This window comes from Nostocoides sp., assembly GCF_037045025.1.
Classification (GTDB): domain Bacteria; phylum Actinomycetota; class Actinomycetes; order Actinomycetales; family Dermatophilaceae; genus Nostocoides_A.
Genome location: NZ_JBAOHM010000009.1, coordinates 1 through 221,250 on the forward strand (window position 1 = coordinate 1; position 221,250 = coordinate 221,250).

Consider the following 221,250-nt stretch of genomic DNA (forward strand, 5'->3'; position numbering starts at 1 on the left):
CTGGTTGTATCTGGCGTTGGTCATCGATTGTTTCTCCCGCGCTATTATCGGGTGGGCCATGGCCGATCACTACCGGACCGAGTTGATCACCGACGCCATTCAGATGGCCGCCCGGAACGTCAAGCTGCCGGCCGGCGCGGTGTTTCATTCGGACCGGGGCAGTAATTATACGTCCGACGAGTACGGCCGCGTGTTGGGCGAGTTGGGGATTTCCCGGTCCGTGGGTCGGACCGGGATCTGCTACGACAATGCCCTGGCCGGGTCCACCAATGGGGCGATCAAGGTCGAGTTAGTCAACCGGGAGAAGTGGCCGACCCGGAAATCAGCGTCCGCGGCTATTGCGGCGTACATCGAAATCTACTATAATCATCAAAGGATCCACTCCGGACTGGGATACCAGACCCCGCGGGAAATGTTGGACGGGTACCAAAACCACCGGCCAGCAGCCTGAGAACCAAAGTCACCGACTCCGAAAACAGTCCGGCACCCCACACCTTGACATCCCCGCCGACCCCTCACCGCGCACCTCCGGCCGCCAACCGGTGGACCAGCGACCCCCTCCTTGCGGCCCGGCGACGCCTCGACGCACCCACCATCACCGCTCACCACGACAGCATCGGCAAGCAGCTGCCTCGCGCCCCGCAGGTGGCTCTCGCTGGTCAGCCCATGCCGAGAGGCACAACGACGCCCGGGCGCCGCGGCGCCCCGCCGTGACTTCTCCTAAGCTGCCCGTCCAGCGCGGCCAAGCATTGAGCGAACACCCAACCACATAAGTCCCTATAAACCGGATGTCTTTATAAGGACTTATGTGGTCGTGGACAGTCCGCACCGCCCGGGTGTGGGCGCTCGGCCGATGATGTTCGCCGGCCGTGGCGCACAGGTGCAACGCGCTGAGCGGATGCTGGCCGCGGTGGCGAACTCGGGCGCGGCCGCGCCGGCGCCGATGGTCATCACCGGGCCGCGTGGCGTCGGGAAAACGGTGCTGCTGCAGGTGATCCGGGACGAGGCGGTGCGTCGCGGGTTTGAGACGGCCGTGATTCTGTTCGACACCCGCGAATGGCAATCATCGGGCGCTGGCGTCCGCGGTCGCGGACGCGTCGCGGTGTTCATCGACGAGGTGCATGAAGCGCCCGTCGACGATCTGCGCACGGTGGCCACGGCCGTGCAGGACCTCATCCAAACCCCGCGGACCCCGCTGGTGGTGTTCCTGGCCGGCCTTCCTGAGACCCCCGAGGTGCTGATCAGCGCCAACTCGTTCGCCGAGAGGTTCGACTACCTGCCAGTTCCCCGGCTCACCGTCGACGCGGCCCATCGCGTGCTCCTCGACCCGGCGCTCGACCTGGGCGTGCGGTGGGCGCCGCCGGCACTGCAGGAGGTGGTGACCGTCGCAGCCGGGAACCCGTTCATGCTGCAAAGCTCGGGCATGAGTCGTGGCTAGCCCGCTCCCCCGATCAAGCGCGCGACGTTATCGGCCTGCAGGACGTGCACGCCGCGCAGGCGGCAACAGCTGCCAGCCTCGCCGGCGGGATGTTTCGGGGGCGGTGGGCCAAAGCCAGCCCCATGGAACAAGCCCTCCTGAGCGGGATGGCGACCGTCGCCGGACCCGACGGGATGGTCACCACCAGTGACCTGGTGGCTGCCACGGGGCGCAGCACGCCGCAGTGGAGCCTGGCCCGGCGCAGCCTGATCGACAAAGGCCTGATCGAATCCAACGGCCGAGGAACACTGCGGTTCACCATGCCCACCTTCGCGGAGTTCGTGCGCGAGATCACCGGCATCGACCACCTCGGCCCCGGGCTGCCCGCGGCCGCCACTCCCCCGCCCTGCCCGGCCACACCGCGACGCCCTCCGCCCGCCGGCCCCAACAGCCAGACACCGCAGCCGCCGACCCACTAATTCTTCGTCGCCCGCATCTCCGGGTCCCGCTGCCCCGCCGCGTTCTGCCCCCGCAAGCGGGAGGTGCCCCCAGCAGCAGGAGAACCGGGAGCTGGACGTCGAACGGCTGCGGGGCCGCGGCATACCGGTATGGGTGACCGACATCGTCGACGTGCCGAGCGCGTTGGCCTCGATGAGGCGGTTGTTCGCGGTGCTGACGCCCGAGGTGACACCCAAGTGGCTCGACGAGTCGAGGCCTGGCGAGTCTACGCCGACGACGGCGCGCTCATGTGAGGAACGGCTGATCGGCTCGCCCAGCGAGGTCGAGAGGAGTGTGTCGGTACGCCCATTGGCGAAACCGTGCCGAGAGGCTCCTCTCGACGCCGGGCTCGGTGGCTAGGCGGCGTCCGGGTCGGGTTGGTGGATGCCGAAGGTGTTGCCCTCGGTGTCGAGGTAGTAGCCCTGCCACGCCATACCCGGGATTGCCATCTTGGGCAGGGCGACCCGGCCACCCGCGCCGAGGATGGCGGCGTCGGCGGCGTCGTAGTCCGCGACCCCGACCGTGCACACATAGGCGGTCACGCCGAATCCCGGTCCCGGGTTCTCGGCCGGACGCGGCAACAGCCCGCCGTTGATCCCCGGTTCCTCGTCGGATCCGGTGATCACCCCGAAGTAGGGGGCGTCGACGGCCGCGCTGTAGTCCGGGAAGGTCCATCCGAACACCGTGCCGTAGAACGTTTTCGCGCGCTCGAGATCGTCCGCTTGGATCTCGAAGTGGATGACTCGTCCCATGCCTGCCTCCAGCGCGCTCGGTTCCACGGATCGGGGACCATCGGACCACATTGGGCGCTGACCGCCAAGCTGAATGCTCAAGGATCGACATCCGTGCCGGTCACTGCTAGGAACAGGGGTATGCGCGCGCGTGGACTGTCGTTGGCCGTTGTCACTGCTCTCGGAGTGGGCCTAGCTGGTGCCCCGGGGGTGAGTTCCGCGCAGGGGGGCGCGGCCAGCGGCGCCCGCACGGTCCCGAGCCTGACCGTGACCGAGCTGCGCAGCGGGCTGAACATCCCGTGGGACATCGCGTTCGTCGACTCGACCCACTACTTGCTCACCGAGCGCTCGGGGAAGATCTCGTATGGCGATCGCACGACCGGCTCGCTGACCCAGGTGAGCGCGAACCAAAGCGACGTCCCGGCCGCGGGCGAGGGCGGGCTGCTCGGCCTGGCCGTCGATCCCGCGTTTGCGAGCAACCGCCGGTTCTATACCTGCCAAACCAACGGCCCGGCCAACGACAACCGGGTGGTCCGCTGGACACTGGCTGCGGGCGGGGTCAGCGCAGTCCGCGCCGGCGCCCCCGTGGTCAAAGGCATCCCGCGCGGAACCATCCACAACGGCTGCCGCGTCCTCTTCGGCCCCGGCGGCAAGCTGTTCGTCAGCACCGGCGACGCGGCGACGGGCCGGGCGCCGCAGAGCCTGACCAACCTCGGCGGCAAGATCTTGCGGGTCAACAAGGACGGCACCATCCCGCGGGACAACCCGTGGCCGAATGCGGCCGACCCCAAGCGGCGCTATGTGTGGAACTACGGCCACCGCAATCCGCAGGGCTTGGCCTGGCGCCCCGGCACGACCCAGCTGTGGAACTCCGAGCACGGCCCCGACCGCGACGACGAGGTCAACCTCGTGCTCAAGGCCCGCAACTACGGGTGGAACCCGGTGCGCAACGCGAGCGACCCGAGCTACTACCAACAGGTCCCGATGACCGACCTGGCCGAGTTCCCCAATGCCGTTGCGGCCAAGTGGTCTTCGGGCGTTCCGACGCTCGCGACCTCCGGTATGACGTTCATCAGTGGCGCGTCGTGGGGCGACTACAACGGGGTTGCTTTCGTCGCTCAGCTCAAGGGCTCGGGCGTGCTGGCCCTCTGGCTGGACGCGGCGGGAACCGTGCTGTCGACCGCGGAGGTCCCCGAGCTGAACGACACCTATGGGCGCCTGCGCACCGTCCGGATGGGACCCGACGGCGCGCTCTATGTGCTGACGTCCAATGGCGCCTCCGCCGACAAGATTCTGCGGGTGACACCGAACCCGTGACCCCGAATCCGTGACACCCAACCCGTGACACCCAACCCGATGTGAGGCTGCGCCTGGCCGTTCATCCGCTGGCCTCGTGGGGTTTACCGTTGATTCATGTCGTCGCCGACGCCCCCGCGGTCCGCGATGGTTGCCCGGATCGCGCCGGGGGTGGCGGTGTTGCGGGGCTATCGCCGCGAGTGGCTGCGCGGCGACATCCTCGGTGGGGTGACGGTCGCGGCATACCTCATCCCGCAGGTGATGGCCTATGCCGAGGTCGCCGGCCTGCCGGCGATTGCCGGGCTGTGGGCGGTCGTGCCGCCGCTGCTCGTCTATGCCCTGCTCGGCTCCTCGCGCGTGCTCTCCGTCGGCCCGGAGTCGACGACCGCACTGATGACCGCGCTCGCGGTGGCGCCGCTGGCGGCGGGTGATCCGGCGCGCTTCGCGGCGCTCGCCTCGGTCCTCGCGGTTATCGCCGGCCTGATCTGCATCACCGGGTTCGTGCTGCGGCTGGGATTCATCGCGGGCCTGTTGTCCCGCCCGGTGCTCGTCGGCTATATGGCCGGCGTGGCCGTGTTGATGATCGTCAGCCAACTCGGCAGGGCCACCGGGATGCACGTCGAGGGCGAGACGGTCCTCGCCAAGATCTCGTATGGCGCCGGCCACCTCGCCGAGGTCCATCTCCCGACGCTGCTGCTCGCCGCGAGCGTCGTGCTCGCCTTGGTCGTCATGCGCCGGTTCCTGCCCCGCTGGCCGGGGCCGCTGCTGGTCATGCTGGCCGCGGCTGCCGTCGTCAGCCTGGCCGGCCTGGCGGCGCGGGGAGTCGCCGTGGTCGGGGAGGTCCCGGCCGGGCTGCCGCGGCCGAGCCTGCCCGATCTGACCGGAATCGACTGGCGCTCGATGGTGACCGCGGCCGCCGCGGTCGCGGTCGTCGGCTACAGCGACAACGTGTTGACCGCGCGCGCTTTTGCCGCCAAGCGGGGCGAGACCATCGACGCCAACCAGGAGCTGCTCGCCCTTGGGGCGGCCAACGTCGGCTCGGGTCTGTTCCACGGGTTTCCTGTGTCCAGCAGCGGGTCGCGCACCGTCCTCGGCGATTCGATGGGCGCCAAGACCCAGGGCTACTCGCTGGTGGCGTTCGTCATGATCATCGCGACGATGTACCTCTTCGGGCCGATCCTGGCGGCCTTCCCCGCCGCCGCGCTCGGCGGAGTGGTCGTCTATGCCGCGCTGCGGCTGATCGACGTCGCCGAGTTCCGCCGACTGGCGAGATTCCGCGTGGCCGAGCTGGCCTTGGCGCTGACGACGACCGCGTCGGTCGTGCTCTTCGACGTGCTCACCGGGATCGCGGTCGCCGTCGTGCTGTCGGTGCTCGACCTCCTGCGCCGCATCGCCGACCCGCACGACGCCGTGCTCGGCTATGTGCCCGGGCTGGCGGGGATGCACGACATCGACGACTATCCGCACGTCCATCAGGTGCCGGGTCTGGTCGTCTATCGCTATGACGCGCCGATCTTCTTCGCCAACGCCGAGAACTTCCGACGTCGCGCACTGGGTGCCATTGCCGCGGCCGAGCAGCCCGTGCACTGGTTCGTGCTCAACTCCGAGGCCAATGTCACGCTCGACCTGACCGCGATTGATGTCCTGGGGGAGTTGCGCGTCGAGCTGGACTCGCGCGGCATCGTCTTGGCCCTGGCGCGCGTCAAACAGGACGAGATGGACCAGCTGGTCGCCTCCGGATTCGATGTCGCCGTCGGCCGCAGCCGGATCTATCCGACCCTGCCGACCGCCGTGCAGGCCTACGGACGCTGGTATCGGCGCACCTTCGGCGATGGCGCCGACTGGCTCGATCAGCTCCCCAAGCCCCCGGCCTCCCCGCACCTGTCCTAGCGGTTCCGGCGCCCCAACGATTGCTCGGTGTCCCCAGAATGCTCGCCTCGGCGGTGGTTTGCCTCCAGGGCGAGCAGGGAGCGCTTGGCGTCGAGGCCGCCGGCATAGCCGCCGAGGGAGCCGTCGGCGCGCACCACCCGGTGGCAGGGGACGACGATCGGCAGCGGGTTGGCGCCGCAGGCCGTACCGACGGCCCGGACGGCCGCCGCGTTGCCGGCTCGCCGGGCCAACTCGGCATAGCTGATCGTTTCGCCATACCGGATGGCCGGCAGGAGGGACTGCACAAGCGCGCGGAAGCCGTGCGACAGGGCGTGGTCGAGGGGCAGATCGAAGCCAATCGCCCGGCCCGCGAAATAGGCGTCGAGCTGCCGGGCAGCGTCGTCGAGGGCGCCGGTGGAGTGGAGGATCCGGGGGCTGAGGCGCGTGCTGAGGTCGGCGAGGACATCCTCGTGCCGCTGGCCCGCAAATGCGATGCGTACCAGCCCCCGCCGCGTGCGGGCCACCAGCAACGGACCGACCGGGGAATCCAGCGTCCGATAGGCGACGTCGAGCAGGCCGGCCGCCGTCGCGTCGGCTTCCAGGCGGTGGTGCAAGCCCGCAAGCCTGGTGTCCTCGCCGGCTGCGGTAACGGTGTGCGTGGCGGTGATGGCATCCAGCAGGGCGGCGTCGAGGGCGTCCACCTCGTCGAGTGTCGGGGCGTCGAGTGTCGGGGCATCGAGTGTCGGGGCGTCGAGCGGGACGGCGGGTGCGCCTCCCGACTCCCGTGTGGGGGCGTCGGTCTCGAGGTTTCGGGTGTGGTCCGAGGTGGTGGTCATCGGTTGCTTCCTTCCTGGAGGAATCCTTGGGTGCGTAGTCGGTTCAGCCCGTCCGCTGCCGCGCGACGGGCGGCGGCGGCGGTGCCGCCGGTGATTTCGGCGATGCCGGCGTAGTCGAGGCCACCGAGATAGCGGTAGGCGATCACCTCGCGCTGGCGGCGGGGCAGGGCGGCGACCGCGCGCCATACGGACGTGTCGGTGGGGTCGGTCTCGGGCGCTGCCCGATCGGGGGGCACGGCCACCGGCACCGCGTGCCGGGCGCGGGCGCGGGTGATGTCGATGGCCTTGCGGTGGGCGATGGTGACCAGCCAGGCCTGGGTGTTGGCGTCGGCTGGCAGGTCCGGATAGGCCCGCAAGGCGGCGAGAAAGGTCTCCGACCAGGCGTCGTCGGCGTCGGTGTGCGAGCCGAGCACGGCCCGGCATACCCGCAACACCGTCGGCCCGTGCCGGGAGACGATCTGCTCGAAGGGTGTCTTCGGGCTGGCGGCGGAGATCCTGGTCGGGGGTGTCATCACTCGGTAGACGTGCGGCGGGCCGGATGTGTGAGGACACAGTCGCCGCAGTAGCCGAGGTCGGCGCGATAGGCCAGGCAACAGCTGCGCCGACGGAAGCCAGAGCCATAGGGTCCGGGCTCACCGGCCAGGCGCGGGTCGCCGGTGGCCGCGGCGAGGTGGCGGACGATCGCTTCGCGATCGTTCGGGGCGTGCAGGGCGAGCAGGACTGCCGCGGTGTTGATCCCGGAGGCGACATTGCCCCACAGGACTCGCCTCGAGGTGCCCGTATGCCGCCGCACAACGTCGGTGACGAGCGCGGCGCTCTCGAGCCAGCCGAGCGCCGCCGGGCGGCTGGTCCCGTTTGCTGGGCGGCTGGCTCGGTCCGCTGGGCGGCTGGCTCGGTCCGCGGGGCGGCTGGCTCGGTCCGCTGGGCGGCTGCTCGCGACCGACAGCGGCACCGGGTCACGGCTGCCGGGTTGCCACCAACAGTCGTCCGGCCCCAGCCGCCCGCTTGCCGACACCGCGGCCGCCAGCCCGGCCGCCGCCAGCCGGGCGACCAGCCCGAGGTGCACCGTGGACGCGGCAACCCGCAGCTCGACCTCCTGGCAGGCAACACCGCGGAGGTGCTGGCGCACCTCGGCGATCCGGGCGAGCAGGGGCTGCGGATCGTCGGCGAGATCGGCAAGGCGCAGCCACGGGGTTGGCGCGTGGCTGTGCTCCGCGTGCTGCTCGGCCGCGAAGAACCCACTCGGCCCGCTCGCCATCTGCCCTCCCGCGTCCGGCTCGTCCCGGCTCGTCCGGCTCGTCTTGGGTCCGCCCAGCTCGTGCAACTGCTGCTAGACCCTATGGGGGTTGGCGAGTGTTCCGGGTGTTCGGTCTCGGCAAGGTTCCATTCGCCGGCGCGGGTGATTGTCTGCCATCGCTTGTCGGTGTCAACGTCGTTCATGCTCACTGCGCTGCGCGTGCTCCACGTTGACCCTCTGGCGCGTTGGCAGGTTTGGCCCGGGTCCGGTGAATGGATGATCTTGTGGGGGTTGTGGCCGGAGCCTCGCGTATGCCACAACTCGGGGATCACCTGGCCAGAAGGGGTCGGCGAACCGGTCGCTGGTCAACACATCGATCACCTTGGTGGTCCCGGCCGCCTCGGAGGCACCGAATCCGGTGTCGGCGAACCGGTCGCTGGTCAACACATCGATCACCTCCTGGATCTCCTCCGGGCTCAGCGCCGCGGGCTGGCTGCCACCGCCGGGCTTGCGCCCCGGCCCGTGCACCCGCGCTCCCCGGGCCCGGTACACACTGGCCCGGGACAGCCCCAACAGGGCGCACGCCGACGTGGTACTGGTGTGCTGCTCAACCTGTTCCAACGCCTGGTTCATCACCTGGGCGACCTGGTCGCGGGCTCCTGCCGATCGGAGATCATCTGCAAGAGCCTGGAGGCTTTTCCCACGATGTCCAGCACTGCCTTGGTCGAGTCCAGCTCAGCGGTCAACGCCTCGACCTGGGCTTGCAACCGCTCGTTCTCCCGCTGCGCGACGAGCAGCGTCTGAGCGGGTGGCGTGGCTCCCGACGGGGACAGCCGGCCGGCGTCGCGCGCCGTGCGCCACTTGCCGATATGGGAGTCGTACAGGCCCTCACGGCGCAGCAGAGCACCCCGGGCACCGGGGTCGGTCGCGGAGTCGTACTCGGCCACCATCCGCAGCTTGTCCTCATTGGTGAACGTACGTCGTTGCGCTCGGCTTCTCCCGGCAGAAGCCATGTCAGCAGAAGTCATAGTCATGAGAGAATCTCGATCTCTCGCCCCGTCAAAGGACATACTCCCCGATCAATCGGGGCGTCTCACCGAAGCCTGACAGACAGGGGAGGCCAAGGCTTCGCAGGGTCCCGGAAAGGTCGTATCTCACCAGGTCAGCGCGCATGTGATGGCTCGTTCTGGGTTGCGTGAGTGATGCCTGGTCGCGGCTGCGATGTTGGAGCGGCCGGTCAGCCTCAGGATGCTGATCGCGGTGTTCGTAAGGCTGGCCATGATGCGGGGCAAGACGCCGGTGCGGACCTGGGAGCGGTCCTCGTCGAAGGTGGCATCACGCACCCAATGGACGCGGTTCTCGATTCCCCAATGGCCCTGCACCCACGCGGCCAGGGTGGCCGGTTGTGCGTCGTGATGGCTGGCGGAGGTGATGAGGTAGACCACCTCCACGGACTTCTTCCCGTTCTTGGTGACGGTCCTGCGTAGTTGCGCGACCTGGGCGACACCCGACGAACTCGGGCCAGTCCGGCAGCATCGGTAGGTCGATGACCTTGATGGTCCGGGTCGCACGACGGCCGTGACCGAGTTGGGTCGTCCGCGAGCCGACGGGGACCTTGTTCCAGGGCAGCTTCTTCAACGCGCTCAGGAGCGTGGGGCGGTTGGCTTTGACAGTGAACACGTAGTCCGCGCCCGCGTCGAGGATGGTCGCGGCGGTGTCGTCTTGGGTGTGCATCGCATCCACGGTGATCACGCATCCGCGCAGGTCACAGGGATCGAAGCCGGTCAGCAGGTCGCGCACGGCGGGGATCTCATTGGACTTCGCCTCGACCTGATTCTGGCCCAGGACGACGCCGGTGGCGTGGTCGAGCGCGGCGATCAAGTGCGGCGCGGTCCTCTCTGAGTTTGGCAGCCTGATTTGGCCCCACTGTGACGGCTTGAACTGGCCCCACCTGTGTGTCTGTGCGGCGGCGTCGAGACGGGCGAAGAGCTTGCGTAGCGTGGACTCCACCGGTGCCTTGCCGAGCCCGAGCCGACCGAGTTGCACGGTGTCGAGGTCGGCGGCGAACTCACCGATCGCGGCGAACGACTTCGCGCCCGCCAGGACCGCGGACACCGCGACCGCGAGCATTCCGACGAGTGGGAAGCGAACACCTCGCGGGTCGCGAGGATCAGGGACGCGGGCAAGGACAGTGAGCAGATCGGCGCGTACATCGGCGTTCGCGTCGACCATTGGGGACGATGGCATCGACGGGTGGGGCTCTCGGGCTGGAGTGGCTGTGTAGTAACTCCAATCCAAGCCCCACGAGCCCCATCCGTCACACGTGCCACGCCGTCACCCGGCCACGGTTTTCCCAGGTCACAGGCCCATCGACCGACCTTTCCGGAGCCCTGCAAGGCTTCGGCCCCGAAAGAACTCGGTGAGTCGCCGTTGTTTGCCGGCGGGTCACGCCGGGTAAGAGAGGTCGGTTCTGGCTGTCAGGCTGGTGGGGCCGGGGTTGGGCGGCGCCTCACGCCGGTCAGGGCCGGTCAGGTGGGGCGGTGTCCCCAGCCGAGGGCCGGCGGTGGGATGGAGAGGTAGGTGTGGCCGGTGGGGGTGGTGATCGCGGTGATGTGGGTGCGGGGCCTGGCGTTGCGGGCGATGTGGGTGTTGCGGTCGGTCTCGGGTCCGGCGGCGTAGGCGGCGATCTCGGCGCGGGTCAGGACGCGGGTGGTGAACCCGGGGAGGTCTTTGGTGTAGTTGCAGCCGGCGGACAGGCCTTGCCCGTTCTGGTAGCTGGTGGGCCCGCCCTTCGCGGCGGGGACGGCGTGGTCAGCGTGGCGGATGGGGGCATCGCAGTGGGGCATGCGGCAGCGATCGTCGCGCAGGATGAGCAGGGAGCGCAGCAGGGGTGGGAAGAGGCGGGCGGCGGATTCGAGGGCGATCAGGTCGCGCCGGTCGGGGCTGGTGAACGCCCGCCGCAGGGACGCCGCGGCGGGGTGTTCGCCGGGGCCCGGCGGACCGCAGTGGTTGTCGGGGGTGTCGGTGTCGGTGTCGGGGGTGTCGCAGCCGCAGAGGAGCCATTCGCGGGCGAGGGCGGCGGGGATGGTGCCGTGGCCGAGGATGCGGACGGGGTCGGCGGCGCCGGCGCAGCGGCTGCCCTCGCCGGGGCGGTGCCAGGCAGGCTCGGTGGGTGGGTGCTGGTCCGTCGGGGTTGGCGGCTCGCCCGCCGGGGCTTCGGTGATGGGGTCGGACTCGGTGGCGGGGTGGCTGTCGGGATGCGTGTCGGCGGGGTCAGGGGGCCGCTGGTCGGCGAGGACGCCAGCGGGGTCGGTGTCGTCGGGATCGGCGGCCTTGTCCGGGTCGCCGCGATCGTCACCGGGGGATGGCGCGGGCGCGGCGGGTGCCGCTGGGGCCGCTGGGGCCGGCCGGCTGGGTCCTGCTGCCCGCACGGGTGTCGGCGGGCTCGGCGCCGTCATCGTTCGGCTCGCCGTGGGTGTCAGGCTCTCCAGGCGACGGCTGGTCGGCGGGCTCGCCGTCGTCGGTGGGGTCAGCGTCGGCGGTGGCATCGCCGGGAACCGTCTCGGCCGGCGAGCCGGCAGCAGGCTCGGACTCGGGCTCGGCAGCGTCGGCTTCGGCGGGCCAAGGTTCGGGTTCGCCGGCGCCGGCGTCGTCGCCAGTGCGGGTGTCGGCGGTCTCGGTCGCGCCGCTGTCGCTGCCGGTGGTTTCGGTGGCACGGCTGTCGGCGGTGCTGTCGCTGCCGGTGGTGTCGGGAGCGCCGGTGGTGTCGGTGTCGGTGTGTGTCGGTGGTGTCACTGGGGGCGGTGGGGGTGAATAGGTCGCCCAGGTCGTTGAGGTTCTTGCCGTACAGGTTGTCGGGGGTCATCACCAGGGTGACCGCGGCCGGGGGGAACTGCCCGGACGCCAGCCCAGACAGCCGCGCGATGGCGGTGTCGGCCAGCACCTGCGAATAGGTCCGCTCCCCCGCCGGGTCATCCGGGTCGGCGCCGGCGAGCACGCCGGTGGCGTGCCGGTGCAAACACGCGTACGCGGACACGATCCGCGGCAACGTGTCCAAGAGGGTCAGGTAGGCCATCCCGTCCGGCGCCGGCCGGGTCCACGCTCCCCGGGAGGAGACCGCTTTGGCGTGCCTGGCCAGGACGGCGTCCGGGTCGAGCCGGGCGGCGACCTGGGCGGCGGCGGCCCGCGCCTGCGCCAGGGTCAACACCGGCAACCGCTCCCCGAGCTCGGCGTCCAGGAGGCGCTGGTCGTCCTCGGACAACCCGGCGGCTTCGGCGCAGACCGCGCCCGCGACCGCCGGGGAGATCAGGCCCGCGGTCAGGGCGGCCAGGGTGTGCGGTAACACGCTGGTCAACGCCCGCGACTGGGACAGCTGCGCCTGCGCCGCCGACGGGCTACACCCGCGGGCCAGCGCGAGTTGCGGGGTGATTCCCCGCCCCGCCGCCCGCGGCGAGAGCCCGCGGGCGTGCGCGTCGGCGGTATGGGTGTCGGCGAACGCGACGCTCACTCGCGCCTGGGCCGCCGCCAGGGCCGCTTTGAGGCGTTCACACACGCTCAACACCTCGATCCGCTCCCCCTGCCCCGCGTCCTGGGCCAGGCCGTCGACCTCGGCCAACGCGTCGGTGATCGCGGTCAGCCAGGCCACCTGATCGCTCGCCCGCTGTGGTGCCCCCACCAGCTCCGCGAACCGCGACCCGCACTCATCCCCACCCTCGCCGCCGCCGGGGTCGCCGCCGCGGCCGCGGCGGGGGAACTGGGCGGCCTCGTAGTCCTCCATGTCCGCGCGGATCTGGGCGAAGAACGCGGCCTCCTCGGCCGCGTCGGCGAACATCGGCTCCTCATCCCCGCGTTGCAGCAGCGCCAGCTCTTCCTCCGGACTCAGCTGACCGGCCAGCCCGTCACAGTCATCAAAGAAGTCGTTCGACGACCGTGGCGACCGTGGCGAGGCAACCGCCATCGTCCCCGGGGGTTCCGGGGGTGGTGGGTAGGATCGCCGTCATGCCACAATTGTACTATATTACCTGTCGGTAGACAAGAACAAATGGAGGAATTATCGCTGTGGGGACGGGTCTTTTGGTTGCGTGCCGCGGCTGCTTGGCCGTTCGATGTTGCTGGGGGGTGGGGCCTTTGGTTGGTGGCGGGGGAGGCTGCGATCTGGTGAGGATGTCTGGCTGGGCTTGGCGGGTTGGGACTGTTCGGGCGACAGGACCCTCGCGGCTGCTCGCGCCCGACGCTGAGTGGCGCCCAACGCTAAGTGGCGGCCAAAGCTGGCGCCCTGCTTGGTCTTGCGGGACACCGGCCCCAACAGCGAATCAACATCGAAGTACGCCTGCGCCTCGATCCCCGCCAGCACCGGCGTGCGCTCGGCCAGCGCCACCGAGTGCGCCCGCGCAACCGAGGCAAGCTGACTGGCGTGCCCGCGGGTGAACTCCCGCACGAACTGGCCCAAGGTCGTCGGCGCATACACCTGCGCGCACAGCCGCTTGATCCCCCCGAGCGGACCACCTGCAGATCATCGATACTGTGATCGATACTATCCGCGCCTGTTCAGCCAGCGCCATCACCGGAGCCAGCCCGGCGCACGAGATCAATCCTTCTGTCCCAGAAGGCACCCCACAACCCGGCACACCGCACACGACCCGCGACTCACAACCGATCCACGGATCGAGGCTAAGAGGCGACGTCGACCATGCTCACGTCTGCCCGCAGCCGCCTGGCGGCATCGATCGCGCTCTCCAGATCCTCCCGCCGAGAATCCAACCCGGTGAAGGTGGCAACCGCGCGCGCCGCGAAGTCGGGCGGGGCGCCGCGGAGCCGGTCTGCCGCGGTCATCGCTCCCTTCTCGTTGGTCAGCCAGACCCCCGCCCGGGCGTGGATGACGTGGGCGAGCAGCAGTACGGCGCGGAAAAGGCAGCCGGCGACATAGTCGACGTCGCCCCGTGCGGCGGCCTTGGCGGCGATCTCCAGAGTGAATCCCGACTCCCACAGGCCGCCCTCAATGACCCGCTCGGCCAGCGTCGGTGGATAGCTCACCACCGCCTCCCGAGCCGCCGCCAGCCGCCCGGACGGGTCGCTGAGAATCCGCCCGGTGGCGAGCTCAGCGGCATACAAGAAGGACGGCACCCCGAGCGGATGTCCCGTCTGGTGATGCCACCCGAATCGTCCGGCGAGGGCCTCGTCGATCGACTCCTGCACCCGGGTCAGGTCACGATAGATCCAGTCGACCGGATGCCCGTCGACGCGCAGCCAGGCGCCGCCGTCGACCCACGGGCCCCCACGCCCCCAGCGGCGTGACCCGCTCCTCGGGACCGGCCACCGCACGGGCCAGCGCGGCGAGCGCGTCGAGATCGAGCGGCGCCACGTAGTACAGGCCGAGGTCGACGTCGGACGCGGGCCGTGTGCGTTCCCCGCGCCCGGCTCCCGCCGAGCACGACACCCACGATCCCGGGCACCTCGGTGAGCCGCTCGGCCGCCAACTGCGCGTCGGTGACCGGCTGGTCCGGGCCGGGCGCGGGCTGCCGCTCAATCATGCCAGCACGCTAACCCTACGTGACCCCCGTCATGCTCGGCTGCGCGCGGCCTTGCGCCGATTGGTGAACGACTCAAAGGCGGCCAGCTCCTGCGCGAGCGCCTGCTGGGCCTCCCACGAGCCGTATGCCTGCCCGCGCGCCTCCAACTCCTGAATCGCCCGCCGCAGCGGAGCGCCGATCACCCCGGGCAGCTGATGGCTCCACGGAGTGCCGGGCAGCGGCATGAAGGTGTGCGTGTGGATGCGCGCCCCCCGCGCGGCCAGGTCCCGGCACAAGGCGATCGTCGCCTCCGCATCCGCCTCGCTTTCGCCGGGCATCCCAAACAAGACATCGACATTGGCCCGGATGCCGACCCGGTTGCAGTTCTCGACTTGCCGTGAGCACGACCTGGGTGTCGTGTCCGCGGCCGGCGGCGAGCAGCATACGGTCAGAGCCGGATTGGCCACCGATGATCACATTGTTGTTGTCGCACAAGCGCTTCACGAGAGACAGCGCCTCGACACTTGCATGCTCGGGGCGAATCTCGCTGGGGAAGCTACCGAAATAGACGCGGCCATGGCTGGGCAACTCCGCACGCACAGCGAGGAGCAGCCGCTCGATCGCGTCCAGATCCGGCGTTTCGCCTTGGGCGCCATAGGACATCGACGTGGGCGTTAGGAAGCGCACGTCGGTCATGTCGAGGGTCAGCTGGCGGCGTACGTGTTCCCGCACGCTGGCGATCGAGCGGTGCCGGAAGCGCGCTTTGAAGAGGAACGGCGTCTGGCAGAATTTGCAGGCATAGATGCAGCCGCGGGTGATCTCGATCGGCCCGACGCGTCCGGCGCGCACGGAAAAGCTCGGGCAGTCATCGAGGTGGTCGAGCGGACGACCCTTCGAGGCGCGAAAGACCCGGATTCGTCCAGGCTCGCCAGCCCGGGGACGGCGGCGAGCGGTTCGCCGGCGTTGAGTGCGGCGACCAGCGCCGTCGCGCTCGTGAAGCTCGTCGAGAAGAACAACCACAGCACCACGGCCCGCCGACCGGCGCCCACGGCTCTCCCGATCAGATCGGTGAGCGGCCGCGCCCGCGTCGGCCACTCGATCACCGGGTATGCCGCCTCGTCCAGCTCCTCGATCGCCCCGAGAATCGCCGCGATGCCATAGGTCGACTTGCGGCCGTCGGCGACGATCAGCGAATGGGGCGGCACGCCTGCGAGGGTAGATCGGCGGCGGCCTTGCGGGCGAGATAGCGCTGCTCGGGGATGCTCGCGGTCAGCCGCGCCGCCAGCTCGAAGGCCGCCCGCGCCTGTTCACTCTGGCCGGCCAGCTCGAGCAGATGCCCGTGTGCCGCGTGCAGGCGATGGTTGCGGGAGAACGCCTTGTCGCGCAACAACGGCGCCAGGGCGGCCAGTCCCGCATCCGCACCGTGCGCCATACCGGTCGCCACGGCGTAGCCGATCTGCGCGGCCGGTGAAGGGCCGGCGCGCAGCAGCATCCGATAGAGGATCGTGATCTGCAGCCAGTCGGTCTCCTCCGGCGAAGGTGCCTCGGCGTGAACCGCGGCGATCGCCGCCTGCAGCTGGAACGGCCCGGTCGGCCCGCGCGGCAGCGCGGCGGTCACCAGGGCGATGCCCCGCTCGATGTCCGTATGCCGCCACAGCCGCCTGTCCTGCTCGCCGAGCGGGATCAGGTCGCCGCCGGCCGTCATGCGGGCCGCTGCTCTCGCCTCGGTGAGGAGCATCAGCGCGAGCAGGCCGGCGGTCTCGGGGTCATCGGGCGTCGCGCGGTGCAGGCGTTCGGTCAACCGCACCGCCTCGCTGGTCAGATCGCCGTCCGTCAATTGCGTTCCGCTGGAGGCGGTGTGGCCTTCGGTGAAGGCGAGATAGAGCACCTGACGCACCGCGGCGAGTCGCACGGCGAGTTCGTCCTGCGCGGGATCCGGGAAGTGGCCACCGGCCGCGCGCAGGGTCGCCTTCGCGCGGCTGATCCGCTGCGCCATCGTTGCCTCCGGCACCAGGAAGCCGGCGGCGATCTGCTTGGTCGTCAGGCCCGCGACCGCTCGCAGCGCGAGCGCCACCTGGGAGGTCGGCGGCAGCGCCGGGTGGGCGCACAAGAGCAGCATCCGGAGCGTGTCGTCCTGGCCCTGTCGAGGCTCGAACTCGGTGATCGCCGCGTCGGCGCCCGGCGCGACCCACGCGTGCATCGGCTCCCGCGCGGCGAGGTCGTCCTCGCGACGCTCCCGCGCCAGCCGGGCGCGGTCGGCGTCGATCAGCCGGCGCGCGGCGACGCGGATCAGCCAGGCCTTGGGGTCCTGCGGCATACCGTCTCGGGGCCACTGGAGTGCCGCGGCGAGCAGCGCCTCCTGGACGGCGTCCTCGCAGGCCCCGAAGTCCCCGCTGCGCCGCAGCAGCGCGGCCAGGACGGCCGGGGTGTGCACCCGCCATTGGGCGGGATCGACCCCGGTCGTCACCGCCAACGGGTCACGCGTCGTCGCCACCGGGCCACATCGTTGGCCGCAGCTCGATGATGTCGCCCGGGCAGGCGAAGGCGGCCGCGATCTCCTCGGCGCGCTCCCGGCTGGCCACGTCGATCAGGAAATAGCCGGCGAAGTGTTCCTTGGTCTCGGCATACGGGCCGTCGGAGGCGACTACGCCGCCGTCCCAGCGATAAAGGGTCGCGGCCGCGGGGTCGCCGAGCGCTTCGGCGCTGACCAGCTCGCTGGCGTCCTGCATCTGCGTCAGCAACGCCTCGAACGCGGCGCCGCCCCGCTCCCGCTCCTGCGGCGACAGCTTCTGGTATTCGGCGTTGAAGTCGCTGGTCGGGTGTCCCCAGGGCTGGGGGTTGGAGTGAATCAAGATGACGTACTTCATCGAGGTGCCTCTCGTCGGTGGCCCCGGATCAGGGCCTCGTGCGGGAGACGTCGGAGCCGATCACCGGCTCTCGACATCGGGCGCCGACACAATTGCCGCGATTGCCTCGCGCAGCCTGGGAGTCGGTATGCCGCGGGCTTCGGCCGCCCGCAGCACGGCGCCGAGGATGCTATCGAGTTCCAGCGACCGGCCCGCCTCGGCGTCGCGGAGCATCGAGGACTTGGCCCCGGGCGCAAACCGCCTGACGGCAGCGACCGTCGCGTCCGGATCGGTCTGACAGCCAGCGGCGGCAGCGACGGCGGCAATCTCGCGCACGACGGCGTTCAGCTCGTCGCGGTGCCTCGCGATCACGATGTCCCCGGAAACGCGGTGGCGCGTGGTCAGCGCGGCGAACGGGGCGAGGAAAGCCAGCTTGCGCCATAGCATCGCGTTCTCGTCGTCGGCCACACTCGCCTGCAGGCCGGCGCCGCGGAAGAGCTGCGCCAAGTGCTCGGCCCGGGCGAGGTCCGGGCCGGCGAGCTCGATATCGGCGAACGCGCTGTCGTGCACGATCTCCCCAGGCGCGACTCGGGTCGACTCGACCCGGATGGTCCCCGGGATCACCTGCTCGGCCGGGTAGCGGCGGCGCAGCGTGGCCACGTGCTCGAACCCGTTGAGGAAGGGCACGACCGAGGCGCCGCCCAGAGCCCGCGCGGGCACGCGGCCGAGCGCTTCGTCCAGCGCGGTGCCCTTGACCGTCACCAGGACGGCATCGACCGGCTCGTGTAGGACGGGCGCGGCAGAGACCGTTGCGGTGAAGTCGCCGAAGACCCCACTGCGCACGGTGATGCCGTCGGTGACGAGTTGGAATGCGCTTTCCTCCCGGGCGAGGACGAGCACGCGATGGCCCGCGCGAGCGAGCAGTGCCGCGAGCAGACCACCTACTCCGCCGGCACCCAGAACGGCGATCGTGCGCCCCGGGCCGCCCCCGTCCGCGCGCGTGCCGGTCGTGGGGGTGGTAGCGGGCTCCGTGCTCATGGCCTCAGTCTCGCGCATCCGCAGGGTGCGCGCGTCAGCGGCTGTTCACCGAGCCAAAAACCGGCAGCCCGGACGGCTCGCTGCAAAACAGCACCGTCCAGCGGGAGCAGCCGATTGAGTCGCTGCCGAGATGCTGCATCCGGCTGACGACGAGCCAGGACCGGTCGCCGTCGAGGCTGACATGGTCGCCGCTGACGACCTGCTCGGGCCGATATTGGGACGGCGCGAAACCGGCGCCGCACCAGTACTCCGACCCGCCCGGGTCGGGCCCGACCAAGACCGACGCCACGCTCGTGTCGCCGGCCTGTCCGCTACCGTCGTCGGCCCGGGCCCGGATAGTCGTGCACCGGCCGATGGCCTCCTCGTCGGAGGGATCGCCGACCAGTTCGGCGGGCGCGGCGGCGAGACGGGCGCGAGCCTCCTCCAGCGAGTCCGCAGCATACGCATCGATGGCCTGCAGCTGACACTCCTGCCGGTAGTTCTGCACCATCCAGCCGACATCGTGGGTCTTGACGTCGCACCGCTGGGTGCGCCAGCTGTGATCCGGCGGGCCGAGGGCCTCGGCGATCTGACGTTGGTGCTCGCGCGCCGCGGGCAACGCGGTGGTCAGCTGGGTGGTCAACCGCTCGCGCGCGGCGTTCTTGTTGTTCTTGGCGGAGAACCAGGCATAGAGGTTCATCGCAAGGTAGACGACGAGCACGAGCGCGAGCACGCCGCCGAGAATCCTGCCGATCCAGCGCATGCGGGGGTCTCCTCATCGGTTGCGGACCTCTTCACCGTATGCCGCGGCTGCGGCGCCGCACGTGAGTAGCGGTGCTCGGTTTGAGCGGGGATGCTTATCGGCCGCCGAGGTCGACCACAGCCTGCTGACAGCCGCGGTCTCGATCGTGGAGACATCGCAGCGGACGGCGAACGGCGCCGTCCACGACATCAAGGAGCACAACACCCATGGCAGTTTCCAAGATTGGCCTGGCGGTCGCCTCGTTCGCCGCCGCCGGCGTCGTCGTCGCCGGTGCGGCCGCGCTCGCGAACGCCGACGATCAAGCCAGCCCGACGACGACCTCCTCCAGCGCAGCGAGCAACGGCGCGGCCCAAGCCAACGGCGGCCAGGCAGGAGGCGGATCCGGTTCCGCCAACCAGGGCCAGGCCCCGGCCGGGGCGCCGGGAATGGGCCGTGACGGGGGCATGGGCGGGCAGCACACCGCGGTCACCGGCTCGGAGAAGGACAAGGTGGTCGCCGCGGTGACGGCCAAGGACTCGGGCTTTACGGTCGAGTCGGTCGAGAAGGACGCGGACGGTTCGTATGACGTGCGCGGCACCAAGGACGGCTCGCCGATGTCCTACGACGTCAGCGCCGACCTCAAGACGATCACCGAGCGCACCGGCGGCCCGGGCATGGGAGGTCCCCACGGTGACATGGGCGGGCAGCACACCGCGGTCACCGGCTCGGAGAAGGACAAGGTCGTCGCTGCGGTCAAGGCGAAGGACTCGGGCTTTACGGTCGAGTCGGTCGAGAAGGACGCGGACGGTTCGTATGACGTGCGCGGCACCAAGGACGGCTCGCCGATGTCCTACGACGTCAGCGCCGACCTCAAGACGATCACCGAGCGCACCGGCGGCCCGGGCATGGGCGGCCCGCACGGAGGAATGGGCCCTGGCGGCGTCCCCGGCGGCCAGCAGGGCGGCGCTCAGCAGGGCGGAACTGGACAGCAGGGCACCACGTTGCCGGGTGCGCCCAGCTCGGCCACCACCGCCAACTGATCACCGGGCGCGGCTCGAGACGGGGCCGGGGGGCCGAGGAACTTCTGCTAGCAGAAGTTAGTTCGCGGCCCCCCACCAGGGTGCTGCCTATGGGGACCTTGACCACCGTGCGCTAAGTCGAGCCGGAGGCTTCGCTCCGTGTGACATGAGAGGCTGGCGGGTATGTCGACGCGTGCGCTCAGCTTCGGCTCCACGGCCGAAGCCTACGAGCGCTTCCGGCCGGGCTATCCGCAGCGGCTCGTGGACGTCATCCGCGCGTATGCCGCCCACCCGATCCGCTCCGCGCTGGAGATCGGCGCCGGCACGGGGAAGGCGACCCGGCTGCTCGTCGCCAACGGGGTGGCGGTGACCGCCACCGATCCCGACCCGGCCATGCTCGCCGAACTCCGGACCCAGGTTCCCGCGGCCGAGATCATCCAGGCGGCGTTCGAGGACATCGCGATCTCCCGTCGCTACGACCTCGTGCTCGCCGCAGCCGCGCTGCACTGGACCCAGCCGGATGGCCGCTGGGACCGGGTGGCGGCCTGGGTGGAACCGGGCGGCGTCTTCACCAATGTGGGTGGACCCGTCCGGCTCGCCGACCCTATGCTGGCCGCCCGCGTCCAGGCCGCGCATTCCCCCTATCTCGAGACGGGCGAGGTGCCCCCACCGGATGGGGCCGCGGCCGATTCGCCGATGCTCTGGCCCGGGACGGAGGTGGCTGCCTGCGGTCTCTTCGAGGATGTCACCCAACTCGTCATCAAGCGGCGAATCAGGCTCTCCCGGGCCGGGTTCGTCGGCTACCTGGGGACGGTCTCGGCCTATCTGCAGCTTCCGGAGCACACCCGGAGGCAGGCGCTGTCGGCGATCGCGCGGGTCCTGCCCGGCGAGGTGAAGGTTTGCGCTGACGTCATCGTCCACCTCGGCCGACGGGCAGGCGGGGATCGCACTCCCCGGCCCTGAACTCGCCGGTGTCGTTCCAGGGCTCGCCGCGGATCACTCCAGGACGCCGGCCTCGTAGGCCCGCACGACGGGTTCGGTGCGGTGTCGCGAACCTGACTTGGCGAGCAGGGCCCGAACGTGGGTCTTGACGGTTTCGGTGGAGAGGACGAGCGCGCTCGCCACCTCGGCGTTGGTCAGTCCCCGAGCGATCAGGGCCAGCACCTCGCGTTCGCGCGCGGTGAGCCGGGCCGTCCAGGCCGGCGTGGCGGCTGCCCGGCGCACGCCAGCCACGCGACGGACCGCGCTCCCGCAGCCAGTGCGTCGCCCACGGCCGAGTCGCTCTCGAAGGTCGTGATCACGACGACCGCGGGGCCGTCGGCGCGGCCGGCCAGCCGCCGGGTGGCCTCGATCCCGTCGATCCGCGGCATCCGCACATCCATCAGCACGATGTCCGGGCGCGTGCGGGCGACCACCCCAAGCACGTCGGCACCGTCGATCGCCTCGCCGACCACGTCGATGTCGTCCTCCGTGGACAGGATCGCCGACAATCCCGAGCGGACGAGCGCGTCGTCGTCGGCAACAACGACGCGAATAGGTATGCCGCTCATCCTGGTATGCGGGCGCGCAGCACCCACGTCGTCCCGTCGGCGCCAGCCTCGAGCGCGCCGCCAGCGAGCAGAACCCGTTCCCTCAAGCCGGCCAGACCGGCACCACCCCCCGTGCCGACAGCCCTGTTGGGTAACGGATTGCTCACGACGATCTCGATCGTTCCCTCCCTGACGCCCACGGCCACCCGCGCTGCACCGGCGCCATGCTTGCCGGCATTGGTCACCCCCTCCTGCACGACGCGGTAGGCCGCGTCCGCCACCGCGGCGTCGACCCGCAGGAGCGCTGGGAGCGCCAGCTCGATCGGTATGCCGCTCTGCCGCGCCAACGCTTGCACCTCGGGAACCACGTCGCGGGCGACGATGCCGGGGACGCCGCCCGTGCCGGCCGGGCTGGCTCATCGCCGTGCCGATGTATGTGGGCAGCGGCCTGCTGGGAGGCATCCTGCTTCTCCTGCCGATCCGAGGGATCCTCGCCGTGAGCGGCACGGGCCCGGCGCGGCCGCCCGCGAGCGATGCCGCCCAACCGTGGGTCTACACCGTCGTCTATGGCGCGTTCGCGGTGCTGGGTGTCTGCCTGGGCCTGCTCTTCGCGTTGCACGCGTGGGAGCGCTGGGTGCGACCGATCTGGCGTATGCGGCTTGCCGACCTGCCATCCGCCCCGGCCCGGGCTCGGCGCGTCGGCCTCGCGCACGGGGTGTTCATGGTCGGGATCTGCCTGACCACGGCGGCACTCGCCTCGACAAGCACTGGCCTGGGGGTCGGGGGGCACGATGTGCTGGCGGTCTTGGCAGCCCTGCTGTGCCTCGGTGGGCTGACGCTGCTGGCGCGGCGGCGCCCGGGGCCCTGGCCGGCCTGGATACCGATGGCGCTGGCGTGGGTGGGCTCCGCGATCGTCGCCTCGTGGGGGCTGTTCTTCACGGTGATGTTCGCGGTTCCGAACCCGCTCGTCGGTGAGCGTCACCTCCCGGTGGCCCTCGTCGTCGCCGAGGCCATGCGAGCCGTCAAGGGCGCGCTCACCCCGTTGGCGATCCGCGGCCTGCGCCGCGCCGTCACTCCTGGCGCAGCATCCGCCGATGCCCGAAGGGGTCGGTGATCACCGACCCGATCCCGCCCGCGGACTCCGCCGGCTCCCGGTCGAGCCGCGCCCCGGCCGCGACTGCGCGCTCCGTGGTCTGGGCGCAGTCGGCCACACGCAGGTGCAGCGTCACCGCAGCCTGGTCCGGCTCCGGGGCGACGACACCGATCTCGGGGTGCTCGTCGGCCATCATCATCCGGGCATCACCAAGAGCCAGCTCGACGTGGCCGATCCGGTTGTCGGGCATGACGATCGGATCGAACGATACGGTCGCGCCGAACGCCTCGGCATACCAGTCAATGGCGGCGCGGGCGTCGCGGACGGCGAGATAGGGGGTCAGGTCTGCCATGACGTCCTCCGTGGTCAGGCGATCAGGTTGGCCGGGCAGATGACGACCGGATAAGGCAGGTCCAGCCGCACCTCCTGCTCGGCCGTGGCGGCGCCCGTCTCGACGTACACCCCGTCGTGCAGGTCCCAGGCGATGATGCTCGGCACATCCGGATCCACCACCCAATACGACGGGCACCCCGCCGCCTCCAACCGAGAGCGCTTCAACAACAAATCGATCCGCCGTGTGCTCGGCGAAAGGATCTCGACCGCCAGCACCGGAGCCGTCGGCAGATTGCGTTCGGTCAGATCCGCGCGCCGCACCACCACCACATCGGGTTGTAGCACGGTGTCGTCGGCCAGCACCACATCAAGGGGGGCGAGCATGATCTCCAACTCCTGTGGCCGGCCCTGCCGCAGGGCGACGGCCAACTCGAAGGCGGCACGCTGGTGCAGGGGCACCGGTGCGGGCGTCACGACCAGGGCCCCGTCGATGAGCTCATACCGGTGCCCGTCCTCGGGCGCAGCGTCGAGATCCGCCACCGTCAGCGGTCGACTCCGGGGCAAGGCGGTCATGGCCGTCATCGTTCCTCATTTCGTCGCCCGATGTCATAACGTCAGCCTGACGGCAAGGCCCGACGCCGGTGTGCAGTTATCCACAGCTGCCCGTTGATGAGCCGCCAGCGGAGGAGCAGCCTGAGCTGCGAGCTGTGGATAACTCGGCGAGCTTGTCCGGGGTTGCTGCCAGGCTGTGGGGATGACGGTGACGGAGGAATTGAGGGACCATGACAGCTATGACCACCTTGCCCAGGAGTCGACCGCTGACGGTGGCGGATCTGGAGAGCACGCCGGAGGATGGGCATCGGTATGAACTCATCGACGGGGTCCTGGTCGTGACCCCGGCTCCCGCAACGCGGCATCAACTGGCGTCCTTCCAGCTCGGGGTCACCCTGCTCAGCGGCCTGCCGCCGGGGTATGCGATCTTGCATGCCCCATTCGATGTGGTGCTGGCCGACGACACCGTGCTGCAGCCGGACGTGTTGGTGGTGCGTCGGGCGGATTTGACCGAGCGCAATCTGCCCACGGCTCCGGTGCTTGCCGTGGAGATCCTCTCGCCGAGCACGCGGCGGATCGATTTGTTGCTCAAGCGTTCTCGGCTGGAGGCTGCGGGGTGCCCGTCGTATTGGGTGGTGGATCCGGATGTGCCGAGCATCATTGCCTGGGACCTGCGGGATGGGGTTTACGTCCAGGTCGGCTTCGCCTCGGGGGATGAAGCCGTGGCTCTTGGCCTGCCCTACCCGGTCACGATCCGCCCAGCCGACCTGATCGCGTGACGCAACCGTCTCGGCGCTAGCCGCGAACGATCTCATCGCGGCCAGCATGCGGTGTCCTGCAATATAGGTGAGGTATACGGCACCTTCTGCAGGTCGGCGGCGCTTGCTACCGAGGGGGGTGACCGGCTGACGCACCCCCGCTGGCGCTAAACCGGTAGAGGCTGTCGGCGCCACCTGAGAGGCTGTGGCCATGACGAGAGCCGTGATCGAGGCCGAGCGCTTGGTCAAGAAGTTCGGCGACTTCACCGCCGTGGACGACGTGAGCTTCGCGGTGCCGCAGGGCAGCGTCTTTGGCCTGCTCGGTCCCAATGGCGCGGGCAAGACGACGATCGTGCGGATGCTGACGACGCTCGCGATCCCCACCCGCGGGACGGCGCGAGTCGCCGGCCACGACGTCGTTCGCGCGCCCGAGGCGGTTCGCGCCAGCATGGGGCTGACCGCCCAGAGCGCGACCGTCGATGAGTTGCTGACCGGCCGCGAGAACCTTCGGCTCATCGGTGACCTTTACGGTATGCCGCGCGGGCAGGTCCGCTCCCGCGCCGACGAACTCCTCGAGCGGTTCTCGCTCACCGAGGCCGGCGACAAGGTCGTCAAGGACTACTCCGGCGGTATGCGCCGGCGCATCGACCTCGCGGTCAGCCTCATCGCCCACCCGCCGGTCCTCCTCCTGGACGAGCCGACCACCGGCCTCGACCCGCGCAGCCGGGTCGAGTTGTGGGAGGTGCTGCGCGACCTGGTCCGCGACGGCACGACGCTGCTGCTCACGACCCAATATCTCGACGAAGCCGACCAGCTCGCCGACCGGCTGGTCGTCATCGACCATGGCCGGATCATCGCCGAGGGGACTCCGCTGGAGTTGAAGAACCAATCGGGGGCAACGAGTTTGGTCATCACCGTCTCCCGGCACGACGCCGTGGCGCCGGCCGCCGATCTGCTCCGGGAACTCGTCGATGGCCTGCACGTCGACCACGACGCGCGCCGGCTCGCCGCGCCGGGCGGCGACGTCGCGGCGCTCGCGCAAATCGCCAGCCGGTTGGAGGCAGCCGGCATCGAGGTGGATGACCTGGGGATGCAGCGTCCCAGCCTGGACGACGTCTTCCTCGCCCTGACCGGGCACCGGGCCGAGGAGACCGCAAACGAGGAGGCACCCGTATGACCGCCGCACCGGAAGCTATCGCGGTCCGCTCCCGCCCGGAGCGGCCGACCGGCTCCAGACGGGTTCGCCAAATCCTGACTTTGGTCCGGCGCAACCTGACTCACATCAAGCGACAACCGGAGATGTTGACCGACGTCACGATCCAGCCGGTCATGTTCGTCTTGCTCTTCGCCTACGTCTTCGGCGGTTCGATCCAGGTGCCCGGCGTCGACTATAAGCCGTGGCTGCTGCCCGGGATCATGGCGCAGACGATCGCCTTTAGTGCCTTCATCGTCGCGATCGGACTCAACACCGACATCGGCAAGGGCATGGTCGACCGGCTGCGCTCCTTGCCGATTCAACGGTCTTCGATCCTGGTTTCGCGGGCCCTGTCGGCACTGATCCACTCGAGCATCGGCGTCGCCGTGATGTCGGTGACCGGGCTGTTCATCGGCTGGCGCATCGGCGAAGGCATCGCGCGGGGACTGCTCGGCTACGCCCTGCTGCTCCTTTTCGGTTTCGCGATGATCTGGATCGGGATTCTCGTCGGCTCGGCCATGCGCTCGGTCGAAGCGGTCAACGGCCTGATGTTCACAACGATCTTCCCGGTTACCTTCCTATCCAACGCCTTTGCCCGCACTGACGTCATGCCCGCCTGGCTGCGGACCCTCGCCGAGTGGAACCCGATCAGTGCACTCTCCCAGGCGATGCGCGACAACTGGGGCGTCGCCGGCGCCGCGGTCAGGGCCGACGCCCCCTGGCCGATGCATCATCCCGAGCTGGCGACGGCACTGTGGTCGTTGGCGATCACCGCGGTGGTCGCGCCGCTCGCGCTGCGCGCATTCAACCGGCGCACGACTGACTGACTCTCCTGGCGACTGGATCGCGATCGGGTACCCCACGGAAGGCCACGCATACCCCAGGGGGTATAGTCGGATCGCTCCGTTCCCCGATCGGGAGATGACCTCATGCCCCGTGATCTGCTCGATGCCATCACGTCCCTCTTTGCTCAGGCGTCACAAGCTGTCGCCGTGGTGCATCCCGGAGCGGGGGAGGAGGCACCCCCGCGAAGCGAGAGTCCGGAGTCCAGCGGAACTCTCGACGCGGTTCCCGCTCCGCGCCAGCTGGCCAGCTGAGACGCCCAGAGCCGCCGAGACGCCCAGAGCCGCCCAGAGGACCACAGCCGCCGCCAACAGCGCCGGCCGGGCCACCAGTGGGACCTTCTGCTGGCCACGGACACTAGCCCCGCGGCTCGCCAAGCGAGGCGCCGACGCCTATCGTGCGACCGATAGGAGGACCAGCCGGTATGCCGCATCTCGACCCGACCGTGCTCGCCATCCCCGCGTTCGTCGGGGCGATGGGAGCCGAATTTGCGTGGCAGCGGCGGCATCCGGGCACGGCTGGGACCACCCGCGCGGGGGACTATGACCTCACCGACACGGTGACCAGCCTGACGATGGGCTTGGGTTCGCTGCTCGCCCCGCTGCTCAGCAAGCGCCTCCTGGATCCGCTGACCCCAGGAGTCGGCCGGTGGGCGCGGGCGCTCGTCGGAACGGCGGTCGGTGCCGCCGCTCTCACTACGGCCGCCGACATCGTCCGCCGCCGGGCCGAGCTGCCCGCGGCGGGCGATGCCCGGCCAGCACGCGGCCCGAACGGGGAATCCGTTGCCCGACTAGGTGGTTTCGCGGCGGTCGCGGCGGTCGGGGTCACGGCGCTGACGGCTGCCACGACCTGGGCGGCGCAGACCAGCGGCGAGCGCCTGTTCGCACGCACCGAGCGCGACCTCGGCGCCGGGGCGGCCGCGACGATTGTGGCGATCCTCGGCTGGGACGCCATCTACTACTGGAATCACCGTCTCTCCCACGAGTGCCGGTGGCTGTGGGCCGTCCACGTCGTCCATCACAGCAGCGAGCGCTACAACCTCTCCACCGCGCTGCGCCAGCCGGTCGCCGAGGGCGTCACGCTCAGCGTCCCGTATGGCCTGCTCGCCCTCCTCGGCGTGCGACCGTCCACCATCGAGAACGCGCGCGCGATCAACCTGATCTATCAGTTCTGGATCCACACCGAGGCAATCCGCTCGATTGGCTGGCTGGAAAAGGTGCTGAACACCCCCTCCCATCACCGGGTTCACCACGGCTCGAATCGGCGCTATCTCGACCGCAACCACGGCAGCATCCTGATCATCTGGGACAAGCTGTTCGGGACCTTCGAGCCCGAGACCGAGCGCCCGATCTATGGCCTGACCCGCAACATCAACACCGCCAATCCGCTGCAGGTCGCCACCCACGAATGGCGCGATGTCGCCCGCGATATCGCCGGCTCACGCATTTGGGCCGACCGCTTCGGCTACCTGCTGCGCGGCCCCGGCTGGGCCTATTCGCGCCGGGCCTGACCGGATCCGTCGTTTAATACAGCGGCACGCCGTATGCCGCGAGCTGCCGCTCCTCGATCTCACTCACCGTGCCGGTGACATCCGTCGACTCGCCGCGGGCCCGCCGGTCGCGAGGGGTCGAGCCGACTTCCAGGACGGCCGTCGGGTCCCATGTCTCGGGGTGCCACACCCGCCCGCGAGCCAGGCTCTTGGCGCAGTGACCGAAGACCTCCTCGATCTCGATCACCAGGGCGAGCACCGGGCGCGATCCGGTGACGCTCAGGTCATCGAACCACTGGGCGTCGGAAACCAGCCGCGCCCGGCCGTTGACGCGCAGGGTGTCGGAGCGTCCAGGCACGATGAAGATCAGTCCGGCGTGCGGGTTGGCCAGGACGTTGTGATAGCCGTCGACGCGCCGGTTGCCCGGACGCTCGGCGATGGCGATCGTCCTGTCGTCAATGACGTGCACGAGGGAGCCCGCCGGGTCACCCTTGGGGGAGACATCGAACCGGCCATCGGCGTCGCTGGTCGCGATCAGGCACAGGGTCGCGGCGGCCAGCCAGCGCCGGTCGGCGTCATCGAGGCTGGGGCGCACCTTGTCGCGCACGCGCTGGTTGGGCTCTCCGATGATCGCGGTCAACGTCGCCGTGTCGTTCACCTGGTGCTCGTCCATAGTGCCCACCCTAGATAGGCATCGGCGCGGGCTGCCAGGAATTCCGTAGACCGGCCGATCGCGACCATGTTTGGGTTGCCCCATGACGTGTTTCGTGTCCCATACCAGCGTCGATGCCCGCGACGCCTACGCCCAGTCGCTCTTTTGGTCCCGGGTGCTCGGCTATGTCGAGGATCCCGACGATCCCAACGGACCCGGTGACGAGGAGTGCCCGATCCACGACGCCGAGTCGGGCCACACGATGTTGTTCATCGAGGTCCCCGAGGCCAAAACGGTCAAGAACCGCATCCACTTCGACATCCGGCCGCGCACCGGCACCCGGGACGCCGAGCTGGAGCGCCTGCTCGACCTCGGCGCGAGCGTTGTGGCCGACCATCGCGGCATCCACGGACCCGGGACCGGCTGGGTCACCCTTGCCGACCCCGAAGGCAACGAGTTCTGCGTCCTGCGCTCCCCCACCGAACTCGCCGGCTAGCGCAAGACCTTTCGCGCCGCTACCGAGCTCGCATCCGTCGCCAGGCCAGCCAGACACCGACCACCAGCGCCGCGGCCACCCCGCCAACCACCCACGGCCAGTGCCAGAAGGCCCAACCGGTCCGGGTGCCGAGGAAGGACGGGACGAGCGGCCGGTCGAGCGCGTCGACGGCGATCGCCGGGGGGCGTGCGCCCACGCGCGGGTCGACGGCGATCAGGCAGCGTGCCGTCCGGGCCTCGGTCAGGCAGTGGTACGCGCGCCAGACAAGGAAGCCGTGGCCGGCCGGGAGCAGCTGGTCGACCGAATCGATCGACGCGCGCATCGCCACCGGGACACCGACAACGGAACCAGTGCCAGACTCGGGCCCGGACTCACCGCCAGGCGCCTCGCCGAGCGACCAGGCGAGCACCCGTCCCCCGGACCCGGCGGCGGATAGCTGGCGGCCGTCTCCGGACATCACGACCGGAAGGCTCACCTGCTGCCCCGGAGGCGGCACAGCCTCGGCCAGGGCCGCTCGCTCATCGGTGCCGACCGTGACGCTGGTCAGGCGCAGGGTCGAGCCGGGGCCGTTGCTCCCACTCGTCGTCGCCTCGTCCGAGGGGATCTGCCAGGCCACGACGTGGGTCTCGTCGCGCCACCCGGCGATCGAACCAATCGAGCGCACCGGCGTCACCACGGTGGTGGCGGGGTCGATGACCAAGGCCCGGATCGGCGCCACCCCACTGGCGGCCACCGGCTGCGCGCCGATCAGCAGCTTGTCTCCCGCCGGGGACCAGCGCAGGATGTCCGGATCGAGCGTGACCGCCTCCTCGCCCCACCGCAGCTCGCCGATCGAGATAACCCGGCCCGACCCTGATGCGTCGGTGACTTGGTTGCGCACGAGCACCTCATCGCGGTCGCAGTCCTCCTCCGCAAGGTAGCGGCCACACGATCCCCAGGCGACCAGGGTGCCATCGGGGGAGACGGTTGCCCAGGCGGTCCCGGGCTCGTCGAACATCATGAAATCGCCGTCGCCGCCCAGTGCCAGCGCATAGTCCGCGTGCCACAGGACGGCTGCCACCGGCCCGCCATGGTCAAGCCCGTGCGTCCCGAGCGGGTAGGTGCCAGTGAGGGATCCCGGTTTACTGATCCGTTCGGGAAGTCGGGCGCCGACCGACGGAGTCGGGGCCGCGGGCAGGTCCGGCCCCAGCGGCCCGGAGGAGCCGCGCAACCACGCCGCGACCGGCCACCCGAGCAGCAGCAGCACCACCACCGCGGCGGCCGCGGCCAGCAGCCGCGTGCCGCGCCGGCGGCGTCCGGTGGACCACGCCTGCCGTGCCAAGGCATCCTCCCCAGCCGGAGGTTCCCAGTCGTCGGCCTCGCTGGCCAGCTGCGCCAGCAATGCCGGCAAATCGCTCCTCATCGCCCACCTCCTAACGGGTCGGCCACGTCCGCCAGCAGTTCGGGTGCCAGTTCGCGCAGCCGCTGCAACGCGCGCCGGGTCTGCGACTTGACGGTGTTCGGCGAGACGCCGAGGGCCCGGGCCGCCTGCACCTCGGTCAGGTCGTCATAGAACCGGGCGACCAAGACCGCCCGCTGTGCCGGTGTCAGCCTGGCGAGTGCGCGCGCCAGCACCACCTTGGTGTCCACGCCGCCGGTCACATCCACCTGCACCGACCCCGTGACCTGCGCCGGCGGCGACTCCGGCCGGCGCGACCGCCACCGGTGCTGGTCGATCGCCACCCGGTGCAGCGTCACCCGGGCGTACCCGAGGGGCGCCTCCGCGCACCGCTCCCAGCGCCGGGCGACCCGCAGCAGGGTCTCCTGCACCAGGTCCTCGGCGCGGTGTCGATCCCCGGCGAGCAGGTAGGCCGTGCGCAACAGCGTCGGGCGGCAGGCGCGCACGAACGCAGTGAACTCCGCGGGCACGTGCACAGCCACACCTCCTTGCCCTATCCAACGTCATCGCTGCTGCCCGCGGGTGTCGCCGATCACCATTCCCGTGGCCGATGGTCGCCGATAGGGTCGGCGAATGGCGCACACGCTCATCGTCATCCGGCACGCGAAGTCCGATTGGGATGTGCCGGTCAGCGATCACCAGCGCCCGCTGGCCAAGCGCGGCCGGCGCCAGGCCCCACCCGTCGGCCGGTGGCTCGCCGAGCACGACCTGATCCCCGATGTCGCCCTCGTCTCCTCGGCCCAGCGCGCCCGCGAGACGTGGGAGATGGTCGCGGCCGAGATCGGTGCGAGCGCGCCACAGCCGCAGATCGCCGAGGCGGCCTACACCTTTTCCGGCGCCCTCCTGCTCGACCTGGTGAACACCCTCCCCGACGCCAGCGCGATCGCGGCCGTCGTCGGCCACAATCCGGCCGTCGAAGAACTCGTCCGGACGCTCACCGGCCAGGCCGCGTCCTTGCCCACGGCGGCGATCGCGGTCGTCGACGTCCCGTCCTGGCCGGCGGCGCGGCGCGGCAGCGGCCGGCTGGTCACCTCCGGCAGACCCGCGGACGGCACCCTCTAAGCCGCCGCCGCGTCCGGGCACGCAGCCACGCTGCGCAGGTGCGCAGTATCGCTGCGCGACACCTGGGTTCGGCGCGCAGTCCGGGCCACAGTGGCGAGCATTCGGCCACAAAGGAGTGCTCATGTCCGCCGCCCGCTACCCGCTCGCGATCATTGCCGCGCTCTCGCTGATGCCGTATGCCGCTTCGCTCGCCTCGGCAGCACCTCCCGCAGCCGTCCCCCACAGCGCCGGGGCGAGTGGGTCCACCTCGGCTCCCGCCGCGGCCGGGCTTGACCTGAATGTCCTCGTCCTGGACGACGGCGACTCGGGCGTCGCGGCCGTCGCCTCCCGGCTCGATGAGGAGGGCGTGCCCTATACCCGGATCTCCCTCGGCGATTCCGGGCGACCCACCGTGACCGCGGACTTCCTCACCGGCACCGACAACGGCGGCCGCTACGGCAAGTTCTCCGGGATCGTCCTGCCCAACGAGGCGCCGCCGGCGCTGAGCGCCGCCGAGTTGGCGGCGATCGCGGCATACGAGCGCCGTTTTGGGGTGCCCAGATCGTGTCCTACACCTGGCCCAACCCGGCGCTCGGCTTCGACTGGCCGCAGTGGTCGGGGGTGGTCGACGGGATGCGGACGACGGTGACGCCGCAAGCCAAGGCCGCCGGCTGGGGATACCTCAACGGCCCGGTCACCCTGGACGACGGCGACCCCAATGTCGATGAGTCCTATGGCTATCTCGCGCCCGCGCTCCCGGCCGAGCAACTCCAGCCCGGGCAGTCCTTCACGCCGCTGCTGACCGCGCCCATCCCGGGCTCGGACGCCCACTTCAAGGTTCTCGGTCACGGCGTCGTCTCCTGGCTGACCCGCGGGGTCTCGGGTGGCATCTATCGCAACTGGTTCTCGATCCACACCGACGACGTCTTCCTCCCCGACGACCGCTGGAGCATCGAGGGTCACTGCACCCGCGGCGCCGACTGCGATCCCGACGACTACCCCTCCGATATCACCAGCTGGATCCGGATGAAGCCGGCCGATGTCACCAATCTCGTTGCGTGGCAGCGTCGTTCGGCTCGGGCAAATATTCGCTGCGCTTCCTCAACCACACCTGGTCCCACCCGTATCTCGGGTGCGTCCAGGACTGGTCCACCGACCCGTGGCGGTGCGCGACGACACCGAGCGGTGGGACGAAGTGGGTCTCCGCCGACGTCATCGAGAAGCAGATCGTCAAGAACCTGACGTGGGGCAAGGCCAACGGCCTGTCCGTCCGCGCCAGCGAGCTGGTCACCGGCGAGCACTCCGGGCTAAAGTCCTTGCCGCAGATGCCAGTTGACAACCCAAACCTCCCGATCGCCTTGCGCCGCAGCGGAGTCCAATGGATCGCTGCCGACGCCTCCCGGGAGACGGAGGTGCGCCGGGTCGGCAGCGCCCTGACCGTCCCGCGCCACCCGATGAACATCTTCTACAACGTGGGCACAAAGGCCGAGGAGATCGCCGAATACAACTGGATCTACACCTCCCGCGAGGACGGCGGCTCCGGCTGCTGCACCGACCACCCGGCCACCGAGACGTGCATCGAACCGCTTGACCCGGTCACCGGGTTCGACGACTACATCGTGCCGATCGCGACCCGGATCGCGCTCTCGCACATCGCCGCCAACGACCCGATGCCGCACTATGCCCATCAATCCAACCTCACCGAGGACCGCATCCTCTATCCGGTGCTGGACTCAATCCTCGGGGCCTACCGGGCGACGGATGCCGCCAAAGCCCCGATCGTCAACGCCACCCACGCCGACGCGGGCACGGCGATGAACCGGCTCGCGACCTGGCGAACCGCGAAGCCGCGCGTCCGGATCCGGTTGGAGGGTCGGCGCGTGACCGTCACCAACACGAGCACGAGCAGTGTCAGCGCGCCGCTCACCTTCCCCGCCGGGACCCGCCGGGCCACCCGCGCGGCCTTCGGGACGGCATACGCCGGGTCGGCCAGCGGCTGGCTGCGCATCCAGGCGGGTGCCTCGGTGGGGTTTCACGCTGCCGGCAGACCCGGGCTTCACGACCCCGCGGTGACCCGACATCCCTTCGCCCAGGGGGGAGACATCAGGCCGCCCGGGATGCCATGGTGGAGCATGCGCTCCACGAGCCGGACCCTGGCCCTTGTCCTCACCTGCGCCGTCGGCGGTGCGACGCTGCTCGGCACGTCAGCGGCGGCCGCACCGCGGCCGGTTGCCCACCCGAGCGCCGATGACCGCACCCGCGGACTATCAACCACCACCGCTGGTCTGGCGGGAGTGCACGAACTCCACGCTCGTCCAGTTCGGCGCCAAGTGCGCCCTGCTCACCGTGCCGCTCGACTACGCCAACCCGAGTGGCCCCAAGATCAAGATCGCCGTCTCCCGGATCAAGCACACAACCTCGGACGCCGACGCCCAAGGGATCATGCTCACCAACCCCGGCGGACCGGGAGGCTCGGGCCTGGTGTTGTCCGTTCTCGGCAACTTCATCCCCGGCGGGGGCGGGGCGCCATACGACTGGATCGGGTTCGACCCGCGCGGCGTCGGCGAGAGCCAACCCAGGCTCGCCTGCACTGGCGGCTACTTCCCCTACAACCGGCCCGACTACGTTCCGCGGACCGCGGCGCTGCGCGACTTCTGGCTGGCCAAGTCCGCCCGGTATGCCGCGATGTGCGGCCAGGCCGGGGGCGCCCTGCTCGATCATCTGAAGACCACCGACAGCGTCAACGACATGGAGAGCATCCGCAAGGCGCTGGGCGCGAACACAATCAACTACTACGGCTTCTCCTACGGCACCTACCTCGGGCAGGTCTACGCGACCCTGCATCCCGACCGGGTCCGCCGCATGGTGATGGACGGCGTCCTCAACAGCCGCCGCGCCTACTACCTCGCCAACCTCGACCAGGACCGCCAGTTCGACCGCAACATGGACGTCTTCTTCGGCTGGGTCGCGAAATACAACTCGGTCTACCACCTCGGCAAGACGACCGAGGTCGTCCGCGACCGGTGGTATGCCCTGCTGCGCCAATCCCGCCGGGCGCCCTTCGCCGGCAAGGTCGGACCCGACGAGTGGACCGACTCCTTCCTCAGCGCTGCCTATGGGGTGGGCGGCTGGCCCACCTTCGCCGGTGTGTTCGCCGCAACCGCCGGGGGCAACTACGACCCGATCGTCGAGCTGTATGGCGGTGTCTATGGCTCCGGGCCCGGCTCGGACAACCTGTTCGCCGTCTACAACGCGGTCCAATGCACCGACGTCAAGTGGCCGGGGTGGGCCCAGACCAGCCGGGACAACTGGGCGGTTCATCGCGAGGCGCCGTTCATCACCTGGTCCAACGCCTGGTTCAACGCTCCGTGCCTGACCTGGCCGGGCAGGCCCGGGACCAAGGTGACCGTGAACGGCTCGCGGGTGGCGCCGGTGCTGTTCATCGCCGAAACCGGAGATGGGGCGACGCCGTTCACCGGTGCGCTGTTGGCGCGCAGCCTCTTCCCGCGCTCGGTCCTCATCGAAGGTGTCGGCGGGACGACGCACTCGGGCTCGCTGTCCGGGATCGCCTGCACGGACAACCGCATCGGCCGGTATTTGCTCACCGGCCGGCTGGATGCCCGCAAACCGGGCGCATGGACCTCGGACGTCCGGTGCCCGCCTGTGCCCCAGCCGGACCCCACGGCCAAGGCGGCGACGGCCGACCGGCTGCCCACGGCTGTCCGGGACGCGTTGTCGACGGCCCAGCGGCACTGAGGCCGATGCCCCGCCGCTGCCCGGTGGCCTACTTGGTCACCGGCAGCGGCCGGGCGAGCAGCGCCTGGACGAGCACCCGGTCGATGTCTGCTGGGGTGTTCGCGATATAGGACGTGCCGCCGGTCGCTGCGGAGATCCGCTTCAGCGCCCGGGCGTCGGCTTCGCCCATGCCGATCGTGACGATCCGGATTGGACGGTCGGGGTCGAATCGGTCCCGCAGACGAGCCAGCAGGGTGGACAGGCTGATCCCGCCGGTGGTGTCGTCGTTGACCCCGTCGGTCATCAGCACCACCGAATTGACATAGTCCGGCTCGTAGGTCGCGAGCATGTGGTCGACGGCGGCGAGCGTCGTGTCATACAGGCCGGTGTCACCGCGAACGCGTCCGCGAACGGTGCCGAGCAGCCGGACCAGTTCCTCCCGCCGGGTGCGTGCGCCGACCTTGGCGTCCAGGCGCCGCAGGGGGGCCAGCTCCCGCCAGTCCTGCCTCGATCCGGTCTGGGCTGTGGAGAAGACCCAGGCGCCGATCTTGCTGCCGGGCGCGAGATTCTGCAACGCGCGAGAGGCCGACCCGAGCAGGACGTCCATCCGGGTCAGCCCGGCGGTGCCGCTGTCCCAGGCCATCGACCCGGAGACGTCCAGGACCGCGAGCATGCGCATGTCGGTGCGCAACACATGCCATTGCGCGGCGGCCTGGTCGCGCTGGGCCGGGGTGGGAACCGGCAGCGTGGTCAACGTCGGGCCCGGCCGGTCGTCGATCTCGGGCCCCGGCCCGCTACCGTCGGCTGCGCGGAACCCGGCCGAGGTGAGCGCCGCGCGGCTGGCCGCCGAGGCCAGCTCGGTGCGCAGTGCCTCGGCGCTCGCCGCGGCATCGGCGTCGAGGTCGGCACGCCGCAGCCACGGGTAGTCCAAGTTGGTCGTCCCCGCCTTGGGGAAGGTGATGGCGAGCGGAGTCTTCGGGTGCTGCGCGGCATACGCAAAAGCGGCGCGCTCGGAGCTGGGGAAGGCGGGTGCCGCGGCCGGGTCGGCGGCGTAGCCGTCCAAGAGCGCGGTGTTGCTCGGCTTGGTGAAGCGCGACATGACGATCAGCCGGGCCCCGGTGGCGCGGTCCAGCGGGCCCGCCTGCTCGACCATCGAGGTATAGAACGCCAGCCGCGAGGCAGCGTCCCGGTCGGGGTCGGCCAACTGCAGGGGCTGCGTCCCGCGCACGACGCTCGCCCAGGAATCCGGGGCAGGGGCTTCGGCCTGGCCGCTGGGCACGACCAGGCCGACCGGGGAGGTGGCGACCGGCGAGCCGGCGCTCCAGCGGCCGGCGAGGTCGGCGGGCAGGGCATCCAGCCAGGTGCTCGAGTCGGGAACCCACACCGCGGGCGGCTCTTGGGCCATCGCGGTGGTGATCGCGGCGTTGCCGTCGGGCGCGGTGACGGAGTAGCGGTGACACGGATCGGCCGCCCCGGCCCGGCGCGCCGCCGCCTGCGTGATCTCCCGCAGCTCCGGGGCGACGACCACACTCAACGGCTCGGCGCCGTCCGGGCACGACCCGGGTGACGCCGCTGCGCTCGGCCGGCCACCGGCCGATCTTCCGGGGTCATCGTCGCGCAGCGCGAACCCCACGGCACCCGCCGCGACCAGGGCAAGTGCGCCCACGATCGCCAGCACGGGTGCGCGCGAGCTGCGGGCATGTCGGCCGGACATGCCAGCGACCATACGTCGATGACCAATATCGGCACCAATCCCCGGACGCTACTTCTTGCCGGCGCGTGCGTTCTGGGTGAAGGCCGCCGCCTCCGCCTGGACGGCATACGAGATCGTGTTGGGCCCGCCCAGAACGACGATCTTGCCCGGAGCCAGCCGCTGCAACTCGGCCTTGGCCGGGTCTGGGAGCCGGTGGTGTCGGTCAGCAACACCGGCGCCCCGAGCATGCCGGTGCTCCCCGGTCACCTTGCCGGGCTCGCCGCCCGACCGGGGCAGCGCGATCGCCCCGGGTGAGCTGTGCGCGGCCGGGCCGTCGAGTTCGCTCGCCGGCCGGACCAGGGTGCCGCCGCGGGAGACCCGCGCCGGCATACTCGCGCTGGGTGGGGCCGCCGGCGTTCCTGTCGGCTGCTCCCAGCGGCGCGGCGCTCCCGGGACCGGCGAGCAGGAGGGCGACGGCGAGCCCGAGGATGCTCGATCGGATCGGTGAACGGCACACGGTCTGGTGCCGGCGCATGTGTGTGACGCTAGCTCACAGCAAATCCTCGGCGACAGTGGCGCCAGTCAGGAGTAGGCAGATGGCGATTCCCCCGCAGTTCGGTCCCATCGGCCTGACCAGGGTGTCGGCTCCGGACGGCCGGGCGTGGGCGCAGGTGACGCCCAGTGGCGGCATCGCCCGGCTTGAGGTGGACGAGCTCAGCCTGATCCAGCACCCGGCGACCGCGATGGCGGCCGGCCTGTGCAACCTCCACCTGCGCCGCCACGAGGGCGGCGCGGTGCGGCATACGCCGCTCTTTGGCCCGAGCGGACACGGGGCATGGAGCGCCGGTGAGGACACCGTCGTCGTCCGCGGGGAGTGGGACGGGATCGGGTATGCCGCCGCGCTCGTCCTCGGGCCCGGCCCGGTGTGGACGTGGCGCGTGGAACTGCGGAACGCGATCGACCGCGACGTCGAGGTCGATGTCGTGCTCACCCAGGACCCCGCGCTCACGCCGTGGGGTGCAGTGCGCCGCAACGAGTATTTTGTCAGCCAGTATCTCGACGTGACCCCGGTTGACGTTCCGGACCACGGGGTCGCGCTGGCGGTGCGCCAGAACATGCCGGGCGATGCCGCGCCCTGGTTGATCGTGGCCGGGATCGGGGCGATCGCGTCCTGGTCCACCGATGCCCTGCAATTGGTCGACCGGGACGACCCGGTCGCCTGGGCGGGATTGGGCCGGCCAACCCTGCCCTCGACCCGGCTGCAGCACGAACACACGCTGCTCGGGCTGCAGGCCACGCCGGTGCGGCTTGGCCCGGGGAGAGCACGTCAACCGGCTTCGCCGGCATGGTCGTTCCCGACCACCCCGGCGCGAGCGGACCGAGCGACCGGGCCTACGCCGAGCGGGTGATTCACGCCGCGGCGCTCGGGCGCGAACCCGTTGGGGCCGAGATCGGAAACCCCTGTGCGCGCACGCTGTTCACCGACTCCTCCGCGATGGCCACGGACGACCTGGACGAGAGCGACCTGCATGCCCTGCTCGGTGGCGAGGTGCTCGACATCGAGCGCTCGCCCGACGGCGCGACCTGGGCGCTGACCGGCGCCGGTGCCCAGGTCGTCACGCGCGCCAAGGAGGCCGCCGTGTTGCGCCCGCACGGGATAATCATGCGCTCCGGCGACGCCCTGACGCCGGACACCGGGACGCTGACGTCGACGGTCTGGATGGGCGGCACGTTTGCCTCCCAGCTGACCCGGGGCGAGGCCTCCCGGCGCCCGCTGGTGACGCTGCGGCGGACCTATCTGGAGGTGCTGGCCGCCCACGGAGTGCGGATCTTTGTCCGCCCGGCTGGTTCGGACGCGGATGCCGGGGTGGGCGCGGGTGCAGAGGTGAGGTCGTGGCAGCTGCTCGGGCGACCCTCGGCGTGGCGGGTCACGCCCGATTCGTGCACTTGGGTGTATGCCGCCGAGGGCCGGCGCGTCGACGTCAGCGCCGGCTGCCGGGCGACACCGCACGAGGCGTGGCTCGACCTGACCGTGCGCGAGGGGCCCGAGTTGGACGTCCTCGTCGCGGTCGCGATCGACCCGGGCGAGGCCGGCGTGGACGTCGCGGCCGAGCAGGCGACGGTCGTTCTGCGGCAACGCGATCCGTCCGGGGCCGCCTGGCGCCTCGAGACAGCGGCCGGTGGCTGCGGGCCGGCGCCACTCATCGGTGCCGACGAGGTGCTGTGGCGGGATGGTCGGGGGCGGGGCACCCCCTGGCTGACCGCGACCTATGCCGCGACGCGCGCCGTGGCGCTGCGCCTGACCGCGACCGCGGTGCACGCCGTGGAGCAGGTCGCGCCGGCCGAGGACGCGCGAGTCGGCGACGGCTTCACCGGCTGGCTGAACACGGCCGTGACATTGGCGGTCGACGCCTCGGAACCTGAGGATGCCCAGCGGGCCTGGTCGGCGCTGGCGCTCTCGCTGCCGTGGCTGGCACATGACGCGCTCGTGCACTACCTGTCCCCGCGCGGCTTGGAGCAATACACCGGCGGCGCATGGGGAACCCGCGACGTCTGTCAGGGGCCGGTCGGCCTGCTCAGTGCCCTCGACCGGCCGGCGGAACTCCGGGACGTCCTGCTGCGGGTCTTCCGTGACCAGAACGCACGCGGTGACTGGCCGCAGGCCTTCGACTTCCTCCCGCCCCTGCGCGAGCGCGGCCAGGTCGACTCGCACGGTGACGTCGTCCACTGGCCGCTGCTTGCCGCCGGCGACTACCTCCAGGCCACCGGCGATGCGAGCCTGCTCGCCGCGCAGGTCAGCCTCGTGGGCGAGCACGGACCGACCCGACCGGTCAGCGTGGCCGAGCACGTGCGGCGGGCGGTGGCGGCGGTCGAGGACGGCATGGTGCGCGGCGGCGCGTGGCCGGCATACGGGCATGGAGATTGGAATGACGCGCTCCAGCCGGTCGATCCCTCGCTGGCGCGCCGGATGGTCTCGACGTGGACGGCCGTCTTGCAGGTCCAGGGGATGCGTAGTCTCGCGGCGGGACTGCGTGCCGCCGCGGCGGAGGCGGGGCTGGCCGATCGGGCCGAGCGGATCGCCTCCCGCACGGCCGACGCGATCGCGGGCCTGCTCGCCGCGGAGCCGGTGCTGGCGGGTTATCTGCTCCTTGAGGACGGCGCCGTCCGCGAGCGGCTGGTGCGCCCCGGCGATCTGCGCACCGGCCTCGACTACGGGATCTTGCCGTGGATCCACGCGATCACCGCGGACCTGCTCACCCCCGAGCAGGCTCGCCAGCACCTGGCCCTGATTGGGGCACATCTGACCGGCCCCGACGGTGCCCGGCTGTTTAACCGCCCGGTCCACTATTCCGGCGGGCCGATGTCGATCTTCCAGCGAGCCGAGGCGAGCACCTTCTGGGGCCGGGAGATCGGGCTGATGTATGTCCACGCCCACCTGCGCTGGGCCGAGGCGCTCGCCCGGGTCGGCGACGGCCCCGGCTTGCTGCGCGCGCTGGCGCTCGCGACTCCCCTCGGCGCCTCCCGGCTGGTCGTGGCGGCGCGGCCGCGGCAGACGACGACCTATGCCTCCTCCTCCGATGGTGTCTTTGCCGACCGCGCCGACGCCGAGGCACGGTATGCCGATCTGCTCGCCGGCCGGGTCCCGCTCGAGGGCGGCTGGCGCACCTATTCCTCCGGCCCCGGCCTGCTGCTGCGCTTGCTCGTCGAGTGCCTGCTCGGGGTTCGCCGCCGGGCCGTGCGGCTGGAGATCGACCCCGTGCTCGACCCTGCCCTGGGTGAGGTCCGGGCCCGTCTTCCGCTCGACGGCCGCCTCGTCGATCTCGTGCTGCGCCCGGGGAGCCTCGGCCACGGCGTCCTTTCGGTCCACGTCGGCGAGCACGAACTGGCCACCGCGCCGCTCACCAACCCCTATCGACCCGCCGGCGTGAGCGTCGGCCTCGCCGCCGTCCGCTCCGCCGCGGCCGGGACGGCCCACCCCATCCTGGTGTTGACGCGGTGATTGACCAGCGGGTGACGTTGCATCAGCGGGGTGCGACGCGACGCCCCAGCACGGCGAGGCAAAGACATATGGGGGAGTAGACGATCAGGTCCAATCGCCGATACGCCGGCGGGCCGGCGTTGGCGAGGCCGGAGAGCACCAGGCCCGCCGCCGCACGCGTGGCCAGAGCGGCGCTCATGGCACGCACGCCACGCCGGGCGAGGGGATAGGCCTGGCCACCGCGGATCGCGAGTTGAGTCAGGACCGCGCCAGCGGTCAGTGCGCCTGCGGCGGCGTGACAGGCCAATGGTCCGGGGACGGCATCACCCCCGACCACGGCTGCGGCAAGCCGCGCGCGATCCGGCGCCGGCCAAGCCGACCCCAGCCCCCAGGCGGCATGCAGCGCAGCCACGCCCAGGAGGCTCGCCGACAGGATGTGAGCGACGGCCGCAGGGCGGTGAGTTCCGGTCCGGGAGCGGGGCGGGCGTCAGGGCGTCCAGGGCGGCGAGGCGCAGGCACACCGGCAGTGGCCGGCGCGCGGTTGGGTGCGGCCGCCCCGCGGAGGCGGCCGCGACATTGTCGAGCAGTTCTTCGAGGATCTGGTCATGGAGGGGCACGATCAGGTGGCGGATCGCGGCGCAGGGACCGGGCGTGACCGTCGCCGACATCAGTGCCGAGATGGGAGCCCCGGTCGGGTCGATCTACTACCGCTGCGCGACCCGGACGCACGTCCTGATCAGCCTGTGGTTGCGGTGCATTGCGCGCTTCCAGGCGGGGATCCTCGAGGTCGCGCCCGCGCAATTCTCGCGCTCGGCGACCCCCGACGCGGTCGCTGCGAGCCGCGTCAGCTTAGGGAGCCGAGCGTTTCCCGGACCCGCACCCACGGGAGGGCCGCGGCCAGCGTGACCAGGCGGGTCACGGCGAAGGCCAGCGCATAGGAGCCACGGTCGATCAGGACACCGGCGAGGATCGGGCCGACGATCGCGCCGGTATCGGCGGCCATCTGGAAGGCGGCCAGGGCGGGGCCGCCATTGCGGCGCTGACCGACAATGTCCGCGAGCGCCGCCTGCTGGGCGGGGTTGAGCGCGCCCGCACCGAGCCCGGCGACCGCCGAGATCGTGACGAGCAGCGGGAGCGTCCCGGCCAGCCCGGTCACCAGGGTCGCCACGCCGCTGATCGCCAACCCGGCGAGGATGAACGGCTTGCGACCGAGCAGGTCCGAGCGGCGCCCCGCCACGGTCAACCCCACGGCATTCCCGGTGGCAAAGACGGCAAGCGCCGCCCCGGCGACCCACGGTTCGTGGCTGATCGTCGCCGCGGCAAAGAGCGGCAGGATCGCGTTGCGGACCCCGAAGTTCGCCCACCCGTTGGCGAACGAGCTGCCGAGGGCGGCGCGATAAGCATTGTCCTGCAACGCGTCCCGCACGGTGAACGTCGGTCGCTCCGGCGCATCGGAGGCCGGCCGCAGCGTAGCGCCGCTCACCAGCACCGCAACGATTGTCGCCGCGAGGAGCAGCGCAGCGGCATACACCAAGAAGGGCACCCGCAAACCCAGACCGCCGAGCGTGCCGCCGACGACCGGGCCGGCGATCCCGCCGAGCAGGAACGCCGACCCGTATGCTGAGGACACCCGCCCGCGGATCTGCGGCGGCGACAGCCGCACCAGCAGGGCGACCGCCGAGACCGTGAACATCACCGAGCCGATCCCGCCGAGCCCGCGGAAGACGAGCAGCTGCCAGTAGGACTGGGCGAAGGCGGTGGCGCCCGTGGACAGCGCGACGTCGAGCAATCCGCTCAGATAGATGGGGCGTTCCCCGAAGCGCGCGATCAATCGGCCACCACCGGGGGCAAACACCAGCCGGAAGAACGCGAACGCGCTGACCACGATCGAGCTGGCGGTCGCCCCCACCCCGAAGCTCTGCGCGAACTGGGGCAGCACGGGTGTGATCAGCCCGAAGCCGACCGCAATGACAAACGCGGCGGCGATGAGCACCCAGATCTCGCGGGGGATCCGGGGCGGGGCAGGGTCGACGGGGCCGGGGTCAGGAGGGGCGGAGGCATCAGACGGCATCGAGAGGGCAGTATGCCGTCCCCGAGCGTCGGTTGGCCGACCGGCCGCTCAGCCGAGGGCCGCGCGGACCGCCGCCTCGAGCCGCCCGGGCTGCTGCTCGCGCAACTCATAGCGCGCCCGCACCAACGGCTTGTCGACCCGCAGGACCCGGGAGATGTCGATCGGGGTGCCCGAGACAATCGCCTGGACCGGCATGGTGACGATCGTTGCTTCGAGATCGTGGATCTGACTCTCGCCGTAGCCCATCGCCGGGAGAACGCCGGCCGCGTTCGGATACGTCGCAAACGTCGCGGCGATCGAGGAGACGGCATAGGGCACCGGGTCGACGATGTCGGCCACTCCTGCGGCCCGGGCCCCGACGACGCCGGCGCCGAAGCTCATCGACCCGTGCGTTAGGGTCGGGCCGTCCTCGATGACGACGACGCTCTTGCCGGCTACCGTCTCGGGGTGCTCCAAGGTGACCGGGGAGTCGCATCGCAGGATCTGGGCGCGCGGATTGAGTTTGGCCACAGTGCGTTCGACGGCCTCCACATCCTCCAGCGCCGCGGAGTCGCACTTGTTGACGATCACGATGTCGGCCATCCGGACATTGGTTTCGCCGGGGTGATAGGCGGCCTCGTGCCCCGGCCGCAGCGGGTCGGCGAGCACGATATGCAGATCGGGGGCATAGAACGGCGTGTCGTTGTTGCCGCCGTCCCACAAGATGACGTCCGCCTCCTGCTCGGCCTCCCGCAGGATCCGCTCGTAGTCGACCCCGGCATAGACGATGCAGCCGTTGTCGATGTGCGGCTCGTACTCCTCGCGCTCCTCGATCGTGCACTTGTGCCGGTCGAGGTCGGCATAATCCGCGAACCGCTGGCAGGCCTGGGCGGCCAGATCGCCATAGGGCATCGGGTGACGGACCGCCACGACCTGTTTGCCGAGATCGCGCAGGATCCGGGTCAGATAGCGGGTGGTCTGGGACTTGCCGACGCCGGTGCGCACCGCGGTCACCGCTATCACCGGTTTGCTGGAGCGCAGCATCGTCGTGCGCGAGCCGTGCAGCACGAAGTCGGCGCCCGCGGCGACGGCCCGCGAGGCCAAATGCATCACCTGGGTGTGCGGCAGGTCGGAGTAGGCGAGGACGACCGTGTCCACCTCCTCCCGGGCAATGACGTCGGTGAAGATTGCCTCGTCCAGGACGGGAATCCCGTTGGGGTAGTAGGGCCCGGCGAGCTCCGCCGGATATATGCGATCGTCGATGTCGGGGATCTGCGTTGCGGTGAAGGCGACCACCTCGACCGCGGGGTTATCGCGATACCGGACGTTGAAATCGTGGAAATCGCGACCGGCCGCCCCGAGGATGAGAATGCGGCGTCGGGCGGGAGCCGATGCGGACGAGGGTGCGACCATGGTGGTACTCCGGTGCGGCTGCGGCCGACCGCGGGAACCGACTTGCCACGGATGTTGGCAGTCCTGGCTGGGGGACCCGCCGCTCTCTCAGTCTATGCCCGTCAGCGCGCCCGCAGCACAGCGGCGCCGGTCACGTCGCCGTGAGCCAGGTCGCGCAGCGCACGATCGGCGTCCGCCAGCTCGTATGCCGTGGTCTGCGGCCGCACACCCAATCGGGCTGCGAGCGTGAGCAGTTCCTCGCCATCGCGCCGGGTGTTGCTCGTCACGCTGGTCAGCGTCCGCTCACGGAAGAGATGGTGCTGATAGTCCAGGACCGGGACGTCGCTGAGGTGGATGCCCGCGATCGCCAGCGTGCCGCCGCGGTCGAGGGCGGCGAGGGCGACCGGGACCAGGTCGCCGACCGGGGCAAAGAGGATGGCGGCGTCGAGCGGGTCGGGCGGTGCGGCATACGCCTCATCGGCCGATGCCGCGCCGAGGCGCAGCGCCAGCGCGCGGGCGTCTTCCCCGCGGGTGAGCACATGCACCTCCGCACCTTGGGCGATCGCGATCTGCGCGGTGATGTGGGCGCTCCCGCCGAAGCCGTAGATGCCGAGCCGTCCGCCGGGAGGGAGGTTCGCGCGCCGGAGCGCGCGGTAGCCGATGATCCCGGCGCACAGCAGCGGGGCCGCCTGCGCGTCCTCGAAGGCGTCGGGAACGGCATACGCAAAAGCCTCTGGGACAACGGCGAATTCGGCGTAGCCGCCGTCGGAGTCCCAACCGGTGTAGCGGGATTCGGGGCAGAGGTTCTCCCTGCCGGAACGACACCAGCGACAGACCCCGCAGGTATGCCGCAGCCACGCCACCCCGATCCGGTCCCCGAGGGTGAACCGGTCGGCGCCCGGGCCGCGGGCGGCGACATGGCCGACGATCTCGTGTCCCGGGACGACATCGGGCCGGTGGACGGCCAGGTCGCCCTCGCTGACGTGCAAATCGGTCCGGCACACCCCGCACACGTGCACCTCGACGAGCACCTCGCGGGGGCCTGGCTCGGGGTTGGGCCGTTCGCCGAAACGCACCGGGTGCTCGTCGATCGGACCCGGCTGCGCGACACTCCAGGCGCGCATGTTCGACACCCCGCTCTCAGGACGGCGACTGCTCCTCGGTGACCACGTCGAAGCGGTGCAGCCATTGTGGCCCGAAGACGGTGACGACCGCGATGTCGGTCGCGTCACGACCCTGCGCCATCAGGACGCGGCCAATGCGGCGCTCGTTGTGCCGCGGGTCGAAGGTGTGCCACTGCCCGCCGAGGAAGACCCGGGCCCACGCGCTGAAGTCCATCGGTGCCGGGTCGGGCGGCACGCCGATGTCGCCCAGGTAGCCGGCGACATAGCGCGCCGGGATGTTCAGGCAGCGGCACAGGGTGACGAACAGGTGGGTGAAGTCACGGCAGACCCCGACCCGCTCCCGATAGGCGTCGAGCGCGGTGCGAGTGGGCCGGGCTTGCTGGTAGTCGAAGGTCAGCCACTCGTGGACGAAGTCGCACACCGCCTGGACTCGGCCCCACCCCGGGGCCAGGCCACCGAAGCGGTCCCAGGCCACCTGCATCAGCTCGCCGTCGACCTCGCAGTATCGGCTGGGCAGCAGGAAGGCCAGGGTCTCGTCGGGCAGGTCGGCGATGTCGTGCTGGACGGCGTCCGGGGCCACCGGGTCGGGTTCGTCGTCGACCTCGACGGTGGCGCCCCCCTGATAGCGGACCACGGCGGGCGTCCGGCGCCGAGACAAGGCGGCCACAGAGATTGCCGAATCGGTCGGTGTAGACCCGCTCCGGGGAGGCCCCGCTGATCGTGACCGTCTCCTCGCCGACGATCCGATCCCGCATCGACGGGTGGATGCGCACCAGGTGAATCATCGAGGTGCCCGGCTGCACACCGTATTCCAGGTCGAACCCCACCCGCAGCAACATTCGTCGAGACTACGGGCGAATCGGGCCCGGCGACGAATGAACAGGCCCCGGATCGTGGTCAGCGGAAGACGCCCACCGGCCCGGGATAGCTGAAGTTCGGGAAGACCGTGCCCAGCGCGCCGTTCTGAAGGCGGTCGGAGATGAGTTCGGCGAGGACCGTGCGGTAGTCGGTGGTGATCGTCACGTCCCCGTTGTAGCCGCCCTCGTTCATGTCCAGGTCCTCGGGCGCAAGGCCGGGCCAGCTGCCATAGACCTGGCCGCCGTTGACCTGCCCGCCGAGCACGAACATCGTGTTGCCGTGGCCGTGGTCGACGCCGCCGGAGGCGTTCTCACCGACCCGGCGGCCGAATTCCGACATCGTCACGACGCAGACATTGGCCCAGCGTGATCCGAGGTCGGTGCGTAGGGCGGCCAGGCCCTGAGCGAGGTCGCGCGCCTTGCGGGAGAACCAGGACGCCTGGTCGGTGGCCTGGCCCAGGTCGGCGTGCATGTCCCAGTCGCCGATGTCGATGCACGCGACCTCCAGGCCCTTGCCCGACTTGATCATCCGGGCGATGTCGATCAGGCCGTGGCCGAAGTAGGTGTCAGGATAGACCGCCCCGTTGTCGGGGGTGTAGGGCGTGCTGCGCAGATCGGCGAGCCCGCCGACCGCGGCGAGCGTCTTGGCCGCCATCGCCCCGGCCGGCCCGCCGACGGTCCGGTATGCCGAGTCGATCATCGTGCGCACCTCGTTCTGGATCCCCTCCCACACCCAGATCTCGAAGTCCGCGATCGACGCGAACGCGACCGTCGGGAAGGACGTGGACAGCGAGGCGACGGCCTTGTTGCCGAGGGTGATCGCGCGGAAGGTTCCCTGCGTGCTGGAGGAGGAGGCCAGGTGCCGGCCCAGCCAGCCCGAGGAGACCTGCGCCGCGGAGGCGCCATAGCCGGCCGCTCGCTCCATCGACCACATCCCGGCGAAGTGGGACCGGGTCGGGTCGGTGTTGCCGGTGGCGTGGACGAGGGCCAGCTCGCCGGCGTTCCAGATCGGGGTGAGCGCGGACAGCTGGGGGTGCAACCCCCAGAACGAGTTGAGCGGGATCAGGCCCTTGGCTGCGGTCACGCCGAGGGAGGGCCGGGCGTTGAGATAGTGCGGATCCCCGGCCGGCACGACGGCGGACAACCCGTCGAAGCCGCCGCGCAGGAAGATGCAGATCAGGATGTCCTTGTCGGTGGGTCCGGCCGAGTACACCATCCGAGGCTGGACGTTCGGCGCGGCGAGCAGACCGAGGGCGCCGGCGCCGCCGCGCAGCACCATCCGCCGGCTCAGCCCGGCCGGGCCGTCGTCGGCCTTCGCGGCCGACGTCAGGTCGGCGATCCCGCAGCCGTGGACGGCCCGGTGGTTGGCCTCGGCGACCGAGATCGGGCGGGGCCCGTCGGGCTCGATCGCGCACAGGAAGTCGTCTCGGGCACGGCCGGAGTGGTGGTGCATCGGGACGATGCTCTCGTCGAGGGTGTAAGCCGCGTTCGCGCGCGCCCGGCCGGCGCCGCTCCCAGGGGTGGGGGTCATCGTTGGGTCCTGTCAGCGGATCTGGAAGTAGGGGGAGGCCATGACGATGCGGACCGCCTCGTCGAGATACCAGGAGAGCCGGTCGGCGCCGATCGGCGTGCTCGTCGTCGGCGGCAGGTCGCCATTGGGGTCGCCCGACCAGAGGAAACGGGTCAGCTGGTTCTTGGCGCCGGCGTCGCCGGCGAAACCGGTCAGCGCGAGATACAGCCGGGCCGCGACGGCGCCGGGCGTCATCGTGGCGCTCACGGCGAGCGCCTGGGTCCACGGCTGCCAGCTGATCGATTCCTCCCAGCGGCCGGCGTGCGCCTCGGCCATGTTCCAGGCCATCAGCATCCCGTTGGTGTGCATCCACCGGGTGGACACATCGGGGTAGCCGTCCGGACCCGGCCAGTTGAGCGGCGCGTGGCCGGCCGAGTCAAGCAGCCAGCACTCGGTGCCCATCAGGTTGTAGGGGTTGTCCTTGACGGCCGCCTGGTCGATCGCTCTGGTCACCGGGCGGGCGGCACGCAGCGACGTGACAACGGACTCGCTCGGGCGGCGCCATTTGCGCCCGGTTGCTGCCTTGAACTCCGTGCTGTTGAACAGCACCCGCAGGACCGGGACGATCGCGGTGTCGCCCGCCAGATAGCTGGTGACCATGCGGTCGATCAGGGCCTGTGGGGGCGTGTCCGAGACGAACCGGGTCGCCAGCCGGGTGCAGATGCGGGTCGCCGTCTTGCGGTGGCGGGCGATCCGGCCGGCAATATACGCCAAGGCCGCGGGCCCAGCGCTCGCGCTGGAGTTGGCGTGGGTGAAGCCGGCCACGGTGATCGGCCCGACGTGGTGGTTAGCGGCCTCGAACCGGCCGGTCATCGACCCCCAGTCGCCATACCAGCCGGTCAGCAGCAGGGTCATCGCCTTGACGTCGTCCTCGGTGAAGTTCCCGACGCCGAGGGTGTGCAGTTCGAGGAACTCGCGGCCGAGGTTCTCGTTGGGGTCGTCCTTGGTCGAGGAGGAGTTGTCGAGGTAGTCGAGCATCGCGCCGTGGGTGGTCGCGGCATACAGCAGATTGGCGAACTTGCCCAGCGCGTGCTTGCGGATGACGAAGGTGTCGTAGTCGCCGATCCAGTAGGCCGGCGCGTCGGCCTCGGCCATGACGTGCACCTGGTCGTGCCAGAACTCGACCATCGACTCCAGCAGGTAGCGCTTGGAGAACATCCGGCGCAGCAGGCTCGCCCGGATGACCGTCGGCGCGATCTTCCAGCCGGTGTTGTAGGAGTAGTAGTTCAGCACCGCCTGCGAGGCGGTCATCGTGGCGGCCGGCAGCTTAGCGATGATAGCTGCGCACGCGGAGTCGTCAATCGTGGCGGGCGCAAGTTGTTTGTTCAGCCAGGCCGCTCGGCCGGCGGCGCGGATCTCGGCGACGACGGCGGTAGTCGGGCCGGGGGCGACCCGGCGGGCGAGGTGCCAGATCGGGTCCGCGGTGAGCGGCACATTGGGCAGGAACGGCGAGCGCACGGTCGCCGCGCGCCCGTCGGGCAAGCCGGCGCGCACCGCCGCCTCATCGGCGGCGCTTGGTTCCGGCACGGGTGCCGGGACGCGCCCGGGCGGGGCTCCGGGCGGTGGGATCGCCGCCTCCTTCATCCGCACCGCCGCGGGGATGGTGAGGTCCTCGCGGGAGTTGCCGATGGGTGCGGGGCGGGGGTGGGCAGCGGTGGCGCTCATGCCGGACGTCCTTGCCTGGGGGATGACTCGAATTCCACTCCCTCGGCCGGTGATTTGTCGAGGGAGAACCTCGTTCTTGCGCAGAAACGCGCAATTTGCGGTGGACGACGCGCGGTCGCCTGCGCGAGGCTGCGCCGGTGACGAGCAGTGATGTGTGGGACGAGGCCGCCGCGGCGCGGTATGACGCGGAGCTGGGGGAGATGTCCTCCCCGGAAGTCCTGGCGGCCACCGTGCGGTTCCTCGCCGGGCTCGCCGGCTCGGGCCGGGCGTTGGAGTTCGCGATCGGGACGGGCCGGATCGGCATACCGCTGCTGCGAGCCGGGGTCCCCGTCGCCGGGATCGAGCTGTCCGCGCCGATGGTCACCCAGTTGCGCCGCAAGGTGAGCGCTGACGAGCTTCCGGTGACGATCGGCGACATGGCGACCACGCGGGTCGAGGGCGAGTTCGCGCTCGTCTACCTGGTGTTCAACACGATCGGCAACCTGCGCACCCAGGCCGAGCAGGTCGAGTGTTTCCGCAACGCCGCCCGGCATCTGGCCCCGGGTGGGCGGTTCGTGATCGAGCTGTGGGTGCCGCAGATCCGCCGGTTCCCGCCCGGGCAGGCGGGCGTTCCGTTCGAGGTGAGCGAACGGCATACCGGCTTGGACACCTATGACCTGACCACCCAACAGGGCACCTCACACCACTACACCCGGGAGGCGGACGGCTCGATCCGCTACAGCGCCACCAACTTCCGCTACATCTGGCCCCCCGAGTGCGACCTGATGGCGCAGCTGGCGGGGCTGGAGTTCGAGGCGCGGTATGCGGATTGGGACCGCAGCGCATTCACCGCCGACAGCCCCAGTCACGTCTCGGTCTGGCGCAAGCCGGGATGACGGGCGTGCGTCAGCGGCCGTCCCGCTCGGCGTCGGGGAGAGTGAAAATCGTGCGGTGCCAGTCTTTTTGGGGTGTATTCGTGCGGTCGAACATGACATGCTTGACGACCGTGTAGTCCTCGAAGGAGTGGGCCGACATGTCCTTGCCGAACCCGGACTGCTTCATCCCGCCGTGCGGCATCTCGCTGATGATCGGGATGTGGTCGTTGATCCAGACGCAGCCGGCGCGGATCTGCTCGGTGGCGCGCAGCGCGCGATAGACATCGCGGGTCCATGCCGAGGCCGCCAGCCCGTATGCCGTGTCGTTGGCCAGCCTGATTGCCTCGTCGTCGCTGTCGAACGGCAACGCGGCCAGGACGGGTCCGAAGACCTCCTCGCGGACGATCTCGCTGGCCGGGTCGGCATCGGCGACGAGCGTCGGGGCGTAGTAGGAGGCCGCGAGTTCTCCGCCGGGAATCGTTGCGCCGGTGACGATCCGGGCGTAGCCACGCGCCCGGTCAACAATGCCCGCGACCTTGTCGCGGTGGGCCATCGAGATCAACGGGCCTTGATCGACCACGCCCTGATCTCCCACCTCGCGCCCACCGGCGCCCTGCGCGCCGTGATCAACCTGGGCAACCCGGTGCTTGCGCAAGGGGACCCCGATCATCTCCAGGGGGTCAGCGTCGCGATCGCCCGGAGGCTGGCGCAATGGCTTGGCGTTGCGCTGGAGCTGGTGGCCGTCGACGCGGCCCGCGCGGCATGCCTGGTCATCGTCGACGGCCGCGTTGATGTGTGCTTCCTGGCCATCGAGCCGGCTCGCGAGGAGAGCATTGTCTTCACCGCCCCCTATGTCGTGATCGAAGGGGTCTATGTCACCGACTCCGATTCGCCCCTGGCAACCTCGGCCGAGGTGGACCGTGAGGGCGTGCGGGTGGGGGTGCGCGAGGGTTCGGCCTACGATCTGTTCCTCACCCGAACCCTTGAGCACGCGGAGATCGTTCGAGCAGCCGAGGCCACGGATGTCTTCGAGGAGCAGGGACTCGATGCGGCTGCGGGAGTGCGTCAGCCACTGATGGCCGATGTCGCCGAAACGGGGCGCCGCATCCTGGAGCCGGCGTTCATGCAGATCAATCAGGCCGTGGGGTTGCCGCGAGCGACGTCAGGGCAGGCCGTTGCCCAGGTTGCTGCGTTCGTCGAGGAGCTGAAGTCTTCCGGGTTCATTCGCGAGGAGTTGGCGCGAAGCGGGGTCGAGGCGAGCGTTGCGCCGCTGGTGGTGAGCTGATCAGCGAGGCCGGCTAGGTCCGGCCGACCTCTGGATGAATCCCCGGCCGCATCCCGTGATGCTCGACGAGTTTGGCGAGCAACCGGCCCAGTTCCTCGCGTTCGACGTCGGACAGCGGTGCGGTCAGGGCGGCGTCGTGTTCGCGCCCGTGGCGAGCGAGCGCGTCCAGGGCGGTCTGGCCGGCGGTAGTGAGCTCGAGCGCGTAGCGGCGTCGGTCGCGCTCGGATCGCACGCGCCGCACCATACCCTTGCCCTCGAGGGCATCGACCACGACCACCACCCGGCTCGGCACGATGCCCATCTCCTGGGCCAGCTCCCGTTGGCTGAGCCCCCCGGTGGACGTGATGATCCGCAGGACGAGGCCTTCGCTCGGCGTCAGACCCAGGTCCTGGACACGCGCCGCCCACCGGCTCGCGGCCAACGAGCCGAGCTGGGCGAGTTGCAAAGCGGTGGACCTGTGCGGCACGGGCCGACTCTATCGCTGCCAAATCATTCACTCTCTGATCTATTCCGAATGGAGGACCGTTCCGGTGCGGTGCTTGCGGATGCAGGTCGTCCGGTTTTGGCGCCAGGATGGGCGCAGCCGAAAGGATCCGACATGACCTGGACAATCACGCCCCTGGACTCCTCCACTTGGGATGCCTTTGCCGAACTGGTCGAGCGCAACAACGGTGTCTTCGGTGGCTGCTGGTGCATCGGTTTCCACCCCGAGTGCGGCCAGCGCGGCCTGGATCATCGGGCGGCCAAGGAGGAGCGAGTGCGCACCGGCCGGGCGCACGCCGCGCTCGTCCTGGACGCGGACGGACTCGCGCAGGGCTGGGCCCAGTGGGGTGATCCGGACGAACTCGCCGGGATCAAGCACAAGCGGGCCTACGACAAGGAGCCGCCGCAACTGCCCGACTGGCGGATCACCTGTGTCTTCGCCGATAAGCGTCACCGCGGCCAGGGCATCGCCCGGGCAGCGGTCGAGGGCGCGATCGCCATGATCGCCGCGGAGGGTGGCGGGCTGGTCGAGGCGATTTCCGAGGTCACCGATGGCCGCGTGGCCCAGGGGAGGTTCCTATTCAGCGCGACCGTGGAACTGTTGGAGGATCTCGGGTTTGAGCGCGTGCGCCAGGTGGGCAAGCACGCGTGGATCGTCTCGCGTGTGGTGGAGCCGTCCGCGTAGCGGGAGCCCGCTCGCCTGGCGATGTCGAGAGTAGCCGGGTCCGTCGTGCCCCGTCCCGCTCAGCGCGTAACGTTGGGGCTGAACCCCACGAGGAGGCTCGCAGGGGCGGTCCGCTGCAACGTCGGACCGCTTGGGGTCGACTGGACGAAAGGTTCCCTTCATGACCACGTTGCACACCCCCACCTTGCACACCCCCGCCTTGCACACCATGGGCCAGCAGCATGACCGGCGCAGTTGGGCCGAGCCCTACAAGATCAAGGTCGTCGAGCCGCTGCGGACCACCACCCGAGAGGAACGCGACCGGGCGATCGCCGAGGCGGGCTGGAACACCTTCTTGCTGCGTTCCCGCGATGTCTACATCGACCTGCTGACCGACTCCGGGACCTCGGCGATGTCGGATCGGCAGTGGGCCGGGATGATGCTCGGCGACGAGGCGTATGCCGGCAGCGTCAACTTCTACCGGCTCGAGGAGACGGTCAAGAAGTACTATGGCTACACACACCTCGTCCCCACCCACCAGGGCCGCGGAGCGGAAAACCTGTTGTCCCAGGCGGCAATCACGCCCGGCGACCACGTCCCGGGGAATATGTATTTCACGACAACCCGCTTTCACCAGGAGAAGGCGGGCGCGACCTTCCACGACGTCATCATCGACGAGGCGCACGACACGTCCTCGGTCCACCCGTTCAAGGGCAACATTGATCTCGACAAGCTCCAGGCCCTCATCGACGAAGTCGGCGCCGACAAGATCCCCTATGTCTGCTTGGCCGCCACGGTGAACATGGCTGGCGGACAGCCGATCTCGATGGCCAACGCCCGGGCCGTGCGCGAGCTGACCGACCGCTACGGCATCAAGGTTTACCTCGACGCGACTCGCGCGGTCGAGAACGCCTACTTCATCATCGAGCGCGAGGAGGGGTATGCCGACAAGACCCTCGCCGAGGTCCTACGCGAGTTCTGCTCCTACAGCGACGGTGCGACGATGTCGGGCAAGAAGGACCACTTGGTCAACATCGGCGGCTGGTTCGCCACCAACGACGACAACCTCTTCGAAGAGGTGCGCAATCTCGTTGTCGTGTATGAGGGTTTGCACACCTACGGCGGCATGGCCGGGCGCGACATGGAGGCCATGGCCATAGGCATCGAGGAGTCACTGGAGATGCCCTACCTGCGCTCGCGCATCGGGCAGATCCGCTACCTCGGCGAGTTGCTCGAGCAATGGGACGTCCCCTTCGTCAAACCCGTTGGCGGACACGCGATCTTCCTCGATGCCCGGGCCTTCTATCCGCACCTGGACCAGGAACGCTTCCCCGCGCAGACCCTCGCCGCGCAGTTGTATGCCGATTCCGGTATCCGCTCGATGGAGCGCGGCATCGTCTCGGCCGGCCGTGACCCCGAGACCGGCGAGAACCGCCACCCGCGGCTGGAGCTGACCCGGTTGACGATCCCACGCCGGGTCTATACCCAGGCGCACATGGATCTGGTCGCGGAGAGCGTCAAGGCCTGCTTCGACGCCCGGGAGTCGGCGAGGGGTCTGCGGATGGTCTACGAGCCGAAGTACCTGCGCTTCTTCCAGGCGCGGTTCGAGCCACTGGGCAGCTGACCGAGAGTTCCGATCGTCACTCCACGTCGATCGCCGACGCGCCATCGTCGGGCGACGGCGTCAGCAGCCGGGCCAGGGCGGCGTCGAGAGGTGCGCGGCTGGCCGGCCGGACCACTCGCGCCACTTCCGTGCCGTCGCGCAGGAAGATCAGCGTCGGCCACAGCTTGACCCGGAAGGACCGGCCGAGCCGGCGGCCCCGGCCGTCCTCGACCTGGAGCAGGGGCACCTCGGGATGGTCGGCGAGCGCCGGTTCCACGAATCGATCGGCGACCCGGCAATAGCCGCACCAGTTCGTCCCGAACGCGAGAACGGCAGGCCCGGCAAGGGCGTCGATCTCCTCGCGGAGCGGCTGCTCCTCCTGATAGTCGCTCATCCGCACAGCATGGCTCAGGACTCGGGCGACGCGGGGGGTGAGCCCTCGGCGAAGTCCGCCGGCCCGGGGCCGCGAGGGAAGAGCACTCGGCCCGGCCGCTGGCCGGTGACCGGCGCGAGGGCGTCCCACGCCGCGGCATACCCGGCCTCGACGGCCGCGCGCAGGGTGGCGAGATCCCGGTGGGTCATGCCGATGACCGGTCCGTCCTCTGGTGGCCGAATCTGCAGCACCCCCGGATGCCCGGCGAGCAACCACTCCTCCTCGGTATGCCGCGCATGCATGGCCGCCCACGCGGTCACCGCCCCGGGGGCCTTGCGCACCAGCCAGCTGCGCACCGCCCGCTGTTCCAGCCGAGAGGGCGGCTGCGGCCGCTCGGAGGGACGCTTGGTCCGCAGGGCGAGCACATGGGTCGCGCCGTCCGCAAGGGCGGTCCGGACGGGGACCAACTCGGTGACGCCGGCGTCGATGAACCGGCGGCCGCCGAGTCGGACCGGGCCGCCGGCGACGATCGGGATGCTTGTCGTTGCCCGCAGGGCCAACTTGAGGCTGGGAGTGTCGTGGATCAGCGTGGCCAAGTCGACCGACACCCCGTCGTCGGCGTCCGTCGCCAGCGGGTGGAAGGAGACCGGACTGGCCAAGATCGCGGCGAAGTCCATCGGGGTGATCTCCTCATACACGGTCTCGACGAGGTGCCTGGTGTCGACTATCGGTTTGCGGCGCAACGGATTCCGGGTGCTGATCACCGCGTGCATGATCTCCGGAGTCCACCACGCGTGGATCGTTTCGCGCGCCCGGCCGCACAACAGCCACGCCGCGTTCAAGGTCCCCGCCGATGAGCCGTATGCCGCGTCCAGGCACCGGAGCAGCCCCAAGTCCTCGATGGGGACCGTCATCCCGCTGGAGAAGGCGCCGCGTGCGCTGCCGCCTTCGATGACCAGGGCCACCCGGTAATCGTCGCGCCGGGAACCCGGCGTGCTGCCCGCGCGATACCGCTCGCGCAGCACGTCGATGAGGCTGGGGAGGGACATCGGCTCACGGCGCCTGCAGCCCGGACTGAATCGCAAAGACGACCAGCTGGGCCCGGTCGCGGGCGGCCAGCTTGACCATCGCTCGCGAGACGTGGGTGCGCACCGTCTCCGGGCTGAGCACCAGCTCGGTGGCGATCTCCTGATTGGACCGGCCGGAGGCAACCCAGGCGAGGATCTCCCGCTCCCGGTCGGTCAAATCGGTCAGCTGGGGATGCGGGGCTGGCGGCGGCGTCCCGGCGTGGGCAAAATGCGCGATGACGCGTGTCGTCACCGACGGCGCCAGCAAGGACCCGCCCCCGGCCACGATCCGGATCGCCCCGATGATGTCGGTGGGCTCGGCATCTTTCAGTAGGAAGCCGCTGGCGCCGAGCCGGAGCGCCTCGAAGATGTACTCGTCCAGCTCGAAGGTGGTCAGCATGACGACGCGCACGTCGCCCAGCGCCGGGTCGGCTGCGACCTGTGCTTGAGCGCATTCGTCAGCGCCTCCTGGACGACGAGATAGGCCGCGGCCTGAACCGGGCCGGGAATGTGGGTGAAGCGCCTGGTTGCCAGGTCGTCGTCGATGGTCAGCTCCACCCGCGGCCCGGCGTCGCGAACCCGGCCGACCAGCGTCGGCAGATCGGCCAGCGCATGGCCGGGCGAGCGGCGTCCCTGCACCTCGTCGCCGGTCATGGCCGAGAGGTTGATCCGGAGGGTGTCGAGGGCCTCGCGGCTGGTCTCGCGGATCGCCTCGAGGGAACGACGGGCACCCGCTGGGTCGCGGTCGAGCACGTGCAGGGCGACTCCGGCCTGCATCGCGATCAACGCCAGCCCGTGACCGACCCCGTCGTGCAGGTCGCGCGCCATCCGCAGCTGCTCCTCGGTGGCCGCCCGCTGGGCCCGCTCGCGGCGGATCGCGGCCCGATCGCGGATCCACAGCCCCGCCGCCGCGCCCAGCGCCATCAAGGCAAGGTTGACGACCGACTGCGTGGCGGTCACCCACCCGGAGTCTGTCCTGGTTGTGGCCCACCGAGTCACCAACCCGGCGATCACCAGCGGATAGGTCGCGGCAATCGTCCTCCCCAGGGCGCGCGGTGGACCAGCAAGCGCGGCAACGAAAGCCGTCGCCCCCAAGGTGGTGAAGATCGGTCCTTCCGCGTAGCCGAGCGCGAAGTAGCCCCCCACCGAGACGGCGTTGAGGGTGATCGCGACCAGCGGGCGCACCTGGGCCAGCGGCAGGCAGGCGGCGGCAACCGCCCCGAGGAGGCCGGCGACGGCTCGGGCCGACCCAGCATCCGGCTGGGACCCCGCCGATCCGGCGGCGACGAACACGATGGGGAGCAGCCAGGCCAGGCTCCACAGCCGCGATGCGGGCAGGGCGAACGCCGGCGACGACCTCACCCCTTGAGGCTATTCCCGTCGGACCGGACGGCATACGAGTCGGGGCGGCCGCGGCATACGTGAAATCGCGTATGCGGCAGCCGCTCGCCCGGGGACGACCGCGACGGGCCCGCGCCCCGAGGCTGATGGCCATGGACGACACCATCGTGGACATCGCCAAGCTGACCAAGCGGTATGCCGAGCGGCTCGCCGTCGACCGCGTGACCATGACCGTGCACCGCGGGGAGGTCTACGGCTTCCTCGGCCAACGGGGCCGGGAAGACGACGACCCTGCGGATGCTGCTCGGGCTGGTCCGGCCGACCAGCGGCACCGTTCGCGTTCTCGAGGGGCCCGCCGGGCGTCCCGAGACGATGCATCGCATCGGCGCCCTCATCGAGGGGCCGGGCTTCTACCCGTTCCTGTCCGGCCGCGACAACCTGCGCGTGATGGCGCGCTATCGCGGGCTGCCCGAGAGCGACGGGTATCTCCTTGGCACCGTGACCCGCTCGCCGGCACTCTCCGTCGGATTCGGTCTGTTGTGGGCGCTGGTTGTCGAGAACCTGCTGCGCGGGGTCGCCGGTCTATTGGGCGCCGTGGAGACCTTCACCCATCTCCTCCCGGGAACCGCGGCGGGCTCGTTGGTCGGTGCCTTCGGCGAGCAAGGCGGTGACGGCACGCCGGGAGTGCTCACGGTGCTGTCCGGCACCCGGGCCGCGTGGACCTTGTCGGCGTATGCCGTGCTGCTGCCGGTCCTCGCGGTCCTCGTGATCCGGCGCCGGGACGAATAGCGCAGAAATGGTCAGGTGAGCCGCAGCGACGCCATGACGTCGCTGCGGCTCACGTGACGCAGCTCGGATGGGTGTGAGCGGATCCGGGCGTCGGTGAGGTAGGGGGTGACCCAATCCCGGCTGAGGGCCGGCGTCAGGTGCTCCCCGGCGATGAGCGACGTGGCGGTGGGGGTGCTCCTGCGAGACTGGCGGGCCCGGCGCCGGTTGACGCAGGAACAACTCGCGGCCCTGGCGCAGGTCAGCCTGCGGCACTTCAGTTGCGTCGAGACGGGGCGATCTCGGCCCACCGCGGGTCTCGTCGACCGGCTTGCCGAGCACCTCGATGTCCCACTGCGGGAACGCAATCACTTGCTGCTCGCGTCGGGATTCGCGCCCCGGTATGGCGCCAGGTCGATCGATGACGTCGCGGTCGCCCCGGTGCTCGAGGGGCTCCGCACGGTGCTCGCGGCGCTGCTGCCGAATCCGGCGCTCCTGCTGGACGACTGCTGGAATGTCGTCGATGCCAACGACGCCGCCTGGGCCCTCGGCACCGGATGTGCCCCGGAGCTGCTGGAGCCGCCGATCAACATCATCCGGCTCAGCGTGCATCCTGCAGGTCTGGCGCCGCGGGTGCGCAACCTCGCCGAGTGGGCGAGCCACTTGCACCAGCGGGTGTCCGCGCGGGCCGAACGCACCGGCGATCCCGCCCTGCGGGATCTCGCCGACGAGATCCGTGGCCATGTCGATTTCCGCGGAGTCGCCCTGCTGAGCGACAACCCGGTCCTCGCCTTGGAACTCGTGGAGGACGGGCAGGTCCTGCGCGTCTTCGGCATGGTCGCGCAGCGGTGACGCCCCGAGACGTCACTCTCGCGGAGCTGCACCTGGAGACCTTCCTGCCTGCCGACCAACTGACCGGGCAGTGGCTGCGATCCGCGCGAGGCCACGTCCGCGCTTATGACGTTAACCGCCGCGTGTGTCGCTAGCCACTGAGGGGCTGTCCGGCAACAGGTGAGGTATACGGCACCTTCTGCGGGACGGCCCGCCCGTCGAGGTTAGTCCAATCCCGCGAGGGCGTCGATCTCCACAACGGCACCCGGGCGCGCCAGCCCGGCAACGACGGAGACGACGACGGCCGTTCGCTGTCGGCCCCAGACGCGCAGCGCCGCCTGACTCAGTTCCGCCAGCGGTGAACCAGCGACGATCTGGATGCCCAGGCGCGCGACATGCGACTGGTTGGCGCCGACGTCGGCAAGCACGGCGAGGACGTTGCGCATGGCCTGCTCCGCCTGCGCGGCCGGATCCTCCAGGAGGTCACCGTCGGCCGTGACGCCGTTCTGTCCGCCGATGACCAGCAGCGGCCCGCGCACGATCGTGGCCTGGTCGTAGAACTCGGACTGGTGCAGCGTCTTCGGGTTGATGTGCTCGATCATGCGGGTCGTCCTTCGGCGTGGGTGTTGCGGTGAGTGCGCGCCTTGGCGCGGTTGCCGCAGCGGGCCATCGAGCACCAGGTGCGGGTCCCCGCGCGGGAGGTGTCGAGGAACACGAGCGGGCAGTCGTGCGCGGCGCAGACCTTGAGCCGCTCCGGGTGAGCGGCGAGATGTCGAACCGCGTCCCGGGCGATAGTGGCGAGAGCCTGAGCCACGGTCGCCGGGGGCGCGGCGATGGCAGGCAGAATGGGCGGGATATCCGGGCGTGCCGCTTCCTGGGCAAGCGCGTGATAATGCTCCGGCGCAACGGATTCGGCGCGTGATAGTGCCATGACTATGTGGCTCAGGGTGAGCCGCAGCTTCCTGGCGCGGCGCAGGTCGATGCTGGCCGCTGGGCGCACCGGGGCGTCGAGATGGGCAGCAACCCACTCGTCCAGGTCAGCAGGGGTGTGCCACTGCTCCCACCAGGGATCGTCGGTCTCGAGGTCGCCGGTATAGACGACGTCAAGGAACAGCGCGGCGGGGTCAAAGAACCACGTCCGGCCGTCCTTGGTCGTCACCTGCTGGCCCATCGCTCACCTCCTCATAACCATATTAACCGGTTATTCTGGTTGAGTGGCTCGCCAACGACATCCCATGCCCGAGGACGTCCAGAGCGTCCTGCGCGAGAGCGGCCTCCAGGACGCGTATGACGAACGTCCGCGCTACCAGCGCAACGACTATCTCGTCTGGATCGGCCAGGCAAAGACGCAGGAGACGCGGCTGAAGCGGCTCGACCAAATGCTCGCCGAACTGAGGCAGGGAGGGGTCTACATGGGGATGGACCACCCGCCGTCACGTCACTGGCATAGCGGCCGTGAGACCTCAAGGTCCTCTTCCTCGCCATGATCGTGGCCGCAGTCGTCGGGCTGAAGCTCGTTCACTGACGCCCGGACTGGTTCAACCGCGGTTGCTGTTCACCCCAGGATCGGTGAGACCTGGAAGGAGCGGCAGATGGCCGATCACGACATCCGCATGATCATCATGTCGACCGACGACCTCGACGCCTCGATCGCGTTCTACACCGGCGCCCTCGGGTTTCCGCTGAAGTTCCGCGACGGCGACCACTCGGCTGTTAACTTTGTGGTTGGTCGCTGGCCCGCGGGAGGACAGGCAGTCGGGGCCTGCTGGTCATCAGTCTCGCGCCCGTCGATCGGCGACCATCTCGAGGGCTTCCGTCGCGCGCCGGAGTTTGCGCATTTCCTCTCGCTGGTCGCTCCCTTCATCGATCAGATCGAGGAGATGCAGCATTACGAGTAACTGGAAGCATATTCCGCGCCAACACTCTTCGAATGGCTAGGCGGGATCGAGCCGCTCCGCCGTTGGATCCGGCGCTTCTATGACCAGGTCCACGAGGACGCTGAGCTGGCACCCGTCTTCGCGGCGGCGCCGCCCGACCACGCCGAACACGTCGCTGACTGGTTGGCTGAGGTTCTCGGCGGCCCCACGGCATACTCAGAACATCGCGGCGGGCACCTCGGGATGATTCGCCGCCATCGCGGCCGACGGCTCACCGAGGCGCAGCGGCGCCGTTGGCTGACGCTAGTGCTCGACACGACGGACGAGGTTGGGCTGCCGTCCGACCCCGAGTTCCGCGCGTCTTTTGTCTCCTACTTGGAGTGGGGCACCCGGCTCGCCGTCGTCTTCTCCGCGAGCGAGCAGGCTCCCGATGTCCCCGAGCCGGTCCCCACGTGGGACTGGGTCCGGCCCCCGTGGACGGGATCGTGACCGCTCACCCGACGATGCGGCGCTCCATCTCCAGGACCCGCGGGAAGAGGACGTTGTTCTCCTTGTGGATGTGCTCGTGCAGGTCGAGTTCCATCTCCTCCAGGCCGGCGAGCATCGCCCGGTAGGAGTTGCACGCGTCGTCGGGAACGGCATACCCAGTTGTCAGAGAACGGATTTCCTTGAACAGCTCGCCGACGACATCGTGCTCGGCCATCATCTGGCCGATCGGGTTGGCGAGCGAACCGAAGGGGAAGGCAACCGGCGCGTGTGCCTTCTCCAGCCGGCTGATCGCCGGGAAGAGCACGCGCTCCTCCTTGGTCAGGTGCGGCTCGAGGTCGGCGACCGCCTCGGTGTATGCCGCTTGCACGCGCCCGAGTTCGGGGTGCCGCTCGCCGTGGACACCGTGCACCTTGTCGACAAGCGCCTGCAGCCGCGGCATCTCCTCCCACAGGTAGGCGTGGTGGGTGTCCACGATGTCGTGCGCCAGCGCGGCGTTCTCGAGGTGCTGCCACGGCGGCGCCGGGGCAGGATCGGGGATGTCGAGGGCGCCCGCGACCTCGTCGACGGCGAGTCCTGCGGCACCCGCGGCTTCGGCGAGGGAGCGCTGGCCGTTGCAGCAGTAGTCGAGGCCGAACCGCTCCAGGACGCGCGTGCGGCGGGGGTCTTCGGTGACCAGATCGCCCAGGGTCGTGTTGGGGTGGACAGGCATGCCTCCACGATACGACCGCGGCGTAGCCGGGGGCGGGACTCGGTCCTCTAGATTCGGCCATATGCGCCTCTCTCGCCGGCTGTGGGTGACGATCGTCCTGGTCGGCCTCGTCGGTCAGCTCGCCTGGACGGTCGAGAACATGTATCTCAACGTCTTCATCTTCGAGACGATCACCGACAACCCCGCGGTCATCGCGACCGTCGTCGCCGCCAGCGCGGTCACCGCCGCAGTCACTACCGTGCTCAATGGGCCGCTCTCCGATCGGGTGGGCACGCGCCGGCCGTTCATCTCCGGCGGCTATCTGGCGTGGGGGTTGGCCACGGCAGCCTTCGGCCTGATCGCGACCGGCGGGCCCCTCGGGCTGTCGGCCGGTGCAGCGATCGTCGCCGTGATCCTGCTCGATTGCGTCATGACCTTCTTCGGCTCGACCGCCAACGACGCCGCCTATCAGGCGTGGGTCACCGACGTCACCACGCCCGCGGTCCGTGGGCGCGTGGACGCGGTCGTGCAGTCGCTGCCGTTGGTCGCGATGCTCCTGGTGTTCGTCGCCCTGGACCCGCTGACCAAGGCCGGGCACTGGCTGGGCTTCTTCGGTGTCGTCGGGGCAGTCGTCACGCTCGTCGGCGTCGCGGCGCACTTCCTGGTGCGCGATGTCGTGGCTCCCACGAGCGCCGGGGAGTCCTATGTCGCGAGCGTGCTGCACGGCATACGGCCGAATGCGGTGCGCACCAACCCACTGCTCTATCTCACGCTCTCGTGCTGGGCGTTGTGGGGGATCTCGACTCAGGTGTTCATGCCCTTCCTGCTGATCTATCTCGACCACCGTGCGGATGCGTTCGGGACGCCCGGCCACGGGCGCTCTTCCCTCAGGCTGCGGCACCGATGTCCGGGCGAGCCGCCCGCTGACGTGGCTCGACTGACCAACGGATCGTCGCGGCAAGGGCGTCTTCCCAGTTGGTCGATGTCAGCCCAAAAGTTGACTGCGCGAGTGCGGAATCCAGCACAAAAGGACCCTTGAACTGATGCTTGGTCTCATCGAGACCGCGCACCAGCGGGCTCACCCGGGCCGCGAGCAGCAGGGCCGCCGGCAGGCGCTTGACCACGGGCGCGGGCTGGCCGGTGATCACGGCAACGTCGGCAGCCACCTGCGCCATCGAGCGCGGCTGCGCCGTGGGCACGTGCCACGCCTGGCCCCAGGCGCGCTCGTCGGTCGAGAGCACGGCCGCCAGCTCGCCGATATCGGGCAGGTAGGTCCACGAGTGCGGCGCGTGCGGGTCGCCCATGGGGATCCGCGCGATCCGCTTGCCGGCCAAGGCCGGGCCGACCACGTACGTCTGCAGATAGCTGATGCCCGTGCCGGCCTCGGGCCCGAAGTAGTCGGACGCGCGCAGCTCGGTGGCTCGAATCCGGCCGGCAGAGTGCGCGGCGAGCGCGTCGCGCCACATCCGGGCGCGCATCTCCCCCTTGATTCCGTTTGGCCGCAACGGGGTCTCCTCGGTCATCGGCGCGCTGACCCGGCCATAGGCATAGAGATTGGACACGGTCACCAAGACCGCGCCGGTGCGCTCGGCAGCGGTGAGGATCGACGCGGCCAGCGGCGGCCAGTCGCGATCCCAGTGGACGTAGCTCGCCGGGTTGACCGCGTTGACGATCGCGTCGGCGTCGCGGGCGGCGGCCGTGAGCGCTGCCGCGTCGTACGCGTCGAGTGCGAGCACTGCCGTGCCGGGGATCGCGGGATCGGTGCCTCGCCGGCTGGCCAGCGTGACGCGGTGACCGCGGCGAACGAGAGCGATGGCGGTGGCCCGGCCGATTCCGCCGGCGCCGAGGACGAGGTGGTGGGACAAGGCGTTCTCCTTCGAAGAAACGAGAGCAGTGCTCTTGTATTGAATCAGAGAGTCAACCGAAAAACAAGAGCACTGCTCACATTTGGCTAGACTCGTCCGGCATGAGCCCAGAGACCGGTGTCCGTGCCGCCAATCGCGCCCGGATGGAGGAGCGGATTCTGCGGCTCGCCGGGCAGCATCTGGCCCGAGATGGCGCCGCCGCGCTCTCGCTGCGCGCGATTGCGCGCGATCTGGGTGTCGCCTCCTCGGCCGTCTATCGCTATGTCGACAGCCGCGATGAGCTGCTGACCCGGCTGATCGTGGCGGCATACGACTCCCTCGGCGACGCCGTCGATGCGGCACTGGCCGGCGTCGATGACCCCGCGCACCAATTCGGTACGATCGCGCGCACCCTACGCACGTGGGCGCTGGCCCACCCGGAGCAATACGCCTTGATCTATGGCTCGCCCGTGCCCGGGTATGCCGCGCCGTCCGATCGCACCAACCCGGCCGGCACCCGGATCACCACCCGGTTGCTGCAGGCGCTGGTCGCGCTGCCGGTGCGGGCGGCGCCGGCAGTCGCCCCCCTCGTCGGCACCGGCGGGATCGGTGCGCTGCTCGACGACGCGCGAGTGGAGGCTCTCGGGATCGGGGCCCTCGAACTCACTCTTGGCCTCGCGGCCTGGGACATGGTGCGGGGCGCGCTGACCTCCGAGGTGTTCGGGCAGTATGGCGCGGCCGCCTTCAGCGACCCCGCCGCGCACTTCGAGGTGATCGTCGCCCTAGCCGGCGCTCTCGTCGGCATCGACGCGGGCTGATGCCCACCTCTCGCCGGCGATCACGTGGGTGTATGCCGCATGCAGCGGCGTCCACTGCGACCAGTCCAGATCAGGGCCGGCGGGGGAGGACAGCAGCGGCACCAGACCCTTGTCGAGGTGGACCTGCCAGCCAGCGGCATACTCCGGAGCATCGTGAGCGGTGAGTTCATCATGGGTTAGCCGGAGCACGGCCTCCTCGCCGTCCGCGGCGACCTCGATCGTGACCAGCGTGGACAGACCGGCGTGGGTCGGGTGGTCCCAACGGAAGGCCCAGGCCGACTTCGGCTCCCAGCGAGTGACGCGCCATACGGGCTGGTCGTCGGGCCCGGCGTCCATGTGGATCGACGCGTCCGGCCCGGGGCGTCCCTCGCGCACCGGGAAGAGCCAGCGGGCGATGCGGTCGGGGTTGGTGACCGCATCCCACAGTTCGTCGGCGCTGGTGTCGAAGCGCCGCTCGAAGCTCAGGCGGATTTGGTCGTGGGTGCGGTCGATGGTGGCGTTGGGGGTGAGGGCAATCATTTCGGCTCCTTCATCTCGGTTCCTTTGTGGCCTCGGCGGATCTCGGTGTCCAGCGCGTCGAGCCGGCTCTCCCAGAAGCGGCGCACCTCGGCGGCCCACTCCTCGATCTCGGCCGTTGCCGACCGGTTGAGGGAGTAGATCTGCCGGGTGCCCTCGCGTCGGGAGGTCACCAGGTCGGCCTCGCGCAGCACGCGCAGATGGCGCGAGACCCCGGGGCGACTGATGGCGAAGCCGTCGGCGATCTCCCCGGCGGTGAGGTCGCCCGCGGCGAGGCGGGTGACGATCGACCGGCGAGTGGGATCGACAAGGGCTTCCCAGGTGGACACGGCCTATATGTAACATAGGTGATACGTAACCGTCAAGGTACCCATTGCGTTAAGCCCAGCGCACCGAGACCATGGGAGCGTGGTGGAGACCCGCAGTAACGATCTGATCTCCCTGTGGCAGGCCCTGGACCCCGTCGTGGGGAGCCATCGACCCGCTGCCTGGTCCGGCCCTCGGTGGTGGTGGGCCGGCGCACTCGATGTCGAGGGCCCGGCGCTGGGGTCCATGACGGCTCTCATCACTGCCTTGGGCGCGCTCGAGCGGGCACGAGGCGCAACCCGCGGGTACGCCGTCGATGCCGGTGCGGTCGCCGCCTCCTTCGCCTCCTTCGGCCACCTCCGCATCGACGGGCAGGCCCGGGCGGGGTTCGCGCCGAGTTCGGGCTTCTTCCCAGCGGCCGGCGGTTGGGTGGCGCACCCACGGCAACTACCCCCATCATGAGCGCGCGCTCCGTCGTGCGCTCGGGTGCCTAGGTGCCGATGTGCTGCGGCTCGACCCGCCCGCTCATCCGGAGTTGTGGGACCAGCACGTCGACACCGGATTTGCCAAGCGGTCGGTAATCGCCGACCTGGGCGATCCGGTCGAAAGGGTTGCTCTGGAGGAGCTTTTGGCGGATGCCGATGCCGTCGTGATCGGTTATCGCCCCGGCGCGTTGGCCCGATTCGGTTGGGACCCCAGTGGATTGCGCGCTCGCCATCCGCGGCTGGTCACCGTCGCCCTGGATGCGTGGGGTGACTCCGGGCCGTGGGGCGAGCGGCGCGGCTTCGACAGCATCGTCCAGGCAGCCGTTGGCATCGCCCAGCTGTATGGCATCGAGACCGAGGACGGCTGGCGACCGGGCGCCTTGCCCGTGCAGGCTCTCGACCACGCAACCGGAATGGGGGTCGCATCGGCGGTGGTGGCCTTGCTCGCCGCCCGCGCCGAGGGGCGCCTGGGAAGTGCGCACCTGTCCCTGGCCGGCACGGCGGCTCACCTGCTCGCTGCGCCGCCACCTCCGGCGGATGCGGCCGTCACCGCGCTGGATGTCCCGCTGCACACAACGCCCAGCCCGTATGGCGAGTTGACCTACGTCCCGCCGTCGCTCACGATCGACGGGGTCGCGCTGGACTACCGGGCTGGGCCCCAGCGCTATGGCGGAGCGGAACTCACGTGGTGCTAGCGAGGACGGGTGGGGATGCGCACACCGACGCCGGACAGCCGCGCCATGTCGCGAGAGACCCGGGCGGTCGCCTCGCGGACCAACTCGCCATAGGGAGCGGCCAGATCGTCGTTGAATCGGTAGGACGGCATCGAGATCGAGATGGCGGCGATCGGGTGTCCCGCACCGTTGACCACGGCCGCGCCGATGGCGGCGACATCGGATCTCCATCGTCCGGGGTTGACGGCATACCCACGCTCTCGGACTGTGACCAAGTCACCCAACAACTCCTCCCGATCGACCACCGAACGATCGGTGGTGGGGACCAGAACGTCCGGGAGCACCGCCTGCGCCTCGGCGTCGGAAAGACAGGAGAGGTAGGCCCAGCCGGAGGCGGTCAGATGCATCGGCACCCGGTCGCCGATATTGGCCACCGTCTGCACACTCCGGCTCGATGCCACCCGCTCGATCAGCACCATGGTGTCCTCGTCCGGGGCCGATAGATGGATGTTCTCGTCGGTTGCGGCGCCGATCTCTTCGAGGGCCGGCCGGGCGACCTCGCGCAGGTCGACCTGGCTGACGGTGGCGCCGACCGCGAGCGCCCGCGGCGTCAGCGACCACCGCGGGTCGCCCCGGCTTGAATCGGCGGCGATCCAGCCAGCCTCACCGAGAGTGCGGACGATGCGAGCGACCGTCGTCTTGGGCAAACCGACGGCACGGGACAACTCGCTCAACCGGATTGGTTGCATCCGGGAGATCGCTTCGAGGGTATCCAGCGAGCGAAGGACCGACTGCATGCCGCCGCGTACTGGCTCCCCATCGGGCACGCCGCTCACCTCCGAGTTCCCCGCGCGCTTATCCGGACGCGCTCGAAGGTACCGCATGGCTGGGCTCTGCGTGCCGGTCGGCGCGGAAGGCCCAGCCGGGTGCTCAGGCCGTGACCGGGGTCCGTATGCCGAGCACCGCGCCCAGCGCGTCGCGCAGCGCACCGGTCGGATCGGTCACGGCGCCGGCCGCGCGCCAGGCGACGTGCCGGTCGGGGCGCACAAGGATGGCCCCGGCGTCGCTGTGCTCCCGGGTCCTGATCCACTCGCCGAGCACGTCGTCGTTCTCCGCGCGCAGGCCGATCGTCACCACGGCCACCTCGACACCCAGGTCGCGGGATACCTCGGCGGCCGCCTCGCGCCACGCGGCATCGGCGACGCCGGTCAGCAAGGTGAAGCGCCCCTGGCCGACCAGGTCGAGCGTCGAGATCTTCTCGCTGCCGCGCTGGAGCCACACGTGGGGCAGATGGGCACCGGGATGGGTGGTCGGGTGGTAGTACAGCTCCGGGTCGCGGGTGTATGCCGGCCACGGCGTGCCGTCGTCGACGACCGCCGGCGATGCATACCGCTGCCCGAGTTCCACGCCGTGACAGTTGAGCTGCCAGTCGACCCCGCGGGCCGCCTCGAGCATCGTGGTGCGCCGGGCCTCACCTTCCGGGGTGGCGGCGAACAGGTCGTCGACATTGGCCATCGCCTGCTCGACGCTCTGCCCTGGAGCCAGTCCGAGGGCCTCCGCCAGGGGCGTGAGTTCGCCGATGCTCTTGATCGCGCGGTCGATGATCTGCCGGCCGACCGGCTTGCGCTCGTCGTGGTAGGTGTCGAGCAGCGACGGGTCGGCCTTGCCCTGCAGCACATAGGCCAGTTTCCACGCCAAGTTGTAGGTGTCCTGGATGGAGGTGTTGCTGCCCAGGCCATTTGCCGGAGGGTGCCGGTGGGCGGCGTCGCCGGCGAGGAAGACCCGGCCCAAGCGATACTCGGCGGCCACCTGCTGGCGGATCTTCCACTGGCCGATGTGCTTGATCTTGACCTGCACACTGTCGTCGTCGATCGAGCGGCGCACGATCTCGGCGACCGCCTCGTCCGAGGTGTCGGCGGGAAGGAACTCGTGCATGAGGTAGAGCGCCATCCACTCGTTGTGGGGGACCACCGCGGTCCACGGTGCCCACACGACGTTGGTGCCGGGCGGGGCCACCCAGAACAGGGCGCCCGGGCGGTGGGCGACGTACTTCGACAGGTCGGCCTCGAGCCAGACGGTGAAGGCGGCGCCGAGATCGGGGTTGCCTTCGTGCTCGAAGCCGAGCAACTCGGCAACGACACTGTTGGCTCCGTCGGCCCCGATCGCGTACTTGGCCTCGATGACGTATTCGCTGTCGTCGACACGGCTGCGCACGGTCGCGCGGACCTTGCCTTCCAGGTTCTCGATCGCGACGAGCTCGGAGTTGAACCGGACATCCGCGCCGAGTTCGCGGGCGGCCTGGAGGATCACCGGCTCGAGGACGTTTTGGGGGGCGTTGCACATTCGCGAGGGGCTTGCGGTCTCGTAGTCTCCCCGACGGTCCCACCCCTGTCCCCACGTCATGATCCGCGCCAGCTCGGTCCCGGAGAAGGTCGTCGACCAGATGTTGTGGCCCATCAGGTGATCGCCCATCGAGACCGCCTCGACGCGGTCCTCGATCCCCAAGTCGCGCAGGATCTCGACGGTGCGCTGGTTGGTGACGTGCGCCCGAGGCGTCGGCGCGGTCGAGGAGTATTTCCCGATCGTGATCGCCTCGACTCCGTACTTCGCGAGGAAAGCCGCGGCCGTCAGGCCCGCGGGCCCGGCCCCGACAACCAGGACATCGGTCCGGACCACGGCGGTCGTGCCCCCGGGTGCCGCCAGCGCTGCGTCGTCAACCTGTGTCATCACGTCTCCTATGGGTGGGTCTCGGCGGGCTGCCGCCAGATCAAGATGGATCTTGTGAACCGCTAGATAGTTCACTGAACTGCATCGTGGTCCAAAGGTAGTCAATCCGACCACCGATGGTCAAGGGCGTTCCTCACCCGGTTTGGCGAGAACGAACACCGGTGTCGAGGAGCGCTCCGCGATCCGCCACCCGTGCGCGGTACGGCGCAACCGGTCGTGGAACTCCCCGAGCGCTTGCGGTTGCGGGATCTCCACCGGCCCGCTCGCGTCGCCCTCGCCGCGGACGATCAGGACGTATGCCGTGGCCCGCGCGTGGTCGGCGGATTCGACCTCGACGTGGATCGTCGTCATGACATGCCGCTCGACGAGCTTGGGCGGTCGCGCCGAGATCGTCTCGAGAATCTGCTCGGTGCCGACCAGGTCCTCACCGTGCCGGTGCCAAACCCCATCGGGGGTGAAAAGAGCTGCGGCACGGTCGAACTCGCGATGGTCAAGGCGATGGGCGAACTCGACGACAACCCGGTGGCAGGCATCGGCGATGCCGGCCACGTCGAGGCTGGCATCCGGTGTGCCGTGGTTCGATATGCCCTCGCTCGGCAGCAGATCAGGTCCCATTGCGGGTCTCCTTCGGCGGGCTGGGGTGTCCTAGCGACCGATGAAGCGCGGGGGGCGCTTCTCCCGGAAGGCGCGCGGGCCTTCGGCGGCGTCGGCGGAGCCACGGCAGGCCTCGACGGCGGCCCGCGCCATCGCGGCGCGGTCGGCGTCGCCGCCGGACCGGATCGCGAGCTTCGCCTCGCGGATCGACAGGGGCGCGTTCCCGGCGATCATCGAACCAAGCGTGACGGCAGCCGCCTCGAGCTCGTCCACGGCATACACCTCGTTGACCAGGCCGATGCGTTCGGCGTTTGTCGCGTCGATCCGGTTCCCGCTGAATAGGATCTGAGAGGCGTGCGCAGGACCGACCGTGGCCACCAGGGCCTGGGTGAGGTCCACCGGATACCCGATGCCGAGCCTCGCGGCCGGGATCGCGAACGAACTCCGCTCGTCACCCAGCCGGATATCGCACCCCAGCGCGATGGCCAGCCCGGCGCCCAGGCAGTAGCCGTGGATCATGGCGATCACCGGCGTGCTCGCCTCGTGCAGCGCTGAGAACAGCGCGCCTACGGCATCGTCGAAATCCTGTTGGGCCCCTGCGTCGTCGGCGTGGGTGGCCAGGCCCGTGATGTCGGCCCCGGCGGCGAAGGCCTCCGTCCCCGACCCGCGGATGACGATGGCGTGGACGCCGGCGTCGGCGTCGAATCGCGCGAGGATCTCCCCGAGGCTCGCCATCATCTCGGTGCTCAGCGCATTGCGCTTGGCCGGATTGTCCAGGCTGGCCCAGCCGAGGCCGTCCTGGACCACGGCGTGCACCCGTCCGCTCACGGGAGCACTTCCGTCGCGCAGCGGTTGCGCAGCGACCCGATGCCCTCGACCCGGACCTCGAACACGTCGCCGTCGCGCAGCCACACGGGGGGCTTTCGGGCGGCTCCCACACCGGCCGGGGTGCCGGTCAGGATGAGGTCGCCCGGTTCGAGGGTGAGGAAGGTCGTGACGTAGGCGATCAGCGCCGGGATGTCGAAGAGCAGGTTCGAGGTCCGGTCGGACTGCATCACCTCGCCGTTGAGCAGGCCGGTGATCTCCAGATCGGGTCGTATGCCGCCCAGCTCGGCGGCCGCAACGACGACCGGTCCCAGCGGGGTCAGCCGGTCCCACGCCTTGCCTGCCGTGCGCTGTCCGGTGTGGAACTGGAAGTCGCGGACCGACCCGTCGTTGACCGCGGTATAGCCGAAGACCACCTCGCCGACCCGCTCGGCGGGCACCCGTCGTGCCCGCGTGCCGATGACGACGGCCAGCTCGGACTCGAAGTCGATCTGGTCCGATTCCGGTGGCAGGGGAAGGACGTCGCCGGGGCCGGTGAGGGCGTTGTCCCACTTCGCAAACAGGTCGGGGTGCTCGGGACCGGCCGTTCGGCCGCCTTCGTGGACGTGGTCGAGGTAGTTCTGCCCGACGCACAGGATCTTTCGCGGCCGCCCGACCGGGGGCAGCAGCCGCAGCTCGGGGCCGCGGGCGACCAGCGGGCCGCCGCTGATCCGAGATCGGTCCCCGCCCGCAGCGGTCAACAACTCGGGCAGATCGGCGAAACGGTAGCCGTCCACCTCGGCATACGCGAGATCACCTCCGCCGCCCACCATCACGACCGCGGGCTGACCGGAGGGCAGCTCGACTCGGGCCAAAGCGCCCTCGGGCAGGTCGGTCGTCGTGTCGGTCATCGTGCGGCTCCTTCTCGATGCAGCGGGTCGCGGACGACCCCACGGCTGACGAGGTCGTCGATGGTCTCCGGCTCGTAGGCGAGTTCGGTCAGCACCTCCCGGCTGTGTTCGCCCATCCGCGGCGGGTGGCGGCGGATGTGCGTCGGCTCGCCGTCGATCCACAGCGGGCCACGCATCAGCCGGTCGACGGCTCCGTCCGGGCCGGGCACCTCCTCGACAAGGCCGAGCACCTTGACCTGTTCGTCCTCGAAGACGCCGTCCATGGCATAGATCGGGCCGCACGGGATGCCGGCCGCCCGCAGCTCGGCGACCCAGTCGGCGGCCGGCTTGGCCGCGAACAGCAGGTTCAGCTCGGCGGCGAGGGCCGCGCGGTTGGCGCTGCGGTTGGGCGGGGTGGCGTACTCGGGTCGTTCGGTGAGTTCGGGCGCTCCGAGGATGCGGCACAACGAGATCCAGTGTGCGTGCGTGCCCGTCGCGACGTTGAGCTGCAGATCCGCGGCCTGGAATGCTCCGTATGCTGCGATCAGCGGATGGTCGTTGCCCTGCGCGTGCGCGACCTCGCCGAGGGAGAGGTAGCGTTGGGCCTGGAAGGTCATCAGCGACGTGGTCGCCTCGAGCAGCGAGGTGCTCACCCGGTGGACGTTCCCGGTGCGTGCCCGGTCGGCGATGGCGGCCGTGATGCCCACCGCGGCATACAGCCCCGTGGTCATGTCGGCGATCGGGACGCCGACCCGCATCGGCGTGTGCTCTCCCGCGCCGGTCACCGACATCAGCCCGGAGACGCCCTGCGCGACCTGGTCGAGGCCGGCCGCGTCCCGCAACGGGCCGCGATCACCAAACCCGGTGATGCTGGCGATGATCAGGTCGGGCAAGGACTGCTGCAATTCCGCGGGGTCCAGCCCCATCCTCGCCAGGGTGCCGGGGCGGAAGTTCTCGAGCAGCACGTCCGCCCGCTCGGCGAGCCGGCGCAGGATGACTCGCGATTCCGGGGCGCGCAGGTCGAGCGCGATCGAACGCTTGTTGCGGTTGGCGGAGAGGTAATACAGGCTGCGATCGCCCTCGAAGGGTGGCCAGTGGCGGGTCGAGTCACCGGCGGGTGTGCCCTCGACCTTGACGACCTCCGCGCCGAGATCGGCCAGTATCGAGGAGCACATCGGACCGGAGAGAGCCCGCGACAGATCGAGGATCCGGATGCCGGCGAGGGGCAGTTCTGCCGGAGTCTGTTCTGCCGGAGTCTGGGGTATGCCGTTGGCCGGGGTCATGCCGGGCCGCTCAGTTTCGAGTCCGCGCCGCGCACCTGCGCGACCACCGCTGCGCCATAGTCGTTGCCATTGGGAGTGCGCACGAGAGTATGGATGTGGAAGCGCTCGGGCTCGGGATTGGCGAGGAAAATGCCCGCGTGGTGGTCGAATTCGACGAGGATGACCGGACTCTGGATCCGGTAGTAGAACGGCGAGTCGTCGTCGGTGCCACCAATCCAGGCGAACCAGGTCTCGTCGAGGTGGGCCTCGAATTCGCGGAGGCGGGCAGCCCGCGGGCCGTCGGGGATGTAGTGGAGATAGGCGGCGACGATGGCGAGCACAGCGGCCCGCTCCTCGGCGGTGGCGTCGACCAGGGGGAGCCCTTCGTAAGGGATGACGCGGTTGTCCTGGAAGGCGCCGCCGAGGTGCAACTCGTCCCCCGGGTGGAGCCGGTCGGGCGGCATCGCGGGGTCGCGCTTGCGGTCAAAGAGCGTCGCGGCCGCGGCCTTGGCGGGGGGCAGCCCCCGGCGGAAGGCGAGGGCTAGCTCCTCGTGGCGATCGAAGAGGCGAGTGCCGGCATACGGACCCTTGTCGATGACATTGGGCTCCGCGCCGAAGAAGACCGGGGTGAAAAACTGTTGCCCACCAACGAAAACCGTGTTGAGGCACAGGTGATGGCCGTACAGATTCCAGCCCCACGGCTCGTCGGCCGAGGGAGTGCCGAAGATGTTGAGGTTGTAGCTGTACTCGTTCAAGATGCGGGGGAGCTCGACGAGCTCACCAAGGAAGTGGTTGGTCCGCATGACGCCGCGTGCGACGGCATACCCGGATTCACTGAGGCTCGCCCGGACCACCTCGAGTGCCAGGTCGCGCACCGAGGGGTCGAGTTCCTCCAGGCGCAGGCCGTGGCGATTGAGGTAGAACTCGGGGTTCATCCAGGCGCGCCATACCGCGCTGTCGATCGGATGGCGCAGTCGCTCGGCATCCTCGTCAGGCACGGCCGCGATGAGCGCCTCGGCGGCCGCGGCCGCGGCTCGTGTGGGGGCGTTCTCGGCGGGCCCTGGCTGGAAGCGCCCGGGGATGATCTCACCGTCGGTGGTCACGCCGCCGAACTCCGCTTCGGCCAGGGCGAGCCACCCGGCGATCGCCGGCCCCGCCACGGGATGGGTCCGGTGAGCGTCGGCGTACTCGTAGGCATCGAGTTCCGACAGGCCCGCCAGTCGTGGGTGGTCCAGCGGGAAGAGGTGGTCGCGGAAGGACGACATCGGCAGCTCCTTGTCGTGGTGGCATGGCAGGGGATCGATCCGTAACGTGGAACATAGATCCGCAATGCGGTACGCTGCTCATCGTTGCAGATTGACGTGGCTTATCGCAACCGACGATGGAGGAAGATCATGACCGAACCCGCCGAGGCGCTACCGCGCTTGATGATCATCATCGGCTCGACCCGTCCTGGTCGCGCCGGGCTACCCATCGGGACCTGGTTCGCCGAGCGTGCCCGCGCCCATGGCGGTTTCCAACTCGACGTCGTCGATCTCGCCGAGCTGGGGCTGCCCTTCCTCGATGAGCCGCACCATCCGCGCCTGCACGAATATGAGAACGACCACACGAGAGAGTGGAGCGAGCGGGTCAGCCGCGCCGACGCGATCGTGATCGTCACCGCGGAGTACAACTACGGCTACCCGGCTCCGTTGAAGAACGCGATCGACTACCTGCACAACGAGTGGTTCGACAAGCCGGTCGGCTTCGTCTCGTATGGCGGGGTTTCCGCCGGCACCCGGGCGGTGCAACAACTCAAGCAGGTGGTCGGCTCGTTGCGGATGGTGCCGGTGACCGATTCGGTGAATATCCCGTTCTTCCCGCAGTTCCTGCGTCCCGACGGGTCGGTGGAGCCCAACGAGGTGATGGTGCAATCCGCAGACGCGATGCTCGATGAGTTGCTGCGGCTGGAGAAGGCGCTGCGGGCGGCGCGAGCGAACCGACCAGTGGCGTAGCCCGTTGGCCTGGTCTCAGACGCCGGCCACGTCCGCGGCGCTGACGACGTGTGCCGGGCGCAGGCGGACCAGGAGTTCACCCGGCACGCCGTTGCGCTCGCCATACTGCTCGGCCAGGTCCGCGCCCATGTAGCGGCCACCAATGCGGGCGGCGGTCGTGCGGACCTGTGCCGGGTCGTCGACGAGTTCGACATCGCCTTCGACGGTGACGAAGGAGAAGGGGGCGTGGTCGTCCTGCACGGTCAGTACCGCGCGCCCGGTGCGGCGCAGGTTGCGGCCCTTGACGGTCTGGGCCCCGGTGTTGAAGATCAACGACCCGTCCGGCTCAACGTCATACCAAATCGGTGCGGCGTGCGGTCGGCCGTCCTTGCGGACCGTTGCCAAGATGGCCGGTCGGGCGGGAACCGCCGCCAGGAAGTCGCGGACTTCAGGCTCGGACATCGGGTGGTAGGCCATGTCCCATTGTGGCCCGGACCGTCGTGCCTAAAGCGGCGATCGCCGTCAAGAACCTCGGTCGCGGAGCCGGTCGACCAACCGACGCGCGAGTCGCCCGATCGCCGCATCGATGTCGCGGGGGTCGGTGTCGTCGTCGACTGATTGCCGGGTGAAGACAGCGATCACGTATGCCGTGCCGGTCTCGTCGATGACCACTCCCACTTCGTTACGGACGATGCCGAACAGGCCGCCGCTCTTGGCCGCGACGGACCAGCCGCGGGCGGCGCCGGAGGCGATGCGGTGCTGGGTGAGTTGCTGACTCATCAGTTCGCGGATGAGCGCGCAGGCCGGGGCCGGTCCGGCGGCATCGGTCCAAATCAGCCGTAGCAACCGCACCATGTCCGCCGGGGTCGTCCTCGACCCCCGCGCGGGGTCGAGCGCAGCCGAACGGGCGATCGCGTGACGGATGTTCTCGGCACCACGCGGCCCCTGGAGCGTGTGATCGTGAGCCGCCAACTCGGCATACCGGGCGAAGCCGATCTCGCGCGCGAGCCCATCGAGCATGGCGAGGTCCTCCGATAGCCAGGTGCCCGGCATTCCCCAGGCAGCAGTGGCCGCGTTGACGGCCTCGACGCCCAGGAGGCTGAGCAGCGCGTCGGTGGCGGCGTTATCGCTGAGCGTGAGCATCGGCGGCAGCAGATCGCGGGGCGTCGTGGTCACGGGATCGTGCAGCAGCGACATCCCGACCGGTCCCGGGGTCCGACTCGCGGGGTCGAGCAGCAGGGGAGCGGGCCCGTCGATCCGGCCGTCGTGCATGGCGCTAGCGGCGGCGATGGCGACCTGCACCTTCATCACGGACGCCGGAGTGATGGGCTCATCCTCGCGATAGCCGATCGTCGCCACCTCGTCCACGCGGCCCGCGCACCACGTCGCGTCAACGGTGGGGAGATCCCAGGGCGTCGTTGCCGTCATATCCGCGGATCCAGGGCATCGAGCAGCGCGAGCACCGCGGCGGCGACGGCCTCGGGTTGGTGCAGGAAGTGCAGGTGCCCGCCGTCGATCTGGGTGTGCGACCACCTCCACGTCCGTGCGCAGGCGAGTTCATCGGCATACGTGGACCCAAGGGCGAGATAGGCATTGGGCGTGGTCACCCAGCCGGCCGGAGCGGCCACCGTTGACTGGAAATAGCTGAGCGGCAGCCGCGGACAGGCCCGGTCGATCTCGGCGAAACGAGCATCCGGTATGACGTCCCGCAACTCCTCGCGCGTCCACCAGCGCGTCCAGGGCGGCAGGAGTCCGTCGTCCGCCACGAGCCCGGCGACGAACGCGAGGAATCGAAATGGCGCCAGCCGGCTCGAACCGGTCGACGGCAAAAGCGCGGCATCCAGGAAGACAACGGGCAGGTCGTGACCGCACCGTTCTCGGACCAGCGGGGCCAGGTAGCCGGCGTTGCTGTGCGCGACCAGGGCATCGTGTGCTCGGGCCTGCTCGCTCCACGCGTCGATCACGCCGTCCGCCCCGCCGGACAGCGCGGGGTCGATGGTCGCGATCTCGATTCGCTCGGTGTCGGGCGTCAGCGCCGCCGCCAGGTCGCGGTAGGCGAGGGCCGGCAGCAGTGGGCTCGGGAGCACGAGGAGCGACCGGGTCACCGGGCGAGCGTATGCCGGATGGTCCGGTCAACGTCGCGAACGCCGCCTCCGGCGCTCCTCACTGCGGGCGCGCGAGGGGATTGACCACGTGCAGCTGCGGGAACCACGAGAAGTCGCGGTCGGCGGACCACAGCTCGTCGATCCCGTGCGCGAGGCAGATGGCCGCGATCCGGGCGTCGTAGACCCTCGGGCCGACCACCGATCCCGACGCCAACAGCGACGTGAGCACTGCGACGTGATCGCGGCCTTCCCCGATGAAGTGGACGCCCGGCTCGTCGGCGAGCGCGCCGACGGAAGCGAGGGCCACGGCCATCGTTGAGGGTGGTGCGTAGATACGCGAGTGGGTGACCACCGCGAGGAACTCGTGGACGCACGGCCAGGGGACCGCTGCGCCCTGAGGGGCCCGCACGCCTTGTCGCAGCACCGCGGCCGCGGCCGCATGGTGAGGTGAGTCCGCCCGATGGGCGTAAACCAGCAGGTTGGTGTCGAGCGCGATCACGACGGGTCGCCATACGCAAGCGGGATCGCGTCGGCAGGCGGCACGAGCAATGCGGTGCCCGATGCCGTGGGAAAGGAGAACTCCGGAAGGGAGTCGCGAACCGTGCGGCGGCGAACTTCGTGTTGCAGCTTTCGGGCTCGGCAGGCACGTCTGCAGGGCCCAGGTCGCGAACCGTGCGGCGGCGAACTTCGTGTTGCAGCCCCGTGACCACGAGGTCGCGCAGAGTGGTCCCTTGCTCCCGGGCGACGGCGCGAACCTGGGCCGCAAGCTCGTCCGGCAGCTCGATCGTCGTCTTCATACGGCTAAGAATCCTCTATGAGCCGTTCATCCCGTAACGCGATGCATAGCGCGGCAGACTCCTCCATCTCCAACCCAGGACGATGCGGTCGCCCGGGTCTCTGCGCGTCCCGGGCCGCACGCCCAAGTCCGGCATCCTCGACTGGCGCGCCCTGCGCACCGAGGTTCAAGGCGCAGCTGTCGAAGGCCGCGATCCTCGGCGATTTGGGCAACTCGATCACCTCCCTCTCCGGCGGCACCCACCCCAGCAGAATGGCGATCGGGGTCCGGGGTCGCGGGACCGCGCCCAACCGCCGGGGTTCGCTCCCCGGGGCGAGCAGTGGTGGGTGCGACGGCTGTTGGCGTCGACATCGTCGCGTTCACGCCGGAGCATGCTCGCGCGGCGCGCTCGGCCTACCGCCGCTACGGTCGCAACAGTGGGCACCCGGCCCGACTGAACTACGGGGACTGCATGGCGTATGCCGTTGCCTCGGTCGAGGGGGAGGCATTGCTCTTCAAGGGCGACGACTTTGCGCACACGGACATCGAGGCTGTCACGAGATAGGACGGCTGCTTGGGCATGGTCGGCACGAACTCCGCGACATCCTGCTGTCATCTGCGGGCCGGCGGGCTCAGGGTGGCCAAGGTCGACCTCGCCTCGGATGATGACCCTGACCCACCAATTCGACGATGTCTCCGAGGCGCTGCCGCGGCCGTGCGGCTACGGCAGCGCATCACCACCCAAGGCTCCGGCTTCCGCGCTGCCTGGACAATTGCTCGGTGCGCCGTGCAGGAACCTTCCCGAATGGGAGGTCACCGGCCGCCGGGATGGCGGCGTTAACCTTTCGTGGCCTGGCGTTTGTCGGGCTGGTCGGAATCACGCAACGTGAAAAGCGTTCGTCACCAATCACATAGTCGATGGTCAGGTCGCCACCAACGGCCTGCAGGTAGCCACGGATCGTGCCGATCTTGGCGTTATCGAGATCACCGTGCTCGATCTTCGACACCTGGCGCTGACCCACGCCGATGCGTTCGGCGACTTGAGCCTGGGTGAGGCCTGCACGTTCGCGAAGTTCACGCAGCCGGTAGGCGCGGACCTCGGTGAGCATCCGCTGCTTGTGCTTGTCGACCCGAGCCCGGTCCACCGGGTGCTCGGCCAGGAAGTCGTCCAGTGACTGGGGCATAGCTCTCACTGTCCTTTCAACTTGCGGAGATGGTCATCGAAGCGATCGTCGGCGAGGGGATGTTCTTCTTGTACCAACGCTGCCAGTTGCCGGTCTTGTCGCCGGCGATGAGCAGAATCGCTGCTCGTTGGGGGTCAAACGCGAACAGGATCCGCAATTCGGAACGTCCGGAGGAGCCTGGGCGGAGTTCCTTCATGTTCCGGTGACGAGAATGCTTTACCGTGTCAACGATGGGCCGCCCAAGCTGTGGACCGAGTTCCTCCAGAAGCTCGATGGCCGCGACCACCTGCTCCAGGCTTTCTTGGTCCAAGGAAGCAAGCCATCCAGCGACTTGCTCGACGTCCACGCTCCACATTCGCACATCTTAGACCCTGTAAGGTCTGCGGACAGGCGCGACCATTCGCTCGCGAGGCAGGTACTCGCCCAAGGCGCGAGGGCAGTCTGCCCGGAGGGGCGCCCCGGCGCGCAGGATGAGGATCGCCCCCTGAGTGCTTTGGAGTCAGGAGACGAACGACAGCGACTTCTGCGGGGTGCGGGTGTCCATATTGCGGCCGCGGTTTTGGTGGTCGTCGATCTCGGCGGCGCAGCCGATCATCCGGCCGAACAGGAAGACGGTGAAAGCGGCGTCCTCCAGGTCGTGGGTGGTGAACGAGCCGTCCCGGTAGCGACCCCACAACAACTTGAGCAATAACGTCGCGATGAGCGCATCGACGTTGACGCAGAACACGTTTGCCGTGGCGCCCTCCTCGCGCAGGGCCACGACTAGGCGCCGGTAGTAGTCGTGGAAAACATTGTATTCGCCGCGCTGCGCCATGACCGTGCGGACGTGTTCCTCGCGCGGGTCGATATTGACGTCCTTGCCCTTGAACACCGGGTGGTTGACGCACGGGATCGTCGGGCGGTCGGCCCCGGCCTCCTTGCGGGTGACCTTCAGCGCGGCGAACTCTGCGGCATACGCGTGGGTCAGCGCGTCGAGGTCGATGCCGTGCTCAGGGTCTCCCGGGTCGCTCAGCTCGGCGTCGCGGAAGCGGTCGATCAGGAAGGCCATACCCTCAAAACCGTTGCCGCCGTGGGCATATCCGGCGTGCGTGAGGAAGCCGATCATCGCCTTGTTCAGCTGGATGCGGTCCGGGGACTGCGGCCCGTCGGCCGAGACCGCGCCCTTCGCGCCCTGCGCCGTGATCGCTCCGGGACCGTTGGTCAGCAGCAGCCCGGTCAGCATGGCGAACGAGTCGAGCACGTCGGCCGCTGGCGACTCGCCGAGCAGCGCCGCGGCCGCGAGTTCGGTGACCGTGCACCGGGCGAGGACCTCGCTCATCGGTATGCCGCAGAACGCGTCGGCGGTGTGTCCCGCCACCGGCGCCGCGGCACCGATCAGGGTGCCGAAGATCTCCAGCCACCACGGCAGTTCCTCGGCGGTCAGCCGGGAAATCTCCTTGCGCGTCAAGGCCCGCCAGGTGAGGGTCATCGCGATGGCCGCGAGCACGCCATCGGCTGTCGGATGACCGCCTTGGGCTGCCAGCCACCGCAGCGGGAGCGCGTCGATACCCCGCTCGCGCAGTCCGGCCAGGATAGCCTCGGCGCGGGGATCGGGCTGGTCGCCGACAATGAGCGCGCGCAAGTCCTCGCCCGCTGCGTATGCGGTGACGTCGGCGTCGATGTCGTCGGCCGTCAGCTTCGTCTCGCGGAAGAGTTCGATGAAGCCGTGCATGGCCAGCCGTGCCGGCTGCGAGTGGGCCGGGCCGCGCAGAGCAAGCGCTGCCGCCAGGACCGTATTGGGGGTGTTGCCCGACTCACGAGCCGCCCGCACGGCGGCGAGTTCGACGCTGTCAAACAGGTTGACCTGGGCGCCGACGGCGACGTCGACGAGGGCCCGGTCCTGCTCGGTGGCCCGCCGACCGAGAAGGGCCAGAACGATATTGGCCGCCATTGGCTGCTCGGCGGCGCGCAGGATCGACATGCCGCGCAGGCTCGAGACCTGCGTGACCGCGTCCATCTGCGAGACGCCGGAGGCATCCTTCATCGACTGCCGCGCCCGCACCGCGCCGACGTGCGCGTTCAGCGCGGCGATCTGCTCGTCATACGGCGGCGCCGCGACGACATTGGGCAGGTCGAGCTCGGGGGCCAGGTCGAGGTCACGCGCCCGGCCGAACCACGGCTTGAGGTTGAGGCTGCCCTCGGGGGCGAAGTCGGGCAGGGTGGCGTTCCGGGCCATGACGTCGGTGAGGGCGGCGGGGACGTGGGCGATATTGGTGACGACGGCGCCCATGCGCGAGCACACCGGATGCTCCGGCGACCACACGCCGTCGACGCCGAACTTCTCCATGAACCAGCGTTCTTTGCTGGCCGCGTCGTCGCCGCTGCCGGCCATCGCGCCGGCGTGTCCGACCGAGCGGGTCAGGCGCGACTTCCACCGGCCGACGACGCAGGCGACGACGGGCTTGGTGAAGTCGGCGTCGAGCTCGTAGTAGCCACCGGGCTCGACATAGAGGACCGCGGCCTTGCTGCGCATGTCATTGGCGAGCGCAAACGCGAATTCCGGTGCGGCGTAATGGATATAGACGTCCTTGCCGCTCGAGACCAGGGTCGTCGTACCCCAGCCAGCCATCCGCAGATAGGTCGAGATGGTCGTGGTGAAGTTGCCCGAGTTGGAGTGGATCGCGATCGAGCCCTTGCGTAGCGCCTCCTCGGGGGTATTGCCGCCGAGAGCCCCGCCGATGCGCACGTGGTTCCAGGAGTCGGCGACCCCGAGACTGTTGGCGCCGAAGATGTCGACGCCGTTGGACTGGGCGATGGCGCGGATCTCCCGGGCGTCGTGCGCGGGGATCTTCTCGGTGACGATGAAGATCTTGCGGATGTCGGGGTTGACCCGGATCAGCTCGCCCACGCCGTGTCGCGCGGCAGCGGGCGGGAGGTAGACCACGCCGCAGTTGAAGGTGTGTCCGTCGGCGATGCCTTCAAGAACGTTGTTGTAGACCGGGATCGTGCCGAGCGCGGTCTCCATCTCGGAGCCGCCGCGACCCGGCGCGGTGCCGAAGACGACATTGCCGCTGGAGTATTCGTGGCTGACCGGGGTCACGTCGGTGGACTCGCCACCGAGGATGTTGAGCACGCACACCCGGTCGCCCCGGGTCGCGATCTGGGACAGCGAACTGATCCCGACGTAGTAGTGGAAATCGCCGACACCCTTCGTATACATCTTCGCCTCCCGTCAGCCCGCGAGCGCCTGGTGTTGGCGCAGGATTTGCTCGCGACCGGATTCCTTCATCCAGGCGTCGGCCGCGAGGGCGTAGTGGATGACCTCGGACATATCGGAGTCGAAGCCGAACATCTTGTAGGGGACCTTCAGCGTCTCGAAGGTGTCGCGCAGCACCCCCATGCCGCGGATGAGGTTCGGTCCGCCGCGGCCCACCACGGCATACACCGGGGTGGGTCCGTGGGTGGCGAAGTAGTCGCGCAGGGCGTCGGCCATGGCGCGGAAGGTCTCGAAGATGTCGGTGTTGTTGGCCTTGCCGCCGATGATGAACAGCACGTTGGACTGCGGCAGCCAGTAGCGATAGCAGATGCTCGCCAGCTCGCGCATCTTCGCATACGGCGGATTGCCGCCGAAGTCGGTGGAGATGATCGCGGCATCCCCGAGCATCTCGGAGACCAGGGAGTTGGCGCCGCCGCCGAAGGTGGGAGCGAGGATGGTGCCCTGGTCGTTGACGACGTAGACGTCGCTTTGGCCCTGATAGGTGCGCAGTTGGTTTACCTCGTGCTCGAAATCGGAGAACGATGACGAGAACAGCGAGCGGGGCAGCCCGAGCCGCTGCACGCGGGGGTCGTCGCGGTCGAAAGCGCACTTGAAGTCGCACGCGACGGGGGTCAGGCGGCCGCGTTGGTCCGCTCGCATCCGGATGGGGTTGAGCTCGAGGGTCGTCATCCCGAACTCGTGGAAGAGTTCCCACAGCGACGGCAGGTGCTGGACCAGCGGCGAGACGATCTCGTTGGGGGCCTTCAGCTGGGAGAGGGCGTTGGCGACGACGAAAGCGCGCATGCCGGTGAGGGCCTCGAAGGGCACCTGGGCGACGAGCTCCTTGTCGAGTTCCTCGATGGCGATGCCGCCGTGGTGGGTGATCGTCATCGTCGGGGCCCGGTAGTGGGTGGAGTCGGTAAGCGAGAAATAGACCTCGTGCTCGGCGGGCACCATCGCCTCGAAGGTGACGCCATTGGCCTTGGCCACCGTCGTGCCGACGCGGTGCTCGGCGAAGTAGAGCCGCTCCTTCTCGGCCAACGCCGTCGGCAGGTCCTTGGCCCGGCCGATCAGGCCCGCCTTGCCCTTCTTGCCGATGCCGCCCTTGAAGACCGGCTTGATCATGATCTCCCCATGCCGGGAGATCAGATCCTTGATCTCCTCCTCGCTCGCGTCCGGCCCGAGCACCTCCGCGGCGGGGAATCCGGCGAACTCGAGCAGTTTCGCGCCATACAGCATTCCGGTCAGGTTCACCTGGTGCCTCCAGCGTTGATCGGTTGTTGGCCCCCGCGGCTGCCGAATGTCGACAAGCTGGTCCACCCGGTTCTGCGTTGAGCCGATGACGTCCAACATATCCAGCCGCGCAAGCCCCGGGGATTGCCGCCCGAAGGCGGCCGGTCTCTCACTGCCCGAACTGGTCGAGCAGGATTATCGCTGCCTCGGCGACGCCGTGGGGGTCGTGCAGGAAGGGCAAACGGCATCGCATCCTGGGCGAAGGCGCTTCAGACCTGGATCAGATCGTGAGGCGTTGCCGGGGGAGTCGGGATGGGGGCGATCACGACCTGGCGGCCCTGCGGCCGAAGGGCCATCGCAAGGTCGTGATAGGCGAGCTCGGGAAGCAGTGGGCTCGGGAGCACCAGCACCGACCGGACCACTCGTGAACTCTAGGAGGTCCTGCACGCGCCAGTCTGCCGACCGCTCCGGCGCTCTACGGCTGGATCGGCACCTCTATCGGGCACGTGGGTCCGCTCGCCGCGGACAAGCGTCGGTCGAGGGTGAGCAGGGTCGCGTCCAGCGCCTCGGCAAGAGCAACGTATGCGGCGTCCCACCCGCGCACGGTATGGCGCAGTTCCCAGGCCCGGGCCAGGAGGGCCCGGTGGTCGTACCGGTCAGCGGGCCAACTGCGCAGGTCATCGACTGCCAGTGCGGCAAGCGTGTCGTCGAGAGTGCCGGCCAGATAGTCTCTTCTGATCAAGCTGAAGACCTCGACATCGATGACGTGCGGGGCGGCCTGGTCGGGCTCCCGGGAAAGTCGTTGCCGGATCGCCTCGGCGTTCGGGGAGTCGACGAGCACATCATAAAGGCAGGAGGCGTCGACGACGATCACGTCGGCCAGGCGCCGCGCAGCTCGTCCAGCGCCTCGAGGGTGTCCCGAGGACTCTGGGCGCCCGAGCGACGCCGCGTGCGCTCGAGCCACTCGCCGATCGAGGGGCGTGCCGCGAGTCGCTTGGTCTCTCGCCGGAGGTACTCGGGCACCGACAGTCCGACTTCGGCGGCACGCTGGGCCAGAGCGTCGTAGACCTCGTCATCGACGTCGCGGATCTGAATCGTTCGAGGCATCCTCCCATCCTAACATGCAAGTGTGCATGTCTTGCGGATCACCCACCTCATGCGCCGGCGAGGTCGCGGACGGGGTCGGCCTCGCCCCATGGTCCGCAACGGCTGTCGCCCCCTTCGGCAGCGGTCGCCCGGTCCAAAGTATCGGAGCGTCTGGGTCCCACGCTCTGCGTGGGCAGGAGCGGAGAACGTCGTGGGTGACTCAAACCCAGTCGCCGGCGCTGACGGTCTGAAGGATCTCCGGGGCGGTCGCCAGATAGCGGCCGGCGGACAGGCGCACGGAGAACCACAGGAGAACCAGCCCGTAGAGCGGGCCCAAAACCAATGCCGCCCAGGCAAATCCCGAGTCCACTGTCTCGCCCAGGACCACGAGCACGATGATCGGAATGCAGAGCAACGCGCCCCCGGCCATCGTCGCGAGGGAGGCAGCGAAGGCTCGGCCGCCTTGGCCGGGCACGCGGGAGGCGAACATGGACGTGCGGCTTTGCGGCACGGCATACGGCAGGCAGGCCGAGACGAACAGCGCGGCAGCGGTCGAGGTGAGCACCGCGCCGAAACACAGGCCTAGCATGCCCGGCAGGTGCGACCACCCGTCGCGGACGATGACCTGAATCAACACCCCGATGACGCTGATGACCAGCCCCGGCACGACGGCAGCGACGGCGTGCCCCCACAATTCGCCGCGGGCGCGGGCCCGGTCGGCGAACGCGGTCAGGTGCAGCCACAATCCGGATCCCTCGGTGGCGTAGGAGGTCGCGGCCTGCATGCCGGCCATGGCGGCGGCGAAGGCGACGGCGTACCCGGACCGCTCGCTGCCGGTGGTGAGGAACGGCCAGCCCACCGCTAGCAGCCCGACCATGAGCAGCGGAAGGCGACGCATCGGGTCGCGCCAGATCATCGTCAGATCGCGCCCGAACATGAGCTGGGCCGTGGAGCGGGTGTCGGTGGCCACCGCATCGTCGTCGATGAGCCCGCGCGACACCGCCGAGGACTCGGTGGTCGACCCGATCGTCGTCAGGCTCGTGCGCAGCGCCCGGCCCCACCACACCCATAACGCCACGAGGAAGGCGCCCGCGATCACGGCGCGCGCCGCGGCCGGCAGCCAGCGGCAGGCGTCCAGATCGGACGGGATGACGGCCAGTCCGCCGGGCGGGGTCCACCCGAGCACGCGACCGATGGCGCCGGCGAGCGGATCGGCAAAGGACCCCCGGGCGCCGCCGGCCGCCCCGGAGAGCAGGAAGTAAATGATGAAGAGGACGAAGGTGACCGCCATCCCCAGGTCGCGGCCACGGCGAGAGCCCATCAACGAGGCCATCGACGCGGCAAGCGCCCGGGAGCCGATGACGCACATCAGCAACACCCCGATGACGCACACCAGGGCAACCGGAAGCATGGACCACTTGGGGGAGAGGCCGATTGCCGCTCCGGTGAGGGCGATGGCGTTGGCCAGCGGCAGGTAGCCGACGAGAGAGGACGCAAGCAGGCCCCGTTGCAGCCGCCCGGCGGGGATGGGCAGCAGCGCGAACCGCCGCGGGTCCACGGTCTCGTCGACGCCGAAGGCCACCAGCGGCATGACCATCCACGCGAGCAGCAAACTGAAAAAGAAGCTCGCCAGCCCGAGCGGGGCGGAATCGGGCGAAGTCCGCAAGATCGCGAAACCCAGTCCGACCAGGCCGCCGGCCGCAATCGCGGCGAGGACACCGAGGACCAGCCACAGGACCCCGAGGTCGCCGTGGTTCATCGCCCGGTTGCGGATGAGCCGCAGTTTCAGTCCTGCGAAGAGCGCAACCATTCCAGGCCCCCCTCGGCGATATCGCGGCCGCCGACGATGTGGAAAAAGGCATCGTCGAGCGAGGCGGCGTCGCCGCGGACCTGCGCGATCGGGCCGTCCGCGACGATTTTGCCCTCGTTCATCACGGCCAGGTGGGTGCAGTTGTCCTCGACGAGGTCCATGACGTGCGAGGACAGGATGACGGTGCGGCCACCGCGGACATAGGCGTGCAGCACCTCGCGGATGATGCGCGCCGAGACCGGGTCGACCGCCTCGAGCGGCTCGTCGAGCAGGAGCAGTGGCGGCGAGTGCAGCAGCGCTGCGGCGAGGGTGATCTTCTTGCGCATCCCGGTCGAGTAGTCGGCGACGAGCTTGCCCCCCGCGCCCGTGAGGTCGAGGACTTCGAGCAGTTCGCGGCTGCGCTCGGCGACGACATCCCGTGGTATGCCGCGCAACCTGCCGAGGTAGGACAGCAGCTCCGTGCCGGATAGCCGCTCGAAGAGCCGCAACCCGTCGGGCAAGACGCCCATCGCCGCTTTGGCGGCCACCGGGTCCGCCCACACGTCGATGCCCTCCACCCACACCCGACCCTGGTCAGGCCGCAACAAGCCGGTGACCATCGACAGCGTGGTCGTCTTGCCGGCGCCGTTGGGACCGACCAGCCCGTAGAAGGAGCCGGCGGGCACGTCGAGGTTGATGCCATTGACCGCCACCCGGCCGCCGAAGGCCTTGACGAGGCCCCGGATGGCCAAGGCAGGCGGTTTCGCGGTGGGCGGTGGCGGCTGCGGGTTGAGCTCGGCATCAGTCATGTGTGTCGAGCCCCCTTGTTCCCATGTCACATAGCCACGGTACCTCTGCGCACTGACACCGCATCCCCGCCAACCCAGATCTGACCGCCGGCCGCGTGGACGCGCACTCTGCCGTCGCGCCCGAGCCGCGGCGAAGGCGAGCCGATCGGCATACGACACCTCGACCAGGCCGACCCCGCACTCCTGGACGATGCGATCGCTTCTGGGTATGCCGCCCGCCTTCTGCCACGCGTGCGCCGGCCCGATCGTCGGGTGGCCAGCAAGGGGAGTGTTGTTGCGCCAGATATTGCCCCAGCCGGACCTCTCGTCGGTGAAGCCGATCGGGAGATTGACCGCCTTGTTGTACACGATGGTGTGGAAGCTCGCTCGACGTCCGTCGCAACGCCGCGGAGGAGTCGGCGGCCGTCGACGCGGCGCTCGCCGCAGCACGTGACCGGATGCCGATCGCCCACCTGTCGATGGAAGGCGTCCCCCGCGGCAGGGGACGGACGGCTATGACGTCCGGCGGGACGGCCCGTCCTGCGCCTGGACGGCGAGGCCATCGCGCGAAGCCCCCACCACGGCCCCCTAATTCTGTTGTCGGGGGCGTGATCACCGGAACATTCTCCGGCGCACACGGAATACCCCCATAGGTATTACTGTGGAGTCATGTCAACAGTGGTGATCCTGGGTGCCGGAACAGCTGGCACGATGCTCGCCAACAAACTCCGCAAGGCCCTGCCGCACGACTGGTCGATCACCGTCGTCGACAAGGACGACGAGCACCACTACCAGCCCGGCTACCTCTTCGTTCCGTTCGGCACGTATGCGCCTGAGCGCGTGTCTCGTTCTCGCAGAGCGCAACTCGACGACGGCGTGGAGTTCGTGGTCGACGCGGTGGCACACGTCGACCCCGCGCACCAACAGGTCCGGCTGGCCAGCGACCGGCAACTATCCTATGAGTGGCTGATCATCGCCAGCGGCACGGTGCCGCGGCCGGACCAGACACCCGGTCTGCTCGACGAACGGGTTTGGCGCACATGCGCGTTCGACTTCTACACCCTTGAAGGCGCCACCGCCTTGCGTGAGGCGCTGGCGGCGTTCGAGGGTGGCCGACTGCTCGTGCACATCACCGAGATGCCGATCAAATGCCCGGTGGCGCCGCTGGAGTTCGCCTTCCTCGCCGACGACTACTTCCGGAAGCGGCGGATGCGGCACAAGGTGGACATCACCTATGTGACACCCCTCGACGGTGCCTTCACAAAGCCGGTCGCGTCGGCGGCGCTAGGAGGCTTGTTGGAGGACAGAAGCATTCGCGTTGCTCCCGACTTCGCTATCTCGCACGTCGACCCGGACGCGAAGTCGATCGTCGCGTACGACGGTCGAGAACTTCCCTTCGACCTCCTCGTCACCGTGCCGCTGAACATGGGTCAACAGTTCGTCATCGACTCCGGTCTCGGTGACGACCTCGGGTTCGTCCCGGTCGACAAGCACACGCTGCGCTCAGAGATCTCCGACCGCATCTTCGCCATCGGCGACGCCACCAATGTGCCGACGTCCAAGGCCGGCGCCGTTGCCCATTTCGAGGTCGAACACCTCGTCAAGAACCTCGAAGCCGCCATCGCAGGACAGCCACTGCCGAGGAAGTTCGACGGTCACGCGAACTGCTTCGTCGAATCCGGCCGCGGCAAGGCGCTGCTGCTCGATTTCAATTATGACACCGAGCCGCTGCGTGGCACCTTCCCGGCCTCCAAAGTGGGGCCGATGAAGCTCCTTGGCGAGTCCCGGCTCAACCACCTGGGCAAGCTCGCGTTCGAGAAGATCTACTGGAACATGCTGCTTCCTGGGCGGTCGCTGCCCGTGCCGACCGTGATGTCGATGGCCGGCAAGGTCCCTGCGGGACAGAAGGATTGAGACTAATGCCTACCAACACGATCGACGGCCATACCTTCGCCGTCAACGACGAAGGCTTCTTCACCAACCGCGAGGAGTGGAGCGAAGACCTTGCTGCCATCCTCGCCGATCTGGTTGGCATCGAGGAGCTGACCGAAGCGCACTGGGCTCCCCTGCGGTTTATGCGAGAGGACTCCGCCAAGACCGGCGTTACGCCGACTCTGCGACGCATGCAGGCTGTCGGTGGCTTCGACGTCAAGGACCTCTTCACCCTCTATCCCGGCAAACCGGCCAAGAAGATGGCCTATCTCGCCGGCCTCCCCAAGCCCGTAGGATGCGTGTGAAATGCGAACTGTCCCAGACGGATTCATCATCCCCGGCTTCGGCGGCAGCGCCACTCGGGTGACATCCACGGCTGGTGAGCCGGCGGGTGGCGGCGAGGCTGCGGCATACAGCGGCCCGCGCAAGCTCGCGCTCATCTGCTCCAAGGGCAACCTCGATATGGCCTACCCGGGCCTGATCCTCGGCAACGCCGCGGCGGGCGAGGGCGTCGAGGTGCACATGTTCTTCACCTTCTGGGGGCTGGACATCGTCAACACGAAGACCAACGACAACCTCAAGTTCACGATGCTCGGCAATACCGCGATGCACATGGCCGAATTAGGTTATCTGCGACCGGGTTTGGAGCATAAGTCGATGCCCCAGCTGATGGGGCAGATGCCCGGCATGACGGCCATGGCGACCAAGATGATGAAGAAGCAGATGGCCGACCTGGAGATCCCGGACGTGCCCGAGTTCCTCGACCTGCTGGCCGCCGCCGGCGTGCACATGTATGCGTGCAAGCTCTCCTTCGACATGATGGAGATGATCGAGGCTGACCTGCATCCCGGCGTCGAGGCCGTCATCAGCGCCGCCGACTTCATCGAGATCAGCGAGGGCGCCCAGACCCTTTTCATCTAACCCCCGTCGACTGGGCAACTCGACTCCGTCGAGAGGGCAATCGACGCGGGGTACGGGAGACTGGGTCGGTGGATATCCGTGACCTGCGCCCGCCCGTCGAGGACGGCCCGTGCGGACGCTGCCCTCGACCGGGATCCGGCAGGCCGTCCCGTGCGAGGTGGCGCGACGGGGGAACGCACCTGGGTCGCCCTCCCGCCGGACATCGACGCAATCCGGGCGGCGGATCCCGCCCTGGGCCGGGAATGGCGCCTGGCCGTCCGGGAGACGCTGGGTGCGCTGCTCGGCGTCTGGCGCATCGAAGGTTTCACCCGGGACGGCCGTTATGCCTTGGGGCGCGGCCGACCCTAGGGGGCGCGCAGATGACGTGCGCCGCACATGTCAGTGGTGCTCGCCGCGGGTGACCAGGTCGACATACTCGGGGTGGCGCTGGATCCAACCCTTGATGAACTGGCATTGCGGCATCACCCGGCGGCTGCCCTCGCGCACGTCGTCGAGGGCAAATCGGGCAAGCTCACTGCCGACGCCCTGCCCTTCGAACTTCTCGTCCACTTCCGTATGGGTAAAGACGATCAGGTCGTCGGTGACGATGTACTCGGCGAACCCGGCCAGGTCCCCACCCACGTGCGCCTCGTAGCGATTCTGTGCGGGATTGTTCGTGACGACAACATCGGACATGGCGGCCTCCTCGGTGAGGTGTCCATCCTGGCAGGCTCGGCTGTCGGAGGCGACGGATAGCGTCTTGAAGTATGACGATCCGACTGGTCCCACTCGACGACTCCCATCTCGATCGGCTCTTTCGGTGGGAGAGCGACCCGCTAACTAACAGCAGGCACTGACGATGGGTCGTAGGAGTATGGAATGCGGGGTGTCCGCGCGGCCCATCGGGATGCGCACCGTGGACTTGCCCGCCAAGGTCGGTCCGATCACATACTGCTGCAGGTAGCTCACGCCCTGGGAGGCCCCCGGACCGAAGTAGTCCGAGGCCCGAAGCTCCGTCGCGCGGACCCGTCCGGCCTCGTGCGCCGCGAGCGCGTCCTGCCACATCGCGACCCGAGTCGCGCCTTCTTTCCGTTGGGGCGCAACGGAGTCTCCTCGGTCATGGGAGCGTTGACGCGGCCATACCCATAGAGATTCGAGGTGGTGATCAGCCCGGCGCCGCTGCGCTCGGCGTCGGCCAGGAAGGCGTTCGCCATCGGCGGCCAGTCCCGGTCCCAGTGGATGTAGCTGGCGGGGTTGACGGCGTTGACGATCGTTGCGGCGCGGGCGTCGTGCGGTCGACGGGCGCGGCACACCCCGGCACCGGCGAGCCGAAGACGAGGGCGTACTGCTCGGGGTGCGCGAGTGCCCACCGGCGCGGCGTGTGTGCGATGGACCCAAACTGCGCGCCGACACGCGCATCACCGGGCGGTTAATGGCGGCGCTGGGCCGGCTGCCGCCGCACCCGCCGGCGGGGTATGCCGGGGCGCCCGGCTGGGTGGGCTTGGACGGCCTCCTCGCGGATCCGCAGGTGCAAGCGATAGGTGCCGACGCCACGCGGCTGACCCTCGGTCTGGCTGCCTGGGACATGATCATGGGGGCCGTCACGGCCGAGGTGTTCGAGCAGTTCGGCACCGAGGCGTTCGCCGAACCCGAAGCGCACGTCGAGGAGATCGTGGCCCTGGCCACCGCCGTACTCGCCGGGACCGACGCCTCGGCCCGGGCCCCGTGAGCACGATCGGCATCAGGCGCGAGAGGCCAGCTCCTGCAACGGGGTTCGGGCCGTGGGGTCGGCGAGCACGAGATCCGCGATCTCGTCGGCCGTGAACCACTTCAGCCCGTCGTGCTCGTCCGGCGCCATATTGCGCGGGGTCCCGCGCCAGCTCGTGACGAGAAAGTGGTGCATCTCGAGGCCAGGCAAGTCGCACGGCAACATCACGGGTTCGGGATCGAGGACCGCGACGCCGAGTTCTTCCGCGCACTCGCGGATGGCCGCTTCGCGAGGCGTCTCACCCGGCTCGACGTGTCCGCCGATCAGGTCCCAGCAGTCCGGATACCACTCCCGCTCCGGGTGGCGATGAGCCAGCAGTAGGCGCCCGTCGCGCACGAGCGCTGCCGTGGCGATCGTGACGGTCACGCGGACATTATGGTCAGCACTGGCCGAGGATGGCGGCGTCCAGGTCGCGGTTCTTCAGCAGGGTCGAGCACTGCCCGGGGGCGATTCGCGCAGACCGTGCCGATCGGGCATTGTCTTCGATGTGAAGAATTGCCTTGCCCGAGTTGATCATTGGCCGGTAGGTGCCGCATTCGGCATACTGCTCGCATGACTCGTGCCGGCGAAGTCCATCTCGGCGCCGAGGGTGGGAATCGGGCCGACGGCGTTCTTCAGCCCCATCGACAACTCGCGCTGGTGGGCCAGCGAGAGCAACGCCCGCAGGTTTGCCGTGGAGTCGGCCCTCGTCAGGGAGAAGCCGGTTGCATTCTGGTAGCCGTCGACGTTCTCGGGGTGGACCGCCTCGAATCCCCCTTGCCTTGCAGGCATCCATCCGCTTGGCCATGATCGGCAGGAGCACCTTGAGGGCGCGGGTGTCGAGCCAGCGCTCGCCCTTCCATCCCGACAGGGGCTTGCCATTTACCCGGCCGGGGAAGGCGCCGGCGTCGGAGCGCCAGTTCTCCCACGAGCCGGCGAGCCGACCACCACCTAGGGGGGATCGCGACGGCCGCCCGCGGTGCGGCACCTAGCGGTGGGCCATGGCGGCGTGAACACCCGGGCGGCGCGCGTACGCCCCACATAACTGACCCGGGCACGAGACACCCCGAACCGGGCGCGATCTCGCTCACCCCCACACCCTCACACCGAGCCTGCCCACGACGGCACCAACGCCACCAACCGATTCCCCCTCCGCACGCCGCGGCAACCACTCCAACGCCGGAAACTGCTGAGGCATCTTCCACTCTCCAACACGCGGTTCCGCCCGCTCAGTCTGGATCTGGTTGCCGGGCAATGAAATCCGCCATGCCCGGCACAGTGAAAGCGATCCGGCCATGCTCAGGCGCATACACCAGACCCTTCGAGATCAACGAGGCCCGCGCTGGCCCCAGACTCGCCGGCTTCCGGTGGAGCCGGCGAGCGACCGCACCCGAGGCGCTGCCACCGTCACCGTCCTCGGCCATCGCCCGCAAGTAGCCCTGTTCCGCCTTCGTCGCTCGATCCCACCGCGCCCGGAAGAACCCGTTGTCCAGGGCGGTTCGTCCGCGAGCTATCCCCACCTGAGCGTCCAGGATGGTGATCACCTCACCCGAGGCGTTGTTCCACGCCTCCTGGCCATACTGCTGCAGGAAGTACGGATACCCGCGAGCCTCATCAACAGTGAAGGCGACAGCCGCGGCTGCCCACCGCACCCCAGCGCGGGTCGCGGGCACTACCAGTGCGTCGCCGGCGCTCTGGGTCGGCAGCGCGGTGATCGGGTGGAACGCAAAGAGCCGCTCGGCATACGACTTGGCTTCCGCGACATCCTTCGGCAGCGACGGCAAGCCTGCGATGCACAGCAGGAACGCCCAACCCTCCTGGGAGGCCTTGTGCGCTGTGGCGCAGACCGCGACCAGCTCCTCCTGGCTGAGGTCTTGAGCCTCATCGATAAGAATCGCCAACCCGACACCCGCCTCAGCGGCGGCCGCGCTGAGATCCTTCACCAGCTTGGCCAAGTCGGTCTCCAACGACCCCGAGTCCGCTCCTCCACCGGGGGCATCCTGCAAATCCAGCCCGAAGGACCAGGCCCCGCTCGAGTCGTACGACGCCTTGAACGACAAGGCCGTCTTCAACGCCCGAAGGAGCCGACGCCCTGCCGACGGCCGCAGTAGGTCGGAAAGCGGCCCATACAAGGCCTCCCCCAGCGTGGCACGCAACGACTTGTCGGTCCCCGCCTCGATCTGCGCGACAACCCAATCCCGAGACTCTGCCTCCTTCGCCATCGACGTCAGCAACACGGTCTTCCCGACACCCCGCAGCCCATACAGGGCAAGGGGCTGAATCGACAGCCCACCCTCGATCCGATCCAGCCGGATCGCCCACTCAGTCATCTCGGCGTCACGACCAACCAGCGCAGCCGGTGGCCGGCCAGCGCCTGGGCTATACGGATTTCGTCGCGGATCCACCGCCGTCACCTCATCTGTACCGAAATGTACGGCTATATAGCAAAACCCTATACTCTACTAAACTTGCCTACATAACCGCTCGTGCGCGCGGGGCGAGGCTCTACTTGACCTGATTTGATCTGGGTGCGCGGGTGTCGATGGTTATCGACGGAAGGCCCGGCATCGCGTGCCCTGTGACCTGCCGGGCCCTGGGTGTTCAGTTAAAGCCTGCCTCCGGCGTCGACGGCCTCGAGGGCGATGAGCATCCGTTCGTGCTGTGCACGTTCTGGCTCGTCTCCGCCTACGCGTGGCTGCGCCGCCGCGACGAGGCGGGCGCCCTCATGGACACAGTCCTGCGCCTGAGCGGCCCGCTCGGTCTGTGCGCCGAGGAGTTGGAGGCGGGTGGCGAGATGCTCGGTAAACTCCCCCAGGTCTTCTCCCAGCTGGACCTGGTCATCGCGGCGCTGGATCTCGAGGACTCGCTCCGGGAGGGCGGCTGCTCGTAGGGTGGACGAGGCGCCGCCGGCGCCGGCAGTCCCCTCCCGAGAGTGCGAAACCGTGCTGCTGACCCTGCTGCTCCTCGCGACCGGCCTTTGCGTGGCCGCCGTCGCGCTGGGGCAACGGCTCGGCCCCCGGGCCGGCTGGGTCCTCGCGGCCGGGCTGGCCGCGCTCGCGGGCGGTGTCGCGTGGCTGTGGGAGTCCCCTCGCGCCGGCCCGGGCCACGGCGAGCGGTATGCCTGGCTCCCGAGCCTCGACGTCGCGATCCGCCTGCGCCTCGATGGCCTCGGGCTGCTCTTCGCCCTCGTCGTCCTCGGTGTGGGCGCGCTCGTGCTGGCGTATGCCGCGAGCTACCTGCCGCCGGGCCGGCACGGTGTCTTCTTCGGCCTGCTCACCTTCTTCGCGGCGGCCATGCTGGGCCTCGTCCTCGCCGACGACGTCGTCTTGCTGTGGGTGATGTGGGAGCTGACGACCCTCTGCTCCTTCCTCCTGATCCAGCAAGCCGGCCCGAAGGGGCGCGACCCGGCGATCCGCACCCTCGTCGTGACCGGCGGCGGCGGGTTGTGTCTGCTCGCGGCGGTCGTGCTGACGGCGACCGCGACCGGGACGACCCAGCTGAGCGCCGCCCTCTCCTCTCCGGTTTGGCAGGAGCGTCCCGGCGTCGCCGGGTGTGTCGCCGTGCTCGTGGCCCTGGCCGCGTTCACCAAGAGCGCCCAGTTCCCCTTCCACGGCTGGTTGCCCGACGCGATGGTCGCCTCGACCCCGGTCAGCGCCTACCTGCACGCGGCGGCGATGGTCAAGGCGGGGATCTTCGTCCTGCTCCGCTTCTCGACCGCCCTGCACGCGGTGCCGGTCTGGCGCGGACTGCTCGTCACCGTCGGCCTGCTCACCGCCGTCCTCGGCGCCGTCTTCGCCCTGCAGCGCTTCGACCTCAAGGAGTTGCTCGCCTATTCCACCGTCAGCCAGCTCGGTTTCCTCGTCGCGACGATCGGTCTCGGGACCGGGTATGCCGTCGTCGGCGCCCTCGTGCACGTGCTGGCCCACGCCCTGTTCAAGTCGGGCCTGTTCATGGCCGTCGGGTTGATCGACCACGAGGCCTCGACCCGCGACATCCGCCGGCTCTCGGGACTGCGGCGCGCCATGCCCGCCACAGCCCTCGTGCTCGCCCTGGCCGCCGCGTCGATGGCCGGCCTGCCGCCCCTGTTCGGCTTCGTCTCGAAGGAGGCGATGTTCGGGGCGATGACCAAGACCGGCTGGGGCGCGCTGCCGGTCGCGGCGATCGCCGGCGCGGCCGTGGCCGGGGCGGTGTGCACCTTCGCCTACTCGGCCCGGATGCTGCGTCCGCTCTTCGGGGCCGCGATGCCCGAGCCACCCCACGAGGCCCCGGCCGCGATGGTCGCGCCGGTGGGCGTCACCGCTCTCGCCGGTGTCGTCCTCGGGGTGGCGGGCCCGGTGGCCGCACCCCTGATCGACGCGGCCGCCCGCGCGGTGTTGGACGCGGCACCGGCGGCGGATCTGAACCTGTGGCACGGCCTCAACTCGGCGCTGCTGATGTCGGTGACGGTCATCGTCGGCGGCACGCTCCTGGTCTGGGGCCGGGGCCGCGTCGACCGGGTGCTGATCGGGCGGGCATTCGCGCCCGTGCGGGCCGTCGACGTCGTCGAAGCCTTCCGCTCCGCAGCGGTGCGCGTCGGTGGCCGGGTCGGCGGCGCCACCCGCAGCGACGCGCCGACCCGGCACCTGCTCGCCCCCCTCCTCGCGTTCACCGTCATCGTCGCCGTCGCGATGGGCCAGGGCGTGCCGCTGCCGCCGGGCGACACGGATCGCCCCCTCGACTGGGTGCTGGCCGCCCTGGTCACCCTCGGGGTCATCTTGGCCCTACGCGCCAGCAGCCGGGTCGCCCTCGTCACCACGGTCGGGGTGGTCGGCTTCTCGACCGCCCTGCTCTTCTTCGCCCTCGGCGCACCCGATGTCGCGATCACCCAACTCCTCGTCGAGATCCTCACCGTGGTCGTCATGGTGCTCCTGCTCGTCCGGCTGCCCGCAGGCTTCCACCCGACCGGCCGCGCGCAGACGGTCGGCGCGGGCGTGACGGCGGCGCTCGTCGGCGCGGCGGCGGCATACCTCGGGCTCGTCGTCCTGGCGCACCCGGAACCGGCGCCCGCGGGGGAGGCCTTCGTCGCGCAGGCCTATGCGTTATCCGGCGGCACGAATGCCGTCAACACGATCCTCGTCGACTTCCGCGCGATCGACACGCTCGGCGAGATGGTCGTCCTCGGCGTCGCGGCCGTCGTCATCGTCGTGGCCCTCACGTCGCGGGGCTTGCTTCCGCGGCGGCCCAGCCCAATCACCGTCGCCGCGGACAGCCCGGCGCGCGACAGCGCAGCCAACACCATCCCCTTGCGGGTCATCGACCGGGTCGTCGGGCCGCTGTTGGTGGTCATCTCGGCGTGGCTGTTCCTGCGCGGGCACTACCAGCCCGGTGGCGGGTTCATCGGGGCCCTCGCCGCCGGGGCCGCGTTGACCTTGATCTTCCTCGCCGCCAAGGACGACTGGGTCGCCCGCCTCCACGTCGCCTACCTGCGGATCATCGGTGCCGGGATCGTCCTCGCCGTGAGCATGGCCGTGGTCGGGCTCCTCGACGGCGCGATCCTGCGCCCGCTCTATCTCGAGGTCCTCGGCGTCCAGGTCTCGACCGGTCTCGTCTTCGACGTCGGGGTCTATCTGACCGTCCTCGGGTTGGTGTTGGCCACATTGGCCCGGCTCGGCCTCGACGGCCCGGACCCGGTGCCGCTGCGCCAGCCCGGGGAGATCACGGCGCGTGAGGAGAGCGACTGATGGCCCTCGCCCTGACGATCGGCGTCCTCGTCGCCGGCGGCGTGTTCATGCTCCTGCGCCGCGGGATGATGCGGGTCGTCGTCGGGTTCGTACTGATCAGCCACGGCGTCAATCTGCTCCTCATCTCCGCCGGCGGCACCTCCCGGCGGCAGCCGGCGATCGGGCGCGATCTGGACCCGAGCAGCACGGCCGACCCGCTGCCGCAGGCCTTTGTGCTCACCGCCGTCGTCATCGCGTTCGCCGTGACGGTCTACCTGCTCGTCCTGGCCGTCCTCGGTGACGGGGACGATGACACGACCTTCGCGGTCGAGGGGCGCGAGAGCGAGACTCCCGACCTCATCGAGGCGGAGCGCCCGCACGACCGGCGCCATGCCCCGCAGGACTGGCACGCCTATCTCGACCGCGCCGACGACCTCCCCACTGAGCCCGCGGAGACCGCATCCGCGATCGAGGAAGGGGAGCTGCGGTGACCGCGCTGCTGCCACTTGTCATCCTCGGGCCGATGGTGGTCGCCGGTGCCCTCGTGGGCCTGCGGGTCAGCCGCCGAACCCGGCAGGCCGTCCTGTTCGCGGTCCTGGTGGGCAGCCTCGCCGCGGCCGCCTGGCTCGTAGCGGCAACGAGCGGTGGTGCTGTCCTGGTGACCCGGCTCGGCGGATGGCCCGCGCCCATCGGCGTCCCCTTCGCCGTCGACGCGTTCAGCGCCCTCATGTTGGTGCTCACCGTCTTGCTGACCACCGTCGTGTGCGCCTTCGCCCTCCGGTCGCGGGCGGCGGACGAACCGTATTTCTGCCCGCTCGTCCTCGTCGTGACTGCGGGCGTCAACGGGGCGCTGATGACCGCCGACCTGTTCAACCTCTTCGTCTTCATCGAGATCATGCTGCTGCCGTCATACGGGCTGATCATCCTGGCCCACCGGGGCCGCGGCAAACGCATGCAAGTCAGCGCCTCCCGGATCTATGTGACGGTCAACCTGCTGACGTCCGCGCTCTTCCTCGCCGGGGTCGCGGCGATCTATGCGACGCTCGGCGCGGTCGACCTGGCCGGCCTCGCCGGGCGGGCCGAGCGGTCCCCGTGGACCCTGCTCGCCTGCGGAATCGTCCTGTTCGCCCTGTCCGTCAAGGCCGCCGTCGTCCCCGTCCACGGCTGGCTAGGACGCACCTATCCCCACTTGTCGCCGACGGTGTCCGCGCTCTTCGCCAGCTTGCATACCAAGGTCGCCGTCTATGCCATCTTCCGGCTGTATGCCGTGCTCTTCGACGAGCGCCGGCTCGGCTGGCTGATCACGACCGTCTTCTGCATCTCGATGGTCGTCGGCGTCCTTGGCGCGGTTGGGGAGGACAACGCCCGGGCGATCCTGTCCTTTCACATGGTCAGCCAGATCGGCTACGTGTTGCTCGGCGTCGGCATCTTCACCGGCGCCAGCCTGAGCGCGGGGATCTTCTATCTCATCCACAATGTCATCGCCAAGGCCTCCCTCTTCCTGTCCACGGGTGCGGTCGAACTGCGCTATGGACGCCACCGGCTGGGGGAGGTGCGCGGTTTGCTGTGGCGGGAGACCGTGACGGGCCTGACCTTCCTGGCGGCAGCGGTCTCCCTCGCGGGCCTGCCGCCGTTCTCCGGCTTCGTGGCCAAGCTCGCGATCATCTCGGCGGCCTTCGCGGACCAGCAGTGGGCGGCCGGGGCGGTCGCGCTCGGGGTCAGCCTGTTCACCTTGTTGTCGATGCTCAAGATCTGGGGGGCGGCCTTCCTCGGCGAGCCCGACCCGCCGCTGGCCGCGGACGAAGGGCCACGCATCGGCATCCGCACGATCGCCCCGGCGGCCTTCCTCGCAGTGCTCAGCCTCGCCCTCGGAGTCACTGGCCAACCCGTTCTGGCGCTGTGCGAGACAGCCGCGGCGGGGCTGCTGCATCCGGCCGCCTATCTCGCGGCTCTCTCCGGAGGTGGCGTATGACCGCTGCCCTGCTGCCGCTGCGCGTCCTGGGCTTCGCGTTCTGGTTCGCGCTGCAGGTGGTCCGCTCCGGCAGCCGGGTGCTGCGCGACATCGTCACCCCGCACGACGAGTCCCACCCCCTCGTCGTGCGCCAGCCCACCCAGTGCCGCAGCGAGGCCGAGATCGCCCTGCTCGCCATCCTCGTCAGCCTCACCCCGGGCACGCTTGTCCTGAGCCTGGGCGAGGAGGACGCGCCCGAGACGGATGGCGCCGCCAGGGCTCGGGTGCGCTCGTTGTTCGTCCACACAATGTACGAGAGCCTGGACGAGGCCACGGCGGATGTCGCGCGGCTGGAGCGGCGGCTGCTCCGCGCGATCCGGGTGCGGGGGAGGCCGGAATGACCGGGGTCGTGATCTGCGTCGTCCTCATGGCCCTGTCCGTCGCCCTGGCGGGCTGGCGGATGCTCGCCGGCCCCGACGATGCCGACCGGGCCATCGCCTCCGACCTGCTCTTCTTCGCTGTCGTCGGGCTCTTCGCCATGCTGGGGACGCTGCTCTTCAGCGAGGTCGTCTTCGATGTCGTCCTCATCGCCGCGGTCGTCGGCTTCCTCGCCTCCGTCTCGCTCGCGCGCGCTATCACCAGAGGCCGGCGATGAGCGGCTCGGGCGTTCTCGACGTGATGGGGCAGGTTCTCGTCGTCCTCGGCGGCCTCGTCTTCCTGGCCGCCGGTGTCGGCCTGGTGCGGTTGCGCGACGTCTACGCCCGGTCGTCGGCCACCGCGACCGCTGCCGGGACCGGGATCAGCCTCGTGCTCGTCGGAGTCTTCCTCCTCCACCCCAGCTGGCCCGGAGCCGGCAAGCTGGTCGCGGCCGTCCTGCTGCAACTCGCCACCTCCGCCGTCGGCAGTATGGCGGTGGCGCGTGCCGCCTATCTCGTGGGCACGCCCATGCACACCGCGTCCGACACGGCCCGGCCCGACGACCTGGCCCATCCGCATACCGCCGACGACGCCGGCCGCAGCGACCACGGCTGACCCTGGAGCCGGCCGGATGGGGGTTGGCCCCCCGCTGCTTGGGGTCTGCCCCAAGGTCGCGAGCGCGCGGTTCACCAGACGATGGAGGGGAGCCAGGTCGAGACCGTCGTGGGCCCAGGCAGGGGAGCCGACCTGCTCATCGATGCCAGCGCCGATGCCCAGCTGCTCGTCATCGGGGCGCGCAGCCTCGGCGAGGTCATGTGCGCCGTCGCGTCTTGCGGCGCCCGCCGTGCCCTGTGCTCGTCGGGCACGCGGTCGCGGACGACTGGGCCCGACTGGCCCCCTAGAGTTGCGGGGTGCAGGCCCTCGACGTCGTCCGGGTGCTCGCCGGCCTGATCCTCCTGGTCGCCGGCGGGCAGACCCTGGTCCGCGGCGCCGGGGCGCTCGCCGTCCGCCTGGGTCTGTCCCCGCTCGTCGTCGGCCTGACCGTCGTCTCGGTCGCGACGTCCGCGCCGGAACTCGCGGTGACGCTGCGGGCCCTGACCAGTGGCGACATCGCGCTCGCCCTCGGCAATGTCGTCGGCAGCAACATTGTCAACATCCTCCTCGTCCTCGGCGTCACCGCGCTCGTCAGCGCTGTCGTCGTCGCGCCCGGCTTGCTGCGGATGGACCTGCCGATCGTCGTCGCGCTGAGCCTGCTGATGCTGGTGCTCGCCCTGGACGGGACGATCGGTGCCCTCGACGGGGCGATGCTGCTCACGTGTTTCGGCGCGGCGATGTGGCTGGCGGTGCGCCGTGGACGTCGCGACCCCGCACCAGCCGCCGGGGACGGCCCGGCCACGATGGGCGGTGGGCGAGCGGCCCTTTTCGTCGTCGGTGGCGTGGCGCTGCTCGTCGCCGGCGCGTCGTTGCTCGTTGACGGCGCCGTGGCGATTGCGGCAGCTTTCGGCGTCAGCCAGTTGATCATCGGCCTGACGGTCGTGGCGGTCGGGACCTCGTTGCCCGAGGTCGCCGCCTGCGTTAGTGCGGCCCTGCGGGGTGAGACCGACCTGGCCGTCGGCAATGTCCTCGGCAGCAATATCGCCAATATGGGGCTGGTGCTGGGCGTGCCGGCGCTCCTGGGCGGCGGGGTGCCCGTGCCGGCCGCGGCCGTGGCGCTAGACATTCCGTTCATGCTCGCGAGCGTGGTCGTGCTCGTGCCGATCGCCCTGACCGATCGCCGCATTCATCGCGCCGAAGGCGCCGTCCTGGTGCTGCTGTATGCCGCCTACACGGCATACGTGCTGCTCGACGCGACCGGGCACGATGCCTTGCACGGCTTCACCCGGGTTATGGTCGCCTTCGTCGCTCCGCTGCTGGCCGCCGGGCTGCTAGGGCACACAATGTGGTCATGGGGCCGGGATCGGCGCGGCGCGAGCGTGCAGGAGGGCGGGCCGTGACGACCTGGGTCCGGTTCTTGCCGGAGCATCCGAGACTGCGGATGGTGCTGACGTGGGCGCTGACCCTCGTCGCCATCGTCGCCGGCGGGTGGGCGCTCGCCGCCATCGGCGCCGTGGTGGCGCCCGTCGTGATCCCGCTTGCCGTGGCGGTGCTGCTGACGGGTCTGCTCATGCCCGTGCAGGTGCTTGTGAACCGGCGCCTGGGAATGCCGCGCACTCTCGGCGCGGCCCTGACCCTGGCGAGCGTCATCGGCGGGATCGCCCTGCTCCTTTTTGTGGCCGGGCAGCAGTTGGCCACCGGCGTGGCCGAGGTCTCGCAGACCGCGGCCCACGAACTGGACGACATCAAGGCGTGGATCGTCGACTCCCCGCTGCCCGTCGGGCGCGAGGAGATCAACGAGGCCATCGACGCGGCGATCACGTGGTCCAGGCCAACAGCAGCGACCTGGCGCGCGGCGTGGCCGGGGCGGGCAGCCGCGCGACGAGTGTCATGCTGGGCACTTTCGTCGCGCTCATCAGCACCTTCTTCTTCCTCGCCGAAGGCGACCGGATCGCCGCCTGGATCGTCGAGTTGCTCCCGCGGTCGTGGCGTGGACGCGCGTATGAAGCGGGCCGGCGCGGCTGGGTCACCCTCGGGACCTACGCCAAGATGCAGGCCGTCGTCAGCGGCTTCGACGCCATCGGCATCGGCATCGGTGCGGTGCTGCTCGGGGTGCCCTTCGTGTTGCCGCTCATCGCCATCACCTTCGTGCTGTGCTTCATCCCCGTCCTCGGCGCCGTCGTCTCGGGAGCGCTGTTCGTCCTGGTGGCCTTGGCCTTCAAGGGCTGGACCACCGCACTCATCATGCTGGCCGTCGTGGTCGCCGTCCAGCAGTTCGAATCCAGCGTCCTCGGCCCGATCCTCATGGGCAAGGCCGTGAGCCTGCATCCCCTCGCGGTGCTGCTCGTCGTCATCGGGGGCACCTATCTCTTCGGCTTCGTCGGGGCGCTGTTCGCCGTGCCGGTCGCGGCCACCCTGAACACGACCGCCGCCTATCTCGCCGGTCGCGACCCCTTCCCCGGCCTGGACGGAGGCGGGTCGGCACTGCTGAGTTCGCCGCGCCAGCTCGCCGACGGCATACCGAAGATCACCACGCCCCGGCGGCTCGGCGAGGCCACGCCAGCCTGGCTGCGGGCGTCCCGCGCACAACAGCCGCACGGGGAGTCCGAGGAGGAGGCACCGCCCGAGTCCGACGCCCCCGCCGCGGCGGATGCGCCCGCGGGATGACGACAGGCGCCAGCGCCACCTGGTCCGGTGGTCCAGGTGGCGCCGGTATGCCGCGTCCCGCCGTGACGCGGACGGTGTGGTCAGTGCCGCAAGACGGCGATCGCGGGCAGCGCCTCGGGTGAGTCATCGAGCACAACCGTGGCTCCGGTATTCAACGCGGCCTGCACGGCCTGGTCCAACAGGTCGGCTGGCGCGAAGGGGTCCACGGACCCGACGACGAGGGTGTCGATGCGTCCGTGCAAGCCGGCGTGCAGAATGTCCGACGGACCGGTCGCCGCGATGTCGTGCGCGAGCGCGGTCTGGGCCCGCGCGGACACCTCGGCATGCCGCTGCGCCACCACCTGCTCGATCATCGGCCACCCGGCCGCGTGCAAGTCCTGCGCGCTGGCCTGGTCCGGATTGCCCGGGATGACCTCATCGAGCAGGCCGGTGATGCTCCGGACCGATTGGAAGAGGGGCAGGTGTTCGCTCACGGCGGCCAGCACCAGAGGGGTGCGGCGGTCGGCGCCGAGCTCGCGCCGCACGCCGTCCGAGACCTCCTTGACCAAGGAGCGAAGGGCCGCGTCGCGCACGTTGACGCCACCGTGGCCGTGGGGGCCCATCGTCGTCCGCAGCCGCGGAGCCGGCTGGTACTGGGTCTGCTTCTCCCGCTCGTGCCGGCGCTCCATATCCGCGATGGAGGCGGGGATGGACCCGAGCGGTACCTCGGTCAGTCGGCTCGGCGAGCCGGCGAACAGGCGCACCCGGTTGGGGCTGAAGGCGAGCACATGGAAGGTCTCCTCGCCTGTCGCGAGCGGAATCAGCGGCAGGACGTGCGCCCGCCATCCGGCGCGAACCGACGCGGCGACGGGGGCCGGCAGCCGCAGGACGGTCAGCTCTTCCGCGGTGGCGAAGAGAGCCAGTCCGTCGGCTTGCGTGGTCCAGAACCGGCGGTCGTCGGTCAACTCCCGCAGCGGCGTCAGCAGCGTGTGCGCGTCGCCCGGGCCGAGCGACATGGTCTGCAGCTCGAGGGCGGCCCGGTCGATCAGCTCCCGCAGGACCAGACCGTCGTGGGCCGGATCGTGCTGGGCCCGTCGGGTGGGCAGGTAGATCGAGATGCACGGGCCGTCGAGGTTGGCCAGCGCGATGAGGTCGTCGAGGGTGATCTCGTCGGTGATGTCCGTGAAGGTCGCCGTTTTGGTCATGGGGGTCTCACATCCTTGCTGAGTGGCGGGCATCGGCGTGGCGGCGGAAGGCGCGCACTCGCTCACGCACGGGCCGCCGCCGTCGGGTGACGCTGTCGATCGCGCTTACCGCGCGGGCGCTGACCTCGTTGATGGCGTCGCGCAGGTCCTCCTTGGCGGAGGTGGCGACGATGCGCGGCAGACCGGGCACCCACACCTCGAGGGTGGTCTTCATGCCGCGCCGGTCGCGGTCGCGCACGCTCAATTCGGTCTCGACGGCGGTGTGGATCCGTTCGAGCCGCTCGCGGACCTGGCGGGTCGCCTGGTCGATGATGGCGGCGTCGGCGTCGGTGAATCCGCCACCGATCCCCAAACCGACAGTACCGAGGCGTTCTCTGGTCATGGCGGCGTCCTTTCGGTATGTCGCGATCCGGCATCGCGGTGATGAATCCACCATCTCAACCCGGCCGCGAACTGGCGGGGGGTAGAGACCCCCATTTGGGCGCTGTGCGACCCGCAACTGCTCTCGCGGAGCTGTGCCAGCGTCGGGTGCCGACCGATCCGTGGCAGGGTGGGGACCAGGAGGTGGCGCGTGTCGCTGTTCTGGCGGATCTTCACGGCGCTCGCGGCGGTGCTCACGTTGGCGACGGCCGCCCTGATCGCCGCACCGACGACGCTCACGCTCCCGCTCAGCCGCACCGAAGTCGTCGAGATCGCCCTCGGCTTCACCGCGCTGCTTGCGGGAATGGCGGTGGTGGTGCACCGCGCCTTGCGGCCCCTGGAGGAGTTGCGCGCGGCCATCGAGCAGCGCCAGGCCGTCCTCGAGCCCGGCCGTGCCGAGCCGGCGCGGGTGCCGGTCCGGCGCGATGACGAGGTCGGGCGGGTCGCCGCGGCGTACAACGCCCTGCTCGACCGGCTGGCGGGCGAACGCGCACGGGCGGTGCGGCTCGTCGTCGATGCGCAGGAGGCCGAGCGGCGCCGGGTTGGCCGGGAGTTGCACGATGAGGTCGGCCAGAGTCTGACGGTCGTCCTCTTGCGGCTGAAGCGGCTCGCGGACCAGGCGCCGGCCGCGCTCGCCGACGATGTCGCGGCGACGCAGGACGTCACCCGCTCGGCCCTCGGCGAGGTCCGGGCGCTCGCGGCCCGGTTGCGACCCGGGGCGCTGGAGGATCTCGGGCTGACGGCGGCGCTGACGACGCTGGCCTCCGACGCTGCGGATACCGGTGGACTGCTGCTCCGCCGCGATATCGCCTCGAGCGGCGACCTGTCGCCGGAGCAGGAGCTGACGATCTACCGGGTGGCGCAGGAGGCCCTGACCAACGTGCTGCGCCACGCGTGCGCCGAGAGCGTCTCGGTCGTCCTGCGCGGCGACGCCGCCGCCATCACGCTCACCGTCACCGACGACGGCGTCGGCCTGCAAGGCCGCGCCGGGAGCGGGGTCAACGGGATGCGTGAGCGCGCCCTCCTCGTCGGCGGCGACCTCGCGCTGGGCGCAACCCCGGGCGGCGGCACCACGGTGACCTTGACCATGCCACGGCATACCTCCTTGCTCTATCCCGAGGAGAACCCATGACGACGTCCGATCCACCTCCACCCCAGGCCTTCGACGATGCCGCCGCCCCCTCGCCGCATCCGTCCGCGCCCGCGGAGTCAGCGGAACCGGCCCGGATCCTGCTGGCCGACGATCACGCGCTCGTGCGTCAGGGGGTGCGCCTGATCCTCGAGTCGGATCCCGCGTTCACGGTGGTCGGGGAGGTGTCCAACGGTGCGGCGGCGGTCGAGGAAGCCGCCAAGGGAGATGTCGACCTCGTCATTCTCGACATCTCGATGCCCCGGCTGACCGGGCTGCAGGCGGCCCGCGAGATCCAGCGCCAGTCACTGCCGGTGGCGGTACTCATGCTCTCCATGCACGACAACGAGCAGTATCTCTTCGAGGCCCTCAAGGTCGGAGCGGCCGGTTTCGTCCACAAGTCGGTCGCCGACCGCGACCTGCTCGCCGCGTGTCACGCCGCGTTGCGCGGGGAACCCTTCCTCTATCCGGGGGCGCTGACCGCCCTCATCCGCGGCTATCTCGCCCGGCCGCAGGACGACGACGGGCCGGTGCTCTCGCCCCGGGAGGAGGAGATCGTCAAACTGATCGCCGAAGGCTATTCCGGCAAGGACATCGCCGAGACACTCTTCCTCAGCCCGAAGACCGTCGAGCGGCACCGCACGAACATCCTCGGGAAGCTGGGGCTGAAAGACCGGCTCGAACTGACCCGCTACGCGATCCGAGTGGGGTTGATCGAACCCTGAGCGGTCAGCAAACCCTGAGGGTCGTGACCGGCGTCGGGGGCGCGGTCACGACACGAACGTGACCGACTTCTGCGGGGTGCGGGTGTCCATATTGCGGCCGCGGGTTTTGGTGGCCGTCCATCTCGGCGGCGCAACCGATCATCCGCCCGAACAGGAAGACGGTGAAGGCGGCGTCCTCCAGGTCGTGTTCGGTGAACGAGCCGTCCCGGTAGCGCCGCCACAACAGCTTGAGCAGCAGCGTCGCGATCAGGACATCGACGTTGACGCAAAACACGTTCAAGCAGCTTCGCGCCATACAGCATTCCTGACAGGTACACCTGGTGCCTCCTAGCCGGCGCGGGCGATCGAGCGGGGCTATCGGAGCTGTCCCGGCCCACGCGCCGCGACCCATCCGGCTCGGCCGCCATCTCGACGACCTGGCCGAAGGGTTTCTCCGACCCGTCGATCCGGCCAAAGCACGGGGCGATGTCGAGGGCGTGGGGCAAGGCTCACCCAGTGGCGGCGTCGAGCTTCTGCAGGAGCTCGTGCGCGGCGAGTTCGACGTCCTTGTGATTCCACTCCGCGGCCCGGTAGACGCAGGCGATCAGGGCGCTGCGATGCAACCGGGAGAAGTCGCCGAAGCCGAAGGCGTATCGGCCCTTGGTCTCCTCAGCGGCGCCGTCGGTGAGACCGAGGAACCACCTCCCGTAGTCGTCCCACCCGTGCTTGTCGAGATAGGCGTTCTCCGCCTCGGCGTCCGGATTCGCTTCAGTCCATTGGCTTTTCAGGACATAGCGGCGCTTGTGAATCAGCTCCTCCGCGAAGCGCACTGCCTCGTCGTTCACGTGATACTTCGCCATGCCTCCACGATGGCATGCCCGCCCGGGGGTCAGGTCGCTTAGAGCACAGCGGACGTGAGCCGCCCGCTGGCGCCGGGGCTCGGCGCTCGGGGCCGACCGGGACAGGGCCTGGCATCGGCGTAGCATGCCGCCATGACTCACCCTTCTGGCGCGCGCGAATCAGCAGTGGTGCGCCCCTCCGGTAGGTGGGTCGCGACATACCAAGAGGACTCACCCACCGCCGTAGGGTCCATTTCGCGTCCTGTGGGCCCGCCGTCACCCGGGACGGAGGCTCCACGTGATATCTGCTGCTGTCTGCGCAGCCGCCCTCGGCTGCCTGGCCGACGCCGCCTCCGAGCCCGGCTTCGCCATCCCCGGGATCTCGCCGGCGGGGGTGACCCAACTGCTCATCGCCTCGATCGTCATCATCGCCGTCCCCGGGCCGAGTGTGATGTTTCTGATCGGTCACGCGCTCGGGGCCGGACGCCGGTCGGCGCTGACAAGCGTTGCCGGCAACAGTCTGGGGATGGCGCTGACGGCCATCGTCATGGCCCTCGGGGTCGGTGCGGTGGTGTCGCGGTCACCGTTGGCACTGAGTGTCATCCGCATTGGCGGTGGGCTGCTCTTGGTGGCGATCGGCGTGCGCTATCTGCTCGCCGCGGCTCAGCACTCCGACCGCCGAGATACCTTGGGGCAGAGCGCCTCTCGCCGCACCGTGGTGTGGAGCAGCGTGGGGGTTGGCATGACGAAAACCCGAAGGGGTTCATCATGTTCGGGGTTGTGGTGCCGAGCTTCTTGACGCCCGCAGGCCCAGGGCAATCCGCGGTTCCCGCACTTTTCTCCTCTCCAGCATCCCCTTGCTCGTGGGGCTGATGTGCGACACCTTGTGGGTGCTGGTGGCCACCCTCGCACGGGACTGGTTCGGCTCCTCGGACGGGCGGATGCTGTGGCTGTCGCGGGCTAGCGGGGTCCTCGTCGTCGCGCTCGGCGTCCTCGTGGCCATGGAGTTATGACCCACCTCAAAGGCCGCACCCCCCACGGGCTGTTCGTCCAAGAAACGGGCAAAGTCGACGCTGAGCAATGCGCTAGTGGATCGTTTCGCCCTTCCCGAGCATCTCGACGTACTGCGCGATCCGGCGCGCGCGGGTCTCCGGCTTCTTGGCGTCCTGGATCCGATAGAGCACCGAATATCTATTGCGGCGGCCGAGGGTCGCGAAGAAGTCGGCCGCGGACGGGTGGGCAGCGAGCGCGGCGGCGAGGTCGTCGGGGACGGGCGCGGTCCGCATACCGTCGTATGCCGCGTCCCACCGCCCGTCGGCCTGCGCGCGTTCGATCTCGCGCTGGCCGGCGGGCTGCATGCGACCGGACGCGACGAGCGTGATTGCCTTGTGGCGGTTAACTTTTGACCACTTGCTGTCCGGGCGGCGCGGGGTGAACCGTTGCAGCCAATGCTGCTCGTCGAGCGACTTCTTCTGCCCGTCGATCCAGCCGTAACACAGGGCGACGTCGAGGGCGTGAGAGTAGGCGAAGGCGCGGTCGCCGCGCGCGAGTTTGAGCCAGATGCCGGTCGACGTGTCGTGCTGGCCCGCCAGCCATTCTTCGAAGGCCGCAGCGTCCGGGAACGACAGGATGTCGTCGGTGCTCACCACCCGCCCAGTCAACCAGAGAGTGTGTTGGGTGCAGTCGGTACTGCACGGCTGGGGCGGAACGGCGGTGACGTTGTGGCGTGCTGACCTCAGGCCCGACAAGCACGCAGTCGACGCCGAGCAGAGCGTAGGTGCAGCGGGCCCGCAGATTGCGCGTCAGCAGTCGTCGACCGTTGGCGCGATCCGCCTCGCCGACGAGCGTCATAGACCGCCCCGCCGACGATGCCGCCAACGGACGGCCGACGGTGAAGCGCGGTCAACTCGGTGGCGGTCAGCCACGCGGCCTCCGGGAAGACCCGCTCGACCAGGGCTGCAGCATCACTGGCCGTCATCGAAAGATCGCCCGGCATCCGGGTCAGAACGGCGTAAACCTCGAACGCCGCATGGCCCGCCAGTGCGGTTTGTGATCGCGGACCGTCGACAGGCAGGACAGATGGGAAGCGTGAGCTGAGTCGAGCGCCGCGACGGCCACCGACATGTGCACCCTCGTAGGTGAGCCCTCGACGCGGTGCTGGGTCCGGCCGCCCTCGTCGAGCAGGGTGCATCCGTCCCAACCAGGGACGACGTGAACGGGGACGTCAAGTCGTTTGGCAAGGTCATCGACAACCGTCACGGTGCCCGATGTGGTGTTGCCGTTGCTCAGGAGGAGATCGGCGGCCGTGGCGACGAGCCGCAGACGCCTCGGGTCGTGCGGGTCGGCGGCGGGATCACGACACGTCAGGGTGCTCAGCCCTTCGGAAGGGTCTTGGGGTAGACGGGTTGCCACATGGCGTCTTGGACGGCTTGGACGAGGTCGGGGTGGGTGGTGGTGGCGACGCCGTCGGTGGCGGCTTGTCTGGCGACGGCGAGGGCGACGGTGGCGGAGGAGGCGCGTAGGTTGTCCACCGGCGGGAGCAGGGAGGCCCCGAGGGCGGTCGGGTCGACCTGGCTCGCGACGGCCTCCGCCGCCGCGAGGAGCATGCCGTCGGTGACGTGCCTGGCTCCGGAGATGATCGTGCCCAGCCCGAGTCCGGGATAGAGCAGGGCGTTGTTGCCCTGGCCGATCGTATATGTCACCCCGTCGTAGGTCACTGGGTCCACCGGGATCCCGGTCGCGACGAGCGCCTTGCCCTTGGTCCAGGCGATGACGTCATCGGGCATGGCCTCGATCCGTTCGGTCGGGTTCGACAGCGGCAAGATGAGGGGCCGCTCGACCCCGGCAGCTGCGGCTTCGATGACCTCCTGCGTGAAGGCGTTGTGGTCGGTCGAGGTGCCGATCAGGATGGTCGGCTTGACCTGCCGGACGACCTCGAGAAGGCGGATTTTCCCGTCCGGCCGGGCCCAGCCGGTCACCTCGCCCGCCGGACGGGCATACGCCTGCTGGTAGTCCGGCAGGTCGGACATGTCGTCGGTGACCAGGCCGTTGATATCGATGAGCCAGACGCGCGCCTTCGCTTCCTCGGCGCCGAGGCCGTCGCGGACCATCGCGGCGTGGATCTGGTCGGCCATGCCGGTGCCGGCGGTGCCGGCGCCGAAGATGATCAGCCGCTGGTCGGCGAAGGTCTGCTTGGTGACCTTGAGCGCCGAGAAGACCGAGGCCATCACGATGGCCCCGGTGCCCTGCATGTCGTCGTTGAAGATCCGGTAGGTATCGGCGTTCTCGACCAGAATGCGTCGGGCGTTGGACGGGCCGAAGTCCTCGAAGTGCAGGAGCGCGTTGGGGAAGAGTTCGGAGGCGACCCGCAGGTATGCCGCGATCAGATCGTCATACCGCTGCCCCCGGATCCGGGAGTGGCGGTTGCCGAGATAGGCCGGATCGTTCAGGAGCGCCTCATTGTTGGTGCCGCAGTCGAGGTTGACAGCGATCGTTCGCTCGGGGTGGATGCCCGCCGCGGCGGTATAGACGGCGAGCTTGCCGACCGATATGTCCGTGCCGTTGACGCCCCAGTCGCCGATCCCGAGGATCTCCTCGGCATCCGAGACGACGATGAGGTCGACGTCGTCTGGGCCGAGACCTAAAGTCGCGAAGGACGCTCGGATGTCCTCGGGGTGGTCGATGGACAGGTAGATGGCGCGGGAGCGGCGGTAGTCCCGGCTCCACTTCTTGATCGCCTCACCGACGGTGGGGTCGTAGACGACCGGGAGCAGCTCGGCGAGGTGGTCGGCCAGCAGCCGGTAGTAGAGGACCTCGTTGCGGCTGTGCAGCTGGTCGAGGAAGACGTACTGCTCCATCGGGGTGGCATACGACGTCAACTGGGCGTACGAGCGGGCGGCCTGCTCAGCGAGCGTCTCGACCGCGGCCGGGAGCCGACCGGTCAAGCCCAACTTGGCCCGCTCCTCCCGCGTGAACGCCGTCCCCCGATTGGTCAACGGGTTGCTCAGTGCCTCGGGTCTGGTGCTCATCGCTTACGCCTCTCGGATCGGGGGCTCGGGCCACCACGACACTACCCGGGGAGTTGTGACTCGGATGTCGCCAGCCGCAGTGGAGGGCACCGGGCGGGGCCATTGGTGACGGTGTCCGAAGTCGCCTAAGAATCGACCCCGAAGAGCCCACCGACCGACCAGATGACAAGCATGGCGTCCTCGCCCTCAAAGGACGTGAACCGGAGTGACACCTTGCGCCGGAACCTACAACAACAACAAACAAACAACAGGTGTAGGTTCCAGCTCTTCTTGTCCGGGCGCCACGCCTCTGACGGTCAGTCGCAGAGGCTGGTGCTCGGCGAACCGCCCGGGTCGTCAGCTCCGCGCCCGCTCGGCTGCCTGCGCCACTCTCCTTGCGCGCCGCCTCGGCGATCGTCACCTCGCAGGCCAGGATGACCGGGTGGTTATGCAGTTTGTGACCGCACTTGAGGGAGCCTGCCCGATCCTGTCGGTTGGTCTCCGTCAGCCGCCGATCTTGATCTTGACGTCCTGCCACTCGGGGTTGGCGGCGATCTCAGGTCGATCGCCGGAGAACGCGGGGTGCGCCTCTTGATCGCCTTTCAGCCAGTAGGCGAACCAAGCGGTCATGTATCCGCTGCCGCTGGTCAGGGTGTCACTGTGGTCCGCCTCAGCGCGACGGGCGATGATCTTCGCGACGTCGTCCGGGATGGCGTCGAAAGTATTCTGGAGCGACCAGAGCGGGATGATCCCTTGACCCTCGGTGGCCTTGATGTCCGAGGCCGTCCCGGCGTCGAAGGACCCGGTGCCGGCAATGGCGAAGGTCGGGGCCGACAGTTTCGCAGGGTCGTACGACCATTCCGGCCCGAAGTCCGGGTTCGTTCCCCAGTACTCTCCCGTAGGACTGGCAAGAAACAGCGCCGAGTATCTCTTCGCGCTGGGCTGTTTCGTTGCCGCGTTGATCGCTCCGACGCCACCCTGAGAGTGGCCAGCGATGCCGATGTGGTCGACGTCGACGTGGCCTTTGAAGATGCTTTTGGCATCGTCATTGCTACCGAGAATGAAATTAAGGCTGGCTTCCGAGGACTCACCGGTCCGCGAGTTCTCGTCGTCGTTGCCGACCACGATGAACCCCCAGGACGCCAAATGCTCGAGGACCGGTTCGATGGTCGAGGCGATGCTGCCCGTCCCGTTGGCAATGATCACGACCGGGTAGCTCTTGTCGGATTTCTCAAGCTCGGTCGGGTACCAGACCTGCTGTTGACCGAACTTATCGCCACCATCGCTGACCGAGACGTGGGTGACGTCGAGGGAACCCATGGGCGTGTACTTGGTTTCGATCGGGCCACCGGTCTTCACGAAGTCGTAGTAGTGCGTGTTCTTGTACGTCATGAAACCGAAGAGCGCCGCGATCAAAATCGCAATCACGCCGACGATCACCAGGAGTGTCATGAGGACACGCTTGCGGATCTTCTTGGCTCTACTCGTGCGAGGCGTGCTCGCCTCGGGTTCGGTAAGCATGATGTGGGTTCTTCCATTCGGCAGGAGTGTGGATGAGGTCAGCCCAAGGGGGCGTGTCGGTCGAGGTAGTCGTTGATCTTGGTGCCCAGCAACTCGTTCATATCGGGGTCACGGTTGAGGGCGTGGCCCGAGTTGGGGAAGACCAGCACGTCGTGGGGGACGCTGCTGGAATGCAGCTTCTGTGCGAACTTCTTGCTGACGGCGTACGGGGCGACCCTGTCGAGCTCGCCCCATGCGGAGAGCGTCGGTGGGGAGTCGGTCGAGAACAGCATGCCCGCCGAGATGGGTTCAAGTGTCTTCTTGTAGGCCCCGGAGCGCATCATCTCGGGCGTCACCTGCTCCCCGGTCATGATGGACCGGCGTCCGCATCGAGGCCGCGTGCTCGGCCAAGCAATTCGTCGATCGCGGTGAGCCGGTACCGGTCGTCGGAGTCGCGCAAGCGCACCTCAGCTCCGAGGACCTCGCACACAGTCCAGGCGCCGCCGTCGAACCAGGCGCGGGCGCCGACCTTCAGCTCAAGCACATTGCCGGAGATGGTCACCTCCGATGTCCAAAATGGTGGTGGTCGTGCTGAGCGGCGTATCGAGATCGACCCGCCAGGCCTGCTGCCAGAGCAACACCAGGAGCGCGGCGCGGAGATCGGTCGCCACGTCCCAGTCGGCGACCTCGAGTGCCTCCCCCAGCGTTCGCCCAGGCTCTCCCACAGCGGCCAGCCCGGCCAGCGCAGGGGTATGAACCAGAGCGGGCCGACGACCCTGAGCGATGAAGCGGACGTTGGTCAGCAGCACCTCGCTGGCGCCTGACCAGACCTCGTACCGCCAACCCCGCTCGGCCATGAGCCGTGCGGTCCACTCCAAGGACGCCGACACCTCGGGCTTGTCGAGCTGCCCAGCGGGCTTCACGTCGACCACGGCAACCCCGCTGGGTCCGGCAAGCAGGTAATCGGGGACGTGTCGACGGGTGACATCGCCATCCCGCCCGGTCAGTCCAAACGGCTGGCTGGCCACGGCAGTCACGCCCCGGTCGAAGTCGGCGAGCATCAGCCGGTTCCGTTCCAGCAGGCTCTCGTAGCCGACGTGGGCCGACATCGTCGCTGACCACCACCAGCCCGGGTAGTGGCCCATCCCCGCGTGCGAGCCGAACCTCCGCACGGGCAACCCGCGGACGACCTCATCGGCCGGCGAGCGGTCCAGTGTCGTCACGACGTCCTCGCCCTCGAAGGACGTGTACCGGAACTCGACCTCGCCTCGCGGCGCCCTGGCCATGGATCCAGCGTCCTCCCGGCGTGACAAGAAACCCGGAAGTGACACGCAAGTGACAGGAAACCCGGAAAGTGACAACTTGCGCCGGAACCTACAACAGGTCGCGCTCAAGAAGGTCGCCGAACCGGGAACATCCAGGCAGCGCCAAGAGTTGAGCCAATCAGACGCAAGTTTCCGGACTCGAAGTTGCGCAAGCGGCACACGGGCCTTAACTTGAGTGCAAGCAGCTCAACTCTCAACACACAAGGAGCACCACCACATGGCCCGTGCAGTCGGTATCGACCTCGGAACCACCAACTCGGCCGTCGCCGTCCTCGAAGGCGGCGAGCCCACTATCATCGCGAACGCCGAAGGCGGTCGCACCACCCCGTCCGTCGTCGCTTTCTCCAAGAGCGGCGAGGTCCTCGTCGGCGAGGTCGCCAAGCGGCAGGCCGTCACCAACGCCGACCGCACCCTCCGCTCGGTCAAGCGCCACATGGGCACCGACTGGCGCACCGGCGACATCGACGGCAAGAAGTACACCGCGCAGGAGATCAGCGCCCGCACGCTGCAGAAGCTGAAGCGGGATGCCGAGTCCTACCTCGGCGAGACGATCACCGACGCGGTCATCACCGTCCCCGCCTACTTCGACGACGCCGAGCGTCAGGCCACCAAGGAGGCCGGCGAGATCGCCGGCCTGAACGTCCTGCGGATCATCAACGAGCCGACCGCGGCCGCGCTGGCCTACGGCCTCGACAAGGGCAAGGAGGACGAGCTCATCCTCGTCTTCGACCTCGGTGGCGGCACCTTCGACGTCTCCCTGCTCGAGGTCGGCAAGGACCCCGAGGACGGCTTCTCGACCATCCAGGTCCGCGCGACCAGCGGTGACAACCAGCTCGGTGGCGACGACTGGGACGACCGGATCGTCCAGCACCTGCTCACCACGGTCAAGAACACCACCGGCGTCGACCTGTCCAAGGACAAGATCGCCATGCAGCGGCTGCGCGATGCCGCCGAGCAGGCCAAGAAGGAACTGTCCTCGGCGACGAGCACCAACATCTCGCTGCAATACCTCAGCATGTCCGAGAACGGCCCCATCCACCTCGACGAGACGCTGACCCGGGCCAACTTCGAGCAGATGACCAAGGACCTGCTCGACCGGTGCAAGCAGCCCTTCCAGAACGTCATCCGCGATGCCGGCATCAAGGTCAGCGACATCGACCACGTCGTTCTCGTCGGCGGCTCGACCCGCATGCCCGCGGTTTCGGCCCTGGTCAAGGAGATGACCGGCGGCAAGGAGCCCAACAAGGGCGTCAACCCCGACGAGGTCGTCGCGCTCGGCGCGGCGCTGCAGGCCGGTGTGCTCAAGGGCGAGCGCAAGGACGTCCTGCTCATCGACGTCACCCCGCTCAGCCTGGGCATCGAGACCAAGGGTGGCCTGTTCACCAAGCTCATCGAGCGCAACACCGCGATCCCGACCAAGCGGTCCGAAGTCTTCTCGACCGCCGAGGACAACCAGCCGTCGGTGCTGATCCAGGTCTTCCAGGGTGAGCGCGAGATGGCCCAGCTCAACAAGCCGCTCGGCACCTTCGAACTCTCCGGCATCGCGCCCGCTCCCCGCGGCGTCCCGCAGATCGAGGTCACCTTCGACATCGACGCCAACGGCATCGTCCACGTCACGGCCAAGGACCGCGGCACCGGCAAGGAGCAGAAGATCACCATCTCCGGTGGTTCGGCCCTGTCCAAGGACGAGATCGACCGGATGGTCAAGGACGCCGAGGCGCACGCCGCCGAGGACGCCAAGCGCCGCGAGGAGACCGAGTCCCGCAACAACGCCGAGCAGCTCGTCTACTCGACCGAGAAGTTCCTCGCCGACAGCGGCGACAAGCTGACCGCCGACATGCGCGAGCCCGGTCGACACGGCCCTGGCTGACCTCAAGGAGGCCATCAAGCCCGAGGCCAACACCTCGGTCGAGGACCTCACCAAGAAGGTCGACAAGCTCAACGAGGAGTCGCAAAAGATGGGCGCTGCCCTGTATGCCGCTTCGGCGCAGCAGGGTGAGTCCGGCGACGTCCCCGGCGGCGAGTTCACCGACAGCGCCCAGGGCACCACGGCCAATGACGACTCCGACGTCGTCGACGCCGAGGTCGTGGAGGACGACGAGGAGAAGAAGTGACCGAGTTCCCAAAGGCGCAGTCCGGCCACCAGCCGAACGGCGACGCGGTGAACGGAGAAGCGGTCAATGACGCTGGGGCGCCTGCGGATCCGGCTGCGGCCGGATCCGCGGGCCCTGCCCATGGAGGAGGTATGCCGCCCGCTTCGGGCGGCGCCCTCCCCCCGCAGGACATCCCAGCCGTCGACCCCGCCGCAGCGGTCGCTCCCGAGGAGCCGGCCGACGCCGTTCACCCCGACACCGTTCTCGCCGCTGAGCGGCTGAACGACCTGCAGCGGCTCAACGCCGAATACGTCAACTACAAGCGCCGTGTCGACCGCGACCGGCCGCTCATCCAGGAGCGGGCGATCCAGGACGTCATCGAGGCGCTATTGCCGGTGCTCGATGACATCCAGGGCGCGCGTGATCACGGCGAACTGACCGACGGCCCGTTCGCGGCCATCGCCGACAAATTCGAAGCGACCTTGGCCAAGTTCGGCGCCGAACGTTATGGCGCCGTCGGTGAAGTCTTCGACCCCGAGATCCACGAGGCGCTCATGCACGTTGACCAGTCCGCCTTCCCCGGCGCGATGCCCGACGGCGCCACCACGACGACTGTCGTGAAGGTGCTCCAGGGCGGCTACCGCGTCGGCTCTCGCGTGCTGCGGCCCGCCCGGGTCGCGGTAGCAGATCCGAGTTAGGCGGCGATCGGCATACGAGACAATAAGTTTGTGAGAGGAGGACGCCACGATGGCAAGCCAAGACTGGTTTGAGAAGGACTTCTATGCGATCCTCGGCGTCCCTGCCGACGCCGACGAGGCGACGATCAAGAAGACCTATCGCAAGCGCGCCCGCAAGGAGCACCCGGACCAAAACCCGAACGACCCCAACGCCGAGGCGCGTTTTAAGGAGATCGGCGAGGCGTATGCCGTTCTCTCCGACCCCGAGCAGCGCCAGCAGTACGACGCGATCCGGCAAATGACTCGCGGCGGTGCGCGATTCACTGCGGGCGCGGGCGGTCCCGGTGGCGCGGGCGCGGGCGGCTTCGAAGATGTGTTCTCGCAGATGTTCGGCGGGGGCGGCGGCAACGTCCGGTTCAGCACCCAAGGTTTCCCCGGCGGTGCCCGAGGCGGTGGCGCTCAGCCCGACCTCGAGGACCTACTCAGCGGGCTGTTCAGCCCAGGGTGGCTACGGCCAGCAGGGCGGATTCCCAGGTGGCGCAGGCGGTTATGGTGGGTATGGCGCTCCCCGCGGTCCGCAGAAGGGCCAGGACATCGAAGCCAAGACCACGCTGAGCTTCCGCGATGCGGTCACTGGCTCGACCGTGACGCTATCCGGCTTGGATGGCAACCGGATCACCACCAAGATCCCCGCCGGGGTCAAGGACGGCCAGAAAATCCGGTTGCGCGGCAAGGGCGCTGAGGGTGACCCGGGCGCCTCGAAAGGCGACCTGATCCTCACCGTGACGGTCACCAAACACCCGGTCTTTGGCCGGGACGGCAACAACCTGACCGTCGACCTGCCGGTCACCTTCGCCGAAGCGGCTTTGGGGGCAACGGTTTCCGTTCCCACGTTGGAAGGAAGCCCGGTCAAGGTCAAGATCGCTCCGGGCACACCGTCCGGGCGCGTGCTCCGGGTCCGGGGCCGGGGCGTCAAGACCAAGGACGGTGCCGGTGACCTGCTCGCCAAGGTGCAGGTCATTGTCCCGCAACGCCTCTCGGACGAGGCCCGAGAAGCGGTCGAGAAACTGCAAGCCCAGGAGGGTGACCTCGACCCGCGGGCAGCATTGTTCACGGACGCACAAAAGGAGTGACGATGGCGATCTTCGACGGGCTCGGTCCCGACGACGAGACCCCCCTGTTCGTCATCTCCGTCGCGGCCGAGCTTGCCGGAATGCACGCACAGACGCTGCGGCAATACGACCGGCTCGGCCTGGTGTCCCCGTCCCGCACGCGGGGCGGGGGCCGGCGCTACTCACCGCGCGATGTCACCCAGTTGCGCGAGGTGCAGCGGCTCTCCCAGGAGGAGGGCATCAGCCTCGCCGGCATCCAGCGCATCCTGGAGCTGGAGAACCAGGTCGAGGCCCTGCGCGCCCGGGTCGGCGAGCTCGCCAAGGCGCTCGATCGGGCCGAGGCCGAGCGCGGCCGGCGGATCTTTGCGGTCGGCTCCGGTGGCGACGCGGTGATGCTGCGTCCGGGACAGCGACCGCGCCACCACCGTTCCCAGGCCTTGGTCGTCTGGGAGCCGCGGGCGTAGGCCGCAGCAGCGGCTCGACCTGGACTCGAGCCGCCTACCGACGGGCGCCGTGCGCCTGTGCAACAGCGTCGATGCCGGCCAGGATGAGGTCGAGTCCCTGCTCATACTGGTCGCGCTCGGTGTGTTGTCGCAAGGTCGTGACCAATGACGTGATGTGCGGGAAGCGCGCCGGGTCGAGGGCGGCCATCTGGGCGGTGGCTTTCGTCGTCAACGTCCCGGTGGCGGTCGTCGCCGTCCTTATCGTTCGCCGGGGAGCGAGCATCCGATGAGGTCAAGTCGGCCTTCGAAAGCGGTTGCACGGCCGCTTTATTGATGGCTTCCGCCGTTCTCGTTGCGATCGCGTGCTAGGCCTTCCTTGCTCTCCCGAAGGATGTTGCTCGTCCTCAGCCCACGCCGTTGTGACCATCTCCCCGCTCGCGAGCACGTGGGGCGCACCTCCTGGCGAACCGAAGACCCTCGGCTGACTCCCAGCGAATCCCCAGGGACGAGGACGAGTGTCGGCGGTGTGAGCCCCGGGTCTTCGCCTGCCGACCAGACGATCCATGGGTGGGGACGCCTGCTCACCGCGACGTATGCCGCGGGCGTACTCACCGCTACCCTGCTGACCCTGTTCGTCGGCCGCCAAATGCGCGAGACCCGCGTCGAAATAACCTTCGGGCTGCTCAATGTGCCCGTCGCGCCGACCTTCCTGTCGGTTGTCGTGCTCGCCCTGATCACTGGAACCCTCGCCTTCCGCAAGCGAATCGGGCTGTGGTTGGTGGCGGCCTTCCAGGTTTTCGGCATCTACCTCGGGGTGTTGGCGCTCATCGGCCAGCCGGCACTGCCGCTCGCCGAGGCGTGGGAGACCCGAGGCGACCTCGGCCGCGGCCTCGACATCGTCTCCATGCTGATCGCGATCGCCACCCTCGCCGGATTGCGGCGCCTTCGCACAGACTTCTCCGGCCGGTTGCGTCGCGGGTCGTGGGTGTTCGCGGGCGCAACGCTCGCGCTCGGTGGCGTGCTCACCGCCGTCGTCGCCTGGGCTCTGCTGACCGCGACCCGAGCCACCGGAGCCGACCTGGGCAGCCTCCTGCGGACCGGGGTGCATGCGTTGACCGGAACGGCCGGCGGCCGGGACGAGAGGTGGATCAGCGATGTCGTCGCGACGCTGCTCGGGTTGAGCGTCATCGCCGCGGTCGTCGCCTTCCTCGCCACCTCTCGCCGCGGGAGCGACTGGACGCCCGATCGCGAAATTGCCATTCGCCGGATGCTGCGTGCGAGCGACCCCGATTCGCTGGGCTATTTCGCGACCCGCCGGGACCGGTCGGCGATCTTCTCGCCCGACCAGCGCGCGGTCGTCACCTATCGTGTCATCGGCGGGGTGAGCATGGCCGCCGGCGATCCCCTCGGCCGGAGGGAGTCCTGGCCCGACGCCATCGGCGAGTGGAAGGCCGAAGCCCGCCGCTACGGTTGGACACCGGCCGTGCTGGGGGCCAGCGAAGCGGGGGCAGCGGCATACGCCAGGGAGGGCCTGCGCGCGCTCTGCATCGGCGACGAGGCGATCTTGCACCCGGCCCAATTCGACCTGCGGCGCATCTCGATGACCCCCGTCCGGCACGCCGCCAAGCGAGCGGCCCGCTCTGGCATCACGGTCCGGATCCGGCGACAGGGCGAACTGGAAGCGAGTGAACTGCGCGAGGTCGAACAGTGCGCCGAGGCCTGGCGCGGCGACGAACCCGAGCGCGGCTTTTCGATGGCGCTCAACCGGGCGGGCGATCCCGCCGACGAACGCATCCTTTTTGTCACCGCGCACTTTTCCGACGGCCGGCTGGCGAGCCTTCTTTCCTTCGTCCCGTGGGGCCGCAGCGGCATCTCCCTCGATCTCATGCGACGCAGCCCCGACGCACCCAACGGCATCACCGAGCTATTGGTCACCGAGTTGCTCGCCCACGCCGGAGATCATGGGGTGCGGCGGGTCTCGCTCAACTTCTGCATGTTTCGCCGCACGTATGCCGACGCCGAGCGGATCGGGGCCGGATCGCTCACCCGCGCAAGCTATTCCATCCTCGGCGTGCTGGATCGCTTCTGGCAGCTGGAGCGGTTGTACCGCTCGAACCAGAAGTACGAGCCGGAGTGGGTTCCTCGATTCCTCTGCTATGAAGATGTCATATCGCTCCCACACGTCGCGCTCGCCGCGGGAGCGGCCGAGGGCTTCGTTCCCTGGCGCAGTCCCGGTGCCTCCGGTCACTTCACCGAAGAACAGCTCAGCCGTGTCCGGTCACTGGAGACCGAGCCCGCTGATCCGACGACCACGACAGTGCGCCGCAGTGATCAGACCCGCACCCGGCTGGCGCGGCTGGAGCTATTGCGCGACAGCGGCGTCGACGCCTACCCGGTCGGGACCGGCGCCGCGCCCGACACGATCTGCGACCTGTGCACCACGTGGGCTGCGGGTGCCAAGGCTGATGTGGTGGGTCGAATCGTGCGAGTCCGCGATTTCGGCGGGGTCGTCTTCGCCGGCCTGCGCGACGGCCCGAACCAGGTGCAGATCCTCCTCGACAGTGGCCGGATCGGCCGAGCGCACACCCGCTCCTTCACCCGGCAGGTCGACGAGGGAGATCTGGTCGGCATACGAGGACGGCTGGGTGAATCCCGAACGGGCACACCGAGTCTGCTTGTGAACTCGTGGCAGATCCTGGCCAAGTGCCTGCACCCCCTTCCGTGGCGTGGAGCCCACGACGGTGATGCTCGCAGCCGCCACCGGGCCGTCGATCTCCTCGTCGATCCCGACGGGCTGGAGGCCATCCATCGGCGCTCGGCCGTGATCGGCGCCATTCGCCAGACGCTGGCGACGGACGGGTACGTGGAGGTCGAGACGCCGATGCTGCAGGTGATCCATGGCGGTGCGAGCGCGCGGCCCTTCCGAACCTTCAGCAACGCCTACGGCATCGACCTGTTCCTGCGGATAGCCCCCGAACTGTTCCTCAAGCGCCTACTGGTCGCTGGGGCCGGGCCGATCTATGAAATGGGTCGCAACTTCCGCAACGAGGGCGCCGACGCCACCCACAACCCCGAGTTCACCTCGCTCGAGGTCTATCAGCCGTTCGGGGACTACACGACCATGCGCCACCTGGCCGAGCGGCTCGTGCGGGCGGCCGCGCGAGCGGTTCATGGCCGTGAGGTCATCCCCGCCCCGGTGGGGGAGCAGATCCGCAAGGGACTGGCCGGCGTGGGACTGGTGGATATCGCGGGCGACTGGCCGGTGGTGCCGATGCTCGCGGCCGTCGGCGCGGCCGTGGGCCGAGACGTCGATCTGGACACCGATCCGGACGTCCTGCTCGGCATCGCGCGCCAGCACGACATACCCGTTCGCGCGGACATGGGGCCCGGCGCCATCCTGGAGGAGTTGTATGCCGAACTCGTCGAGCCCGCGACCATCGCGCCGACCTTCTACACCGACTTTCCGGTCGAGACCTCGCCGCTGACCCGCCCGCACCGCAGCGCGCCCGGCCTCGTCGAGCGCTGGGATCTGGTCATCGGCGGCATGGAGGTAGCCACGGCATACAGCGAGTTGACCGACCCGATCGAGCAACGCGAGCGGCTGACCACGCAGTCCCTCAAGGCCGCCGGCGGGGACCCGGAGGCCATGCAACTCGACGAGGACTTCCTGCACGATCTCGAGCTCGGTATGCCGCCCGCCGGCGGTCTCGGCATCGGCATCGACCGGCTTGCCATGCTCGTGACGAATGCTCCGATTCGCGGCGTGCTGGCTTTCCCATTCATGCGCCCGACCACGTCGCGAGGTCACTGACCATGTCACTCACCGGCTCCCTGGTTCCCGTCGTGCTCGCCCTGGCCGCGCTCGTGCTCTTCGTCGTGATCGTGCGTCCCCGTGCGGCCAGACCGGGAGTGTTGGCAACCGTGTGGCGAGCCGCGCAGGTCCTCGGCCTGAACGTCCTGACCGTCGCGCTGAGCGCCGTGCTGTTGAACGACAGCTACCTCTTCTACGTCAGTTGGGCAGACCTACTCCCTGCGCCGGATAGCGCCGCGAGTATCGGTCGGGGAGCCACTGGGCCGCTCACCTCGACGCTGCCCTCTGGACTGCGATTCCTCTCGGACACAGCACCGTTGCCGCGACTGCCCCAGCCCGGCGCCCGGCAGCAAGTTTTTACCGTGACGGGTCGGACGAGCGGAGTCACCGGCCACGTCCTCGTGCAACTCCCCACCGATTATGACCCGAGGTCCAGGCGCACCTATCCCGTCATCGAGGCGCTCCACGGGTGGCCCGGCGGGCCCGGCGCAGTCGCTCACGAGATCGACCTGCGGGGCAGGTTCCAACGGTTGATCGACGAGCACAAACTGGCCGATCCGATCGTCCTCATGCCCCAGATCAACACCCCCCTCAATCTCGACACCGAATGCGTCAACCCGCCACCCGGGGGCGGTGGCCCGCATACGCTCACCTGGATCGGCCACGACGTTCCGCAATGGGCCGCAGACCACTTCCGGGTCGCCCACGCGCGGACCTCGTGGGCGGTGTTGGGTGCCTCGTACGGTGGCTGGTGCGCTGCCAACGCCGGCATGCACTACCCGGGCACCTTCGGCGCCGTAGTGTCCTTCATGGGTTATCTCGCACCGGAGTTCTACGGCTATCGTCCGTTCGCCAACGATCCGGAAGGGCTGGAGACATACGACTTGACCCGGCTGGCGCACGTCAACCCGCCACCGGTGGCGATGTGGTTGATGGCGAGCAAGGAAGACCGCGGCGCCTACGGCGCGCTCGTCCCGTTCCTGCACGCCGCCCGGGCCCCCCTGTCGGTGACGGGCTACATCCTCCAGCACGGCGGCCATAATGTCGCGACGATCCCACCCACCCTCCCGGCCATGGCCGCCTGGCTGACCACGACGCTGCCCGGCTTCGATCCGCAGCAAGCCTAAATCCCAGCTGTGCCGACCCATCTGCGCCCGACTGCTTCGCCGATATGCTGCCGCAGTCGCGGCGCAATCTGGAGTTCACCATCGCGCAGATCCACCACCTCCAGCAACCCGCGGATGCCAGGGTCGCACTTCTCGGATATTGGAATGTCTTCCGCGACGGCGCGGTTGGCCGGGGGCGAGGGCATATCTATGTCGCCATTAGCGACAGCCTGACCCGCGAGGTCAACGATGTGATCGCCGATGTCGCGAGGCGGACCGGGGCCCTCTATGTGGATGCCTTCACGCCATTCAAGGGCAACGGCAGCCTCGACCCCACCGGCGCGCTCGCGGGCGACGGCAATCATCCCAATGCCGCGGGACATCGGTTGATCGCCGATGCGGTGCTGGAGGCGCTCGGCGTGGGCGCGGCCAAGCGCTGAGGCACGGCGTCCCGACGACGCACGGGTCAGTAATAGGACGTCGCGCCGTCCAACAGTTCCCGGATGATGTCGAGTTGGCCGGCGTGCCGGGCGGTCTCCTCGACCATGTGGATGACCATCCAGCGCAGGCTCGCGTGGCCTGCGGGGAAGCCGTTGAACCGGCCGAGATCATCCAGGCTTGCGCCGGCGATGATCTCGTCGGAACGTGCGCACTGGGCACGATAGTCGGCGATCAGCTCGGCCAGCGGTCGCTCGGCGGCGACGATGAAGTCGAGGTCCTCCGGGCCGTCGGCGAACGCGGGGCTGCCGACCGGATCGTGGCCGAGGAAGGCCACCTCATACCAGGTGTGTTCGACCCAGCGCAGGTGCGAGACCACGCCCGCGACGGTCATCAACGGCGACGTGGCGACGACGACGCGGTGGGCATCCTCCTCGCTGAGGCCGTCGGTCTTGAGGATGATGATGTCGCGCTGCAGTTGATACCAGCCGAGCAGCTGGGTGCGTTCGTCGGCATCGAAGGGAGGGCGTTTCCGTTGGCTCACCGGGGCACGGTGTCAGTGCCCCACGGGGCTGTCAATCGAATTAGAGCGCGTGCGCGGCGCGGAATCCACGGCGAGGGTGTCCGCGAGATCTTTTGGGCATCGCTGAGCGGGGCGCGCCGGACGCGGCCGGTCAGCGGCGTGTCCTGCGTCTTGACTAGAACATCCCGGAGCGCAGCAGGTTTCGGCGGGAACTCTCCATGGGCCAAGCGTGCCGCGTCCCGGCCGAGTAGCCGAGATTACTCCTCGGCGGGTGGGGGGCGGTCGTCAGTTGTTCTGACCGGGTGTCGTCGCCTCGTCGCTATAGCGCACGACGACATAGGTGAACCCCATCCGCTTGGCCACCGACACCAGGAAGTCCCGGCCGTTGGCGCGGGCGGTCTCGCCCAGCTCCGACTGGGCAGCGGCGGCACGAAGCGCGGCCACGGCCTCCCGGTCGAGCTCCTGCTTCTTCTGCAGCGGCGCGGCCGCGAAGAAGTCCTTCACCCGCGTGGTCAAGCCCCGTTGCTGAACCACGACCCGGGAGCGCTCTTCGTCGATATTGGGCTCGGTCAGCGTCGGCGGCGGCAAGGTGATCGTCACCGTGTTGGTCGCCTTGTCGACGCTCAGGTTCTCCCGGGTGAGCCCGTCCAGCTCGATCAGCGCATCGACGCTGCCCTGATAGATCGCCACGCCGGCATCCTGGTCGAGAACGTCGGGGATGTATTGCCGCAGGCCGCTCTCGTCCATCCCGTAATAGACCGGAACCGAGAAGGTCCCGCTCGCCGCCCGCAGCTGCGAGGTGCGCTGCAGTTCCAGCAGCGTCACATCGCTGGCGTTCGGCGGCTGCGGCGCGCCGAGGATCACGTCCTTGAGCCGGCCCAACGGGTCGGCGAGGAAGAAGGCCGCGCCCAGCGTGAGCAGCGCGACGACGAGCAGGGGCAGCCAGGCGCGCCCGCGGGCCGGAGCGGTCATATGGCCTCCATCAGTTGGCAGTGTCCACGATCGCACGTCGCGAGAGTGCAAACACCCGAGCGCGCATGCCGATTCCCTCCCCCGGATCGGCGACCCCCCGCTTACCCTGTGAGCGTGAGCGAGCATCTGCTGATCTTCCCCGACCAGGGCGTGGCCGAGCAGATCGCCGCGGAACTGCGCGAGGAGGGCTTCACCGAGGTCCGCGTGATCCGCGCGCCGCTCGCCGGCGAGGACGATCCCGAGGCCGACGAATGGGCGGTCTATGTCCGGGAAGCGAATGTCGTCGACGAGACCGGCGCCGTCGCCGGTGGTCTGCACGATCGCTTCGTCGCGCTGACGAGCGAGCACGACGGCTGGTATGACCCGCACCCCGAGCCGCGCTACTGACCGGCCCGTCGAGAGGTTGTTTACCATTCGGCTGTGACCGAGCCGATCACTCCGGCCATCGTGCTGGTGTCTTCCATCCACGCCGATCGCCTGCGCGAGGTGTTCGCGCGGTATGCCGCCGAATACGACCTCGTCAGCGCCCGATCCGTGGACGAGGCGGTGCAGGCGACGATGAGCGCCGTGCGGCGGGGCGCACAGATCGCGATGTTCGTCTGCGATTCCCGGGTCGCGGACATCGAGGCCCCGGCGATGTTGCACATGCTGCGCTCCTTGGTTCCCACCAGCCGGCGGGTGATTACCGCGGCGTGGGACAACTTCCGCGAGGACGCCGAGCGGTTGCGCCCGCCGCTGACGAAGGGGAAGTACGACGCCTTCCTGCTCATGCCGCGCGGCATCCGGGATGAGGAATTCCACCTGGCGATCACCGAGCTGCTCAACGAGTGGGGCGCGAGCGTCGCTGCGCCGCTGGTGGATTCGGTGCAGATCGTCGCGCCCGGCGGGGACGGGCTGGTGTTGGAGATCCGCGACTATCTCTTCCGGATCGGCTCCCCGTGCCGGGTCTATGCCCCGGATTCCCCGGTTGGGCTGGAGATGATCGCCCTCGCCGGCCCGGAGCCGGTCTTCCCGCTGGTGCGGACCTTCAAATCCGACCACGTGTTCACGCCCACGTCCGTGCGCGACGTCGCGATCGTCATCTACGGCCGCCCGGACGACATCGACGTCGACACCGTCGTCGACGTGGTCATCGTCGGCGCCGGCCCGGCCGGGCTGGCCACCGCGGTGTATGCCGCCAGCGAGGGCCTGTCGACGATGTGCATCGAGTCCGACGCGATCGGTGGCCAAGCGGGCACCTCATCGATGATCCGCAACTATCTCGGCTTCCCGCGCGGCATCTCCGGCGGCAAACTTGCCCAACGCGCGCGCAACCAGGCGATCCGGTTTGGCACCCGGTTCTTCACCGGCTGGCCGGCTACGGCGTTGAAGCCCGGATTCGACGGCGACCCGCACGTCCTGTGCACCGCGGGCGGGGACGTGCGGGCGCGGGCGGTCGTCATCGCGTGCGGCGTGGACTACCGAAAGCTCGATGTGCCGTCGCTGGAGCCGTTCATCGGTCGCGGCGTCTATTACGGGGCCGCCATGACCGCAGCCCGGGAACTTGAGGACGCCGACGCCATCGTCGTCGGCGGCGGCAACTCGGCGGGCCAGGCGGCCGTCCACTTGGCGCGGTTTGCCCGGTCGGTGACGATCGTCGTGCGCCGGCCCGACTTGTCGGCGACGATGTCGCGGTATCTCATCGACGAGATCACCTACAACCCGCGCATCCGGGTCCACGGCAATGCCGAGGTCGTCGACGGCGGCAGTGATTCGGACGTCTTGGACTGGATCGAGTTGCAGGACACCGGGACCGGCGAGCCGTCACGGGTGCCCTGTCGCGGCCTGTTCCTCCTCCTTGGTGCCGAACCCCGCTGTGGCTGGATGCCACCCGACATCGCCCGCGACGATCACGGCTTCGTGCTGACCGGTAGCGATGTGCCGCAAGAGTTCTGGCGCGACGGCATCCCGCCGACGAGCCTGGGGACGACGGTCCCTGGCATCTTCGCTGCTGGCGATGTGCGGGCCGGCTCGATGAAGCGGGTGGCGAGCGCGGCCGGGGAGGGCGCGAGCGTCATCCCGCTCGTGCATGCCTGGCTGGAGTCGACCGTCGAGTGAGCCGAATTCAGAGCGTGATCGCCCGGTTGACCCAGGTGTCGACGACCCGCATACCGACCTTTTCATAAAGCCCGAGCGCGCCCGTGCGGCTGTCGGTGGACAGTCCACACACGACCGCGCCGTGCTCACGCGCCACCGCGAACGCGTCGACCAACAATGCCTGGGCGAGACCCCGATGGCGCTGGTCGGCGCGGGTCGCGAGCCGCGAAACGTAGGCCTCCGGCTTGGGCTCCTCGGAAGACCAGGACGATGGCCGCTGCGGCGATCGATCCGTCCGGCGCGGAGACCACCCGCAGGTTCCACGGGGCGAACCCCGGCCGCCGCAGGACGCTGGCCGTGAAGTCCGCGAACGACTCGCGCTCCCGGTTCGACCATTCACCGAAGGCGTCTTCCACAACGTCATGGACCGCGCGCCGCTCCGACTCCTCGTCCCGGGCGGCGCGCACGGCATACCCCTCCGGCAGGGGGCGGTCGGGGACTTGTGCCCCCTCGGGTAGCTGCAAGACCCAGGAGGTCCAGCGGATGTGATAGCCCAGCTCCGCCAGCAACCGATCCCCGGGTGAGCCCTGGTGCACCGGCATTCCGACGACCGTGGCTCCGAGTTCGCGCGCCCGGCGCTGCATTTCGAAGGCCAGCCAGGTGCCGATTCCACGGCCGAGCAGGTCGGGGTGGACGGCGGCGTCACCGCGCTCGCCGGCCTCGGCATACCCGACCAGCCGGCCGGCATCGAAGACGCCGACGACCCGGGCCGGCACGTCGAACGACGGGCGCTGCCAGTCGCCGACGATGTCGGCCTCCTCGATCTCGACCCGTCCGATGTGCGCGAGCTGGTCGGCAGCCATCAACTCATACACCGCTCGGGCGTCGGCCATCGTCAGATCTCTGCAGGTCAATCCCTCGGGGAGCCGCGCGCCGCGAACCGTTGTGACCATGAGCGTCGATTGAACCGCACCACCCCGCCTGACCGCACGCGATTTTGGCGCCTGACCCCGACGGGACAACCTTTGCGGGGTCGGCGTGCGTCAATGGGAATGAGGTCAGTCGGAGGGAGGGCACGCCGTGGACGCGGCTGAGTTCGACCGGTGGTATGACGCCTCCTTCCCGCGCCTCGTCGGCCAGCTCACGGCGCTGATCGGCGATCGCGCAGAGGCCCAGGACTGTGTCCAAGAGGCGTTCGTCCGGGCGTGGGACAAGCGCGTCTCGCTGGCCACCCAGGCCTCGATGGACGCCTGGGTGCGCACGACCGCCCACCGGCTGGCCGTCAGCCGGTGGCGGCGGTGGCGGCGCGGGCAGGAACTCGGCGCTCGCGCCTCGGCATCGGTCATGCCGGACCCGGCGGTGAGCGACGACCGCGCCGACCTGCTGGCCGCACTGGCCAAACTGCCCGACGGGCAGCGGGTGGTGATCGTGCTGCACTATCTCGCCGACCGGAGCGTCGCCCAGATCGCCGACGAGATCGGCGTCGCCGAAGGCACCGTGAAGGCCCGCCTTCATTACGGGCGTGCCGCCCTCGCCGGGTTGCTGGGGGATCCGGCGAACGCGAGCGCCCCCATGACCCAGAGGGGAGAGACGTCATGACCGACCTCGACGTCGCTGTGCGTTCACTCGCGGACGAGTTGCGAGCCGACCCCACGGTGCCCGCCGCCGAGATCCGGGCCCGCGGTGCCCGGCGCCGGGTGCGGCGACACCTGGGGCTCGGGGTGGCGGCAGCGAGTGCGTTGGCAGCAATCGTCGTGGCCGCCGGTTTCCACGGTGGGCCGCCGGCCCCACTGCCGGGCGGCCCCTCCAGCAGTGGCCGGGCCGCCACGACCGCGGCCGAGGCGCCGGTCGGATTCGAATTGCTGAATCGGGACCCCCGGGCGTTTGCCAACTCCCCGGGCGGCTCCGGCCTCAGCGGCGTCGACGTCACCGCGGAGGTCAAGGTCGTTGTCCACGGCAAGTGCGCGGTGGTCACGTCAACCAACGAGCCCGCGCCACCGGAAGGATCGCGCGAAGCCATGCCGCGGGTGCTCGTGCTGCCCGTCGGAACCCATTGGCGGACAACGGGTTGGGTGGGACAACCCCCGACTGGCGGCGGCGCTGCTCAGCTGACCGACGGCCGTCAGGTTGCCGCCGGCTCGCGGCTCACCGCGGGGTTTACGCTCTCCCCGCGCGACGACACGACGTTCACCCAGGTCTGTCCGGGGACGGCGGGGTATGCCGTGATCCCCCGGCCCGATGCCATCTCGGCGATCCGGCCGGCAACCGGCGGCACGGCGTCGCCGGGTTCGGCGACGTCCAGCGCGTCCTTCGGCCCGGGGTCCTCGCCGCGGGGCGGCTGGGTGACCAGGATCGAGAACTTCCCCCTGGCGCAGGGGATGAAACACACCGGCGATGACAAGTTCACCGAGTTGACCAGGGAGATCACCACGGCCGGAGCCTTGCAGCCGTGCTTGTTCCCCGAGGGCAACCATGACGGCACCGACGCGATCATGGCGGAGCTATCCAGCCCCGCCGGGAACGTGGTGCGGCAACTTCGGCTGTTTGCCGACGACCGCGAGGCGGCGGCGGCATACGAGGCGTGGATCGAGTCGGCCCGGTCATGCTCCGGCGTCGCGCCCGACACCAAGGGTGGCGCGCCGGGCCTCACGCACGAGTTCGCCGTCGAACCCCTTGGCGCGGACGAGGCGCTTATCGCCCAGATTGTGCGCACCAACGGCAAGCTCTACATCTGGAGCGGCCACATGGGCCTGAAGAGGGTCGGCAATGCGCTGCTCACGATCAGCGCCTCGAGCGAAGCCATGGCCACGCCCAACCGGATCGCCGCGTGGAAGGCCGAGGACGAGAAGACGCTCGCCGCGCTCGGGCGGTCGATGTGCCGCTACGCGCCCGGCGGGTGTGGACCGGGGTGACCGGCCAGTAGGGTGCGGCTATGACCGACGCCGGCCCCCGGCAGGCGGCGGGCGCCGACCTGAGATCCCAGGCCTCGCCCGACTTCCGCCGCAACCTGTGGACCTTCGGTGTCGGCACGCTCGGGCGCGACGGGGTCTATACGCTCGTCGCGTTCTATCTCGTCGTTTATCTGACCGACGTCCTCGATGTGCCCAGCGCGACGATGTGGTGGATCTCGGCGGTCATGCTGATCGTCCGGCTCGGCGACGCCTTCCTCGACCCGGTGATCGGTGCGCTCGTGGACAGCAGCCGCAGCCGGTGGGGGCAGTTCAAGCCGTGGCTGGCCGGCGGGGGAGTGGTCTCGGCGGTGGCGACGGTGCTGCTGTTCACCGATTTTGGGTTGAGCGGCAGCGCCTTTGTCGTCGCCTTTGGGGTGATCCTGCTGGTCTGGGGGATCGCCTGGTCGGCCCATGATCTCGGCTATTGGGGGATGTTGCCGGCGCTGTCGCTCAACCCGAGTGAGCGGGAACGGCTGGCGGCGACCGCGAAGACGTTTGCCAGCGTCGGCCAGTTCGCCGTCGTGTCCGGGGCGCCGATCGTCGTGGCCGTTCTGGCGGGCACGGAGGGCGGCTCGCCCGCCTCGTGGCAGTTGTTCGCGGTCATCGCCGTCACCGTCATGGTGGCGTTGATGGCGGTCACCTTCGTCGGGGTGCGAGAGCGTCGGGACATCGACCTCGACGGGGCCCACACCGACCTGCGCCAACTGGCGAGGGTGCTCTTCCGCAACGACCAATTGCTCTGGGCGGCAGCGGCATACCTGTTGTTCATGCTCGGCTATGGCACGACGATCACGTTTGGTTGGTACTTCTTCAAGTACGCCTACGGCGACGAGAACGTCTTTCCCGTCTTCGCGCTCTTCGTCGGCCTGGGGCAGATCGCCGGGCTGATGACCTTCCCCCTCGTGCGCAAGCGGTGGCCGCGAGGACGGATCTACACGTGGTCCACGGTCATCATCGTGATCGCCTATGCCGCGTTCGTCGCCGCCCCGATGAAGCTCGCCATCCTCGGGGCGCTCGCGTTCGTCATGTTCTTCCTCGCGTCCTGGATCATGCTGCTGATGCTCGTCTTCCAGGCCGACACGATCGAGTATGGCCAGTGGAAGCTCGGCCGCCGCAACAACGCGGTCACCTTTGCGCTGCAACCCTTTATCAACAAGACCTCGGCGGCAATGAACACCTGGATCATCTCGGCGACGATCATCCTGGCGGGCATCAACGATGCCGACACCGCGGCCGAGGTGACCGCGGGCGGCATCCGGCTGATGAAGTTCTCGATGCTCGTGCTGCCCGCGATCCTGATCGCCCTCGCCTATCTGGTCTGGCGTGCCCGCTTCCGCGTCGACGAGGCCGAGCATGCCCGGATCGTTGCCGAACTGGCTGCCCGGGGATCGTTCGTGGAGGACAGCCACTGGGAGCGCTGACGGGCCGCCTGGAAAAGGTGGGTGATGGGTGCAACCTTCTCGCCTCGGGGAGCGTAGACCGGGAGCAGGCCGGGTGACGGGAGGGAGGTGGGCGATGGACGAGGAGGAGTTCGATCTTTGGTATGCCGCGTCCTTCGCCCGCATCGTCGCCCAACTGACGCTGATGATCGGCGATCGCGCCGAGGCGCAGGACTGCGTCCAGGTCGCGTTCGTGCGCGCCTGACAGCATCGCGACCGGCTCATCGAGGTGGGCCGGGATGCCTGGGTGCGGCAGACGGCATACCGGCTGGCGGTGAGCTAGTGGCGCCGCAGAAGGCGGGGGCAGGAGCTGCTCGAACGGTCCTGGCAGCCTGCCGTGATCGCTGAGCCCGATCCGGTGCGGATCGCGCTGATTCAGGCCGTCGGCGAGTTGCCGATCGAGCAACGGCGCGTCGTCGTGCTGCACTACTTGCATTGGTTGCCGCAACCCAGCTGCCGTACAACCGAACCGATCCCACGCCCCCGGCCGGGCCCACGGTGACCGGCTCGGCACCGAATCGGCCCGCGCCGAAGGTCGTGCAGACCCTGCCAATCAGTTGGCCCGGGCTCGATGACGGGAAACGGCCGTGGCCGCGCAATGCGGTGGCGACCACCCACGGAATCCTTGTCAGTGTCGGATCGGAACGCTTTATCCAGGAAGCTCTGGTGCGGCTGGATCCGCGGACCGGAAAGGGGACCAAGCTGGCCGACTTGGGCCCGGAGCCCGGCTGGCTGGCGGCCTCCGACGAGCGGATTTGGGTCAGTCGCGTGGGATTTGGCGATCGCTCCGCCGCAGTGGCGGAATTCGATTCTGAAGGCAGGAAACTGCGCACCTACCCGGGGATCGGGGGCGCTGTGGCAGCCTCGGGCCCGGCGGCATACGTGATCCGCTGGACAGGCGCCCATCCGACCGTGCTGCGTCTGGAGGGCGGCGTCACCCGAGAGGTCACGACGATCAGGGACCGCGAGATCTCCAACCTGGGCATGTCCGTGCTCGCCCTCTCCGGGACTGGGCTCTATGTTGCGACCATCACGAACGATGCGGGCCCGATGCGGGCCGGGTTGTCTTCCGCGTGGACGTGGAAACCGGGAATTACGAGCGTGTGGCCAGGGCTGTCGGCAACGGCGGCGAAACACTCGTGTCGGCCGGCCGCGATGTCTTCGCCGCCGGCGATGTTGCCCCCCCATCGCGAACGACGGGAGGATCCGCCGCGGACCTCCCGTCTGCGGAGGTCAAGAGAGTGACTGGAAAGACAGGGTCGGCGGCAGACCTGCCCGGTTGCCGAACCGAGGAGCCCCGCCTGGTCGGCTCAAATGAGCACGCATGGCTATTGTCGGGGGCCTCGGGACCAGATCGGCTGCTGATCCAGAACCTCGACGCCGAGGGCTGCGGGCCAGCGCTCGACTGGCGCCCTCATTCCGTCGAGTTTCCCTCGGTCATGGCGGCCTCAGGAGCCGACCTGTGGGTGATCGAAAAAAACCAGCTCATCCACATCCGCTGACACCGACCCGTCCGCTGCCCAAATGATGATCGTGTCACCGGCTTCGCATGCTCCGCCAACCGAACAGGGCAACAGCGCCGGCGAAGGTGGCCAGGAGTAGGCCGGGAAGGCCGGGGTACCAGAGCCACGCCTGGACCACGCGGAGGCGGTTGCTGGCGGCCTGGCCCTCGATCCGGTCCCCGGCAAAGCTCGCGCAGCGCAGGTCGAAGCGGTTCGACACGGTGATCTTCGGGTCGCGCTCGTGGCTCGCCGAGATCTGTCGATCGGTGATCACCGGCAGACCGGAGTGCCACGCTGGGCGGCAGCCCCAGCCCTCCCAACCAACTCCCAAGCCGAATGCCCAGTACTTCTTGTCCACCTCGCCGTTCGCGAGCGGCATACCAGCTCGGTCGCCGGTGGCCACGTCGAACTGCATGGCGTATATCTTGAGTCCGTCGTCGGGATCGTCGCTCTTCCAGCGCACGAGCACGCGTTTGTGGTTCGGCGCGAGCGAGGCGGCAACCTTTCCGCTGCCCGCCGGGAGTCCTCGCTCCACCAGCCGGAGCTGGTTTCGTCGGCGGCCGCCAAGTCGCCGGCGCGGCCCGCGGGCTCCTGGCTCTTGCCGGTCGTCAGGTCAGGAGCGCCACCCCGATGGTCAGCCACCGGCCGTCGGGCGAGAGCGCAGCGGTGGACGCCATCGGCGGCCCGGGCTCGACTCGGGCGACCTGGCCGTTGGGGTCGACCACCCAGGGACGGTTGTCCGAGGACGTGAGCGCCACCGCTTTGGGGCCAAGGTGGTCGGCCAGGCCAGGGGTGAAGGGAGGCTTGGCGATGGCGCGCGGATAGCCCGAGACGACACTCGATGGCGTCGCGGCGGGCGGCGCCGTCATCGACGTCTCGCCGGTCGGCCAGGCCGCGAAGGCCACTAGCCCCATGGCGACCGTGCTCACCGAGCAGCCGAGGGTCGCGGCGGTTTCGACCTCGGTCTTGTCCTCATAGAAGCGCAGCACGATCACCGCGCGCTGCCGCGGGGTGATCGCCCGGAGGGCGGCGGCGGCGAGGGGCCCTCGCAAGTCGAGCTCACCGCCCCTGCACGTATGCCGCGAAATCCGCCCGCGCGTCCACGTCACTCCTTCGCCGATGCCTGATCCTCCCGTCTTCTCGTTGACGGATCGCGCAGGCCCTTTGGGTGGGCTCGGCGAGGCGCGTGTTGACCTACGGCACCGGGGGAGCGGTCAACTGCTCGTCACCAACGCATGTCTGTCAAATGTCGGGGTCCCCGCGAAGTATCGGAGCGCCTGGGTCCCACGCTCTGCGTGGGCAGGAGCGAGGGCCCACGCTCTGCGTGGGCGAACTTCGTGGGGTGACTAGGTGCCGACGGGCGGCTTTGCGAGCAGAATCGAGCGGTGGGGGTGGCTCTCCAGGACCCGCTCGGCCACGTGGGTATGCCGCCCCTTCACGTGCAATTCGTGGCCGAGGATGATCAGGTCGACATCGTGTTGTGTCGCCCGGGCGAGGATCACCTCCGCAATGTCGTGTTCGGTTGCGGCGACGATCTCCCCTCGGGCCTCGATGCCCGAGGCGGTGAGCGAGTCGATGAAGGCCTGCATGGCCTGCACGTGGGAATGGTCGACGTCAGCGTCCACCCCGGCGCTCACGTGGCCGCTGCCGGGCGATACTCGTGGCGCGATGTGGCCGGGCGCGACATACAGGACATAGATCGAGGCGCCGGTGATCTCGCCGAGTTCGTGGCAGCGGCGCATCAGCTGTTCGTGCTCTCGATTCGGGGTGGGGTCGATGGCAATGAGGATCCGTGAATAGAGCCTGGGCTTCGCACCAGTGGCCGTCAGGCCCTGGCCAGGCGCGGGTGCGGCAGCCGGCACGCCTGAGCCGGGCGCCGCTCCAGCCGCGGGCGCGGTCATCCTAGGTGAGGCGGCAGGCGCGGCGGCTGTCCGCTCGGCAAGACCAATCGAGGGAGTGGTTTGGGCGATCTCCGAGACGGCCAAGTCCTTGGACTTGGGCACCAGCAGGCAGAAGACCATACCGACGACCGCGATCCCGGCGATCGCCCAGAAGATCGGCCGCCCGGCAGCCGGATTCTTCGTCACCTGAGCGGTCGTCGCGAATGTCGCCGCAAGCAAACCGCCGACATAGGGGCCTCCCACGCCACCGAGGCGCCCGAAGCCGGCGCACCAGGCCGTCCCGGCACCTCTTACATTAGTTCTATAATACGAAGCGACCATGCCATAGATGAGGATCTGGGTGCCGCTGGAGCCCAGGCCGACGACCATGGCGATGGGAACGAGCAGCCACAGATTGCGGCTCATCGTCAGCAGCACGACAAAGATCGCTCCGAGGAGGAAGCAGACGGCCACGACGGGTTGCGCCCCGAATCGATCGGCCACCCGGGAGGCGAACAGCGCACCGATGGCGGCGCCGGCGTTGACGAAGAAGAGGATCCACAAGGCGGCCTTGCTGCCCAGCAGCGGACCCATGAGCGTCGGCAGCCACGTCTGCAGCATGTAGACAACCATGAGCCCGGTTGCGCTGGTCAAGCCGAGCAGGATCGTGGCCAGCAGGTAGTGGTTGCTGAACAGCCCAGCAAAGCCGACCGGGCCGGCCTCAACCCGCCGGGTGCTGTCGCCGGAGGGGCTGGGCGCGGCCGGGATCGGCATACCGGTCTTCGCTGAGGTGCGGCGTGCCTCGTCCATCCGTCCCCGTGCCGCCAGCCAGGCAACCGACTCGGGCATCTTCCATAGCGCCAGTGGGAACAGCGTGAGGATCGGGAGGGCGCCGATGCGGAACAGGCCGGTCCAGCCGACCTTGCTGGCCAAAGTGATTGCGGCCAGGGCAGCCAGCATGCTCCCTAAGGGGACACCCGAGTAGGTGATCGCGTTGATGAGGTTCTTCTTGCCCGGGGGCGCGAATTCCGCGACGAGGGCGGCAGTCGTTCCGACCACCGCCCCGATGCCCAGGCCGGTGATAAAGCGCATGATCCCGAACGATGTCGTGGTCGTCATGAATGACGAGATCAGCATGCCGACGCTGAACCAGACGTATGCCGTCAAGAGCACCTTGCGGCGACCGATGGTGTCGCCAAACGCCCCCGCGGTCAGCGCGCCGACCAGCACGCCGAAGAGGGCATAACTACCCAGCAGGCCCGCTGTCGACTCGTTGACGGGACCAATGAGGTCCGGGTTCTTGCGAAACATCGGCAAGATAACGCCATAGACCACCAGGTCGTAGCCGTCGAAGATGAGTCCGATAGTGGCGAGCGTCACCACCCAGGTGACGGTACTTCGGCGTTTGGCCTCCATGGCCGGATCGAGGCTGGGGGAGGAGTCGACGGCGACCTGCGACATTGAGGGTCTCCTTGGAGAAAAGCTGGCCGCGCGTCGTGGCGGCCGATGGCCAAGATGCCTTCCGACGTCGATGACGGGTGGGTCTTCGGTCGATGGTCCGGAGCTGCTGGTCGGTGCTCCGGGGTGGCGGGAGGCCAGGTGAGAGCAGAAACAAGGTGGACACACCGTAGCGGTGACCAGCCAAAACGTCAAGAACCCTGTTACGTGTGGCAGCCCAGCATCGCGATCGACGGATCGGCTCCGCTCGCCTGTGAGGCGGTGACGACACGTCGATCTCTCCGCGGGCCAGGCGGGTGCGATCATGGCGCCATGAGCGTCGGCCTCAGCATCGTCCCGGTCTCGGCGGACAACTGGCGGGACTGCGTCGGGTTGGCCGTTCATCCGCATCAGCGTGAGTTTGTCGCGGATGTGGCCTACCACCTGGGCCTGTGCGTGTATGGCGATACCTGGAACCCGGTGGCGGTGATGCCCGGCGACGAGGGGGTCGGGTTCGCCATGTGGGGCATGGATTCGGATCAAAGCCGCTGGATCGGTGGCGTCGTTGTCGATGCCGGCAAGCAGGGGCGCTGCTCGATTCCACGCGCGAAGCCGTGCCGGTCCTGATGTCCAACGGACAATGGCGGGAATGATCCGATGAGCACACACATCCTCCTCGTCGGGGACGAATCGCCGCACATCGCCTCCCACGGCCGCATTCCGGGCATCCTCGCCGCGCTCGGCGCCGAGCACACGTGGGTGCCAACCGATCGCGTCGACCCGGCTGGGCTCGCCGCGGCCGATGGCGTCTGGCTAGTGCCGGGCTCCCCCTACGCCAGTGAGGCGGGTGCGCTGACCGCCGTGCGCGTGGCGATCTCGGTATGCCGTCGAGCCGGGAACGGTTTCACTGCAACTTCGGCTTGGCTCCGGGCGCCGACGCGGTCCTCGTCGAGCGAGGACTGGTCGTGCCCGGCCGCGACGGTGAGGGTGCGGTCCGGATTATCGAGGTGAGCGACCACCCGCACTTCTTGACCTCCCTGTTCCAGCCCGAATTAGCTGCAGCCCAAGCTCATCCGCTCATCGCCGCGTTCGTCGACGCGGCCACGAACCGATAGGACGACATGACCGACCCCGAGCACCTCCGCGAACTTCTTCAGCCCTTCGTCGACGCTGGACGGCTCCCCGGCGCGGTCGCCGTGCGTGCCCATCAGGGGGAGCCGGTCGTCGTCGCTGTCGGCAACATGGCCACGGACGCGATCGTGCGGATTCAGTCGATGACCAAGCCGATCACCGCGCTCGCCACGCTCCGACTGGTGGAGGCCGGCCGCCTGGGATTGGACGACCCGGTGACGACCTGGCTGCCCGAATTGTCCGGCCGGCGTGTGCTGCGCGCTCCCGACGGGCCGTTGGACCGGACGGTTCCCGCCGATCGCGACATCACCGTCCGCGATCTGCTGACCTGCCAGAGCGGGTACGGCATACCGATGGACGATTGTCCTCTTTTGGACGCCATGCGCGCCAACGAGACCGAAGGCCGGCCCGGAGCCAGTCACCCTCGGCGCCGATGAGTGGGTCGCCGCCCTCGCCGATCTGCCCCTTGCCTTCCAGCCGGGCCGCGGCTGGCGCTATCATCATTCGTTCGGCCTGCTCGGGGTCCTGGTCTCACGGGTTGTTGGGATGACTCTGGATGACTATCTGCGGGCGGACCTCTTCGAGCGGATCGGCATGCCTGACACCGGCTTCTGGGTCCCCGAGGACAAACACAGAAGGCTGCCAGCGGCATACCGGCTGGAGGATGGTGCACCGGTCGAGACCGAGCCGGCCGGTGGTGGGTTCTATGCCGGGCCGCCGCCGTTCGATGTCAGTCACACCGAACTCGTCTCCACCGCAGCGGATTTCGCGTGGCTTGCCCAGCTCTTGCGCGACGGTTTCCGGCTGCCCGACGGCACGCCGCTCATCACCGCCGACCACGTCGCGGCGATGACCAGCGATCAGGTTGCTGCCGAGAGCAAGACCCCGGACAGCTTCTTCCCGGGATTCTGGTCCGGCAACGGCTGGGGGTATGGCGTGGGGATCGACCTCGTCGGCGAGCACGCCGGTCGCTTCGGCTGGTCGGGGGGACAAGGCACCGACTTCTTCGTCGACCCCGGCGCTGGCTACGGGATCCTGCTCACCCAGGTCGAACTCAGCCCGGAGACCTTCGAGGTCGTTGGTGCCTTCCAGGCCAGTGCGTGAGTTCCGGCCATCTCAATACTAGACTAATTGTTCTGTAACGAGTAGTCTGTAATGCATGGGACGGCCCCGAAGCTTTGACGAGGACGACGTCCTGCGGTCGGCGATCCGGCTGTTCGGACATCGCGGCTACGACGGGCTCTCGGTCGATGCGTTGGTGTCCGAACTCGGGATCAGCCGGGCCAGCCTGTACAAGATCTATGGCAGCAAGTACGGCCTGCTGCGAGCGAGCGTGACCAACATCCTGAGTCGACGTTCGCGTGATGATCGCGCCAAGGACCTGACCCTCGTCGCCCTTCTCGAACTCGCCCCAACCGACGAGTCGATCCGCGCCCTGTGCGCACAGGCCATCGACAACTGCTTCGACGCCGACCCGGCCAAGATCGGCACCCACCTCGCCAGGCGTGCCGGGCTCCTTCTCCCAGAATGAGGTTTCTCATGCGCAACGCCGTCACGTTAACCGAAACCGACCTGATCATCGAGCCGGTCGGCCTGGACAAGTTGTGGTCCTTCACCGGGCAACTGCAGGTGCCGTGGAGTCACGTGCGTGGCGCCACGCACGATCCTGGTATGGAGGCTGAGCCCAAGGGTTGGCGTGGCCCGGGCCTGCGATTCGGTGGCAAGTTGTCCGGGACCTTCCACGCTGACGGCGAACGCCAATTCTGGAATGTCAGCGGCTACGCGGACGCAGTCGTCATTGAACTGACCGACGAACACTAAGACCGGCTCATCCTCAGCCTCGACGACCCCGGCCGGCAAGTTGCCGAAATCAACGCCCGGGCGCAGGCCCGCTGAGCGCTACGAGGCGGGTCTGGGAGCGCGGGGACCGCAGGGTCATGGCAAAGTCCAGTTTGTGCAGGTCAGCAGGGTGATGACCTTGTCTGGTCGTCGGTTGTGGTGGCGTAGCGCGGTGGTGATGTTGGTGGTGCCGGCCAGGCGGTGGAGTCCGATGGCGATGGTGCGGAGGGTGGCCATGACCCGGGGTGCGTTCCCGGTACGGATCCGGGAGGCGTCCTCGTTGTAGGCGACGTCGCGGACGTAGGGGAGCTTGTTTTCGATCCCCAAGTGGCCTTGAACCATCGCGGCGAGGTCGGCCGGGGTAGCGGTCGTGGAGGTGGTCAGGTAGACGACCTCGACGCTCTTCTTCCCGTTCACCGTGACGGTGCGGGGTAGCTGAGCGACGTGGGTAGCGACGGGGAAGGAGATCCAGGTTGGGACCTGGACGGTCTTGATGGTGCGCCGGGCCCGGCGGCCCTTGGTTTTCTCCACGGTGGAGTGTTCCGGGACCTGCGCCCAACGGCAGCGTCTTGAGCGCAGCCCGTAGTTTCGGGCGGTTGTTCTTGACGGTGAAGATGTCGTCCGCCCGGGCGCCGGTGATGGTTGTCGCGATCTCGTCCTGGCGGTGCATCGCATCGATCGTGACCACGGTCCTGGCCAGGTCGAACACGCTGGCCAGGGACGTCAACAGTGTTCTGACGGTGGGGATCTCGTTGGTTTTCTCACCCGCGGCGGCCTGACCGATGACGACACCACGCGGGTGGTCGAACGCCGCGACCAGGTAGGGCGTGACCACGCCAGCCCGGCGGGCGCCGCGGATGGTCTTGCCGTCCACGGCGATCACCCGCCGACCCTTGACCACCGTGGTCGTGGTCCACATCCATGCCCCGATCACCGCATCCAGCACCTCGGGGTCCAGCCTGGTAAACAGCCGCCGGAACACCGATGCCTCCGGGCTGCGAGGCCTCGAGGGAAACCCCAACGCTGCCGCGGTCGACGCGTCTTGGTCGGCCAGCCAGGACGCGACCGCCACGGAAGAGCTGGCTCCAGCCAGCGTGGCCGCTATGGCCGCAGCCACCAACGGCACCAGGGTCGTAGCGCCGGCCCCTGCCGAGCCCGAGGATCCGACAACTGCGTGAGCACCGACAACAACGACCGTGTCGAGACCCGCCCTGGGGCAGGAGTACGCGAAAATGACATGCGCGGGTGTGGTCTCTCGGCTCGGCAGCAGTGTGGTAACCGCCAGTCAAGCCCCGCAGGCCATATCCGCCCCACACGCCACGCCGGTCACGCCGATGTGTGCGGAGAACCCGGCGCGACACAACGGCAACCGCCGCCGCACAAAACCCCAGGTCAGCGCGCCTACCTCCGGACCTTGCCACGACCCTGGCGGGGACCGCCTTTCCTCAATGTCGCGTGCCCTTCGCAGGGGGCGGTGAAAGCTGCGGCAGCCACGGCGCCAGTTCGGGCTTTCGGGTCAACACAACCTCCAAGAGACCTGCTGCGTGCTCGCGAAAGCACCCAGCGGTGGATACGGAGCAATGAGGTTTTCTCACTAGCGGCCTCGTTGCATGGTGAGAATGACGAGGGCGGCGGCGGTGATATCGCCGATCCGCCCAGGGGCAGAGGGTGGGCAGAGGGTGACCCGGCGGAGGGCTTTGAAGGACTTCAGGAGGGCGTTGGCGCGTTCGGCCGGGGCGCGCAGGGAGCACAGGAGCAGGTTGTGGGTGCGGTTGTCGGGGCAGAGGTTGGCGCCCTTGTAGGGGAGGTGGATGCCGATCCCGGCGCCGACGTAGCCCTTGTCGGCCAGGGTCGGCAACCCGGCGGCGGCGGCCGGATAGAGGGCGGGCAGAACGTGCCGGCGGGCGGCGCTCAGGTCGTGGGTGGAGCCGGGTTCGACCGGCGAGACCCAGACCGGGAACCCGCTCGGGTCGGCGACGACCTGGATGTTCCCGCCGTGTCGTTTGTGTTTCCCGGCCTACCACAGGTCATGTCCGGCAGCGGATGTCGCCGACGAGCGGGTGGATCCGATCAGGGTGCCATCGAGGCACACGTACGCCCACCCGGCCGCGTGTCCGGCGGCCAGCACCTCGGGCAGGTCCGGCAGGTGGGCGGCGATCACCGATATCGCTTCGTGTAGGTAGCGGTACCCGCTCGCCTGGCTGACCTTCGCGTCGCGGGCGAGCAGGTCGATGTCGGTGCCGTCCTTGAGCCAGCGTAGGACGAGGATGGCCTGGGTCCAGCAGGTCGCGGCCCGCTGCCATGGCCGGCGATCGACTCGGCGGCGGTGGGCTTGTAGCCAGCGGGAGACCCGGGCGACGGTGGAAACGGGGACGTCGAGGGTGGCACGATATGACAGCACGCGGGGTCCTGGGTCGAGACGGGGACTTTGTCGAAACCGACTCTGGCCCCATGGACCCCGCGTGGCACATCCGACACGCCATCACCCCAGGTTACACGCGTCACACCCAGCGGTCAACCCCGGCCTGGTGAGAAAACCTCAATGAACCATCTAACTGCAACGTTTTTGCCCCATAAATCTGATATTTGTTCTTGCTCCATACCTGCTAATCCTATACAATTGTGGCATGACGGCGATCCTACCCACCACCCCCGGAACCCCCGGGGACGATGGCGGCTGGGACCACACCGTGAATGACTTCTTTGATGACTGTGACGGGCTGGCCGGTCAGCTGAGTCCGGAGGAAGAGCTGGCGCTGCTGCAACGCGGGGATGAGGAGCCGATGTTCGCCGACGCGGCCGAGGAGGCCGCGTTCTTCGCCCAGATCCGGGCGGACATGGAGGACTACGAGGCCGCCCAGTTCCCCCGTCGCGGCGGCGGCGGCGACCCCGGCGGCGGCGAGGGTGGGGATGAGTGCGGGTCGCGGTTCGCGGAGCTGGTGGGGGCACCACAGCGGGCGAGCGATCAGGTGGCCTGGCTGACCGCGATCACCGACGCGTTGGCCGAGGTCGACGGCCTGGCCCAGGACGCGGGGCAGGGGGAGCGGATCGAGGTGTTGAGCGTGTGTGAACGCCTCAAAGCGGCCCTGGCGGCGGCCCAGGCGCGAGTGAGCGTCGCGTTCGCCGACACCCATACCGCCGACGCGCACGCCCGCGGGCTCTCGCCGCGGGCGGCGGGGCGGGGAATCACCCCGCAACTCGCGCTGGCCCGCGGGTGTAGCCCGTCGGCGGCGCAGGCGCAGCTGTCCCAGTCGCGGGCGTTGACTAGCGTGTTACCGCACACCCTGGCCGCCCTGACCGCGGGCCTGATCTCCCCGGCGGTCGCGGGCGCGGTCTGTGCCGAAGCCGCCGGGTTGTCCGAGGACGACCAGCGCCTCCTGGACGCCGAGCTCGGGGAGCGGTTGCCGGTGTTGACCCTGGCGCAGGCGCGGGCCGCCGCCGCCCAGGTCGCCGCCCGGCTCGACCCGGACGCCGTCCTGGCCAGGCACGCCAAAGCGGTCTCCTCCCGGGGAGCGTGGACCCGGCCGGCGCCGGACGGGATGGCCTACCTGACCCTCTTGGACACGTTGCCGCGGATCGTGTCGGCGTACGCGTGTTTGCACCGGCACGCCACCGGCGTGCTCGCCGGCGCCGACCCGGACGACCCGCCGGGGGAGCGGACCTATTCGCAGGTGCTGGCCGACACCGCCATCGCGCGGCTGTCTGGGCTGGCGTCCGGGCAGTTCCCCCCGGCCGCGGTCACCCTGGTGATGACCCCCGACAACCTGTACGGCAAGAACCTCAACGACCTGGGCGACCTGTTCACCCCCACCGCCAGTGACACCACCGACACCACCGACACCGACACCACCGGCGCTCCCGACATCGACAACACCGACACCGACACCACCGGCGCTCCCGACACCACCGGCAGCGACAGCACCGCCGACAGCCGTGCCACCGAAACCACCGGCAGCGACAGCACCGCCGACAGCCGTGCCACCGAAACCACCGGCAGCGACAGCGGCGCGACCGAGACTGCCGACACCCACACTGGCGACGACGCCGGCGCTGGCGAACCCGAACCTTGGCCCGCCGAAGCCGACGCTGCCGAGCCCGAGTCCGAGCCTGCTGCCAGCTCGCCGGCCGAGACGGTTCCCGGCGATGCCACCGCCGACGCTGACCCCACCGACGACGGCGAGCCCACCGACCAGCCGTCGCCTGGAGAGCCCGACACCCACGGCGAGCCGAACGATGACGGCGCCGAGCCCGCCGACACCCGCGCGGGCAGCAGGACCCAGCCGGCCGATGAGAGTCGTCCCGCCGCGGAACCCGCCGCGCCCGCGCGATCCCCCGGTGACGATCGCGGCGACCCGGACAAGGCCGCCGATCCCGAGGACACCGACCCCGCCGACACGCATCCCGACAGCCGCCCCGCCACCGAGTCCGACCCCATCACCGAAGCCCCGGCGGGCGAGCCGCCAACCCCGACGGAGCAGCACCCACCCACCGAGCCTGCCTGGCACCGCCCCGGCGAGGGCAGCCGCTGCGCCGGCGCCGCCGACCCGGTCCGCATCCTCGGCCACGGCACCATCCCCGCCGCCCTCGCCCGCGAATGGCTCCTCTGCGGCTGCGACACCCCCGACACCGACACCGACACCCCCGACAACCACTGCGGTCCGCCGGGCCCCGGCGAACACCCCGCCGCGGCGTCCCTGCGGCGGGCGTTCACCAGCCCCGACCGGCGCGACCTGATCGCCCTCGAATCCGCCGCCCGCCTCTTCCCACCCCTGCTGCGCTCCCTGCTCATCCTGCGCGACGACCGCTGCCGGATGCCCCACTGCGATGCCCCCATCCGCCACGCTGACCACGCCGTCCCGGCCGCGAAGGGCGGGCCCACCAGCTACCAGAACGGGCAAGGCCTGTCCGCCGGCTGCAACTACACCAAAGACCTGCCCGGGTTCACCACCCGCGTCCTGACCCGCGCCGAGATCGCCGCCTACGCCGCCGGACCCGAGACCGACCGCAACACCCACATCGCCCGCAACGCCAGGCCCCGCACCCACATCACCGCGATCACCACCCCCACCGGCCACACCTACCTCTCCATCCCACCCCCAGCCCTCGGCTGGGGACACCGCCCCACCTGACCCCGCGGGCGCCGTCCGGCCAAACGTAGACCAGTGTCGACCCCTGGCCGATGTGCCGACTCACCGAACACGGGTCAACGGCCGCCCGCCCGGCTGACGACCGCTCTGGGACAGCCCTCCTAACACGTACACGGCCGCCACGGGGCTGTGGTCGCTCAGCGCGCGGGACCGAAACCTCAAATTCCGCGCCTACGAGCGGGCGCGGCCCACCGCCGCGATTGCCGACCTACTCGCGGAGGTCGACGCCGACCCCACCGACATCTTCTGGGGCTGACCCCTGGCACGCCTTCAGCTCGGCGTCACTGCGACGTCAGGCTCGCCTTGATTTCGTTCTTGAGAACCTTGCCGACCTTCGAGCGCGGCAAGTCGTCCCAGACCTCCACCTGCTTGGGCGACTTCACGCTGCCGATCCGCTCCTTGACGTATGCCGCCAGCCCGCCCCCGTCGATCACCTTGCCCGCCGCGGGCTGGACCACGGCAACGACACGCTCGCCCCACTTCTCGTCGGGCAGGCCAATCACCGCGCAGTCCTGAACATCCGGGTGGGTCAGCAGCGCCTGCTCGACCTCGGTGGAGTAGACGTTGAAACCGCCGGTGATGATCATGTCCTTGGCCCGGTCGACGATGAAGAGATATCCCTCGTCGTCCAGGTAGCCGATATCGCCGGTATGGTGCCACCCGCCCGCCGACGCCTCTGCCGTCGCCTCGGGATTGTTGTAATAGCCGGGCATCACCAGGGTGCCGCGGACGACGATCTCGCCGCGCTCGCCGGTGTCCAACAGCCGACCGTCGTTGCCCATGATCCCCACCGTCACCAGCGGCGTCGGCCGACCAGCTGAAGAAAGACGTTGGCGGGCAACACTTCGGTCGGGATTGAAATGATCGAGAGGGGCCATCGTCGAGATCATCATCGGCGCCTCGGTCTGGCCAAAAAGCTGCGCCATCACTGGACCAATCCGCGTCAGGGCCTCCTCCAGGCGAGCAGCGGACATCGGCGCCGCGCCATACCAAAAGCATTGCAGTGAGCCGAGATCGGTTGTGTCCAGGGACTCGTGACTCAGGGCCATGTAGATCACGGTCGGCGGAAGGAAGGTGTGCGTGACGCCGTGCCGTTCGATCAACGCGAGGAACTCGCCCACATCCGGCGCCCGCATGATGACGATCTCGCCACCGCGGGCCATGACCGGGAAACACAACACGCCGGCGGCATGCGTCAACGGGGCGAGCGCGAGATAGACCGGGCGCCCATCGGCCGGCCACGGATACGACATCAGGGTCAGCGCCGTCATCGCCTCGAGGTTGGCTCCGGTGAGCATGACCCCTTTCGGCCGGCCCGTGGTGCCGCCCGTGCCGACGATCATCGCTAGATCGTCGACCGCAGCCTCATCGACCACCACTCCGCCCACCGGCTCGCCCGACCGCTCCCCGCCGGACGCGAGGAAGTCTGCCCACCCGAGTGCTTGCTCGAGGTCGGCATCAAGGCAGACCCAGACGCGCAACTTCGGCAGGCCGGGGCGGATGCGGTCGACGAGTTCGGCATAAGGCGAGCGGAAGAGCACAACGGAACAATCGAAGAGATCGAGCAGCTCGCGGTTCTCGGCGGCCTCGTTCCGGGGGTTGATCGGGCACCAGATGGCGCCGGCCCGACTGATTCCGAAGACGCAACTGAAAGCATCCGGATCGTTGCCCGAGATGATCGCAACCTTGTCCCCCGGCCGGACTCCATGGGCGCGCAATGCCGCGGCGATCGCGAACGACAACGCCTGCACTTCGGCATACGAGCGCGCCTGGCCGTCCGTGGTCAGACACCCGGCATTCGGACCGAGGGAGGCTCCCTTGTCGAGATACTCGACCAATCGCATGCCCATGGTCGCCTATGCCGCCGTCGACCGGCAGGCCCGCCCCGGTGACGAAACGGGCGGCGTCGGAGGCGAGGAAGACGACAGCATCGGCCATGTCCTCCACGGTGCCCAGCCGGCCGGCCGGCGTCAACTCGACGACCGCGCCGACCGCGGCCTCCGGCGACTCGAACAGCCCGATCGCGGCGACGTCCCTGGCGAGCCCCGCACCCATTGCGGTCGGCACAAGCCCGGGGTAAACGCAGTTGACGCGCACGCCATAGCCGAGCTTGCCGGCTTCCATCGCCGCAACCCGGGTGAGCCGGTCGACGGCGGACTTCGTCGCCGAATAGACCGCGATGCCCGGGAAGGCGATCGTCGCCGCGACTGAAGCGACATTGACGATCGCACCGCCGTCACCGGCTAAGCCACCCGGCCGCATCGCCCGCAGGCCGTGTTTGAGTCCGAGGGCGGTGCCGAGGACGTTGACCTCCAACTGCTTTCGCACCTGGTTGGGGTTGAGCTCGGTGATCAGCGAGGTGATCTCGATGCCAGCATTGTTGACCAGGATGTCGAGACCGCCGAGATGCGCCACGCTAGCCGTGATCGCTGCCTCCCAGGAGGCGTCGTCCGTGACGTCGAGCCGCACGAAGCCGTGGTCCTCACCGAGCGCACTCGCCGTTTCCGCACCCGCCTCCTGCACGTCGCCGATCATCACACTCGCCCCGGCGGCGGCGAGCGCCTTGGCCATGCCCTCACCGAGGCCCTGGGCGCCACCGGTGACGAGGGCCTTGCGCCCGCTCAGGTCGTAAGACGTCATGATGCCTCAACCTCCGGCATGATCTCGTGGACGAGGGTTTTCATGTCGTCCAAGGTCTTGGCTACCGGGACGTCCGCAAACGGCGGCCACAGCATCGGCATGGTCAGCCCGGCCTCTTTGTAGCGCTTGAGCATGTCGGTGATCTGCCGCTTCGAGCCCGCGAGCAGGTTGGTGCCCTTGCCCATCGGGGTCTGGTCCATGTCGGCGTCGGTGATGACGAACCAGATCATGCTGACGATCTCCAGGTCGTCCATCGACTTGGTGCTGCCCATCCGGTCCAGCTCGGTCTGGATGGCAGCCCGCCAAGTCAGCAGGTCCTCCGGCGAGTCTTGGATGCCGATCCAACCGGCGAGATTGTATTTCGCGATCCGGTTCGCCGAGCGCTTGGCGTCCTTCAGGCCGCTGAAGAAGATCGGCGGATGCGGTTGCTGGACGGGTTTGGCGCCAAATCCGCAGGGCCCGAAGTCGGCGAATTCGCCGTGGTACTCAAAGGTTTCGTTGCTCCAGACACCATGGAGGATCTCCAGCGTCTCCCGCACGTGGGTATGCCGTCGCGGGAAAATGTGCGCGGCGCTCGCGGCCGCGAACTCCTCCGGCATCCAACCGGCCCCGATCCCGACATTGAGCCGGCCGTTGCACAGGTGGTCGACGGTGGCGAACTCGGCGGCGAGAACGCCGGGGGAGCGATAGGGGGTGTCGGTGATGCTCATCCCGATTCGGACCTTGCTGGTCTTCGCGGCCAGCCACGGGATCAATGGCCAACCCTGCAGGAACTCGCCCCGGGAGGATACCGGCATCTGCTTGGGGAAGCCCTCGATCATCCCGAAGGCATGCTGCAGCTCGGCCCGGTCCGATGCCTCCGGCACGACGATCCGGTCGAGAGTCCACACCGAGTCGAAGTCCAATTCCTCGGCAAGGGCGGCCAGGTCCTCCAGCTCGGTCACCGTGACCTTCTCGCGGAAGTTGGGCAGATAAAGGGCGAGCTTCATGGCGGACTCCTGACGTCGATGTCGCGGTGCGCAGTCCAGTGTGCACCAAAACACTGACCGATTGTCCTGACCGAACGACCGGATATCAGCTCAGTGGCTCGGCGGGTCGAGTTGGGCGAGCACCTCGGCCATCAGCCGCTGGACGGCCAGGGTGTCCTCGAGCGGCATGACCGGGCTCTCGGTCAGTCCATCCGCGAGGCACTCGCCCACGTGGATGACCTCGAACTGATATCCCGAGTCGAAGGTGAACTCCTCGGGCGACTTGCCGCGCCACAGGGTGATCGCCGGGGCGCGGTGGAATCGGGGATGCACGTCGATCCACCCCTCGCTCCCGACGAGCATCATCCGCCCCGGCCCGTATGCCGTGAACGCCGCACTCAGCGTCGCCGACCTCCCTTCGGGGTAGCCGAGGAGCACCGAGAACTCCCCCTCGACGCCGGACGGCAGCCGTCCGCCGACGGCGTGGACGACGTCCGGGACGCCCAGGAAATGCTGGGCAAAGGACAGCACATAGACCCCGAGATCGAGCACCGCCCCGCCCCCGAGGTCCGGGTCGAACAGCCGATCCTTCGGGTCATAAGCCCGGAAGGCGGTCAGGTCTCCCTGGATCCCCCGCAGGTCGCCGATCGCCCCCTCGGCGATCAGCTCCCGGATGCGGACCACTCCGGGATTGAACCGTGTCCACATGGCCTCCATCGCAAAGACCTTGGCCGCGCGGGCGGCTTCGATGATTCGCTCGGTGTCGCCGATGGTGCTCGTGAACGCCTTTTCGACGAGGATCGGCTTTCCCGCGGCGATCGCCGCCAACGCGATGTCCGTATGCTGCGGATGCGGCGTCGCGATGTAGATCGCGTCGATCTCGGGGTCGGCGACCAGATCGGCATACGAGCCGAACGCGCGGGGGATGGCGTGCTCCTCGGCGAAGGCCCGGGCTCTCCCCGGCGAACGAGAGCCCACGGCGACGAGTTCGCCATTCCCTACCAGTGGGAATGCGCGAGCCATCTTGGCTGCCATTCGCCCCGGACCCGCGATCGCCCAGTGCACCGTTGTCATGGAGCCAAGGCTAGAGCGCGGGCGCGCACGCACGCCGGGATGTGGCGCGCGATGTCGCTGACCGAGGGTGCGTCGCGAGGGCCGGCGTTGCTCGTGGCTGCGCGGGTGAGCACCACCTGCGAGGCGCGGTCGGCCACGGGCTCTGCCAGGCATACCCTATGGGGTATGCTGCTCGGGACCTCGTCTCAGGAGAATCCTTATGTGTCGTGCGGTGACGTGCAAGAAGTGTGGCAAGACGACGTGGGCCGGCTGCGGCCAGCACGTTGCGCAGGTTAAGGCCGGCGTGCCGGCGGCGCAGTGGTGCCCAGGGCACCAGGACGAGCCCTCCTCGGGTGGCTTCTTGAGCAAGCTGTTCGGCCGCTGACCTCGCCGTCTCCAGCGGGAGACGGGGGGAGAGAATAGGGGCGTGGTCGTCTGTGCAGCTGCCTTGCCGGTCGTGAGCCGGCGCGAGAGCCTCGCCGCGGTTGGCATCGGTCTCACTGGTCTGGCGACCGGCCCGAGGCGCGACATTGGCGATGCTCGCTGGAAGGAGGTCGCGCTCGAGCTGACCTCCACCGCCGAGAATTCGACCTTGAACTGGCGCAGTTCGTTTGGCTACATCGAGGACATCGGCGACGGGCGCGGCTACACCGGCGGGATCGTCGGCTTCTGCAGCGGCACGGGAGACATGCTGACCCTGGTCCGCCACTACCGGGCGATTGCGCCCGGCAACCTTCTCGCCGGCTACGAGCCGCGTCTTGCTCGGATCATGCAGGCTCCGTACGCCGATCGCCCGGAACTGTCACCGGCTGCTCGGCGCGGCATACCTGCGGGCTTGGCGAGGGTCGGCGCGCCTGACCGCCTTCCGGCGGGCGCAAACCGACGAGCGGGACCGGGTCTATTGGGCCCCCGCGCTCGCGCAGGCACGGCGTGACGGGGTCGGCCCGCTGGGCCTGGCGATCCGCTATGACATCTCGGTCAACCACGGGCCGGGCGCCGATTGGCAGTCCTTCGGCGGGATCGTCGCCGCTGCGGCCGACTAGGCACCGCCGCCGTCCGCGGGCGGCACCGAGGGCGCCAATCTTCTGGCGTTGACGCGATCTCGCGACCGCGTCCTGAAGGCCTGGGGCGACTACCAGCTCGATGGCCGCTCGGGTGCCCACCGGCACCTGCTGCCTCCAACCCCGGCATGCGCGTGCCGATCGTGTGGTGAATGTATGGCGATCGGTTTGCGATCACCCGGTGGCCCGCCTGACCCGGCGTGAGTGACGCGCCTAACCCGGCCTGCCTCTGGCTGGACCGTGAGGGCGCCTGCGACGATGACCGGTATGGCTGTGGACAAAGAGGCAAGGGTGCCGACGACGTGCAAGGAGTGCGGGCAACTCCTCGACGTGGACACCTCGCGTGCCGCCGGCGCGAAAGGCGAGGAGCCGGAGTTGGACTGGGCGGAGTTTTGTCCGAGCCCGGATTGCCCGGTGAAGGCGGGCATTGACGGCGGCGTTGGGTTGTCCTTCCCAACATGAACACACCAAATCACCGGTAGAACCCCAGATGTGACGTGGTCATGTTGATGTGACGTGTTCATGTTCGGGGAGCCCGCGCAACCCGCTTGAAAGCTTCCGGATCGGAACCGCTGGCGAGGAAGCGCTGCCGTGGACGCCCTGACCATCGCCCGCTGGGAGTTCGCCCTCACCGCGGGGGTGCACTTCTTGATGGTGGCCACCACGCTGGGGTTCGCCCCGGTTCAACTGCCCGCTGATCGGCGCCAACGTCGAGGCGATCCGGTTGGGGGAGGACCGGCAAGAGTTCAAGGGGGTGGTCGAGCGGTGCGGCGCCGAGGAGCTCCCAGCCGCCCGAGGCGGACGCGCGCACGCTGAGTTCGCCGCCGAGTCCCTCGGCTCGCTCGCGCAGCGATCGCAGGCCGAACCCCTCACGGAGCCGTTGCCCTCCGGGGCGCCATCGTCGCCGAGGCTGATCCGGACCTGGGCCGAGTCCTGCACCATCTCGATGAGCACACTGCGCGCGTCCGTGTGCCGCAGCACATTGGTCAGCCCTCCTGCACCAGCCGCGTCGCGAACAGGTTCACCGGATCGGGCAATGACTCGGGGGGTGCAGCGCGCACCCACAGGCGCATATGGTCCAGCGCTTCCTGGTTGGTCTTGGCGGCGTTTTCGATCTCCGCCCAGGCCGGTTCTGGATCTCGGTGGCGCATTCTTTGGGCATACTCGAAGGACATCGCCACCAGCGTCAGTCGGTGCCCCAGCCCGTCATGCAGCTCCCTGGCGGCTCGGGTGCGTTCCTGCGCCAGGACGAGGTCCCGCTCCGTGGACATGGCGGACCGAAGCCGCTCGTTGGCCTCCCACAGCTCCCGGCCCCGGGTCGTGGCCGCCACCCTCGCATTCCAGATCGCGGAGCATCCCACCGAAGCTGGCCGCGATCGCGAAGAAGGCGAGCGTGCCCGAGCACTGCAGCACGATCGACTCGAGGCCCGAGTCGGAAAGCCACGCCATCGACACCGCCTGGAGGACCACGACGGTCCCGACCCCAACGAGGGCCGGGACGAGGCCGAGGTTGAGCCCGGCAATCACAATGGCGAAGAAGACGAGGACGACCACGAATGGGCCGGTCTCGGGGACGCCGGCCAGGACAACCGAGACGGCCAAGAGCGCAATCGTCGCGCGATCCTCGCGCAGCCGGCGCGTGCGTTCGAGAAGCACGAGGGCGAGGACGAGAAGGCCGAGAGCGAACCAGCCCCGCGTCCAGCCGGCGCGGAAGGCAGCGCCCACGCCGAGAACCGAGAACAGCACGGCGAGGGCAGCGACGAGGTCGAGCACACGACTCCAGCGCGGCGCCTCCACCTCTAGATCCACCCGGCGCATGTGGACCACGGTAACGACCTGGCGCAGGCGGGCGCATGGCCCGACGGTCACCATTTCGGCGCCCACCATGACCGGTGTCATGCCCAACTCGTGACCGGGGCGCGACGCGGCCGGCCGGAGGCGGCGATTGGATCGATGCATGACCCTCTCGCAGAACGCCGCCACGGCTGCACCGGTGCCGGCTCTCATCGCCGCCGACAATGTCACGAAGTCCTACCGGGCGGGCAACCGGGAGGTCGAGATCCTCCACGGGATCACCTTGAGCGTGACGGCCGGGGAGATGTGCGCCGTCATGGGCCCGTCAGGGTCGGGGAAGTCGACCCTGCTCTACACTCTGGCCGGGCTCGAGGCGCCCACGACCGGCACGGCCAGCCTGGTCGGCCGCCCGACCTCGTCGCTGTCGCGCGCCGAGCTCGCCAAGCTCCGACGCAGTGAGGTCGGCTTCGTCTTCCAGAGCTACAACCTCATCCCCACCCTGTCGGCCTTCGAGAACGTCGCCCTTCCCTACCGGCTACGCGGCGACAAACCGCCGCGGGACCTGATCCTCAGCACGCTGGACACGGTCGGCCTCTCGGGCATGGATGCCGCGATGCCCGTCGTCATGTCCGGCGGCGAGCAACAGCGAGTGGCGTTGGCCCGCGTGCTGGCGCAGCGACCGAAATCGTCTTCGCCGACGAATCCACCGGTGCCCTGGACACGCATAGCGGCCAGGTCGTCCTCGCCGAGCTGAGACGCATCGCCCACCACCCGGACCAGTGCGTCTTGGCCGTGACCCACGACCCGGTGGTCGCCTCCGAGTGCGACCGGGTGCTCTTCCTGCGCGACGGTCACCTGGTGCGTGAACTCATCCGGCCCGAGGCGGCCGAGGTCGCCTGGCTCCTCACCGACCTCGGCTCCCGTCGCGAGGGTGATGCGGCATGACCCGGTTGTCCCTGGCCGACCTGCGCGAGTCCTGGCTGGGCCGGCGTCTGCCTCGCCTTTGTCGTCACTGACGCCGCCATCGTCTTGTGGGTCGTCCTGATGGGCTCGGCCGACGCGGCGCGAGACGCCGGTGTGCTCTCTGCCGACGAACGCGCCCTCATCAGTGGCGGCTACGGCACCGTCAACCTCATCCTTTGCGCGCTCGTCGGGATGGCGGTCATCGGCGGGTCCACCAGCCTCGTCGTCACCTCGCGGCGCGGCTCGATCGCTCGATTGCTCCTGGGCGGCATGACCCCCGGCCAGCTCACCCGAATGCTCACCATTCAGATCGCGGTCGTGGCACTCGTCACCGGCGCGATCGGCGCGGTGCTCGCCGCGCTGCTCGCTCGGCCGGTCATCGCCGTCATCGCCAAGGACCCAGCGGTGACCCTGTTGACGATGTTCGGTGCGGCCCTGTCGATCGCCGTGGCGGGATCGGTCGGCAACCTCGTCATGATGTCGCGGCAACGCAGCGCCGAGCTCGCCCTCGACGGTGTCGTGGGCGCCACGCCACGCCAGCAGGTCCTCGTGCCGCTCTTCGAGGCCCTCATCATCACCGTGACCACAAGCGTGCTCGGCCTGATCATGGCCATCACCGGGGGCCTGCTGATCAGCTATGGGCTCGGCCGGTTGAACCTCGACTCCTCGCTCGCGATCCCGTGGGCTCTGCTCGCGATGAGCGTTGCCGTCTGCGGGGTCGTCGTCGCGCTCGCGACGACAGTCCCGGCGCTGGCCTCTCTGCGTCAGCCCGCGCCGAAGTCATCGCGAGGCTGGTCTCCGCGTGATCCCGGGGTCGAACGCGGCCTCCACGCCACGGGTCATCGGCGACGAGCAGTCACCGCATCGGAGTCGACGTCGGCTGTCGTATCGGCCGGCGTCTCTCGCTTGTGTGCCCCCAGGGCTGTCGCGGTCATCAGCCGGATGCGGTTGAGCTGGTTGACCTCGCTCGCGCCGGGGTCGTAGTCGACGCCGACGATGTTGGCCCCCGGATAGCGTTGTCGCAGCGAGTGGAACATGCCCTTTCCCATGCTGTGGTTGGGCAGGCAGGCGAACGGCTGCACGCACACGATATTGGGTATGCCGTGGTCGATCAGGTCGACCATCTCGCCCACGAGATACCAACCTTCGCCCGCTTGATTGCCGAGGGAGACCAGTCCGGATGCCTTGGCGGCCAGGTCGGCGATCGGCGTGCGAACGTCGAACTTCCCACCCGTGCCGGCGAGCGCCGCCCGGGCCGGTGACTCGTAGTGCTCGATCAACCGAGTGAGGGCCTTCTTGACATGGCGGGCCCGCCGGTCGGTCCCGAAGGTCTCCCAGTTGAACTGGCCGGTGTGGAGGGAGTTGAGGACGAACCCCATCAATCCGGGGACGACCGCTTCGCAGCCGTCGGCCTCCAACACCTCGACGACGTGGTTGTTCGCGTCGTGGTGGTACTTGACGAGGATCTCCCCGACAACCCCGACCCGCGGGCGGCGCGGCACATCACGCAACGCCAGCCCGTCGAAGGCTGCGACGATCTCGCGAATCAAACCCCCATAGCTGACCCGGCGACCGAGCAGGTCCGAGCGGCCATTCCTGAGGAAATCCTGGGCAATGCGGCTCCACTGCCGGTAGAGCGCGTCTGCCGACCCGTCCGCCGCTTCGTACGGCCGAGTGCGCAGCAACACGGTTTGGAGCAGGTCACCCAGAACGATGGCCTGGACGAGGCGGTGCAGCATCGGGAGGGTGAGTGAGAACCCGCTGTGTGATTCGAGTCCGCCGAAGGAGAGGGCCAACACCGGGACGTGTCCGAACCCGCTGTCCACCAGGGCTTTCCGGGTGAGAGATACGTAGTTCGTCGCCCGGCACATGCCGCCCGTCTGGACGAGCAGGACCGTCGTCCGCGCCGGGTCGGCCTCGCCCGAGCGCAGCGCCTCCAGCGCCTGCCCGATGATGACGAGGGCCGGGAAACACGCGTCGTTGTTGACGAATCTCAAACCGGCTTCCACCGCGGGCCGTCCAACCGAGTCCAAGTGCCGCACGCGATAGCCGGACCGTTGCAGGGCCGCGGTGAAGAGCGGCATGTGCGCGGGCGCGAGTTGACCCATGAGGATGGTGTGCTCACCCCGCATCTGCTCGGTGAATTCGACGCGCGGAACCACGTGCGAGCTCGAGGCAGCGACGCGTCGATCACGGCTGGCCCGCGCGCGGGACGCCGCTTGCAGCGAGCGCACCCGAATTCGCGCGGCGCCCAACGCCGCGACCTCGTCGATCTTCATCGCCGTGTGAATCCGTCCGCGCGCCTCGAGGATCTCGCCCACCTGGTCTCCCGCGATCGCGTCGAGCCCGCACCCGAAGCTATTGAGCTCCACCATCTCCAGGTCGGGACGACTTGCCACGAAGGCCGCTGCGGCATACAGCCTCGAGTGGTAGGCCCATTGGTCGCGCACGCGCAGCGGCCGCTCCAGCAAGGGTTCTCCGAGCGGGCTGACCGAGTCCTCGGTGAGAACGGCCATGCCGAGCGAGTTGATCAGCTCGGGGATGCCGTGATGCACCTCGGGGTCGACGTGATAGGGCCGGCCGGCGAGAACGATGCCCGGCGTTCCGGTGCGCTCCATGAAATCCAACGCCGCTCGCCCCATCCGGGCGATGTCGGCGCGCACGGCCGCGTCCTCGGCATACCCCGCTTGGAGCGCGGCCGCCGCCTGCGCGATCGTCACCCCGTCGTCGGCGAATGTCTCGGCCAACCGCCTGGCCAGGGTCACCGGATCGTCCAGGTTGAGGAAGGGAGTGAGCAGCCGAACTCCTTCGGCGCGAAGGGATTCGACGTTCTTGTCGATGACCTCGGGTTGGGAGGCGACGACGGGGCACGAGAAGTGACCATCGGCCCCCGCGGTCACGCGGCGCTCGAACCGCACACAGGGGTAGAAGATCGTGCGGACCCCGCGACTGACCAGGTCCGCGATGTGGCCGTGGGAGAGTTTGGCGGGGTAACAGATGTTCTCGCTCGGGATGGAGTCCATGCCCCGCTCGAAGAGCTCATGGCTCGACCGGCCGGACACGAGCACCCGGAAGCCGAGGTGGCTCAGCGTCGTGAACCAGAACGGGTAGTTCTCGTACATGTTCAGCGTCCGCGGCAGGCCGATGTCACCCCGATGCGCGGCCGACTCGGTCAGCCGCCGATAGGCGAACAGCCGCCGGTATTTCTCGTCGACGACGTTGGGCAGGGTGCTGGCCCTCTTGCCGCGGGGTCGCTCGAGGGTCTCGCCGCGTTCGCACCGGTTCCCGGAGATGTGCTGCGCGCCGTCGTCGAAGGTCGTCACCGTGCGCCGGCAGTGATTCGCGCACTGCTCACAGGTCGACTGCTCCGAGCCGATACTGAAGTCCCGCAGTTCACTTCGCGGGCGAAGCGTTGGCCCACCGTCCGGCTCGGTCCCGGTTGCCCGGTGGTGGTTCTCCCGCGCCGTCAAGGCGGCCCCGAAGGCCCCCATCAGCCCGGCGATATCGGGCCGGACCACGTCCCGCTCGGTGAGCAGTTCGAAGGCCCGCAACACCGCGTCGTTGAGGAAGGTGCCGCCCTGGACGACGACGCGGTCGCCCAGCTCGGCCGGATCCTTGATCTTGATGACCTTGTGCAGGGCATTGCGCACGACGGAGTAGGACAGGCCGGCGGCGATCTCGCCCGGGGACGCGCCCTCCTTCTGGGCCTGCTTGACCGAGGAGTTCATGAACACGGTGCACCGCGACCCGAGGTCGACCGGAGCCCCGGATGCCACTGCGCGAACGGCGAATTCCTCGACATCGGTGCCCATCGTCGCCGCGAAGGTCTGCAGGAAGCTGCCGCAGCCCGACGAGCAGGCCTCGTTGACGGCGATCGAGTCGATCGTCCCCTCGTGGATCCGGAGGTACTTCATGTCCTGGCCACCGATGTCGATGACGGAGGTGACCCCGGGGCAGAGGTGATCGGCGGCCCGGTAGTGGGCCATCGTCTCGACCTCGCCGTCCTCGGCGCGCAGGGCGGCCTTGACCAGCCCCTCGCCATACCCGGTCGTGCAGGTCCGGGCGATCCGCGCGGTGTCCGGAAGGTCCTCGTAGATCCGGGCGAGGATGGCGACGGCGGCCCCGACGGGATCGCCCTCGTTGCCGGCGTAGTGGCTGAAGACAATTCGCCGCCGGTCATCGACGAGCACGGCCTTGATCGTGGTCGAGCCGGCGTCGATCCCGAGGAAGCAGTCCCCGGTGGCCGATTCGAGCCGACCCCGGGGGATCACGGCGCTGCGATGACGCGCCACGAATTCCGAACGCTCCGCCTCGTCGGCGAACAGCGGCCGCATCCGGTGCATGCCAGCGGTGACCCGGCGGCTGCTGCGGGCGCGATTGACCAACTCGGCCAACGGAATCGGCGCCGATTCGGCCAGGAGCGCAGCGCCGATGGCGACATAGAGCTGGGCCGCCTCCGGCGTGTGGATCGACGTCGCCTTGTCGCCGAGGGCCCGGGCATAGGCCTCGCGCAACCGGGGCAGGAAGTGGAATGGTCCGCCGAGGAGGACCACCGACCCACGGATCGGGCGGCCACAGGCAAGCCCGGCGATCGTCTGGGTGGCCACGGCGGCGAAGATGGACGCGGCGAGGTCGGCGTGCGGAGCGCCCTCGTTGAGCAGCGGTTGGAGGTCGGACTTCGCGAACACACCGCACCGGGAAGCGATCGGATAGAGAGTCGTATGCCGTCCGGCCAGCTCGTCGAGACCGGCGGCGTCGGTGCCCAGCAGGGTCGCCATCTGGTCGATGAAGGCGCCCGTCCCGCCCGCGCAGGTGCCGTTCATCCGTTGCTCGGGAACGGGTTTGAGGAAGGTGATCTTCGCATCCTCACCGCCGAGCTCGATGACGACATCGGCGTGCGGGTCCTTGTGGGCGATCGCCGCCGTGCCGGCGATGACCTCCTGTACGAACGGGATGTCGAGGATCTGCGCGACCCCGAGGCCGCCCGACCCGGTGACACCGGCGATGACGTCGGCGTCGGGGAATTGCGCGAGGACGTCGGTATAGACCTCGTCGAGCTCACCCGTGATGTCGGCATGGTGCCGGCGGTAGGTCGCGTATTCCAGCGAATCACCTTTGAGGAGAACCAGTTTGACAGTCGTCGAGCCGACGTCGAGCCCGAACCTAAGGGTGGGTCGCGACATCTGCCCTCCTGCGCCAAGGCGTGACCGCTCCATCCAGACTAGGCATGCCGACCGCGGTATTTCAACACCGATGAAACGCCGGCCGTCGGGCGTGATGCGATCCACACAGCAGATGTGTGGCGGTGGGTGCACAGCCCGGGGGCGTAAGTTGGTCGCGTGCCGTCGAGACCGCACGAGGTGGTGTGTCCGGCCACGGAGTCGCCACGTCGCGGCCCGAGGTCGGCGGCAGGCGGTGACGCCCGCCGTGCGATCCTCGACGCGGCCAGGCAGGCCTTCACGACGGTGGGCTACACGCACACGTCCATGCGGGGCGTTGCCCGCCGCGCGGGTGTCGATGCCGCCCTCGTTGCCTACTACTTCGGCACGAAGGAGCGGCTCTTCCTCGCGTCGATGGAATTCCCGCTCAACCCTCGGGAAGTGATCGAGGAAACGCTCGATGAGCCACTCGAGACCCTCGGTCTCGCTTTGACCCGGGCCGCCCTCTCCGCGTGGACGGACGCGTCGACGCCGGCGGTGCGCAATGTCGTCGAGGCGATCCTCGGATCTGCCGATCCCTGGGCGCTGCTGCGCGAGTACTGGATGCCCGTCATGGTCGGGGCACTCGCCGAACGACTCGAGTGTCCCCACGCGGAGGCCGAATACCGTGCGGCTCTCGTCGTCAGTCAGTTCGCGGGCCTGCTCATCACGCGCGTGGCCGCCGAGATCCAACCGCTGACCGTCGCCGACATCGACCGCTTGGCCGAGGACGTGGGCGGCACGATCCAGCGTTACCTCACCGGGCCCCTCGCGGGGGGCAGCTGACGCGGCATACGTCGGGCAGGTCAGTCCCCGCGCAGGGACCGCAGGACGAGCGGAAGTTGGGTGAGCAGTTCGCCGGCCAGGAAGCCGACCCGTCCTAGCCGGACAGCGAGGGGCATCGCCCGCGGCCGCGTGAACATGGGTTCCCCATACCGCGGCTTGGGCCGACTCGGCCCCCCTCGCGAGAAGCCCGGCCACCGCGCCGGCGAGGACGTCGCCGCTGCCAGAGGTGCTGAGACCGGTATCTCCGGTGCTCACCCGCCACACCCCCTCACCCCCGACGATCCAGCCCCGACAGGTGACGACCGCGTCGAAGCGGCGCGCGGCATCGGCGGTCGTCTCGAGCAGGGCATCCTCGTCGAGATCGTCCACTCCGGCGAGACGGGCGAGCTCGGCTCGATTGGGGGGTCAAGACCACCGCCCGGCCAGCCCCGCCAGGCACGAGGGAGTGGCATCAACGAGAACGGTGATGGCCCGGGCGTCCAGCACCACGGGCGTCTCGCCGTCGAGGGCGGCCAATCGCGGGCCGAGGACTCCGAGCCCTCTCGGCTTCCGTTCGGCCTGGGGACACCGGTGGCCCTCACCAGCGCGATCGCGCTCTTATCGGTTGCGTATGCTGCACGAACCCGCTTCGCGATGCGCGATCGGCGCTTTGATTGGGTCGCGCCCGGCGTCGTCGACGGCTCCGCGCCGGTAGTCCGGGACACGCTCGACCCCGACCGAATCCCGGTCCAGTTCCATCCCCCGGCGATGCCGGCAGCCGTGGGCGGCCGGCTCCTCGGCTCGGCCGCGGGGCACCAGGTGACGGCAGCGACGCTCGCCGAACTGTGCCATCTCGGCGCAATCACGATCTCCGTCGTGCCGAGCTCGGAACGCAAGCACCGCAAGTCGGCGGGCCTGGCGCGCAGCGCGAGCCTGCGCGATTCGAGCCGGTGCGCGACGGCATACCAGCAGCGGTTTGTCTCCGCGCTGTTCACCGTCCCGCATGAGCCCGTGGTCCTGGACCGGCCGAGTCGGGCACGGGCCCGCGGCACCGGCCTCGCGGCGACGGCGCTCACGCGATCGGTGGATCAAGAACTGCTGCAACTGGGGTGGGTGCGCCGGGGAAGGTGCTCCTGCCCGGGTGCCTCCTGGCGGCCGCGGCGCTGATCTGTGCCTTCTTCTTTTATGACGCGTACTTCGCGACGGCCTTCGGCGACTCACTCAGCAGCTCGATGCACTACAGCTCGATGGTCGGCTCCGACTCGTCGAGCTCGTCCAGTGGCTCGGGTGGTGGTGGCTCGTCCGGCGGAGGCGGCGGCAGGTCCTGGTAGCCCGGCGGGTCCTGGTAGCCCGCCGCCAGTCCACCCGCCCTCCAGGTGCGCCGACGACGCACGGTGAACCAGGCGACGACGAGGGTGCCGGCGAGCCAAGGGCAGCCGGTGTCCGATCTGCATTCCGAGTTCCCAGGTGAGCACGCCCTCGAGCATGGCGACCTGCAGCACCGCAAGGAGCACGAGATAGGTGCCCGCGCCGTCGCGCAGCTTGGCTAAGCCGGCAGCGAGTTGGTTGGCGCCGCTGTTTTGCCGCTCGAGGGAGCGCGTCGGACCGACCCTTGCCCCCCACCGTATGGTTGGACGCTTGGCCAAACCGGTTGGTGTCGCTAGGCTCACCGCTCGTGACGGAGTATCAGATCACCTTCTGGCGCGACCTGCCGTCGATGGTCACGGCACGCAACCCGCACGAGACAGTCAAGGAGCAGCTGCCGCAACGCTTCTTGGACGCGATCGATGAAGCCGCGATGCGCCTGGGCGACACCGGAGCCGACGACTATCTCGCGGGTTGGACCCGCGGCGAATGGGTAGTCACGCCGGAGGACCCGGCCACGGCGTGCGCGATGGTCACCGGCGAACTCGAGGCCGAATGGGCGCCGGCGGTGCTGGCGGCCTACCTGGACGAGCTCGGTCCGGCCACCGCGGCCGGCTGACGGCGGATCGCCGGCGGCCTAGGACGAATAGTGCTCCCGGTGTAAGTCGCGCATGACGTTCTTCTGGATCTTCCCGGTCGACGTCTTGGGCAGCTCGTCGACGACGATGATCGACTTCGGGATCTTGTAGGAATCCAGGTGGCCGCGCAGCGCCTCCTTCACGTCGTCCGGAGCAATCCTCGATCCCGGCGTCGCGACGACGAAGGCGGTGATCGCCTCGGTCCACCGCTCGTGCGGCAGGCCGACGACGACGACCTCGGCGATCTGGGGGTCGGCGGCGTACAGGGCCTTCTCGACCTCGATCGACGCGACGTTTTCTCCGCCGGACTTGATGACGTCCTTGGAGCGGTCACGGAACCACAAGATGCCGTCGTCGTCGAACGAGCCGATGTCGCCGGAGTGGAACCAGCCATGCGTGAAGGCGGCCTCGGTCGCCTCCGGGTTCTTCAGGTATTCGGTCATGGTATGCGGTCCGCGATAGACGATCTCGCCGATAGTGCCGGGCGGTTCGAGCCTGCCGTCATTCATGATTGCGACCTGCACGTTGACGACCGGGGTGCCAACCGCGCCGTTGTGGGAGAGCTGGTGCTCGGGGCGGAACAAGGTGGCAGTCGGGCTCATCTCGGTCTGGCCGAAGAGCAAATAGAAGTCGCACGCGAAGACCTCGATGCACCGGCGGATCAACGCATCCGGCATCGGTGCCATGGCATACAGGGCGCGGCGCAGCGAGGACAGGTCGGTCGAGTCGATCGCCGGGTGCTCGAGCATCGCCCGATACATCATCGGCAGGCCGAAGATCTGGGTGATGCCCTCGCGCCCGATCGTGTCGAGCAAATCGGCTGGGTCGAAGGCGCGACGGACATGCAGGGTCGCCCCGACCATGATCGCCGGCGTGCAGTGACAGTTGAGTTGGGCGGTGTGGAACATCGGCATCATCGCGACGAAGCGGTCCTCCTCGGTGAACCGCGCCTCGAGCGCCATCATCACCGACTCGAGATAGACGGCGGTATGGCTGCCGACGACCCCTTTGGGGAAGGACGTCGTCCCGCTGGTGTAGAGGTAGGTCAGGGGCGCCCGATCGCCGACAAGCTGCTCCGGCTCGGTGTCGGTTCCCGTGTCCAGGCTCGCGAAGGGCACCGCCTCGCGGCCGGCAAAGGGCAGGTCCTCCCGCTCCTGGACGCCCCGCGCGATGAAGACGTCGCTCACTCCGTCCACCTCGGCGACGGCCCGCTCCAACACCGGCACGAGCTGTGACTCGACGACCAGCCCCCGCGCCTCGGAGTGATTGAGAACGTAAGTCATTTCCTGCGGCCGCCAGCCGAGGTTGAGCGGCACACAGACGGCGCCGAGCTTGGCGCAGGCGTAGTAGGTGACAAGGAACTCCACGCTATTGCCCGAGGCGAGCGCCAGCGCATCACCGGGCCCGTATCCCCCTGCGGCCAAAGCGTTCGCCACCCGGTTGACCCAGGCGTTGAGTTCGGCATAGGTGAAGCGGCGCTCGCCGTCGATGATCGCGATGTTGCGGGGATACCTCGCGGCGGAGCGGGTCAGGCTGTCGCCCACATTGATCCGATGGATGAGGTTGTCGGTCAGCGGTGTGATCGGCATGGGTGCTCTCCTGGTGCGGCGGGTTGGCGAGAATGGATGCATGACGGTGACGCGCACTCGTGACCCGGAGCGGCGGGACAAGATTCTTCGCTCGGCGGCAGACCTCTTCGGCCGGCGCGGCTATCACGCGGTGTCGATGGCCGAGATCGGTGCCGATGCCGGCATCACGGGTGCCGGCATCTATCGCCACTTCGACGGCAAGGCGGAGATTCTCGTAGTTCTCCTTGACGAGGTGATGGACGAACTTAGCGAGGATCAGGCGCAGATTGCCGCCCGGGCCACGGGAACCGTCGATTTGCGGCCGATCGTCGAGGCGCAGGTTTCGTTCGTCGTCCAACGGCGCGAAGTGGCCCGCATCTGGTATTCGCAGGTCGACAACCTTCCCCCGGCCGACCGGGACCGGTTGCGGGACAAACAGCGGAAATACCTCGCCGACTGGACCCGCCACCTGCGGGCTGCCCGTCCCGAGCTGGGGCAGGCCGAGGCGGGTGTGCGGGTGCGTGCCGCCGTCGGTGCGATTCAGTCCGCGCTCTTCCACAACATCGCCCTCGATGCTCGATCGCTGCAGGAGGTCCTCACCACTGCTGCCCTCGCGGTCCTGACTAGCTAGTCAATCCTCGTCCCGACCGCACGGATTGGCGCCTCCAGGTCTTGTTTAGTTAATCTATATTCACTAACGTGTGCGGTCAAGCGAAGGGAGACCGCCATGGAGCTGGGCGCCACAACAGATTTCGACGTCACCACGTTGCGTGGTCGGCGGGCAGACAACCGCTGGGACCGGGTGTGCATCGGGGATCTTGTCGAGCGGGTCACGTGGAGCACCCCGGACAAGGCCGCGCTGATCGGCTGGGATGGTGCGTATGCCGATGGCGCCTTCCGGGAGCTGACCTATCGCGGCCTGGATGCGCTGATCAACCAGGCGGCCAACGCTCTCATCGCTGCAGGCGTCGAGCCCGGCGACCGCATCTTGATGATTTGCGAGAACTCGGTTGAGGCGTATGTCGCCAAGCTGGGTGCCGCCCGGATGGGGGCTGCGGTGGCTCCGGTCAACCCGGCCATGGCGGGCGACATGCTGAGCCACGTCGTCGGCGTGCTTCAGCCCCGGTTGACGATCGTTGACGCCGAGTTCGTCCCGCGGGTGGCGGCGACGCTCGCCGGCCTCGCGGTGGGAGTGGATGTGACCATCGAGATCGGCGGGGCGGCAGCCGACCGAAGCCTTGGCTTCTCCGAATTCGTTGCGGGCCAGCCGGAGACCGAGCCGGACGTGCGCATCCATGGCGACGACATCTGCGAGTTGCTGTTCACCTCCGGGGCGACCGCCATGCCCAAGGGGGTCATGCTGTCGCACACCAGCGGGACGCTCGCCGCACACGGCTTTGCGCTGTCACTCACCCGCGGCCTCGAGGTGGAGACCCATCTGCGCCTGGTCACCTTCTTGCCGATGATCTATCACGTCGGGCATCTCGTCTTCATGCTGCCCTGCTTCGCAACGGGCGGGACGGTCGTTCTCGGCCGGCGTCCCGATGCGGCCGCTGCGGCCGAGGCGGTGGAGCGGGAACGGGCGACCGCCCTGTGGGGCGGCTCTCCCGCCATGATGGCGGCCTTCTCCACGGCGGCTGCCACGGGCGGGCGCGACATCTCCAGTCTGACGGTGGCCATCTATGGCTGGGCCGCATTACCGCCTGCGGTGCTCGACGAGATGCAACAGCAGGCGCCGCGGCTGACCGTCGCGGAGATCTTCGGCCAGACCGAAGCGATTGCTTGCCACCGGTTTTGGCCCAGCCAGGACCCGGAGATCTATCGTGAGACCGCGCCACAGGACAACAACGTCGGTCGGCCCAGCCCGCTGCTCGCCTCACGAATCATCTCCGTCGACGACGAGTGGCTGGAGGGGACCGTCGGCCAGCCGGGGGAGGTCGTCTATCGCTCCCCGGTGGTCACCGCCGGCTACTACAAGGACCCGACGGCGACCGCCGCCGCCTTCCGCAGCGGCTGGTTCCACTCCGGCGACTGCTGCGCATATGACGCGGGCGGTCGGCGGATCATGCTCGACCGGTTCAAGGACATCGTCAAGACCGGCGGCGAAAACGTCTCGACGATCCGCGTCGAAAGCGTTCTCGTGCAGCATCCCAAGATCGCCAAGGCTGCAGTGATCGGCCTGGCCGACGACCGGTGGGGCGAGGTGGTCACCGCCGTTGTCGTGCCCGCGGACGACACGCTGACCGAGGACGAGGTCATCGCGTTTGCGCGCACCCGCCTGGCGGGATACGAGAGCCCCAAACGGGTGGTCATCGTGGACGCGCTCCCCGAGACCGTCGGCGGCAAGATCATGAAATACCGGCTGCGCCAGTCCCTCGGGGAACAGCAGTGACCGAACGGATCGTCCGGGTCGGCAACGGTCAAGGCTTTTGGGGCGACTCCGAGATCGGGCCGCGGCAACTCGTCGACGCTGGAGTCATCGACTACCTCACGCTGGACTACCTCGCCGAAGTCACGATGAGCATCCTGCAAAAGGCGCGCGCCAAGAACCCCGACCTCGGGTATGCCGCCGACTTCGTCACTCAGCTCGACCAGATCCTGCCGGCGTGTGTCGATAAGGGCATCCGGATCGTCGCCAACGCCGGCGGGATCAACCCCCGCGCGTGCGCGACGGCGGTCGCGCAGGTCATCGAGCGTCACGGGCTCGACGCCCGTGTTGCCCTCGTCTCGGGAGACGACCTCCTGCGGCGGTTGCCCGAGATCATCGCCGCCGACGCGCCACTTGCTCACCTAGCTTCCGGTGAGCCGCTGGAGCCGCAGTTGGACCGGGTTCGCAGCGCGAACGCCTATCTCGGTGCCTTCCCGATAGCCGAGGCGCTGGGACGTGGAGCGGACGTCGTCGTGACCGGGCGGGTGACCGACGCCTCCCTCATCATCGGTCCGCTGATCCATGAATTCGGTTGGCAACCGGATGATTTCGATCAGCTGGCCGCCGCGACAGTCGCCGGTCACATCATCGAGTGCGGCACGCAATGCACCGGCGGCAACTACGACAACTGGCGCGCGGTGCCCGATCTGGCCGGCATCGGCTATCCCTACGTCGAGGTCGCGGCCACGGGTGATTTCGTCGTCAGCAAGTCGGCGGGCACGGGTGGCCTCGTGGACATCGGGACCGTCACGGCACAACTCCTCTACGAGATCGGTGACCCACAGGCCTACCTCGGCCCGGACGTGATCGCCGACTTCACCTCCCCGACGCTGACCCAGGCCGGGCCGGACCGGGTCGCCGTGTCGGGGTGCCGCGGCCGGGCGCCCGCCGACGAGCTCAAGGTCTCAGCCAACCTTGCCGACGGCTACCGGATCGTCGGCCAGCTCGTCGTCGGCGCCCCCGACGCCGTCGAGAAGGCGAGGCTGACCGCGGAGATCCTCTTCGAGCGCTTACGCCGGGACGGGATCGCGTTCCCGGCGCAGGACGTGCTCGTCGAGGTCATCGGCGCCAACACGCTGTATTCCGGGATGCCGGCGTCGGTGGCAGACCCAGCGGACCCGCCGGAAGTGTTGTTGCGCATCGCCGTTCGATCGGACGACCGGCGGGCGCTCGCTCGGCTCGGCGCCGAGGTCGCGCCATTGCTGACGAGCGGTCCCCCCGGGCTGACTGGATTCGCCGGCGGGCGCCCGCGGCCGAGCGAGGTCATGCGTTTCTGGCCCGCGCTCGTGCCCAAATCCCTGGTGTCAGCACGTGTCGAGGTCATAGGAGAAGCGTCATGAGAGTCCCGCTCAGCACCATCGCCGCGGCCCGGTCGGGCGACAAGGGTGGCGATGCCAACGTCGGTCTGTGGGTCTCCACGGACGCGGCCTATCCCGTCCTGCTCGACCAGGTCACTCCGGAGCGGGTGTCAGAACACATCCGGCCGCTTCACGCCAGCGGGGTCACGCGCCACGAGCTGCCAAATCTGCGCGCGGTCAACCTCGTGCTACATGACGCGCTCGACGGCGGCGGAACCGTCTCGCTACGCAGCGACGCCCAAGGCAAGACCCTGGGAGCGGCGCTCTTGCGGATGCCGGTCGAGGTCCCGGAAGACCTTCTCCAGCCGGGCAATGGAACACCAGACGAGGAGAACGACGCGTGAACTTCGACGAGCCCGAGGAGCATGCCGACCTGCGTGCCAGCGTCCGCGCCGTCTGCACGCGGTTCGGCGACGACTATTTCCGCCGCGTGCTCGACGCCGACGGTCGCACCCACGAGCTGTGGCGGGCGCTCGGGGAGGCCGGCTTCGTCGGCGTCAACCTGCCGGAGGAGCATGGCGGCGGCGGGGCGGGGATCGCCGAGCTCGCGATCGTCGTCGAGGAGAGCGCGGCTTGTGGTATGCCGCTCCTTCTCCTGCTCGTGTCCTCGGCGATCTGCGGAGAGGTGCTTAAGGATGTCGGCACACCCGAGCAGCAGGCGCAGTGGCTGCCGGCGATGGCCGCCGGGACCGACAAGATGGTCTTTGCCATCACCGAGCCCGAGGCCGGATCAAACACCCACGACCTGTCCACCACCGCCCGGCGCGACGGCAATGACTGGGTCATCTCGGGGACGAAGTACTACATTTCCGGCGTCGACGAAGCGTCACACATGCTTGTTGTCACCCGCACCGGCGGCGACGACTCCGGCCGGGGGCGGCTGACCCTCTTCGTCGTCGACACCGACGCCCCCGGCCTGGAGCGCACGCTCATCCCCGTGGAGGTGCGGGCTCCGGAGAAGCAGTACACCTTGTTCTTCGATAACGTGCGCGTCGGCGACGACCGGCGTGTTGGCGCGGACGGAGAGGGCCTGAAGATCGTCTTCCGCGGGCTCAACCCCGAGCGGATCACCGGTGCCGCGATCGAGAACGGCATCGCCCGATACGCGCTGGCCAAGGCCGCCCGCTATGCCAACGAACGCCGGGTGTGGGGACCGCCGATCGGCTCCCACCAAGGCATCGCTCACCCGCTCGCGGCCGCCGCCATCGAAGTCGAGTTGGCCCGGCTGATGACGACCAAGGCAGCCTGGCTGCACGATCACGGTCGGCCCGCCGGGCAGGAGTCCAACCTGGCGAAATACGCGGCTGCGGAAGCCGCGCTGCACGCCCTGGACGCCGCCATTCAGAGCCATGGCGGCAATGGACTGGCGAGCGAATTCGGTCTGGCGCACTTGTGGGGGATGGCGCGGCTGCTCAAGATCGCCCCGGTGAGCCGGGAGATGATCCTCAACTACGTCGCGGTCCACACCCTCGGGCTGCCCCGCTCCTACTGATCGACGGAGGACCTTGGTGAAAGTCATTCGGTCGAGCTTCGACCCGACCACTGCGGAAGCCCGGGCTAATCGCGAGGGCAACCTCGCGTTGTTGGAGTTGGTCGAGGCGCAGCAGGCACTTTCCGTCGGCGGCGGCGGCGAGAAGTATGTCGCGCGGCACCGCAAGCGCGGGAAGTTGTTGGCGCGTGAGCGGATCGAGCTGCTTCTCGACCGCGACGCCCCATTCCTGGAACTGTCGAGCGTCGCCGGCTGGGGCACCGACTACCACGTTGGTGCCAGCGTGGTCACCGGAATCGGCGTCGTCAGCGGCGTCGAATGCATGCTGATCGCTCATGACCCGACCGTCCGCGGTGGCGCTTCCAACCCCTACACCTGGCGGAAGGTGTTGCGCGCCACCCACATCGCGATGGAGAACCGCCTGCCGGTGATCAACCTCGTCGAGTCCGGCGGTGGTGACCTGGAGCGTCAGGTTGAGCTGTTCATTCCCGCGGGCCGGCTCTTCCACGACCTGACCGCCTTGTCCGCGGCCGGCATACCGACGATCGCGCTCGTCTTCGGCAACTCCACCGCCGGCGGCGCCTACGTCCCCGGAATGTGCGACTACGCCGTCATGGTGCAAAAGCGCGCCAAGGTCTTCCTCGGCGGTCCGCCACTGGTCAAAATGGCGACTGGGGAGGACTCCGACGACGAGAGTCTCGGCGGCGCCGACATGCACGCGCGAACGTCCGGGCTCGCCGACTACCTCGCCCGGGACGAGCACGAATGCATCGCGATCGGCCGGGAGATCGTCGCGCACCTCAACTGGCGCAAACTCGGTCCCGGGCCGACTGCGGCCCCCGACGAACCGCTCTATCCCGCAGAGGATTTGCTGTCGATCACACCGACCGACATCAAGGTCCCCTTCGACCCGCGAGAGGTCATCGCCCGAGTGGTCGACGGGTCCCGCTTCGAGGAATACAAGCCGCTATATGGCACCGCGCTGGTGACCGGCTGGGCCTCGATCCACGGCTACCCGGTGGGGATTGTCGCCAACGCCCGCGGCATCCTCTTCAACGAGGAGGCCAAGAAGGGCGCCGAGTTCATCATGTTGTGCAACCAGACCGACACCCCGTTGATCTTCTTGCAGAACACGACCGGCTTCATGGTCGGCGCGAGCTACGAGCAGGCGGGCATCATCAAGGATGGCGCCAAGATGATCAATGCGGTGACCAACAGCAAGGTCCCGCACATCACGATCCACCTCGCCGCGTCCTACGGCGCCGGCAACTACGGGATGTCGGGGCGGTCATACGACCCACGGCTGTTGTTCATCTGGCCGGGCTCGAAGTCGGCGGTGATGGGCCCCGAACAACTCGCGGGCGTGCTGTCGATCGTCGCCCGGCAGGCCGCGGAGGCCGCCGGCAAACCCTTCGACGAGGAGGCCGACGCGCGCCGGCGGGCCGTGCTGGAGGAGCGCATCGAGTCGGAATCGCTGGCGCTGTTCATGAGCGGCCAGGGATATGACGACGGCATCATCGACCCGCGCGACACCCGTTCCGTTCTCGGCATGGCGTTGTCCATGTGCCACTCGACAACGATCGCCGGAACCCGCGGGTTCGGCGTCTTCCGGATGTGAGGCCCGTGATGATCCGCAAGGTCCTGATCGCCAACCGTGGCGAGATCGCGCGCCGGGTGATGCGCACCTGCCGGGCGATGGGCATTGACACGGTGGCGGTCTATTCCGACACCGACGCCGACGCGCCGTTCGTCCGCGAGGCCGACGAGGCCGTCGCCCTGGGCGGTGATAAGCCGGCCGACTCCTATTTGGGGGTCGACCTGATCCTCCATGCGGCCCGGCGTACCGGGGCCGATGCCATCCACCCCGGCTACGGCTTCCTGTCCGAGAACGCCGGATTTGCCAGCGCGTGCGCCGATGCCGGCATCATTTTCATTGGTCCGAGCCCACGGGCGATCGAGCTGATGGGCTCCAAGGTTCAGGCGCGCGCCCTGATGGAGGAGGCCGGGGTGCCGGTGCTGCCCGGCCTGACCCTCCAGGACGGGGACGACAACGCGGGGAATCTGGCCGCCCGAGCGGGTGAGCTGGGCTGGCCGGTCCTCGTCAAGGCGTCGGCCGGCGGCGGCGGACGTGGCATGCGCGTCGTCACCGAGCCCTCGGCGCTGTCCGAGGCGGTGGAATCGGCACGGCGAGAGGCGCAATCCGCGTTTGGCGACCCCACCGTCTTCCTGGAGCACTATGTCGAGCGTCCGCGGCACGTCGAGATCCAGATCGTCGGCGACACGCACGGGACGGTCGTCCACCTCGGGGAGCGCGATTGCTCTCTGCAGCGTCGCCACCAAAAGGTGATCGAGGAATCACCCTCTCCCGCAGTCACTCCGCAGCTGCGGGCGGCGATGGGGGCGGCCGCCGTCGCCGCCGGCGAGGCGTTGGGCTATGTCGGGGCCGGGACGGTGGAGTTCCTCCTCGGCCCCGACGGCCGCTTCTTCTTTCTCGAGGTCAACACCCGCCTGCAGGTCGAGCACCCGGTCACCGAAATGGTCACCGGCCTCGATCTCGTCAAGCTGCAAATCGAGGCCGCAGCCGGGCTTGCGTTGCCCGAGTCTAGCCGCACGCTCACCATGCGGGGCCACGCCATCGAGGCGCGGCTGTATGCCGAGGATCCCGCCGCCGGCTTTCTCCCGACTACCGGCACGCTCGCCGCCTTCGAGATCGCAACGGCGGAAACCGGTGGGGCCGAGGGCGTCCGCGTCGACTCGGGGTTCGAGGCCGGCGACACCGTCTCGACGAGCTACGACCCGATGCTCGCCAAGGTGATCGCCCACGCCGAGACCCGGGAGGCCGCGGCCGCCCTGCTCGCCCGAGCCTTGCGGCGCGCGCGCATTCTCGGGCTGACGACCAACCGGGACCTGCTCGTCGCGATCCTGTCAGGTGAGCCGTTCCTCCACGGCGAGATCGACACGCAATACCTCGACCGGGTCGACGTCGCGGCCCTTGTCGGGCAGCAGACGAGTGCCGATATCCGGGCCGAGGCGATCGTGGCCGCACTGGCAACCGCGGCTGCCGGGCGGTCAGTTGCACCGGTCCTGAGCACCATCCCGTCCGGCTTCCGCAACAACCCCTCCCAGCCGCAATCGCGCGAGTTCCAGACCGTCCCCGCCGGCGAGTCGGTGTGGGTCGACTATGTCCTTGGCCGCGGCCATGCGGTCACCGTGGCCGGTGAGCAGGTCGAGGTGCAGGTGCATGCGGCGTCCGCGCACGCGGTCGATGTCACGATCTCCGGCGTCCGTCGGCGCTATGCCGTGGCGCGCCAAGAATCTGCGCACGGCCCCGAGCATGCCCTCGTCCTCGTCTGCGGGCCAGCGGGTACGGTGACCCTCCGCGAGGTGCCGCGCTTCCCGAGCGCCGAGGACAATGCCGACGAGGGCTCGCTCTTTGCCCCGATGCCGGGCACGGTCATCCGTCTGAATGTGGCTGCGGGAGAGCACGTCACCAGGGGGCAGGCGCTCGTCGTCCTCGAGGCGATGAAGATGGAGCACACGATCCGGGCGCCGGCCGACGGCGTCGTCGCCGAGGTCCCGGTGCGCGAGGGCGCCGGCGTTGACACCGGCGCGGTGCTAGTCATCCTGCACGACGAGGACGCCGGCGAGGACCAGAGAGGCGAGGAGGTCACCGATGGCTGATGAGGTGCTCTATGAGCTACGGGGGCCGGTCGCCTGGGTGACGATCAACCGGCCCGAGGCCCGCAACGCGTTGAACCGGGCGGTGCGCGAGGGGCTGAAGGCGGCCTTCGAGAGCGCCGAGCAGGACCCGCAGGTCCACGTCGTCGTGCTGACCGGTGCGGGGGATCGGGTCTTTTGCGCCGGCGGGGACCTGAAGGAGATGACCGCGGAGCAGCTCACGGTCCCCCCGCCCGACTATGTCCCCCAACCCAATCGGACGGTTTCGCTGAGCAAGCCGGTGATTGCCGCGGTCAACGGTGGCGCCTTCGGCGGGGGGTTTCTGCTCGCCCAGTCGGCCGACCTCGTCATCGCCGCGGCGAACGCGAACTTCGGCATTTCCGAGATCCGGATCGGCCGTGGCGCCCCCTGGGCTGCGCCGCTGCCGTGGCTGATCCCGCCGCGAATTGCGTTGCAGCTGTTGCTCACCGGCGAGCCGCTGTCCGCGACCCGCGCCTGCGAGGTCGGCCTGGTCAACGAGGTGGTCCCGGCAGATCGGCTGGCCGAGCGATCGAGTGAACTCGCCGAGACGATTGCCGGCAATGCCCCGCTGTCGGTGCGTGCGGCCAAGCAGATGGTGTATGCCGTCGCCGACCACGGCCGCACTGCGGCGTTCGATGTGGCCGAGGACATTTGGCGCCCGGTCTATCTCAGCCGGGATGCCCAGGAGGGGATGCGCGCGTTCACCGAGAAGCGGCCGCCGGTCTGGGAGGCGCGATGAGCGTCGACCGCGGGAGCGGGGCAGCTTCGGGGGCGGATCCGGTCGTCGCCGGTCTGTGCGTCGACTTGCGGGCCGAGGCCGACGACCTGCGCGCGCTGCTCGAACCGCTCCCCGAGCAGGACTGGATGCGACCAACCCCCGCTCCCGGGTGGACAATCCACGATCAGGTGGCACACCTCGCCCACTTCGACGGGGTCACTCGGCTCGCCCTGGCCGAGCCCGAGGGGTTCCTTGCCGAGCGCGACGCGGTCACCGACCTGCAGTCCTATGTCGACGGCATCGGCCCCGCCAACGCGCGCCGCACGTCCGCGCAGATGCTGCAGTGGTGGCGCGAGGAGCAGGATGGGCTGATCGCCGCCGCGCTGGCAGCGCCGCATGGGGAGCGCGTGCCGTGGTTCGGGCCGGCGATGAGCCTGCCGTCCAAGCTCACCGCGCGGATCATGGAGACCTGGGCACACGGGCAGGACGTAGCCGATGCCCTTGGCGTCATCCGCACACCCACCGACCGGCTGCGCCACATTGCCCGGATCGGGGTGCTCGCGACGCCCAACAGCTTCCGCACTCACGGGCACGATCCGCCTTCGGCCCCGATCCGGGTTGCCCTGACCCCGCCAGCAGAGGGCCCCGACTGGGAGTGGGGCGATCCGATCGCCGCCGACGTCGTCAGCGGAACGGCCCTCGACTTCTGTCTCGTCGTGACCCAGCGCCGCCACGTGGACGATACGAGCCTGCACGTCCATGGACCTGCCGCGCTCGCCTGGATCGCGATCGCCCAGGCATTCGCCGGCCCCGCCGGCCGTGGCCGCGCACCGGGGCAATTCGGCTGACTAGCTAGGCAATTGGTCGCCCAACGCCGTATCGCCCAGTGCACGACACGATGGCCGGGGTCTGGCCGAGTAGCCCAACGGGCCGCGATGTGGGTTTGAGCCCGTGCCGCCGCAGCCGCTCCATCAACTGCTCCTCGTGCGTGGTGAGCAGCACAGCCGCACCGCCGGACCGCAGGGTGTGCGCGACCAGCTGAGCCAGGGCTTCGAACAGGGCGCCCCGGTCGCTCACCCGCACCTGCTTGCCCCATGGCGGGTTGGCTACCAGCAGCCGGGCGTCGACGCGCGGGTCGGGCCCGGAGTACACGTCGCGAACGAACACCCGGTGCGATAGTTCGTCTGCAGGAAGGCCGGCGTGGGTTAGGCGTTCACGGGTGCGGCAGACGGCGTCTGCAGAGCGGTCCGAGGCATACACAGGCAGGCCGCTCCGGGCGGCCTCGCCAACGATGGTGCCGCTGCCGCAGAACGGGCCATAGAGGGCGTTGGGGCCGCCCAGATCCACGGCCAGCCGGACCAAGGCAGCCGCGACCGTCGGGTGAAGTGCCCCGCGCCAGGCTGCGGTGATGTCGCGATCCTGCTTGCCGAGGGGGCGGGACCAGATGTTCACCGACGCGTGGCCCCCCTCGCCGTCGAGCTGGATGCGCACATCGACCGGCTGCCGCTGCGTCGAGTCCGGGTCGGCATCGTGCAAGGTGCGGGCCAGGATCGGCTTGGGATCCCAACGGGGCTTGCATCGCCACGCCGGGTTGCGAGTTGACAAGGTGACCGACCACGGCGCCGAATCGTCGGCGCCGGTCACGGACGCCCCGATCTCCTTCTCGGCGGACGCGCACAGTGCCTCGAGCCCGTCCTCGTCGCGGACCGTCGACGGGCCCGCCACCAGGATGCGGATGTCATCGACCACCCGCGCTAGCGCGCCGACCCTCTCGATCTCACTGGGAGTCAGGTCGGCGACCAGGAACCGCTCCTCGCGCTGGCGGAGCCCCACCTGCGGGACGATCTCGCGAAGCTCCGCCTCGGCCACGTCAACGAGCCCCTTGGTCACATAGAGCACGACGGGCCTGGCGAGGTCGGGTGGGCTGTTAAGCGCGCGCACCACGCTCACTCTAGGCGCGGAAGCCGAGCAGGCAGCTGAGGGGTCGCGCTCGGCCACGAGGAAAGCAGGCCGCGCCGCTCACGATTGAAGTTGAGTGGAATACACTCAACTTTTGCGCGGTTGTCCCTGAGGATTACCCCTCAACCTGACCAAGGAGTCATGCCTCTTATGGAACTCAAGCCGACCACCAAGGTTGCCGAGATCCTCGCCGTGGCGCAGCGCTCGGCGCAGGCGGCCGGCAACCCCGAAATCACTCCAGCCCACCTGGCCCTGGCCATCGTCGAGGTCCCCGAGACCACGGTGCCCGCCCTACTTGCCGCCGGTGGCAGCAGCCCGGAGGCGGTTGCTTCCGCCGCGCGCGCCGAACTGGCGCGCCTGCCACATGTCAGCGGTGGCGCCACCCCCGGCTTCGGCCAGGCGGTCATGCCGATCCTGCAGCACGCCACCACGCTGATGAACGCCTGGGGCGACAGCTTCCTCGCGGCCGATACCCTGATGCTCGCCCTCATCGAGAAGGGCGCAATCAAAAACGTCGACGCCCAGGCCGTCGAGGCGCAGATCGAGCACCTGCGCGCCGGGCAGAAGGTCACCGCCGAGAACCCGGAGGCCACCTCCGAGGCCCTGGACAAATACTCGACCGACCTGACCAAGGCCGCCCGCGACGGCAAGCTCGACCCGGTCATCGGCCGCGACATCGAGATCCGCCGGGTCGTCCAGGTGCTCTCGCGCCGGACCAAGAACAACCCCGTCCTTATCGGCGAGCCCGGCGTCGGCAAGACCGCCGTCGTCGAGGGCCTGGCCCAACGCATCGTCGACGGCGATGTCCCGGAATCGTTGCGGGACAAGCGACTCGTCTCCCTCGACCTCGGCGCGATGGTCGCCGGCGCGAAATACCGCGGCGAGTTCGAGGAGCGGCTCAAGGCCGTCCTCGAAGAGATCAAGGCCAGCAACGGCCAGATCATCACCTTCATCGACGAGCTGCACACCGTCGTCGGCGCCGGCGCCACCGGTGAGGGAGCAATGGACGCCGGCAACATGCTCAAGCCGATGCTCGCCCGCGGCGAGTTGCGCCTCGTCGGTGCCACCACGCTCGATGAGTACCGCAAGCACATCGAGAAGGACCCCGCCCTCGAGCGCCGCTTCCAGCAGGTCTTCGTCGGCGAGCCGAGTGTCGAGGACACGATCGCGATCCTGCGCGGCCTGAAGGAGCGCTACGAGGCGCACCACAAGGTCGAGATCGAGGACTCCGCGCTGGTCGCCGCCGCGTCGCTGTCCGACCGTTACATCTCTGGGCGGCAGTTGCCGGACAAGGCGATCGACCTCGTCGACGAGGCCGCCTCCCGGCTGCGGATGGAGATCGACTCCAGCCCGGTCGAGATCGACCAGCTGCAGCGTTCCGTCGACCGGATGAAGATGGAGGAGCTGCACCTGGCCAAGGAGACCGACGACGCGTCCAAGGAGCGGCTGGCCAAGCTGCGCAAGGACCTCGCCGACAAGTCCGAGGAACTCGCCGCCCTCAACGCGCGCTGGCAGGCGGAGAAGTCCGGCCTGAACACGATCGGTGACCTCAAGGCCCAGCTCGACGAGCTGCGCACCCAGGCCGAGCGGCTGCAGCGAGATGGCAACTACGAGGCGGCCTCCAAGCTGATGTATGGCGATATTCCCGCCCTGGAGAAGCAACTCGCCAAGGCCAACGAGGACGAGATCGTCAAGGGAACGACCGACCTGATGGTCAAGGAGCGCGTCGGTCCCGACGACATCGCCGAGGTCATCTCCGCGTGGACCGGCATCCCGGCCGGGCGGCTGCTCCAGGGCGAGACCGAGAAGCTGCTCTCGATGGAGTCGATCATCGGCGCCCGGCTGATCGGCCAAAAGAGCGCCGTCGAGGTCGTCTCCGATGCCGTCCGGCGCTCCCGCGCCGGCCTTTCCGATCCCAACCGCCCCACGGGCTCCTTTCTCTTCCTTGGCCCGACCGGTGTCGGCAAGACCGAGCTGGCCAAGTCGCTCGCCGACTTCCTCTTCGACGACGAACGCGCGATGGTGCGCATCGACATGTCGGAGTATTCGGAGCGGCACGCGGTGGCGCGGCTGATCGGTGCCCCGCCCGGGTATGTCGGCTACGACGAGGGCGGCCAGCTCACCGAGGCGGTGCGCCGGCGGCCATACAGTGTCGTGCTGCTCGACGAGGTCGAGAAGGCCCACCCGGAGACCTTCGACATCCTGCTCCAGGTCCTCGACGATGGACGCCTGACCGACGGGCAGGGGCGGACTGTCGACTTCCGCAACGTCATCCTGGTGATGACTTCCAACCTCGGCAGCCAGTTTCTCATCGATCCGACGATGTCCGACCAGGCCAAAAAGGACGCGGTCATGGCGGCCGTGCGCGTCGCCTTCAAGCCCGAGTTCCTCAACCGACTCGATGACGTCGTGCTGTTCGACGCCCTGAGCACCGACGAACTGTCGCACATCGTCGAGTTGCAGGTGCGCCAGTTGGCCACGCGCCTGCACGACCGGCGAATCACCCTTGAGGTGACCGACGCCGCCAAGGAGTGGCTCGCGATGACCGGCTACGACCCGGCATACGGCGCCCGTCCGCTTCGGCGGCTGGTCCAGCGGGAGATCGGCGACCGTCTGGCCAAGGCAGTCCTCGGTGGGAAGGTTCGCGACGGCGACACCGTCACCGTCGACAAGGCCGCCGACGCCGACGAGCTGACCGTCTCGTCCTGACGACGGCCGCCTTTGGGCTCCCGCCCGGGGTGAGCCCTAGGGCGGCGCCGTCTCGTGGACCGCACCCTCGGCGCGAGGACGACAATGCGACTCAACCTGCTCGCCCAGGCCCTCGCGCAAGCCTCCTGAGAACATCGCCCACGCCGAGGACTGGTCGGTGGGGACCAGGTGAGATCACTCGCAGCAATCTCGCGCGCAGCAGGAGCCGGCGTCCGCGCTCGGCTCGACGCCCGGTCCGCAGCAGCCCCCCGCCAGGCCTGGCGGCCTTCGCGGGCAGCCACGGCGGCGATCACCAGGCCGGCGAGCGGGTCGGCCCAGCCCCAGCCGAGGGTGGAGTTGAGGAGCAGGCCGACGAGCAGGGCGGCGGACAACCAGGCGCACAGCTGGGTCTGGGTGGAGTCGGCGACGACGGCGGTGGAGGCAAGCTCCTGGCCGGTGCGTCGCTGGGCCCGCGACAACAGCGGCATGATCACCAGCGACAGGCAGGCCAACGCGATCCCGACCGGGGAGTGCTCGGGGTCGTGGCCGCCGGCGAGGGTCCGGACGGACTCGACGGTGACATAGGCCGCGAGCGCGAAGAACGAGAGTGCCATCAGGCGCAATGCCGTGCGCTCCCGGGACTCGGGCAGCGGGTGGCGGAACTGCCAGAGAATGATCAGCCCGCTGCTGACCTCGACGATCGAGTCGAGACCGAAGCCGACGAGCGCGATCGAGCCCGCCACCAGGCCGGCGCTGATGGCGACGACCGCCTCGACCACGTTGTAGGCGACCGAGGCCCCCGCCAGTAGCTGGGCTCTGCGACCCAATTGCCGGCGGCGCTGTGCCCCGGTCCCCGCGGTGCCGGTCGTGTGTCATGTGCCAATTCTCAATCCCGGACGCATGGGTCAGTTGGACACCAGGTCGGCGGACCCCACCCATCATCTTGGTCAGGGGGCGGCTCAGTGCCAACAGGAGGACACCGCAAGCGAGCGCGGCCACGCCGAGGGTGGCGAAGTAGCCGGTGGCACTCTCCGGCGTGTAGTGCTCGCCGATCACGGCGGCCAGGGCCGAGCCGATCGCCGGGGAGAGGAAGAGCAGCGCCACGGTCTGGGTGTTGATTGACCTCGCCGAGTGAGAAGAGCCCGAGGACACCGATGAGCGCATAAAGGCCGATCGTCGCGGAGGCCTTGCCGATGGTGACGACGAAGAGCAGGAAGGCGACGCCGATGGCGGTCAGGCCGATGGCGAACTTCACCGGCGCGGCCGGGGCTCGATCCCCCAGGGCGTTCCACACCGCGGCGAAGACGAGTGCGAGGGCCATCACCCACACCGGGTTGATCGAGAACACCCACGGCGGCTTGAAGTCGACCAGCGGGAAATCGCCGAAGTCGATGCGACCGCTTTGCATGAGCACGGGGAGCACGCTGAAGATCTGCATGAACATCGACCAGAAGAGCACGCTGCACAGCCACATCGGGATGTATGCCGTCATCCGGCGCCGCTCGTGGGGCTCGGCGTGGCGGCTGGTCAAGATGACGGCGAAGTAGCACAGGGCGGCGACGCCGGCAACCCACCGGGCCATATTGGCCGGGATGATCCAGTGCTGGGTCCACGCGATCGCCACGAAGGCGATGAAGGCGGCGAGAACGAGCGCCGGCTGCCACAGCTGCGCGGTCGGGATCGGGTCCTTGGGCGAGCTGGTCTGCGCGGTGCGCACCAGGCCGCGCAACGGGACGTAGACGAGCAGCCCGATCGCCATGCCGATGGCGGCCACGACGAAGCCGGCGTGGAAGCTGTACCCAGCCGCCGAGGATCGTGACGAGGAAGCCGAGCCCCACATAGGAGCCTATGATGCCCATCCCCGACGCCTGGGCCAGGCCGAGCCCACCCTTGTCCTCGGGGGTGAGCATGTACATCATCAGGATCGACTGCATCCCCCAGAACGAGACGAAGTCCCACAGGGCGACGCTGATGATCGGGATCAGGGCCTTCGGGTGGCCGCCGAACGACGAGACACCGGCTGACGTGGGTTGCCCCGAGGAGTGTTCGTCGACGGGTGTGGTGGCGGTCACGATGGGGACCTCCCCGGGTGATTTGGGTGTTAGCGCGATCACACGCTAACATCGTCATATGACGATGCCAACGCCTTCTGACGATAGAAATTCTGACGACAGCCCGGCTCCGGCCCTGGACGACCTGGAATCCACGGCCGAATTGCATGCCCTCGGGCCGGCCGCGTGCCTCTTCAAGAGCCTCGGCGACGAGACCAGGCTGACGATCCTCCAGCACCTCTCGCTGGGCGAGCATCGCGTCGTCGACCTGACCGATCACCTCGGCCTGGCCCAGTCCACCGTCTCGGCCCATCTCGCCTGCCTGCGCGACTGTGGCTTGGTCGTCTCACGGCCCAAGGGCCGCGCGTCGATGTGGTCGCTGGCGGTGCCGGAGCTGCTGGCGCTGCTGCGGTCGGCCGAGCTGTTGCTCGAGGCCACCGGAGATTCGGTCACCCTCTGCCCCACCCACGAGAGCACCATCGCGGGGGCCACGTCGCCGCACGCGGACCGCGAGGAGCGAGGATGAGCGCGGGCTGCGCCGAGTCACCTGCCTCCTCGGCAGGTGTCGGCGGACCCGGGCGGCGGGCGGCGGGCGGCCACGACCTGGCGTCCGTCGCGGCGCACGAGCACGGCCACGGGGGTCACGCCCACTCCGGCAGCCACGTCCACTCCCACGCCATCTCGGCCGACGCGAGCAGGCCCTACCTGTGGGGGGCGGTGGCGCTGCTGAGCGCGTTCACGGCGGGCGAGGCCGTGGCGGCCCTCGTGACCAACTCGCTCGCGCTGTTGACCGATGCCGCCCACATGCTCTCCGATATCGCCGCCATCGCGGCTGCGCTCTTCGCGATGCGGATCGCCGCCCGCCCGGCGGGTGGCCGGATGACCTTCGGTTGGAAGCGCGCCGAGATTCTCTCGGCCGCCGGCAATGGCGCCACCCTCCTGGTCGTGGGAGGCCTGCTGGGCTTGGAGGCCGTCCACCGGCTCCTGGAGCCGCCTGCGGTCGGTGGCGGCGCCGTGCTGACCGTCGCCCTCTTCGGCGTTGCGGTCAACCTCGTCGCCACCTGGTTGATGTCCCGCGCCAACCGCACCAGCCTCAACGTCGAAGGCGCCTATCAGCACATCCTCACCGACCTGTTCGCCTTCATCGGCACCGCCATCGCCGGTGCGGTCATCCTCCTGACCGGCTGGATGCAGGCCGATGCGATCGCCTCCCTCGTCGTCTGTGCGCTGATGCTCCGGTCCGGGTGGGGGCTGATTCGGGAGTCGGGGTGGATCCTTCTCGAGGCGGCCCCGGCCGACGTCAACCTCGACGAGATCCGCGACCACCTCCTCGAGGTTCACCACGTCATCGGTGTCCACGACCTACACGTCTGGCGGCTGACCGACTCCCTCCCCGCCGTGTCGGTGCACATCGCCGTCGAGGACGAGTGCTTCCGCTCCGGCCACGCCGCCGACATCCTGATCGCCGTCCAGGAGTGCCTGAGCGGGCACTTCGACGTCGAGCACTCCACCTTCCAGATCGAACCGCGCGAGTTGGCCGCCCACGACGAGGTGGCGCACTGATGAGCGCCCGCATCGATCACCTCGTCGTCGCCGCTCGCGACCTGGATTCGGGGCGGGCCTGGCTGGAAGACATGCTCGGGGTGCGCCTGCAGCCCGGCGGCGAACACGCCATGTTCGGCACCCACAACCTGCTGCTGTCGCTCGGCGGCGAGGAATACGTCGAACTTCTCGCCGTCAACCGGGCCGTGCCCAAACCGTGCGCGGTCTACCCGCTCGGGTTGGAGTCGCCCGACGTCGAACGGCAGCTGCGGCGCTCCCCCTATCTGCTCCACTGGATCCTGCGCGTCACCGGGCTCGACGGGCCCGAGGCCACCGAGCTCAGCCGCGGCGACAACCGCTGGCGCACGGTGCTGACCGCGCCCGGCGAGTTGCCGATGGGTGGCGTGGCCCGAGTCTGATCGAATGGCTGACCCCGCCGCCGGCGGGGCTGCTGCCCGACAGCGGGGTGCGGCTGCGCGAGCTCGTGCTCGGCACCCCCGAGCCGCAGCTGCTCGAGGTCCGGCTGGCCGAGGTCGGCCACGACGAGCGCATCGCGGTGGAGTGGAGTGAAAACCCGCGGCTCCCCAGTGACGCGATCGGTCAGGAGTTCGTCATCGACGTCGACCTCCCGCACGACGCCGAGGCGCCGCCACCGGTCGTGCTCGTGCTCGACGGGACGACGACCTTCCCGCTCGTCTCGTCGACGGTGCGCTTCCTGCGGATGTACCACGACATCTCGCCCGTCGCCGTGGTCGGCGTCGGCTACCCGGACGTGGTCGACATGGTCTCGTCCATGCCCGAACGCACGCGCGACCTCACCCCGAGTGACGGGCGCGAGTGGTGGCACGGCCACTTCCTCGGTCACCCCCGACGCCCGGCCCTATGCCGGCTCCCGGCGGCGCCAATGGGATGACCAACTGCTGCCCGGCGAGACCCACAAGTCGAGCGTCCCAGCGTTCACCGTGGCTGTTCTGCGCCATCTTTACGGCAGGTCGTGATCCGCGCGGTCGGCACACCCCGGTGAGCGCAGGTCAGTGACCGAGGCGGCCGTGACCAGATCGATGCCGTTGAGGGGTGCGCCTCAGTAGTCACAGGCGATACCTTGGCCTCAGTTGTCCCTCATGTCACGGAGTCGCCATGGTCACCGCCGCCGGGCCATGCTTGCGGACGCTGCGCATTCCATGTGGGCGCGACGTGAACGGGTGGCGGCCAACCGGATCCACTGGCACAGTGGCGACCGGTAATCAATCCGCGGGAAGGAGTCGGCAATGAAGCCGCTGACCTGGAAGAACTACCTCGGCTATGGCGCCGGGGACTTGGCCAACAATATGGCCTTTTCCATGCAGGCGCTCTTTCTTATGATCTACTACACGAACGTCGTCGGACTCAACCCCGCCCCCGTTGCGACGATGTTCCTCATCGTCCGCTTCTGGGACGCATTCGCCGATTTGACCGCGGGACGCATGGTCGACCTCACTCGATCGCGATGGGGCAAGTTCCGCCCATGGATCCTCTTCGTCTCGTTGCCGCTGCTGCTCTCCAGCGTCGCGCTGTTCAGCATGCCGAAGTTCGGCGGCGACCAAACCAAGGAGTACATCTACATGTACGCCTCATATCTGCTCCTCGGCACGCTGTATTCACTGGTGAACATCCCCTACGGCTCGCTCGCGACGTCGATGACCCAAGACCCGGTCGAGCGCTCGCGCCTTGGCGTATGGCGCAGCATGGGCCCGGTTTTCGGCATTCTCTTGCTGGTGTTGGTCATTTCTCCCAAGATCAGCGCCTACAAGAAGGACCCGGAGCGGCTGCAGTCCTTCCTGACGCAGACGACGCTGATCTTCGTGGCCGTGGGCTTCCTCCTCTATATGGTCACCTTCTTCACCTGCAAGGAGCAGATCCCCCACGAAGGCAAGCCGGTGACGCTCAAGGAGACCGGCCGGGCGTTCGTCGTCAACAAACCCCTGCAGGTCCTGTGTGTGTCGAACTTCATCTATCTCATCGGCATCTTCGCCGTACAGGGCGCCCAGGCATACTACGCGCTCTACATTCTCGGCGATTCCACGAAGATGATCTATCTCATCCTGGCCAGCTCGCTGGCCACCTTCGTGGCCGTCCCCATCGTGCCAAAGATGGTTTCGCGCGTCGGCAAGAAGCAGACTTTCATCGTCGCCTCGCTGCTGATGATCGTCGTCGGCTTCTGGCTGTTCTTCATGCCGATCGAGCTGCCGGTGGTCCTCGCCTCGTTCTTCCTGTTCGGGCTGGCCCAGAGCATGGCGATGTCCCTGCTGTTCGCCTTTGAAGCCGATGCTGTCGAATACGGCGAATACAAGACGGGCCAACGCACCGAGGGCGCGACCTACGCCATCTACTCCTTCTTCCGCAAGATGTCGCAGGCGCTCTCGGCCTCTCTGGTCGGCTTCGCCCTCGCGGCCGGCGCGTTCGTGCCCAAGGCGGAGTCACAACCGGACTCGGCGTTAACCGCGATCAAGGCCGTCATCGGCCTTGGTCCGGCGGTCTTTGCTCTCGTCGGCGTGGCCATCTTCTGGTTCTACCCGCTCACCGACGACAGGTTCCGCGAGATCGTTAGTGAGTTGCGCGCCCGCAAGGCGGACGAATCCGTCGGCGCCGAACCGAGCGCCGCCGCCCACTGATCGAGCGGACGAAAGGAATCCCATGACCAGCAAGACACCTCCTGCCGTCGTCACGATCTTCGAGGACTACGGCTGTGGGGCCGAGCAGATCGGTCCGATCGTCGCCGCAGACCTGGGCGTCGAGTGGCTCGGCCAACGGTTCAGCTCCGAGGCGATCGAGGCCGGGGAGACCAAGGCCTACGAAGACGGCACCATCGGCCGATTCCTGTCGTCGATGGGGCGCTTCAATCCGCACCCCGAAGGTGCGCGCTCGACAGCCATCGGTCAAGAGCAGGACAACGAGAATCTCGAGCAGAACCACATCCACGTCGTGCAAGCGGCCAAAGACGGCGTCGTCGTGCTTGGGCGCAATGCCACCGCCATCTTGCGCCAGACGCCCGACGCCCTGCATGTGCGCCTTGTCGGGAAGTTGGGCGACCGCATCAAGCGGGCGATGACAAATGACGGAATCGACGAGCCCACGGCGGAGCGGCGTCAAAAGAACGAAGACCGGGTCCGGGCCGACATGACCCAGCGCTTCTATGCCTGGGACCCAAATGACCCTGCGGAATATGACCTGGTCGTCAACACCTCGACAATGCCGGCCGAGACCGCCGCCACACTCATCGCGCAGGCCTGGCGGGCCAAGGTGGCGCAAACCTAGTCACCCCACGAAGTTCGCCCACGCAGAGCGTGGGACCCAGTCGCTCCGATACTTTGCGGGGACCCCGACATTTGACAGAGATGCCCTAGTCAGCGGGTTCAGTCTCGGGCGGTCCAGCGGGCCCGCAAGTTGTAGGCGGCGGCCTTGGGCTGACGGTCCTTGGTGAACGCGCCCTTCTTGTTGCCGCCAACGCGCATGATGCCCGACGTGGTCGCGAAGTCGGCGAAGTTCCACATCTGCTCGCCGACGACGGCGTCGAACTCATCGAACACCGCGTGGTTGGCGTCCAGGTAGGCGAGCTGGTATTCCTCGCTCCACGGCTCGCTCGGCAGTTGGTGCAGGCCGGGCATCGTGTCGGCGCCATACTCGGTGAAGATGATCGGCTTGCCCTCGCTTGCCCACCCCTCCAACTCGGCCCGCAGCCCGATCTTCGCCCCCTCGAGGTCCCCGGTGTTGACATACCAGCCGTAGTAGCGATTGAGCATGATTACGTCGCCGAACTGGCTGACCCGGCACTTGCCGTGCGGGGCGAGCATGACGTTGACGAAACCAACCGGCCGGGTCGGATCGGCTTGGCGGGCAACGTCGAACAGGGGCCGGAAGTAATTCTCGGCGCCCTCGGTGTCGGACTCGGGCTCGTTGGCGATCGACCAGATCGCCACACACGGATGGTTCTTGTCTCGGGCGATCAGCTCCCGGATGTGCTGGGCGTGCACCGCCTGGGTCTGGTCATTGGAGGTCTCGGGTGAGAACGTCTGATAGCCCTGGCCGCCGAAGATGCCGCCGCCCAGGCCCTGGTTGAGCCCAACGGCCGCGGTCTCGTCGATGACGACGATTCCCATCCGGTCGGCGTAGTCGAGCACGTCCTCGGCGTAGGGATAGTGCGAGGTGCGGAAGCTGTTGGCGCCGATCCACTCCAACAGCTCGAAGTCGCGCAGCATGAGCGCGTTGTTGTGTTGTTTGCCGACCGTGATGTGGTCCTCGTGCATGCCGAACCCGCGGAAGTGGAACGGCTCGCCGTTGATCAGGAAGCGGATGCCGTCGACGGCGACGGTGCGGATGCCCACGCGTTGGCGATAGGAGTCGGCCACGCCGTCGCCGGAGCGCAGTTGGACCTCCAGGTCATAGAGGTAGCCGTCGCCGGGACCCCACAAGTGCACGTCGGGCACCGCGAGGCTGCCCTCGGCGCCGTCGGCCGTGGCCACTTCGGCCCCGTCGGCGTCGCGCAGGATCACCCGGACACTGCCGCCGTCACCGGCGGTGGCTACGGTGTAGTCCACCGATCCCGTGGCACCCTCGAAACCGGTGACAACGGTGATGTCGTCGATGTGTGCGGCCGGACGAGTGGTGAGCCACACGCTGCGGTGAATTCCCGCATAGTTGAAGAAGTCGTGCCAGTAGATCTGCTTCTTGCCGCTCGGGGTGTCGGTGATGACGCCCGGTGGGATGCTCTGGAAGGAGAGGGTGTTGTCGACGCAGAACGTGATCCGCACCTCCTCGCCCGGGGTGACGTGGTCGGTGACGTCGGCCTCGAACGGCAGGTAGCCACCCTCGTGGGAGACGACTTCAGTGTCGTCAACCCACACCGTGGCGCGGTGGGTGGCCGACTCGGCATATAGGACGATCCGTTGCCCGGCCCATCCCCGCGGGACACGGACGACGCGCTGATACCAGATGTCACCGAAGAAGGAGCGGGTCTCGTGGTCGGTCATGATGTCGTTGAAGCTCGCTGGAACCGCCATCGCCCGAGAATCGGCGAGCGGCGCGGCGAACCACTGCTCCTCGCGTCCCACCCCGTCACCGTCCAGCCGGAACTCCCACAACCCATCGAGGTTCTTGGTCTCCCGGGTGGCGCTGTCCTGCGGTCGCAGCATTCGTCTCGTCCTCTCTGATCGAGTGCCCGCCGCACCGCGGGCGGTCACCCATTCCATCAGGGGATCGACGCTGACACCACCGCAGGAGACCAGGAGTTGCTGGCGAGTCGTGGTTGGATGACGCATGGCGTCGCGGCGGATCGCGTGGCTCGACCTCGCGGCGGGTGTCTCGGGGGACATGCTTCTTGGCGCCTTTCTCGACGCCGGTGCCGATCGTGATTTTGTATGCCGCTCGGTCGCCGCGGTGCTCCCGGAGACCGTGGACGTGTCGATCCGCACCGAAGCCCGCGGCTCGGTCAGGGCGGTCAAGGTCGACATCACGCTGTGCGTGCCGGATCAGCCGCATCGCTCGTGGGCCGATATCCGTGGGCTTATCGGGGGCGGGGCCGCCCTCGATGAGCCGGTGCGCGAGTTGGCGTTGCGGGTGTTCGCCGAGTTGGCCGCTGCCGAAGGGCGCGTGCACGGTGTCGAACCGGATGACGTCCACTTCCACGAGGTCGGCGGCTGGGACTCGATCGCCGACATCGTCGGGGGGTGCGCGGCCTACGTGTCGCTCGGCGTCGCGCAGCTGACGGCTGGCCCGGTCGAGGTCGGCTCCGGTGTGGTCACGACCGCGCACGGCCTGCTCCCGGTTCCCGGGCCCGCGGTGACCGAGCTGCTGACCGGCTGGCGGGTGACCGCCCACCGTGCGGGGGAGTGTGCGACGCCGACCGGCGCAGCGCTAGTGCGCGTTCTCGCCTCCGCTAGTGCCGGTATGCCATCAATGGTATTGGCGCGCACCGGAATCGGGGCCGGCACCCGCGACACGCCCGACCGCCCCAATATCGTTCGGGCGCTCCTCGGGGATGCGGACGAGGACGGCGAAGCCACGATGGCGCTCATCGAGGCCAATGTCGATGACCTCGACCCGCGGCTGTGGCCGGGACTGATCGCGGCGGCCCTCGCGGCGGGTGCCGCCGACGCCTGGCTGACCCCGATCGTGATGAAGAAGGGTCGTCCGGCGCATACCTTTTCGGTCCTCGCCACGCTCGACAACCGGGACCATCTCGTGGATCTCGTTCTCACCCAGACCAGCACGCTGGGCGTGCGCGTGCACGAACTGCTCCGGCCGCAACTGGACCGAGGATGGGCGACCGTCTCCGTCGGCGGTCGTCCTGTGCGGATCAAGGCCGGGTTGCGGGGCGGGAGAATCGTCCACGCCGCAGCGGAATTCGGCGACGTCACGGACACTGCGGCAGTGCTGGGACTGCCCGAATCGGAGGTCTTGGCCCGGGCTCATGCCGCAGCCCACGAGGCTGGCATCGTGCCCGGAGGGCTTCTGGCCGAGGAAGCCGACCAGCCCTGAATTGGGCGCCACCCAGGCGATCAGGACCTGGCGATCTGTGCGGCGAGGTGCCCGGCGCCATATCCATTGTCGATGTTGACCACGCCGATCCCCGGCGCGCACGCGTTGAGCATCGTCAACAGCGGCGCGATCCCGCCGAACGCGGCGCCATAGCCCACCGACGTCGGCACGGCAACGACTGGGGCAGAGACGAGTCCTGCGACGACGCTCGGGAGGGCGCCGTCCATGCCGGCCACAACGACAATGCACCGAGCCTCGCGCAAGCGCTGGACGCGACCGAGAATCCGATGGATTCCGGCCACCCCGACGTCGGCGACCAGGTCGGCGGGGCGGCCGAGATGCCGCAGCGTCAGCAGGGCTTCGCGGGCCACCGGCAGGTCGGAGGTTCCGGCCGCGACGACGAGGACGAGGCCGCCGCTCGGCTGCGGCGGGTCCGGCGGCCACACGACCAGCCGCGCGATGTCGTCGCATGCCGCATCCGGCAGCTCCGCGAGGACCGCTGCGGCGCGCTCGGGATCGCACCGGGTGAACAGCACGGGCGGGTCGCTCGCACCGGAGGCGGCGCGCGCGGCATACGAGCGGGCGATGGCGCGAACGTGCGTCACCGTCTTGCCCTCGGCATAGACGGCCTCGGGGAAGCCGCGCCGGGCGGGACGGTCGTGATCGAGCTCGGCGATGCCGTCGAGGGGATCGTCAGCCATGGCGGACGGCGACGAGCGGCAAGGTGAACGCGCCCGACTGGATGCCGGCCAGGTCGATCGTGACGAACCGGAAGCCGGCGGCCAGCGCAGCCTCCCGCACCGCTGCCCGAAAATCCGCGTCCCCCAACCGATTCAACGAGCCGGAGTCGAGCTCGACCCGAGCGATCTCACCGTGATGCCGCACCCGGACATCGCGCACACCCAGTCCACGCACGCCGTCCTCGGCCTGCTCGATCTGCCGCAACTTCTCGGCGGTCACCGGCTCGTGGTGCGGGATCCGGGAGGCCAGGCAGGGGGCGGCCGGCTTGTCGGCGACGGGCAGATCCAGCGATGCGGCGAGCCGGCGCACCTGCGCCTTGGTGATCCCGGCCGCCGCGAGCGGGCGCAACACCCGGTGCTCGCTGGCCGCTCGCGTCCCGGGCCGATCCGGCCGCTGAGTGTCATCCGCGTTCTCGCCGTAGGCGATCGCGACCAGCCCATGCTTGGCGACGAGGCTCGCGTCGATCCGGGTGAACAGCTCGTCCTTGCAGTGGAAGCAGCGGTCCGGGCCGTTGGCGGCATACGCTGGCCGGTCCAACTCGCGGGTGACGATCTCCACGAGCGGGGCATCGATCGCCGCAGCCAACTCGACCGCGGAGCGGCGCTCGGCGGCGGGCAGCGAGGCAGACACGGCGAGAATCGCGAGCACCCGGTCGCGGCCCAGCACCCGCCGGGCGACCGCCAGCAGGGTCGCCGAGTCGACCCCGCCGGAATAGGCGACGCCGAGCCGGCCGGTCGCCGGGAGCTCCCGCGCGATGGCGTCGATCAGGGCCTCGACGACTCAGCCCTCCCGGAGGCGGAAGAGGATCTCGCCGGCGTTGGGCACCACGAGGGTGTCAGGGTCGGCTTCGAAGTCGGCGATGTCGATCGAGTCCGGGTCGAGGTAGCCGAGGTTGATCGACTCGCACACCTCTCGCGGGATCCGGGTCGCGAGCGTCACCCTGGCACGCAGCGTCTCCTCGCCGGTGTCGGCGTCATACGTGCCGGCTCCGCGCAGGTGGGTGGAGTGGGCGAGCACCCCCCAGTGGACGTCCTTGAACCGCTCCCACTGCTTCACGAAGTAGTCGCGGCAGTGATAGCCGATCTCGAGGATCTGCGGGTGATTGCGGGCGACCTCGGTGATATGCGGGGCATACAGGATGACCTCGCCGTCCTCGGCGACCACCGGCTCGAGCTTGTAGAACCCCTTTGCCCCCGTCCAGATCTCGTCATACATCTCCGGCACGATCGAGAGCACGCGCTTGACCGGTGCCTCGAGGTACTCGACGTGCGTGGCCGCGCACACCTCCGCCGCCGAGGCCCAGGCCGCCTCGGTGGTCCCGAACGACACCGAGTGCAGGCCCCCGCCCTCGGCGGTGACGACCTTGACGGCGAGCTTCTCGCCAGGGATGAGCGCGGAACCGTCGTTGATCAGCGCGCGCACCGGCGTGATCCCGGTGGTCCCGATAATCTCTGCCGAGGTGATCAGGGCGCCCAGCCAGTGCGAGACGTCGATGATCTTCTGCCCGGCGACACCGGGGAAGAAGTACTTGTTGCCGCCGGAGATCCCGACTACCTCGTGCGGCAGCACCGGCCCGACGACCAACGCGATGTCGTGCTCGACGACGGCCTTGTTGAGGAGCACCTGGACATCCTCGGACATCCGACCCCCGGACAGTTCCTCGATGCGGGCGGCCGGGACGGTCCCCAGATCGGCGAAGGTCTCCGGCTTCCACCACTCGTGGTTGAGCACTTCGGTGCCGGGATAGGTGTCCGCCAGCCGGCCGGGGTCATACCCGAGCATCTTGGCCAGGGCCGGCTCGTCCATCGCCGAGTGGGTCCCGAGCGCCACCAGGACGGTCAGCTTGCTCACCCGCCCGTGCAACCCCTCGTGCACGGCTCGCATCAGCATCGGCAGCGGACAGACGCGGGTCGCGTCGGGGACGAGCACGCACACGCTCTTGCCGTCGAAGGGATGGGCGCGCAACTGCTCGATGATGAAGTCGTGGGCCTCGGAGTCGGTGAGGGCGCCATCGGGACCGCCGAGACGGGCCGCCGAGGCGGCGAGTCCGTCGGGGACAGGGGTGTTGGCCATGCCCAACTGTCCCCCGAGATCCCGGCAGAGGCAAGCGGGATCGATTCGCCCGCGTCCGAGGTGTTGTCCGCGCGAGTTCGGCGCAGCAGGATAGGCCGTATGCCGCAGCTCGCCCCGCACCCCAACCGGCTCCTCCCCGCCGACCCCGGCACCCGCGACATCGCGCGGCGCCTGTATGCCGAGGTTTCCGGTCTGCCGATCATCAGCCCGCACGGACACGTGCCCCCGGAGTGGTTGGCGCAGGACATCCCGTTCTCCGACCCGACGACGCTGCTGATCAGCCCCGACCATTACGTCACCAGGCTGATGCACTCGGCCGGGGTCGACCTGGCGGCGCTTGGGGTCGGGGGCAGTGAGCTGGATGAGGCGGGCAAACGGGCCGCCTGGCGACTCTTCTGCGAGCACTGGCCGGTCTATCGCGGCACGGCGATCCGCTTTTGGATGGAGGCGGAACTGCACGACATCTTCGGCGTCACCGAGCGGCCTAGCGCGGAGACGGCGGACGCGATTTACGGCCAGATCGCCGCCGCGCTCGCGACCCCCGAGTTCCGGCCGCGGGCGCTGTTCGAACGGTTCGGCATCGAGATCATCGCGACAACCGACGATCCGTGCGACGACCTGCACCACCACGATGCGCTCGCCGCCGACGAGTCCTTCGCCGGGAGGGTCATGCCGACGTTCCGCCCGGACCGTTATCTCGAGCCGGGCCGGGAGGGCTGGAGCGAGTTGGTCGACGCCCTTGGGGAAGCGGCCGGCGTCGACACCGGCACATACGCCGGCTTCCGCGAGGCGCTGGCGACCAGGCGGCAGTATTTCAAGGACCACGGCGCGGTCTCGACCGACCACAGCCATGCCGATGTCGTGACCCTCGTCCTCGACGACGCGGAGGCGCACCGGCTGTTCGCGCGCTGCCGCTCGGGCGAGGCCAACGCGGACGAGGCGACCGCGTTGCGGCGCTTCCTGCTCGTCGAGATGGCCCGCATGGCCGTCGACGACGGCCTGGTGATGACCCTGCACCCCGCGGTGGCCCGCAACCACAGCCAGGCATCCTTCAATCGCTTTGGTGCCGACACCGGTTGCGACATCCCGATCGCGGTCGAGTGGACCACTGGGCTGCAGTCGCTGCTTGCCGAGGTCGGGCTCGCTCCCGGCTTCCAGGTGGTGCTGTTCACCCTCGACGGCGACACCTTCTCGCGCGAGATCGCCCCGCTTGCCGGCTTCTATCCGAGCGTGTTCGCCGGGGCGCCCTGGTGGTTCCTTGACGCCCCCGACGCCATCCGCCGCTTCCAGGGAGCGGTCAGCGATATCGCCGGCTTCTCCCGGATGAGCGGCTTCATCGACGACACCCGGGCGTTCTGCTCCATCCCGGCGCGGCACGATCTCTCCCGTCGGCTCGACTGCGCCTTCCTCGCCGAGCTGGTGGCAACGCATAGGTTGGAGGAGGATGAGGCGCTGGACACCGCCCGTGCCCTGGTCGCGACCAACCCGAGAAAGGCCTTCAAGCTGTGACCGACGACGCTCACGCTGCCCGACGTCCCTCCCGCGCCGACGGCCGCCCGGCCGCACCCGTGCGCAGTGTCCACCTCGGGCTCGGGAACTTCTTCCGCGCCCACCAGTGCTGGTTCACCGAGCATGCGCCGGATGCCGCCGACTGGGGGATCGCGGCATTCACCGGTATGGCGCTCGGCCCGGCTCAAGACATCGCCGACCAGGACGGGGTCTATACCCTTGTGGTTCAGGCCGCGGATGGCGATGTGCCCGAGACGATTTCGTCGCTGACCGAGGTTCATGGCTCCGATGAGCTCGACGCCTGGCGGAGGGTCTTCGAGCTTCCCGACCTCGCATTCGTCTCGACGACGGTCACCGAGGCCGGCTACCGCCGATCCGCCGACGGCGGCCTCGACCAGAGCGACCCCGAGGTGGTCGCAGACATCGCGAAGCTGCGGGCCGACGGCCTCGGCGCGGAGGTCACGACCGCGCCCGGCAAGCTCATCCTTGCCCTGATGGTGCGCCGCGAGAAGGGTTTTGGCGGCTTCACGGTCCTGCCGTGCGACAACGTCCCCGACAACGGCGAGATGGCCGAGCGGGTGCTCACCGAGATGGCGCAGGCCGTCGACTCGGGGCTATCCGGCTGGATCGCCGAGAACATCACCTTCGTCACCACGATGGTCGACCGGATCACCCCGCGCGCCACCGACGCGGACTTGGACGCGTTGCGCGCCAGGGGGATCGACGACCCGGCCGCGGTCGTGACCGAGCCCTATTTGGAGTGGGTGCTCTCCGGCGAGTTCCGGGCCGGCCGCCCGCGTTGGGAGGAGGTCGGCGCCCGGTTCGTTGCTGACATCGTCCCGTGGGAGCACCGCAAGCTGTGGCTGCTCAACGGCTCCCACTCCCTGATGGCGTATGCCGCGCCGATCCGCGGCCACGCCACCGTCGCCGACGCGATCACCGACCCGGTCGTCCGCGGCTGGGTCGAGGAGTGGTGGGACGAGGCCTGCCGCCACTTGCCGCTGCCCGAGGCCGAGCTGACCGCCTACCGCCAGGCCCTGGTCGAGCGCTTCGCCAATCCGCGGATCCGGCACCTGCTCGCCCAGATCGCCGCGGACGGCTCCCAGAAGGTCCCGATCCGGATCGTCCCGACGGCCCAAGGCGAGTTGGCCGCCGGCCGGCCGGCCACCGGGGCGTTGCGGGCGATCGCGGCGTGGGTGCTGCACCTGAGCGGAAAGGGGGCCCCGGTCACCGACGCGCAGGGAGCGGCATACGTCGAATTGGCGGCGCAGCCGCTGGAACGGGCGATCCCGGCGATCCTGGCGACGCTCGGCATCGACGATGCCGCTGCGGCTCAGCGGTGTGTGGACTTGGCCGGCGAGATCGAGAACGGAGACGACTGATGAGTGCGCCAACGCATGTCGTGGTGATGGGTGTGTCCGGGTGTGGCAAGTCGACGCTGGGTGCGGCGTTGGCGACCGAGTTGGGCGCCGAGTTCGGCGAGGCCGATCTGTTCCACCCCAAGGCCAATGTGGACAAGATGGCGGCCGGGCACCCGCTGACCGACGAGGACCGCTGGCCGTGGCTGGACTTGCTCGTCGACTGGATGAACAAGCAGCGGGCGGCCGGGCACCATACGGTCGTCAGCTGCTCGGCCCTGCGCAAGGTCTATCGCGACCGGCTGCGCCGGGCCGGCGGCGGTGTCGTGTTCGTCCACCTCGCGGGGGACAAGGAGGTCATCCTCGGCCGGATGCGGGCCCGGCAAGGCCACTTCATGCCCCCCGCGCTCTTGGACTCGCAGTACGACACCCTCGAGCAGCTCGAGCCGGTCGAGCGGAGCCTGACGCTCGGGATCACCAACTCGCATACCGACAACCTCATGCTGGCCACCGTGTGGGTGAGTTCGCTCGGGCAGGAGTGAGACCGGCCCTGCACGGCCGGGTATCGTCTGGCCCATGCGTCGACGTCTCGTCCTGGCCGCGGCCGTGGTGTGCCTGCCGGTCGGCGTCGCCGCCTGCGGCGGTGACGAGGAGGCCGCGCCCACGGCCGACCCGGCGGCGGCGCTGGCCAAGGCCAAATCGGTCCTCGACGGCGCCAAGGGGGTTGGGCTCGACCTGAAGTCGAGCATCGACATCCCCCAGGGCAACAGCGGGGTGTCCGCGGCCAAGGGGACGGGGATCATCGATGCGACCACGCCGAAGTTCAAGGGCACGGTCAGCGCCGTGGTCAACGGCACCCCGGCGACCGTCGACATGGTCGCGATCGGCGAGAAGACCTGGATGTCGCTGTTCACCCCCAAGCTGATGCCCGTCGACTTGGAGGACCTCGGCGCGCCCAACCCCGGGAAGCTGTTCACCCCCGACACCGGCCTGTCCAGCCTGCTCACCAAGGCCACCGGGCCAGCCCTCGGCAAGGAGGAGCGGTTCGGCAAGGAGGTGCTGCAGACCTACACGGCCAAGATCCCCGGGAACGTCATCCAGGACTTGCTGCGTCTCGGTGACGCGGCGTCGACCTTCGATGCGAACTTCGGGATCCTGCCGGCGACCGGCGAGTTGCGCCAGGCCAAGGTCACCGGCACCTTCTACCAGGGAGTCAGCTCCACCTACACCGTCATCCTGACCGACTACGGCAAGACCATCGACATCCAGCAGCCGTGACCTGGGCGACCGTGACCTGCAGCCATCGTGACCCGCCGTCCCGTGCCGGCGCGGGCGCGGACGCTGCTGACGTTCGCTTCGATCGCGGTCAGCTTGGCGGCAGCGGACACCTATGTCGTCGTGCTCGCCCTGACCGACATGATGCAGGGCGTCGGGCTGGGCATCGAGAACCTGCAACGCGCTGCCCCGATCATCAGCGGCTTCCTGCTCGGGTATATCGCGGTGCTGCCGCTCATCGGGCGCCTGGCCGACCTGCTCGACCGGCAACGCGTGCTGCTCGGGTGCTTGGCGATCTTTGTCGCCGGGTCGGCCGTCACCGCGTTGGCGGTCGAGTTGAAGGTCCTCGTCGCCGGCCGGGTCATCCAGGGCGTCGGCGGCGGGGGACTCGTGCCGGCGACGCTGGCGATCGTGGCCGCGCTCTGGCCCCCCGAGAGACGCGGGTTGCCGCTCGGCGTCGTCGGTGGCGTCCAAGAGCTGGGTTCCGTGCTCGGCCCCGTGCTCGGCGCCCTCGTTCTCATGGTTGCCGATTGGCGGATGATCTTCTGGCTCAACGCGATCGCGGGGGTTGTGCTCGCGTTGCTGGTCGCGAGTGCCGCCGGTGTCTCAGGCGTCGCGCGTGCCCCGGGGGGAGGCGGGTGGCGAGCGAGCGGCATCCGGACGGTTGTGGTGGCGTTGGCGGCGGCCACGCTCGGTCTGGCGTTGTGGGCCCCCGACCGGTTGACGACGAGCGTCTCGCTGGGCACGCCCTTTGTGCCGTTCGGGACGATGACCTCGCGCCTGGCCACCCCGATCGGCGTGCTCGGCCTGGGCCTGACCCTGCTCGCCGTCACGCTCATGGTGCTTGCGAGTTGGCCGGCGCTGCGGCGGGCCGATCCGCTGGGCGCGGCCCTGCTCGGGGGATCGCTCGGCGCCGTCGTGCTCACCTTTGCCGCCTCGGACCCGGAGAAGGAGGTCGTCGGTCCGCTCGGGCTCGCGCTGCTTCCCCTCGCCGGGCTCCTGGCTCTCGGGTATGCCGTGGTCCACCGCCGCTCGCCCAATCCGGTCATCCCGCGCGGGGTCGTGCGCGGGCGGACCGGCTGGGCGTTAGTCGTCTCGCTCTGCGTCGGCGTCGCGCTGGTGGCGGTCGTCGTCGACGTGCCGCTGCTCGCCCGGCTGGTGCATGTCCAGACATCGGGGGGCCCCAGCCCGGCCACTGCGGGCGCGCTGATCCTGGTCCGCTTCCTGCTCGCCGTGCCCGTCGGTGCGGTCGTTGGCGGGTGGCTGCTGCGCCGCTTCGGCGACGGGCTGGTCGCCGGTGTGGGCCTGCTGCTGGCCGCAACGGGCTTGGTCGTGCTGTCCACCTATGGCCGCGGCTCGTTCACCGCCCTTTCCTCGTATGCCGTTCTCGCCCTTGCCGGTTTTGGGCTCGGCCTCGCTCTGGCCCCGATCAACAACGCCGCCCTGGCCGACTCCCCGCAGGACGCCCACGGAAGCGCCAGCGCGCTGGTCGTCGTCTCCCGGATGATCGGCATGGTCGTCGGCATCGCGCTGCTCACCGCGATCGGGCTGCGGCACTATTACACCGTCGTCGCCGCACTTCCCGACCCGTCGGACAAGCGCGCGCTCGTCGATGCCGGGATCGCCCAGGTGCACTACGTCTTCCGGGGCGCCACCGTGGCCGCCGTCCTCGGCGCCCTCACCTGCCCGCTCCTCGGCCTGTCCCGGCGAGGGACTTCCGGTTCCCCCCAGCGCACCTACGGGTTGTGATCGGGCCCGAGAGCTACCGCGCTGCTGGTTACCATCGGGGCATGGATCAGCCGAGGGCGTCGACGGCGGCGCGGATCGGTAGGTTCTTCGGTGTCGACGATCCTTGGCTGCGTCCCCGCCCGCCCATCGGCCGGCGCGACCGCCTGCTCGCGGCTCTCGTCGGGGTGGCCGGTCTGCTGGGCTTGGAGCTGATCCGCAGCGTCGCCGAGTTCGACAAGCTCCGGCAGCCGGTATGGATGCAGTGGCTCGTCGTCCTGAGCGGCGCCACCTTGCTCGTCGGCCGGCGGCGCTGGCCCCTTGTCGTCGCGGCGCTGGCGGCGCTGCACATGTTCGTCGTCGGGGTGACGATGCCGGTCGTCATGGGCCAGCTGACCCTCCAGATCGTCTACTTCTGCGCGATCTTGTCCGGGGTGGCCTGGGCGCGGGACCGGCGCGTGATGCTCGTCGTCGTCGGCATCATCGTCGTCTTCATGTTCGCCTGGATCGCCGTCCAGTTCGCTCTCGGCTCGGCCATCCAGGAGATCGTCGATGAGACTCGGGGCAGGGAGCGCAGCGGGATCTTCGCCCCGGTGCCAGCCGCCATCCTCGCGACCCTGCTCATCAACATCGTCTACTTCGGCGGCGCGGTCCTCATCGGCCAGGCGCAGTGGCGCAGCGCCCGGCAACAGGCCCTCCTCGCCGACCAGGCCGCGACCATCCGCGGACAAGCCGACACGCTGCGGCGACAGGCGGTGATCGATGAGCGGTTGCGCATCGCTCGCGAACTGCACGACGTCGTCGGCCACCACGTCTCCGTGATCGGCATCCAAGCCGGCGCCGCGCGGCGCGTGCTCGGCGTCGATCCGCCCGCCGCCGAGTCCGCCCTCGGGCACATTGAGGAGTCTTCCCGCGAGGCCATCACCCAGTTGCGTTCGTTGCTTGGCACGTTGCGAGATCTCGAGCCCTCCATCGACGGATCGGACTCCCGCGCACCAGAACCCGGGATCACCGACCTGCCGGCGCTGGTCGCCGAGCGGAGCGGCGCCGGGTTGGCGATGGCATACGAGGTCGTGGAGTCCAGCCCCGGCGCCGCCGGGCGAGTGCCGCGCGGGATCGGCCTGTCCCTCTATCGCGTCGCTCAAGAGGCGCTCGCGAATATCGCCCGGCACAGCAGCGCAGCCACCGCGCGGGTCGTCGTCCGCGTCGATGAGAGCGGCACTCGGCCGTATGCCGAGGTCGAGATCCTCGACGACGGCCGTCCCCTCGCCGGAACCTCGGGGAGCGGCATGGGTCAACTCGGCATGCGCGAGCGCATCACCTCGCACGGTGGCCAGCTCGACGTCGGTCCGCGCGCCCTGGGCGGCTACCGCGTGCGGGCGCGAGTTCCATTGGGGGACAGTGATGTCTGACAATGCGCCGTTGAGGGTGCTGCTCGCGGATGACCAACAGCTGGTGCGGTCGGGGTTTAGGCTCATGCTCTCCATCGAGCGCGACATCGACGTCGTCGGCGAGGCCGCCAATGGGGCCGAGGCCGCCGAGCTGGCCGCGCAGTTGCGGCCCGATGTCGTGCTGATGGACGTGCAGATGCCTGTGCTGGACGGGATCGAGGCGACTCGCCGGATCGTCGCCGCTGACGCCGCCAAGGTCCTGATCCTGACGACCTTCGACCGGGACGACTACGTCTTCGACGCTCTGGCTGCCGGAGCGAGCGGCTTCCTGCTCAAGAACGCCGATCCCGACCAGCTCGTGGAGGCGGTGCGGGCGGTCGGGCATGGACATGCCCTGCTCGCGCCCGAGGTGACCAAGCGAGTCATCGCCCGGATGACCGGATCGGCGCAGCCTGGGCCCCGCCAGGAACCACCCGAGCTGGCTCGCCTGACCGAGCGAGAGCGCGAGGTCCTCATCCTGATGGGGGAGGGGCTGTCCAACGCCGAGATCGCCGCCCGGCTCATCCTCGGCGAGGCCACGGTCAAGACGCACGTCTCGAACTGCCTGGCCAAGCTGCACGTGCGCGACCGGGTCCAGGCCGTCGTCCTCGCCCACAAGGCCGGGCTCATCCGCGCGGGGGAGTGAGTTTTCCGCCGGGAGGCTGATCCGCCGAACCGGGTGTGCGGCATACGGTCGAAGCATGTTGGAGATCACGGGATTGACCAGGCGTTTCGGCGACGTCGTCGCCGTCGATCGGGTCTCGTTCGCTGTCCCGGGAGGCCGGTTGACCGGCTTCGTCGGTGGAAACGGTGCGGGCAAGACGACCACGATGCGGATGATCATGGGCGTCCTCGGGATCGACGCCGGCGAGGTGCGCTGGGCCGGTCGGCCGATCACCGCCGCGGACCGGCGCAGCTTCGGGTATATGCCCGAGGAGCGCGGGCTGTATCCCAAACAGGGCGTCCTCGACCAGCTCGTCTATCTCGGCCGGCTCAAGGGGATGAGCGCCGAGCGGGCCCGCTCGGCGGTGCAGGAGCACCTGGAGCGGTTCGGACTCGCCGAGCGCGCCACCGACCCGGTGCAGAAGCTGTCCCTGGGCAACCAGCAGCGGGTGCAGATCATTGCCGCCGTCATGAGCAGGCCAGCCGCCCTCATCCTCGACGAGCCGTTCTCCGGTCTCGACCCGAGCGCCGTCGACGCGATGATCGATCTGTTGCGTGAGCACACCCGGCGCGGGGCTCCGGTGCTCTTCTCCAGCCACCAACTCGACCTGGTCGACCGGCTCTGCGACGGGCTGGTCATCCTCAACCAGGGACGGGTGGTCGCCTCCGGGAGTTCCGACGAGCTGCGCTCCGGGGCGCCGGTGCGCTATCGGCTGGCGCTGGGTGGGGACAGCGGCTGGTTGCGCGACATCCGCGGAATCCATGTCGTCGACGTCGACGGCCGGCTGGCCCACTTCGAGGTCATCGAGCCGGGCGCCGAGCAGGTCGTCATCCACGAGGCGGCCCGCCGGGGTGCGGTCCACGAATTCGCTCGCCTGCGCCCGACCCTGGGCGAGATCTACCGGGAGGTGGCGGCATGACCGCCCTGCGCGCGACCACGTCCACGCCGGCCCAGCCGGACGCGGACTCGCCGAACAGCGCACGCCCCCAAGCCTTCTGGTCGATCGTCATGCGCCGGGAGATCCTGATCAAGCTGACCGACAAGGCGTTCATCTTCGGCACCGCGCTCACGGTCGCGATCATCGCCGGTGTCCTGGCGTTCAGCACCTGGCGCGGGGAAAGGACCACCACCTACACCGTGGCCAACCTCCCCGCCGACACCGCCATGGTCGAGGCGAGCGCCAAGCTGGCCTCGTCGATCGACGACAAGGTTGTCATCCACCCGCGGACCTATCCGGACTCCGCGGCCGCCACCGCGGCGGTGCGGGACGGAGCCGCCGATGCGTGGTTGCACCCCGGCGGCGGTGGTTGGGTGTTGACCACCGACGGCCCGGAGAGTTCGCTGCTGAACTCGGTCCAGCAGGCCGTGCGCACAACGGTTCTCGAGCGTCAGGCCAGCCGGTTGGGGACCACGGCCGCTGCCCTGCAGGCCGGCTCGACGGTCGACGCCGCCTTCCTCAAGGGCGATGCCACCAAGGCCAATCTCGCCAAGGCCTTCGGGTTCGCCTTCTCGTTCCTCTTCTACATGGCCGCGCTCATGTTCGGCATTCAGATCGCCAACAGCGTCGTCGAGGAGAAGCAGAGCCGGATCGTCGAGATCATCGCCACCTCGATTCCGTTGCGGCACCTGCTCGCCGGGAAGGTGCTCGGCAACACCGTGCTCGCGCTCTTGCAGATCGTCGTCTATTCCGGTGTCGGACTTGCCGGTATGGCGTTTACGCCCTACCGCTCCTATGTCACCGCGTTCGGTGGTCCGGTCGGCTGGTTCCTCGTCTTCTTCGTCGCCGGCTTCCTCGCTCTGGCCAGCCTCTGGGCGGTCGCCGGCTCGCTCGCCTCGCGGACCGAGGACCTGCAGTCCACGACGACCCCGCTCACCATGATCATCATGGTCGTCTTCTTCTCCGGGATGTTCCTGGACGGGACCGCCCGCGAAATCGCCTCCTTCGTCCCGCCGCTGTCCACGGTCTTGATGCCGATCCGGATCGTCGAGGGCGGTGTCCCGCTCTGGCAGCCGGTGCTCGCGCTCCTGCTCCTCGGACTGTTCGCCGCCGGGACCATCCTGGTCGGCGAACGCCTCTATCGCCGTTCGCTATTGCAAAACCGGGGCCGGGTCTCGATCAGAGCCGCCTGGTCCAGCGCCGAGTGACGCTACCGACAGGCTTCGGCCACGGCCGCCAGGGTATGCGGCGAGCCGCGCAGCAGCAAGGTGGTCACCAGCGAGTCGCGCCAGGCGGCCAGATCGTCGCGGATCTTCGCCGCCGGCCCGACGAGCGCGATCCGCTCAACCAGCGACAACGGGACGGCGGCCGCGGCCTCGGCCTTGCGGCCAGCGAGGTAGTGCTCCTGGACGACCTCGCAGTCGTGCTCGAAACCCAGGCGGGCGACCGCGTCGTAGTGGAAGTTGCGGCCCTTGGCTCCCATGTAGGGGGAGTACCACGCCCGGGATCCACCCGTCGGCGATTTCGGCAGCCAGCGCAACGTTCTTGGGACCCTGCGCGGCGAGCAGGATGGGGATCATCGGGCGCTGTGGGTGCAAGGTGGAGCGCAACGCCTTGCCCAGCCCGGTCCCGTCGCGCCGGGGGATCTGATAGTAGGAACGGTCGAATTCGACTCGCTCGCGGGCGAAGACCTGGCGCATAACCGCGACATACTCCCGAGTCCGGGCCAGCGGCTTGCCGTACTCCTCGCCATACCAGCCCTCGACGACCTGCGGCCCGGAGGCGCCGATCCCGAGGACCATCCGCCCGCCGGTCAGCTGATCGAGGGTCATCGCCGCCATCGCCGTCGCGGTCGGTGTCCGCGCGGCCATCTGCACGACGGCGGTGCCCAGCCGCATGCGTTCGGTGGTCCGTCCGAACCAGGCGAGCGGCGTCAGGCAGTCCATGCCGTAGCTCTCGGACGTCCAGACCGACTCATAGCCGAGTTGTTCGGCGTGCCGGACCAGGCCAGCGAGGCCCGGATCGGGTTTGGCTCCCCAATAGCCGAGGCCGAGGCCGAGTTTCATACCAGTTTCCCTTCGTGAGCTGCCCGGCGGCAGCGCTGCTCATCGCCTCACGAGGCCGTGACGAAGCCGATGATCGTCTCGACGACGAGGTCGGTGGCCTCATAGCCGAGCATGTGTCCCTTGCCCTCGACCTCGATCAGCTTCGAGCCGGCGATGCCTTCGTGGAGCGCGTACGAGTAGGCGGGCGGGGTCAGCCGGTCTTTTGACCCGACGATGATCGTGGTCGGCACCTCGGCCAGCGCAATCAACGACGTGGACTCGTCCATGGTGCGCAGCGCGCTGAAGAAGCGGCCCATGTCGCGCACCTTCGTGCCCGCGATCGCCCGCCGCATCAGCCGGACATCGCGCGGATCCGGGTTGTCGCCAAAATTGAGGTGGCGTTGATGGGGACTGGTCACTAGGAAGCCGGCGGCGACCCGCGGGCCGCGGGCGGCGATGGTCATCACGCCCATCTCGAGGCGCCCGAACCAGCCAGGGCGCTCGACGCCGGCCGACGCGGTCCCGAGCAGAACGACGCCGTTGGCCCGCTCGATGAGCTGATCCGAATAACGTCCGGCGTAGGCCATCACGGTCATTCCGCCCATCGAGTGTCCGACGAGCACGAAGCGCGACTTTGCCGAGATGGTATCGGCCAGGACGGCGGCCAGATCGTCACCGAGCATTCCGACCGACGGAGCCAGCGACCCGGGCGTGGACTGTCCGTGGGCTCGTTGGTCGTAGGCGATCACGGCGACCGGCAGGCGTGCTTGGATGCCGCGGATCACCCGGCCCCACACCGTCCGGTTCAGCGTCCACCCATGCGCCAGGATGACGGCGGGCAAGGACGGATCGGGCTGGCCGGGAGGCAGATAGACCTCCCCGAAGAGCTGCGCTCCACCTTCGACGTCCACCTCGAAGGGTTCGCTGCGGAAGGCCTTAGCCATCTGCCACCTCGATCACGACCGGAGCGTGGTCGGAGGCACCCTTGCCCTTGCGCTCCTCCCGATCGATGAGCGCCCCCGAGACGCGTGCTGCCACATCCGGGGAGGCGAGGAGGAAGTCGATCCGCATGCCCCGACGCTTCTGGAACCGCAGCTGTTGATAGTCCCAGTAGGTGTACACCTTGGGGCCGGGAAGGATGGGGCGGACGGGATCGACGAAGCCGGCGTCGAGGAATGCCGCGAAGGCCGCCCGCTCGCGCGGGGACACGTGTGACTTGTCGAGGTAGTACTCCATCGACCACACGTCGTCATCCTGGGGGGCGATATTCCAGTCGCCCATCAAGATGGTCGGCCCGTCGGCCAGCCACTCCCCGGCCTGGTCTCGCAGCCGGGTCAGCCACTCGATCTTGTAGTCCATGTGGGGGTCGGCGATGTGACGTCCGTTGGGGGCATAGACCGAGACCATCCGGATGCCGCCGCAGCGCGCGGCGAGCACGCGGGCCTCGGCGGCACTGGCCTGTCCCCACGTCGGCGCGTTGGCGAATCCGGGGGCGACGTCATCCAGGCCGACCCGGGAGGCAATCGCCACGCCATTCCATTGGTTGACGCCGTGATGGGCGACCTGGTAGCCGAGTTCTTCGAAGCGGAAGAACGGGAACTGGTCCTCGCGAGTCTTGGTCTCCTGGATCGCCAAGACGTCCACATCCTTGTGCTCTAGCCAGCCGATCACGCGTTCGATCCGCGAACGGATCGAGTTCACGTTCCAGGTGGCAACCTTCACCTCATCCACCCTAGTCCCGGCCGTGGTCACGCTTGGGGGTTGGCGATCGAAATCACGATCTGCGCCGCCGTCCGTCAGGGGGAGACATGATGTGCCACATAACGACAGCGCTCGTCACCGGAGCCACCTCAGGAATTGGCCGGGAGTTCGTCAACCAGCTCGGCTCTCGCGGCAGCCATCTCATTCTCGTGGCTCGTGACGGGGACCGGCTGGAGCAGGTCGCCGAGGAGGTGCGCACGGCATACGGCGTGCATGTCGATGTCCTGCCCGCCGACCTCGCCGACCGCGCCGACCTGCAACGCGTCGCCGACCGGCTGGCCGACCCCGAGCATCCGATCGACATTTTGGTCAACAGCGCCGGTTATGGGTTGGGGCGGCCCTACCTGGGCAACGAGATCGCCGAGGAGGAGCAACTCCTCGACGTGCTCTGCCGAGCCGTCCTTGTCTTGAGCCATGCGGCCGCTCGAGCGATGCGCACCCGTGACCACGGGCGGATCATCAACGTCTCCTCGGTCGCGGGATTCCTCGCTGGCAGCACCTATTCCGCGGCCAAGGCCTATGTGACCGTGTTGACCGAATCCCTCGCTGGTTCGCTCGCGGACACCCAGGTCAAGGCCACCGTGGTGTGTCCCGGCTTCGTGCACACCGAGTTCCACGAGCGCGCCGAGCTTGACCGGGACCGGCTGCCGGAGTTCGCCTGGCTCACCACGCGGCAGGTGGTCCGGCGGGCGTTGGCCGACTCCGACGCCGGGCGGGTCGTCTCCGTTCCGAGCTGGCGCTACAAGGGGGTGGTCGGCTTGCTCAAGGTCACCCCGCGGGCGCTGGCCCGCAGCTCGGTGGTGGTCAACCGGCACCGCAAGGCCTGCTGAGCGACGCCAGCTGAGAAGCTAGGCCGCATGAGTGACCTCACTGCCGACCGCGACCGGCTGCTCACGCTGATCAAGGACCGGGCCATCGTCCGCGGCCGGGTCACGCTCTCCTCCGGGCTGGAAGCCGACTACTACGTGGACCTGCGCCGGATCACGCTGGACGGCCAGGCGGCTCCGCTCGTCGGCCGGGTCATGCGCGGCCTGGTCGCCGATCTCGACTTCGTGGCCGTGGGCGGGCTGACCCTCGGCGCCGACCCGGTGGCCACCTCGATGCTGCATGCGGCAGCCGCCGCGGGGGAGCGTCTCGATGCCTTCGTCGTGCGCAAGGCGGGCAAGGCGCACGGGCTGCAGCAGCGGATCGAGGGACCGGCCATCGCCGGGCGCCGCGTGCTGATCGTCGAGGACACCTCGACGACCGGCGCGTCCCCGCTGGAAGCGGTCTCGGCGGCGCGCGAAGCGGGGGCCGAGGTCGTCGCCGTCGCCACCATCGCCGACCGGGCGACCGGCGCCGCCGAGAAGTTCGCCGCGGCGGGCCTGGATTACCGGTTCGCCTACTCGCTCGGCGATCTCGGCCTGTGACGCGTAGGGTGCGCGCTCAGCGGAAGGCGGCCAGCCCGGTCAGCGCCTTGCCGATCATCAGCTGGTGGACCTCGCTGGTGCCCTCATAGGTCAGCACCGACTCCAAGTTGTTGGCGTGCCGCATGATCGGGTATTCGCCGGTCACTCCGGCGGCGCCCAGGATGGTGCGGCTCTCCCGGGCGATGGCGATCGCTTCACGGACGTTGTTGAGCTTGCCCAGGCTGACCTGCTCGGGCGCCAGCGTCCCGGCGTCCTTCATCCGGCCCAGGTGCAGCGCCAACAGCATCGCCTTGCCGAGCTCGAGGGTCATGTCGGCGAGCTTGAGCTGCGTGGCCTGGTAGCCGCTGAGGGGACGGTCGAAGATTTCGCGCGTGGCGGCATACGTGATCGCGGTCTCGAGGCATTCACGGGCCGCGCCGACCGAGCCGAAGACGATCCCGAAGCGGGCCTCGTTCAGGCACGACAGCGGGCCCTTCAACCCGGAGACGTTGGGCAAGATCGCATCGCCCGGCAGGCGCACGTCGTCCAGGACGAGTTCGGACGTGACCGACGCCCGCAGCGACAGCTTCTTCTTGATCTCCGGAGCGGTGAAGCCGGGGGTGCCGGCCGGAACCACGAAACCGCGGATGCCCTCCTCGGTCTGTGCCCACACGACCGCGACGTCGGCGACGGTGCCGTTGGTGATCCACATCTTGGTGCCGTTGAGGATCCAATCCTCGCCGTCCTTGCGCGCATTGGTGAGCATGCCGGCGGGGTTGGACCCGAAGTCCGGCTCGGTCAGGCCGAAGCAGCCGATCGCCTCGCCCGCGGCCATCCGCGGCAGCCACTCCTGCTTCTGTTCCTCAGAGCCGTGCTTGTAGATCGCGAACATCGCGAGCGATCCCTGCACCGAGACCAGCGAGCGGATGCCCGAGTCGCCTGCCTCCAGTTCGAGGCACGCCAGCCCGTATGCCGTCGCGCTCGTCCCTGCGCACCCGTAGCCCTCCAGGTGCATGCCGAGGACGCCAAGCTGGCCGAGGTCCTTGGCGAGTTCGCGGACCGGCAGGTTGCCGGCCTCGTACCAATCGGCGATCTGCGGCTTGATGTTGCGCTCGACGAACAGACGCACTGTGTCGCGGATGGTGCGGTCCTCGGTATTGATGAGCGACTCGGTGTTGAATAGGCCGAGCGGCGTCGTGGTTGCGGCCATCATCTGCTTCCTTTGCGTGGCAGGGGTGGTGGGAGGGGCGTGGCTTAGAGAAAGGCGCTGACGCCGGTCTCGGCGCGGCCGATCAGCAGCTTCTGGATCTGGCTGGTGCCTTCGTAGAGGGTCATGACGCGGGCATCGCGCATGTATTTCTGCACCGGGTATTCGTCGACGTAGCCGTAGCCACCGAAGAGCTGAATGGCCCGGTTGGCGGCGCGAACCGCGGCCTCGGACGCGTAGTACTTGGCCTTGGACGCCTCGACGGTGAACGGTTGGTCACGCTCGACGAGATCGGCGGCCCGCCAGGTCAGCAGTCGGGCGGCATCGCACTCGACCGAGGTCTCGCTGATCATCTCCTGGATGAGTTGGAAGGATGCCAACGGCCGGCCGAACTGGTGACGCTCCTTGGCGTAGTCGACCATCGCGTCCAGGCAGCCGGCGATGATGCCGGTGCAGCCGGCGCCGACCGATACTCGACCCTTGTCGAGGGAGTGCATCGCGATCGAGAACCCCTGGCCCTCCTGGCCAAGCAGGGCGCCCGCCGGGACGCGGACGTCATCGAAGGCCAGCTCCGAGGTGACCTGCCCGCGCAGCCCGAGCTTGCCGTGGATCTCGGTGCGCTGGAATCCCTTGGCCTCGGTGGGCACGAGGAAGGCGGAAATGCCCTTTGGGCCCGGGCCGCCGGTGCGGGCAAAGACCACGCAGACGTCGGCCCAGGAGCCGTTGGTGATAAACATCTTGGAGCCGGTGATCACCCAGTCGGTGCCGTCCTTGACGGCGCGGGTGGCCAGGCTGCCCGGGTCGGAGCCGCTGTCGGCCTCGGTGAGCCCGAAACAGCCGATCGTGGTGCCCGCGGCGATACCGGGCAGCCACTGCTGCTTCTGCTCCTCGGTGCCGTGGCTGAGCACGATCTTGCCGAAGAGCCCCATCGACACCGAGACGATCCCGCGGACCGAGGAGTCGGCCCGGCCCAGTTCCTCCATCCCGATGCAATAGGTGATGTAGTCGCCGCCAAGGCCGCCATACTCCTCCGGGATCGTCAGGCCAAAGAAGCCCATCTCGCCGAGCCTGGGGATGATCGCGGTGTCGACCGATTCGCGACGGTCCCATTCCGCCCGGAACGGCACGACTTCCTTGTCGAGGAACTCGCGGGCCGTGCTGCGCCACATCCGCTGTTCGTCGGTGAGGCTGAGGTCCATGATCGGGTTCTCCTAAAAGCACGTGAGCAAACCGCGGGTGACCGCGGCGCGCTGGGTGAGGTAAGGGTGGGGTGAAATCAGGCAGCTTCGAGGAGCACGGCGATGCCTTGCCCGACGCCGACACACATCGTGACGAGGGCCCGGCGGGCGTTGCCGTCGGCGATGTCGAGCGCGGCGTTGAGGGCAATTCGAGCGCCGCTCGCGCCGAGCGGATGGCCCAGGGCGATCGCTCCGCCGTGTGGGTTCACGTGGTCGGCATCGTCGGGAATCCCCAAGCCGCGCAGGACGGCGAGCGCCTGCGCGGCGAACGCCTCGTTTAGCTCGACCCGGTCGATGTCGCTTAGCGAAAGGCCGGTCCGCGCGAGCAACCGCTGGGTGGCGGGCACCGGGCCGATCCCCATGATCCGTGGGGGGACGCCGGCGCTGACGCCGCAGGTCACGCGTGCCATGGGGGTCAGCCCGTATGCCGACACGGCCTTCTCCGAGGCCAGCAGCAGCGCCCCGGCACCGTCGTTGACTCCGGAGGAGTTGCCGGCGGTCACGCTGCCGTCGCGGAAGATCGGTCGCAGCCGGCCGAGCGCCTCCAGGGTCGTCTCGCGTGGGTGCTCGTCCCGGTCGACGACAACCGGCTCGCCGCGCTGCTGCGGGATCGTGACCGGGGCGATCTCGCGGGCCAGCCGTCCCGACGCGACCGCGGCGGCGGTGCGCTGCTGGGAACGCAGCGCGAAGGCATCCTGATCCGCTCGGGCGATGTCCTGCTCCACCGCGAGGTTTTCGGCCGTTTGGGGCATCGCGTCGGAGCCGTAGCGCTCCTCCATCACCGGGTTGACGAAGCGCCACCCGATCGTCGTGTCCGAGACCTCGACGGCTCGCGACCACGCTGTGCCCGACTTGAGCATGACGAACGGCGCCCTGGTCATGCTCTCAACACCCCCGGCCACGACCAGGTCGGCGTCGCCGGCGCGGATCGCCCGAGCCGCGTTCACCACGGCTTCGAGTCCCGAGCCGCACAGCCGGTTGGTGGTCGCGCCGGGGACGTCGACCGGGAGGCCGGCGAGCAGGCTCGCCATCCGAGCGACGTTGCGGTTGTCCTCCCCGGCCTGATTGACGCAGCCGAGCAGGACGTCATCGACCGCGCCCCAATCAACCCCCGGGTTGCGCGCGACCAACGCGGCGAGGGCTCCCGCCGCGAGGTCGTCGGTGCGCACGGGCGCCAGGGCGCCACCGTGTCGGCCGAACGGGGTGCGGATCCCGTCGACCAGGAAGGCCTCGCTCATGAGTCGGCCGCCTCCTTGACTGCCAGCTCCCGCAGCAGGAACTTCTGGATCTTGCCGCTGGCGGTGGCGGGGAATTCGTCGAGGGAGAGAACCTTCTCTGGCCAGTACTGCTTGGCCACGCCCTTGGCCTGGAGATACTCCTTGACCGACTCCAGCGTGGGCGCCGGTGTGCCGGGCGCGGGCACGATGCAGGCGCAGGCGCGTTCCTGCAGGCGCGGGTCCGGGATGGCGACGACGGCGACCTTGGCGTAGTCGTGGTTCTCGTAGAGGACATTTTCGATGTAGGCGACCGGGATGTTCTCGCCGCCGCGCATGATGATGTCCTTGGTGCGCCCCGAGATCGACAGATAACCGTCGGCGTCCATCGTCGCCAGGTCGCCGGTGTCGAACCAGCCGTCCGCGGTGTATTGCGCCCGGGTCATTTCCAGCCGCTTGGCGTAGCCCACGAAGAGGAAGGGGCCGCGGACCTGCACCCGTCCCTCCTCGCCGGCCGGGACCGGGTTGTCCTTGCTGTCGACGGTGCGCACCTCCATCCCTGGCCACGCGCGTCCGTCGGTGACGATCTTCTCCTCCGGGTCGCCGGGGACGCCGATGGTGACGAGCGCGTTTTCGGTCTGGCCCCACCCGCCGAGCACCGCCATCGTCGGCAGCACCTCGTGTGCCCGGTGCACCATCACCCGGGGGATCGGGGCGCCCATGCAGCAGAAGCGGGTCAGGCTCGCCAGGCCGCTGCGGTCCTCGGGCAGGTGGCCGAGCAGGTCGACGAGGAAGGGCGTGGCTCCGGAGGTGTAGTTGATGCCGTATTCCTGGACCAGGTCGACGAACTCCTGGGCGTTCCAGATGTCTTGGAGGATGCAGCTCGCGCCATAGCGGATCGGCAGGCTGACCCCATAGAGGAAGCCGGTGAGGTGGGCGAACGTCGAGGCCATGTGGATGACCGTGTCGGAGCCGATGCCCATCCGCTCGGGGATGGGTTGCAGCGCCGCGAGCACCGTGTTGTGGCTGTGCATGACGCCCTTGGGCTCGCCCGTGGTCCCCGAGGTGAAGATGAGCACGGCGACCGCGTTGGGATCGGGCCGCAGCGCCGCGAGCGAGGCCGGGTCGCGCTTGTCCTCCCACGCTGTCGCCATGAACTCCTCCCACGAGGAGTGGCCCTCGGTGAGGTCGCCCTCGGCGTCGACGACGAGCACGTGCTCGATCGACGGGAGTTGGTCAGCGAGCTTGACATACATCCCGGGGTAGTCGAAGTCGCGGAAGCGGCGAGGGACGACAACAACCTTGGATTCGGCGAGGCCGACCATGAAGCCAACTTCGCGCTCTCGGTAGATCGGGATGAGCGGGTTGCCGACGGCGCCGATCCGCGCGACCGCGAGGTCCAAGACGAGGAACTCGATCCAGTTGGGCAACTGGAAGGAGACGACGTCTCCGGGTTGCACGCCCAGCTCGAGCAGACCGAGTGCGCACCGGTCGGCTTCCTTCTTCAGCTCGCCATAGGTGATGCTGCGCCGGGGGTCCTTGAACGCGAGCTTGTCCGGAGTGCTCGCAGCGAACTCGTCGAGGAAGTCGGTGATGATTTTGTTGGGCCAGTATCCGTCTTCGGTGTACTGGTCGATCAGCTCGGGAGTGAGGATGGTTTCGAGCGCCATTGCTTGGGTTCCTTCCGCTCAACTCATCGTCAGGCCGCCGCTGACGCTGACGGTCTGACCGGTGACAAAGGACGCCTCGTCGGAGGCGAGGAAGGCGACGACATTGCCGAGGTCGCTTGGCTGAGCCAGGCGGCGCAACGGGATCGCCTTGATGAGCGCCTCGCGCAACTTGGGGTTGTCCCCGCCGATCGAGGCGAACAATGGGGTGTCGGCCGGCCCGGGGCAGACGCAGTTTGCGGTCACCTGGGAGCGGGCCATTTCCCGGGCGATGGTCTTGGTGAACGCGATGACGCCGCCCTTGGCGGCGGCATAGACCGCCTCGCCGGACGAGCCGACCCGGCCGGCGTCGGAGGCGATGTTGACGACGGTGCCGCTTCCTTGATTGGCGAGCACCGGGAGGACGGCCTTGCAGGTGTTGAGGACGCCATACAGGTTGATCGCGATGATGCGGTCCCAGTCTGCGGGTTCGCTGTTGACGAACGGCCCAACCTTGTCCCACCCGGCGTTGTTCACCAGGATGTCGATGCGGCCGAGTTTGTCCGTCACCTCAGTGACCATAGCGTCCACGGAGGCGCGATCGGTCACATCTGTCCGTATGCCGATCGCTCCGCCCCCCAGCGCCGCGGCGGTCTCGGCGGCGGTGTCGCCGTTGATGTCGGAGACCACGACCGTGGCCCCCTCCGCGGCGAGCTTCTCGGCGATCCCTCGCCCGATGCCTTGGCCGGCGCCGGTGACGATCGCGATCTTGTTGTCCAGCTTCCCCATGGGTGGTCCTTCGTGGTGGTGGTGACGGTGGTCGGTGTGGTCGTGGGTGACGGAATCAGGGTGCGTAGGCCCGGCCGAGCAGGCCGCGCGCGATGACCAGCTTGGAGACCTGCTCGGTGCCGTCGCCGATCTCGAGGCCGATGACGTCGCGCAGGCGTTGGCCGAGCGGGTTGTCGTTGGCGTAGGCGAGGTGGCCGAAGGTGAGCAGGCAGCGGTGGATGACCTCGGTGGCGAGCTTGGGTGCCCAGAACTTCGCCATACCTGCCTCGACGCTGTGCTCGAGGTCGTGGTCCTTGCGCCACAGCGCCTCGTAGCAGACGTGCCGCGCGCCTTGGACGTAGGTCGCGCTCTCGGCGAGCGGGAAGGAGACACCCTGGAAGGTGCCCAGCGGTTTGCCGAACGCGACCCGGTCACGCACCCACTGGTAGGTCTCCTCCAGGGAGATTTGCGCGGCGCCGAGGCAGGCGAGCCCGATGATCGCTCGGGAGTAGTCGAAACCCTGCATCGTCGAGACGAAGCCGTCACCCTCCTTGCCGATCAGCGCCCCCCGGGAGACCGGCGTGCCGTCGAAGTAGAGCGAGGCCCGGCCGATCGCGCGGCTGCCGAGGTCGTCGAACCCGGCCCGGCTGACTGTGGGGTGGTGGAGGTCGACCCAAAACGCGCTGACCCCGCGCGCTCCGGGTCCGCCGGTACGGGCCAGGACCACGGCGACATCGGCCTCGGTCCCGAGCGTGATCGACGTCTTCTCACCGTGCAGCGTCCAGCCGTCCTCGCCGTCCGGCACGGCCTTGAGTTCCAGGCTCGCCGCGTCGGTGCCGTGGCCCGGCTCGGTGATGCAGATGCACGGGATGCTGGTTCCCTCGGCAATGGCGGGCAGCCAGGCGAGCTGCTGCTCGTGGGTGGCGTTGCGGACGATGATGTCGCTGACCAGGCCGATGACGACGATGATGTATGCCGCGTTGAAGTCGGCCCGGGCCACCTCCTCGGCGGCCAGTCCCGCGACCACGGCACTGGCGTGCTGGCCCCCGTATTCCTCGGGGATGCGCAGCCCGGTCAGTCCCATGGCGGCCATGTCGAGCGCGAGTTGACGCCGGAAGACCCCGGCCTTGTCGTCGCTCTGGTAATGGGGAGCCAAGACCTTGGTCGCCCAGCGCCGGATCTCGTGGCGGTAGGTCTCCTGGTCCTCGTCAAAGGCGTAGTGCATTGCCGGCCTCGTCAGTGAGACTGGACGTATTTGTTGAACTCGGGCACGCGCTTCTCGGCGAACGCCTTGGCGCCCTCGGTGCCCTCGGGCGAGACGACGAACAGGTCGAGCGCGGACATCGCGAGGTTGGACAGGCCGGCCTGGTGGTCGGTGTCGGCGTTGAAGGACTGCTTGAGGAAGCGGATGGCCGTCGGGCTCTTCTCGGCGACCTCGGCGGCCCAGGCCTTGGCCTCGGTCATCAGCTCGGCGGCCGGGACGACCTTGTTGACCAGGCCCATCTCGAGGGCCTCCTGCGCTGAGTACTGACGACACCAGTACCAGATCTCGCGGGCCTTCTTCTCGCCGACGACGCGGGCCAGGTAGGCCGAGCCGAAGCCGGCGTCGAAGGAGCCGACGCGCGGTCCGGCCTGGCCGAAGCGGGCGGTCTCGCTGGCGATGCTGACATCGCACAGGACGTGCAGCACGTGGCCGCCGCCGACGGCGACGCCGTTGACCGCGGCGATGACCGGCTTGGGGATGTCGCGGATGAGCTTGTGCAGGTAGCCGATCTCGAACATCCCGGACTCGCTCGGACCGTAGTCGCCGGTCTCTGCCCGCTGCTTAACGTCGCCGCCGGTGCAGAACGCTTTGTCACCGGCGCCGGTGAGGATCACCGACTGGACCTGCCGGTCGGCCCACGCCGAGCGGAGGGCCTTGATCATCTCTTCGACGGTCTTGGAGCGGAAGGCGTTGTAGCGCTCGGGCCGGTTGATCGTGATGATCCCCGCGGAGTCCTCGACGGTGTAGGTGATGTCCTCGAAACTCGTCATGTCATTCCTCGTCCATGTCGGTTGGACCCTTGACAGGGCCGTGTGAACAGAGATTCACTGGGAATGAATCTAGATTCATTCGTCCGATCCGTCAAGAGGGGATCGATAGAGTGGCTGCTCACCCAGTCCCGCCAGGACCGCACCACGGAGGCCGTATGCCGCAGGAGAGGCACGCGCAATGACGGCGCAGCACGCTGGCGTCGACCCCGGCGACCGCGACGTCGAGCCGGGATTCGTCGTCGAGGCCGACCTCGGCGCGGATCCTGACTTGGATGCCGCCCGTGCCGCGAGCGAGACGCGTGCGCAAATGCGGCGTCGGCAATTGCTCAGCGCCGCAGCCCGGTTGATGGAGCGGGACGGCTCCCAAGCGGTGTCGATGCAGTCGGTGGCCGACGAGGCCGGAGTCAGCGTGGGGCTCATCTATCGCTATTTCGGGGGCAAGGACGACCTGCTCCTTGCCGTGATCGTCGATGTGTTGGAAACCTTCGCGCACCGCGTGCACGAGGCGATCTCGGCGGCCGGCGCCGATCCCGTGGACCGACTCGTCGCCGCCTTCCGGGCCTATTGCGAAGTCATCGACGTTCACCGCCACGCCGCGGTCCTCACCTACCGGGAGAGCAAGAGCCTGACCGCCGACGGGCGCCGGGTGATCAAGCGCCTGGAACTGGAGACGAGCGCCCCGCTGCGTGAGCTGATTCGCGAGGGCGTTGACGCCGAGTTGTTTCGCTGCGACAACCCCGACCTGGTGGCCTACGACTTGTTGCTGTTCGCGCACGCCTGGGCGCTCAAGCACTGGGCCTTCCAGCACTCGCTGACCTTGGCGGCCTATGTCGATCACCAAGCGGCCCTGGTGCTCAACGCGTTGCTGGAGCCGCGCAAGCGTCGCTCCTACACCCGATATCTGACGCCCGGCCGTTAGGATCGGCGCTGCAGGCGGGAGGTTCGCCTGCGCTCGGCCGCGGCCGGGCGGCATACGGTGAAGGAGTCCTCATGGGAACCGCCCTGGTCATCCTGCTCGTCCTGGTCGGGATCGTCGTTCTCCTCGGCCTGTGGGCCGTGGGGGTCTACAACGGCCTGATCAAGCTGCGCAACCTGGTGCAGGAGGCCTGGCGGCAGATCGACGTCGAGCTCAAGCGCCGCCACGACCTGATCGGCAACCTGGTCGAGACCGTCAAGGGGTATGCCGCTCACGAGCGGGGCACGCTCGAAGACGTCATGAAGGCCCGCAGCGCCGCGATGGCCGGCGGGCAGAGCCCGGGCCAGCAGGCCCAAACCGAAGGCATGCTGAGCGCCGCGCTCGGCCGGCTGATCGCGGTCGCCGAGGCCTATCCCGACCTGAAAGCCAACCAGAACTTCCTGGCCCTGCAGAACGAGCTGACCTCCACCGAGGACCGGATCGCCTCGGCGCGCCGCTACTACAACGCCAACGTCCGCGAGCTGAACACCAAGGTCGAGACGGTGCCCAGCAACTTCGTCGCCGGGATGTTCAACGTCCAGCGCGCCGAGTACTTCGAAGTCGAGGGCGCCGAGCGCGACCCCGTGAAGGTCGACTTCGGACAGTCCAACCAGACCATCCCGCCGCCGTCCGGCTACAACGCCCCGCAGGACTCCCGCTCCCAGCAGATCCCGACCACCCCGCCGCCCGGCCAGATTCCCCCCGCCCCGCCCTCGCAGTAGTAGGCGAGTGCCCGGGCGAGGAACTTCTGCTAGCAGAGGTTGCTCGATGGGGAGCAACGTGCTTCTTGGTGGGAGGTTCACTAACGTGCGCTGAGTTCTCGGGGCGGGTCAGGCGATCAGCCTCCCGGTGGACGACGGTGGACCCGGTGTCAGTTGAGCGGCAGCGACCCCATGGCGTCGCTGCCGCTCAACTGACGTGAGTGGACTCATCGTTTTGCCGATCCGCACGGCCATCGTCATCCCGCGCGATCGCGGGCCGGGTATCGCCTGGCTAGCCGGCGATGCAGGCCGTGCCCACTCGGCGGAACCCGACTCGCTCGTAGACCCGGGCGACGGCCTCGTCCTGGGCGGACAGGAATACCGTGTCGATGCCGAGGCGCTCGGCGTCGGCGACCAGGGCGCTGGCGATGGCCGCGCCGAGGCCGATCCGGCGTGCGCGGGGGATAACGGCGATGCCGACGAGTTCGGTGGTCGTTCCGCGCGGGTTATGGCTGCCGCCACCGGCCGCTGCGCCGAGGCCGTGGTCCTTGATCTCGATCGCGCCCCCCAACGTCGTCAGCCCGGCTTCGATCCGGCCGGCCACGCCGCTCCCATCTCGTGCCTCCCCGACCTCGTCGGTCCCTGCGAAACCCGCGTGCACGGCGGCCCCGACCTCGCCGAGGTGATGCGAGTCACGGGGCAGGATCTCGATGGCATAGCCCGCGGGCGGCTCCAGCAACGCCGGCTCCTCGAGCACCAACAACGGGCACTCCGCAACATCGAGCCCCGCGGACCGCGCGGCCGCGAGGAGCGATGGCGTCACCTCGTGCACCCACTCGATCTTTTCGGGGATGCCAAGCTGCTGCTGCCATCCGACCAGCGCCCGGACGTCCTCGGCGGTGACCTGTTCGGTCAGCCCGAGCCGTGGACGTCCCTAATAGTGGAAACCCTTCTCGCTCGTCCGGATGAACAGCGTGAACGGGCCGACCTCTTCGACGGTCGTGCAGGTGCGTGAAGCACGGTCGTAGTACTCCTCGAGGGTCGCCAGCAGTGTCACGCGGGCGAGCTTAGCGCCGGGCCGGACCGGCGCACCCCACGTGCGGGTAGCCGATCAGCGGAAGGCGGCCTCGCCGGTCAGGGCCTGGCCGACGACGAGGGTGTGCATCTCGACAGTGCCCTCATAGGTGAGCACCGACTCGAGGTTGTTCATGTGCCGGATGACGGGGAACTCCAGCGAGATTCCGTTGGCGCCCAATATGGTTCGGGTGGTCCGGCAGATATCGAGGGCCGCCCGGACATTGTTGAGTTTGCCGAGGCTGACCTGCTGCGGCGTCAGGGTGTGGGCGTCCTTGCGGCGGCCGAGGTGGTGGGCGAGCAGCAGCCCCTTCGAATACTCCAGGTACATCTCGGCGAGCTTTTGCTGGGTCAGCTGGAAGCCGCCGAGGGGGCGGCCGAACTGGGTGCGCTCCTCGGCATACGCCAACGCGGTCTCCAGCGCTGAGCGGGCGGCACCCATGGCGCCCCAGGTTATGCCATAGCGCGCCTCGTTCAGGCACGAGAGCGGGCCCTTCAGGCCGCGCACCTCGGGGAAGAGCGCGTCCGCGGGCAGGCGGACGTTGTCGAGGACCAGCTCGCTGGTGACCGACGCGCGCAGCGACAGCTTGTGCTTGATCAGCGGCGCCGAAAAGCCGGGGGTGTCGGTCGGGACGGCGAAGCCTCGGATCCCGTCGTCGGTCTGTGCCCAGACGACCGCGACGTCGGCGACCGAGCCGTTGGTAATCCACATCTTGGCGCCGTTGAGGACCCAGTCCTCGCCGTCGCGGCGCGCGGTGGTGCGCATGCTGCCGGGGTCGGAGCCGTGGTCGGGCTCGGTGAGCCCGAAGCAGCCGATCGCCTCGCCGGCGGCCATGTCGGGCAGCCAGCGCTGCTTGTGCTCCTCGCTGCCCCAGCGCCAGATCGCAAACATCGCCAGCGACCCCTGCACCGACATCAGCGACCGGATGCCGGAGTCGCACGCCTCCAACTCCAAACAGGCCAGGCCGTATTCGACGCCCGACATGCCGGCGCAGCCGTAGCCGGTTAGGTGCATGCCGAGGACGCCGAGCTGACCGAGTTCCTTGGTCAGGCCGCGGATGTCGTCGATCTCGCCGCGCTCGAACCAGTCGGCGACATAGGGGGTGATCCGGCGCTCGCACATCGCCCGGACGCTCTGCTGGATCGCCCGCTCGTCCTCGCTGAAGAGATCCTCCAGGCCGGCGAGGTCAAGTCGGTCACTGATGCTGCGGGTGCTCACTGGTCTACCTTCCTTGTGTCAGTGATCGCCTGATCGCTGATGCACCCGTGGTGCCACCAGGCCATCGCCCTGCTCGCTCGACGCGTTGGATGTCCAGCATGAGATCTGCGGGGTCTGGTGGTTACCCGGGACGTACGGACCGTCGACAGGGCTGAGCGCCTCCGAGCGCCGATCAGTGAGCGAACCGGCAGCTGCGTCCCGGAACCATCGGCACATGCGGGTGCCTCCCCACTGGGATTAGCAGCGAGGAGGCTGACGTGAAGTCTGCCAGTAACACCCTGCCCGATACACCCCCGAACGCGGTGACCGCGGGCATTGATTGGGCCCGCGATGACCATGCCGTGTGCATCGTCGATGACCGCGGCCGTCAACGGGCCCGCACCATGGTCGACCACACCGCCTCCGGCCTGAGTGCGTTGGTGCGGTTCCTGGGCCGCCACGGCGTCGGTGAGGTCGCCATCGAACGCCCGGACGGGCCGGTCATCGACGCCCTGCTGGCGGCCAAGCTGACCGTTGTGGTGATCAGCCCGAACCAGGTCAAGAACCTGCGCGGTCGTTACGGCTCGGCTGGAAACAAGGACGACCGGTTCGACGCCTTCGTGCTCGCCGACACTCTGCGCACCGACCGGCCCCGGCTGCGGGCTTTGGTCCCCGACACCGAGGAGACGGTCGCGTTGCGGCACGCGTGCCGCGCCCGCAAGGACCTGGTCAATCACCGGGTTGCGGTCACCAACCAGCTGCGCGCCCACTTGCGCAACGTCTTTCCTGGCGCGGTTGGCCTCTTCGCGGCCTTGGACTCGGCCATCAGCCTCGCGTTCATCTCCCGGTTCACCAGCCAAGCCCAGGCCGACTGGCTGACCCCCACCCGGCTGGCCGCCTGGCTGGCCAAACACGGCTACTCCGGCAAGAAGGACCCCGCCGTCCTGCACGCCCACCTGACCGGCGCGCCCCGCGGCCTGACCGGGCCGACCGCCAAGACCCAAGCCGGGATCACCCGCGCCTACCTCGCCGTCGCCGCCACCCTGGCCGAGCAGATCACCACCCTCACCACCCAAATCGAGGCACAACTGGCGGCGCACACCGATGCCCACATCTTCACCAGCCTGCCGCGCTCCGGAACCGTCCGCGCCGCCCGGCTGCTCGCCGAGATCGGCGACTGCCGCGGCAAATTCCCCACCCCCGAATCCCTGGCCTGCCTCGCCGGCGTCGCCCCCTCCACCCGCCAATCCGGCAAGGCCCGCGCGGTCACCTTCCGCTGGGCCTGCGACAAACAACTGCGCGACGCCGTCACCGACTTCGCCGGCGACTCCCGACACGACAACCCCTGGGCCGCACAGCTCTACAAACGCGCTATCGACCGCGGACACGACCACCCCCACGCCGTCCGCATCCTGGCCCGAGCCTGGCTCTTCGTCATCTGGCACTGCTGGCAAAACAACACCGCCTACGACCCCGACCGACACCAAGCGCTCCAACGACTCCTCACCCAACAAAACAGGGCGGCTTGACACAGGGCTTCTCATGCGGAACTCCTCGTTGGGTGGGCAATGCTGGGCAGCGGCTCGTCCGAACTCAGCCACCGCTCGATTTCGGTGGTGTGCTCGCCCAGGTCGGGCGGTGCACTCGTGCGGTCAAAATTGTTGCCGGACATGGTGATCGGGTTGCGGACCTGCTGCGGATGGTCGTCGCCGACGCTGAACAGTGGGGCCAGCCCGAGTTCCTCGGCTTCGGCGAACGCGGCCGGGATGTCGTTGACCGGGCCGCACGCAACGCCGGCCGCGCGCACCGTGTGCTCCCAGTGCGCGGCGGTGTCGGTCGCCAACCGAGCCTCCAACAGCGCGACCAGCGCGGTGCGATGGGCCACCCGGTCGGCGTTGGTGGCAAAGCGGGGATCACCCGCCAGCTCCGGTATGCCGAGTGCGGCCGTCAGCCGCGCGAACTGTCCGTCGTTTCCGCAGGCCACGGCGAGTTGAGTATCGCTGCAGCGCAACGGTTCATACGGCGCGATCGAGGGGTGGGCGTTGCCCATCGCCCGCGGAGCCACGCCGGTGGCAAGGAAGGCGCTGGCCTGATTGACCAGTGCACCGAGCACGCTGGAGAAGAGGTTGACCTCCACGTGGGCGCCGATGCCGGTCGTTGCCCGCGCCTGCAAGGCGGCGAGGATGCCGATCGTCGCGTCCTTGCCGGTGAGCACGTCGACGAGGGCGACGCCGACCTTTTGCGGTGGCCCGCCAGCCTCGCCGGTGATGCTCATCAATCCGCCGACCGCCTGGGCGACGAAGTCGTATCCGGGCAACGTCGCTCCCGCGCCCGACCCGAAGCCGGACACCGAGGCATAGACGATGCCCGGGTTGACCCGCGAGAGGCTCGGGTAGTCGAGGCCGAACTTGGCCAGCGTGCCGGTCATGAAGTTCTCGACGAACACATCGGCCCGGCTGGCCAGGTCGCGCGCCTTGGCCAGGTCGTCCGGGTCACCGAGATCCCAGGCGACCGAGAGCTTGCCCCGGTTGAGCGCCTCGAAATAGGAACTGGCCCGGGGGGTCCACGGCGGTCCCCAGGCCCGGGTGTCGTCACCGGACCCGGGGCGCTCGACCTTGACGACAGTCGCGCCCAGATCGGCGAGATACATCGTCGCCAGCGGGCCGGCGAGGACCCGGCTGAAGTCGGCGACGAGCAGGCCGGTCAGGGGAGACTCGCGCTCGCGAACGGGAGGTGGATCTGAGCTTGCGGGATGTGGATCTGCGCTCACGGGACTTGGACCCGGGCCTCGTGGTGCTCCCGCGGCACCCGCACGCGGCCGTCGACGCGGCGCACGATCCGCCACGGGTTGCCCTTGCGCAGCGCGGGCGGCAGGGCTGCCTTGGGCGCGTCCTGATAGGCGACCGGGCGAGTGAACCGGTCCAGGGCGCCCGCCCCGACGGAGGTCGCCCGCGGGTCGGTCGTTGCCGGCCAGGGGCCGCCGTGTTGCTGGGCCCAGGTGGTCGCGACACCCGTCGGCCAGGCGTCGACGGCGACTCGGCCGACCTTGGGGGTCAGGGCGGCCACTAAACCGGGCGTCTCGGGGTCGTCGCTGCCACCCGTCATGACGCTGGCGACGAGCGCGCCGGGCAAGGCGGCGATCAGCGAATCCCGCTGGGCGGCATCGGCATACTCGACAACCAGGACGACCGGACCGAAGCACTCCCGCAGCAGGGTGGAGCCCGGTTGCAGCAGCTTGGGGTCGGCGGTCAACACCCAGACGACCGGGCCGAGCGGCGCGGCCGCGTCGGAGCTGGCCACCGGTGTGGCGCCGGCGGCCAGGAGTCCCTGAATGCCGGTCCCGAAGGCCTCGTGGATGCCGGTGGTGAGCATGACGCCGGCTGGGGGATTCGCGCGCAGGGCGTCCGCGAGCGCGGTGCCCAACCCGCTCCCCGACGGCGCCAGGATCAGGCCCGGCTTGGTGCAGAACTGCCCGAGTCCGAGGGTGAACGACCCGAGCGCCCCGGCCGCGATCTCGCGCACCGCCGCCGCCTCGGCCGCCGCGGCCTGGGTGAGGACGACGGCGTTGACCGTCCCCATCTCGGCATACACCGGGATGGGGACCGGGCGGGTGGTGGCCAGGCGATGCAGCGCCATGCCGCCGGCCTCAGATCCGGTGAACGCGACCGCGCCGAGGGCCTCGGCGAGGACGAGTTGTTGCCCGGCGGCCATGCCGGTGACCGCGCCGAAGCTGCCCGCCGGCGCGCCGGCGTCCCCGAGCGCCTCACCGGCCAGCTCCGCCAACCGCGCGTGCGTCCGGGGATGCGCCGGGTGGCCCTTGACGACGACCGGACACCCGGCCGCCAGCGCCGAGCCGGTGTCATTGCCGAGCGTGCCGAAACCGAACGGGAAGTTGCTCGCCCCAAAGACGGCGACCGGCCCGAGCGGGATATTCATCCGGCGAAGGTCGGGCGCAGCGCCGGCGGCGTGGTCGATCGTCGCCCCGAGCCAGGCGCCATCCGCGCAGACCCGGGCATAGAAGCGCAGCTGGGTCGCGCAGCGCGCCACCTCGCCGTCGAGGCGGGCCCGGCCGAGACCGGTCTCCAGGTCCGCGGTGGCGGCCAATTCGTCGGTATGCCGCTCCACGGTGTGCGCGAGCGCCTCCAGCCAGCCCGCCCGGTCGGCGGGGGGCGTGGCCGCCAACACCGGGGCCGCTGCGGCGGCCGCGGCGACGGCAGCCTGCACCTCGGCATACGAGGACTCGGTGGCGCCGGTCGGTGGCTCGCTGTTGGCGTAGGTGGTCATCTCGCGGTCCCTTCCATCGGTCACAAGCCCTTGCACGCGTCCGTGAGGACGGCCAGCCCGTCGAGCAGCAACTCGTCGCTCATCACCAATGGTGGGAGCAGCCGGATGACATTGCCATAGGTGCCGCACTGCAGGGTCACCACGCCCTGGCGGTGGCAGGCGGCCATGACCGCCGCGGCGGCGTCGGGAGCCGGGTCCTTGGTCCCCGGGACGACGAATTCGACGGCGAGCATGGCGCCGCGGCCGCGAACCTCACCGATCCAGCCGTTGCCGTCGGCGGCGGCCTCGAGCACCGGCCGGGCGAGCGCCTCGATCTGCCGGGCCCGGGCGAGCAGGTCGAGTTCCTCGATGGTCTCGAAGACGCCGAGGGCGGCGGCGCAGGCGACCGGGTTGCCGGCGAAGGTCCCACCGAGACCACCCGCGGGAACGGCGTCCATCAAGTCCGCGCGGCCGGTGACGGCGGACAGCGGCAACCCGCCGGCCAGGCCCTTGGCGGTGACGATGATGTCCGGGACGACCCCGTCGTGTTCGCAGGCGAACATCTCGCCGGTGCGGGCGATCCCGGTCTGGACCTCGTCGGCGATGAGCACGATGCCGTGGGCGCGGGCGAGGTCGGCGACCCCCGTGAGGTAGGCCGCGGGCGGCACGATGAAGCCGCCCTCGCCCTGGATCGGCTCGATGACGATCGCCGCGGTGTTGTTGGCGCCGATCTGCTTGACGACCAGATCCTCCAGGGCCGCGAGCGCCTCGGTCGCGCACCGCTCCGCCGTGGTCGGCCAGCGATAGGGGTAGGCGAGCGGAGCCCGGTAGATCTCCGGGGCGAACGGGCCGAAGCCGTCCTTGTAGGGGATGTTCTTGGCGGTCATCGTCATCGTCAACAGGGTCCGGCCGTGGTAGGCGTGGCCGAACGTGACGATCGCCTGCCGGTGGGTGGCCACCCGGGCGATCTTGACGGCGTTCTCGACGGCTTCGGCGCCGGTGGAGAAGAGCGCGGTCTTCTTGGCGTGCGTGCCCGGGGTGAGCCGGTTGAGGATCTCGCCGACCTGGACATAGCCGTCGTATTCGG

Annotated in this window: 234 protein-coding genes and 14 pseudogenes (1 of these 248 only partly in view); 116 read left to right on the plus strand and 132 right to left on the minus strand. The window is 69.1% G+C overall.

Annotated elements, in window-relative coordinates:
- From V9G19_RS08875 to V9G19_RS08890, 4 genes and pseudogenes are all read left to right on the plus strand, one after another.
- Positions 1-451: IS3 family transposase (locus V9G19_RS08875; RefSeq protein ID WP_462285126.1), on the plus strand; the 451-nt coding region annotated here is incomplete at its 5' end.
- A gap of 402 nt (positions 452-853) precedes the next feature.
- Complete coding sequence (locus V9G19_RS08880; RefSeq protein WP_462285127.1) at positions 854-1,438, plus strand: AAA family ATPase; 585 nt, start codon at positions 854-856, stop codon at positions 1,436-1,438.
- Positions 1,439-1,560: 122 nt separating this feature from the next.
- Entirely contained in the window at positions 1,561-1,896 is a 336-nt protein-coding gene (locus V9G19_RS08885; RefSeq protein WP_462285128.1) for a hypothetical protein, read from the plus strand.
- Positions 1,897-1,978: 82 nt separating this feature from the next.
- Positions 1,979-2,275 (plus strand): annotated as a pseudogene (locus tag V9G19_RS08890) (helical backbone metal receptor); the annotation flags it as partial.
- Here V9G19_RS08890 and V9G19_RS08895 read toward each other — a convergent pair.
- Complete coding sequence (locus V9G19_RS08895) at positions 2,272-2,667, minus strand: VOC family protein (RefSeq protein WP_462285129.1); 396 nt, start codon at positions 2,665-2,667, stop codon at positions 2,272-2,274. The pseudogene V9G19_RS08890 and the gene V9G19_RS08895 sit on opposite strands and share 4 nt — an antisense overlap.
- Before the next feature lie 189 nt (positions 2,668-2,856).
- Between V9G19_RS08895 and V9G19_RS08900 the strand changes: the two genes are divergently transcribed.
- Positions 2,857-3,963 (plus strand): PQQ-dependent sugar dehydrogenase, encoded by a 1,107-nt coding sequence (locus V9G19_RS08900; RefSeq protein WP_462285130.1) that lies wholly within the window; start codon positions 2,857-2,859, stop codon positions 3,961-3,963.
- Between the two features lie 96 nt (positions 3,964-4,059).
- The gene (locus V9G19_RS08905; protein WP_462285131.1) at positions 4,060-5,832 is read left to right on the plus strand and encodes a SulP family inorganic anion transporter; all 1,773 of its coding nucleotides are present in this window, start codon (positions 4,060-4,062) and stop codon (positions 5,830-5,832) included.
- Here V9G19_RS08905 and V9G19_RS08910 read toward each other — a convergent pair.
- The 17 genes from V9G19_RS08910 to V9G19_RS08990 all read right to left on the minus strand — a co-directional run bounded on the left by V9G19_RS08910 (position 5,829) and on the right by V9G19_RS08990 (position 19,019).
- A complete protein-coding gene (locus V9G19_RS08910; RefSeq protein WP_462285132.1) occupies positions 5,829-6,647 on the minus strand; it encodes a methylated-DNA--[protein]-cysteine S-methyltransferase in 819 nt (272 codons plus the stop codon). The two genes, V9G19_RS08905 and V9G19_RS08910, sit on opposite strands and share 4 nt — an antisense overlap.
- On the minus strand, positions 6,644-7,159 hold the full coding sequence (locus V9G19_RS08915) for an RNA polymerase sigma factor (protein WP_462285439.1): 516 nt from the start codon (positions 7,157-7,159) through the stop codon (positions 6,644-6,646). Before V9G19_RS08915 ends, V9G19_RS08910 begins: the two co-directional genes overlap by 4 nt.
- Complete coding sequence (locus V9G19_RS08920) at positions 7,159-7,905, minus strand: (2Fe-2S)-binding protein (protein ID WP_462285133.1); 747 nt, start codon at positions 7,903-7,905, stop codon at positions 7,159-7,161. The genes V9G19_RS08915 and V9G19_RS08920 overlap by 1 nt, the downstream gene beginning before the upstream one ends.
- A gap of 168 nt (positions 7,906-8,073) precedes the next feature.
- Positions 8,074-8,517, minus strand: coding sequence for a hypothetical protein (locus V9G19_RS08925; protein WP_462285134.1), 444 nt, complete (start codon positions 8,515-8,517; stop codon positions 8,074-8,076).
- Positions 8,517-8,897, minus strand: a complete 381-nt coding sequence (locus V9G19_RS08930; protein ID WP_462285135.1) for a transposase — start codon at positions 8,895-8,897, stop codon at positions 8,517-8,519. The genes V9G19_RS08925 and V9G19_RS08930 overlap by 1 nt, the downstream gene beginning before the upstream one ends.
- A 141-nt stretch (positions 8,898-9,038) precedes the next feature.
- Positions 9,039-9,335 carry a transposase gene (locus tag V9G19_RS08935; protein ID WP_462285136.1) on the minus strand — a complete coding sequence of 99 codons (297 nt, stop codon included), beginning with the start codon at positions 9,333-9,335 and terminating at the stop codon, positions 9,039-9,041.
- Positions 9,220-10,116 (minus strand): ISAs1 family transposase, encoded by an 897-nt coding sequence (locus tag V9G19_RS08940; protein WP_462285440.1) that lies wholly within the window; start codon positions 10,114-10,116, stop codon positions 9,220-9,222. The genes V9G19_RS08935 and V9G19_RS08940 overlap by 116 nt, the downstream gene beginning before the upstream one ends.
- A 296-nt stretch (positions 10,117-10,412) precedes the next feature.
- Positions 10,413-11,432 carry an HNH endonuclease gene (locus V9G19_RS08945; protein WP_462285137.1) on the minus strand — a complete coding sequence of 340 codons (1,020 nt, stop codon included), beginning with the start codon at positions 11,430-11,432 and terminating at the stop codon, positions 10,413-10,415.
- Positions 11,414-12,715: a DUF222 domain-containing protein gene (locus tag V9G19_RS08950; RefSeq protein ID WP_462285138.1), complete on the minus strand. Its 1,302-nt coding sequence runs from the start codon at positions 12,713-12,715 to the stop codon at positions 11,414-11,416. The genes V9G19_RS08945 and V9G19_RS08950 overlap by 19 nt, the downstream gene beginning before the upstream one ends.
- Positions 12,716-12,934: 219 nt before the next feature.
- On the minus strand, positions 12,935-13,351 hold the full coding sequence (locus V9G19_RS08955; RefSeq protein ID WP_462285139.1) for a hypothetical protein: 417 nt from the start codon (positions 13,349-13,351) through the stop codon (positions 12,935-12,937).
- A 203-nt stretch (positions 13,352-13,554) separates the two neighbouring features.
- On the minus strand, positions 13,555-14,205 hold the full coding sequence (locus tag V9G19_RS08960) for a nucleotidyltransferase domain-containing protein (protein WP_462285140.1): 651 nt from the start codon (positions 14,203-14,205) through the stop codon (positions 13,555-13,557).
- 281 nt (positions 14,206-14,486) lie between these two features.
- Entirely contained in the window at positions 14,487-15,212 is a 726-nt protein-coding gene (locus V9G19_RS08965; RefSeq protein ID WP_462285441.1) for a radical SAM protein, read from the minus strand.
- Positions 15,098-15,598, minus strand: a complete 501-nt coding sequence (locus tag V9G19_RS08970; protein ID WP_462285456.1) for a hypothetical protein — start codon at positions 15,596-15,598, stop codon at positions 15,098-15,100. Before V9G19_RS08970 ends, V9G19_RS08965 begins: the two co-directional genes overlap by 115 nt.
- Positions 15,580-16,887, minus strand: coding sequence for an RNA polymerase sigma factor (locus V9G19_RS08975; protein ID WP_462285141.1), 1,308 nt, complete (start codon positions 16,885-16,887; stop codon positions 15,580-15,582). Before V9G19_RS08975 ends, V9G19_RS08970 begins: the two co-directional genes overlap by 19 nt.
- Positions 16,871-17,260 carry a YciI family protein gene (locus V9G19_RS08980; RefSeq protein WP_462285142.1) on the minus strand — a complete coding sequence of 130 codons (390 nt, stop codon included), beginning with the start codon at positions 17,258-17,260 and terminating at the stop codon, positions 16,871-16,873. The genes V9G19_RS08975 and V9G19_RS08980 overlap by 17 nt, the downstream gene beginning before the upstream one ends.
- A gap of 60 nt (positions 17,261-17,320) precedes the next feature.
- Positions 17,321-18,277: a ketopantoate reductase family protein gene (locus V9G19_RS08985; protein WP_462285143.1), complete on the minus strand. Its 957-nt coding sequence runs from the start codon at positions 18,275-18,277 to the stop codon at positions 17,321-17,323.
- Positions 18,278-18,311: 34 nt separating this feature from the next.
- Positions 18,312-19,019, minus strand: coding sequence for a hypothetical protein (locus V9G19_RS08990; RefSeq protein WP_462285144.1), 708 nt, complete (start codon positions 19,017-19,019; stop codon positions 18,312-18,314).
- Positions 19,020-19,225: 206 nt separating this feature from the next.
- Between V9G19_RS08990 and V9G19_RS08995 the strand changes: the two genes are divergently transcribed.
- Both V9G19_RS08995 and V9G19_RS09000 read left to right on the plus strand, forming a co-directional pair.
- The gene (locus V9G19_RS08995) at positions 19,226-20,038 is read left to right on the plus strand and encodes a hypothetical protein (protein WP_462285145.1); all 813 of its coding nucleotides are present in this window, start codon (positions 19,226-19,228) and stop codon (positions 20,036-20,038) included.
- Positions 20,039-20,200: 162 nt separating this feature from the next.
- Entirely contained in the window at positions 20,201-20,980 is a 780-nt protein-coding gene (locus V9G19_RS09000) for a class I SAM-dependent methyltransferase (RefSeq protein WP_462285146.1), read from the plus strand.
- Positions 20,981-21,013: 33 nt separating this feature from the next.
- Here V9G19_RS09000 and V9G19_RS09005 read toward each other — a convergent pair whose 3' ends face one another.
- The 3 genes from V9G19_RS09005 to V9G19_RS09015 are packed head-to-tail and all read right to left on the minus strand — an operon-like array spanning position 21,014 to position 21,893.
- On the minus strand, positions 21,014-21,181 hold the full coding sequence (locus V9G19_RS09005) for a response regulator transcription factor (protein ID WP_462285147.1): 168 nt from the start codon (positions 21,179-21,181) through the stop codon (positions 21,014-21,016).
- Positions 21,169-21,567, minus strand: a complete 399-nt coding sequence (locus tag V9G19_RS09010; RefSeq protein ID WP_462285148.1) for a response regulator — start codon at positions 21,565-21,567, stop codon at positions 21,169-21,171. Before V9G19_RS09010 ends, V9G19_RS09005 begins: the two co-directional genes overlap by 13 nt.
- Positions 21,564-21,893, minus strand: coding sequence for a hypothetical protein (locus V9G19_RS09015; protein WP_462285149.1), 330 nt, complete (start codon positions 21,891-21,893; stop codon positions 21,564-21,566). Before V9G19_RS09015 ends, V9G19_RS09010 begins: the two co-directional genes overlap by 4 nt.
- A gap of 77 nt (positions 21,894-21,970) precedes the next feature.
- Between V9G19_RS09015 and V9G19_RS09020 the strand changes: the two genes are divergently transcribed.
- Positions 21,971-22,660, plus strand: coding sequence for a hypothetical protein (locus V9G19_RS09020; protein WP_462285150.1), 690 nt, complete (start codon positions 21,971-21,973; stop codon positions 22,658-22,660).
- On the opposite strand, the gene V9G19_RS09025 is transcribed toward V9G19_RS09020, so the two are convergent.
- The gene (locus tag V9G19_RS09025) at positions 22,617-22,991 is read right to left on the minus strand and encodes a VOC family protein (protein ID WP_462285151.1); all 375 of its coding nucleotides are present in this window, start codon (positions 22,989-22,991) and stop codon (positions 22,617-22,619) included. The genes V9G19_RS09020 and V9G19_RS09025 overlap by 44 nt on opposite strands.
- Positions 22,992-23,005: 14 nt before the next feature.
- Positions 23,006-23,545, minus strand: a complete 540-nt coding sequence (locus V9G19_RS09030) for a Uma2 family endonuclease (protein WP_462285152.1) — start codon at positions 23,543-23,545, stop codon at positions 23,006-23,008.
- A gap of 218 nt (positions 23,546-23,763) precedes the next feature.
- Between V9G19_RS09030 and V9G19_RS09035 the strand changes: the two genes are divergently transcribed.
- From V9G19_RS09035 to V9G19_RS09050, 4 genes are all read left to right on the plus strand, one after another.
- Positions 23,764-24,303 (plus strand): Uma2 family endonuclease, encoded by a 540-nt coding sequence (locus V9G19_RS09035; RefSeq protein ID WP_462285153.1) that lies wholly within the window; start codon positions 23,764-23,766, stop codon positions 24,301-24,303.
- A 190-nt stretch (positions 24,304-24,493) separates the two neighbouring features.
- Positions 24,494-25,459 (plus strand): ATP-binding cassette domain-containing protein, encoded by a 966-nt coding sequence (locus V9G19_RS09040; protein WP_462285154.1) that lies wholly within the window; start codon positions 24,494-24,496, stop codon positions 25,457-25,459.
- Positions 25,456-26,304: an ABC transporter permease gene (locus V9G19_RS09045; protein WP_462285155.1), complete on the plus strand. Its 849-nt coding sequence runs from the start codon at positions 25,456-25,458 to the stop codon at positions 26,302-26,304. Before V9G19_RS09040 ends, V9G19_RS09045 begins: the two co-directional genes overlap by 4 nt.
- 440 nt (positions 26,305-26,744) lie before the next feature.
- Positions 26,745-27,830, plus strand: coding sequence for a sterol desaturase family protein (locus V9G19_RS09050; RefSeq protein ID WP_462285156.1), 1,086 nt, complete (start codon positions 26,745-26,747; stop codon positions 27,828-27,830).
- A gap of 13 nt (positions 27,831-27,843) precedes the next feature.
- Here V9G19_RS09050 and V9G19_RS09055 read toward each other — a convergent pair whose 3' ends face one another.
- Positions 27,844-28,482, minus strand: a complete 639-nt coding sequence (locus tag V9G19_RS09055; RefSeq protein WP_462285157.1) for an MSMEG_1061 family FMN-dependent PPOX-type flavoprotein — start codon at positions 28,480-28,482, stop codon at positions 27,844-27,846.
- 82 nt (positions 28,483-28,564) lie between these two features.
- On the opposite strand from V9G19_RS09055, the gene V9G19_RS09060 reads away from it, so the two are divergent.
- Positions 28,565-28,957, plus strand: coding sequence for a VOC family protein (locus tag V9G19_RS09060; RefSeq protein ID WP_462285158.1), 393 nt, complete (start codon positions 28,565-28,567; stop codon positions 28,955-28,957).
- 19 nt (positions 28,958-28,976) lie between these two features.
- Here the strand turns inward: V9G19_RS09060 and V9G19_RS09065 are convergent, their stop codons facing one another.
- Entirely contained in the window at positions 28,977-30,359 is a 1,383-nt protein-coding gene (locus tag V9G19_RS09065; RefSeq protein WP_462285159.1) for a hypothetical protein, read from the minus strand.
- Complete coding sequence (locus tag V9G19_RS09070) at positions 30,356-30,871, minus strand: SigE family RNA polymerase sigma factor (protein WP_462285160.1); 516 nt, start codon at positions 30,869-30,871, stop codon at positions 30,356-30,358. The genes V9G19_RS09065 and V9G19_RS09070 overlap by 4 nt, the downstream gene beginning before the upstream one ends.
- Before the next feature lie 97 nt (positions 30,872-30,968).
- On the opposite strand from V9G19_RS09070, the gene V9G19_RS09075 reads away from it, so the two are divergent.
- The 3 genes from V9G19_RS09075 to V9G19_RS09085 all read left to right on the plus strand — a co-directional run bounded on the left by V9G19_RS09075 (position 30,969) and on the right by V9G19_RS09085 (position 32,678).
- Positions 30,969-31,457 carry a SixA phosphatase family protein gene (locus tag V9G19_RS09075; RefSeq protein WP_462285161.1) on the plus strand — a complete coding sequence of 163 codons (489 nt, stop codon included), beginning with the start codon at positions 30,969-30,971 and terminating at the stop codon, positions 31,455-31,457.
- Between the two features lie 121 nt (positions 31,458-31,578).
- The gene (locus V9G19_RS09080) at positions 31,579-32,085 is read left to right on the plus strand and encodes a hypothetical protein (RefSeq protein ID WP_462285162.1); all 507 of its coding nucleotides are present in this window, start codon (positions 31,579-31,581) and stop codon (positions 32,083-32,085) included.
- Positions 32,001-32,678 (plus strand): hypothetical protein, encoded by a 678-nt coding sequence (locus tag V9G19_RS09085; protein ID WP_462285163.1) that lies wholly within the window; start codon positions 32,001-32,003, stop codon positions 32,676-32,678. The genes V9G19_RS09080 and V9G19_RS09085 overlap by 85 nt, the downstream gene beginning before the upstream one ends.
- 505 nt (positions 32,679-33,183) lie before the next feature.
- Here the strand turns inward: V9G19_RS09085 and V9G19_RS09090 are convergent.
- Positions 33,184-33,444 (minus strand): hypothetical protein, encoded by a 261-nt coding sequence (locus V9G19_RS09090; RefSeq protein WP_462285164.1) that lies wholly within the window; start codon positions 33,442-33,444, stop codon positions 33,184-33,186.
- Between the two features lie 239 nt (positions 33,445-33,683).
- Here V9G19_RS09090 and V9G19_RS09095 point away from each other — a divergent pair, with 239 nt between their 5' ends.
- On the plus strand, positions 33,684-35,192 hold the full coding sequence (locus V9G19_RS09095; RefSeq protein ID WP_462285165.1) for an alpha/beta fold hydrolase: 1,509 nt from the start codon (positions 33,684-33,686) through the stop codon (positions 35,190-35,192).
- Between the two features lie 28 nt (positions 35,193-35,220).
- Here the strand turns inward: V9G19_RS09095 and V9G19_RS09100 are convergent, their stop codons facing one another.
- Complete coding sequence (locus V9G19_RS09100) at positions 35,221-36,885, minus strand: substrate-binding domain-containing protein (protein WP_462285166.1); 1,665 nt, start codon at positions 36,883-36,885, stop codon at positions 35,221-35,223.
- A gap of 48 nt (positions 36,886-36,933) precedes the next feature.
- Positions 36,934-37,254 (minus strand): hypothetical protein, encoded by a 321-nt coding sequence (locus V9G19_RS09105; protein WP_462285167.1) that lies wholly within the window; start codon positions 37,252-37,254, stop codon positions 36,934-36,936.
- A 206-nt stretch (positions 37,255-37,460) separates the two neighbouring features.
- Between V9G19_RS09105 and V9G19_RS09110 the strand changes: the two genes are divergently transcribed.
- Both V9G19_RS09110 and V9G19_RS09115 read left to right on the plus strand, forming a co-directional pair.
- On the plus strand, positions 37,461-38,273 hold the full coding sequence (locus V9G19_RS09110; RefSeq protein ID WP_462285168.1) for a hypothetical protein: 813 nt from the start codon (positions 37,461-37,463) through the stop codon (positions 38,271-38,273).
- Entirely contained in the window at positions 38,210-40,864 is a 2,655-nt protein-coding gene (locus tag V9G19_RS09115; RefSeq protein ID WP_462285169.1) for a cellobiose phosphorylase, read from the plus strand. Before V9G19_RS09110 ends, V9G19_RS09115 begins: the two co-directional genes overlap by 64 nt.
- Before the next feature lie 22 nt (positions 40,865-40,886).
- On the opposite strand, the gene V9G19_RS09120 is transcribed toward V9G19_RS09115, so the two are convergent.
- The 7 genes from V9G19_RS09120 to V9G19_RS09150 form a co-directional block, all read right to left on the minus strand.
- Positions 40,887-41,255, minus strand: a complete 369-nt coding sequence (locus V9G19_RS09120; RefSeq protein ID WP_462285170.1) for a DUF3995 domain-containing protein — start codon at positions 41,253-41,255, stop codon at positions 40,887-40,889.
- Between the two features lie 432 nt (positions 41,256-41,687).
- Positions 41,688-42,914: an MFS transporter gene (locus V9G19_RS09125; RefSeq protein WP_462285171.1), complete on the minus strand. Its 1,227-nt coding sequence runs from the start codon at positions 42,912-42,914 to the stop codon at positions 41,688-41,690.
- A gap of 48 nt (positions 42,915-42,962) precedes the next feature.
- Positions 42,963-44,306, minus strand: a complete 1,344-nt coding sequence (locus V9G19_RS09130) for a cyclic 2,3-diphosphoglycerate synthase (RefSeq protein WP_462285172.1) — start codon at positions 44,304-44,306, stop codon at positions 42,963-42,965.
- 101 nt (positions 44,307-44,407) lie between these two features.
- On the minus strand, positions 44,408-45,409 hold the full coding sequence (locus V9G19_RS09135; RefSeq protein ID WP_462285173.1) for a zinc-dependent alcohol dehydrogenase family protein: 1,002 nt from the start codon (positions 45,407-45,409) through the stop codon (positions 44,408-44,410).
- A gap of 16 nt (positions 45,410-45,425) precedes the next feature.
- Entirely contained in the window at positions 45,426-46,043 is a 618-nt protein-coding gene (locus V9G19_RS09140; RefSeq protein WP_462285174.1) for a transglutaminase-like domain-containing protein, read from the minus strand.
- Positions 46,044-46,306: 263 nt separating this feature from the next.
- The gene (locus tag V9G19_RS09145) at positions 46,307-47,797 is read right to left on the minus strand and encodes a DUF1501 domain-containing protein (RefSeq protein WP_462285175.1); all 1,491 of its coding nucleotides are present in this window, start codon (positions 47,795-47,797) and stop codon (positions 46,307-46,309) included.
- A gap of 12 nt (positions 47,798-47,809) precedes the next feature.
- On the minus strand, positions 47,810-49,501 hold the full coding sequence (locus V9G19_RS09150; protein WP_462285176.1) for a DUF1800 domain-containing protein: 1,692 nt from the start codon (positions 49,499-49,501) through the stop codon (positions 47,810-47,812).
- Between the two features lie 137 nt (positions 49,502-49,638).
- On the opposite strand from V9G19_RS09150, the gene V9G19_RS09155 reads away from it, so the two are divergent.
- A complete protein-coding gene (locus V9G19_RS09155) occupies positions 49,639-50,376 on the plus strand; it encodes a class I SAM-dependent DNA methyltransferase (protein WP_462285177.1) in 738 nt (245 codons plus the stop codon).
- 10 nt (positions 50,377-50,386) lie between these two features.
- Here the strand turns inward: V9G19_RS09155 and V9G19_RS09160 are convergent, their stop codons facing one another.
- Complete coding sequence (locus V9G19_RS09160) at positions 50,387-50,935, minus strand: aldehyde dehydrogenase family protein (protein ID WP_462285178.1); 549 nt, start codon at positions 50,933-50,935, stop codon at positions 50,387-50,389.
- Here V9G19_RS09160 and V9G19_RS09165 point away from each other — a divergent pair.
- A complete protein-coding gene (locus V9G19_RS09165; protein WP_462285179.1) occupies positions 50,924-51,640 on the plus strand; it encodes a transporter substrate-binding domain-containing protein in 717 nt (238 codons plus the stop codon). The genes V9G19_RS09160 and V9G19_RS09165 overlap by 12 nt on opposite strands.
- Positions 51,641-51,653: 13 nt before the next feature.
- On the opposite strand, the gene V9G19_RS09170 is transcribed toward V9G19_RS09165, so the two are convergent.
- Complete coding sequence (locus V9G19_RS09170) at positions 51,654-52,106, minus strand: MarR family winged helix-turn-helix transcriptional regulator (RefSeq protein WP_462285180.1); 453 nt, start codon at positions 52,104-52,106, stop codon at positions 51,654-51,656.
- A gap of 132 nt (positions 52,107-52,238) precedes the next feature.
- Here V9G19_RS09170 and V9G19_RS09175 point away from each other — a divergent pair, with 132 nt between their 5' ends.
- Together V9G19_RS09175 and V9G19_RS09180 are read left to right on the plus strand one after the other, a co-directional pair.
- The gene (locus V9G19_RS09175; RefSeq protein WP_462285181.1) at positions 52,239-52,808 is read left to right on the plus strand and encodes a GNAT family N-acetyltransferase; all 570 of its coding nucleotides are present in this window, start codon (positions 52,239-52,241) and stop codon (positions 52,806-52,808) included.
- A gap of 160 nt (positions 52,809-52,968) precedes the next feature.
- Positions 52,969-54,411: a tyrosine phenol-lyase gene (locus V9G19_RS09180; protein ID WP_462285182.1), complete on the plus strand. Its 1,443-nt coding sequence runs from the start codon at positions 52,969-52,971 to the stop codon at positions 54,409-54,411.
- A 16-nt stretch (positions 54,412-54,427) separates the two neighbouring features.
- On the opposite strand, the gene V9G19_RS09185 is transcribed toward V9G19_RS09180, so the two are convergent.
- The 5 genes from V9G19_RS09185 to V9G19_RS09205 are packed head-to-tail and all read right to left on the minus strand — an operon-like array spanning position 54,428 to position 57,503.
- Entirely contained in the window at positions 54,428-54,784 is a 357-nt protein-coding gene (locus V9G19_RS09185) for a thioredoxin family protein (protein WP_462285183.1), read from the minus strand.
- Between the two features lie 14 nt (positions 54,785-54,798).
- Positions 54,799-55,812, minus strand: coding sequence for a patatin-like phospholipase family protein (locus V9G19_RS09190; protein ID WP_462285184.1), 1,014 nt, complete (start codon positions 55,810-55,812; stop codon positions 54,799-54,801).
- 4 nt (positions 55,813-55,816) lie between these two features.
- Entirely contained in the window at positions 55,817-56,230 is a 414-nt protein-coding gene (locus V9G19_RS09195; protein WP_462285185.1) for a response regulator transcription factor, read from the minus strand.
- On the minus strand, positions 56,224-57,192 hold the full coding sequence (locus V9G19_RS09200) for a sensor histidine kinase (RefSeq protein ID WP_462285186.1): 969 nt from the start codon (positions 57,190-57,192) through the stop codon (positions 56,224-56,226). The genes V9G19_RS09195 and V9G19_RS09200 overlap by 7 nt, the downstream gene beginning before the upstream one ends.
- A complete protein-coding gene (locus V9G19_RS09205) occupies positions 57,189-57,503 on the minus strand; it encodes a hypothetical protein (RefSeq protein WP_462285187.1) in 315 nt (104 codons plus the stop codon). The genes V9G19_RS09200 and V9G19_RS09205 overlap by 4 nt, the downstream gene beginning before the upstream one ends.
- On the opposite strand from V9G19_RS09205, the gene V9G19_RS09210 reads away from it, so the two are divergent.
- Entirely contained in the window at positions 57,469-57,960 is a 492-nt protein-coding gene (locus tag V9G19_RS09210) for a hypothetical protein (protein WP_462285188.1), read from the plus strand. The two genes, V9G19_RS09205 and V9G19_RS09210, sit on opposite strands and share 35 nt — an antisense overlap.
- Before the next feature lie 150 nt (positions 57,961-58,110).
- Positions 58,111-58,788 carry a helix-turn-helix domain-containing protein gene (locus tag V9G19_RS09215; protein ID WP_462285189.1) on the plus strand — a complete coding sequence of 226 codons (678 nt, stop codon included), beginning with the start codon at positions 58,111-58,113 and terminating at the stop codon, positions 58,786-58,788.
- Positions 58,789-58,991: 203 nt separating this feature from the next.
- Here V9G19_RS09215 and V9G19_RS09220 read toward each other — a convergent pair whose 3' ends face one another.
- Positions 58,992-59,369 carry a RidA family protein gene (locus V9G19_RS09220; RefSeq protein WP_462285190.1) on the minus strand — a complete coding sequence of 126 codons (378 nt, stop codon included), beginning with the start codon at positions 59,367-59,369 and terminating at the stop codon, positions 58,992-58,994.
- Positions 59,366-59,938: a CGNR zinc finger domain-containing protein gene (locus tag V9G19_RS09225; RefSeq protein ID WP_462285191.1), complete on the minus strand. Its 573-nt coding sequence runs from the start codon at positions 59,936-59,938 to the stop codon at positions 59,366-59,368. Before V9G19_RS09225 ends, V9G19_RS09220 begins: the two co-directional genes overlap by 4 nt.
- A gap of 64 nt (positions 59,939-60,002) precedes the next feature.
- On the opposite strand from V9G19_RS09225, the gene V9G19_RS09230 reads away from it, so the two are divergent.
- The 3 genes from V9G19_RS09230 (at position 60,003) to V9G19_RS09240 (ending at position 61,133) form a co-directional block, all read left to right on the plus strand.
- Positions 60,003-60,254, plus strand: coding sequence for a YdeI/OmpD-associated family protein (locus V9G19_RS09230; RefSeq protein ID WP_462285192.1), 252 nt, complete (start codon positions 60,003-60,005; stop codon positions 60,252-60,254).
- A 105-nt stretch (positions 60,255-60,359) separates the two neighbouring features.
- Complete coding sequence (locus tag V9G19_RS09235) at positions 60,360-60,665, plus strand: VOC family protein (protein ID WP_462285193.1); 306 nt, start codon at positions 60,360-60,362, stop codon at positions 60,663-60,665.
- Positions 60,666-61,133, plus strand: a complete 468-nt coding sequence (locus V9G19_RS09240) for a group II truncated hemoglobin (RefSeq protein WP_462285442.1) — start codon at positions 60,666-60,668, stop codon at positions 61,131-61,133.
- Positions 61,134-61,137: 4 nt separating this feature from the next.
- Here the strand turns inward: V9G19_RS09240 and ric are convergent, their stop codons facing one another.
- The gene (ric, locus tag V9G19_RS09245; protein WP_462285194.1) at positions 61,138-61,842 is read right to left on the minus strand and encodes an iron-sulfur cluster repair di-iron protein; all 705 of its coding nucleotides are present in this window, start codon (positions 61,840-61,842) and stop codon (positions 61,138-61,140) included.
- 61 nt (positions 61,843-61,903) lie between these two features.
- On the opposite strand from ric, the gene V9G19_RS09250 reads away from it, so the two are divergent.
- Positions 61,904-62,860 (plus strand): MFS transporter, encoded by a 957-nt coding sequence (locus V9G19_RS09250; RefSeq protein ID WP_462285195.1) that lies wholly within the window; start codon positions 61,904-61,906, stop codon positions 62,858-62,860.
- A gap of 214 nt (positions 62,861-63,074) precedes the next feature.
- Here the strand turns inward: V9G19_RS09250 and V9G19_RS09255 are convergent.
- A pseudogene (locus V9G19_RS09255) lies at positions 63,075-63,686 on the minus strand (NAD-dependent epimerase/dehydratase family protein); the annotation flags it as partial.
- 101 nt (positions 63,687-63,787) lie between these two features.
- Between V9G19_RS09255 and V9G19_RS09260 the strand changes: the two are divergent.
- Positions 63,788-64,483, plus strand: coding sequence for a TetR/AcrR family transcriptional regulator (locus tag V9G19_RS09260; protein WP_462285196.1), 696 nt, complete (start codon positions 63,788-63,790; stop codon positions 64,481-64,483).
- On the opposite strand, the gene V9G19_RS09265 is transcribed toward V9G19_RS09260, so the two are convergent.
- The gene (locus V9G19_RS09265) at positions 64,448-65,002 is read right to left on the minus strand and encodes an SRPBCC domain-containing protein (protein WP_462285197.1); all 555 of its coding nucleotides are present in this window, start codon (positions 65,000-65,002) and stop codon (positions 64,448-64,450) included. The genes V9G19_RS09260 and V9G19_RS09265 overlap by 36 nt on opposite strands.
- Positions 64,999-65,328 (minus strand): metalloregulator ArsR/SmtB family transcription factor, encoded by a 330-nt coding sequence (locus V9G19_RS09270; RefSeq protein ID WP_462285198.1) that lies wholly within the window; start codon positions 65,326-65,328, stop codon positions 64,999-65,001. Before V9G19_RS09270 ends, V9G19_RS09265 begins: the two co-directional genes overlap by 4 nt.
- Positions 65,329-65,407: 79 nt before the next feature.
- Between V9G19_RS09270 and V9G19_RS09275 the strand changes: the two genes are divergently transcribed.
- Together V9G19_RS09275 and V9G19_RS09280 are read left to right on the plus strand one after the other, a co-directional pair.
- Positions 65,408-65,767: a hypothetical protein gene (locus tag V9G19_RS09275; protein WP_462285199.1), complete on the plus strand. Its 360-nt coding sequence runs from the start codon at positions 65,408-65,410 to the stop codon at positions 65,765-65,767.
- A 40-nt stretch (positions 65,768-65,807) separates the two neighbouring features.
- Positions 65,808-66,485, plus strand: coding sequence for a CoA transferase (locus V9G19_RS09280; protein ID WP_462285200.1), 678 nt, complete (start codon positions 65,808-65,810; stop codon positions 66,483-66,485).
- Here the strand turns inward: V9G19_RS09280 and V9G19_RS09285 are convergent.
- The 7 genes from V9G19_RS09285 to V9G19_RS09315 form a co-directional block, all read right to left on the minus strand.
- Positions 66,482-67,261: an IclR family transcriptional regulator gene (locus tag V9G19_RS09285; protein ID WP_462285201.1), complete on the minus strand. Its 780-nt coding sequence runs from the start codon at positions 67,259-67,261 to the stop codon at positions 66,482-66,484. The genes V9G19_RS09280 and V9G19_RS09285 overlap by 4 nt on opposite strands.
- Positions 67,262-67,394: 133 nt before the next feature.
- Positions 67,395-69,191: an FAD-dependent monooxygenase gene (locus tag V9G19_RS09290; protein ID WP_462285202.1), complete on the minus strand. Its 1,797-nt coding sequence runs from the start codon at positions 69,189-69,191 to the stop codon at positions 67,395-67,397.
- A 120-nt stretch (positions 69,192-69,311) separates the two neighbouring features.
- Positions 69,312-69,806: a nuclear transport factor 2 family protein gene (locus tag V9G19_RS09295; RefSeq protein ID WP_462285203.1), complete on the minus strand. Its 495-nt coding sequence runs from the start codon at positions 69,804-69,806 to the stop codon at positions 69,312-69,314.
- Between the two features lie 30 nt (positions 69,807-69,836).
- Positions 69,837-70,613 carry an enoyl-CoA hydratase-related protein gene (locus V9G19_RS09300; protein ID WP_462285204.1) on the minus strand — a complete coding sequence of 259 codons (777 nt, stop codon included), beginning with the start codon at positions 70,611-70,613 and terminating at the stop codon, positions 69,837-69,839.
- A complete protein-coding gene (locus tag V9G19_RS09305; RefSeq protein ID WP_462285205.1) occupies positions 70,610-71,500 on the minus strand; it encodes a fumarylacetoacetate hydrolase family protein in 891 nt (296 codons plus the stop codon). The genes V9G19_RS09300 and V9G19_RS09305 overlap by 4 nt, the downstream gene beginning before the upstream one ends.
- Positions 71,497-72,762 (minus strand): CaiB/BaiF CoA transferase family protein, encoded by a 1,266-nt coding sequence (locus V9G19_RS09310; protein ID WP_462285206.1) that lies wholly within the window; start codon positions 72,760-72,762, stop codon positions 71,497-71,499. Before V9G19_RS09310 ends, V9G19_RS09305 begins: the two co-directional genes overlap by 4 nt.
- Positions 72,759-74,006 (minus strand): DUF3500 domain-containing protein, encoded by a 1,248-nt coding sequence (locus V9G19_RS09315; protein WP_462285207.1) that lies wholly within the window; start codon positions 74,004-74,006, stop codon positions 72,759-72,761. Before V9G19_RS09315 ends, V9G19_RS09310 begins: the two co-directional genes overlap by 4 nt.
- Before the next feature lie 129 nt (positions 74,007-74,135).
- Here V9G19_RS09315 and V9G19_RS09320 point away from each other — a divergent pair, with 129 nt between their 5' ends.
- Entirely contained in the window at positions 74,136-74,735 is a 600-nt protein-coding gene (locus V9G19_RS09320) for an NADPH-dependent FMN reductase (RefSeq protein ID WP_462285208.1), read from the plus strand.
- Between the two features lie 15 nt (positions 74,736-74,750).
- Here the strand turns inward: V9G19_RS09320 and V9G19_RS09325 are convergent, their stop codons facing one another.
- From V9G19_RS09325 to V9G19_RS09340, 4 genes are read right to left on the minus strand one after another with little or no spacing between them, the layout of a single operon-like run.
- Entirely contained in the window at positions 74,751-75,176 is a 426-nt protein-coding gene (locus V9G19_RS09325; protein WP_462285209.1) for a PPOX class F420-dependent oxidoreductase, read from the minus strand.
- Between the two features lie 60 nt (positions 75,177-75,236).
- Complete coding sequence (locus tag V9G19_RS09330) at positions 75,237-76,142, minus strand: serine hydrolase (RefSeq protein WP_462285210.1); 906 nt, start codon at positions 76,140-76,142, stop codon at positions 75,237-75,239.
- On the minus strand, positions 76,139-76,819 hold the full coding sequence (locus V9G19_RS09335; protein WP_462285211.1) for a hypothetical protein: 681 nt from the start codon (positions 76,817-76,819) through the stop codon (positions 76,139-76,141). The genes V9G19_RS09330 and V9G19_RS09335 overlap by 4 nt, the downstream gene beginning before the upstream one ends.
- Positions 76,820-76,877: 58 nt before the next feature.
- Positions 76,878-77,318, minus strand: a complete 441-nt coding sequence (locus V9G19_RS09340) for a type II toxin-antitoxin system VapC family toxin (protein WP_462285212.1) — start codon at positions 77,316-77,318, stop codon at positions 76,878-76,880.
- A gap of 619 nt (positions 77,319-77,937) precedes the next feature.
- Here V9G19_RS09340 and V9G19_RS09345 point away from each other — a divergent pair.
- Positions 77,938-78,159: a PIN domain-containing protein gene (locus V9G19_RS09345; protein WP_462285213.1), complete on the plus strand. Its 222-nt coding sequence runs from the start codon at positions 77,938-77,940 to the stop codon at positions 78,157-78,159.
- A gap of 169 nt (positions 78,160-78,328) precedes the next feature.
- On the opposite strand, the gene V9G19_RS09350 is transcribed toward V9G19_RS09345, so the two are convergent.
- The 9 genes from V9G19_RS09350 to V9G19_RS09390 form a co-directional block, all read right to left on the minus strand.
- The gene (locus V9G19_RS09350) at positions 78,329-78,703 is read right to left on the minus strand and encodes a helix-turn-helix domain-containing protein (protein WP_462285214.1); all 375 of its coding nucleotides are present in this window, start codon (positions 78,701-78,703) and stop codon (positions 78,329-78,331) included.
- Positions 78,704-78,794: 91 nt separating this feature from the next.
- Positions 78,795-79,133: a type II toxin-antitoxin system RelE/ParE family toxin gene (locus tag V9G19_RS09355; RefSeq protein WP_462285215.1), complete on the minus strand. Its 339-nt coding sequence runs from the start codon at positions 79,131-79,133 to the stop codon at positions 78,795-78,797.
- A gap of 144 nt (positions 79,134-79,277) precedes the next feature.
- Entirely contained in the window at positions 79,278-81,977 is a 2,700-nt protein-coding gene (locus V9G19_RS09360) for a hypothetical protein (RefSeq protein ID WP_462285216.1), read from the minus strand.
- 12 nt (positions 81,978-81,989) lie between these two features.
- Positions 81,990-83,267, minus strand: coding sequence for an ATP citrate lyase citrate-binding domain-containing protein (locus V9G19_RS09365; protein ID WP_462285217.1), 1,278 nt, complete (start codon positions 83,265-83,267; stop codon positions 81,990-81,992).
- Between the two features lie 248 nt (positions 83,268-83,515).
- The gene (locus V9G19_RS09370) at positions 83,516-83,668 is read right to left on the minus strand and encodes a hypothetical protein (RefSeq protein ID WP_462285218.1); all 153 of its coding nucleotides are present in this window, start codon (positions 83,666-83,668) and stop codon (positions 83,516-83,518) included.
- A gap of 53 nt (positions 83,669-83,721) precedes the next feature.
- Positions 83,722-84,120, minus strand: a complete 399-nt coding sequence (locus V9G19_RS09375; RefSeq protein ID WP_462285219.1) for a type II toxin-antitoxin system VapC family toxin — start codon at positions 84,118-84,120, stop codon at positions 83,722-83,724.
- Positions 84,117-84,353, minus strand: a complete 237-nt coding sequence (locus V9G19_RS09380; RefSeq protein ID WP_462285220.1) for a FitA-like ribbon-helix-helix domain-containing protein — start codon at positions 84,351-84,353, stop codon at positions 84,117-84,119. The genes V9G19_RS09375 and V9G19_RS09380 overlap by 4 nt, the downstream gene beginning before the upstream one ends.
- 199 nt (positions 84,354-84,552) lie before the next feature.
- On the minus strand, positions 84,553-86,142 hold the full coding sequence (locus tag V9G19_RS09385; protein WP_462285221.1) for a hypothetical protein: 1,590 nt from the start codon (positions 86,140-86,142) through the stop codon (positions 84,553-84,555).
- A complete protein-coding gene (locus V9G19_RS09390; RefSeq protein ID WP_462285222.1) occupies positions 86,118-86,930 on the minus strand; it encodes an ABC transporter ATP-binding protein in 813 nt (270 codons plus the stop codon). The genes V9G19_RS09385 and V9G19_RS09390 overlap by 25 nt, the downstream gene beginning before the upstream one ends.
- Before the next feature lie 648 nt (positions 86,931-87,578).
- Here V9G19_RS09390 and sqr point away from each other — a divergent pair.
- From sqr to V9G19_RS09410, 4 genes are all read left to right on the plus strand, one after another.
- The gene (gene sqr, locus V9G19_RS09395; protein WP_462285223.1) at positions 87,579-88,823 is read left to right on the plus strand and encodes a type III sulfide quinone reductase, selenoprotein subtype; all 1,245 of its coding nucleotides are present in this window, start codon (positions 87,579-87,581) and stop codon (positions 88,821-88,823) included.
- 5 nt (positions 88,824-88,828) lie between these two features.
- On the plus strand, positions 88,829-89,146 hold the full coding sequence (locus tag V9G19_RS09400) for a TusE/DsrC/DsvC family sulfur relay protein (RefSeq protein WP_462285224.1): 318 nt from the start codon (positions 88,829-88,831) through the stop codon (positions 89,144-89,146).
- A 1-nt stretch (position 89,147) separates the two neighbouring features.
- Positions 89,148-89,762 carry a DsrE/DsrF/DrsH-like family protein gene (locus V9G19_RS09405; RefSeq protein WP_462285225.1) on the plus strand — a complete coding sequence of 205 codons (615 nt, stop codon included), beginning with the start codon at positions 89,148-89,150 and terminating at the stop codon, positions 89,760-89,762.
- A 78-nt stretch (positions 89,763-89,840) separates the two neighbouring features.
- The gene (locus V9G19_RS09410; protein ID WP_462285226.1) at positions 89,841-90,110 is read left to right on the plus strand and encodes a hypothetical protein; all 270 of its coding nucleotides are present in this window, start codon (positions 89,841-89,843) and stop codon (positions 90,108-90,110) included.
- A 30-nt stretch (positions 90,111-90,140) separates the two neighbouring features.
- Here the strand turns inward: V9G19_RS09410 and V9G19_RS09415 are convergent, their stop codons facing one another.
- From V9G19_RS09415 to V9G19_RS09425, 3 genes are all read right to left on the minus strand, one after another.
- On the minus strand, positions 90,141-90,437 hold the full coding sequence (locus tag V9G19_RS09415) for a GNAT family N-acetyltransferase (protein ID WP_462285227.1): 297 nt from the start codon (positions 90,435-90,437) through the stop codon (positions 90,141-90,143).
- 144 nt (positions 90,438-90,581) lie between these two features.
- Complete coding sequence (locus tag V9G19_RS09420; protein ID WP_462285228.1) at positions 90,582-90,806, minus strand: hypothetical protein; 225 nt, start codon at positions 90,804-90,806, stop codon at positions 90,582-90,584.
- Between the two features lie 100 nt (positions 90,807-90,906).
- Positions 90,907-91,131: a TetR-like C-terminal domain-containing protein gene (locus V9G19_RS09425; RefSeq protein ID WP_462285443.1), complete on the minus strand. Its 225-nt coding sequence runs from the start codon at positions 91,129-91,131 to the stop codon at positions 90,907-90,909.
- Here V9G19_RS09425 and V9G19_RS09430 point away from each other — a divergent pair.
- Complete coding sequence (locus V9G19_RS09430; RefSeq protein WP_462285229.1) at positions 91,123-91,470, plus strand: hypothetical protein; 348 nt, start codon at positions 91,123-91,125, stop codon at positions 91,468-91,470. The two genes, V9G19_RS09425 and V9G19_RS09430, sit on opposite strands and share 9 nt — an antisense overlap.
- Positions 91,471-91,482: 12 nt before the next feature.
- Here V9G19_RS09430 and V9G19_RS09435 read toward each other — a convergent pair whose 3' ends face one another.
- The 5 genes and pseudogenes from V9G19_RS09435 to V9G19_RS09455 all read right to left on the minus strand — a co-directional run bounded on the left by V9G19_RS09435 (position 91,483) and on the right by V9G19_RS09455 (position 93,902).
- Positions 91,483-91,875: an NUDIX hydrolase gene (locus tag V9G19_RS09435; RefSeq protein ID WP_462285230.1), complete on the minus strand. Its 393-nt coding sequence runs from the start codon at positions 91,873-91,875 to the stop codon at positions 91,483-91,485.
- Positions 91,876-91,888: 13 nt separating this feature from the next.
- The gene (locus tag V9G19_RS09440; protein WP_462285444.1) at positions 91,889-92,026 is read right to left on the minus strand and encodes a hypothetical protein; all 138 of its coding nucleotides are present in this window, start codon (positions 92,024-92,026) and stop codon (positions 91,889-91,891) included.
- A complete protein-coding gene (locus V9G19_RS09445; RefSeq protein ID WP_462285231.1) occupies positions 92,023-92,280 on the minus strand; it encodes an endo alpha-1,4 polygalactosaminidase in 258 nt (85 codons plus the stop codon). The genes V9G19_RS09440 and V9G19_RS09445 overlap by 4 nt, the downstream gene beginning before the upstream one ends.
- 31 nt (positions 92,281-92,311) lie before the next feature.
- Positions 92,312-92,476: pseudogene (locus V9G19_RS09450) on the minus strand (endo alpha-1,4 polygalactosaminidase); the annotation flags it as partial.
- A 241-nt stretch (positions 92,477-92,717) separates the two neighbouring features.
- On the minus strand, positions 92,718-93,902 hold the full coding sequence (locus V9G19_RS09455; RefSeq protein WP_462285232.1) for an ATP-binding protein: 1,185 nt from the start codon (positions 93,900-93,902) through the stop codon (positions 92,718-92,720).
- Positions 93,903-94,144: 242 nt separating this feature from the next.
- Between V9G19_RS09455 and V9G19_RS09460 the strand changes: the two genes are divergently transcribed.
- From V9G19_RS09460 to V9G19_RS09500, 9 genes are all read left to right on the plus strand, one after another.
- On the plus strand, positions 94,145-94,378 hold the full coding sequence (locus V9G19_RS09460) for a hypothetical protein (RefSeq protein ID WP_462285233.1): 234 nt from the start codon (positions 94,145-94,147) through the stop codon (positions 94,376-94,378).
- Between the two features lie 52 nt (positions 94,379-94,430).
- Complete coding sequence (gene mbhE, locus V9G19_RS09465; protein ID WP_462285234.1) at positions 94,431-97,208, plus strand: hydrogen gas-evolving membrane-bound hydrogenase subunit E; 2,778 nt, start codon at positions 94,431-94,433, stop codon at positions 97,206-97,208.
- Positions 97,208-97,678, plus strand: coding sequence for a sodium:proton antiporter (locus V9G19_RS09470; protein ID WP_462285235.1), 471 nt, complete (start codon positions 97,208-97,210; stop codon positions 97,676-97,678). The genes mbhE and V9G19_RS09470 overlap by 1 nt, the downstream gene beginning before the upstream one ends.
- Positions 97,675-99,159 carry a monovalent cation/H+ antiporter subunit D family protein gene (locus tag V9G19_RS09475; protein ID WP_462285236.1) on the plus strand — a complete coding sequence of 495 codons (1,485 nt, stop codon included), beginning with the start codon at positions 97,675-97,677 and terminating at the stop codon, positions 99,157-99,159. The genes V9G19_RS09470 and V9G19_RS09475 overlap by 4 nt, the downstream gene beginning before the upstream one ends.
- Entirely contained in the window at positions 99,156-99,539 is a 384-nt protein-coding gene (locus V9G19_RS09480; RefSeq protein ID WP_462285237.1) for a Na+/H+ antiporter subunit E, read from the plus strand. The genes V9G19_RS09475 and V9G19_RS09480 overlap by 4 nt, the downstream gene beginning before the upstream one ends.
- Positions 99,536-99,793 carry a monovalent cation/H+ antiporter complex subunit F gene (locus V9G19_RS09485; protein ID WP_462285238.1) on the plus strand — a complete coding sequence of 86 codons (258 nt, stop codon included), beginning with the start codon at positions 99,536-99,538 and terminating at the stop codon, positions 99,791-99,793. Before V9G19_RS09480 ends, V9G19_RS09485 begins: the two co-directional genes overlap by 4 nt.
- Positions 99,790-100,170: a cation:proton antiporter gene (locus tag V9G19_RS09490; protein WP_462285239.1), complete on the plus strand. Its 381-nt coding sequence runs from the start codon at positions 99,790-99,792 to the stop codon at positions 100,168-100,170. Before V9G19_RS09485 ends, V9G19_RS09490 begins: the two co-directional genes overlap by 4 nt.
- Positions 100,171-100,466: 296 nt before the next feature.
- Complete coding sequence (locus V9G19_RS09495) at positions 100,467-101,549, plus strand: calcium/sodium antiporter (protein ID WP_462285240.1); 1,083 nt, start codon at positions 100,467-100,469, stop codon at positions 101,547-101,549.
- A gap of 421 nt (positions 101,550-101,970) precedes the next feature.
- Complete coding sequence (locus V9G19_RS09500; protein ID WP_462285241.1) at positions 101,971-102,816, plus strand: AI-2E family transporter; 846 nt, start codon at positions 101,971-101,973, stop codon at positions 102,814-102,816.
- Positions 102,817-102,896: 80 nt separating this feature from the next.
- On the opposite strand, the gene V9G19_RS09505 is transcribed toward V9G19_RS09500, so the two are convergent.
- Both V9G19_RS09505 and V9G19_RS09510 read right to left on the minus strand, forming a co-directional pair.
- Positions 102,897-104,000 carry a baeRF3 domain-containing protein gene (locus tag V9G19_RS09505; RefSeq protein WP_462285242.1) on the minus strand — a complete coding sequence of 368 codons (1,104 nt, stop codon included), beginning with the start codon at positions 103,998-104,000 and terminating at the stop codon, positions 102,897-102,899.
- A 7-nt stretch (positions 104,001-104,007) separates the two neighbouring features.
- A complete protein-coding gene (locus V9G19_RS09510; protein ID WP_462285243.1) occupies positions 104,008-104,382 on the minus strand; it encodes a hypothetical protein in 375 nt (124 codons plus the stop codon).
- Between the two features lie 189 nt (positions 104,383-104,571).
- On the opposite strand from V9G19_RS09510, the gene V9G19_RS09515 reads away from it, so the two are divergent.
- Both V9G19_RS09515 and V9G19_RS09520 read left to right on the plus strand, forming a co-directional pair.
- On the plus strand, positions 104,572-105,552 hold the full coding sequence (locus V9G19_RS09515) for a HAMP domain-containing sensor histidine kinase (protein ID WP_462285244.1): 981 nt from the start codon (positions 104,572-104,574) through the stop codon (positions 105,550-105,552).
- Positions 105,549-106,274, plus strand: coding sequence for a response regulator (locus V9G19_RS09520; protein WP_462285245.1), 726 nt, complete (start codon positions 105,549-105,551; stop codon positions 106,272-106,274). Before V9G19_RS09515 ends, V9G19_RS09520 begins: the two co-directional genes overlap by 4 nt.
- Before the next feature lie 4 nt (positions 106,275-106,278).
- On the opposite strand, the gene V9G19_RS09525 is transcribed toward V9G19_RS09520, so the two are convergent.
- Both V9G19_RS09525 and V9G19_RS09530 read right to left on the minus strand, forming a co-directional pair.
- Complete coding sequence (locus V9G19_RS09525) at positions 106,279-106,569, minus strand: hypothetical protein (protein ID WP_462285246.1); 291 nt, start codon at positions 106,567-106,569, stop codon at positions 106,279-106,281.
- A gap of 193 nt (positions 106,570-106,762) precedes the next feature.
- Complete coding sequence (locus tag V9G19_RS09530; protein ID WP_462285247.1) at positions 106,763-107,113, minus strand: hypothetical protein; 351 nt, start codon at positions 107,111-107,113, stop codon at positions 106,763-106,765.
- A 277-nt stretch (positions 107,114-107,390) separates the two neighbouring features.
- On the opposite strand from V9G19_RS09530, the gene V9G19_RS09535 reads away from it, so the two are divergent.
- Positions 107,391-107,891, plus strand: a complete 501-nt coding sequence (locus tag V9G19_RS09535) for a LysE family translocator (protein WP_462285248.1) — start codon at positions 107,391-107,393, stop codon at positions 107,889-107,891.
- A gap of 64 nt (positions 107,892-107,955) precedes the next feature.
- Complete coding sequence (locus tag V9G19_RS09540) at positions 107,956-108,105, plus strand: hypothetical protein (RefSeq protein ID WP_462285249.1); 150 nt, start codon at positions 107,956-107,958, stop codon at positions 108,103-108,105.
- A gap of 72 nt (positions 108,106-108,177) precedes the next feature.
- On the opposite strand, the gene V9G19_RS09545 is transcribed toward V9G19_RS09540, so the two are convergent.
- From V9G19_RS09545 to V9G19_RS09570, 6 genes are all read right to left on the minus strand, one after another.
- The gene (locus V9G19_RS09545; protein ID WP_462285250.1) at positions 108,178-108,753 is read right to left on the minus strand and encodes a YdeI/OmpD-associated family protein; all 576 of its coding nucleotides are present in this window, start codon (positions 108,751-108,753) and stop codon (positions 108,178-108,180) included.
- A 711-nt stretch (positions 108,754-109,464) separates the two neighbouring features.
- Positions 109,465-111,120, minus strand: a complete 1,656-nt coding sequence (locus tag V9G19_RS09550; RefSeq protein WP_462285251.1) for an NAD-dependent malic enzyme — start codon at positions 111,118-111,120, stop codon at positions 109,465-109,467.
- A 483-nt stretch (positions 111,121-111,603) separates the two neighbouring features.
- Complete coding sequence (locus V9G19_RS09555) at positions 111,604-112,620, minus strand: poly(ethylene terephthalate) hydrolase family protein (protein WP_462285252.1); 1,017 nt, start codon at positions 112,618-112,620, stop codon at positions 111,604-111,606.
- 38 nt (positions 112,621-112,658) lie between these two features.
- Positions 112,659-112,970: an alpha/beta hydrolase family protein gene (locus tag V9G19_RS09560; RefSeq protein ID WP_462285253.1), complete on the minus strand. Its 312-nt coding sequence runs from the start codon at positions 112,968-112,970 to the stop codon at positions 112,659-112,661.
- Entirely contained in the window at positions 112,967-113,161 is a 195-nt protein-coding gene (locus V9G19_RS09565) for a hypothetical protein (RefSeq protein WP_462285254.1), read from the minus strand. Before V9G19_RS09565 ends, V9G19_RS09560 begins: the two co-directional genes overlap by 4 nt.
- Positions 113,136-113,885, minus strand: a complete 750-nt coding sequence (locus V9G19_RS09570) for a TnsA-like heteromeric transposase endonuclease subunit (protein WP_462285255.1) — start codon at positions 113,883-113,885, stop codon at positions 113,136-113,138. The genes V9G19_RS09565 and V9G19_RS09570 overlap by 26 nt, the downstream gene beginning before the upstream one ends.
- A 256-nt stretch (positions 113,886-114,141) precedes the next feature.
- Here V9G19_RS09570 and dnaK point away from each other — a divergent pair.
- The 4 genes and pseudogenes from dnaK (at position 114,142) to V9G19_RS09590 (ending at position 118,270) form a co-directional block, all read left to right on the plus strand.
- Positions 114,142-116,038, plus strand: a pseudogene (gene dnaK / locus V9G19_RS09575) (molecular chaperone DnaK).
- Between the two features lie 131 nt (positions 116,039-116,169).
- On the plus strand, positions 116,170-116,715 hold the full coding sequence (gene grpE, locus V9G19_RS09580) for a nucleotide exchange factor GrpE (RefSeq protein ID WP_462285256.1): 546 nt from the start codon (positions 116,170-116,172) through the stop codon (positions 116,713-116,715).
- Between the two features lie 49 nt (positions 116,716-116,764).
- Positions 116,765-117,827, plus strand: a pseudogene (locus V9G19_RS09585) (DnaJ C-terminal domain-containing protein).
- Positions 117,828-117,829: 2 nt separating this feature from the next.
- Positions 117,830-118,270 (plus strand): heat shock protein transcriptional repressor HspR, encoded by a 441-nt coding sequence (locus tag V9G19_RS09590; protein WP_462285257.1) that lies wholly within the window; start codon positions 117,830-117,832, stop codon positions 118,268-118,270.
- Between the two features lie 34 nt (positions 118,271-118,304).
- Here the strand turns inward: V9G19_RS09590 and V9G19_RS09595 are convergent, their stop codons facing one another.
- On the minus strand, positions 118,305-118,481 hold the full coding sequence (locus V9G19_RS09595) for a TetR/AcrR family transcriptional regulator C-terminal domain-containing protein (RefSeq protein ID WP_462285258.1): 177 nt from the start codon (positions 118,479-118,481) through the stop codon (positions 118,305-118,307).
- A 294-nt stretch (positions 118,482-118,775) separates the two neighbouring features.
- On the opposite strand from V9G19_RS09595, the gene lysX reads away from it, so the two are divergent.
- From lysX to V9G19_RS09610, 3 genes are read left to right on the plus strand one after another with little or no spacing between them, the layout of a single operon-like run.
- A complete protein-coding gene (gene lysX / locus V9G19_RS09600) occupies positions 118,776-122,060 on the plus strand; it encodes a bifunctional lysylphosphatidylglycerol synthetase/lysine--tRNA ligase LysX (protein ID WP_462285259.1) in 3,285 nt (1,094 codons plus the stop codon).
- Between the two features lie 2 nt (positions 122,061-122,062).
- Positions 122,063-123,187 carry an alpha/beta hydrolase gene (locus tag V9G19_RS09605; protein WP_462285260.1) on the plus strand — a complete coding sequence of 375 codons (1,125 nt, stop codon included), beginning with the start codon at positions 122,063-122,065 and terminating at the stop codon, positions 123,185-123,187.
- Between the two features lie 44 nt (positions 123,188-123,231).
- Complete coding sequence (locus V9G19_RS09610) at positions 123,232-123,606, plus strand: SGNH/GDSL hydrolase family protein (protein ID WP_462285261.1); 375 nt, start codon at positions 123,232-123,234, stop codon at positions 123,604-123,606.
- Positions 123,607-123,632: 26 nt separating this feature from the next.
- Here the strand turns inward: V9G19_RS09610 and V9G19_RS09615 are convergent, their stop codons facing one another.
- Entirely contained in the window at positions 123,633-124,148 is a 516-nt protein-coding gene (locus tag V9G19_RS09615) for a DinB family protein (protein WP_462285262.1), read from the minus strand.
- A 264-nt stretch (positions 124,149-124,412) separates the two neighbouring features.
- Complete coding sequence (locus V9G19_RS09620) at positions 124,413-125,099, minus strand: DUF4230 domain-containing protein (RefSeq protein ID WP_462285263.1); 687 nt, start codon at positions 125,097-125,099, stop codon at positions 124,413-124,415.
- 114 nt (positions 125,100-125,213) lie between these two features.
- Here V9G19_RS09620 and V9G19_RS09625 point away from each other — a divergent pair, with 114 nt between their 5' ends.
- Together V9G19_RS09625 and V9G19_RS09630 are read left to right on the plus strand one after the other, a co-directional pair.
- A complete protein-coding gene (locus V9G19_RS09625) occupies positions 125,214-125,486 on the plus strand; it encodes a hypothetical protein (protein WP_462285264.1) in 273 nt (90 codons plus the stop codon).
- A gap of 33 nt (positions 125,487-125,519) precedes the next feature.
- Positions 125,520-127,196 (plus strand): NAD(P)/FAD-dependent oxidoreductase, encoded by a 1,677-nt coding sequence (locus V9G19_RS09630; protein ID WP_462285265.1) that lies wholly within the window; start codon positions 125,520-125,522, stop codon positions 127,194-127,196.
- A gap of 7 nt (positions 127,197-127,203) precedes the next feature.
- On the opposite strand, the gene V9G19_RS09635 is transcribed toward V9G19_RS09630, so the two are convergent.
- Both V9G19_RS09635 and V9G19_RS09640 read right to left on the minus strand, forming a co-directional pair.
- The gene (locus tag V9G19_RS09635) at positions 127,204-127,923 is read right to left on the minus strand and encodes a GNAT family N-acetyltransferase (protein ID WP_462285445.1); all 720 of its coding nucleotides are present in this window, start codon (positions 127,921-127,923) and stop codon (positions 127,204-127,206) included.
- Positions 127,829-128,128, minus strand: a pseudogene (locus tag V9G19_RS09640) (GNAT family N-acetyltransferase); the annotation flags it as partial. The pseudogene V9G19_RS09640 and the gene V9G19_RS09635, both read right to left, overlap by 95 nt.
- A gap of 127 nt (positions 128,129-128,255) precedes the next feature.
- Between V9G19_RS09640 and V9G19_RS09645 the strand changes: the two are divergent.
- The 5 genes from V9G19_RS09645 to V9G19_RS09665 all read left to right on the plus strand — a co-directional run bounded on the left by V9G19_RS09645 (position 128,256) and on the right by V9G19_RS09665 (position 132,810).
- Positions 128,256-128,774, plus strand: a complete 519-nt coding sequence (locus V9G19_RS09645) for an RNA polymerase sigma factor (RefSeq protein WP_462285266.1) — start codon at positions 128,256-128,258, stop codon at positions 128,772-128,774.
- Entirely contained in the window at positions 128,771-130,087 is a 1,317-nt protein-coding gene (locus V9G19_RS09650; RefSeq protein WP_462285267.1) for a hypothetical protein, read from the plus strand. The genes V9G19_RS09645 and V9G19_RS09650 overlap by 4 nt, the downstream gene beginning before the upstream one ends.
- Positions 130,088-130,107: 20 nt before the next feature.
- On the plus strand, positions 130,108-131,547 hold the full coding sequence (locus tag V9G19_RS09655; protein WP_462285268.1) for a glycoside-pentoside-hexuronide (GPH):cation symporter: 1,440 nt from the start codon (positions 130,108-130,110) through the stop codon (positions 131,545-131,547).
- A gap of 94 nt (positions 131,548-131,641) precedes the next feature.
- A complete protein-coding gene (locus tag V9G19_RS09660) occupies positions 131,642-131,770 on the plus strand; it encodes a hypothetical protein (protein WP_462285269.1) in 129 nt (42 codons plus the stop codon).
- A gap of 332 nt (positions 131,771-132,102) precedes the next feature.
- Positions 132,103-132,810, plus strand: coding sequence for a hypothetical protein (locus V9G19_RS09665; protein WP_462285270.1), 708 nt, complete (start codon positions 132,103-132,105; stop codon positions 132,808-132,810).
- Positions 132,811-133,101: 291 nt separating this feature from the next.
- Here the strand turns inward: V9G19_RS09665 and V9G19_RS09670 are convergent, their stop codons facing one another.
- The 3 genes from V9G19_RS09670 to V9G19_RS09680 all read right to left on the minus strand — a co-directional run bounded on the left by V9G19_RS09670 (position 133,102) and on the right by V9G19_RS09680 (position 136,408).
- The gene (locus tag V9G19_RS09670) at positions 133,102-133,482 is read right to left on the minus strand and encodes a hypothetical protein (protein WP_462285271.1); all 381 of its coding nucleotides are present in this window, start codon (positions 133,480-133,482) and stop codon (positions 133,102-133,104) included.
- A gap of 193 nt (positions 133,483-133,675) precedes the next feature.
- Positions 133,676-134,119, minus strand: coding sequence for a sigma factor-like helix-turn-helix DNA-binding protein (locus V9G19_RS09675; protein ID WP_462285272.1), 444 nt, complete (start codon positions 134,117-134,119; stop codon positions 133,676-133,678).
- A gap of 294 nt (positions 134,120-134,413) precedes the next feature.
- Positions 134,414-136,408, minus strand: coding sequence for an MFS transporter (locus tag V9G19_RS09680; protein WP_462285273.1), 1,995 nt, complete (start codon positions 136,406-136,408; stop codon positions 134,414-134,416).
- 309 nt (positions 136,409-136,717) lie between these two features.
- Here V9G19_RS09680 and V9G19_RS09685 point away from each other — a divergent pair, with 309 nt between their 5' ends.
- From V9G19_RS09685 to V9G19_RS09710, 6 genes are all read left to right on the plus strand, one after another.
- The gene (locus V9G19_RS09685; RefSeq protein WP_462285274.1) at positions 136,718-137,011 is read left to right on the plus strand and encodes a hypothetical protein; all 294 of its coding nucleotides are present in this window, start codon (positions 136,718-136,720) and stop codon (positions 137,009-137,011) included.
- A 30-nt stretch (positions 137,012-137,041) separates the two neighbouring features.
- Entirely contained in the window at positions 137,042-137,395 is a 354-nt protein-coding gene (locus V9G19_RS09690) for a hypothetical protein (RefSeq protein ID WP_462285275.1), read from the plus strand.
- A gap of 110 nt (positions 137,396-137,505) precedes the next feature.
- Entirely contained in the window at positions 137,506-137,952 is a 447-nt protein-coding gene (locus tag V9G19_RS09695) for a serine hydrolase domain-containing protein (RefSeq protein WP_462285276.1), read from the plus strand.
- 22 nt (positions 137,953-137,974) lie between these two features.
- The gene (locus V9G19_RS09700; RefSeq protein ID WP_462285446.1) at positions 137,975-138,619 is read left to right on the plus strand and encodes a serine hydrolase domain-containing protein; all 645 of its coding nucleotides are present in this window, start codon (positions 137,975-137,977) and stop codon (positions 138,617-138,619) included.
- Between the two features lie 55 nt (positions 138,620-138,674).
- A complete protein-coding gene (locus V9G19_RS09705; RefSeq protein WP_462285277.1) occupies positions 138,675-139,046 on the plus strand; it encodes a TetR/AcrR family transcriptional regulator in 372 nt (123 codons plus the stop codon).
- 8 nt (positions 139,047-139,054) lie between these two features.
- Entirely contained in the window at positions 139,055-139,336 is a 282-nt protein-coding gene (locus V9G19_RS09710) for a hypothetical protein (RefSeq protein WP_462285278.1), read from the plus strand.
- A 114-nt stretch (positions 139,337-139,450) separates the two neighbouring features.
- Here the strand turns inward: V9G19_RS09710 and V9G19_RS09715 are convergent, their stop codons facing one another.
- The 3 genes and pseudogenes from V9G19_RS09715 to V9G19_RS09725 form a co-directional block, all read right to left on the minus strand.
- Entirely contained in the window at positions 139,451-140,029 is a 579-nt protein-coding gene (locus V9G19_RS09715) for an ISAs1 family transposase (RefSeq protein ID WP_462285279.1), read from the minus strand.
- Positions 139,941-140,480 (minus strand): annotated as a pseudogene (locus V9G19_RS09720) (ISAs1 family transposase); the annotation flags it as partial. The pseudogene V9G19_RS09720 and the gene V9G19_RS09715, both read right to left, overlap by 89 nt.
- Positions 140,481-140,948: 468 nt before the next feature.
- A pseudogene (locus V9G19_RS09725) lies at positions 140,949-141,755 on the minus strand (transposase family protein).
- 226 nt (positions 141,756-141,981) lie between these two features.
- Here V9G19_RS09725 and V9G19_RS09730 point away from each other — a divergent pair.
- Positions 141,982-144,483, plus strand: a complete 2,502-nt coding sequence (locus V9G19_RS09730) for an HNH endonuclease (protein WP_462285280.1) — start codon at positions 141,982-141,984, stop codon at positions 144,481-144,483.
- A 136-nt stretch (positions 144,484-144,619) separates the two neighbouring features.
- Positions 144,620-144,757: pseudogene (locus tag V9G19_RS09735) on the plus strand (DUF3024 domain-containing protein); the annotation flags it as partial.
- A gap of 25 nt (positions 144,758-144,782) precedes the next feature.
- On the opposite strand, the gene V9G19_RS09740 reads toward V9G19_RS09735, so the two are convergent.
- The 4 genes and pseudogenes from V9G19_RS09740 to V9G19_RS09755 all read right to left on the minus strand — a co-directional run bounded on the left by V9G19_RS09740 (position 144,783) and on the right by V9G19_RS09755 (position 149,183).
- Positions 144,783-146,351 (minus strand): acyl-CoA synthetase, encoded by a 1,569-nt coding sequence (locus V9G19_RS09740; RefSeq protein ID WP_462285281.1) that lies wholly within the window; start codon positions 146,349-146,351, stop codon positions 144,783-144,785.
- A 19-nt stretch (positions 146,352-146,370) separates the two neighbouring features.
- Positions 146,371-147,141, minus strand: a pseudogene (locus V9G19_RS09745) (SDR family NAD(P)-dependent oxidoreductase); the annotation flags it as partial.
- On the minus strand, positions 147,138-148,130 hold the full coding sequence (locus tag V9G19_RS09750) for an LLM class flavin-dependent oxidoreductase (RefSeq protein WP_462285282.1): 993 nt from the start codon (positions 148,128-148,130) through the stop codon (positions 147,138-147,140). The gene V9G19_RS09750 and the pseudogene V9G19_RS09745, both read right to left, overlap by 4 nt.
- A gap of 90 nt (positions 148,131-148,220) precedes the next feature.
- Positions 148,221-149,183: a Gfo/Idh/MocA family protein gene (locus tag V9G19_RS09755; protein ID WP_462285283.1), complete on the minus strand. Its 963-nt coding sequence runs from the start codon at positions 149,181-149,183 to the stop codon at positions 148,221-148,223.
- Between the two features lie 211 nt (positions 149,184-149,394).
- On the opposite strand from V9G19_RS09755, the gene V9G19_RS09760 reads away from it, so the two are divergent.
- From V9G19_RS09760 to V9G19_RS09775, 4 genes and pseudogenes are all read left to right on the plus strand, one after another.
- Positions 149,395-149,547: a hypothetical protein gene (locus tag V9G19_RS09760; protein ID WP_462285457.1), complete on the plus strand. Its 153-nt coding sequence runs from the start codon at positions 149,395-149,397 to the stop codon at positions 149,545-149,547.
- 72 nt (positions 149,548-149,619) lie between these two features.
- A pseudogene (locus V9G19_RS09765) lies at positions 149,620-149,874 on the plus strand (chitosanase); the annotation flags it as partial.
- A 46-nt stretch (positions 149,875-149,920) separates the two neighbouring features.
- Positions 149,921-150,205, plus strand: a complete 285-nt coding sequence (locus V9G19_RS09770) for a chitosanase (protein ID WP_462285284.1) — start codon at positions 149,921-149,923, stop codon at positions 150,203-150,205.
- 285 nt (positions 150,206-150,490) lie between these two features.
- On the plus strand, positions 150,491-150,685 hold the full coding sequence (locus V9G19_RS09775) for a hypothetical protein (protein ID WP_462285285.1): 195 nt from the start codon (positions 150,491-150,493) through the stop codon (positions 150,683-150,685).
- 524 nt (positions 150,686-151,209) lie between these two features.
- On the opposite strand, the gene V9G19_RS09780 is transcribed toward V9G19_RS09775, so the two are convergent.
- Entirely contained in the window at positions 151,210-151,494 is a 285-nt protein-coding gene (locus tag V9G19_RS09780; protein ID WP_462285286.1) for a histidine kinase, read from the minus strand.
- Positions 151,430-152,122 (minus strand): hypothetical protein, encoded by a 693-nt coding sequence (locus V9G19_RS09785; RefSeq protein WP_462285287.1) that lies wholly within the window; start codon positions 152,120-152,122, stop codon positions 151,430-151,432. The genes V9G19_RS09780 and V9G19_RS09785 overlap by 65 nt, the downstream gene beginning before the upstream one ends.
- 58 nt (positions 152,123-152,180) lie before the next feature.
- Between V9G19_RS09785 and V9G19_RS09790 the strand changes: the two genes are divergently transcribed.
- The 3 genes from V9G19_RS09790 (at position 152,181) to V9G19_RS09800 (ending at position 153,964) form a co-directional block, all read left to right on the plus strand.
- Positions 152,181-152,771 (plus strand): ABC transporter ATP-binding protein, encoded by a 591-nt coding sequence (locus V9G19_RS09790; protein ID WP_462285288.1) that lies wholly within the window; start codon positions 152,181-152,183, stop codon positions 152,769-152,771.
- Between the two features lie 32 nt (positions 152,772-152,803).
- The gene (locus tag V9G19_RS09795) at positions 152,804-152,962 is read left to right on the plus strand and encodes a hypothetical protein (protein WP_462285289.1); all 159 of its coding nucleotides are present in this window, start codon (positions 152,804-152,806) and stop codon (positions 152,960-152,962) included.
- A gap of 99 nt (positions 152,963-153,061) precedes the next feature.
- The gene (locus tag V9G19_RS09800) at positions 153,062-153,964 is read left to right on the plus strand and encodes an FtsX-like permease family protein (RefSeq protein ID WP_462285290.1); all 903 of its coding nucleotides are present in this window, start codon (positions 153,062-153,064) and stop codon (positions 153,962-153,964) included.
- 1,517 nt (positions 153,965-155,481) lie between these two features.
- Here V9G19_RS09800 and V9G19_RS09805 read toward each other — a convergent pair.
- Positions 155,482-158,196, minus strand: a pseudogene (locus V9G19_RS09805) (acyl-CoA dehydratase activase-related protein); the annotation flags it as partial.
- A 123-nt stretch (positions 158,197-158,319) separates the two neighbouring features.
- Here V9G19_RS09805 and V9G19_RS09810 point away from each other — a divergent pair.
- On the plus strand, positions 158,320-158,964 hold the full coding sequence (locus V9G19_RS09810; RefSeq protein WP_462285447.1) for a TetR/AcrR family transcriptional regulator: 645 nt from the start codon (positions 158,320-158,322) through the stop codon (positions 158,962-158,964).
- Between the two features lie 171 nt (positions 158,965-159,135).
- Here the strand turns inward: V9G19_RS09810 and V9G19_RS09815 are convergent.
- Positions 159,136-159,333, minus strand: a pseudogene (locus V9G19_RS09815) (NAD(P)H-hydrate dehydratase); the annotation flags it as partial.
- Positions 159,334-159,534: 201 nt separating this feature from the next.
- Here V9G19_RS09815 and V9G19_RS09820 point away from each other — a divergent pair.
- The gene (locus tag V9G19_RS09820; protein WP_462285291.1) at positions 159,535-160,110 is read left to right on the plus strand and encodes a hypothetical protein; all 576 of its coding nucleotides are present in this window, start codon (positions 159,535-159,537) and stop codon (positions 160,108-160,110) included.
- 50 nt (positions 160,111-160,160) lie between these two features.
- On the opposite strand, the gene V9G19_RS09825 is transcribed toward V9G19_RS09820, so the two are convergent.
- The gene (locus tag V9G19_RS09825; RefSeq protein WP_462285292.1) at positions 160,161-160,613 is read right to left on the minus strand and encodes a hypothetical protein; all 453 of its coding nucleotides are present in this window, start codon (positions 160,611-160,613) and stop codon (positions 160,161-160,163) included.
- Positions 160,614-160,618: 5 nt separating this feature from the next.
- Here V9G19_RS09825 and V9G19_RS09830 point away from each other — a divergent pair, with 5 nt between their 5' ends.
- Complete coding sequence (locus V9G19_RS09830; RefSeq protein ID WP_462285293.1) at positions 160,619-160,927, plus strand: virulence factor; 309 nt, start codon at positions 160,619-160,621, stop codon at positions 160,925-160,927.
- An 18-nt stretch (positions 160,928-160,945) separates the two neighbouring features.
- Here the strand turns inward: V9G19_RS09830 and V9G19_RS09835 are convergent, their stop codons facing one another.
- Positions 160,946-162,535 (minus strand): AMP-binding protein, encoded by a 1,590-nt coding sequence (locus V9G19_RS09835; protein WP_462285294.1) that lies wholly within the window; start codon positions 162,533-162,535, stop codon positions 160,946-160,948.
- Between the two features lie 46 nt (positions 162,536-162,581).
- Between V9G19_RS09835 and V9G19_RS09840 the strand changes: the two genes are divergently transcribed.
- The 9 genes from V9G19_RS09840 to V9G19_RS09880 all read left to right on the plus strand — a co-directional run bounded on the left by V9G19_RS09840 (position 162,582) and on the right by V9G19_RS09880 (position 173,054).
- Positions 162,582-163,145 (plus strand): TetR/AcrR family transcriptional regulator, encoded by a 564-nt coding sequence (locus V9G19_RS09840; RefSeq protein WP_462285295.1) that lies wholly within the window; start codon positions 162,582-162,584, stop codon positions 163,143-163,145.
- 96 nt (positions 163,146-163,241) lie between these two features.
- The gene (locus V9G19_RS09845; protein WP_462285296.1) at positions 163,242-164,906 is read left to right on the plus strand and encodes an AMP-binding protein; all 1,665 of its coding nucleotides are present in this window, start codon (positions 163,242-163,244) and stop codon (positions 164,904-164,906) included.
- On the plus strand, positions 164,903-166,282 hold the full coding sequence (locus V9G19_RS09850; protein ID WP_462285297.1) for an acyclic terpene utilization AtuA family protein: 1,380 nt from the start codon (positions 164,903-164,905) through the stop codon (positions 166,280-166,282). The genes V9G19_RS09845 and V9G19_RS09850 overlap by 4 nt, the downstream gene beginning before the upstream one ends.
- The gene (locus V9G19_RS09855; protein WP_462285298.1) at positions 166,279-166,644 is read left to right on the plus strand and encodes an AtuA-related protein; all 366 of its coding nucleotides are present in this window, start codon (positions 166,279-166,281) and stop codon (positions 166,642-166,644) included. The genes V9G19_RS09850 and V9G19_RS09855 overlap by 4 nt, the downstream gene beginning before the upstream one ends.
- Positions 166,641-167,792, plus strand: a complete 1,152-nt coding sequence (locus V9G19_RS09860; RefSeq protein ID WP_462285299.1) for an acyl-CoA dehydrogenase family protein — start codon at positions 166,641-166,643, stop codon at positions 167,790-167,792. Before V9G19_RS09855 ends, V9G19_RS09860 begins: the two co-directional genes overlap by 4 nt.
- Before the next feature lie 16 nt (positions 167,793-167,808).
- Complete coding sequence (locus tag V9G19_RS09865) at positions 167,809-169,407, plus strand: acyl-CoA carboxylase subunit beta (RefSeq protein WP_462285300.1); 1,599 nt, start codon at positions 167,809-167,811, stop codon at positions 169,405-169,407.
- Positions 169,408-169,415: 8 nt separating this feature from the next.
- Positions 169,416-171,470: an ATP-binding protein gene (locus tag V9G19_RS09870; protein WP_462285448.1), complete on the plus strand. Its 2,055-nt coding sequence runs from the start codon at positions 169,416-169,418 to the stop codon at positions 171,468-171,470.
- Positions 171,463-172,227, plus strand: a complete 765-nt coding sequence (locus tag V9G19_RS09875; RefSeq protein WP_462285301.1) for an enoyl-CoA hydratase/isomerase family protein — start codon at positions 171,463-171,465, stop codon at positions 172,225-172,227. Before V9G19_RS09870 ends, V9G19_RS09875 begins: the two co-directional genes overlap by 8 nt.
- Positions 172,224-173,054: a TIGR03084 family metal-binding protein gene (locus tag V9G19_RS09880; protein WP_462285302.1), complete on the plus strand. Its 831-nt coding sequence runs from the start codon at positions 172,224-172,226 to the stop codon at positions 173,052-173,054. Before V9G19_RS09875 ends, V9G19_RS09880 begins: the two co-directional genes overlap by 4 nt.
- Positions 173,055-173,058: 4 nt before the next feature.
- Here V9G19_RS09880 and V9G19_RS09885 read toward each other — a convergent pair whose 3' ends face one another.
- Complete coding sequence (locus V9G19_RS09885; RefSeq protein WP_462285303.1) at positions 173,059-174,147, minus strand: TRM11 family SAM-dependent methyltransferase; 1,089 nt, start codon at positions 174,145-174,147, stop codon at positions 173,059-173,061.
- Between the two features lie 168 nt (positions 174,148-174,315).
- Between V9G19_RS09885 and clpB the strand changes: the two genes are divergently transcribed.
- On the plus strand, positions 174,316-176,874 hold the full coding sequence (gene clpB, locus V9G19_RS09890; RefSeq protein WP_462285304.1) for an ATP-dependent chaperone ClpB: 2,559 nt from the start codon (positions 174,316-174,318) through the stop codon (positions 176,872-176,874).
- A 320-nt stretch (positions 176,875-177,194) separates the two neighbouring features.
- Here the strand turns inward: clpB and V9G19_RS09895 are convergent.
- Together V9G19_RS09895 and V9G19_RS09900 are read right to left on the minus strand one after the other, a co-directional pair.
- Positions 177,195-177,632: pseudogene (locus tag V9G19_RS09895) on the minus strand (cation transporter); the annotation flags it as partial.
- Positions 177,633-177,739: 107 nt separating this feature from the next.
- The gene (locus V9G19_RS09900; RefSeq protein ID WP_462285305.1) at positions 177,740-178,693 is read right to left on the minus strand and encodes a POT-type proton-dependent oligopeptide transporter; all 954 of its coding nucleotides are present in this window, start codon (positions 178,691-178,693) and stop codon (positions 177,740-177,742) included.
- A gap of 296 nt (positions 178,694-178,989) precedes the next feature.
- On the opposite strand from V9G19_RS09900, the gene V9G19_RS09905 reads away from it, so the two are divergent.
- The 6 genes from V9G19_RS09905 to V9G19_RS09930 all read left to right on the plus strand — a co-directional run bounded on the left by V9G19_RS09905 (position 178,990) and on the right by V9G19_RS09930 (position 183,740).
- Positions 178,990-179,430 (plus strand): ArsR/SmtB family transcription factor, encoded by a 441-nt coding sequence (locus V9G19_RS09905; protein ID WP_462285449.1) that lies wholly within the window; start codon positions 178,990-178,992, stop codon positions 179,428-179,430.
- Positions 179,427-180,467: a cation diffusion facilitator family transporter gene (locus V9G19_RS09910; protein ID WP_462285306.1), complete on the plus strand. Its 1,041-nt coding sequence runs from the start codon at positions 179,427-179,429 to the stop codon at positions 180,465-180,467. The genes V9G19_RS09905 and V9G19_RS09910 overlap by 4 nt, the downstream gene beginning before the upstream one ends.
- Complete coding sequence (locus tag V9G19_RS09915) at positions 180,467-180,865, plus strand: VOC family protein (protein ID WP_462285307.1); 399 nt, start codon at positions 180,467-180,469, stop codon at positions 180,863-180,865. The genes V9G19_RS09910 and V9G19_RS09915 overlap by 1 nt, the downstream gene beginning before the upstream one ends.
- Before the next feature lie 47 nt (positions 180,866-180,912).
- Positions 180,913-181,359 carry an alpha/beta hydrolase-fold protein gene (locus V9G19_RS09920; RefSeq protein WP_462285308.1) on the plus strand — a complete coding sequence of 149 codons (447 nt, stop codon included), beginning with the start codon at positions 180,913-180,915 and terminating at the stop codon, positions 181,357-181,359.
- Between the two features lie 355 nt (positions 181,360-181,714).
- Entirely contained in the window at positions 181,715-183,097 is a 1,383-nt protein-coding gene (locus V9G19_RS09925) for a glycoside-pentoside-hexuronide (GPH):cation symporter (protein WP_462285309.1), read from the plus strand.
- Positions 183,098-183,119: 22 nt separating this feature from the next.
- Positions 183,120-183,740, plus strand: a complete 621-nt coding sequence (locus V9G19_RS09930; RefSeq protein WP_462285310.1) for a cytidylate kinase-like family protein — start codon at positions 183,120-183,122, stop codon at positions 183,738-183,740.
- Between the two features lie 98 nt (positions 183,741-183,838).
- On the opposite strand, the gene uidA is transcribed toward V9G19_RS09930, so the two are convergent.
- Entirely contained in the window at positions 183,839-185,614 is a 1,776-nt protein-coding gene (gene uidA, locus V9G19_RS09935) for a beta-glucuronidase (protein WP_462285311.1), read from the minus strand.
- Between the two features lie 124 nt (positions 185,615-185,738).
- Here uidA and larC point away from each other — a divergent pair, with 124 nt between their 5' ends.
- Positions 185,739-186,959 carry a nickel pincer cofactor biosynthesis protein LarC gene (gene larC, locus V9G19_RS09940; RefSeq protein WP_462285312.1) on the plus strand — a complete coding sequence of 407 codons (1,221 nt, stop codon included), beginning with the start codon at positions 185,739-185,741 and terminating at the stop codon, positions 186,957-186,959.
- Positions 186,960-186,979: 20 nt separating this feature from the next.
- Here larC and larB read toward each other — a convergent pair whose 3' ends face one another.
- Genes larB through V9G19_RS09955 form a run of 3 tightly spaced genes read right to left on the minus strand, consistent with a single transcriptional unit; the run spans position 186,980 to position 189,773 of the window.
- Complete coding sequence (larB, locus tag V9G19_RS09945; RefSeq protein WP_462285313.1) at positions 186,980-187,660, minus strand: nickel pincer cofactor biosynthesis protein LarB; 681 nt, start codon at positions 187,658-187,660, stop codon at positions 186,980-186,982.
- Positions 187,653-188,468 carry an ATP-dependent sacrificial sulfur transferase LarE gene (gene larE, locus V9G19_RS09950; protein WP_462285450.1) on the minus strand — a complete coding sequence of 272 codons (816 nt, stop codon included), beginning with the start codon at positions 188,466-188,468 and terminating at the stop codon, positions 187,653-187,655. Before larE ends, larB begins: the two co-directional genes overlap by 8 nt.
- A 12-nt stretch (positions 188,469-188,480) precedes the next feature.
- Complete coding sequence (locus V9G19_RS09955) at positions 188,481-189,773, minus strand: lactate racemase domain-containing protein (protein WP_462285314.1); 1,293 nt, start codon at positions 189,771-189,773, stop codon at positions 188,481-188,483.
- A 99-nt stretch (positions 189,774-189,872) separates the two neighbouring features.
- On the opposite strand from V9G19_RS09955, the gene uxaC reads away from it, so the two are divergent.
- The 9 genes from uxaC to V9G19_RS10000 are packed head-to-tail and all read left to right on the plus strand — an operon-like array spanning position 189,873 to position 199,879.
- A complete protein-coding gene (gene uxaC, locus V9G19_RS09960) occupies positions 189,873-191,282 on the plus strand; it encodes a glucuronate isomerase (RefSeq protein ID WP_462285315.1) in 1,410 nt (469 codons plus the stop codon).
- Positions 191,279-192,664, plus strand: a complete 1,386-nt coding sequence (locus V9G19_RS09965; protein WP_462285316.1) for a mannitol dehydrogenase family protein — start codon at positions 191,279-191,281, stop codon at positions 192,662-192,664. The genes uxaC and V9G19_RS09965 overlap by 4 nt, the downstream gene beginning before the upstream one ends.
- A complete protein-coding gene (locus V9G19_RS09970) occupies positions 192,664-193,182 on the plus strand; it encodes a gluconokinase (RefSeq protein ID WP_462285317.1) in 519 nt (172 codons plus the stop codon). The genes V9G19_RS09965 and V9G19_RS09970 overlap by 1 nt, the downstream gene beginning before the upstream one ends.
- 34 nt (positions 193,183-193,216) lie before the next feature.
- Positions 193,217-193,918 (plus strand): LppX_LprAFG lipoprotein, encoded by a 702-nt coding sequence (locus V9G19_RS09975; protein WP_462285318.1) that lies wholly within the window; start codon positions 193,217-193,219, stop codon positions 193,916-193,918.
- A gap of 27 nt (positions 193,919-193,945) precedes the next feature.
- Positions 193,946-195,664 carry an MFS transporter gene (locus tag V9G19_RS09980; protein WP_462285319.1) on the plus strand — a complete coding sequence of 573 codons (1,719 nt, stop codon included), beginning with the start codon at positions 193,946-193,948 and terminating at the stop codon, positions 195,662-195,664.
- Positions 195,665-195,705: 41 nt separating this feature from the next.
- The gene (locus V9G19_RS09985; protein WP_462285320.1) at positions 195,706-197,052 is read left to right on the plus strand and encodes a sensor histidine kinase; all 1,347 of its coding nucleotides are present in this window, start codon (positions 195,706-195,708) and stop codon (positions 197,050-197,052) included.
- Positions 197,045-197,716: a response regulator gene (locus tag V9G19_RS09990; protein ID WP_462285321.1), complete on the plus strand. Its 672-nt coding sequence runs from the start codon at positions 197,045-197,047 to the stop codon at positions 197,714-197,716. Before V9G19_RS09985 ends, V9G19_RS09990 begins: the two co-directional genes overlap by 8 nt.
- A 55-nt stretch (positions 197,717-197,771) precedes the next feature.
- Entirely contained in the window at positions 197,772-198,653 is an 882-nt protein-coding gene (locus V9G19_RS09995) for an ABC transporter ATP-binding protein (protein ID WP_462285322.1), read from the plus strand.
- The gene (locus tag V9G19_RS10000) at positions 198,650-199,879 is read left to right on the plus strand and encodes an ABC transporter permease (protein WP_462285323.1); all 1,230 of its coding nucleotides are present in this window, start codon (positions 198,650-198,652) and stop codon (positions 199,877-199,879) included. The genes V9G19_RS09995 and V9G19_RS10000 overlap by 4 nt, the downstream gene beginning before the upstream one ends.
- 2 nt (positions 199,880-199,881) lie before the next feature.
- Here V9G19_RS10000 and V9G19_RS10005 read toward each other — a convergent pair whose 3' ends face one another.
- From V9G19_RS10005 to V9G19_RS10020, 4 genes are read right to left on the minus strand one after another with little or no spacing between them, the layout of a single operon-like run.
- On the minus strand, positions 199,882-200,109 hold the full coding sequence (locus V9G19_RS10005; RefSeq protein WP_462285451.1) for a hypothetical protein: 228 nt from the start codon (positions 200,107-200,109) through the stop codon (positions 199,882-199,884).
- Positions 200,015-200,737, minus strand: coding sequence for an LLM class flavin-dependent oxidoreductase (locus V9G19_RS10010; protein WP_462285324.1), 723 nt, complete (start codon positions 200,735-200,737; stop codon positions 200,015-200,017). Before V9G19_RS10010 ends, V9G19_RS10005 begins: the two co-directional genes overlap by 95 nt.
- A 47-nt stretch (positions 200,738-200,784) precedes the next feature.
- Positions 200,785-201,660 carry an alpha/beta fold hydrolase gene (locus V9G19_RS10015; protein ID WP_462285325.1) on the minus strand — a complete coding sequence of 292 codons (876 nt, stop codon included), beginning with the start codon at positions 201,658-201,660 and terminating at the stop codon, positions 200,785-200,787.
- Complete coding sequence (locus tag V9G19_RS10020) at positions 201,653-202,438, minus strand: exodeoxyribonuclease III (RefSeq protein ID WP_462285326.1); 786 nt, start codon at positions 202,436-202,438, stop codon at positions 201,653-201,655. Before V9G19_RS10020 ends, V9G19_RS10015 begins: the two co-directional genes overlap by 8 nt.
- Positions 202,439-202,524: 86 nt before the next feature.
- On the opposite strand from V9G19_RS10020, the gene V9G19_RS10025 reads away from it, so the two are divergent.
- Positions 202,525-203,307, plus strand: a complete 783-nt coding sequence (locus V9G19_RS10025; protein WP_462285327.1) for an SDR family NAD(P)-dependent oxidoreductase — start codon at positions 202,525-202,527, stop codon at positions 203,305-203,307.
- 27 nt (positions 203,308-203,334) lie between these two features.
- On the plus strand, positions 203,335-203,886 hold the full coding sequence (pyrE, locus tag V9G19_RS10030) for an orotate phosphoribosyltransferase (protein WP_462285328.1): 552 nt from the start codon (positions 203,335-203,337) through the stop codon (positions 203,884-203,886).
- Between the two features lie 16 nt (positions 203,887-203,902).
- Here pyrE and V9G19_RS10035 read toward each other — a convergent pair whose 3' ends face one another.
- The 7 genes from V9G19_RS10035 to V9G19_RS10065 all read right to left on the minus strand — a co-directional run bounded on the left by V9G19_RS10035 (position 203,903) and on the right by V9G19_RS10065 (position 211,972).
- On the minus strand, positions 203,903-205,075 hold the full coding sequence (locus V9G19_RS10035; RefSeq protein ID WP_462285329.1) for an acyl-CoA dehydrogenase family protein: 1,173 nt from the start codon (positions 205,073-205,075) through the stop codon (positions 203,903-203,905).
- 44 nt (positions 205,076-205,119) lie between these two features.
- Positions 205,120-206,271 (minus strand): acyl-CoA dehydrogenase family protein, encoded by a 1,152-nt coding sequence (locus V9G19_RS10040; protein ID WP_462285330.1) that lies wholly within the window; start codon positions 206,269-206,271, stop codon positions 205,120-205,122.
- 77 nt (positions 206,272-206,348) lie between these two features.
- Positions 206,349-207,548, minus strand: a complete 1,200-nt coding sequence (pcaF, locus tag V9G19_RS10045; protein WP_462285331.1) for a 3-oxoadipyl-CoA thiolase — start codon at positions 207,546-207,548, stop codon at positions 206,349-206,351.
- Entirely contained in the window at positions 207,545-209,194 is a 1,650-nt protein-coding gene (locus V9G19_RS10050) for an AMP-binding protein (protein ID WP_462285332.1), read from the minus strand. The genes pcaF and V9G19_RS10050 overlap by 4 nt, the downstream gene beginning before the upstream one ends.
- Before the next feature lie 18 nt (positions 209,195-209,212).
- On the minus strand, positions 209,213-209,959 hold the full coding sequence (locus V9G19_RS10055; RefSeq protein ID WP_462285333.1) for an SDR family NAD(P)-dependent oxidoreductase: 747 nt from the start codon (positions 209,957-209,959) through the stop codon (positions 209,213-209,215).
- Positions 209,960-210,014: 55 nt separating this feature from the next.
- Positions 210,015-211,163 carry an acyl-CoA dehydrogenase family protein gene (locus V9G19_RS10060; RefSeq protein ID WP_462285334.1) on the minus strand — a complete coding sequence of 383 codons (1,149 nt, stop codon included), beginning with the start codon at positions 211,161-211,163 and terminating at the stop codon, positions 210,015-210,017.
- Between the two features lie 11 nt (positions 211,164-211,174).
- Positions 211,175-211,972, minus strand: coding sequence for an enoyl-CoA hydratase-related protein (locus tag V9G19_RS10065; protein ID WP_462285335.1), 798 nt, complete (start codon positions 211,970-211,972; stop codon positions 211,175-211,177).
- A gap of 178 nt (positions 211,973-212,150) precedes the next feature.
- Here V9G19_RS10065 and V9G19_RS10070 point away from each other — a divergent pair, with 178 nt between their 5' ends.
- Together V9G19_RS10070 and V9G19_RS10075 are read left to right on the plus strand one after the other, a co-directional pair.
- Entirely contained in the window at positions 212,151-212,891 is a 741-nt protein-coding gene (locus V9G19_RS10070; protein ID WP_462285336.1) for a TetR/AcrR family transcriptional regulator, read from the plus strand.
- Positions 212,892-212,962: 71 nt separating this feature from the next.
- Complete coding sequence (locus tag V9G19_RS10075; protein ID WP_462285337.1) at positions 212,963-213,649, plus strand: LemA family protein; 687 nt, start codon at positions 212,963-212,965, stop codon at positions 213,647-213,649.
- Between the two features lie 271 nt (positions 213,650-213,920).
- Here the strand turns inward: V9G19_RS10075 and V9G19_RS10080 are convergent, their stop codons facing one another.
- The 3 genes from V9G19_RS10080 to V9G19_RS10090 form a co-directional block, all read right to left on the minus strand.
- Positions 213,921-214,451, minus strand: coding sequence for a GNAT family N-acetyltransferase (locus tag V9G19_RS10080; RefSeq protein ID WP_462285338.1), 531 nt, complete (start codon positions 214,449-214,451; stop codon positions 213,921-213,923).
- 111 nt (positions 214,452-214,562) lie between these two features.
- A complete protein-coding gene (locus V9G19_RS10085) occupies positions 214,563-214,685 on the minus strand; it encodes a hypothetical protein (RefSeq protein WP_462285339.1) in 123 nt (40 codons plus the stop codon).
- Between the two features lie 54 nt (positions 214,686-214,739).
- Positions 214,740-215,921: an acyl-CoA dehydrogenase family protein gene (locus V9G19_RS10090; RefSeq protein WP_462285340.1), complete on the minus strand. Its 1,182-nt coding sequence runs from the start codon at positions 215,919-215,921 to the stop codon at positions 214,740-214,742.
- Between the two features lie 257 nt (positions 215,922-216,178).
- Here V9G19_RS10090 and V9G19_RS10095 point away from each other — a divergent pair, with 257 nt between their 5' ends.
- Positions 216,179-217,429 (plus strand): IS110 family RNA-guided transposase, encoded by a 1,251-nt coding sequence (locus tag V9G19_RS10095; RefSeq protein WP_462285341.1) that lies wholly within the window; start codon positions 216,179-216,181, stop codon positions 217,427-217,429.
- An 11-nt stretch (positions 217,430-217,440) separates the two neighbouring features.
- On the opposite strand, the gene V9G19_RS10100 is transcribed toward V9G19_RS10095, so the two are convergent.
- The 3 genes in view from V9G19_RS10100 to gabT are tightly spaced (at most 20 nt apart) and all read right to left on the minus strand, a layout consistent with a single transcriptional unit that may run on beyond the window.
- Positions 217,441-218,670 (minus strand): CaiB/BaiF CoA transferase family protein, encoded by a 1,230-nt coding sequence (locus V9G19_RS10100; protein WP_462285342.1) that lies wholly within the window; start codon positions 218,668-218,670, stop codon positions 217,441-217,443.
- Positions 218,667-220,184 (minus strand): aldehyde dehydrogenase family protein, encoded by a 1,518-nt coding sequence (locus V9G19_RS10105; RefSeq protein WP_462285343.1) that lies wholly within the window; start codon positions 220,182-220,184, stop codon positions 218,667-218,669. Before V9G19_RS10105 ends, V9G19_RS10100 begins: the two co-directional genes overlap by 4 nt.
- A gap of 20 nt (positions 220,185-220,204) precedes the next feature.
- Positions 220,205-221,250: the 3' portion of a 4-aminobutyrate--2-oxoglutarate transaminase gene (gabT, locus tag V9G19_RS10110; RefSeq protein WP_462285344.1), read on the minus strand. 361 nt of this gene lie beyond the right edge of the window; only the last 1,046 of its 1,407 coding nucleotides appear in the window; its start codon lies beyond the right edge, outside the window; its stop codon occupies positions 220,205-220,207.

Excerpts from the sequence above, each read along its gene's own strand:
- V9G19_RS08880 (WP_462285127.1), top strand. The coding sequence starts at position 854 with ATGATGTTCGCCGGCCGTGGCGCACAGGTGCAACGCGCTGAGCGGATG.
- V9G19_RS08885 (WP_462285128.1), top strand. The coding sequence starts at position 1,561 with ATGGAACAAGCCCTCCTGAGCGGGATGGCGACCGTCGCCGGACCCGAC.
- V9G19_RS08895 (WP_462285129.1), bottom strand. The coding sequence starts at position 2,667 with ATGGGACGAGTCATCCACTTCGAGATCCAAGCGGACGATCTCGAGCGC.
- V9G19_RS08905 (WP_462285131.1), top strand. The coding sequence starts at position 4,060 with ATGTCGTCGCCGACGCCCCCGCGGTCCGCGATGGTTGCCCGGATCGCG.
- V9G19_RS08910 (WP_462285132.1), bottom strand. The coding sequence starts at position 6,647 with ATGACCACCACCTCGGACCACACCCGAAACCTCGAGACCGACGCCCCC.
- V9G19_RS08915 (WP_462285439.1), bottom strand. The coding sequence starts at position 7,159 with ATGACACCCCCGACCAGGATCTCCGCCGCCAGCCCGAAGACACCCTTC.
- V9G19_RS08920 (WP_462285133.1), bottom strand. The coding sequence starts at position 7,905 with ATGGCGAGCGGGCCGAGTGGGTTCTTCGCGGCCGAGCAGCACGCGGAG.
- V9G19_RS08925 (WP_462285134.1), bottom strand. The coding sequence starts at position 8,517 with ATGAACCAGGCGTTGGAACAGGTTGAGCAGCACACCAGTACCACGTCG.
- V9G19_RS08930 (WP_462285135.1), bottom strand. The coding sequence starts at position 8,897 with ATGGCTTCTGCCGGGAGAAGCCGAGCGCAACGACGTACGTTCACCAAT.
- V9G19_RS08940 (WP_462285440.1), bottom strand. The coding sequence starts at position 10,116 with ATGGTCGACGCGAACGCCGATGTACGCGCCGATCTGCTCACTGTCCTT.
- V9G19_RS08945 (WP_462285137.1), bottom strand. The coding sequence starts at position 11,432 with ATGCCACCGCCGACGCTGACCCCACCGACGACGGCGAGCCCGCCGACC.
- V9G19_RS08950 (WP_462285138.1), bottom strand. The coding sequence starts at position 12,715 with ATGTTCGCCGACGCGGCCGAGGAGGCCGCGTTCTTCGCCCAGATCCGC.
- V9G19_RS08980 (WP_462285142.1), bottom strand. The coding sequence starts at position 17,260 with ATGAAGTACGTCATCTTGATTCACTCCAACCCCCAGCCCTGGGGACAC.
- V9G19_RS08985 (WP_462285143.1), bottom strand. The coding sequence starts at position 18,277 with ATGAGCACGGAGCCCGCTACCACCCCCACGACCGGCACGCGCGCGGAC.
- V9G19_RS08990 (WP_462285144.1), bottom strand. The coding sequence starts at position 19,019 with ATGCGCTGGATCGGCAGGATTCTCGGCGGCGTGCTCGCGCTCGTGCTC.
- V9G19_RS08995 (WP_462285145.1), top strand. The coding sequence starts at position 19,226 with ATGGCAGTTTCCAAGATTGGCCTGGCGGTCGCCTCGTTCGCCGCCGCC.
- V9G19_RS09000 (WP_462285146.1), top strand. The coding sequence starts at position 20,201 with ATGTCGACGCGTGCGCTCAGCTTCGGCTCCACGGCCGAAGCCTACGAG.
- V9G19_RS09010 (WP_462285148.1), bottom strand. The coding sequence starts at position 21,567 with ATGAGCGGCATACCTATTCGCGTCGTTGTTGCCGACGACGACGCGCTC.
- V9G19_RS09025 (WP_462285151.1), bottom strand. The coding sequence starts at position 22,991 with ATGGCAGACCTGACCCCCTATCTCGCCGTCCGCGACGCCCGCGCCGCC.
- V9G19_RS09030 (WP_462285152.1), bottom strand. The coding sequence starts at position 23,545 with ATGACCGCCTTGCCCCGGAGTCGACCGCTGACGGTGGCGGATCTCGAC.
- V9G19_RS09035 (WP_462285153.1), top strand. The coding sequence starts at position 23,764 with ATGACCACCTTGCCCAGGAGTCGACCGCTGACGGTGGCGGATCTGGAG.
- V9G19_RS09040 (WP_462285154.1), top strand. The coding sequence starts at position 24,494 with ATGACGAGAGCCGTGATCGAGGCCGAGCGCTTGGTCAAGAAGTTCGGC.
- V9G19_RS09045 (WP_462285155.1), top strand. The coding sequence starts at position 25,456 with ATGACCGCCGCACCGGAAGCTATCGCGGTCCGCTCCCGCCCGGAGCGG.
- V9G19_RS09050 (WP_462285156.1), top strand. The coding sequence starts at position 26,745 with ATGCCGCATCTCGACCCGACCGTGCTCGCCATCCCCGCGTTCGTCGGG.
- V9G19_RS09055 (WP_462285157.1), bottom strand. The coding sequence starts at position 28,482 with ATGGACGAGCACCAGGTGAACGACACGGCGACGTTGACCGCGATCATC.
- V9G19_RS09060 (WP_462285158.1), top strand. The coding sequence starts at position 28,565 with ATGACGTGTTTCGTGTCCCATACCAGCGTCGATGCCCGCGACGCCTAC.
- V9G19_RS09065 (WP_462285159.1), bottom strand. The coding sequence starts at position 30,359 with ATGAGGAGCGATTTGCCGGCATTGCTGGCGCAGCTGGCCAGCGAGGCC.
- V9G19_RS09075 (WP_462285161.1), top strand. The coding sequence starts at position 30,969 with ATGGCGCACACGCTCATCGTCATCCGGCACGCGAAGTCCGATTGGGAT.
- V9G19_RS09080 (WP_462285162.1), top strand. The coding sequence starts at position 31,579 with ATGTCCGCCGCCCGCTACCCGCTCGCGATCATTGCCGCGCTCTCGCTG.
- V9G19_RS09090 (WP_462285164.1), bottom strand. The coding sequence starts at position 33,444 with ATGCGCAGCCAGCCGCTGGCCGACCCGGCGTATGCCGTCCCGAAGGCC.
- V9G19_RS09095 (WP_462285165.1), top strand. The coding sequence starts at position 33,684 with ATGACCGCACCCGCGGACTATCAACCACCACCGCTGGTCTGGCGGGAG.
- V9G19_RS09100 (WP_462285166.1), bottom strand. The coding sequence starts at position 36,885 with ATGTCCGGCCGACATGCCCGCAGCTCGCGCGCACCCGTGCTGGCGATC.
- V9G19_RS09105 (WP_462285167.1), bottom strand. The coding sequence starts at position 37,254 with ATGCCGGCGCGGGTCTCCCGCGGCGGCACCCTGGTCCGGCCGGCGAGC.
- V9G19_RS09110 (WP_462285168.1), top strand. The coding sequence starts at position 37,461 with ATGGCGATTCCCCCGCAGTTCGGTCCCATCGGCCTGACCAGGGTGTCG.
- V9G19_RS09115 (WP_462285169.1), top strand. The coding sequence starts at position 38,210 with ATGGTCGTTCCCGACCACCCCGGCGCGAGCGGACCGAGCGACCGGGCC.
- V9G19_RS09125 (WP_462285171.1), bottom strand. The coding sequence starts at position 42,914 with ATGCCGTCTGATGCCTCCGCCCCTCCTGACCCCGGCCCCGTCGACCCT.
- V9G19_RS09130 (WP_462285172.1), bottom strand. The coding sequence starts at position 44,306 with ATGGTCGCACCCTCGTCCGCATCGGCTCCCGCCCGACGCCGCATTCTC.
- V9G19_RS09135 (WP_462285173.1), bottom strand. The coding sequence starts at position 45,409 with ATGCGCGCCTGGAGTGTCGCGCAGCCGGGTCCGATCGACGAGCACCCG.
- V9G19_RS09145 (WP_462285175.1), bottom strand. The coding sequence starts at position 47,797 with ATGACCCCCACCCCTGGGAGCGGCGCCGGCCGGGCGCGCGCGAACGCG.
- V9G19_RS09150 (WP_462285176.1), bottom strand. The coding sequence starts at position 49,501 with ATGAGCGCCACCGCTGCCCACCCCCGCCCCGCACCCATCGGCAACTCC.
- V9G19_RS09175 (WP_462285181.1), top strand. The coding sequence starts at position 52,239 with ATGACCTGGACAATCACGCCCCTGGACTCCTCCACTTGGGATGCCTTT.
- V9G19_RS09180 (WP_462285182.1), top strand. The coding sequence starts at position 52,969 with ATGACCACGTTGCACACCCCCACCTTGCACACCCCCGCCTTGCACACC.
- V9G19_RS09185 (WP_462285183.1), bottom strand. The coding sequence starts at position 54,784 with ATGAGCGACTATCAGGAGGAGCAGCCGCTCCGCGAGGAGATCGACGCC.
- V9G19_RS09190 (WP_462285184.1), bottom strand. The coding sequence starts at position 55,812 with ATGTCCCTCCCCAGCCTCATCGACGTGCTGCGCGAGCGGTATCGCGCG.
- V9G19_RS09195 (WP_462285185.1), bottom strand. The coding sequence starts at position 56,230 with ATGCTGACCACCTTCGAGCTGGACGAGTACATCTTCGAGGCGCTCCGG.
- V9G19_RS09210 (WP_462285188.1), top strand. The coding sequence starts at position 57,469 with ATGCTGCTCGGGCTGGTCCGGCCGACCAGCGGCACCGTTCGCGTTCTC.
- V9G19_RS09215 (WP_462285189.1), top strand. The coding sequence starts at position 58,111 with ATGAGCGACGTGGCGGTGGGGGTGCTCCTGCGAGACTGGCGGGCCCGG.
- V9G19_RS09220 (WP_462285190.1), bottom strand. The coding sequence starts at position 59,369 with ATGATCGAGCACATCAACCCGAAGACGCTGCACCAGTCCGAGTTCTAC.
- V9G19_RS09225 (WP_462285191.1), bottom strand. The coding sequence starts at position 59,938 with ATGGGCCAGCAGGTGACGACCAAGGACGGCCGGACGTGGTTCTTTGAC.
- V9G19_RS09230 (WP_462285192.1), top strand. The coding sequence starts at position 60,003 with ATGCCCGAGGACGTCCAGAGCGTCCTGCGCGAGAGCGGCCTCCAGGAC.
- V9G19_RS09235 (WP_462285193.1), top strand. The coding sequence starts at position 60,360 with ATGGCCGATCACGACATCCGCATGATCATCATGTCGACCGACGACCTC.
- ric (WP_462285194.1), bottom strand. The coding sequence starts at position 61,842 with ATGCCTGTCCACCCCAACACGACCCTGGGCGATCTGGTCACCGAAGAC.
- V9G19_RS09250 (WP_462285195.1), top strand. The coding sequence starts at position 61,904 with ATGCGCCTCTCTCGCCGGCTGTGGGTGACGATCGTCCTGGTCGGCCTC.
- V9G19_RS09260 (WP_462285196.1), top strand. The coding sequence starts at position 63,788 with ATGAGCCCAGAGACCGGTGTCCGTGCCGCCAATCGCGCCCGGATGGAG.
- V9G19_RS09265 (WP_462285197.1), bottom strand. The coding sequence starts at position 65,002 with ATGATTGCCCTCACCCCCAACGCCACCATCGACCGCACCCACGACCAA.
- V9G19_RS09285 (WP_462285201.1), bottom strand. The coding sequence starts at position 67,261 with ATGCAGTCGGTCCTTCGCTCGCTGGATACCCTCGAAGCGATCTCCCGG.
- V9G19_RS09290 (WP_462285202.1), bottom strand. The coding sequence starts at position 69,191 with ATGACACAGGTTGACGACGCAGCGCTGGCGGCACCCGGGGGCACGACC.
- V9G19_RS09295 (WP_462285203.1), bottom strand. The coding sequence starts at position 69,806 with ATGGGACCTGATCTGCTGCCGAGCGAGGGCATATCGAACCACGGCACA.
- V9G19_RS09305 (WP_462285205.1), bottom strand. The coding sequence starts at position 71,500 with ATGACCGACACGACGACCGACCTGCCCGAGGGCGCTTTGGCCCGAGTC.
- V9G19_RS09310 (WP_462285206.1), bottom strand. The coding sequence starts at position 72,762 with ATGACCCCGGCCAACGGCATACCCCAGACTCCGGCAGAACAGACTCCG.
- V9G19_RS09315 (WP_462285207.1), bottom strand. The coding sequence starts at position 74,006 with ATGTCGTCCTTCCGCGACCACCTCTTCCCGCTGGACCACCCACGACTG.
- V9G19_RS09320 (WP_462285208.1), top strand. The coding sequence starts at position 74,136 with ATGACCGAACCCGCCGAGGCGCTACCGCGCTTGATGATCATCATCGGC.
- V9G19_RS09325 (WP_462285209.1), bottom strand. The coding sequence starts at position 75,176 with ATGTCCGAGCCTGAAGTCCGCGACTTCCTGGCGGCGGTTCCCGCCCGA.
- V9G19_RS09330 (WP_462285210.1), bottom strand. The coding sequence starts at position 76,142 with ATGACGGCAACGACGCCCTGGGATCTCCCCACCGTTGACGCGACGTGG.
- V9G19_RS09350 (WP_462285214.1), bottom strand. The coding sequence starts at position 78,703 with ATGCTCACCGAGGTCCGCGCCTACCGGCTGCGTGAACTTCGCGAACGT.
- V9G19_RS09355 (WP_462285215.1), bottom strand. The coding sequence starts at position 79,133 with ATGTGGAGCGTGGACGTCGAGCAAGTCGCTGGATGGCTTGCTTCCTTG.
- V9G19_RS09360 (WP_462285216.1), bottom strand. The coding sequence starts at position 81,977 with ATGTATACGAAGGGTGTCGGCGATTTCCACTACTACGTCGGGATCAGT.
- V9G19_RS09380 (WP_462285220.1), bottom strand. The coding sequence starts at position 84,353 with ATGCCTCGAACGATTCAGATCCGCGACGTCGATGACGAGGTCTACGAC.
- V9G19_RS09385 (WP_462285221.1), bottom strand. The coding sequence starts at position 86,142 with ATGGTTGCGCTCTTCGCAGGACTGAAACTGCGGCTCATCCGCAACCGG.
- V9G19_RS09390 (WP_462285222.1), bottom strand. The coding sequence starts at position 86,930 with ATGACTGATGCCGAGCTCAACCCGCAGCCGCCACCGCCCACCGCGAAA.
- sqr (WP_462285223.1), top strand. The coding sequence starts at position 87,579 with ATGTCAACAGTGGTGATCCTGGGTGCCGGAACAGCTGGCACGATGCTC.
- V9G19_RS09400 (WP_462285224.1), top strand. The coding sequence starts at position 88,829 with ATGCCTACCAACACGATCGACGGCCATACCTTCGCCGTCAACGACGAA.
- V9G19_RS09405 (WP_462285225.1), top strand. The coding sequence starts at position 89,148 with ATGCGAACTGTCCCAGACGGATTCATCATCCCCGGCTTCGGCGGCAGC.
- V9G19_RS09415 (WP_462285227.1), bottom strand. The coding sequence starts at position 90,437 with ATGTCCGATGTTGTCGTCACGAACAATCCCGCACAGAATCGCTACGAG.
- V9G19_RS09420 (WP_462285228.1), bottom strand. The coding sequence starts at position 90,806 with ATGTGGCAGGACGCGCTCGCGGCGCACGAGGCCGGACGGGTCCGCGCG.
- V9G19_RS09440 (WP_462285444.1), bottom strand. The coding sequence starts at position 92,026 with ATGATCAACTCGGGCAAGGCAATTCTTCACATCGAAGACAATGCCCGA.
- V9G19_RS09445 (WP_462285231.1), bottom strand. The coding sequence starts at position 92,280 with ATGCCTGCAAGGCAAGGGGGATTCGAGGCGGTCCACCCCGAGAACGTC.
- V9G19_RS09470 (WP_462285235.1), top strand. The coding sequence starts at position 97,208 with ATGGCCCTCGCCCTGACGATCGGCGTCCTCGTCGCCGGCGGCGTGTTC.
- V9G19_RS09480 (WP_462285237.1), top strand. The coding sequence starts at position 99,156 with ATGACCGCTGCCCTGCTGCCGCTGCGCGTCCTGGGCTTCGCGTTCTGG.
- V9G19_RS09485 (WP_462285238.1), top strand. The coding sequence starts at position 99,536 with ATGACCGGGGTCGTGATCTGCGTCGTCCTCATGGCCCTGTCCGTCGCC.
- V9G19_RS09490 (WP_462285239.1), top strand. The coding sequence starts at position 99,790 with ATGAGCGGCTCGGGCGTTCTCGACGTGATGGGGCAGGTTCTCGTCGTC.
- V9G19_RS09505 (WP_462285242.1), bottom strand. The coding sequence starts at position 104,000 with ATGACCAAAACGGCGACCTTCACGGACATCACCGACGAGATCACCCTC.
- V9G19_RS09510 (WP_462285243.1), bottom strand. The coding sequence starts at position 104,382 with ATGACCAGAGAACGCCTCGGTACTGTCGGTTTGGGGATCGGTGGCGGA.
- V9G19_RS09520 (WP_462285245.1), top strand. The coding sequence starts at position 105,549 with ATGACGACGTCCGATCCACCTCCACCCCAGGCCTTCGACGATGCCGCC.
- V9G19_RS09525 (WP_462285246.1), bottom strand. The coding sequence starts at position 106,569 with ATGGCGCGAAGCTGCTTGAACGTGTTTTGCGTCAACGTCGATGTCCTG.
- V9G19_RS09530 (WP_462285247.1), bottom strand. The coding sequence starts at position 107,113 with ATGGCGAAGTATCACGTGAACGACGAGGCAGTGCGCTTCGCGGAGGAG.
- V9G19_RS09550 (WP_462285251.1), bottom strand. The coding sequence starts at position 111,120 with ATGAGCACCAGACCCGAGGCACTGAGCAACCCGTTGACCAATCGGGGG.
- V9G19_RS09555 (WP_462285252.1), bottom strand. The coding sequence starts at position 112,620 with ATGCTTACCGAACCCGAGGCGAGCACGCCTCGCACGAGTAGAGCCAAG.
- V9G19_RS09560 (WP_462285253.1), bottom strand. The coding sequence starts at position 112,970 with ATGACCGGGGAGCAGGTGACGCCCGAGATGATGCGCTCCGGGGCCTAC.
- V9G19_RS09570 (WP_462285255.1), bottom strand. The coding sequence starts at position 113,885 with ATGGCCAGGGCGCCGCGAGGCGAGGTCGAGTTCCGGTACACGTCCTTC.
- grpE (WP_462285256.1), top strand. The coding sequence starts at position 116,170 with ATGCCGCCCGCTTCGGGCGGCGCCCTCCCCCCGCAGGACATCCCAGCC.
- V9G19_RS09590 (WP_462285257.1), top strand. The coding sequence starts at position 117,830 with ATGGCGATCTTCGACGGGCTCGGTCCCGACGACGAGACCCCCCTGTTC.
- V9G19_RS09605 (WP_462285260.1), top strand. The coding sequence starts at position 122,063 with ATGTCACTCACCGGCTCCCTGGTTCCCGTCGTGCTCGCCCTGGCCGCG.
- V9G19_RS09610 (WP_462285261.1), top strand. The coding sequence starts at position 123,232 with ATGCTGCCGCAGTCGCGGCGCAATCTGGAGTTCACCATCGCGCAGATC.
- V9G19_RS09620 (WP_462285263.1), bottom strand. The coding sequence starts at position 125,099 with ATGACCGCTCCGGCCCGCGGGCGCGCCTGGCTGCCCCTGCTCGTCGTC.
- V9G19_RS09635 (WP_462285445.1), bottom strand. The coding sequence starts at position 127,923 with ATGCCGGCCGGCTGGTCGGGTATGCCGAGGCCGGCGAGCGCGGTGACG.
- V9G19_RS09650 (WP_462285267.1), top strand. The coding sequence starts at position 128,771 with ATGACCGACCTCGACGTCGCTGTGCGTTCACTCGCGGACGAGTTGCGA.
- V9G19_RS09655 (WP_462285268.1), top strand. The coding sequence starts at position 130,108 with ATGACCGACGCCGGCCCCCGGCAGGCGGCGGGCGCCGACCTGAGATCC.
- V9G19_RS09660 (WP_462285269.1), top strand. The coding sequence starts at position 131,642 with ATGGACGAGGAGGAGTTCGATCTTTGGTATGCCGCGTCCTTCGCCCGC.
- V9G19_RS09670 (WP_462285271.1), bottom strand. The coding sequence starts at position 133,482 with ATGCAGTTCGACGTGGCCACCGGCGACCGAGCTGGTATGCCGCTCGCG.
- V9G19_RS09680 (WP_462285273.1), bottom strand. The coding sequence starts at position 136,408 with ATGTCGCAGGTCGCCGTCGACTCCTCCCCCAGCCTCGATCCGGCCATG.
- V9G19_RS09685 (WP_462285274.1), top strand. The coding sequence starts at position 136,718 with ATGAGCGTCGGCCTCAGCATCGTCCCGGTCTCGGCGGACAACTGGCGG.
- V9G19_RS09690 (WP_462285275.1), top strand. The coding sequence starts at position 137,042 with ATGAGCACACACATCCTCCTCGTCGGGGACGAATCGCCGCACATCGCC.
- V9G19_RS09695 (WP_462285276.1), top strand. The coding sequence starts at position 137,506 with ATGACCGACCCCGAGCACCTCCGCGAACTTCTTCAGCCCTTCGTCGAC.
- V9G19_RS09705 (WP_462285277.1), top strand. The coding sequence starts at position 138,675 with ATGGGACGGCCCCGAAGCTTTGACGAGGACGACGTCCTGCGGTCGGCG.
- V9G19_RS09710 (WP_462285278.1), top strand. The coding sequence starts at position 139,055 with ATGCGCAACGCCGTCACGTTAACCGAAACCGACCTGATCATCGAGCCG.
- V9G19_RS09715 (WP_462285279.1), bottom strand. The coding sequence starts at position 140,029 with ATGCGATGCACCGCCAGGACGAGATCGCGACAACCATCACCGGCGCCC.
- V9G19_RS09730 (WP_462285280.1), top strand. The coding sequence starts at position 141,982 with ATGACGGCGATCCTACCCACCACCCCCGGAACCCCCGGGGACGATGGC.
- V9G19_RS09740 (WP_462285281.1), bottom strand. The coding sequence starts at position 146,351 with ATGGGCATGCGATTGGTCGAGTATCTCGACAAGGGAGCCTCCCTCGGT.
- V9G19_RS09750 (WP_462285282.1), bottom strand. The coding sequence starts at position 148,130 with ATGAAGCTCGCCCTTTATCTGCCCAACTTCCGCGAGAAGGTCACGGTG.
- V9G19_RS09755 (WP_462285283.1), bottom strand. The coding sequence starts at position 149,183 with ATGACAACGGTGCACTGGGCGATCGCGGGTCCGGGGCGAATGGCAGCC.
- V9G19_RS09775 (WP_462285285.1), top strand. The coding sequence starts at position 150,491 with ATGGCTGTGGACAAAGAGGCAAGGGTGCCGACGACGTGCAAGGAGTGC.
- V9G19_RS09780 (WP_462285286.1), bottom strand. The coding sequence starts at position 151,494 with ATGTCCACGGAGCGGGACCTCGTCCTGGCGCAGGAACGCACCCGAGCC.
- V9G19_RS09785 (WP_462285287.1), bottom strand. The coding sequence starts at position 152,122 with ATGACACCGGTCATGGTGGGCGCCGAAATGGTGACCGTCGGGCCATGC.
- V9G19_RS09790 (WP_462285288.1), top strand. The coding sequence starts at position 152,181 with ATGACCCTCTCGCAGAACGCCGCCACGGCTGCACCGGTGCCGGCTCTC.
- V9G19_RS09800 (WP_462285290.1), top strand. The coding sequence starts at position 153,062 with ATGGGCTCGGCCGACGCGGCGCGAGACGCCGGTGTGCTCTCTGCCGAC.
- V9G19_RS09835 (WP_462285294.1), bottom strand. The coding sequence starts at position 162,535 with ATGCCGATCACACCGCTGACCGACAACCTCATCCATCGGATCAATGTG.
- V9G19_RS09845 (WP_462285296.1), top strand. The coding sequence starts at position 163,242 with ATGGAGCTGGGCGCCACAACAGATTTCGACGTCACCACGTTGCGTGGT.
- V9G19_RS09855 (WP_462285298.1), top strand. The coding sequence starts at position 166,279 with ATGAGAGTCCCGCTCAGCACCATCGCCGCGGCCCGGTCGGGCGACAAG.
- V9G19_RS09870 (WP_462285448.1), top strand. The coding sequence starts at position 169,416 with ATGATCCGCAAGGTCCTGATCGCCAACCGTGGCGAGATCGCGCGCCGG.
- V9G19_RS09875 (WP_462285301.1), top strand. The coding sequence starts at position 171,463 with ATGGCTGATGAGGTGCTCTATGAGCTACGGGGGCCGGTCGCCTGGGTG.
- V9G19_RS09880 (WP_462285302.1), top strand. The coding sequence starts at position 172,224 with ATGAGCGTCGACCGCGGGAGCGGGGCAGCTTCGGGGGCGGATCCGGTC.
- clpB (WP_462285304.1), top strand. The coding sequence starts at position 174,316 with ATGGAACTCAAGCCGACCACCAAGGTTGCCGAGATCCTCGCCGTGGCG.
- V9G19_RS09900 (WP_462285305.1), bottom strand. The coding sequence starts at position 178,693 with ATGTGGGGCTCGGCTTCCTCGTCACGATCCTCGGCGGCTGGGTACAGC.
- V9G19_RS09905 (WP_462285449.1), top strand. The coding sequence starts at position 178,990 with ATGCCAACGCCTTCTGACGATAGAAATTCTGACGACAGCCCGGCTCCG.
- V9G19_RS09910 (WP_462285306.1), top strand. The coding sequence starts at position 179,427 with ATGAGCGCGGGCTGCGCCGAGTCACCTGCCTCCTCGGCAGGTGTCGGC.
- V9G19_RS09915 (WP_462285307.1), top strand. The coding sequence starts at position 180,467 with ATGAGCGCCCGCATCGATCACCTCGTCGTCGCCGCTCGCGACCTGGAT.
- V9G19_RS09925 (WP_462285309.1), top strand. The coding sequence starts at position 181,715 with ATGAAGCCGCTGACCTGGAAGAACTACCTCGGCTATGGCGCCGGGGAC.
- V9G19_RS09930 (WP_462285310.1), top strand. The coding sequence starts at position 183,120 with ATGACCAGCAAGACACCTCCTGCCGTCGTCACGATCTTCGAGGACTAC.
- uidA (WP_462285311.1), bottom strand. The coding sequence starts at position 185,614 with ATGCTGCGACCGCAGGACAGCGCCACCCGGGAGACCAAGAACCTCGAT.
- larC (WP_462285312.1), top strand. The coding sequence starts at position 185,739 with ATGGCGTCGCGGCGGATCGCGTGGCTCGACCTCGCGGCGGGTGTCTCG.
- larB (WP_462285313.1), bottom strand. The coding sequence starts at position 187,660 with ATGGCTGACGATCCCCTCGACGGCATCGCCGAGCTCGATCACGACCGT.
- V9G19_RS09955 (WP_462285314.1), bottom strand. The coding sequence starts at position 189,773 with ATGGCCAACACCCCTGTCCCCGACGGACTCGCCGCCTCGGCGGCCCGT.
- uxaC (WP_462285315.1), top strand. The coding sequence starts at position 189,873 with ATGCCGCAGCTCGCCCCGCACCCCAACCGGCTCCTCCCCGCCGACCCC.
- V9G19_RS09970 (WP_462285317.1), top strand. The coding sequence starts at position 192,664 with ATGAGTGCGCCAACGCATGTCGTGGTGATGGGTGTGTCCGGGTGTGGC.
- V9G19_RS09975 (WP_462285318.1), top strand. The coding sequence starts at position 193,217 with ATGCGTCGACGTCTCGTCCTGGCCGCGGCCGTGGTGTGCCTGCCGGTC.
- V9G19_RS09985 (WP_462285320.1), top strand. The coding sequence starts at position 195,706 with ATGGATCAGCCGAGGGCGTCGACGGCGGCGCGGATCGGTAGGTTCTTC.
- V9G19_RS09990 (WP_462285321.1), top strand. The coding sequence starts at position 197,045 with ATGTCTGACAATGCGCCGTTGAGGGTGCTGCTCGCGGATGACCAACAG.
- V9G19_RS09995 (WP_462285322.1), top strand. The coding sequence starts at position 197,772 with ATGTTGGAGATCACGGGATTGACCAGGCGTTTCGGCGACGTCGTCGCC.
- V9G19_RS10000 (WP_462285323.1), top strand. The coding sequence starts at position 198,650 with ATGACCGCCCTGCGCGCGACCACGTCCACGCCGGCCCAGCCGGACGCG.
- V9G19_RS10010 (WP_462285324.1), bottom strand. The coding sequence starts at position 200,737 with ATGAAACTCGGCCTCGGCCTCGGCTATTGGGGAGCCAAACCCGATCCG.
- V9G19_RS10015 (WP_462285325.1), bottom strand. The coding sequence starts at position 201,660 with ATGGCTAAGGCCTTCCGCAGCGAACCCTTCGAGGTGGACGTCGAAGGT.
- V9G19_RS10025 (WP_462285327.1), top strand. The coding sequence starts at position 202,525 with ATGATGTGCCACATAACGACAGCGCTCGTCACCGGAGCCACCTCAGGA.
- pyrE (WP_462285328.1), top strand. The coding sequence starts at position 203,335 with ATGAGTGACCTCACTGCCGACCGCGACCGGCTGCTCACGCTGATCAAG.
- V9G19_RS10035 (WP_462285329.1), bottom strand. The coding sequence starts at position 205,075 with ATGGCCGCAACCACGACGCCGCTCGGCCTATTCAACACCGAGTCGCTC.
- V9G19_RS10040 (WP_462285330.1), bottom strand. The coding sequence starts at position 206,271 with ATGGACCTCAGCCTCACCGACGAACAGCGGATGTGGCGCAGCACGGCC.
- pcaF (WP_462285331.1), bottom strand. The coding sequence starts at position 207,548 with ATGAGCGAGGCCTTCCTGGTCGACGGGATCCGCACCCCGTTCGGCCGA.
- V9G19_RS10050 (WP_462285332.1), bottom strand. The coding sequence starts at position 209,194 with ATGGCGCTCGAAACCATCCTCACTCCCGAGCTGATCGACCAGTACACC.
- V9G19_RS10055 (WP_462285333.1), bottom strand. The coding sequence starts at position 209,959 with ATGGGGAAGCTGGACAACAAGATCGCGATCGTCACCGGCGCCGGCCAA.
- V9G19_RS10060 (WP_462285334.1), bottom strand. The coding sequence starts at position 211,163 with ATGCACTACGCCTTTGACGAGGACCAGGAGACCTACCGCCACGAGATC.
- V9G19_RS10065 (WP_462285335.1), bottom strand. The coding sequence starts at position 211,972 with ATGACGAGTTTCGAGGACATCACCTACACCGTCGAGGACTCCGCGGGG.
- V9G19_RS10070 (WP_462285336.1), top strand. The coding sequence starts at position 212,151 with ATGACGGCGCAGCACGCTGGCGTCGACCCCGGCGACCGCGACGTCGAG.
- V9G19_RS10075 (WP_462285337.1), top strand. The coding sequence starts at position 212,963 with ATGGGAACCGCCCTGGTCATCCTGCTCGTCCTGGTCGGGATCGTCGTT.
- V9G19_RS10105 (WP_462285343.1), bottom strand. The coding sequence starts at position 220,184 with ATGACCACCTACGCCAACAGCGAGCCACCGACCGGCGCCACCGAGTCC.